The 224,484-nt window shown below is 68.0% G+C and carries 198 protein-coding genes, 8 tRNA genes and 28 pseudogenes (2 of these 234 only partly in view); 127 read left to right on the top strand and 107 right to left on the bottom strand.

The window, feature by feature from the left end:
- Positions 1-1,065, top strand: a pseudogene (locus ACODNG_RS14125) (CaiB/BaiF CoA transferase family protein); it begins 196 nt to the left of the window's first position.
- A 73-nt stretch (positions 1,066-1,138) separates the two neighbouring features.
- Here the strand turns inward: ACODNG_RS14125 and ACODNG_RS14120 are convergent.
- From ACODNG_RS14120 to ACODNG_RS14105, 4 genes are read right to left on the bottom strand one after another with little or no spacing between them, the layout of a single operon-like run.
- Entirely contained in the window at positions 1,139-2,059 is a 921-nt protein-coding gene (locus ACODNG_RS14120) for an HpcH/HpaI aldolase/citrate lyase family protein (protein ID WP_434521819.1), read from the bottom strand.
- Positions 2,059-3,102 carry an isocitrate lyase gene (gene aceA / locus ACODNG_RS14115; protein WP_434521818.1) on the bottom strand — a complete coding sequence of 348 codons (1,044 nt, stop codon included), beginning with the start codon at positions 3,100-3,102 and terminating at the stop codon, positions 2,059-2,061. The genes ACODNG_RS14120 and aceA overlap by 1 nt, the downstream gene beginning before the upstream one ends.
- Before the next feature lie 4 nt (positions 3,103-3,106).
- On the bottom strand, positions 3,107-3,337 hold the full coding sequence (locus ACODNG_RS14110) for a hypothetical protein (protein WP_434521817.1): 231 nt from the start codon (positions 3,335-3,337) through the stop codon (positions 3,107-3,109).
- Positions 3,334-3,666, bottom strand: coding sequence for a hypothetical protein (locus tag ACODNG_RS14105; protein WP_434521816.1), 333 nt, complete (start codon positions 3,664-3,666; stop codon positions 3,334-3,336). Before ACODNG_RS14105 ends, ACODNG_RS14110 begins: the two co-directional genes overlap by 4 nt.
- A 293-nt stretch (positions 3,667-3,959) precedes the next feature.
- Here ACODNG_RS14105 and thiL point away from each other — a divergent pair, with 293 nt between their 5' ends.
- On the top strand, positions 3,960-4,871 hold the full coding sequence (thiL, locus tag ACODNG_RS14100) for a thiamine-phosphate kinase (RefSeq protein ID WP_434521815.1): 912 nt from the start codon (positions 3,960-3,962) through the stop codon (positions 4,869-4,871).
- Between the two features lie 411 nt (positions 4,872-5,282).
- Here the strand turns inward: thiL and ACODNG_RS14095 are convergent, their stop codons facing one another.
- Together ACODNG_RS14095 and gpmI are read right to left on the bottom strand one after the other, a co-directional pair.
- Positions 5,283-6,425, bottom strand: coding sequence for a thiolase family protein (locus ACODNG_RS14095; RefSeq protein ID WP_434521814.1), 1,143 nt, complete (start codon positions 6,423-6,425; stop codon positions 5,283-5,285).
- Positions 6,426-6,488: 63 nt separating this feature from the next.
- A complete protein-coding gene (gpmI, locus tag ACODNG_RS14090) occupies positions 6,489-8,066 on the bottom strand; it encodes a 2,3-bisphosphoglycerate-independent phosphoglycerate mutase (protein ID WP_434521813.1) in 1,578 nt (525 codons plus the stop codon).
- Between the two features lie 152 nt (positions 8,067-8,218).
- Here gpmI and ACODNG_RS14085 point away from each other — a divergent pair, with 152 nt between their 5' ends.
- The 5 genes from ACODNG_RS14085 (at position 8,219) to ACODNG_RS14065 (ending at position 12,420) form a co-directional block, all read left to right on the top strand.
- On the top strand, positions 8,219-8,878 hold the full coding sequence (locus tag ACODNG_RS14085; RefSeq protein ID WP_434521812.1) for an ArsR/SmtB family transcription factor: 660 nt from the start codon (positions 8,219-8,221) through the stop codon (positions 8,876-8,878).
- Between the two features lie 111 nt (positions 8,879-8,989).
- Positions 8,990-9,910, top strand: coding sequence for a DMT family transporter (locus ACODNG_RS14080; RefSeq protein ID WP_434521811.1), 921 nt, complete (start codon positions 8,990-8,992; stop codon positions 9,908-9,910).
- Positions 9,911-9,977: 67 nt separating this feature from the next.
- Entirely contained in the window at positions 9,978-10,952 is a 975-nt protein-coding gene (locus ACODNG_RS14075) for an alpha/beta hydrolase (protein WP_434521810.1), read from the top strand.
- 162 nt (positions 10,953-11,114) lie between these two features.
- Complete coding sequence (locus tag ACODNG_RS14070; protein ID WP_434523107.1) at positions 11,115-11,708, top strand: GNAT family N-acetyltransferase; 594 nt, start codon at positions 11,115-11,117, stop codon at positions 11,706-11,708.
- Between the two features lie 109 nt (positions 11,709-11,817).
- The gene (locus ACODNG_RS14065) at positions 11,818-12,420 is read left to right on the top strand and encodes a transporter (protein ID WP_434521809.1); all 603 of its coding nucleotides are present in this window, start codon (positions 11,818-11,820) and stop codon (positions 12,418-12,420) included.
- Positions 12,421-12,449: 29 nt separating this feature from the next.
- On the opposite strand, the gene ACODNG_RS14060 is transcribed toward ACODNG_RS14065, so the two are convergent.
- Both ACODNG_RS14060 and ACODNG_RS14055 read right to left on the bottom strand, forming a co-directional pair.
- Positions 12,450-12,902, bottom strand: a complete 453-nt coding sequence (locus ACODNG_RS14060; protein WP_434521808.1) for an RNA-binding domain-containing protein — start codon at positions 12,900-12,902, stop codon at positions 12,450-12,452.
- Positions 12,899-13,534, bottom strand: a complete 636-nt coding sequence (locus tag ACODNG_RS14055) for an AAA family ATPase (RefSeq protein ID WP_434521807.1) — start codon at positions 13,532-13,534, stop codon at positions 12,899-12,901. The genes ACODNG_RS14060 and ACODNG_RS14055 overlap by 4 nt, the downstream gene beginning before the upstream one ends.
- A gap of 97 nt (positions 13,535-13,631) precedes the next feature.
- On the opposite strand from ACODNG_RS14055, the gene ACODNG_RS14050 reads away from it, so the two are divergent.
- Positions 13,632-13,706, top strand: a tRNA-Arg gene (locus tag ACODNG_RS14050).
- A 405-nt stretch (positions 13,707-14,111) separates the two neighbouring features.
- On the top strand, positions 14,112-15,776 hold the full coding sequence (locus ACODNG_RS14045) for an SIR2 family protein (protein WP_434521806.1): 1,665 nt from the start codon (positions 14,112-14,114) through the stop codon (positions 15,774-15,776).
- 29 nt (positions 15,777-15,805) lie between these two features.
- Here ACODNG_RS14045 and moaA read toward each other — a convergent pair.
- The 7 genes and pseudogenes from moaA to ACODNG_RS14010 all read right to left on the bottom strand — a co-directional run bounded on the left by moaA (position 15,806) and on the right by ACODNG_RS14010 (position 22,389).
- Positions 15,806-16,811, bottom strand: a pseudogene (gene moaA / locus ACODNG_RS14040) (GTP 3',8-cyclase MoaA).
- 134 nt (positions 16,812-16,945) lie between these two features.
- Positions 16,946-17,713 carry an MBL fold metallo-hydrolase gene (locus ACODNG_RS14035; protein WP_434521805.1) on the bottom strand — a complete coding sequence of 256 codons (768 nt, stop codon included), beginning with the start codon at positions 17,711-17,713 and terminating at the stop codon, positions 16,946-16,948.
- Positions 17,714-17,822: 109 nt separating this feature from the next.
- A complete protein-coding gene (locus ACODNG_RS14030; RefSeq protein ID WP_434521804.1) occupies positions 17,823-18,248 on the bottom strand; it encodes a universal stress protein in 426 nt (141 codons plus the stop codon).
- A gap of 61 nt (positions 18,249-18,309) precedes the next feature.
- Positions 18,310-18,867: a hypothetical protein gene (locus tag ACODNG_RS14025; protein ID WP_434521803.1), complete on the bottom strand. Its 558-nt coding sequence runs from the start codon at positions 18,865-18,867 to the stop codon at positions 18,310-18,312.
- Positions 18,868-19,064: 197 nt separating this feature from the next.
- Positions 19,065-19,958, bottom strand: coding sequence for a bisanhydrobacterioruberin hydratase (gene cruF / locus ACODNG_RS14020; protein ID WP_434521802.1), 894 nt, complete (start codon positions 19,956-19,958; stop codon positions 19,065-19,067).
- Positions 19,955-20,890: a prenyltransferase gene (locus ACODNG_RS14015; RefSeq protein ID WP_434521801.1), complete on the bottom strand. Its 936-nt coding sequence runs from the start codon at positions 20,888-20,890 to the stop codon at positions 19,955-19,957. The genes cruF and ACODNG_RS14015 overlap by 4 nt, the downstream gene beginning before the upstream one ends.
- Positions 20,887-22,389 carry a phytoene desaturase family protein gene (locus tag ACODNG_RS14010; RefSeq protein ID WP_434521800.1) on the bottom strand — a complete coding sequence of 501 codons (1,503 nt, stop codon included), beginning with the start codon at positions 22,387-22,389 and terminating at the stop codon, positions 20,887-20,889. Before ACODNG_RS14010 ends, ACODNG_RS14015 begins: the two co-directional genes overlap by 4 nt.
- Positions 22,390-22,556: 167 nt before the next feature.
- Here ACODNG_RS14010 and ACODNG_RS14005 point away from each other — a divergent pair, with 167 nt between their 5' ends.
- Positions 22,557-23,309 (top strand): SDR family oxidoreductase, encoded by a 753-nt coding sequence (locus ACODNG_RS14005; RefSeq protein ID WP_434521799.1) that lies wholly within the window; start codon positions 22,557-22,559, stop codon positions 23,307-23,309.
- Positions 23,310-23,384: 75 nt separating this feature from the next.
- On the opposite strand, the gene thiM is transcribed toward ACODNG_RS14005, so the two are convergent.
- Positions 23,385-24,248, bottom strand: a complete 864-nt coding sequence (gene thiM / locus ACODNG_RS14000; protein WP_434521798.1) for a hydroxyethylthiazole kinase — start codon at positions 24,246-24,248, stop codon at positions 23,385-23,387.
- Complete coding sequence (thiE, locus tag ACODNG_RS13995; protein WP_434521797.1) at positions 24,241-24,876, bottom strand: thiamine phosphate synthase; 636 nt, start codon at positions 24,874-24,876, stop codon at positions 24,241-24,243. Before thiE ends, thiM begins: the two co-directional genes overlap by 8 nt.
- 164 nt (positions 24,877-25,040) lie before the next feature.
- On the opposite strand from thiE, the gene ACODNG_RS13990 reads away from it, so the two are divergent.
- Positions 25,041-25,235 (top strand): hypothetical protein, encoded by a 195-nt coding sequence (locus ACODNG_RS13990; protein ID WP_434523116.1) that lies wholly within the window; start codon positions 25,041-25,043, stop codon positions 25,233-25,235.
- A gap of 60 nt (positions 25,236-25,295) precedes the next feature.
- On the opposite strand, the gene ACODNG_RS13985 is transcribed toward ACODNG_RS13990, so the two are convergent.
- The 8 genes and pseudogenes from ACODNG_RS13985 to ACODNG_RS13950 all read right to left on the bottom strand — a co-directional run bounded on the left by ACODNG_RS13985 (position 25,296) and on the right by ACODNG_RS13950 (position 33,711).
- Positions 25,296-26,114, bottom strand: coding sequence for a mechanosensitive ion channel family protein (locus tag ACODNG_RS13985; protein WP_434521796.1), 819 nt, complete (start codon positions 26,112-26,114; stop codon positions 25,296-25,298).
- Between the two features lie 175 nt (positions 26,115-26,289).
- Positions 26,290-27,452: pseudogene (gene cofG, locus ACODNG_RS13980) on the bottom strand (7,8-didemethyl-8-hydroxy-5-deazariboflavin synthase subunit CofG).
- A 157-nt stretch (positions 27,453-27,609) separates the two neighbouring features.
- Complete coding sequence (locus ACODNG_RS13975) at positions 27,610-28,338, bottom strand: DUF6498-containing protein (protein ID WP_434521795.1); 729 nt, start codon at positions 28,336-28,338, stop codon at positions 27,610-27,612.
- Between the two features lie 76 nt (positions 28,339-28,414).
- Positions 28,415-29,074 carry a 2-phospho-L-lactate guanylyltransferase gene (cofC, locus tag ACODNG_RS13970; RefSeq protein WP_434521794.1) on the bottom strand — a complete coding sequence of 220 codons (660 nt, stop codon included), beginning with the start codon at positions 29,072-29,074 and terminating at the stop codon, positions 28,415-28,417.
- A gap of 18 nt (positions 29,075-29,092) precedes the next feature.
- A pseudogene (locus ACODNG_RS13965) lies at positions 29,093-30,270 on the bottom strand (tubulin/FtsZ family protein).
- A 114-nt stretch (positions 30,271-30,384) separates the two neighbouring features.
- Positions 30,385-31,280, bottom strand: a pseudogene (locus ACODNG_RS13960) (complex I NDUFA9 subunit family protein).
- Between the two features lie 98 nt (positions 31,281-31,378).
- On the bottom strand, positions 31,379-32,242 hold the full coding sequence (locus tag ACODNG_RS13955) for a universal stress protein (RefSeq protein WP_434521793.1): 864 nt from the start codon (positions 32,240-32,242) through the stop codon (positions 31,379-31,381).
- A gap of 74 nt (positions 32,243-32,316) precedes the next feature.
- The gene (locus ACODNG_RS13950; RefSeq protein WP_434521792.1) at positions 32,317-33,711 is read right to left on the bottom strand and encodes a hemolysin family protein; all 1,395 of its coding nucleotides are present in this window, start codon (positions 33,709-33,711) and stop codon (positions 32,317-32,319) included.
- A 166-nt stretch (positions 33,712-33,877) separates the two neighbouring features.
- Between ACODNG_RS13950 and tmk the strand changes: the two genes are divergently transcribed.
- Positions 33,878-34,471, top strand: a complete 594-nt coding sequence (tmk, locus tag ACODNG_RS13945; protein ID WP_434521791.1) for a dTMP kinase — start codon at positions 33,878-33,880, stop codon at positions 34,469-34,471.
- An 18-nt stretch (positions 34,472-34,489) separates the two neighbouring features.
- On the opposite strand, the gene ACODNG_RS13940 is transcribed toward tmk, so the two are convergent.
- Together ACODNG_RS13940 and ACODNG_RS13935 are read right to left on the bottom strand one after the other, a co-directional pair.
- The gene (locus ACODNG_RS13940; protein WP_209544415.1) at positions 34,490-34,813 is read right to left on the bottom strand and encodes a hypothetical protein; all 324 of its coding nucleotides are present in this window, start codon (positions 34,811-34,813) and stop codon (positions 34,490-34,492) included.
- Between the two features lie 39 nt (positions 34,814-34,852).
- Positions 34,853-35,449 carry a DUF5813 family protein gene (locus tag ACODNG_RS13935; RefSeq protein WP_434521790.1) on the bottom strand — a complete coding sequence of 199 codons (597 nt, stop codon included), beginning with the start codon at positions 35,447-35,449 and terminating at the stop codon, positions 34,853-34,855.
- Between the two features lie 153 nt (positions 35,450-35,602).
- On the opposite strand from ACODNG_RS13935, the pseudogene ACODNG_RS13930 reads away from it, so the two are divergent.
- Positions 35,603-36,915, top strand: a pseudogene (locus tag ACODNG_RS13930) (carboxylate--amine ligase).
- A gap of 48 nt (positions 36,916-36,963) precedes the next feature.
- Positions 36,964-37,794 carry an orotidine-5'-phosphate decarboxylase gene (gene pyrF, locus ACODNG_RS13925; RefSeq protein ID WP_434521789.1) on the top strand — a complete coding sequence of 277 codons (831 nt, stop codon included), beginning with the start codon at positions 36,964-36,966 and terminating at the stop codon, positions 37,792-37,794.
- A 30-nt stretch (positions 37,795-37,824) separates the two neighbouring features.
- On the opposite strand, the gene ACODNG_RS13920 is transcribed toward pyrF, so the two are convergent.
- Positions 37,825-37,965 carry a hypothetical protein gene (locus ACODNG_RS13920; protein WP_434521788.1) on the bottom strand — a complete coding sequence of 47 codons (141 nt, stop codon included), beginning with the start codon at positions 37,963-37,965 and terminating at the stop codon, positions 37,825-37,827.
- Positions 37,966-38,015: 50 nt separating this feature from the next.
- On the opposite strand from ACODNG_RS13920, the gene trmY reads away from it, so the two are divergent.
- The 5 genes from trmY (at position 38,016) to ACODNG_RS13895 (ending at position 41,303) form a co-directional block, all read left to right on the top strand.
- Positions 38,016-38,630, top strand: a complete 615-nt coding sequence (trmY, locus tag ACODNG_RS13915) for a tRNA (pseudouridine(54)-N(1))-methyltransferase TrmY (protein WP_434521787.1) — start codon at positions 38,016-38,018, stop codon at positions 38,628-38,630.
- 11 nt (positions 38,631-38,641) lie between these two features.
- Positions 38,642-39,049, top strand: a complete 408-nt coding sequence (locus ACODNG_RS13910) for a CHY zinc finger protein (RefSeq protein ID WP_434521786.1) — start codon at positions 38,642-38,644, stop codon at positions 39,047-39,049.
- A 509-nt stretch (positions 39,050-39,558) separates the two neighbouring features.
- A tRNA-Pro gene (locus tag ACODNG_RS13905) sits at positions 39,559-39,631 on the top strand.
- Between the two features lie 93 nt (positions 39,632-39,724).
- A complete protein-coding gene (locus ACODNG_RS13900) occupies positions 39,725-40,525 on the top strand; it encodes a DUF429 domain-containing protein (RefSeq protein ID WP_434521785.1) in 801 nt (266 codons plus the stop codon).
- A gap of 76 nt (positions 40,526-40,601) precedes the next feature.
- Positions 40,602-41,303 carry a TVP38/TMEM64 family protein gene (locus ACODNG_RS13895; RefSeq protein WP_434521784.1) on the top strand — a complete coding sequence of 234 codons (702 nt, stop codon included), beginning with the start codon at positions 40,602-40,604 and terminating at the stop codon, positions 41,301-41,303.
- A gap of 25 nt (positions 41,304-41,328) precedes the next feature.
- On the opposite strand, the gene ACODNG_RS13890 is transcribed toward ACODNG_RS13895, so the two are convergent.
- Together ACODNG_RS13890 and ACODNG_RS13885 are read right to left on the bottom strand one after the other, a co-directional pair.
- A complete protein-coding gene (locus tag ACODNG_RS13890) occupies positions 41,329-41,751 on the bottom strand; it encodes a GtrA family protein (RefSeq protein ID WP_434521783.1) in 423 nt (140 codons plus the stop codon).
- Positions 41,751-43,271: a sulfatase-like hydrolase/transferase gene (locus ACODNG_RS13885; protein WP_434521782.1), complete on the bottom strand. Its 1,521-nt coding sequence runs from the start codon at positions 43,269-43,271 to the stop codon at positions 41,751-41,753. Before ACODNG_RS13885 ends, ACODNG_RS13890 begins: the two co-directional genes overlap by 1 nt.
- A gap of 157 nt (positions 43,272-43,428) precedes the next feature.
- On the opposite strand from ACODNG_RS13885, the pseudogene ACODNG_RS13880 reads away from it, so the two are divergent.
- Together ACODNG_RS13880 and ACODNG_RS13875 are read left to right on the top strand one after the other, a co-directional pair.
- Positions 43,429-44,384 (top strand): annotated as a pseudogene (locus tag ACODNG_RS13880) (alpha/beta fold hydrolase).
- Positions 44,385-44,507: 123 nt separating this feature from the next.
- Positions 44,508-44,786, top strand: a complete 279-nt coding sequence (locus ACODNG_RS13875) for a DUF7553 family protein (RefSeq protein WP_434521781.1) — start codon at positions 44,508-44,510, stop codon at positions 44,784-44,786.
- Between the two features lie 39 nt (positions 44,787-44,825).
- Here ACODNG_RS13875 and ACODNG_RS13870 read toward each other — a convergent pair whose 3' ends face one another.
- Positions 44,826-45,365 (bottom strand): hypothetical protein, encoded by a 540-nt coding sequence (locus tag ACODNG_RS13870; RefSeq protein ID WP_434521780.1) that lies wholly within the window; start codon positions 45,363-45,365, stop codon positions 44,826-44,828.
- 84 nt (positions 45,366-45,449) lie between these two features.
- On the opposite strand from ACODNG_RS13870, the gene ACODNG_RS13865 reads away from it, so the two are divergent.
- The 5 genes and pseudogenes from ACODNG_RS13865 (at position 45,450) to ACODNG_RS13845 (ending at position 52,412) form a co-directional block, all read left to right on the top strand.
- Positions 45,450-45,524: transfer RNA gene (locus tag ACODNG_RS13865), tRNA-Val, on the top strand.
- Positions 45,525-45,868: 344 nt separating this feature from the next.
- Positions 45,869-47,366: pseudogene (locus ACODNG_RS13860) on the top strand (type I restriction-modification system subunit M).
- Positions 47,359-48,717 carry a restriction endonuclease subunit S gene (locus tag ACODNG_RS13855; protein ID WP_434521779.1) on the top strand — a complete coding sequence of 453 codons (1,359 nt, stop codon included), beginning with the start codon at positions 47,359-47,361 and terminating at the stop codon, positions 48,715-48,717. The pseudogene ACODNG_RS13860 and the gene ACODNG_RS13855 overlap by 8 nt, the downstream one beginning before the upstream one ends.
- Positions 48,710-51,688, top strand: a complete 2,979-nt coding sequence (locus tag ACODNG_RS13850) for a type I restriction endonuclease subunit R (protein WP_434521778.1) — start codon at positions 48,710-48,712, stop codon at positions 51,686-51,688. Before ACODNG_RS13855 ends, ACODNG_RS13850 begins: the two co-directional genes overlap by 8 nt.
- Before the next feature lie 34 nt (positions 51,689-51,722).
- Complete coding sequence (locus ACODNG_RS13845; protein WP_434521777.1) at positions 51,723-52,412, top strand: M48 family metallopeptidase; 690 nt, start codon at positions 51,723-51,725, stop codon at positions 52,410-52,412.
- Positions 52,413-52,506: 94 nt separating this feature from the next.
- Here the strand turns inward: ACODNG_RS13845 and ACODNG_RS13840 are convergent.
- Positions 52,507-52,918, bottom strand: a pseudogene (locus tag ACODNG_RS13840) (winged helix-turn-helix domain-containing protein).
- 98 nt (positions 52,919-53,016) lie between these two features.
- Here ACODNG_RS13840 and ACODNG_RS13835 point away from each other — a divergent pair.
- From ACODNG_RS13835 to ACODNG_RS13825, 3 genes are all read left to right on the top strand, one after another.
- Positions 53,017-53,637, top strand: coding sequence for a DUF7509 family protein (locus ACODNG_RS13835; protein ID WP_434521776.1), 621 nt, complete (start codon positions 53,017-53,019; stop codon positions 53,635-53,637).
- A 68-nt stretch (positions 53,638-53,705) separates the two neighbouring features.
- Positions 53,706-53,840, top strand: a complete 135-nt coding sequence (locus tag ACODNG_RS13830) for a hypothetical protein (RefSeq protein WP_434521775.1) — start codon at positions 53,706-53,708, stop codon at positions 53,838-53,840.
- Positions 53,841-54,080: 240 nt separating this feature from the next.
- Complete coding sequence (locus ACODNG_RS13825) at positions 54,081-54,920, top strand: SDR family NAD(P)-dependent oxidoreductase (RefSeq protein ID WP_434521774.1); 840 nt, start codon at positions 54,081-54,083, stop codon at positions 54,918-54,920.
- Positions 54,921-54,971: 51 nt separating this feature from the next.
- Here the strand turns inward: ACODNG_RS13825 and ACODNG_RS13820 are convergent, their stop codons facing one another.
- Together ACODNG_RS13820 and ACODNG_RS13815 are read right to left on the bottom strand one after the other, a co-directional pair.
- Positions 54,972-55,712 carry a competence/damage-inducible protein A gene (locus tag ACODNG_RS13820; RefSeq protein ID WP_434521773.1) on the bottom strand — a complete coding sequence of 247 codons (741 nt, stop codon included), beginning with the start codon at positions 55,710-55,712 and terminating at the stop codon, positions 54,972-54,974.
- Positions 55,713-55,764: 52 nt separating this feature from the next.
- Positions 55,765-56,130 (bottom strand): cupin domain-containing protein, encoded by a 366-nt coding sequence (locus tag ACODNG_RS13815; RefSeq protein WP_434521772.1) that lies wholly within the window; start codon positions 56,128-56,130, stop codon positions 55,765-55,767.
- Between the two features lie 141 nt (positions 56,131-56,271).
- Between ACODNG_RS13815 and ACODNG_RS13810 the strand changes: the two genes are divergently transcribed.
- The 5 genes from ACODNG_RS13810 to ACODNG_RS13790 all read left to right on the top strand — a co-directional run bounded on the left by ACODNG_RS13810 (position 56,272) and on the right by ACODNG_RS13790 (position 60,999).
- On the top strand, positions 56,272-57,156 hold the full coding sequence (locus tag ACODNG_RS13810) for a DUF7260 family protein (RefSeq protein ID WP_434521771.1): 885 nt from the start codon (positions 56,272-56,274) through the stop codon (positions 57,154-57,156).
- A 598-nt stretch (positions 57,157-57,754) separates the two neighbouring features.
- A complete protein-coding gene (locus tag ACODNG_RS13805; protein WP_434521770.1) occupies positions 57,755-58,783 on the top strand; it encodes a ring-cleaving dioxygenase in 1,029 nt (342 codons plus the stop codon).
- A gap of 98 nt (positions 58,784-58,881) precedes the next feature.
- Complete coding sequence (locus tag ACODNG_RS13800) at positions 58,882-59,742, top strand: TatD family hydrolase (RefSeq protein ID WP_434521769.1); 861 nt, start codon at positions 58,882-58,884, stop codon at positions 59,740-59,742.
- A gap of 116 nt (positions 59,743-59,858) precedes the next feature.
- On the top strand, positions 59,859-60,440 hold the full coding sequence (locus tag ACODNG_RS13795; protein ID WP_434521768.1) for a DUF2150 family protein: 582 nt from the start codon (positions 59,859-59,861) through the stop codon (positions 60,438-60,440).
- Positions 60,441-60,516: 76 nt separating this feature from the next.
- On the top strand, positions 60,517-60,999 hold the full coding sequence (locus tag ACODNG_RS13790; RefSeq protein WP_434521767.1) for a DUF456 domain-containing protein: 483 nt from the start codon (positions 60,517-60,519) through the stop codon (positions 60,997-60,999).
- Positions 61,000-61,034: 35 nt separating this feature from the next.
- Here the strand turns inward: ACODNG_RS13790 and ACODNG_RS13785 are convergent, their stop codons facing one another.
- The 4 genes from ACODNG_RS13785 to ACODNG_RS13770 form a co-directional block, all read right to left on the bottom strand.
- Entirely contained in the window at positions 61,035-61,844 is an 810-nt protein-coding gene (locus ACODNG_RS13785) for a DUF63 family protein (protein WP_434521766.1), read from the bottom strand.
- A complete protein-coding gene (locus ACODNG_RS13780) occupies positions 61,844-62,293 on the bottom strand; it encodes a universal stress protein (RefSeq protein ID WP_434521765.1) in 450 nt (149 codons plus the stop codon). The genes ACODNG_RS13785 and ACODNG_RS13780 overlap by 1 nt, the downstream gene beginning before the upstream one ends.
- Positions 62,294-62,483: 190 nt before the next feature.
- Positions 62,484-63,404 (bottom strand): DNA adenine methylase, encoded by a 921-nt coding sequence (locus ACODNG_RS13775; RefSeq protein WP_434521764.1) that lies wholly within the window; start codon positions 63,402-63,404, stop codon positions 62,484-62,486.
- Positions 63,405-63,508: 104 nt separating this feature from the next.
- Positions 63,509-63,808 (bottom strand): DUF7344 domain-containing protein, encoded by a 300-nt coding sequence (locus tag ACODNG_RS13770; RefSeq protein ID WP_434521763.1) that lies wholly within the window; start codon positions 63,806-63,808, stop codon positions 63,509-63,511.
- Between the two features lie 336 nt (positions 63,809-64,144).
- Between ACODNG_RS13770 and ACODNG_RS13765 the strand changes: the two genes are divergently transcribed.
- The gene (locus ACODNG_RS13765) at positions 64,145-64,432 is read left to right on the top strand and encodes a hypothetical protein (RefSeq protein WP_209544493.1); all 288 of its coding nucleotides are present in this window, start codon (positions 64,145-64,147) and stop codon (positions 64,430-64,432) included.
- A 107-nt stretch (positions 64,433-64,539) separates the two neighbouring features.
- Here the strand turns inward: ACODNG_RS13765 and ACODNG_RS13760 are convergent, their stop codons facing one another.
- Positions 64,540-65,622 carry an NAD(P)/FAD-dependent oxidoreductase gene (locus tag ACODNG_RS13760; protein ID WP_434521762.1) on the bottom strand — a complete coding sequence of 361 codons (1,083 nt, stop codon included), beginning with the start codon at positions 65,620-65,622 and terminating at the stop codon, positions 64,540-64,542.
- Between the two features lie 347 nt (positions 65,623-65,969).
- On the opposite strand from ACODNG_RS13760, the gene ACODNG_RS13755 reads away from it, so the two are divergent.
- From ACODNG_RS13755 to ACODNG_RS13735, 5 genes and pseudogenes are all read left to right on the top strand, one after another.
- Positions 65,970-67,685 carry an L-lactate permease gene (locus ACODNG_RS13755; protein ID WP_434521761.1) on the top strand — a complete coding sequence of 572 codons (1,716 nt, stop codon included), beginning with the start codon at positions 65,970-65,972 and terminating at the stop codon, positions 67,683-67,685.
- A 1-nt stretch (position 67,686) separates the two neighbouring features.
- A complete protein-coding gene (locus ACODNG_RS13750; RefSeq protein ID WP_434521760.1) occupies positions 67,687-67,869 on the top strand; it encodes a hypothetical protein in 183 nt (60 codons plus the stop codon).
- Positions 67,870-68,086: 217 nt separating this feature from the next.
- Positions 68,087-69,433: an OFA family MFS transporter gene (locus ACODNG_RS13745; protein ID WP_434521759.1), complete on the top strand. Its 1,347-nt coding sequence runs from the start codon at positions 68,087-68,089 to the stop codon at positions 69,431-69,433.
- A 53-nt stretch (positions 69,434-69,486) separates the two neighbouring features.
- Positions 69,487-70,255: pseudogene (locus ACODNG_RS13740) on the top strand (pirin family protein).
- 546 nt (positions 70,256-70,801) lie between these two features.
- Complete coding sequence (locus ACODNG_RS13735; protein ID WP_434521758.1) at positions 70,802-71,326, top strand: hypothetical protein; 525 nt, start codon at positions 70,802-70,804, stop codon at positions 71,324-71,326.
- A 10-nt stretch (positions 71,327-71,336) separates the two neighbouring features.
- Here ACODNG_RS13735 and ACODNG_RS13730 read toward each other — a convergent pair whose 3' ends face one another.
- Entirely contained in the window at positions 71,337-72,377 is a 1,041-nt protein-coding gene (locus ACODNG_RS13730) for a succinylglutamate desuccinylase/aspartoacylase family protein (protein ID WP_434521757.1), read from the bottom strand.
- Positions 72,378-72,506: 129 nt separating this feature from the next.
- On the opposite strand from ACODNG_RS13730, the gene ACODNG_RS13725 reads away from it, so the two are divergent.
- Positions 72,507-73,862, top strand: coding sequence for a RimK/LysX family protein (locus tag ACODNG_RS13725; protein ID WP_434521756.1), 1,356 nt, complete (start codon positions 72,507-72,509; stop codon positions 73,860-73,862).
- 79 nt (positions 73,863-73,941) lie between these two features.
- The gene (locus ACODNG_RS13720) at positions 73,942-74,388 is read left to right on the top strand and encodes a hypothetical protein (protein ID WP_434521755.1); all 447 of its coding nucleotides are present in this window, start codon (positions 73,942-73,944) and stop codon (positions 74,386-74,388) included.
- Between the two features lie 307 nt (positions 74,389-74,695).
- Here the strand turns inward: ACODNG_RS13720 and ACODNG_RS13715 are convergent, their stop codons facing one another.
- Entirely contained in the window at positions 74,696-75,313 is a 618-nt protein-coding gene (locus ACODNG_RS13715) for a DNA-3-methyladenine glycosylase family protein (protein ID WP_434521754.1), read from the bottom strand.
- Between the two features lie 108 nt (positions 75,314-75,421).
- Here ACODNG_RS13715 and ACODNG_RS13710 point away from each other — a divergent pair, with 108 nt between their 5' ends.
- Positions 75,422-77,455 (top strand): 3-hydroxyacyl-CoA dehydrogenase NAD-binding domain-containing protein, encoded by a 2,034-nt coding sequence (locus ACODNG_RS13710; protein WP_434521753.1) that lies wholly within the window; start codon positions 75,422-75,424, stop codon positions 77,453-77,455.
- Positions 77,456-78,009: 554 nt separating this feature from the next.
- Here the strand turns inward: ACODNG_RS13710 and asd are convergent.
- Entirely contained in the window at positions 78,010-79,056 is a 1,047-nt protein-coding gene (asd, locus tag ACODNG_RS13705) for an aspartate-semialdehyde dehydrogenase (protein ID WP_434521752.1), read from the bottom strand.
- A 164-nt stretch (positions 79,057-79,220) separates the two neighbouring features.
- Between asd and ACODNG_RS13700 the strand changes: the two genes are divergently transcribed.
- The gene (locus tag ACODNG_RS13700) at positions 79,221-80,906 is read left to right on the top strand and encodes a Na+/H+ antiporter NhaC family protein (protein ID WP_434521751.1); all 1,686 of its coding nucleotides are present in this window, start codon (positions 79,221-79,223) and stop codon (positions 80,904-80,906) included.
- Positions 80,907-81,190: 284 nt separating this feature from the next.
- Here ACODNG_RS13700 and ACODNG_RS13695 read toward each other — a convergent pair whose 3' ends face one another.
- Together ACODNG_RS13695 and ACODNG_RS13690 are read right to left on the bottom strand one after the other, a co-directional pair.
- Complete coding sequence (locus ACODNG_RS13695) at positions 81,191-82,276, bottom strand: hypothetical protein (RefSeq protein WP_434521750.1); 1,086 nt, start codon at positions 82,274-82,276, stop codon at positions 81,191-81,193.
- Positions 82,273-82,920, bottom strand: a complete 648-nt coding sequence (locus ACODNG_RS13690; RefSeq protein WP_434521749.1) for a hypothetical protein — start codon at positions 82,918-82,920, stop codon at positions 82,273-82,275. Before ACODNG_RS13690 ends, ACODNG_RS13695 begins: the two co-directional genes overlap by 4 nt.
- A 130-nt stretch (positions 82,921-83,050) precedes the next feature.
- On the opposite strand from ACODNG_RS13690, the gene ACODNG_RS13685 reads away from it, so the two are divergent.
- The 3 genes from ACODNG_RS13685 (at position 83,051) to ACODNG_RS13675 (ending at position 84,966) form a co-directional block, all read left to right on the top strand.
- The gene (locus tag ACODNG_RS13685; RefSeq protein WP_434521748.1) at positions 83,051-84,031 is read left to right on the top strand and encodes a calcium/sodium antiporter; all 981 of its coding nucleotides are present in this window, start codon (positions 83,051-83,053) and stop codon (positions 84,029-84,031) included.
- A 70-nt stretch (positions 84,032-84,101) separates the two neighbouring features.
- Positions 84,102-84,335, top strand: a complete 234-nt coding sequence (locus tag ACODNG_RS13680; protein WP_209544566.1) for a hypothetical protein — start codon at positions 84,102-84,104, stop codon at positions 84,333-84,335.
- Positions 84,336-84,405: 70 nt separating this feature from the next.
- Positions 84,406-84,966 carry a hypothetical protein gene (locus tag ACODNG_RS13675; protein ID WP_434521747.1) on the top strand — a complete coding sequence of 187 codons (561 nt, stop codon included), beginning with the start codon at positions 84,406-84,408 and terminating at the stop codon, positions 84,964-84,966.
- Between the two features lie 161 nt (positions 84,967-85,127).
- On the opposite strand, the gene ACODNG_RS13670 is transcribed toward ACODNG_RS13675, so the two are convergent.
- Positions 85,128-85,200: transfer RNA gene (locus tag ACODNG_RS13670), tRNA-His, on the bottom strand.
- 160 nt (positions 85,201-85,360) lie between these two features.
- Here ACODNG_RS13670 and ACODNG_RS13665 point away from each other — a divergent pair.
- Positions 85,361-85,816, top strand: coding sequence for a DUF5814 domain-containing protein (locus ACODNG_RS13665; RefSeq protein WP_209544572.1), 456 nt, complete (start codon positions 85,361-85,363; stop codon positions 85,814-85,816).
- A gap of 99 nt (positions 85,817-85,915) precedes the next feature.
- Here the strand turns inward: ACODNG_RS13665 and ACODNG_RS13660 are convergent, their stop codons facing one another.
- Complete coding sequence (locus tag ACODNG_RS13660; RefSeq protein ID WP_434521746.1) at positions 85,916-87,418, bottom strand: MATE family efflux transporter; 1,503 nt, start codon at positions 87,416-87,418, stop codon at positions 85,916-85,918.
- 246 nt (positions 87,419-87,664) lie between these two features.
- Between ACODNG_RS13660 and ACODNG_RS13655 the strand changes: the two genes are divergently transcribed.
- The 4 genes from ACODNG_RS13655 (at position 87,665) to ACODNG_RS13640 (ending at position 91,174) form a co-directional block, all read left to right on the top strand.
- A complete protein-coding gene (locus ACODNG_RS13655; protein WP_434521745.1) occupies positions 87,665-88,561 on the top strand; it encodes a COX15/CtaA family protein in 897 nt (298 codons plus the stop codon).
- 145 nt (positions 88,562-88,706) lie between these two features.
- Positions 88,707-89,531, top strand: a complete 825-nt coding sequence (locus ACODNG_RS13650) for a basic amino acid ABC transporter substrate-binding protein (RefSeq protein WP_434521744.1) — start codon at positions 88,707-88,709, stop codon at positions 89,529-89,531.
- 78 nt (positions 89,532-89,609) lie between these two features.
- Positions 89,610-90,449: an amino acid ABC transporter permease gene (locus tag ACODNG_RS13645; RefSeq protein ID WP_434523106.1), complete on the top strand. Its 840-nt coding sequence runs from the start codon at positions 89,610-89,612 to the stop codon at positions 90,447-90,449.
- Positions 90,446-91,174 carry an amino acid ABC transporter ATP-binding protein gene (locus tag ACODNG_RS13640; protein WP_434521743.1) on the top strand — a complete coding sequence of 243 codons (729 nt, stop codon included), beginning with the start codon at positions 90,446-90,448 and terminating at the stop codon, positions 91,172-91,174. The genes ACODNG_RS13645 and ACODNG_RS13640 overlap by 4 nt, the downstream gene beginning before the upstream one ends.
- Positions 91,175-91,192: 18 nt before the next feature.
- Here ACODNG_RS13640 and ACODNG_RS13635 read toward each other — a convergent pair whose 3' ends face one another.
- Positions 91,193-92,263: a zinc-binding dehydrogenase gene (locus tag ACODNG_RS13635; RefSeq protein WP_434521742.1), complete on the bottom strand. Its 1,071-nt coding sequence runs from the start codon at positions 92,261-92,263 to the stop codon at positions 91,193-91,195.
- Between the two features lie 159 nt (positions 92,264-92,422).
- On the opposite strand from ACODNG_RS13635, the gene ACODNG_RS13630 reads away from it, so the two are divergent.
- Positions 92,423-93,553, top strand: a complete 1,131-nt coding sequence (locus ACODNG_RS13630; protein WP_434523105.1) for a sensor histidine kinase — start codon at positions 92,423-92,425, stop codon at positions 93,551-93,553.
- A 33-nt stretch (positions 93,554-93,586) separates the two neighbouring features.
- Here ACODNG_RS13630 and ACODNG_RS13625 read toward each other — a convergent pair whose 3' ends face one another.
- Positions 93,587-95,101, bottom strand: a complete 1,515-nt coding sequence (locus ACODNG_RS13625) for a replication factor C large subunit (RefSeq protein ID WP_434521741.1) — start codon at positions 95,099-95,101, stop codon at positions 93,587-93,589.
- 306 nt (positions 95,102-95,407) lie between these two features.
- Here ACODNG_RS13625 and ACODNG_RS13620 point away from each other — a divergent pair, with 306 nt between their 5' ends.
- Positions 95,408-95,821 carry a type IV pilin gene (locus ACODNG_RS13620; RefSeq protein ID WP_434521740.1) on the top strand — a complete coding sequence of 138 codons (414 nt, stop codon included), beginning with the start codon at positions 95,408-95,410 and terminating at the stop codon, positions 95,819-95,821.
- Positions 95,822-96,336: 515 nt separating this feature from the next.
- Here ACODNG_RS13620 and ACODNG_RS13615 read toward each other — a convergent pair.
- From ACODNG_RS13615 to ACODNG_RS13575, 9 genes and pseudogenes are all read right to left on the bottom strand, one after another.
- Positions 96,337-98,562, bottom strand: coding sequence for a tetratricopeptide repeat protein (locus ACODNG_RS13615; protein WP_434521739.1), 2,226 nt, complete (start codon positions 98,560-98,562; stop codon positions 96,337-96,339).
- A gap of 130 nt (positions 98,563-98,692) precedes the next feature.
- A pseudogene (locus ACODNG_RS13610) lies at positions 98,693-102,717 on the bottom strand (Eco57I restriction-modification methylase domain-containing protein).
- Between the two features lie 90 nt (positions 102,718-102,807).
- Positions 102,808-102,878: transfer RNA gene (locus ACODNG_RS13605), tRNA-Pro, on the bottom strand.
- A gap of 46 nt (positions 102,879-102,924) precedes the next feature.
- Positions 102,925-104,133, bottom strand: coding sequence for a succinylglutamate desuccinylase/aspartoacylase family protein (locus ACODNG_RS13600; protein WP_434521738.1), 1,209 nt, complete (start codon positions 104,131-104,133; stop codon positions 102,925-102,927).
- Positions 104,134-104,156: 23 nt separating this feature from the next.
- Complete coding sequence (locus tag ACODNG_RS13595) at positions 104,157-105,164, bottom strand: RNA-guided pseudouridylation complex pseudouridine synthase subunit Cbf5 (RefSeq protein ID WP_434521737.1); 1,008 nt, start codon at positions 105,162-105,164, stop codon at positions 104,157-104,159.
- Positions 105,165-105,185: 21 nt separating this feature from the next.
- A complete protein-coding gene (gene cmk / locus ACODNG_RS13590) occupies positions 105,186-105,764 on the bottom strand; it encodes a (d)CMP kinase (protein ID WP_434521736.1) in 579 nt (192 codons plus the stop codon).
- An 83-nt stretch (positions 105,765-105,847) separates the two neighbouring features.
- Positions 105,848-106,285, bottom strand: coding sequence for a hypothetical protein (locus tag ACODNG_RS13585; protein WP_434521735.1), 438 nt, complete (start codon positions 106,283-106,285; stop codon positions 105,848-105,850).
- Positions 106,275-107,315 carry a zinc-binding dehydrogenase gene (locus ACODNG_RS13580; protein WP_434521734.1) on the bottom strand — a complete coding sequence of 347 codons (1,041 nt, stop codon included), beginning with the start codon at positions 107,313-107,315 and terminating at the stop codon, positions 106,275-106,277. Before ACODNG_RS13580 ends, ACODNG_RS13585 begins: the two co-directional genes overlap by 11 nt.
- A gap of 173 nt (positions 107,316-107,488) precedes the next feature.
- A complete protein-coding gene (locus ACODNG_RS13575) occupies positions 107,489-107,908 on the bottom strand; it encodes a hypothetical protein (RefSeq protein WP_434521733.1) in 420 nt (139 codons plus the stop codon).
- A gap of 215 nt (positions 107,909-108,123) precedes the next feature.
- Between ACODNG_RS13575 and ACODNG_RS13570 the strand changes: the two genes are divergently transcribed.
- Entirely contained in the window at positions 108,124-108,453 is a 330-nt protein-coding gene (locus tag ACODNG_RS13570) for a hypothetical protein (RefSeq protein WP_434521732.1), read from the top strand.
- Between the two features lie 378 nt (positions 108,454-108,831).
- Here the strand turns inward: ACODNG_RS13570 and ACODNG_RS13565 are convergent, their stop codons facing one another.
- The gene (locus ACODNG_RS13565; RefSeq protein ID WP_434521731.1) at positions 108,832-109,809 is read right to left on the bottom strand and encodes a hypothetical protein; all 978 of its coding nucleotides are present in this window, start codon (positions 109,807-109,809) and stop codon (positions 108,832-108,834) included.
- Between the two features lie 341 nt (positions 109,810-110,150).
- On the opposite strand from ACODNG_RS13565, the gene ACODNG_RS13560 reads away from it, so the two are divergent.
- The 13 genes and pseudogenes from ACODNG_RS13560 to rpsB all read left to right on the top strand — a co-directional run bounded on the left by ACODNG_RS13560 (position 110,151) and on the right by rpsB (position 116,418).
- Positions 110,151-110,236 (top strand) — tRNA-Ser (locus tag ACODNG_RS13560).
- Positions 110,237-110,292: 56 nt separating this feature from the next.
- Positions 110,293-110,814, top strand: coding sequence for a 30S ribosomal protein S13 (locus tag ACODNG_RS13555; protein ID WP_424015712.1), 522 nt, complete (start codon positions 110,293-110,295; stop codon positions 110,812-110,814).
- Complete coding sequence (locus ACODNG_RS13550) at positions 110,811-111,344, top strand: 30S ribosomal protein S4 (protein ID WP_434521730.1); 534 nt, start codon at positions 110,811-110,813, stop codon at positions 111,342-111,344. The genes ACODNG_RS13555 and ACODNG_RS13550 overlap by 4 nt, the downstream gene beginning before the upstream one ends.
- The gene (locus tag ACODNG_RS13545; RefSeq protein WP_004046448.1) at positions 111,344-111,733 is read left to right on the top strand and encodes a 30S ribosomal protein S11; all 390 of its coding nucleotides are present in this window, start codon (positions 111,344-111,346) and stop codon (positions 111,731-111,733) included. The genes ACODNG_RS13550 and ACODNG_RS13545 overlap by 1 nt, the downstream gene beginning before the upstream one ends.
- A 1-nt stretch (position 111,734) precedes the next feature.
- Positions 111,735-112,487: a DNA-directed RNA polymerase subunit D gene (locus ACODNG_RS13540; protein WP_434521729.1), complete on the top strand. Its 753-nt coding sequence runs from the start codon at positions 111,735-111,737 to the stop codon at positions 112,485-112,487.
- Between the two features lie 149 nt (positions 112,488-112,636).
- A tRNA-Leu gene (locus tag ACODNG_RS13535) sits at positions 112,637-112,721 on the top strand.
- A 39-nt stretch (positions 112,722-112,760) separates the two neighbouring features.
- Positions 112,761-113,114 carry a 50S ribosomal protein L18e gene (locus ACODNG_RS13530; RefSeq protein ID WP_209544637.1) on the top strand — a complete coding sequence of 118 codons (354 nt, stop codon included), beginning with the start codon at positions 112,761-112,763 and terminating at the stop codon, positions 113,112-113,114.
- A pseudogene (locus tag ACODNG_RS13525) lies at positions 113,111-113,562 on the top strand (50S ribosomal protein L13). The gene ACODNG_RS13530 and the pseudogene ACODNG_RS13525 overlap by 4 nt, the downstream one beginning before the upstream one ends.
- On the top strand, positions 113,556-113,954 hold the full coding sequence (locus tag ACODNG_RS13520) for a 30S ribosomal protein S9 (RefSeq protein WP_004595258.1): 399 nt from the start codon (positions 113,556-113,558) through the stop codon (positions 113,952-113,954). The pseudogene ACODNG_RS13525 and the gene ACODNG_RS13520 overlap by 7 nt, the downstream one beginning before the upstream one ends.
- Before the next feature lie 12 nt (positions 113,955-113,966).
- The gene (locus tag ACODNG_RS13515) at positions 113,967-114,161 is read left to right on the top strand and encodes a DNA-directed RNA polymerase subunit N (protein ID WP_006628058.1); all 195 of its coding nucleotides are present in this window, start codon (positions 113,967-113,969) and stop codon (positions 114,159-114,161) included.
- 3 nt (positions 114,162-114,164) lie between these two features.
- Entirely contained in the window at positions 114,165-114,341 is a 177-nt protein-coding gene (locus tag ACODNG_RS13510) for a DNA-directed RNA polymerase subunit K (protein ID WP_434521728.1), read from the top strand.
- A pseudogene (eno, locus tag ACODNG_RS13505) lies at positions 114,341-115,544 on the top strand (phosphopyruvate hydratase). Before ACODNG_RS13510 ends, eno begins: the two are co-directional and overlap by 1 nt.
- A gap of 16 nt (positions 115,545-115,560) precedes the next feature.
- A complete protein-coding gene (rpsB, locus tag ACODNG_RS13500) occupies positions 115,561-116,418 on the top strand; it encodes a 30S ribosomal protein S2 (protein ID WP_434521727.1) in 858 nt (285 codons plus the stop codon).
- A gap of 116 nt (positions 116,419-116,534) precedes the next feature.
- Here rpsB and ACODNG_RS13495 read toward each other — a convergent pair whose 3' ends face one another.
- Both ACODNG_RS13495 and ACODNG_RS13490 read right to left on the bottom strand, forming a co-directional pair.
- Complete coding sequence (locus ACODNG_RS13495; RefSeq protein WP_434521726.1) at positions 116,535-116,879, bottom strand: DUF4870 domain-containing protein; 345 nt, start codon at positions 116,877-116,879, stop codon at positions 116,535-116,537.
- Positions 116,880-116,904: 25 nt separating this feature from the next.
- Complete coding sequence (locus ACODNG_RS13490; RefSeq protein ID WP_434521725.1) at positions 116,905-117,492, bottom strand: mechanosensitive ion channel domain-containing protein; 588 nt, start codon at positions 117,490-117,492, stop codon at positions 116,905-116,907.
- A 128-nt stretch (positions 117,493-117,620) separates the two neighbouring features.
- On the opposite strand from ACODNG_RS13490, the gene mvk reads away from it, so the two are divergent.
- Positions 117,621-118,637 (top strand): mevalonate kinase, encoded by a 1,017-nt coding sequence (mvk, locus tag ACODNG_RS13485; protein WP_434521724.1) that lies wholly within the window; start codon positions 117,621-117,623, stop codon positions 118,635-118,637.
- A complete protein-coding gene (locus ACODNG_RS13480) occupies positions 118,634-119,461 on the top strand; it encodes an isopentenyl phosphate kinase (protein ID WP_434521723.1) in 828 nt (275 codons plus the stop codon). Before mvk ends, ACODNG_RS13480 begins: the two co-directional genes overlap by 4 nt.
- Before the next feature lie 16 nt (positions 119,462-119,477).
- Here the strand turns inward: ACODNG_RS13480 and ACODNG_RS13475 are convergent, their stop codons facing one another.
- The gene (locus ACODNG_RS13475; RefSeq protein WP_434521722.1) at positions 119,478-120,398 is read right to left on the bottom strand and encodes a response regulator; all 921 of its coding nucleotides are present in this window, start codon (positions 120,396-120,398) and stop codon (positions 119,478-119,480) included.
- Positions 120,399-120,488: 90 nt separating this feature from the next.
- On the opposite strand from ACODNG_RS13475, the gene ACODNG_RS13470 reads away from it, so the two are divergent.
- A complete protein-coding gene (locus tag ACODNG_RS13470; RefSeq protein ID WP_434521721.1) occupies positions 120,489-121,556 on the top strand; it encodes an Mrp/NBP35 family ATP-binding protein in 1,068 nt (355 codons plus the stop codon).
- Positions 121,553-121,888, top strand: coding sequence for a hypothetical protein (locus tag ACODNG_RS13465; protein ID WP_434521720.1), 336 nt, complete (start codon positions 121,553-121,555; stop codon positions 121,886-121,888). The genes ACODNG_RS13470 and ACODNG_RS13465 overlap by 4 nt, the downstream gene beginning before the upstream one ends.
- Before the next feature lie 38 nt (positions 121,889-121,926).
- On the opposite strand, the gene ACODNG_RS13460 is transcribed toward ACODNG_RS13465, so the two are convergent.
- Positions 121,927-124,443, bottom strand: a complete 2,517-nt coding sequence (locus tag ACODNG_RS13460) for a methyl-accepting chemotaxis protein (protein ID WP_434521719.1) — start codon at positions 124,441-124,443, stop codon at positions 121,927-121,929.
- 250 nt (positions 124,444-124,693) lie between these two features.
- Between ACODNG_RS13460 and ACODNG_RS13455 the strand changes: the two genes are divergently transcribed.
- The 3 genes from ACODNG_RS13455 to ACODNG_RS13445 all read left to right on the top strand — a co-directional run bounded on the left by ACODNG_RS13455 (position 124,694) and on the right by ACODNG_RS13445 (position 127,616).
- Positions 124,694-125,011, top strand: coding sequence for a DUF5785 family protein (locus ACODNG_RS13455; protein WP_434521718.1), 318 nt, complete (start codon positions 124,694-124,696; stop codon positions 125,009-125,011).
- Positions 125,012-125,481: 470 nt separating this feature from the next.
- Positions 125,482-126,573: a DUF1611 domain-containing protein gene (locus ACODNG_RS13450; RefSeq protein ID WP_434521717.1), complete on the top strand. Its 1,092-nt coding sequence runs from the start codon at positions 125,482-125,484 to the stop codon at positions 126,571-126,573.
- The gene (locus tag ACODNG_RS13445) at positions 126,570-127,616 is read left to right on the top strand and encodes a dipeptide epimerase (protein WP_434521716.1); all 1,047 of its coding nucleotides are present in this window, start codon (positions 126,570-126,572) and stop codon (positions 127,614-127,616) included. The genes ACODNG_RS13450 and ACODNG_RS13445 overlap by 4 nt, the downstream gene beginning before the upstream one ends.
- 47 nt (positions 127,617-127,663) lie before the next feature.
- Here the strand turns inward: ACODNG_RS13445 and ACODNG_RS13440 are convergent, their stop codons facing one another.
- Positions 127,664-128,557: a PspA/IM30 family protein gene (locus tag ACODNG_RS13440; protein ID WP_434521715.1), complete on the bottom strand. Its 894-nt coding sequence runs from the start codon at positions 128,555-128,557 to the stop codon at positions 127,664-127,666.
- Positions 128,558-128,725: 168 nt separating this feature from the next.
- Between ACODNG_RS13440 and ACODNG_RS13435 the strand changes: the two are divergent.
- A pseudogene (locus ACODNG_RS13435) lies at positions 128,726-129,695 on the top strand (sugar phosphate isomerase/epimerase family protein).
- Between the two features lie 9 nt (positions 129,696-129,704).
- Here the strand turns inward: ACODNG_RS13435 and ACODNG_RS13430 are convergent.
- Entirely contained in the window at positions 129,705-130,448 is a 744-nt protein-coding gene (locus tag ACODNG_RS13430) for a potassium channel family protein (protein WP_434521714.1), read from the bottom strand.
- 112 nt (positions 130,449-130,560) lie between these two features.
- Here ACODNG_RS13430 and ACODNG_RS13425 point away from each other — a divergent pair, with 112 nt between their 5' ends.
- Positions 130,561-131,685 carry a Gfo/Idh/MocA family protein gene (locus tag ACODNG_RS13425; RefSeq protein WP_434521713.1) on the top strand — a complete coding sequence of 375 codons (1,125 nt, stop codon included), beginning with the start codon at positions 130,561-130,563 and terminating at the stop codon, positions 131,683-131,685.
- 46 nt (positions 131,686-131,731) lie between these two features.
- Here ACODNG_RS13425 and ACODNG_RS13420 read toward each other — a convergent pair whose 3' ends face one another.
- The gene (locus ACODNG_RS13420; RefSeq protein ID WP_434521712.1) at positions 131,732-132,199 is read right to left on the bottom strand and encodes a type IV pilin; all 468 of its coding nucleotides are present in this window, start codon (positions 132,197-132,199) and stop codon (positions 131,732-131,734) included.
- Positions 132,200-132,431: 232 nt separating this feature from the next.
- Between ACODNG_RS13420 and ACODNG_RS13415 the strand changes: the two genes are divergently transcribed.
- From ACODNG_RS13415 to ACODNG_RS13405, 3 genes and pseudogenes are all read left to right on the top strand, one after another.
- Complete coding sequence (locus ACODNG_RS13415; protein ID WP_434521711.1) at positions 132,432-133,040, top strand: YIP1 family protein; 609 nt, start codon at positions 132,432-132,434, stop codon at positions 133,038-133,040.
- A 74-nt stretch (positions 133,041-133,114) separates the two neighbouring features.
- Positions 133,115-135,309, top strand: a pseudogene (locus ACODNG_RS13410) (DHH family phosphoesterase).
- A gap of 169 nt (positions 135,310-135,478) precedes the next feature.
- Positions 135,479-136,060, top strand: coding sequence for a DoxX family protein (locus ACODNG_RS13405; RefSeq protein WP_434521710.1), 582 nt, complete (start codon positions 135,479-135,481; stop codon positions 136,058-136,060).
- Between the two features lie 58 nt (positions 136,061-136,118).
- Here the strand turns inward: ACODNG_RS13405 and fer are convergent.
- Positions 136,119-136,774 (bottom strand): annotated as a pseudogene (gene fer, locus ACODNG_RS13400) (ferredoxin Fer).
- Between the two features lie 146 nt (positions 136,775-136,920).
- On the opposite strand from fer, the gene fen reads away from it, so the two are divergent.
- The 4 genes and pseudogenes from fen to gcvPB all read left to right on the top strand — a co-directional run bounded on the left by fen (position 136,921) and on the right by gcvPB (position 141,429).
- Complete coding sequence (fen, locus tag ACODNG_RS13395) at positions 136,921-137,898, top strand: flap endonuclease-1 (RefSeq protein ID WP_434521709.1); 978 nt, start codon at positions 136,921-136,923, stop codon at positions 137,896-137,898.
- Between the two features lie 230 nt (positions 137,899-138,128).
- The gene (gene gcvH / locus ACODNG_RS13390) at positions 138,129-138,509 is read left to right on the top strand and encodes a glycine cleavage system protein GcvH (RefSeq protein WP_434521708.1); all 381 of its coding nucleotides are present in this window, start codon (positions 138,129-138,131) and stop codon (positions 138,507-138,509) included.
- 159 nt (positions 138,510-138,668) lie between these two features.
- Complete coding sequence (gene gcvPA, locus ACODNG_RS13385) at positions 138,669-139,997, top strand: aminomethyl-transferring glycine dehydrogenase subunit GcvPA (protein ID WP_434521707.1); 1,329 nt, start codon at positions 138,669-138,671, stop codon at positions 139,995-139,997.
- Positions 139,998-141,429 (top strand): annotated as a pseudogene (gene gcvPB, locus ACODNG_RS13380) (aminomethyl-transferring glycine dehydrogenase subunit GcvPB).
- Between the two features lie 33 nt (positions 141,430-141,462).
- Here gcvPB and ACODNG_RS13375 read toward each other — a convergent pair.
- Positions 141,463-142,308: a helix-turn-helix domain-containing protein gene (locus ACODNG_RS13375; RefSeq protein ID WP_434521706.1), complete on the bottom strand. Its 846-nt coding sequence runs from the start codon at positions 142,306-142,308 to the stop codon at positions 141,463-141,465.
- 230 nt (positions 142,309-142,538) lie between these two features.
- Here ACODNG_RS13375 and ACODNG_RS13370 point away from each other — a divergent pair.
- From ACODNG_RS13370 to ACODNG_RS13355, 4 genes and pseudogenes are all read left to right on the top strand, one after another.
- Positions 142,539-143,779: pseudogene (locus ACODNG_RS13370) on the top strand (threonine synthase).
- A 77-nt stretch (positions 143,780-143,856) separates the two neighbouring features.
- A pseudogene (gene gnd, locus ACODNG_RS13365) lies at positions 143,857-144,777 on the top strand (phosphogluconate dehydrogenase (NAD(+)-dependent, decarboxylating)); the annotation flags it as partial.
- Positions 144,778-144,902: 125 nt separating this feature from the next.
- Positions 144,903-145,247: a DUF5802 family protein gene (locus ACODNG_RS13360; RefSeq protein ID WP_434523104.1), complete on the top strand. Its 345-nt coding sequence runs from the start codon at positions 144,903-144,905 to the stop codon at positions 145,245-145,247.
- Positions 145,248-145,774: 527 nt separating this feature from the next.
- A complete protein-coding gene (locus ACODNG_RS13355; protein WP_434521705.1) occupies positions 145,775-146,683 on the top strand; it encodes a Vms1/Ankzf1 family peptidyl-tRNA hydrolase in 909 nt (302 codons plus the stop codon).
- Between the two features lie 27 nt (positions 146,684-146,710).
- Here the strand turns inward: ACODNG_RS13355 and ACODNG_RS13350 are convergent, their stop codons facing one another.
- The 5 genes from ACODNG_RS13350 to ACODNG_RS13330 form a co-directional block, all read right to left on the bottom strand.
- Positions 146,711-147,121, bottom strand: a complete 411-nt coding sequence (locus ACODNG_RS13350; RefSeq protein WP_434521704.1) for a rhodanese-like domain-containing protein — start codon at positions 147,119-147,121, stop codon at positions 146,711-146,713.
- Positions 147,121-147,447 carry a cupin domain-containing protein gene (locus ACODNG_RS13345; protein ID WP_434521703.1) on the bottom strand — a complete coding sequence of 109 codons (327 nt, stop codon included), beginning with the start codon at positions 147,445-147,447 and terminating at the stop codon, positions 147,121-147,123. The genes ACODNG_RS13350 and ACODNG_RS13345 overlap by 1 nt, the downstream gene beginning before the upstream one ends.
- 122 nt (positions 147,448-147,569) lie before the next feature.
- Complete coding sequence (locus ACODNG_RS13340) at positions 147,570-148,103, bottom strand: cob(I)yrinic acid a,c-diamide adenosyltransferase (protein ID WP_434521702.1); 534 nt, start codon at positions 148,101-148,103, stop codon at positions 147,570-147,572.
- Positions 148,100-148,339, bottom strand: a complete 240-nt coding sequence (locus tag ACODNG_RS13335; RefSeq protein ID WP_434521701.1) for a glutaredoxin family protein — start codon at positions 148,337-148,339, stop codon at positions 148,100-148,102. Before ACODNG_RS13335 ends, ACODNG_RS13340 begins: the two co-directional genes overlap by 4 nt.
- A 79-nt stretch (positions 148,340-148,418) precedes the next feature.
- Positions 148,419-148,817 carry an acyl-CoA thioesterase gene (locus ACODNG_RS13330; protein WP_434521700.1) on the bottom strand — a complete coding sequence of 133 codons (399 nt, stop codon included), beginning with the start codon at positions 148,815-148,817 and terminating at the stop codon, positions 148,419-148,421.
- A gap of 236 nt (positions 148,818-149,053) precedes the next feature.
- Here ACODNG_RS13330 and ACODNG_RS13325 point away from each other — a divergent pair, with 236 nt between their 5' ends.
- A complete protein-coding gene (locus tag ACODNG_RS13325; protein ID WP_434521699.1) occupies positions 149,054-149,533 on the top strand; it encodes an Lrp/AsnC family transcriptional regulator in 480 nt (159 codons plus the stop codon).
- Between the two features lie 135 nt (positions 149,534-149,668).
- Here ACODNG_RS13325 and ACODNG_RS13320 read toward each other — a convergent pair whose 3' ends face one another.
- The gene (locus ACODNG_RS13320; RefSeq protein ID WP_434521698.1) at positions 149,669-149,998 is read right to left on the bottom strand and encodes a hypothetical protein; all 330 of its coding nucleotides are present in this window, start codon (positions 149,996-149,998) and stop codon (positions 149,669-149,671) included.
- A 215-nt stretch (positions 149,999-150,213) separates the two neighbouring features.
- Between ACODNG_RS13320 and ACODNG_RS13315 the strand changes: the two genes are divergently transcribed.
- The 4 genes and pseudogenes from ACODNG_RS13315 (at position 150,214) to ACODNG_RS13300 (ending at position 156,374) form a co-directional block, all read left to right on the top strand.
- Positions 150,214-150,591, top strand: coding sequence for a hypothetical protein (locus tag ACODNG_RS13315; RefSeq protein ID WP_434521697.1), 378 nt, complete (start codon positions 150,214-150,216; stop codon positions 150,589-150,591).
- A gap of 300 nt (positions 150,592-150,891) precedes the next feature.
- A pseudogene (locus ACODNG_RS13310) lies at positions 150,892-152,374 on the top strand (proton-conducting transporter transmembrane domain-containing protein).
- Positions 152,364-154,853 carry a DUF2309 domain-containing protein gene (locus ACODNG_RS13305; protein ID WP_434521696.1) on the top strand — a complete coding sequence of 830 codons (2,490 nt, stop codon included), beginning with the start codon at positions 152,364-152,366 and terminating at the stop codon, positions 154,851-154,853. The pseudogene ACODNG_RS13310 and the gene ACODNG_RS13305 overlap by 11 nt, the downstream one beginning before the upstream one ends.
- A 114-nt stretch (positions 154,854-154,967) precedes the next feature.
- A complete protein-coding gene (locus tag ACODNG_RS13300; RefSeq protein ID WP_434521695.1) occupies positions 154,968-156,374 on the top strand; it encodes an ATP-binding protein in 1,407 nt (468 codons plus the stop codon).
- Positions 156,375-156,409: 35 nt separating this feature from the next.
- Here the strand turns inward: ACODNG_RS13300 and ACODNG_RS13295 are convergent, their stop codons facing one another.
- Positions 156,410-156,754 carry a hypothetical protein gene (locus tag ACODNG_RS13295; RefSeq protein ID WP_434521694.1) on the bottom strand — a complete coding sequence of 115 codons (345 nt, stop codon included), beginning with the start codon at positions 156,752-156,754 and terminating at the stop codon, positions 156,410-156,412.
- Positions 156,755-156,869: 115 nt separating this feature from the next.
- On the bottom strand, positions 156,870-157,544 hold the full coding sequence (gene phoU / locus ACODNG_RS13290) for a phosphate signaling complex protein PhoU (RefSeq protein WP_434521693.1): 675 nt from the start codon (positions 157,542-157,544) through the stop codon (positions 156,870-156,872).
- Positions 157,545-157,687: 143 nt separating this feature from the next.
- On the opposite strand from phoU, the gene ACODNG_RS13285 reads away from it, so the two are divergent.
- The 4 genes from ACODNG_RS13285 to ACODNG_RS13270 all read left to right on the top strand — a co-directional run bounded on the left by ACODNG_RS13285 (position 157,688) and on the right by ACODNG_RS13270 (position 161,832).
- Positions 157,688-159,340, top strand: coding sequence for an ABC transporter substrate-binding protein (locus ACODNG_RS13285; RefSeq protein ID WP_434521692.1), 1,653 nt, complete (start codon positions 157,688-157,690; stop codon positions 159,338-159,340).
- Complete coding sequence (locus ACODNG_RS13280; protein WP_434523115.1) at positions 159,325-159,543, top strand: hypothetical protein; 219 nt, start codon at positions 159,325-159,327, stop codon at positions 159,541-159,543. Before ACODNG_RS13285 ends, ACODNG_RS13280 begins: the two co-directional genes overlap by 16 nt.
- A gap of 93 nt (positions 159,544-159,636) precedes the next feature.
- Positions 159,637-160,479, top strand: coding sequence for a carbonic anhydrase (locus ACODNG_RS13275; RefSeq protein WP_434521691.1), 843 nt, complete (start codon positions 159,637-159,639; stop codon positions 160,477-160,479).
- 90 nt (positions 160,480-160,569) lie between these two features.
- Positions 160,570-161,832, top strand: coding sequence for a PQQ-binding-like beta-propeller repeat protein (locus ACODNG_RS13270; protein ID WP_434521690.1), 1,263 nt, complete (start codon positions 160,570-160,572; stop codon positions 161,830-161,832).
- Between the two features lie 174 nt (positions 161,833-162,006).
- Here the strand turns inward: ACODNG_RS13270 and ndk are convergent, their stop codons facing one another.
- The 4 genes from ndk to rpl7ae are packed head-to-tail and all read right to left on the bottom strand — an operon-like array spanning position 162,007 to position 163,274.
- Positions 162,007-162,486 (bottom strand): nucleoside-diphosphate kinase, encoded by a 480-nt coding sequence (gene ndk, locus ACODNG_RS13265; protein WP_215086326.1) that lies wholly within the window; start codon positions 162,484-162,486, stop codon positions 162,007-162,009.
- A complete protein-coding gene (locus tag ACODNG_RS13260; RefSeq protein WP_149798246.1) occupies positions 162,483-162,677 on the bottom strand; it encodes a 50S ribosomal protein L24e in 195 nt (64 codons plus the stop codon). The genes ndk and ACODNG_RS13260 overlap by 4 nt, the downstream gene beginning before the upstream one ends.
- Before the next feature lie 3 nt (positions 162,678-162,680).
- A complete protein-coding gene (locus tag ACODNG_RS13255; RefSeq protein ID WP_434521689.1) occupies positions 162,681-162,905 on the bottom strand; it encodes a 30S ribosomal protein S28e in 225 nt (74 codons plus the stop codon).
- Between the two features lie 6 nt (positions 162,906-162,911).
- Complete coding sequence (gene rpl7ae / locus ACODNG_RS13250; RefSeq protein ID WP_434521688.1) at positions 162,912-163,274, bottom strand: 50S ribosomal protein L7Ae; 363 nt, start codon at positions 163,272-163,274, stop codon at positions 162,912-162,914.
- Positions 163,275-163,549: 275 nt separating this feature from the next.
- Here rpl7ae and ACODNG_RS13245 point away from each other — a divergent pair, with 275 nt between their 5' ends.
- Complete coding sequence (locus ACODNG_RS13245; protein ID WP_434521687.1) at positions 163,550-164,953, top strand: bifunctional metallophosphatase/5'-nucleotidase; 1,404 nt, start codon at positions 163,550-163,552, stop codon at positions 164,951-164,953.
- A 385-nt stretch (positions 164,954-165,338) separates the two neighbouring features.
- On the opposite strand, the gene ACODNG_RS13240 is transcribed toward ACODNG_RS13245, so the two are convergent.
- Complete coding sequence (locus ACODNG_RS13240) at positions 165,339-166,232, bottom strand: tetrahydrofolate dehydrogenase/cyclohydrolase catalytic domain-containing protein (RefSeq protein WP_434521686.1); 894 nt, start codon at positions 166,230-166,232, stop codon at positions 165,339-165,341.
- Between the two features lie 93 nt (positions 166,233-166,325).
- The gene (locus tag ACODNG_RS13235; protein WP_434521685.1) at positions 166,326-167,135 is read right to left on the bottom strand and encodes an aldo/keto reductase; all 810 of its coding nucleotides are present in this window, start codon (positions 167,133-167,135) and stop codon (positions 166,326-166,328) included.
- A 214-nt stretch (positions 167,136-167,349) separates the two neighbouring features.
- Between ACODNG_RS13235 and ACODNG_RS13230 the strand changes: the two genes are divergently transcribed.
- Positions 167,350-167,892, top strand: a complete 543-nt coding sequence (locus ACODNG_RS13230) for a hypothetical protein (RefSeq protein WP_434521684.1) — start codon at positions 167,350-167,352, stop codon at positions 167,890-167,892.
- Positions 167,893-167,961: 69 nt separating this feature from the next.
- Here the strand turns inward: ACODNG_RS13230 and ACODNG_RS13225 are convergent, their stop codons facing one another.
- Positions 167,962-168,753, bottom strand: a complete 792-nt coding sequence (locus tag ACODNG_RS13225; RefSeq protein ID WP_434521683.1) for a hypothetical protein — start codon at positions 168,751-168,753, stop codon at positions 167,962-167,964.
- A 107-nt stretch (positions 168,754-168,860) separates the two neighbouring features.
- Here ACODNG_RS13225 and ACODNG_RS13220 point away from each other — a divergent pair, with 107 nt between their 5' ends.
- The gene (locus ACODNG_RS13220; protein WP_434521682.1) at positions 168,861-169,661 is read left to right on the top strand and encodes a hypothetical protein; all 801 of its coding nucleotides are present in this window, start codon (positions 168,861-168,863) and stop codon (positions 169,659-169,661) included.
- 27 nt (positions 169,662-169,688) lie between these two features.
- On the opposite strand, the gene ACODNG_RS13215 is transcribed toward ACODNG_RS13220, so the two are convergent.
- Positions 169,689-170,372, bottom strand: a complete 684-nt coding sequence (locus ACODNG_RS13215; protein WP_209544833.1) for an HAD family hydrolase — start codon at positions 170,370-170,372, stop codon at positions 169,689-169,691.
- Positions 170,373-170,451: 79 nt separating this feature from the next.
- Positions 170,452-170,592, bottom strand: a complete 141-nt coding sequence (locus ACODNG_RS13210) for a hypothetical protein (RefSeq protein WP_209544835.1) — start codon at positions 170,590-170,592, stop codon at positions 170,452-170,454.
- A gap of 124 nt (positions 170,593-170,716) precedes the next feature.
- Between ACODNG_RS13210 and ACODNG_RS13205 the strand changes: the two genes are divergently transcribed.
- On the top strand, positions 170,717-171,856 hold the full coding sequence (locus tag ACODNG_RS13205; protein ID WP_434521681.1) for a CBS domain-containing protein: 1,140 nt from the start codon (positions 170,717-170,719) through the stop codon (positions 171,854-171,856).
- 215 nt (positions 171,857-172,071) lie between these two features.
- Here the strand turns inward: ACODNG_RS13205 and radB are convergent.
- Both radB and ACODNG_RS13195 read right to left on the bottom strand, forming a co-directional pair.
- A pseudogene (radB, locus tag ACODNG_RS13200) lies at positions 172,072-172,778 on the bottom strand (DNA repair and recombination protein RadB).
- Between the two features lie 215 nt (positions 172,779-172,993).
- Positions 172,994-173,200 (bottom strand): cold-shock protein, encoded by a 207-nt coding sequence (locus ACODNG_RS13195; RefSeq protein WP_004595330.1) that lies wholly within the window; start codon positions 173,198-173,200, stop codon positions 172,994-172,996.
- Between the two features lie 208 nt (positions 173,201-173,408).
- Here ACODNG_RS13195 and ACODNG_RS13190 point away from each other — a divergent pair.
- The 4 genes and pseudogenes from ACODNG_RS13190 to ACODNG_RS13175 all read left to right on the top strand — a co-directional run bounded on the left by ACODNG_RS13190 (position 173,409) and on the right by ACODNG_RS13175 (position 176,240).
- Positions 173,409-174,166, top strand: a pseudogene (locus ACODNG_RS13190) (SCO family protein).
- On the top strand, positions 174,163-174,747 hold the full coding sequence (locus ACODNG_RS13185) for a TlpA family protein disulfide reductase (RefSeq protein WP_434521680.1): 585 nt from the start codon (positions 174,163-174,165) through the stop codon (positions 174,745-174,747). The pseudogene ACODNG_RS13190 and the gene ACODNG_RS13185 overlap by 4 nt, the downstream one beginning before the upstream one ends.
- Positions 174,748-174,783: 36 nt before the next feature.
- Positions 174,784-175,449 carry a cytochrome c biogenesis CcdA family protein gene (locus ACODNG_RS13180; RefSeq protein WP_434521679.1) on the top strand — a complete coding sequence of 222 codons (666 nt, stop codon included), beginning with the start codon at positions 174,784-174,786 and terminating at the stop codon, positions 175,447-175,449.
- Positions 175,450-175,583: 134 nt separating this feature from the next.
- Complete coding sequence (locus ACODNG_RS13175) at positions 175,584-176,240, top strand: AIM24 family protein (RefSeq protein WP_434521678.1); 657 nt, start codon at positions 175,584-175,586, stop codon at positions 176,238-176,240.
- Positions 176,241-176,287: 47 nt separating this feature from the next.
- On the opposite strand, the gene ACODNG_RS13170 is transcribed toward ACODNG_RS13175, so the two are convergent.
- Positions 176,288-177,643, bottom strand: coding sequence for a sodium-dependent transporter (locus ACODNG_RS13170; protein ID WP_434521677.1), 1,356 nt, complete (start codon positions 177,641-177,643; stop codon positions 176,288-176,290).
- Between the two features lie 199 nt (positions 177,644-177,842).
- Here ACODNG_RS13170 and ACODNG_RS13165 point away from each other — a divergent pair, with 199 nt between their 5' ends.
- Positions 177,843-179,231: an NAD(P)/FAD-dependent oxidoreductase gene (locus ACODNG_RS13165; RefSeq protein ID WP_434521676.1), complete on the top strand. Its 1,389-nt coding sequence runs from the start codon at positions 177,843-177,845 to the stop codon at positions 179,229-179,231.
- A 66-nt stretch (positions 179,232-179,297) separates the two neighbouring features.
- On the opposite strand, the gene ACODNG_RS13160 is transcribed toward ACODNG_RS13165, so the two are convergent.
- A complete protein-coding gene (locus ACODNG_RS13160) occupies positions 179,298-180,431 on the bottom strand; it encodes a M24 family metallopeptidase (RefSeq protein WP_434521675.1) in 1,134 nt (377 codons plus the stop codon).
- A 216-nt stretch (positions 180,432-180,647) separates the two neighbouring features.
- Here ACODNG_RS13160 and ACODNG_RS13155 point away from each other — a divergent pair.
- From ACODNG_RS13155 to ACODNG_RS13115, 9 genes and pseudogenes are all read left to right on the top strand, one after another.
- A tRNA-Val gene (locus ACODNG_RS13155) sits at positions 180,648-180,722 on the top strand.
- A gap of 204 nt (positions 180,723-180,926) precedes the next feature.
- Positions 180,927-181,658 (top strand): AAA family ATPase, encoded by a 732-nt coding sequence (locus ACODNG_RS13150; protein WP_434521674.1) that lies wholly within the window; start codon positions 180,927-180,929, stop codon positions 181,656-181,658.
- A gap of 142 nt (positions 181,659-181,800) precedes the next feature.
- The gene (locus ACODNG_RS13145) at positions 181,801-182,085 is read left to right on the top strand and encodes a translation initiation factor eIF-1A (RefSeq protein WP_137688795.1); all 285 of its coding nucleotides are present in this window, start codon (positions 181,801-181,803) and stop codon (positions 182,083-182,085) included.
- Positions 182,086-182,315: 230 nt separating this feature from the next.
- Positions 182,316-182,654 (top strand): thioredoxin, encoded by a 339-nt coding sequence (trxA, locus tag ACODNG_RS13140; protein ID WP_434521673.1) that lies wholly within the window; start codon positions 182,316-182,318, stop codon positions 182,652-182,654.
- 71 nt (positions 182,655-182,725) lie between these two features.
- Positions 182,726-183,838, top strand: a complete 1,113-nt coding sequence (locus ACODNG_RS13135) for an aminotransferase class V-fold PLP-dependent enzyme (RefSeq protein ID WP_434521672.1) — start codon at positions 182,726-182,728, stop codon at positions 183,836-183,838.
- 81 nt (positions 183,839-183,919) lie between these two features.
- Positions 183,920-184,477 (top strand): class I SAM-dependent methyltransferase, encoded by a 558-nt coding sequence (locus ACODNG_RS13130; protein ID WP_434521671.1) that lies wholly within the window; start codon positions 183,920-183,922, stop codon positions 184,475-184,477.
- Between the two features lie 131 nt (positions 184,478-184,608).
- On the top strand, positions 184,609-185,706 hold the full coding sequence (locus tag ACODNG_RS13125; RefSeq protein ID WP_434523103.1) for a DoxX family protein: 1,098 nt from the start codon (positions 184,609-184,611) through the stop codon (positions 185,704-185,706).
- Positions 185,707-185,753: 47 nt separating this feature from the next.
- On the top strand, positions 185,754-187,040 hold the full coding sequence (locus ACODNG_RS13120; protein WP_434521670.1) for a glucose-6-phosphate isomerase: 1,287 nt from the start codon (positions 185,754-185,756) through the stop codon (positions 187,038-187,040).
- A 103-nt stretch (positions 187,041-187,143) separates the two neighbouring features.
- Positions 187,144-187,876, top strand: a pseudogene (locus tag ACODNG_RS13115) (lysostaphin resistance A-like protein).
- A gap of 340 nt (positions 187,877-188,216) precedes the next feature.
- Here the strand turns inward: ACODNG_RS13115 and ACODNG_RS13110 are convergent.
- Positions 188,217-189,683 (bottom strand): amidohydrolase family protein, encoded by a 1,467-nt coding sequence (locus ACODNG_RS13110; protein ID WP_434523102.1) that lies wholly within the window; start codon positions 189,681-189,683, stop codon positions 188,217-188,219.
- Between the two features lie 219 nt (positions 189,684-189,902).
- Positions 189,903-191,195, bottom strand: a complete 1,293-nt coding sequence (locus ACODNG_RS13105; RefSeq protein WP_434521669.1) for a DNA double-strand break repair nuclease NurA — start codon at positions 191,193-191,195, stop codon at positions 189,903-189,905.
- Between the two features lie 325 nt (positions 191,196-191,520).
- On the opposite strand from ACODNG_RS13105, the gene ACODNG_RS13100 reads away from it, so the two are divergent.
- Positions 191,521-193,428, top strand: coding sequence for a methyl-accepting chemotaxis protein (locus ACODNG_RS13100; RefSeq protein WP_434521668.1), 1,908 nt, complete (start codon positions 191,521-191,523; stop codon positions 193,426-193,428).
- 50 nt (positions 193,429-193,478) lie between these two features.
- Here the strand turns inward: ACODNG_RS13100 and ACODNG_RS13095 are convergent, their stop codons facing one another.
- From ACODNG_RS13095 to ACODNG_RS13080, 4 genes are all read right to left on the bottom strand, one after another.
- Complete coding sequence (locus tag ACODNG_RS13095; protein ID WP_434521667.1) at positions 193,479-193,892, bottom strand: hypothetical protein; 414 nt, start codon at positions 193,890-193,892, stop codon at positions 193,479-193,481.
- Between the two features lies 1 nt (position 193,893).
- Positions 193,894-194,442, bottom strand: a complete 549-nt coding sequence (locus ACODNG_RS13090) for a DUF2240 family protein (RefSeq protein WP_434521666.1) — start codon at positions 194,440-194,442, stop codon at positions 193,894-193,896.
- An 83-nt stretch (positions 194,443-194,525) separates the two neighbouring features.
- On the bottom strand, positions 194,526-195,845 hold the full coding sequence (locus ACODNG_RS13085; protein WP_434521665.1) for an MFS transporter: 1,320 nt from the start codon (positions 195,843-195,845) through the stop codon (positions 194,526-194,528).
- Between the two features lie 103 nt (positions 195,846-195,948).
- Complete coding sequence (locus ACODNG_RS13080) at positions 195,949-197,415, bottom strand: Na+/H+ antiporter NhaC family protein (RefSeq protein ID WP_434521664.1); 1,467 nt, start codon at positions 197,413-197,415, stop codon at positions 195,949-195,951.
- Between the two features lie 196 nt (positions 197,416-197,611).
- On the opposite strand from ACODNG_RS13080, the gene ACODNG_RS13075 reads away from it, so the two are divergent.
- Positions 197,612-198,598: an NOG1 family protein gene (locus tag ACODNG_RS13075; protein ID WP_434521663.1), complete on the top strand. Its 987-nt coding sequence runs from the start codon at positions 197,612-197,614 to the stop codon at positions 198,596-198,598.
- Between the two features lie 54 nt (positions 198,599-198,652).
- Here the strand turns inward: ACODNG_RS13075 and ACODNG_RS13070 are convergent, their stop codons facing one another.
- The 3 genes from ACODNG_RS13070 to ACODNG_RS13060 form a co-directional block, all read right to left on the bottom strand.
- On the bottom strand, positions 198,653-199,402 hold the full coding sequence (locus ACODNG_RS13070; RefSeq protein WP_434521662.1) for an SIMPL domain-containing protein: 750 nt from the start codon (positions 199,400-199,402) through the stop codon (positions 198,653-198,655).
- Between the two features lie 59 nt (positions 199,403-199,461).
- Positions 199,462-201,651: a formate/nitrite transporter family protein gene (locus ACODNG_RS13065; RefSeq protein ID WP_434521661.1), complete on the bottom strand. Its 2,190-nt coding sequence runs from the start codon at positions 201,649-201,651 to the stop codon at positions 199,462-199,464.
- A 117-nt stretch (positions 201,652-201,768) separates the two neighbouring features.
- Entirely contained in the window at positions 201,769-203,043 is a 1,275-nt protein-coding gene (locus tag ACODNG_RS13060; protein WP_434523101.1) for a TIGR00341 family protein, read from the bottom strand.
- A gap of 124 nt (positions 203,044-203,167) precedes the next feature.
- Here ACODNG_RS13060 and ACODNG_RS13055 point away from each other — a divergent pair, with 124 nt between their 5' ends.
- Positions 203,168-203,419 carry a hypothetical protein gene (locus ACODNG_RS13055; protein WP_434521660.1) on the top strand — a complete coding sequence of 84 codons (252 nt, stop codon included), beginning with the start codon at positions 203,168-203,170 and terminating at the stop codon, positions 203,417-203,419.
- 244 nt (positions 203,420-203,663) lie between these two features.
- Positions 203,664-204,546 (top strand): annotated as a pseudogene (locus ACODNG_RS13050) (homoserine kinase).
- A gap of 69 nt (positions 204,547-204,615) precedes the next feature.
- On the opposite strand, the pseudogene ACODNG_RS13045 reads toward ACODNG_RS13050, so the two are convergent.
- Positions 204,616-206,327: pseudogene (locus ACODNG_RS13045) on the bottom strand (HTTM domain-containing protein).
- 154 nt (positions 206,328-206,481) lie between these two features.
- Here ACODNG_RS13045 and ACODNG_RS13040 point away from each other — a divergent pair.
- Complete coding sequence (locus ACODNG_RS13040) at positions 206,482-206,898, top strand: thiol-disulfide oxidoreductase DCC family protein (protein WP_434521659.1); 417 nt, start codon at positions 206,482-206,484, stop codon at positions 206,896-206,898.
- Positions 206,899-206,941: 43 nt separating this feature from the next.
- On the opposite strand, the gene ACODNG_RS13035 is transcribed toward ACODNG_RS13040, so the two are convergent.
- The 3 genes from ACODNG_RS13035 to ACODNG_RS13025 form a co-directional block, all read right to left on the bottom strand.
- Positions 206,942-207,505 carry a dihydrofolate reductase gene (locus ACODNG_RS13035; protein ID WP_434521658.1) on the bottom strand — a complete coding sequence of 188 codons (564 nt, stop codon included), beginning with the start codon at positions 207,503-207,505 and terminating at the stop codon, positions 206,942-206,944.
- Positions 207,505-208,533 (bottom strand): thymidylate synthase, encoded by a 1,029-nt coding sequence (gene thyA, locus ACODNG_RS13030; protein ID WP_434521657.1) that lies wholly within the window; start codon positions 208,531-208,533, stop codon positions 207,505-207,507. Before thyA ends, ACODNG_RS13035 begins: the two co-directional genes overlap by 1 nt.
- A 97-nt stretch (positions 208,534-208,630) precedes the next feature.
- On the bottom strand, positions 208,631-209,227 hold the full coding sequence (locus tag ACODNG_RS13025; protein ID WP_434523100.1) for a metal-dependent hydrolase: 597 nt from the start codon (positions 209,225-209,227) through the stop codon (positions 208,631-208,633).
- Positions 209,228-209,343: 116 nt separating this feature from the next.
- On the opposite strand from ACODNG_RS13025, the gene ACODNG_RS13020 reads away from it, so the two are divergent.
- Both ACODNG_RS13020 and ACODNG_RS13015 read left to right on the top strand, forming a co-directional pair.
- Entirely contained in the window at positions 209,344-210,462 is a 1,119-nt protein-coding gene (locus ACODNG_RS13020) for a pyridoxal-phosphate-dependent aminotransferase family protein (RefSeq protein ID WP_434521656.1), read from the top strand.
- Between the two features lie 476 nt (positions 210,463-210,938).
- Positions 210,939-211,925: an aldo/keto reductase gene (locus tag ACODNG_RS13015; RefSeq protein WP_434521655.1), complete on the top strand. Its 987-nt coding sequence runs from the start codon at positions 210,939-210,941 to the stop codon at positions 211,923-211,925.
- A gap of 55 nt (positions 211,926-211,980) precedes the next feature.
- Here the strand turns inward: ACODNG_RS13015 and ACODNG_RS13010 are convergent.
- Positions 211,981-215,155 (bottom strand): annotated as a pseudogene (locus ACODNG_RS13010) (FAD-binding and (Fe-S)-binding domain-containing protein).
- A 120-nt stretch (positions 215,156-215,275) separates the two neighbouring features.
- Here ACODNG_RS13010 and ACODNG_RS13005 point away from each other — a divergent pair.
- On the top strand, positions 215,276-216,895 hold the full coding sequence (locus ACODNG_RS13005) for a lipopolysaccharide biosynthesis protein (RefSeq protein WP_434521654.1): 1,620 nt from the start codon (positions 215,276-215,278) through the stop codon (positions 216,893-216,895).
- Between the two features lie 55 nt (positions 216,896-216,950).
- Positions 216,951-217,888: pseudogene (locus ACODNG_RS13000) on the top strand (succinylglutamate desuccinylase).
- A 41-nt stretch (positions 217,889-217,929) separates the two neighbouring features.
- Here ACODNG_RS13000 and ACODNG_RS12995 read toward each other — a convergent pair.
- The 3 genes and pseudogenes from ACODNG_RS12995 to pan2 all read right to left on the bottom strand — a co-directional run bounded on the left by ACODNG_RS12995 (position 217,930) and on the right by pan2 (position 220,771).
- The gene (locus tag ACODNG_RS12995; RefSeq protein WP_434521653.1) at positions 217,930-218,307 is read right to left on the bottom strand and encodes a DUF5811 family protein; all 378 of its coding nucleotides are present in this window, start codon (positions 218,305-218,307) and stop codon (positions 217,930-217,932) included.
- Between the two features lie 101 nt (positions 218,308-218,408).
- Positions 218,409-218,954 (bottom strand): pyruvoyl-dependent arginine decarboxylase, encoded by a 546-nt coding sequence (locus ACODNG_RS12990; RefSeq protein ID WP_434521652.1) that lies wholly within the window; start codon positions 218,952-218,954, stop codon positions 218,409-218,411.
- A gap of 592 nt (positions 218,955-219,546) precedes the next feature.
- Positions 219,547-220,771 (bottom strand): annotated as a pseudogene (gene pan2, locus ACODNG_RS12985) (proteasome-activating nucleotidase Pan2).
- Positions 220,772-221,032: 261 nt separating this feature from the next.
- Between pan2 and ACODNG_RS12980 the strand changes: the two are divergent.
- Positions 221,033-221,590, top strand: coding sequence for a response regulator (locus tag ACODNG_RS12980; protein ID WP_434521651.1), 558 nt, complete (start codon positions 221,033-221,035; stop codon positions 221,588-221,590).
- A gap of 19 nt (positions 221,591-221,609) precedes the next feature.
- Here ACODNG_RS12980 and ACODNG_RS12975 read toward each other — a convergent pair whose 3' ends face one another.
- Positions 221,610-221,894: an amphi-Trp domain-containing protein gene (locus tag ACODNG_RS12975; protein WP_434521650.1), complete on the bottom strand. Its 285-nt coding sequence runs from the start codon at positions 221,892-221,894 to the stop codon at positions 221,610-221,612.
- A 107-nt stretch (positions 221,895-222,001) separates the two neighbouring features.
- Between ACODNG_RS12975 and ACODNG_RS12970 the strand changes: the two genes are divergently transcribed.
- Positions 222,002-222,400 (top strand): hypothetical protein, encoded by a 399-nt coding sequence (locus ACODNG_RS12970; RefSeq protein ID WP_434521649.1) that lies wholly within the window; start codon positions 222,002-222,004, stop codon positions 222,398-222,400.
- A 14-nt stretch (positions 222,401-222,414) separates the two neighbouring features.
- Here the strand turns inward: ACODNG_RS12970 and ACODNG_RS12965 are convergent, their stop codons facing one another.
- Positions 222,415-223,494: an aminopeptidase gene (locus ACODNG_RS12965; protein ID WP_434521648.1), complete on the bottom strand. Its 1,080-nt coding sequence runs from the start codon at positions 223,492-223,494 to the stop codon at positions 222,415-222,417.
- A gap of 151 nt (positions 223,495-223,645) precedes the next feature.
- Between ACODNG_RS12965 and ACODNG_RS12960 the strand changes: the two genes are divergently transcribed.
- Positions 223,646-224,484: the 5' portion of a M48 family metallopeptidase gene (locus ACODNG_RS12960; protein ID WP_434521647.1), read on the top strand. The gene runs 148 nt beyond the window's last position; only the first 839 of its 987 coding nucleotides appear in the window; its start codon is at positions 223,646-223,648; its stop codon lies beyond the right edge, outside the window.

The raw sequence follows: 224,484 nt of genomic DNA, 5'->3' as shown, positions 1-224,484 counted from the left end.
GCGACGGCGACGGGGGAGACGACGAGGGCGCCGCGAGCGCCTACTACGTCAGCGTCAACCGCAACAAGCGGTCGATCCAGCTGGATCTGACGACCGAGTCGGGCCGCGCCGTCGTCCGCGACCTTGCCCGCGAGGCCGACGTGCTCGTCGAGAACTTCCGGGTGGGGAAGATGGCCGAGTGGGACCTCGACTACGACGACCTCGTCGACGAGAACCCCGGACTCGTCTACTGCGCCATCTCCGGCTACGGCGAGTGGGGACCCGACCGCGACGAGCCGGCCTACGACATCATGATGCAGGCCCGCGGCGGCTTCATGTCGTTCACCGGCGTCGAGGGCGGTCCGCCGGTCCGGATCGGGGTCGCGCTCGCCGACGTCGGCGCCGGCATGTACGCGACGCAAGCGATACTCGCGGCGCTGCTCGAACGCGAACTCGGCGACGGCCGCGGGCAGAAAATCGACGTGAGTCTCCTGGACGGACAGGCCGCCTGGACCAGCTACATGGCGACGAACTACTTCGCCAGCGGCGAGCCGCCGGGGCGGATGGGAAGCAAACACCCGAACATCGTCCCCTACCGGGCGTTCGAGACGGCGGACGACTACGTCGTCGTCGCCTGCTCGTCGGACCGGTTCTGGCCGCCGCTGTGCGAGGCGCTCGACCGGCCCGACCTGCTCGCGGACGAGCGGTTCGAGACGAACGAGGGGCGCGTCCGGAACCGCGAGGCCCTCGACCGCGAACTGGAGGAGACGTTCGCGGCGCTGTCGACCGACGAGGCGGTCGCGACCCTCAAAGAGCACGACGTGCCCACGAGTCGCGTCCGCGACGTGAGCGAGGTGTTCGCCGACCCCCAGATCGAGGCGCGCGACATGCTCGCCGAGGCGGAGCACCCGACCGCGGGCACGGTGCGGTTCCCGGGCTCGCCGATGCGACTTCTCGCGGACGCCGACGACCGTCCGCCGACACCCGCCCGCGCTCGGCGAACACACGGAGTCGGTGTTACGCGAGTACGGCTACGGCGACGGCGACATCGACGAGCTGCGCGGACGCGGCGCGATCCCGGAGTAGCGACACCGGCGAGCGCCCCGCGAACGGCGAAAAAGGATGCCCGAGTGCTGCGTCGACCTCGGAGGCTCCCGGCTTACAGGATGCCGGCCTGCTCGGCGCGCGCGACGATGCCGCGAGCCATCTTGTCGGTCGCCTCGTCGACCATCTCGCCGTCGACCGAGACGGCGCCTTTGCCCTGTTCTTTCGCCTCCGCGTAGGCGTCGACGATCCGGCGGGCCTTCTCGGCCTCCTCGGGTGAGGGCGCGAACGTCTCGTTGGCCGGCTCGATCTGGCTCGGGTGGATCGCCCACTTGCCGTCACAGCCCAGCTGGCTCGCCCACCGACAGGAGTCGCGGAACCCCTCCGCGTCCTCGATTTCGGCGTAGGGTCCGTCGATCACCTGAAGTCCCTGCGCCTTCGCGGCATGGGCGATGCGCGCGAGCTGGTAGTGCCAGTAGTGGCCGGGGTAGCCGCCGCCGGAGCCGATGGTGAGTCCCGCGGCGCCGACGTTGGCGGTGTAGTCTCCTGGACCGAACACCAGCGACTCCAGACGGTCGCTCGCGCGGGCGATGTCGGCGACCTTCGTCATCGCCTCCGGCGACTCGATCTGCGCCTGGAGGCCGATCTCGCCGACCGGCAGGTCGTTGTTCTCCTCGACCTGCGTCAGCAGGTTGTCGACGGTGGCGACCGTCTCCGGGTTGTTCGCCATCGGCACCATGATCGTGTCGAGGTACTCGCCCGCCCGCCCGACGACCTCGATCACGTCGTCGTAGAACCACCTGGTGTCGACGCCGTTCATCCGGTAGCACGGCCGGGTGTCGGACCAGTCGTACTCGATCAGGCCCTCGATGGCGTTCTCGCGGGCCTCGACCTTCTCCGAGGGCGCCACCGAGTCCTCCAGGTCGATGAACGCCTCGTCGGCGCCGGAGTCGGGCGCTCGCTCGATCATCTTCGGGTCGGAGCCGGGCGTCGCGAGCTGACTCCGGCGGAGGGTGACGTCGTCCGCCCCGCCCATCAGTCGTCACCTCCCTCGGAGGCCGTGATCGGGTCGTTCTCGTCTTCGGTGAAGCCCGCCGACTCCTCCTGGCGCTTGCGCGCCTCGGGGTCGAACTCGGCCTCGATGTCCTGATAGCGCGGGACGAAGGAGAGCTCGTGGTGGCTCTCGGTCTCGTGGCCGATGTAGCGCTCTTCGAGGTCGAACTGCGCCTCCTCGTCGTTCTCGGCGATGTTCTCGAAGTCCTCGTAGGCGGCGTGGGCGCCGGAGTGAAGCCCGTACAGCGTGATGAAGATGTACTGGTAGCCCAGGTCGCCCAGCTCCTCGAAGGTGAGCGGGTCCTCCTCCGCGCCCCACTCGAACGAGGAGGAGTAGTTGAAGGCGAGATCCAGGTCGGGGTGGGTCTCGTGGATCGTCTCGGCGTACTCGACCGCGTCCTCGCGGGACGGGTCGGGCATCTCGGGCCAGACGAGGTCGACGCCGGCGTCGGCGTAGATCCGGCCGCGCTCGAGGTGCTCCTCCCAGTCGCCGTTGGCGGAGCCGTACGCGTCGGTGCGCGCGATGATCACCGTGTCCTCGCTCTGCTTGGCGTCGACCGCGGCCTCGAAGCGCGAGCGCGCCTCCTCTCGGGAGACGATCTGCTTGCCCGCGATGTGGCCGCAGCGCTTCGGCGAGGTCTGGTCCTCGATGTGGATCGCGGCGACGCCGGCCTTCTCGTACTCGCGGACCGCGCGCCGGACGTTGTGGATCCCGCCGTAGCCGGTGTCGCAGTCGGCGACGACGGGGAGGTTCGTCGCCTCGACCATCCGCTTCGCGTTCTCGACCATCTCGGACATCGTGACCATCTCCAGGTCGGGGAAGCCGAACTGGCCGAGGACGGTCGAGTAGCCGCTCATGTAGGCCGCGTCGAGACCCGCCATCTCGGCGAGGCGGGCGTCGAGCGCGTGGTAGATCCCGGGCGCGAACGTGTAGTCCTGCTCCTCGAACAGCTCGCGGAGCCGGCGTCCGGCCGGGTTGTCGATATCTCTCGTGAAGACGTCGTCGTCGAGTTCGTTGGGATTCATCGGATTACTGCGTGGTGGCGTCGTCTGTGGTGCGGTTCGTCGGCGTCCGTCGTCCGTCGGCGCTGCGCCCCTCGGGTCTGTGCCCGCCGGCACTGCGACTCGCGGACGTGAACGCCGTGGCGTCGGGTCGCGGGCCGTCGCCGGTCCCCGCCATCGGGACGGCGCGGCAGAACGAACCCTCGCCGTTCGGTCGAGTCGAGCGGTCGCGGGGGCTGCGCGTCGCGTTCGCCGTCATCGCGATCCCCCGTCCGTCCGCGTCCGCGAAGCGGGACGCAGGTCGGGGACGAGCGGGGCGTCGCGCTCGCCGTCGGTCGGCGGGCGCGTGGGCTGGCGGGTGTCGGTCCCCGGCTGCGAGCCGGACGATCGCGTCCTCGTCGCTCGGCGGGTCGTGATCGTCGGGACCAGCGGCGCACCCGCCGCTTCGGTGAGCGGGGTGCGGCCGGGGACGGTCCGCGGAGAAGTAGCCGGATCGGTTCGGTCGGTCGAGCTCGGATTGCTCGATCGGGCGGTCGTGCTGTCGGTGCGTCGGGTCGTGTCGTCGGGTGTGTCGTTAGGTGTCGTCATCGGGTCGTGTGGGCGGTTGCGGCGGTCGTCTGGTGGTCGGGTCTGTGCGTCGGGTCCCTGCGTGCTTGGATACGGGTACTGCCATTGCGACCGGTACGATTCGGCGGATAGTAATAAACATAATGATTGATAATGATAATATTCGTTATGTTGTTTTACTCGATTAAATGTTCCATGACAACACGCGACATGGGTGGGTGAGATCGGACTCTGTGGAGGCGGAGCTATCGGTGCCGAGGGCGACACCGAACCGGACCGATCGCTTATTGGTCCCGCCGCGCGGAGCGTAAGGAGTGAACGAGCGCGACGCCCTCCGGGCCTTGGCGGCCGACCTCCCGCACGCGGGCGACGACGCCGCCGTCGTCGACGGGACGGTCATCACGACGGACATGCTCCACGAGCGGACCGACTTCCCGGCCGGGACGACGCGGTACACCGCGGGCTGGCGTGCGGTCGGCGCGTCGCTGTCGGACGTGGCCGCGATGGGCGCAACCGCCCGAGCCGCGGTCGCCGTCTACGCGGACGAGGCGTTCGACCGCGAGGAGCTGGACCGGTTCGTCGCGGGCGCGGTCGACGTCTGCGAGGCGGTCGACGCCGAGTACGTCGGCGGCGACCTCGACGAGCACGTCGAGTTCACGACCGCGACCACCGCGATCGGACGCGTCACCGACGCCGGGAGCGTCACCCGGAGCGGGGCGCGACCGGGCGACGCGCTCTGCGTCACCGGCGAGTGGGGCCGGTCCGCGGCGGCGCTCCGGCTGTTTAACAAGGGAGAGGACGCGGCGGTCGAGCGCGCCAACGAGCTGTTCCGGTTCACGCCGCGCGTGGCCGACGGGCTGGCGCTGGCGCCGAGCGCGACCGCGATGATGGACTCCTCGGACGGGCTGGCGCGGTCGTGCCACCAGCTCGCCGAGGCGAGCGCGGTCGGGATCGAACTGGACCGGGACGCGGTTCCGGTTCATCCCGCAGTCGAGGAGGTGGCCGGGGATTCGGCGGAGCGGTTCGAGCTGGCGGCGCACTTCGGCGAGGACTTCGAGCTGGTCTGTGCGGTGCCGGAATCGGAGGTGGACGGGGTCGAAGAGGCGTGTCCCGCCGGTCTGACGCGGATCGGGACTGTGGTCGAGGGACCCGAAAACGGGGCGCCCCGCGTCGTCGCCGACGGCGACCCGCTTCCCGACCGCGGCTACACGCACGGCGACGAATAGGCCGCAGAAACCGCAGCGGCTCGTTTATAGATACACAACTACCGATCGACGGCGAACACCGCCGAAGCCCCGGTCGTGAGGCGGGCGCACGCTCGCTGCGCTCCTCACTCAGTCGCTCGCGCTGCTCGCTCCTTCGTTGCGGTGCTTACGTCGCCTGCGCCCGCCTCACGACCGCCCCTTCGAGTCCCGCCCCTCCGGAAGACGTTCCTGCTCGCTTCGCTGCGCGGGCTGCGACTTCCGTGCTCCCGCTCGCTTCGCTCGCGGGAACGCACAGCACCGCACCTCTAACCTCCCCAGCCTCGCCGCTCACGCCCTCCGGGCGTTCGCGGCGTCCCTCGCGCGTGCGACTCGCAGCCTACGGCTGCTCGTCGGCACGCGCCACCGCAGAAGATTTTCGGGGGTCTGCGTCGCTTACCGCAGGAACTCGATCGCGGCGCCCTGCCCGAAGCCGACGCAGAGCGTCGCGAGGCCGCGCTCGGCATCCCGCTTCTTCATCTCGTGGAGCAGCGTCACGGGGAGCCGCGCGCCAGAGGCGCCGAGCGGGTGGCCGAGCGCGATGGCGCCGCCGTTGACGTTGTAGATCTCCTCGTCGATGCCGAGTTCGCGTCGCGCGTACTCGCACTGGGAGGCGAACGCCTCGTTGAGTTCGACCAGGTCGTAGTCGTCGATGTCGGTGCCGGCGCGTTCGAGGAGGCCGCGGGTGGCGGGGACCGGACCGATCCCCATCACGGTGGGGTCGACGCCGGCGACGCTGTTCGTGCCGACCTCGGCGAGCACGTCGAGTCCGTGCTCCTCGGCGAACGCCTTACTCGTGACGACCGTGAGCGACGCCCCGTCAGAGATCTGCGAGGAGTTCCCGGCCGTGACGGTGCCGTCGCCCGTGAAGGCAGGCGAGAGGCCGGCGAGCTTCTCGGCGGTCGTGTCGGGGCGGATCCCCTCGTCTCCCTCGACCAGTCCGTCCTCCGTCTCGACGGGGACGATCTCGTCGTCGAAGCGGCCCGACTCGGTCGCCTCGGCGGCGCGCTGGTGGCTGCGGGCCGCGTACTCGTCTTGCGCCTCGCGGCTCACGTCGTACTCCTCGGCGACCTTCTCGGCGGTCATCCCCATCTGGAGCTGGAAGATGTTATACTCCTCAGACAGCTCGGGGTGGAGGTGCTCGTAGGAGTCGCCGTCCATCGGCACGCGGCTCATGTTCTCGACGCCGCCCGCGATGATCCAGTCGCGGTTGCCCGCGGCGACCGCGTCCGACGCCGAGATGACCGCCTGCATCGAGGAGGCGCACCACCGGTTGATCGTGGTGGCGGGCACCGACTCGCCCAGCTCGGAGAGCAGGGCGATGACGCGCGCGACGTTGTTGTCCTGCTCGGTGCGCTGCTGTGCGACGCCCCACATCAGGTCGTCGACGTGGTCGCTCGTCAGCCCCGTCTCCTCGAGCGCGTGGTCGATGAGCGTCGTCGAGAGGTCCTCGCTGCGGACGTCCTCGTAGACGCCGCCGTCTTTCCCCTGCGGCGTTCGGTAGGCGGCCGCGATCACGGGCGTGGTCTCGTCTGTCATGAAAGATAACAGGTCGGACGGCGTATTAAAACGCCGTGGAACGAGCGAGAATCGATCCCGAGTTTATCGTTTATTCTCGAGCAGGCTCTCGCCGGTCATCTCGGCGGGCCGGTCGAGTCCGATCAGTTCGACGAGCGTCGGCGCGATGTCGCAAAGCGATCCGCCGTCGCGGACCGCGCGGCCGCCGTCGTCCCCGTCGGGCGTCAGGTAGACGAACGGGACCGGGTTGAACGTGTGGGCGGTGTGGGGGTCCTCGGGCGTCCCCATGTCGTCGGCGTTGCCGTGGTCGGCGGTCACGACCGCGTGGCCGCCCGCGTCCGCGACGGCGTCGAGGAGGCGGGAGAGCTGCGCGTCGACCGCCTCGACCGCCTCGACGGCCGCGTCGAAGTCGCCGGTGTGGCCCACCATGTCCGGGTTCGCGTAGTTGAGCACCATCAGGTCGGGGTCCTCCCGGTCGATGATCCCGAGCGCCTCGTCGGTGAGCTCCGGCGCCGACATCTCCGGCTGCCGGTCGTACGTGGGGACGTCGGGACTCTCCACGATCTCGCGAAGCTCGCCGGGGAACTCCACCTCGCGGCCGCCGTTGAGGAAGTAGGTGACGTGGGGGTACTTCTCCGACTCCGCGATCCGGAGCTGGGTGCCGTCGGCGTCCGCGACGACCTCGCCGAGCGTGTTCTCTGGGATCTGCGGCGGGAACGCGACCGGGAACTCGAACGTCTCGTCGTACTCGGTCATCGTCGTCATCCGGATGTCGGGTTGGTCGAGTTCGAACTCCCACTCCGGCCGGGTGTCGGTCAGCATCCGGACCAGCTGTCGGGCGCGGTCCGCCCGGAAGTTGAAGAAGATCACGGCGTCGCCGTCGGCGAGGGCCGGCTCGTCGGCGACGAGCGTCGGCTCGATAAACTCGTCCGTCTCGCCGCGGGCGTGGGCCTCGCGGGCGGCAGCGACCGCGCTCTCGGCCTCGTGCGGGGCCTCACGGGAGACGATCGCGTCGTACGCCTTCCGCGTGCGCTCCCAGTTCTCGTCGCGGTCCATCGCGTGATACCGACCCGTCACGGTCGCGACGTGACCGGTGCCGCGCTCGTCGGCCTTCGCGGTCACGTCGGCGAGGAACCCGTCGGCGATCTCCGGGGCCGTGTCGCGCCCGTCGGTGAACGCGTGGCTCGTCGCCGGGACGCCCGCGTCGGCGGCGGCGTCGATCAGCGCGAGCAGGTGTTCCACGTCCGAGTGGACGCCGCCGTCGGAGACGAGTCCCATGAAGTGGACCCGGCCGCCGGTCGACTTCGCGTGGTCGAGCGCGCCCGCGACGGCGTCGTTGTCCGAGAGCGACCCCTCGGCGAGCGCGTCCGTGATCCGGGTGTACGCCTGCTTGACGACCCGGCCCGCGCCGATGTTCAGGTGGCCGACCTCCGAGTTCCCCATCTGTCCCTCTGGGAGTCCCACGCGGCGGCCGTGAACGACGAGGCGACCGTCGGCGCCGCGGGCGGTCGCGTCGTCGAACGCCGGCGTGTCGGCGACCGCGACCGCGTCGCGACCCGCGGGCCGTCCCGAGGGGTCGACCGTCTCGCCCTCCTCGCCGTCGCCGCCTCCCACGCCGCTTCCGAGTCCCCAGCCGTCGAGGACGATAAGTGCCGTCTCCATACATCCCGATCCGCTCCCCGGACTAACTACCCTTCGCTCCGCGCGACTGAGGGCGCCGTCCGACGATCTCCCTCGGTCAACTCCGGGACGGAACGCACCCGAACCACCCCCGGAGGTCAGCCTTTTACCTTCTGGACGCTAACCATACGTTAATGGACTCCGCGGTACTGCTCGATCTCCTCGGCAACGAGAACCGGCGGCGCATCCTCCGGCTGCTCGCCACCAAGCCCTGCTACGTCACGGAGATCTCGGAGTACCTCGACGTAAGCCCGAAGGCGGTGATCGACCACCTGCGGAAGCTGGAGGAGGCCGGTCTCGTCGAGTCGACGACGGACGACCAGCGCCGGAAGTACTTCCGGATCGCGCGCAGCCTCCGGCTGGAGGTGAGCGTCTCGCCGTACGGGTTCGGCGCGAAGAGCGCGTACCCGGCGAAGAACAGCCTCGACATGTCCGGGCGGTGCCCCCACCTCTCGATCGAGGCCCCGGACGGCTCGGGGGCGACCGGCGACCTCGCGGAACTCGCTCAGGAGTTCACGCGGCTCCAGGACCTCGACCGCGAGCTCTCCCTCGCTCAGCGGTGGGTTCAGGGCCGCGTCGAGGACGCGCTCGCAGAGATCGACGAGCGGCTGGGCGGGCAGGCCGACAGCCGCTTCTTCGCGGCCGTCATCGCCGCAGTGGTCGAGACCGACGGCACGCCCGCGGCGGTCGCCGACGAGGTCGGCGCCCGCAAGTCGACGGTCGAAGACGCCCTCCGGCGGCTCTCCGACGTGGGCGTCGTCGCCCGCGACGCCGACGGGTATCAGGTCCGCTGACGCGGGAACCGGCCGGATCGGCGTCCGTCGCGCCGGCCGTCTCCCGCTCACGAATCCAGCGAACGCGACCGTTTCCGGAACCTTTTGGCACACCGCCGGAAGAGGGCGGACGTGAGCCGTCTCAGAAACCTCTCGCTGTTTCTCGTCCTCGCCGCCGTGTGGGGGTCAGCCTTCGTGGCGATCAAGGCGGGGCTGGAGTACTTCCCGCCGGTGCTGTTCGCCGCCTTCCGGTACGACGTGGCCGGCCTCGTAATGTTAGCCTACGCGGCGTACGCGGTCGACGACCCGATCCCCCGCGGCCGCGACGCGTGGCTTGAGGTCCTCTCCGGCGCCGTGTTCATCATCGCCGCCTACCACGCGTTCCTGTTCGTCGGCGAGACCGACCCGGCGGTGACCAGCGCCGTCGCCGCCGTCATCGTCAGCCTCTCGCCGCTTTTGACCACCGTCTTCGCGCGCGTCTTCCTGCCCGCGGAGCGGCTGACCGCCGTCGGCGGGCTCGGACTCGGAATCGGTCTCGTCGGCGCGGTCGTCCTCGCGAACCCGGATCCCGCGAACCTGACCGGCGGCGGCACCGTCGCGAAGCTGCTCGTGTTGCTCGCGGCCGCGTCGTTCGCGCTCGGCTCCGTGCTCTCTCGGGCCTCCGACGCCGACATCTCCATCGAGACGATGGAGGCGTGGGCGATGCTGCTCGGCGCCGGACTTACCCACCTGATCTCGCTCGCGCTCGGCGAGTCAGTCGCCGACGCGGTCTGGAACGCGGAGTCGCTGCTCGCCTTGGGCTACCTCTCGATCGTCGCCAGCGGGATCGGCTTCCTCATCTACTTCGACCTGCTCGACCGGCTCGGCCCGATCGAGATCAACCTCGTCTCCTACGTCGCGCCCGTGTTCGCCGCCGTCGTCGGCTGGCGCGTCCTCGGCGAGGAGATCACCGCCACGACCGTCGCCGGCTTCCTGATCATCTGCGTCGGCTTCGGGCTGGTGAAACGCGACGCGATCCGCGAGGAGCTGCGGGCGGCCGGAGTGGTTCGGTGAGCGATCCGACCGCGCTCCGTCGACCCCGCCGCAACCGTCTTGTCGACGGCCCGACGACCCCTCGGGCATGAGCGCCGCCGATCAGATCGACCCGCAGGCGAAGCGGGCCGCCGCACGCCAGTCGCGGATCCCGCTGCCACACGGTCGCTACCGACTGAAGCTGCTCCGGCTCCTGACTGGACCCCTGACGCGGCTTCAGAACCGCAACCCGCCGAGCGTCGGCGCGACCGAGTCGGTGACCGTCCCCGGCCCCACCGGCGAGGCGCGAGGTGCCTCCGGCAGTCGGGCGAAGCCCGACGGTCTCGACGCGCGCCTGTACCTCCCCGACGGCGACCCGCCGTTCCCGACCGTCGTCTTCTTCCACGGCGGCGGGTTCGTCCTCGGGAACCTCGATACCCACGACTGGCTCTGCCGGCACCTGACGCGCGAGAGCGGCTGTGCGGTCCTCTCGGTCGAGTACCGCCTCGCGCCCGAGAACCCGTTCCCGGCCGCGGTCGAGGACGCGTACGCCGCCGTCGAGTGGGCCGCGGACGCGACGGAGACGCTCCGCGGAACCGGCGACGTCGCGGTCGCGGGCGACTCCGCCGGCGGCAACCTCGCCGCCGTGACCGCGCTCATGGCCGCCGAGCGCGACGGTCCCGAGGTCGCGCATCAGGCCCTCCTCTACCCCGGAATCGGTATCGATCCCGAACAGGAGTCGGTCCGCGAACACGCCGGCATCGTCCTCTCGCGGGAGGACATCGAGTGGTTCTCGGCGGCGTACTACCGCAGCGAGATCCACCGGCGGAACCCGTACGCCGACCCGATCAACGCCGGCGACCTCGGCGGCGTCGCGCCCGCGACCGTCGTCACCGCCGGGTTCGATCCGCTCCGCGACGGCGGGAAGGCGTACGCGGAGCGGCTGGTCGCGGACGGGGTCGCCACCCGGTACGAGAACTACCCGTCGATGGTTCACGGGTTCATGACGATGCAAGACGTCGACCGCGCCCGCGAGGCGATCGCGAGCGTCGGCGACGACCTCGGTGACGCGCTCGACGCGTAGCCGCGGTCCGCGCGCTCGCCGTCCCGGGCGTGCCCGCCGGCGCGCTCCGACCTTGCTGTGCCGGGCGTGCCCGCCGGCGCGCTCCGACCTCGCCGTACCGGGTGTGCGACCGCGTCACGCGCCGCCGGTGGAATTTATTTGCGAGGTGACGACCGGTACGACGTGTTCCCCGAAACCATTGAGACGGACCGGCTGCGGCTGGAGGCGAGAGGTCCCGAGACGGTCGACCTCGACGAGTGTTACCGGATCTGCTCGGGCGATCCCGGCATCGACGAGGTGACCGAGCACGTCACGTGGGACCCCCACGAGACGAAAAAGGAGACGCTGGAGTTCCTCGAACGGGGCCGCGAGCGCTTCGATGACGGCGAGGCCGCGACCTACGTGATCCGGCCGCGCGACGGCGAGGACGGGGCGGGCGAGATCGCCGGCTTCGGCGGCTTCGACGTCGAGTGGGACCGGCGGACCGCGAACCTCGGCGTGTGGCTCCGCAAGCGGTTCTGGGGCCGCGGCTACTCCGGCGAGCGCGCCGCCGCGCTGGTCGAGGTCGCGTTCGACGACCTCGACTTAGACGTCGTCGCCGTGAGCCACCACCCCGACAACGAGGCGTCGCGGCGCGCGATCGAGCGGTACGTCGACCGCCTCGGCGGCCGGCGTGAGGGCCGTCTCCGCAACACGCTCACCTTCGCGGACGGGAGCGTCCACGACGAGGTCCGGTACACGATCTCGCAGGCGGAGTGGCGGGAGGCGACCGACTGACCGGAGGAAGTATCCGGCGCGCGAGGTCGTTCCAACGTTCTTTATCGTCGAATTATGTATCGAACCAAAGCCAACAAACACTTACGGCGTCCGAAACGATACCGAGCGCATGTCCTCGTCACCAACCGGTGGAACGACCTCGACGACGGGTTCGAACCAGAGTATCGCGCGAGAAACGATCGGCGGCGCGGTCGCGGGCGCCGCCGCGTACCTCCTCGGCTACCTGGCCGTCTACGTCACGCAGAGCGGCCGGATCGAGGAGGGGTTATCGGGGCTGAACTTCCTCGCGGAGCTGTTCGGCGGCGACCCCATCTCGGCGTGGCAGGTGTCCGGCTGGATGTTCTACAACGCCCACTTCGTCGAGACCACGTCTCCCGGACTGCTCGGCGGCACGGAGTCGCGGAACCTCCTCATGCAGGCCGACGGCGGTTCGTTCCTGTTCGTCGTTCCGCCGCTCCTCCTGCTCGTCGCGGGCGTCGTCGCCGGTCGAGTCGCCGGCGCGAGAACTCCCGCAGGGGGCGCCCGCTCGGGGGCGCTCGTCGCGGCCGGATACCTCCCGCTCGCGGTCGTCGGCACGTTCCTGTTCCGGTACGCCGCCGGCGACGGGAGCGTGGCGCCTGACATCGTGACGGCCGTCCTCCTCGCCGGCGCCGTCTACCCTGCCGTCTTCGGCGCGATCGGCGGAACGGTTTCGTCGCTGCTGAGCAACTGAGGTCGGAAACCGATCTCGCGACGACCCCGTCAGTACGTCTCGTCTTCGGGGTCGAAGCGGTCGCCGTACTCGCGAACGGGGTCGACCGGCTGCCCCTCGTCCGTCTCGGGCGCGACATAGTCGATGAACGACTCGACGTCCGGCTCGCGGACGCGCACCTCGACATCTATCTCGCCCAGCTCGTCCGGCTCGCCGACCGCGAAGTTGACGACGCCTTCGAGCGCCGCCTGCTTTTTCAACGAGAAGGCGAACCCCTCGTCGGTGCTGTTTCGGCGGAAAACCCGGCGGGCGGTGTCGAGGATCTCCTGTTCGTGGAGCACGTCGGAGAAGGCGTCGAGGCTGTGCGTCTCGGAGACGAGCCGTCCGTCCTCGTGGACCGGCTCGGCGTCCGGGAAGACGTTCTCGACCGCGTCGGCGACCCGGTCGGTCACCTCCGTGTCGCGGACTGGCGCCTCGATCCGAACGTCGACGCTGTAGATCACGCGCCGTCACCTCCGGGGTCGGCGGCTCCGGCGACGTCGGCGGTTTCGGCCGCGTCGGCGTCCGACTCTCCGGTCCCGTCGTCGACGCCGAGCACGTCGCGGACCCGCTCGCGGAACGCCGCGAGGCTGTCGGTGTTGTCGATCTCGACGTCGGCCCGTTCGAGGGTCTCGCCGAGTCCGAGTTCGAGTTCGCGGTCGTCGCGCTCGCGGAGGGCTTCGAGGTCGGAGTCGGAGTCGTCGCGCCCGCGCTCGCCCAGCCGCTCGGCGCGGAGTTCGAACGGCGCCCGGATCGCGACGAGCGTGAAGTCGTCGCCGAACGCCTCGCGGAAGCATTCGAGTTCGACGGTCGAGCGGAGACCGTCGACGAGAACGGTGTCGTCGTCGTGGTCGCTCTCGGCGGTCGCCTCCCGAATTCGCGGGAGGGTCCGGGCGGCGATGGCGTCGTCGCCCTCCTCCTCGCGGAGCGCCTGCGCGATCCGGCCGTGGTGTTGCGCCGGGTCCAGCCCGCGGTGGCGACACTCGGCGCGGATCACGTCGCCCATGACGACGACGGGGATGCCGGCCGCTTCGGCCACGTTCGCCGCCTCCCCCTTCCCGCTGCCGGGGAGACCGACGGTTCCGATGACGTTCATTACCGGGCGGTACTCCGCTCGCGGACTTAGGTCTGCTGTTGGCCTGCGGACGCGAACCGCGGGCGTTTTTTAGACGCGGGGGATCAGGGACGAATGAGGGCACGTAGCTCAGCCCGGATAGAGCGTCGGACTTCTAATCCGACGGTCGTGGGTTCGAATCCCACCGTGCCCGCTATCTGCGAGTGAAGCGAGCAGTAGCGGCACAGGGATTCGAATCCTATCAGTTGCACGCAGCGAGCGAAGCGAGCGAGCACGTCTGATTTTGGTTCGAATCTCACCGTTCCGTGGGGGTCTTTCACTACCACAGTGTTTCTCCGTTTACTTCGCTTACAGCTTACCCACGGTAACAATTCACTCTGGCCGCTTATGTAGGTCTCTCCAGATTTTCATTATCGGAGAGGCGAAGCTAGTGGGAAAATCGTTTTGAACCATAATACCGTAGCTATGAACGCTTAATACAAATTTTTATGAAATTATATCCGCACTGTTCATAGGGTTAGTACCTACGATAGATTCACAGAGATTTTTGTTTCCATACATACTATTTAGTATTTGGACATATTTTAACAAAAATACTATGACAGATCCAGATTCCCTGGGGCCTATAAAAACAGTTGAAGACGTATCATTATCAATTGAAAGATGTAAGGGAAATTATTCTTTTTTACTTGGTGCAGGAACATCAGCTGCTGCTGGAATTGATACTGCTACTAGCCTGATTGAACGTTGGAGAGATAAAGAGTATAATAGAAAAAACCCGGAAAAAGATAAAAAAGAATGGGTATCTGAAAAGGAGTCGCAAATAGAGGATCATCAAAATACATATGGATATTGGTTTGAGCAGCGTTACACGACTCGTGAGGAAAGGCGGTTATTTATTAGAGAGTTAGTTGCAGATGCGGACCCTACTTTTGAGCACATTGTAATATCGTCATTAATGAGAGAAGGCCATGTCCCAATAACTTTGACACCAAACTTTAATGATTTAGTATATGACGCGTTTTATTTGTACTTAGAAGAGAGACCGTTCTTAATAGATCATAACGCTTTGGCACCACAATTTAAGATCACTTCGGATGAGCCGATGCTTGTCAAATTACATGGAGATTATTTGTACGATAATTTAAAAAATACAAGCCAAGAAACTACAAACCTTGAAGAAAATATACAAGATGTTTTAACCACTACAATGAACGAATATGGATTGATTGTACTTGGCTATTCTGGTCGAGATGATTCGATTATGAATGTTCTAAATTCAGAAGATATTGAAATCCCTGACCCTGGTTTGTATTGGTGTACTACCGATATTGACAATCTGTCAGATGAAGCTGAAGAGTTGCTGAAAAAGAAAAACACATTTGTTGTTGAGATTGACTCATCATTAGATTTCTTTTATGAATTATATGAAAATATAGAGGAATTGAACATACCGACACCTGTTGATATACGTGAAAGAGCAAGTCAGCGGGCAGATAGCTTGGAAGATGGTATCATAAATGTCGGAGGTGTCGAGATTCTAGCGCTTGCGCGGGAATATAATCGACGAAACGAATATGAGAATGCTATTGAACTGCTTGATCAAGGTATAGAAAATGATGGCGATAATAAGTCGTTAATAAAATTACGAGGGTGGACACACAATGAGAAGAACCAGTTTAAGGATGCATTTGATGATTATACTACAATAATAGACATGTATAAAGAAGAGAGAGAGGAAAGTACTGACCCGGACAGAATCCGGGAAATAAATCAAAATATATTGAAAATGAAAAATAAGATAGGAATCACGTACTCAAGAAAAGGAGATTATAGCGAAGCAGTAGACATATTTGAGGATATAGTCGGAGAAACTGACGAGGTCAGCTATCTGCTGAATTACTCGGAAGCATTAATCTTATCTGGAAATTTCAAAGATGGAATAGAAGTTGCGGATGAATATACAGAAGATTCTGCTGATACAGACATAAAACCAAGCGCACTATTGCTGACAATCATTGGGAAAATTCTATCCGAAGAAGATTATAAAATAGAAGAAGAAAAGTTGAAAGAATTAAGAGAATCAGGTATCCCACCGACCTGGAACTTCAACGAAATCCGGTCATACTTAGAAGAGAACGACATAGAATCAGAGAAAGTAAAGAAAATTGAGAAAATAATTGAGATTTATGAAGAAGGAAGTAAGAATTTCACACCATCTTTTGATACGCCCGTAGATTTAGATACAGTTCAAAATGAATGATTTATATTTGAATTTATATAAACAGGTTATTAGTCCGCGGCGCTCGGCGCCCCGAGGTACTTCTCGTTCAGTTCGTACTCGCCGTCATCCCCCTCGACTAGGTACTCGCCGTAGTAGGGCACGCGGTTCGCCACCACTTCCTCGAACGTCTCTGCGATCTCCTCGCGGGTCATCTCGCCCATCGAGCGGAGGTCGTCGTTGCGGTTGAGACAGCCTTTTAAATAGCCCTCGTGGGTGACGCGGACGCGACCGCAGTTGGCGCAGAACTCCTCGTTCTCGACGGGGTCGACGATCTCGACCATGCCGCCCGTCTCGTCGTCGCTGTCCTCGCCGACGAAGTAGCGCTTCCGGTCGTGCGATCTCGCGGTGTTCGACGCGGTCCGCCTCCTCCGCGAGCCAGTCGTGGACGCGCCCGATGTCGACGTTCCACTCGGGCTTGCCGGTCAGCTCCGGCATGTACTGGATGAGCTGGAGCTGAAGCCCCTCGTTGTCGGCGACGTAGTCGACCATCTCCTCGACGTAGCCCGCAGTGTGCGTGAACACGACCATGTTGAGCTTCACGGGGTCGAGTCCGGCGTCGACGGCGGCCTTCACGCCTTCGAGGACCTTCTCGTAGGCGCCCGATTTGGTCACCTCCGCGAAGTCGTCCGGGTCGAGCGCGTCCTGCGAGACGTTGACGCGGTCGAGTCCGGCGGCCTTCAGGTCCGCGGCGCGTCCGGGGAGGAAGGTGCCGTTGGTCGTCATCGAGACCTCCATCGAATCGGGCGTGCGCTCGATAATCTCCTCCAGATCCTGTCGGAGCATCGGCTCACCGCCGGTGAACTTCACGGCGTCGACGCCGTACCCCTCGACGACCTCCAGGAAGCGGACCACGTCGTCCGCGCTCATCTCCGACTCGCTCGGCTCCATCGGCCCGCGCGTATCGCCTAACCCCTCGTTGTGACAGTAGACGCAGTCGAAGTTACAGCGATCGGTGAGCGAGATCCGAACCCCCGTCACCTGCCGTCCGAAGTCGTCCGCGAGTGGGCCGGCCATACCGGATCGGAGCGACTACGCGCGCTTAAGTATCCGGGTCATTCGTGTGGGTGCGTAACACCCAGCGGTTACGTCGCGCCCGCGACGCGGCCGATCGCCGGTTACGATTCCGACGGCGAAACGCGCCGTCGACCTCACAGCGACAGCCGAAGCCCGTCGGTCGCGGTCCGCACCTCGCCGTCGAAGCCCGCCTCGCGGACCCCCTGTTCCATCTCGCGCTCGCGGCCGCCGGTGTGCGGGTAGAGGTGCGAGAGCAGGAGCGTCCCGATCTCGGCGCCCGCGAGCGACTCACCGAGGCTCGTCGGCCGCGGGTGGTTGGACACGTCCACGTCGTCCGGGAACGAACAGTCGTGGACCAAGATATCGGCCCCGTCCGCGAACCGCGCCATCCCCGCGAACGCCTCGGTGTCGCCCGAGAGCGCGAGCGGTCCCTCGGCCGCCGGCGCGTCCGAACTCGGCGGCGAGAAGCGATAGGCGAACCCGTCCATCGAGTGGCGCGTCTCGCGAGCCGCCACGTCGAACCCGCCGGCGGTGAACGAGCGCGACGCCGACACCTCGCGAATCGCCAGATCGATCCGTCCGTCGAGGTAGTCGTGAACGTCGAGCAGGCCGTCGACGAGCGACTTCGTGCCAGCGGGACCGACGACTTCGAGGTGTTCCTCGCCGGCGAGCCAGCGCGCCTTCAGGAGCGGGAGAAGCGCCGCGACGTGGTCGAGGTGGTGGTGGGTCAACAGGACCGTCGAGACGCCCTCGTACCCGGTGTCCGTCCCGGCGAGTCGCTGGAGGACGCCGCTGCCGCAGTCGACGAGCAGCGACCGGTCGCCGTCGTCGAGGAGGTACCCGGCCTGTGCGCGGTCGGGGACCGGCATCGCGCTGCCGGATCCGAGCACGGTGAGTTCCATGGCGACGTGTCGCGTCCGGATCCACCTAACTGACTCGGACGACCCGGCGGCGACGACCTCGTCCCCGGAGGGCGCGAGCGGTCCCTCGGCCGCCGGCTTCCGCCGGTTGCTACTTGATCAGGAACACCGGCACCGACGCGTCGTCGGCGACGCGGTCGGAGACGCTCCCGAGCGACCGGATCCGCTCGCGCGGGGACTTCCCCTCGGGACTCATCACGATCACGTCGATTCCGGCCTCGTCGGCGTACGCGACGATCTCGGTGTCGGGCGTGCCGTGCGCGATGTGCGTCTCGGCGTCGAGACCGGCCTCGGCGGCCGCGTCGGCGACGGCGTCGACGGCGGTCTCTCCCTGCGATTCGAGGTCCTCGACGACCTCGTCGTGGAGGTCGCCGGAGTTGGCGGTCGCGATCCGTTGGTCGACGACGTACAGCGCGTGGAGCGTCGCGTCGTGGTCGCTGGCGAGTCGGACCGCGTGGTCGAGCGCGCGGTCGACCGCCTCGCTCCCGTCGGTCGGCACCAGGATCTCGTCGTACATGCCTCGTCGTTCGCCCGGCCGCGGCTTAACGGTGGGGCCTCGGGACCGAACTCTGAAAACGCTACTCCCCGCGCCAGCGGCCGCCGATCTCCTCGCGACGCATGCTGTCCGCCTCGCCGTCGCGGAAGACGCTGACGCGCCCGGTCTCCTCGCTCAGCGTCACCGTCGCGACGACCTCCGGGCGGACGGAGGTCTCGATCGCGCTCATGTGGCGCGATCCCATCCACGGCTCGTAGCTCACGTCGTCGACGAGGTCGGTCTCCTCGTCGCGGGTGCCGAGGTCGCGGAACCGGACCATCTGGGACTCTATCTCGCCGTCGACCGCGACGACGACGCCGCCGTCCTGCGCGACGCTCACCGACTCGGCGGCGGTCGCAAACGCGTCCTCTTCAAAGACGGACGGACAGTCGTCGCGCGGCCAGCGGTTGTCGCCCATCGGGTCGGCGTACACGCCGTAGTCGCTGTCGCCGATGACGGCGAAGTACAGCCCCGGTCCCTTCACGTGCGGCTCCTCCCACCCGTCGAAGGAGACGCTGACGTGCTCGGCGCAGTAGGTCAGCCGGTCGACGACCTCGCACACCCGCTCGTGGTCGCCGTAGTCGATGGCGAGGTCACTCATCGTCCCCGATCCCCCCAGCCCGGTCGTCCGCTGCGATTGCCGCCGTCGGTCACGACCGAAAGAACGAGACCCCGGTATATAAGCGCAGCCGAGTCGGGCGGGAGTTCACGCCCGCGGCCGCAAACGTCCGCGGCCGCGACCCTCACGCCCCCGGTCGCTCTCCCCGAGCGCCCGCGCCCGCGCTCCCCGAGCGCTCGCTATCGCCGCCACTCGGTGAACAGCCGCGTGTCGAACCGGTCGGCGCGAACGAGTCCGACGCCGAATGCGGCCGCGACCGCCGCGGGCAGGAGGTTGCCGAACCAGACATTAATCGACCCCCAGAGGATCACGAAGCTCACCATGTCGTCGAGCATGAACTCGCAGTCGCGGAGGCGCTCGCGGATCCCCGCGGCCGCGAACGCGCGGTCGAGCGTAACGACCGCGACCACGGCCGACAGCACCCAGCCGGCGTAGTTCGAGAGGGGAACGCCGTAGAACGCGCCGCCGCCGAAGTCCCAGAAGCCGAGCGACACCGCACCTGGGTCCAACACGACGTCCATCGCGACGACGACCGGGATCACCGTCGCCAGCCGGACCCACACGCTGTCGGCTCGCGGCCCGAGCAGCAGCAGGCACAGCAGGTAGGCGTTCACCACGAGCGGGATGAAGAAGACCGGGAGCGCGACCGGCACGCCCCCGAGCATCGGCCCGAGGTCGACCGTGTACGCGAACTCCCCGTACGGCCACCCGGTCGCGACGCCGACCGACTCGATCAGGTACGTGTACGCGGTCAAGGCGCCGATCCAGCCGACCGCGCGGCGGTCGAGCGTCGGCAGCACGCCGACGACGAGCGGCGATCGCATCACGATCACGCCGAACAGCACGAACCACGGGTGGAACGCGAACGGCTCCGGCACCCAGCCCTCGGCGCTGCCGACGAGCGCGATAGCCCCCACGAGCGGGAAGACGACCGCGATGGTGAAGCGGTTCTCGCGGACGATTCGGTCGAGCAGCGCCTCCGCCTCGCGGCGCGTGTCCGGCGCGCGCTCGCGGAGCGCGTCGAGGCGTGACCCCGTCGTCGCGGCCGCGGCGCCGCCGTCACCGTCGGTCACGGCAGCGCCTCCCAGAGCGGGTACACCCGCCAGAGACCGCCCATCGACAGCAGCGTGCCGACGACGGTGTTCAGCGCCGGGAACCACCAGTACGCGCGGTCGACCGAAATCGACGAGCGCGCGACCCACGCGACGAAGATCGGGTACACCCCGAGCAGCGCGCCGAGGCGGGCGTCCACCAGCCAGAACGCGGCGGCCGCGGCGGTCCACGCCGCGAAGCAGTAGCCGTACGTCCGCCCCTCGCCCAGCACCGTCGCGGTCGTGTCGATCCCCGCCGCCCGGTCCGGCTCGATGTCCGGGATCGCGGAGAACGTGTGCATTCCCATCGTCCAGAGCCACGCCCCGGCGAGCGCCGCGAGCGGCGGGTGCGTCCCCGCGACCGTCGCGTACGCCGCCGCGCCCGGCAGGGCGTACAGCCCGTTCGACAGCGAGTCGAGGAACGGCGTCGTCTTGAACCGGAGCGGCGGCGCGCTGTAGCCGACCGCCAAGAGGAGGAACCCGAGCAGGTACGGCCACGCGACCCGGGGCGTGATCGCGAGCGTCGCCAGCCCCAGCGCGCCGGAGGCGACGACCGCGGCGACCACCGGCCTGCTCCCCCGCCAGCGCGCCTCGCGGCCCTCCTTCTTCGGGTTCAGCTCGTCGATGTCGGCGTCGAACACGTCGTTGACGCCGTAGAGGAACACGTTGGCGGGGACGAGGAAGTAGCACGCGAGCGCGACCGTGACGGGCGTGAACAACCCGCTCACGGCGTCGATCCCGTAGGTGACGCCGACCGCGACCGGGCCGGCGAGGTAGAGCCAGAAGCGCGGCCGCGACAACACCAGCAGGTACCGGAGCCCCTCGCTCCCGGCGGATCGGTTCTGTCCCTCCTCGGCGGGTCGAGGGCCCTCGTCGCCGGCGGATCGGTTCTGGTCGCTCACGGCGGGGATCACACGTCGTCGTCGGCCATCGCTTCCGCGGTCAGCCCCCCGCTGATGAGACACATCGGGACGCCGATGCCGGGCGTCGTCGTCGACCCCGTGAAGTAGAGCCCGTCGACCGCGTCCGAGACGTGCGGCGGGCGGAGCAGCGACGTCTGCGTGAGCGTGTGCGCTAAGCCGAGCGCGCTGCCCGCGTAGCTGTTGTACCGGTCCGCGAAGTCGTCGATCGAGAACGTCTCCTCGACGACGATCCGGCCGCGGAGGTCGGTGTCGGTGTTCTCGGCGATGTCGTCGATCACGAGGTCGCGGTACCGGTTCCGGATCTCCGGGATGTCGGCCAGTCCGGGCGCGACGGGCACCAGCGCGAAGAGGTTGCTGTGCCCCTCCGGCGCCACGCTGTCGTCGGTCTTCGAGGGGACACAGAGGTAGTAAGCGGGGTCGTCGGGCCACTCGGGGTCGTCGAAGATCTGCTCGAAGTGCCCGTCCCAGTCGGTCGGGAGGACGAGCGTGTGGTGTTCGAGGTTCGGCACGTCGCCCTCGACGCCGAGGTACAGCAGGAACGCGGAGGGGGCGTACGTCCGCGACTCCCAGTACTCCTCGGTGTACTGCCGCTTTCGCTCGGGCAGCAGCTCCTGTTCGGTGTGCGCGTAGTCGGCGTCGGAGACCACTCGGTCGGCGAGGTAGCGCTCGCCGTTCTCGGTGTCGACCGCGAAGGCGCCGTACCGGCCCTCGATGCCCGTCACCTCGGCGTCCGTGACGAACTCGACGCCGAGCTCCTCGGCGAGCTCGACGATGCCGTCGACGACGGCGCCGATCCCGCCGTCCGGGTAGTAGACGCCCATGTTGTAGTCGACGTGGCTCATCAGGTTGTACAGCGCGGGCGTGTTCGTCGGCGAGCCGCCGAGGAACACGAGCGTGTACTGCATCAGCTGCTGGAGCTTCGGGTGGTCGAAGTACTCCTCGACGTGCCCCTGCATCTTCCCGAGCAGGGAGAGGCCCCACGAGTAGCGCAACACGTCCTTGTCGACGTAGTCGCGCAGCCGCGGGCGGTCCTCGTACACGAAGTGTTCCATCCCGATCTCGTAGGTGCGCTTCGACTCCTCCAAGTACGCGTCGAACGCCTCGCCAGCGCCCGGTTCGTACGACTCGAATAGCTCCCTGTTCGCCTCGCGGTCCGGCAGCACGTCGACCTTGTCCCCGTCCTTCCAGAACACGCGGTAGTGGGGGTCGAGCCGCTCCAGCTCGTAGAACTCGTCGGGCGAGCGGCCGAAGTGGCCGAAGAACCGCTCGAACACGTCCGGCATCAGGTACCACGACGGTCCCATGTCGAAGCGGAAGCCGTCGACTTCGAGCCGGCTGGCGCGGCCGCCGAGCTGCTCGTTTTTCTCCAACAGGGTGACGTCCGCGCCGGCGTCCGCGAGGTAACAGGCCGTCGAGAGACCGCCGAATCCGCCGCCGATCACGACGACGGACTCGCCGGCGACGCCGTCGGTGTCCGGGACCACGTCCATGTCCAATCCTACGGACGGCTCCGGTATAAATCCGGTCGGACGCGCCGGGACGAGCGCCTCGTCGTCCCGCGGAGGCGGCGAGTCACGGACCTCGCTGAGACGGTGAGTCGCCCGCCCTCGCGCCGAGTGGATACCACTAAGTCGCCGACGCGCGTACCCGATTCCATATGGATCTGACGGTCGCGATCACCGGGGCAACGAGCGGGGTCGGGCGAGCCGTCGCCGAGGCGTTCGTCGACGAGGGGGCGTTCGTCGCCGTCTCCGGGCGCGATGGCGCGGCCGTCGATCGGACCGTCGCGACGCTGAACGGCGAGGGGGACGACGCGGAAGACGGGAGCGAAGCCCCGAAGGAAGCCGATGGCGACGGCGACGAGCGCGGCACCGCCTGGGGTGACCGCGTCGACGTGCGCGACGAGTTCGACCTCGAACGCTTCTTCGAGCGCGTCGCCCGCGAGTCAGGCCCGGTCGACGTCGTGTTCGCGAACGCCGGCGTGTTCCACGGCGCGCCGGGCGAGCAACCGACGACCGAGGTCACGTACGCCGACTACGACGACACGATGCGGACGAACGCGCGCGGCGTGTTCGCCACGATCACGGAGGCCGTCCCGCACCTGGCCGACGACGCGCGCGTCCTCGTCCCGTCGGGCGCCGTCGCGGCCGAGTCGAAGCCCGGCATGGGCGCGTACGCGGTCTCGAAGGCGGCCGCCGAGGCGGTCGCGCGCGGCTTCGCGGCCGACCTCGACGCGACCGTCGGCGTCGTCGACCCCGGTCTCGTCGCCACCGACCTCACCGGGAAGGAGCGCGCCCGCGACCCCGAGAGCGTCGCGCCGCTGTTCCTCTGGGCCGCCACCGAGGCGCCGGCCGACGACGTAAACGGCGAGCGGGTCGGCCTGCGGGAGTGGAAGTCGGCGACGCGATAAGACGGACCGGGCGCCGGCGTCCGCTCGGCGACGCCGGTCTCGAACCCGCACTCACCGCCGCCCGCAGCCCCGCATTCAGATCGGCGTCACGCGGTCGCCGACGTCGATGTCCGGTGGGTCGGTCGCCGTCGACGCCACCGCGTCCATGAACGCGGTCCGGTAGCTGGCCGGGCCGGCCGGCGCCGCCTCGGCCGCGCGCTCTCCGGCCAGCCCGTACGCGGTCGTCGCGACGAGGGCAGCCTCGGTTGCCGTGTCGACCGCTCCGTCCGCGCGGGAGACCAGCGCGCTCATCGTCCCGAGCGTGCTCGCGAGCATACAGCCCGAGCCGACGAACGTACCCATGCGCTCGTGGCCGACCGCGACCTCGTACGCGCTGCCGTCCGGATTGGCGACGACGTCGACGGCGCCGGACGCGACGACGGCGGCGCCGGTCTCGGCCGCCAGCGCCTCGGCGGCGGCCGCGGCGCCGGACTCCTCGCCGACGGACTCGACGCCCCGCACCGTTGCCTCCTCGCCCGCGAGACCCCGGATCTCCCCGGCGTTCCCCTTGATAACGTCGAACGCGACCGCGTCGAGGAGCCGTCCGACCGACGCAACGCGGTGCGGCGTCGCGCCGTAGCCGACCGGATCGAGGACGACCGGGACGCCGGCCTCGTTCGCTCGCTCGCCCGCGTCGACCATCGCGTCGACGTCCGGACGGCTCGCCGTCCCGGTGTTTATCACGACGGCGTCGGCACCGGCCGCCATGTCGCCCGCCTCGGCCGGCGCGTCGGCCATCACCGGAAGCCCGCCCCAGTGGAGGGTGACGTTCGCCGTCTCGCTGGTGGTCACGTCGTTCGTGAGGTGGTGAACGAGCGGGGACGCCTCGTCGACCGCGGTCAGCGTCCGGCGGAGGCGCTCGGCGTCGAACCCCGCCAGCGGGTCGCGACCGTCAGACATCCGCGACCGCCTCCCCGAGTTCCGCCGTCGCCGACTCCGGGTCCGCCGCGGCCGTGATCGCGGACAGCGCCGCCACGCCGGTCGCGCCCGCGTCGACGACGGGCGCCGCGTTGCTCGCGTCGATGCCGCCGATCCCGATCACCGGAACCTCGACCGCGTCCGCGACCGCGGCGACCCGCTCGGTGCCGACCCCGTTCCGGTCGCCGGAAACGTCCTTCGAGTCGGTGCCGTAGACGGCGCCGACGCCGAGGTAGTCCGCGCCCGCGTCCTCGGCCACTCGCGCCTGTTCGACCGTCGAGGCCGAGACGCCGACGACGGCGTCCTCGCCCAGTTGCTCGCGGGCGACCGCGACCGGGAGGTCGGACTGCCCGAGGTGGACCCCGTCGGCGTCTATCGCCGCGGCGATGTCGACCCGGTCGTTCACGAGCAGCGGCACGCCCGCCTCCGCGGTCAGTTCGCGGAGCCGAAGCCCCGTCTCGTAGCGCTCGCGGGCGGTCTGCGCTTTGTCGCGGAGTTGGACGACGTCGACGCCGCCGTCGAGCGCGGCCGCGACGACTTCCGGGGTCGTTCGCCCCGCGGAGCAGCTCGCCGCCGTCACGAGGTACGTCTGCCACTTGCTGATATTCACGTGTGGTATAGGGCAGTAGTTCGATGAAAACGGTTGCGCTTCGGGACCGATTCACCGAGACGGCCCCGTCAAACCGACCGTGAGGCTCACAGAGTAACAAGGAGAAAGCCCACGACTTCAGTCGTGGGTCACTGACATCGTACACACTCCAAGCGCTAAGTGCGTTGGCTCACGTTGTACACAAAATAGGCAGCGACAAGAAGCGAGTCCAGTTCCGGGCGCCGCACCGACTCGTCGATCGGGCCGACGCGCTCTCGACCGCCGACGCGACGACGGTCCTCAACGCGGTCAGTGACGCTCGAAGCTGGGACGCGAACAGCTACGTCCAGCGGGCTCGATCCCTGCTCGAACGGAGCTGACGCCGACGTCGAGGAAGCGGTCGGATAGAGGCTGCGGACGGCTGCGGGCGCCGCAGCGGTCTACTCGGCTGCGGCGACCTCTTCGATCACTTCGACGCTCCCGGTGAGCTGCCGGTGGACGTACGGCATGTCGATGCCGGCGTCGTCGAACGCCTCCTTGACGGCGGTGACGTACTCGGAGCGCACCCGGACGAAGTCGCCGCGGTCGGGGTCGGCGATCCACCAGCGCGACTGAAGCCCGACGGCGGAGTCGCCGAGTTCGACGAGTCGGACCGAGACGCCCGGGTCGTCGAGGATCTCCTCGTGCGCCTCGGCCTTCTCGACGATGATGTCGGTCGCCTCCTCGATGTCGTCGTCGTAGCCGATCCCGAAGACGAACTTCTGGCGGAGCGTGTCGTAGGCGACGGGGTTCGTCACCGCGTTGTTCGCGAGGTCCCCGTTCGGCACGGTGACCAGCTCGTTGTCGAACGTCCGGACCCGCGAGACTCGGAGGTCAATATCCTCGACGCGGCCGGCGTTGTCGTTCCACTCGATCCAGTCGCCGACCTCGAACGGTTTGTCCTTGAGGATGAACACGCCGGCGACGAAGTTGCCGAGGAGGTCCTGCGCCGCGAAGCCGACGGCGAGCGCGATGGCGCCGCCGAACACCGCGAACGCCGAGAGGAAGCTGCCGTAGCCGGCCACGGCGAAGCCGATCGCGATTGCCGCCACCCAGACGACGGCGTTGAGGACGTTCGTGCCGAGGCTCAACACGGCCTCGTCGAACCCGCGCGACCTGACGACCCGCCGAAGCCCGGGAATCAGGACGAGCTTTCCGAGCAACAACACGGCGACGAAGCCGGCGACGAACTGGAGCGCCGTCCTCGCGATCGCCGCCACGTTGACCGCGTTCGCGATCGCGTCGAGCTGTAAGGGGTGCGATCACGCCATTGTTCGGGAGACTATATAAAGAAGCTACTGGCACCGCGGTTGTTTACGTCCGGTTCGGCGGCGGAGTCGGCGGGTCGCCGGGACCCGCCGGTGGCTCCGGACCGCGAGCGAGGGGACCCGCGCGTCAGTCGCTTCGAACCGCGAGCGGCCCGTCGCCCCGGGCGACCGCGCGCAGCCGCCGGCCGTGAACGTCGTCCGCGGCGATCCGCTCTCGGACCGCGGCCGGAATCCACGCCTCGCGGTCGGCGGGGTCGGGCGCGGGATCGACGCCCGCGGGCCGAAGGTCGCCCGGGAGGTACCGGGCGTACGTCGGGAGCCGCTCGCGGAGCGGCACGCCGCCGGCGTCCGCCACGGCTTCGAGTTCGCGGAGGTCGGGCCACTCGTACGCGGGATTGATGTAGTCGTCCGTCACCGGCGAGACGCCGCCGAGGTCGTCGATCCCGCAGTCGACGAGGTCGGCGGCCGGCGAGAGGTTCGGCGGCACCTGAACCGACACTTCCGACGGCAGCGCCGCGCGGGCCATCGCCACGACCCGGCGCATCGTGTCGCGGTCTGGCTTCGGGAAGTCGGAGCGCTCGTTGGGGACGACGTTCTGGACGATCACCTCCTGGACGTGGCCGTGACGCTCGTGGAGCTCGCGGATCGCGAGCAGGCTCTCGGCGCGGTCGCGCCAGCCCTCGCCGATCCCGACGAGGATTCCGGTCGTGAACGGGACGCCCTGTCGCCCGGCCGCGCGGATCGTGTTGAGCCGCTGGCCGGGGTCTTCCGGTGGCCGCCCGAGTGCGCGTCGACGTCGGCGGTCGTCTCCAGCATGACGCCCATCGACGCGTTCACCTCGCGGAGGTCGGCGAACTGCGCCTCGGTGAGGTCGCCCGGGTTCGAGTGGGGGAGCAGCCCCTCCTCCAAGGCGATCTCGCAGGCCCGGTAGAGGTACTCGTGGATCGAGTCGAACCCCCACTCGTCGAGCGTCTCGTGGACCTCGGTGTACCGCTCGTCGGGGTCGTCGCCGAAGGTAAAAAGCGCCTCCGTACAGCCCGCGTCGGCGCCGACGCGGCACTGCTCGCGCACCTCCTCGGGCGACAGGAGCGACGCCTCGCCGGGGACGTCGTAGTAGGTACAGTACGTACAGGTGTAGCGGCACGCCGTGGTGAGCGGAATGAAGACGTTGCGCGCGAAGGTGAGCCGATCGGCGGCGTCGACGTCGGCCGGGCGAACCGAGAGCAGCCGCTCGACCGCGTCCTCGTCGACCGTGACGTCGACCCCGTACTCGTCGGCTCCGGCGAACACGGGCGCTACTCGCGGTCGGCGTTCAAAAAGGATCGCGGTTGCGGATCCCCGGTGACACCGTATCCGGTTACGTCCCGGGAAGAAGGTGAGACCGATCGCTCTCGTTTCGCCGGAGCCGATCGGACGGCCTCGCGCGATCGAGACCGTCCGTCGGCTTTCAGTACGACAGACCCATCTCGAACCGGTCGTTCCGCAGCCAGACGCTCGCGGCGCCGATGGGGACGACGTACATCAGCAGGATGAGCGTGTCCCCGTACGGAAGCGCTGACGTCGACTCCACGTCGAGCAAGAGGATCATCGTGAACCCGTACACGACGGTGATCGGTGCGATCACGTACAACGCGACAACGAGCAGTCGGCCGACGGGGCGGAGGGCGACTTCGAGTGCGTCCGCTGGCGACCGGTCTCGGTACGACCCGTCGCGGAGGAACTGACGCCAGACCTGCGCCGCCTGCGACCCGCAGACGGCGACTACTGTCAAGACGACCGGGAGCGAGGACAGCGAGGAGAGTCTTAAGTCGAACATCGACACCGCGGCCCAAGCGAAAAAACAGAAGAAGCCGGCACCGTTGAACAGCTGCCTGACGACCAGTCGGACGTTTCGCCTGTACAGCGGCGGGAGAAGAGGGAACTCGATCGGATTCGGCGCTTCCCGCCACTTGTCGGCCTCACCGTCGTCGATCGGCCGTGCCGCGAACAGCGCCGCGGTCGCGAACAGAAGAACGGTGACCCCGATATCGATCAGGTAGACGAGTATCAGCTCGTCGATGCTCCACCGGAAGAAGACGATACCGACGACGAGACAGAGATGCGTAACGAGCACCGAGAGTTCGTCTCGGGGGACACCGAGCGTGTCCGCGACCGCGTCTTCTGCCCGTCTCGACATGCGTTCTGGCGCTTAGTAAGAACTTCAGTCACTTGTCAATATCGGCACGGAACGGCAGTCACGAGCGAACTGTCGATCACTTCCGGACGGCCGCCACCCGACCGCCGGACGCGTCGAGCGCGAAGCCGGCCTCGCGGAGCCACGCCGCCGACCGTCCCTCCCCGTGGATCAGCACCTCCGCGAGGTCCGCCGGCTCGTCGACGTCGGTCCCGAGTCGCTGGGAGTCGACCGCCGCGAACGCCGCGCCGATCTCGGCCGCGATCTCGCGGTGGTCGAGGTACGAGGCGCCGTGGTAGTCGACCCGGAACTCCGGGTGGGAAGTGACGAACGCGTTCGTGCCGCCGCCGCGGCCCGGCGCCATCGCGACGTCCGCGTCGCGGCCGGCCGCGAAGAGCCGGTCGAGCGCCGCCGGGGTCGCGAGCGCGAGGTCTGCCATCACGACGGCGACCGGTTCGGCCGGTCCGTCGGTCTCGGCGTCGTCCTCACCGTCGGCTCCCAGCCGTGCGTCCAGCGCCGCGTTCACGGCCTCCGTCAGCGGGCGGTCGTCGACGGTGGCCGGGTGATCGACGTCGACCGCGTCGGTCGCGAGGACCCGTGGGTCGCCGCCGGCTGCGGCAACGGTCTCTAACACGTCGTCGAGCATCGCCCGCGCGAACTCGCTTCGCTCGTCGGGCGAGAGGACGTCCGAGAGTCGCGACTTCGGGCGGCCGGTCGAAAAGGGGACGATGACCTCCATCGCGGGCGACGGCGGCCCTTAGAACAGGGATTCCAGCTCGTCGCTGTCGTCGCTGACGAGCTCGTCGAGGTTCTCGTCGCTCTCCTCGCGGATCTCGTCGAGGTTGTCCTGCGCCTCGATGGCGACCTGCTGGAGCTCCTTGATCCGCGGGACGTTCGTGACGCCCGCGAGCAGGATGACCGTCGCGACGAAGCCGGCGCCGCGGTACGGGTAGTCGCCGCCGCGGACCTCCATCGAGCCGGTCTGCTCTTCGAGCCACTTCCGCCCGCGCTCGATGCCCTTCCGGTTGAGGTACTCCGGCGGCCCGGCGAGCACGAGCAGCGCGCGCTCCGCGCCCTCGATCTCGCAGGGGAGCGTGAGCCGGCCGAGCGCCGCCTTGCGGACGAGGCTGGTGATCCGGTTGGTGGTGTGCGCGCTGTCGAGCTCCTCGTCGTCGCCGTCGTCGCGCAGCCGCGAGAGCAGGCCGCCCGAGGAGCGCTCCTCGACCTCCTCCTCCGCGTAGCCGACCGTGGAGACGCCGCCGCCGGAGAGCGTGTTGATGATCTCCGAGGAGTCGACGACGCTCTCGGCGACCTCCTGACCCTGCTGGATCTCGCCGGCGCCGAAGAGGATGCCGAACCGCCGGACGATCTCCTCGTTGATCTCCTCGTAGCCGCCCTGGACGGACTCGCCCGTCTTCCGCCAGGCGTCGTTGTCGAACACCATCAGGTTGTCCACCTCGCGGACGAACGTCTGGAACGAGCGGGCCGCGTTGAGGGTGTAGATACCGCCCTCGTCGCTGCCCGGCAGGATTCCCAGCCCGTAGACGGGCTCGGTGTAGATCCGCTTGAGGTGTTTCGCGAGCACCGGCGCGCCGCCGGAGCCGGTCCCGCCGCCGAGACCGGCGACGACGAGGAACGCGTCGACCTCGTGGACCGGGATCGAGTCGATCGCGCCCTGGACCTCGTCGATGTCCTCCTCGGCGATCTCAGCGCCCAGTTCGTTGTCCGCGCCGACACCGTGGCCCTTCACGCGCGACTGGCCGATGAGGACGCGCTGGTCCTCGGCGATGTGTTCGAGCCCCATCAGGTCCGCCTTCGCCGTGTTGACGGCCGCCGCGGCTCGAACGATCTCGGAGCCCGTCCGCTTGTCGTACTCCAAGAACTTGTCGACGACTTTACCCCCGCCTGTCCGAATCCGATCATTGCGAGTTTCATCGTGTGCTCCCTCCGCGTTTGAAATGAACAGAACGTGATCTCGTATATAAGCCTTCGGTTGCCGTTACCAGCGTTGAGATTAGGGTAGTTGACACGTTCGGTCCCCCAGTCATCTCATCGGATCTCCAGATGCTCGCCGAGCGTGGTCAGTTCCGCCGGGTCGACGCCGAACGCGCCGACGTCGTTGTCGGCGGTCGTGTTGTCGAACTTCAGCGAACGATACTGGTCCGCACCCATCGGGAACCCGGGGACGGCGCCGAGAACGGAGAGTCCGATCTTCGCGAGCGGCATGGGCAGCGGGACGATTGTGACGCCCTTCTGCTCGGCCTCGTAGACGAGGTCCGTCACCTGTCGGAGCGTGAGTACCTCCGGGCCGCCGACCTCGTAGGTCTCGCCGGCGTGCTCCTCGTCGGTCACCGCGGCGGCGATCATCGGCACCAGATCCTCGACATGGATCGGCTGGAACCGCGTCTTCCGCCCCCGGGTAGCGGGTACAGCGGGAGCCCCGGCGCGAACATCCCCTTGAGCCGCTTGGTGAACGAGACGAACTCGCCGCCCTCGCCGAAGACGACCGACGGGCGGAAGATCGTCCAGTCGAGACCGCTCTCGCGGACGATCTCTTCCGCCTCGCCCTTCGCGCGGATGTAGGCGGTGTCGCCGTTCGGGTCCGCGCCGAGCGCGCTCAACTGGACGAAGCCGTCGACGCCGCCGTCCTCGGCCGCGCGGACGAGGTTCTCGGTCCCGCCGCGGTGGATCCGGTCGTCCATGCGATTGCCGCCGTCCGGTTCGAACAGCGGCGAGAGCGCGACCAGGTTCACGACCGCGTCGTGCCCCTCGACCACCGACTCGATGGAGTCGTAGTCGGTCACGTCGCCGGTGACGCCCGTCACGCCCTCCGGCGTCTCCTCGGGCGAACGGGAGAGCGCGGTCACCGCGTGGCCGTCGTCGGCGAGCGCGCGACAGAGGTACGACCCGATGAAGCCGGTTCCGCCGGCTACCAACACTTTCATGCGATCTACGTGGCGTGGAAGCCCCGTAAACCTACCGCGCTGTCAGACGCTCGGGCGGCGGTCCCGGCGTCGGTCGGCGTCGAACCGGAACGGGCAGGTCACTCCTCGTCCGACGCCGGAACCGTCAGCACCGGCACGGGCGCGCTTCGGAGGGTGCGCTCGGCGACGCTCCCGAGCAGGTACCGCCCCACCCCCGTCCGGCCGTGCGTCCCCATCGCCACGAGGTCGACGCCGGGGTCGTCGACGTACGCCCGGATCCCGCGCGCGGCCGATGAGGCGGTCTCGACGGCGCCCACCGCCTCCAGCCCGGCAGCCTCGACGCGGTCGACGCCCTCGGCGACCGCGTCGTCGGCGTATTCGGTGAGGGCATCCTCCTCGACGTAGTCGCCGATGCCGAGTCCACCCGTACTGACGACCGAGAGGACGTGGACCGTCGCGCCCGCGCGCTCCGCGATCGGAATCGCTCGGTCGAGCGCGGCAGTCGCCGCCGGGCTCCCGTCGGTCGGGACCAGTACGTCCTCGTACGGGTACGCGGTCTCCTCGTCACCCGGGCGAAGCGCCAACACCGGAACGGGCGACTGCCTGACGACGCGCTCGGTGGTGCTGCCGACGAGGTGCTCGACGCCCTGCCGCCCCCGCGTCGACATCGCGACGAGGTCCGCGTCGACCTCGTCGGCGTACGCGGCGACCGTCTCCGGAACGCCGCCCTGCCGGACCGCCGTCTCCGCGTCGACGCCGCGCTCCGCGGCGCGGACCGCCGCGTCCTCGACGATCGATTCGCCCTCGCGTTCGAGCACGTCCACCACGTCGCCGCCAATCCGGGTCACGCTGTCGCGGGTCGTGTCCGCGACGTGGAGGAGGTGAACCGTGGCTCCGTGGTCGGCGGCGACCGACAGGATGTGCTCGAAGGCCGCCGCGGCCGCGTCGCTGCCGTCGGTGGGGACGCAGATTCGGTCGAACATACCTGCTCGGTCACGGCCGCGGGTGAAAAACGCTCGCGTCGGTACCGCCCTCTGCGCGTCGCCGCGACGCTCGGTTACGTCGCGCCGTCGCCCGACTCGGCTTCGTCGCCCGACTCGGCGCCGTCAGCCGATCCGTCTCCGCCACCTCCCGAGCCGGTCTCCCGCTCGCGCCGCGTGACGCGCACCGTCGAGATGCGCGCGCCGTCGACCGCGGTGACCTCGAAGGCGAACGCGTCGGTCTCGGCGACGTCGCCGACCTCGGGAGAGCGCCCGAGACGGTCGAGGACGAACCCGCCGAGGGTCTCGTAGCCGTCACCGCTGAGGTCGGTGCCGAGCGCGTCGTTGACGGCGGCGAGCGGAACGGAACCGTCGGCCTCGTGCGTCCGGTCTCCGGTCCGCCGGATGGTGTGACGGCGCTCGGCGGCGTCGAACTCGTCGCGGAGGTCGCCGACGAGCGCCTCGGCGACGTCCTCGACGGTCGCGATCCCCTCGAACGCGCCCCACTCGTCGATGACCGCGGCCATCTGCCGGCGCTCGTCGCGAAACTGGACGAGGAGGTCGCTCGCGCTCGTCGTCTCCGGGACGACGAGTATCTCCCGCGCGAGGTCGGCCGCGGTGGCGTCGTCGTCCGCTTCCGTCGCGCGCAGCACGTCTTTCACGTCCACGAAGCCGACGACGCGGTCGGCGTCGTCGCCGTCGACGACCGGGTACCGGGTGTGGCCGGCGTCGAGGACCGTCTCGCGGATCGCCGCCAGCGACGCGTCGGCGGGCAGCGAGACCACGTCCGGTCGGGGGACCATCAGCTCGCGGGCCGCGGTGTCGTCCAGCTCGAAGACCCCCTCGATCATCGCGACCTCGGACTCGTCGACGTGACCGGCCTCGCCGGCCCGCGCCAGCACGCGCCGGATCTCGCGCTCCTCGAGCGTCTCGTCGCTCTCCGAGGCCGGGGGGATCCCGATCAGGCTCGTGAAGGCGTTCGCGGTGCCGTTGAACACCGCGATGCCGGGCGCAAAGAGGAGGTACGAGAGCTTCATCGGCGGCGCGAGGAGAAGCGAGATCCGCTCCGCCTGCGCGATGGCGATCGTCTTCGGCGCCAGTTCGCCGAAGACGACGTGGAGGAACGTGATGAAGGAGAACCCGATCGCGAACGCGACCAGGTGTACCAGCCCCTGCGGCAGGAGCGGGCCGAGGACCGGTTCGATGAGCGCCGCGACCGCCGGCTCGCCGATCCACCCGAGTCCGAGCGACGCGAGCGTGATCCCGAGCTGGGTCGCCGCGAGGTAGTCGTCGAGGTTGGTCATCACCTCCTGGAGCGTCTCCGCGCCCGCCTTCCCCTCCTCGACCAGCTGGTCGACCGAGGTAGCACGGATCCGGACGAACGCGAACTCCGAGGCGACGAAGAAACCGTTCAGGACGACCAACACCAGCGCGGCCGCCACGCGCGAGAGCGAGACGGCGATCTCTACCATTCGGTCCCTCCGGGCGCGTGAGCGACTGCTGAGTCGGCGACCATGCCGGCCGTTCGGGGAGGGGTCACTAAAAATGGGGGTCGCGCGCGAACCCCGCTCTACGGGAGAGCCGAACGGCGCCGCCGCGACCCGGGTCGTTTATTCCTCGCGGCGGCGGAACGCGACCATGCTGATCACGCTGGAGGGGCTCGACGGCAGCGGCAAGACGACGGTCTGGGAGGCGCTCCACGACGTGTACCCCGACGCGACGTTCACTCGCGAGCCCACCGACAGCTGGTACGGCGATGCGGTATACCGGTCGCTCTCCGACCCGGACGCCGACCCGCTCGCGGAGCTGTTCTTGTACACCGCCGACCACGCGAACCACCTCTCGGAGACGGTGGAACCGGCGCTGGCCGACGGCGACCTAGTGATCTCCGACCGCTACTCGGACTCGCGGTTCGCCTACCAGGGGGCGACGCTCGCGCGCGCCGACGTCGACATCGAGCGGCCCTTGGAGTACGTCCGGGGCGTCCACGCCGCGTTCTCGCGCCCGCCGGACGCGACGATCTACCTCGATCTGGACCCGAAGACAGCGGCCGAGCGCGCCGGCCGGACCGACAAGTTCGAGCGCGACGGCTATCTGGCGGCGGTGGGCGAGAACTACGAGCGCCTGATCGACGCCGACCCCGGGCGATTCCACCGCGTCGACGCGACGCGGTCGCCCGAGGACGTGATCGCTCGGGTCGAGGCGATCGTCGCCGACCTCGTCGAGCGCTGACCCGCTCGGGACTCCTCGTCAGCGCGTGTCCGGCAGTTCGTACTCCTCGGGCGACGGGACGTAGAGGTAGTCGATCGCGACCCCGAGCGCCAGCGGGAGCCCGACCAGAAGCGCCAGCAGAATGGTCGAACTCCCGACGTCGATCCCGGTCCCCACGCCGAGCGCCCCCGTGAACACGAGCGTCGAGACGAACAACAGCAGGGGAGTCAAGACGATCGTGTACACGACGGATCCCCACGACGTCGAGAGCTGAATCCGGAAGAACCGGGTCGCGACCCCGGCGAGGAACGTGTGGAACGCGACCAAGGCGAGGAGGCTGCCGAACCCGAACAGCGCGAGCATGGGCGTCGTACGGGCCGCCGACACTTCCCGCTATCGGCCTCAGACGGCCCCGTCGTTCCCGTGCCGCCGCGCGGCCGAGAGCAGGTCGGAGACCGGCTCCGTGTACTCGTAGCCGGGAATCACGCCCTGAACGTACGTCCCCTCGACGAAGTCGATCAGCGCGCCCGCGTCGTCGACGCCGCGTCGCTCGTTGCTATCCGCGAGCGCGTAGGTGACCGCGATCTCGTCGCCCTCGCTCTCGACGACGGGGTCGAACTCCCGCTCGGTGCGGGTGACGCCGCCGACATCGACGACGCGGCGCTCGAACGTGTCGGCCCAGCCGTCCTCGACCACGTCGGCGACCTCGCCGGCTGTGACCGCGGAGAGGGCCGGGACCCGAACGGTGACGGTGAATCGGATCTGCCGCTCGTCCGCCGGTTCGGCGCGAACGGTTCCGTCGAACGCGGTCGTCGTCGAGACCCACCCGTCGCCGTCGCGCTCGAAGGAGCCGTGGTCCGCGAACGCCCGACGGACTTGGTCGGGGAGTTCGTCAGCGGAGCCGTCGCCGGCGGAATCGCCGTCGGTCGAGTCGGCGCCGTCGACGCGCTCGGCGTCCGCTTCGGCGTCGTCCGTTTCGGCGTCGTCTGTTTCGGTCATACCGATCCGGAGGCGGCGCGCCCTGAAAAGCCGCTCGCGTCGGCCGCGCGAGCCGCGGGCCGGGATGCCGAGGCGGGGCGTATCGCCTCACCGATACGGGCACTCTCGGCCGGTACGTCGGACCCTTTTGTGCGTCGACCGACGAGGAGTGGTATGGCAGACACGTTCCGGTCCACGGAGGGACTGATCGACGCGCTCGCGGACGCCGACTTCGACCGACCGCCGGCGCTCGTCAGCAACGCGCACATCACCGGACTCGGCGTCGCTCGCGCGCTCGACGCCCACGACGTGCCCGTGATCGCGCTCGACCGCGCGGGCGGCGACGCCGACGACGGAGGAGCCGAGACCGGGACCATCACCCACGACGGGCTGGCGCCGCCCTCGGACGCGGTCGACTACGCCGGGGCGGTGACGTACCCGCTCGACGACCTCGACGGGTTCCGCGAGGACGTGGAGGCGATCGTCGAGGCGGCGGGCACCGAGGCGGTCGCGTTCGGCTGTATGGACGAGTGGGCGCTGTCGTACGCCGAGGCCGACCCCGACGGGGTCCGGCTCCCCTTCGCCGGCAGCGACACGCTCGACGACGTGTTGAACAAGTCGGAGCTGTACGCGACCTGCGAGCGGCTCGGCGTCCCCTACCCGGAGACGTACCGGCTGGCGGAGACCGCTGAGTCGGGGACCCGCGAGGCAGACGCCACGGTCGACGAGGCCGCCGACGCGCTCGGCTTCCCGCTCGTGGTGAAGCCCGAACTCAAGCGCGACTTCGAGGAGGCGTTCGGCACCAACGTGATCGAGGTCGCGGACCGCGGGGAGTTCGAGGACGTCGTCGCGGCCGCGAGCGACGAGGGCGTCGCCGTGATGGCCCAGAAGCGCGTCGACATCGCGACGGGGCGGGACCACTCGCTGGCCTCCTACGTCCCCCGTCCGGGCGCGACGACGCGCTCGCGGTGGTCGGCAACGCCGCGGTGCGGTACCCCCGAAACTTCGGCACGTCCTGTCTCGTGGAGACGGCGGACGAGCCGGCCATCGAGGAGCGCGCGCTCGCCGTCCTCGACGACGCGGGCTACCACGGGATCAGCGAGTCGGAGTACGTCTACGACGAGGACCGCGAGGAGTTCCTGCTGCTCGACGTCAACACCCGGCCGTGGAAGTGGATCTCGATGCCGGTCGCTGCGGGCGCGAACCTCCCGATGGCGGCGTACGCCGCGGTCACGGACGCGAGCTACGAGTCGGACGGCGTCGAGCCGACGCGGTGGGTGTACCTCCGCGACTACCTCTCGCTGCTCGCGGGCGACGAGACGTTCTGGGACCAGCTGTCGGCGGCCGACTGGCGCCGGCTCGTCTCCGGTGAGTTCGAGCGCGACGGGAACCTGACGACCGGCGTGTACCGCCCCTCGGACCCGGGACCGGCGGCGAAGCTGTTCGAGACAGAGTTCGTCGACCGCGAGTACTACTGCTCCTGTTAATCGACTTCGGAACACAACGTTTAGCGCGCCCGCCGACGCAGGGCGCGTATGGGCTTCTTCGAGACGCTCGCGGACCGGATCGACGCGGTCGACAGCGTCGTCTCGGTCGGGCTCGACCCCGACCCGAGCCGGCTCCCCGAGACCGTGACCGACGCCGACCTCCCGCGGTGGGCGTTCAACCGCCGGATCATCGACGCGACCCACGAGCACGCCGCCTGCTACAAGCCGAACGCCGCCTTCTACGAGGACCCCGACGGCTGGCGCGCGCTCCGCGAGACCGCCGCGTACGCCGAGGGGAAGGGCGTCCCCGTCCTGCTCGACGCGAAGCGCGGCGACATTGGGAACACGGCGCGGCAGTACGCCGAGGCGCTCGACCACGTCGACGCGATCACGGTGAACCCGTACCTCGGGCGCGACTCGCTCCAGCCGTTCCTCGACCGCGCGGACAAGGGCGTGTTCGCGCTCTGTCGCACCTCGAACCCGGGCGGCGCCGACCTCCAAGACCTCGAACTCGCCTCCGGCGAACCCCTCTACGAGCGCGTCGCGGCGCTCGCGGACACCTGGAACGCGAACGACAACGTCGGGCTGGTCGTGGGCGCGACCGCGCCCGAGGAGCTGGCCGAGGTCCGCGAGATCGTCCCCGAGATCCCGTTCCTCGTGCCCGGCGTCGGCGCGCAGGGGGGCGACGCCGAGGCCGCGGTCGAACACGGGCTCGCCGCCTGGCCGGACCTCCCGGTCGACGTCGGCCTCGTGAACTCCTCGCGCGGGATCATCTTCGCCGGCGAGGAGTCGAGCCGCCCCGACGACGAGGCGACGTACTTCGGCGCCGCGGGCGACGCGGCGAAGCGGCTCAAGAAGCGGCTGAACCGGCATCGGTGACGCCGGCGGTTCCCGCGACGCGCCCGCACCTCACCCGCGCCCGGCGGCGCAGCCGGAACAGGCGCGAGCCGTCTCGTCCCAGTGGTCGTCGCAGACGGCGCGCCCGCAGCGGTCGCAGGTGTGGGTCGCGCTCGCCACCTCGCAGACCTGGCAGAGTCCGGTGAGGCTCACGCCGGCCGTTGGGTCGCACGCCTTATGAGCGTCGGGGGCGACCGCCGGATATGCGCCAGTTCGTCGTCCTCGGCCGCGACGTGCCCACCGACCCCGACGCGATCTCGCTGTCGGACATTCCGGGGGCCGGGCGGCTCGACCTCCTCTGTCGGTGCGTGAGCGCGGGCGTCTTCCTCTCGCACGGCATCCGCGAGTCGGTCCGGGTCCACCTCGCGATCGCCGACGAGTTCACCGTCACCTTCGATTCCGACACGCTCCGCCACCTCCACCCCGACGAGCGCAACGTGGCTGCGCGGGTCCGCGACGCGCTCGCCGCGAAAGACGACGCCATCGGCCACATGCCCGCGGAGGTCTCGCCCGGTGTCGAACTCCGCCGGATGGGTCTCGACGCGACGCTCGACCGCCTCCTCGGCGACGACGGTCGCGGCCCCGACGGGACGCTCGTCCAGCTCCACGAGGAGGGCGACCCGCTCGTCGACGCCGAGCCGCCGACGGACCCCGTGTTCGTGCTCTCGGACCACCACGACTTCGCCGACTCGGAGGCCGAAGCGATCGCCGACCGCGCCGAGCAACGGCTCCGCGTCGGTCCCGAACTGCTCCACGCCGACCACACGGTCACCGTGGTCCACAACTGGCTCGACACCGACGGCTACGCCAGCTACTGACCGCGAAACCGATGCCGACTGAACCCTCCCACCGCGAGACGACGACCGCCCCCGACACGGATCCGCGCTTCGAGGTCCCGCTGCGCGGAATCTCCGTCGACCCCGAGACGCGCTGCGCGCACTGGGACGACCCCGTCGACGTGGTCGCGCTCCGGTTCGGCTGCTGTGAGACGTACTACCCCTGCGACGCCTGTCACGACGCGGCCGCCGACCACGAGGCGGTCCCGTGGCCCCGCGAGCGCTTCGACGAGCCGGCGGTGCTGTGTGGCGCCTGCCGAACGACCCTCACCGCGCGGACGTACTTGGACAGTGATGACTCCTGTCCGGCGTGCGGCGCGCCGTTCAACCCCGGCTGCCGCAAGCACCTCGACCGGTACTTCGAGGTTAGGGAATCGGGCAACGGAGACGACGATTTATAAATAACGACGCGGTGCGGTGGCGCGTGCCGACGAGCGCCCGACAGGGCGCGAGTCGTACGCGCGAGGGACGCGGCGACCGTAGGGAGCCGCGAGGCTGGGGAGGTGTGAGGCTGCGGTGCTGTGCGGGGTGGGACTCAAAGGGGCAGCCGCGAGGGCGAAGCACGGCGTAGCAAGCACCGCAGCGAGTGAGCGGAGCGAACGAGCGAGGAGCACAGCAAGCCGCGCGAGTCCTCGCGGCTGGGGCTTTGACGGTGTTCTCCGCAGGAACGTCGTATAGCCGAGCGGCTGGGGCTTTGACGGTGTTCTCCGCAGGAACGTCGTATAGCCGAGCGGCTGGGGCTTTGACGGTGTTCTCCGCAGGAACGTCGTATAGCCGAGCGGCTGGGGCTTTGGAGGCGTCAGTAGTCGACGCCGACTCGTGGAAAATCCGATCGGCACTAGCCCCCACGTCGTAGCGATCGCCCCCCTTTCGGAAGGATTAAAAGAACGAGCGGCCTTCTATCGAGTGCGGGCCGGTGGGGTAGCTTGGTATCCTTCGGCCTTCGGGTGGCCGTAACCACGATTCAAATTCGTGCCGGCCCACTTCTCCCGCATCCGGTTTAAATCGACGAGCGACGGCGCTCGTTCGCCGGCCCACCGAACCGGTTGAGTGTCCAGAGCCGAAATCACTCTTTGATGCCAACTGACACCGTCGCGGGCGTCGACTGGGCGGGCGGCGCGTGGCTCGCGGTCGTGTTCGACGGCGACGGCGAACCGGAGCCCCGCCTCGAACGCGACCTCGAAACGTTGTGGAACGACGGCGTCGACCGAATGCTGGTCGACGTCCCGATCGGCCTCCCCGACGAGGCGGAGACGCTAGCGAAACGCGAGGCGGTCGACTCCGCCGCACGATCGGCTTCGGAGCGTCCGAGCAGCGTCTTTCCCGTCCCGTCGCGGGGCGCGTGCCAGGCGGCGATGGAAGGCGCGGACTACGAGGCGGTGAGCGAGCGGAACCGCACCGACCTCGATAAGGGGCTCAGCTGGCAGTCGTACCACATCGCGCCGGCGGTCGGCGAGGTCGACGCATTCCTCCGCGAGGACGAGGCGGCGCGCGAGAGCGTGCTGGAGGCGCACCCCGAGGTCTGCTTCCGCGGACTCAACGGCGGCCCGCTCGAACGCTCGAAGACCACGGCGTCGGGCGTCGGCGAGCGGCTGGACGCGCTCGACGGCCACCTCGCGGACCCGGACGCCGCGCTCGGGCGGATTTGTCGAGGGCCCGCGGACGCCGCGAGCGACGGCATCGGAACCGAGGCCGCCGCGAACGCCGCAGGCGAGGCGGATCCCACCGTTGACGACGCCGTCGACGCGTTGGGGCTGGCGGTCGTCGCCCGCCGTCCGGTCGACGACCTCCGGTTCCTGCCGGACGGGTCAGAATACCGTGACCGCGAGGGGATCCCGATGCGGATGGCGTACTGGAGCGCGGAGCCGCTGGCGTGAAACGTTTCCCTCTCGTCTCCGACGCAGTCCTCCCGTTGGTAAGGTTCAAGGTCCTCTGTCACCCGCTACGACACGAATGAAACTCTTCTCCTCGCGGGCGGACCGCCGGCGGGGCATCGCGGCCGCGGTCGGCGTCGCGGTCCTCGCGGTCGGACTCTACCTCCTCGTGACCCGCTACGCTGGCTTCATCACCAACGAGCAGGCCCTCCGGACGTGGCTCGACCAGTTCGGGATCTTCGCCCCGATCGTGTTCATCGGTATCCAAGCCCTCCAGGTTATCGTCGCCCCAATTCCGGGACAGGTCGTCGCCTTGGCCGCGGGCTTTCTCTTCGGTCCGCTCGCCGGGACCGTGTACAGCCTCACCGGCGTCCTCATCGGCAGCGCGGTCGCCTTCTCGCTGTCGAAGCGGTACGGTCGGTCCTTCGTCGAGAAGGTCATCCACCAGGACGTGATCGAGCGGTTCGACGACTTCGTCGACACCGTCGGGATCCCCGGGCTGTTCGCGTTCGTCATCATTCCCGGCCTCCCCGACGATGCCATCTGCTTCCTGAGCGGGCTCACCAAGTGGTCGCTCCCCACCTTCATCGGCGTCATCGCCGTCGGCCGGCTCCCGGCGTACGTGCTGACGGTGTACGCGGGCGGCGAGCTCGCGAGCGGGCGGTTCCTCTCCGCAATGGCGCTCGTTGCGCTCGTCGTCGTCGCGTCCGCCGTCGGCTACTACAAGCAGGAGGCGGTCCGCGACCTCGTCGAGCGGGTCGAGCCGCGGCTCCCGTTCTGAGGGACTCGAAACGGGAAGGAGGATATCAACCCCACGTCCACTGCCAGTCGAGGACGAACCGGTACAGCCCGCTGATGAGGATCGCGGGCACGTTCGCGACGAGCGCAACCATCCCGCCCCACTCGACGAGCGCGTAGAGCACGCCGATCTGTATCGGCCACGCGGTCCCGCGAACCAGGTTCGTCTTGAACAGTCCGCCGAGGTACTCGGACAGGCCAGTGTTCTGACTCGCCCGAAACGTCCACGCGTTGTTGAGGACGTACGAGAGGATGATCGTGATCTCGATGGCGATCGTCGCGGCGAGGAGGTAGTTCAGTCCGGCAACGTTGTCGAACAGCCACAACAGGCCCATCTGTATCGCCGCGGTGAGCGCGCCGACAACCACGAACCGGCGCATCTGGACCGCGAGCGGCCCGGTCATGAGGTTCCGCAGCGTCGCTCGGATCATCACTTGTACCCGAGCGCTTCGAGGCGAGCTTCGAGGTCCTCGTCGACCGCTTCGTCGCCGTCCTCGCCGCGCTCGGCGGCGGCCGCTTCCGCCGCCGCGCCGCGCTCGCGGAGCAGTTCCGCGTGGGTGTCGACGACCGGCTTCAACCGGTCGATAACGGCCTGTTCCCGCTCGTCGGGGTCGATCGCGAGGTTCTCCTGTTGGGTCGAGTCCGAGGGGCGGTGGTACAGCTCCCGTTCGCCGGCGTCGACGTTCTCGATGTACGTCCAGTCGTCGTCGCGCGCGCTGACGAACAGGTCACCGTCGGACAGAGACCGGGGGATCGGCTGTTGGGTCACGTCCTCGCCTCGGACGGTGACCGAGACGACGGGGTCCGCCGCCGGCTCCGTGTCGGGTTCGGGTGCGTCCTCCTCGCCGCGGAGCGCGGGCAGGAGCGAGTCGCCGTGCCACTCAGGCGCGGGGTCGACCCCGAGCAGGTCCGCGACCGTGGGCGGGATGTCGTCGAGACCCACGTGTCCGTCGACGCGGCCGCCGTCGAGTCCGGGTACGTCGGCCACGAACGGGACGTGGATCAGCTCGTCGTACAGCTTCGGATAGTGGGCGAGGTGGCCGTGTTCCTGGAACTCCTCGCCGTGGTCGCCTGCGAGGAGCACCGCAGTATCGTCGCGAACGCCCGCGGCGTCCAAGCTGTCGAGCAGCCGGCCGACGCTGGCGTCGACCTGTCGCACCGTCGCCTGGTACAGTGTCCGGAGCTCGCGGAGGGTCCGCTCGCCCACTTCGAGACCGAGGCTCGTCCGAGCGTGCGCGTGGAGCATCTGATGGGTGCCGACGATGCCGTCCGACACCTCGCGGATGTACCGCGGCGCGGGGACGTACGGGGTGTGGGTGTCCATGTAGTGGATCCACAGGAAGAACGGCTCGTCGGCGTCGTCGGCGAAGTCGGTCGCGGCGTCCTCGACGTCGAACATGCGCGAGGCGTCGAGGAACGGGCGGTCATCGCTGTCGCCGCGGAGCTTCGAGCCGAGTCGGCGGATCGGCGAGGTGGCGAGTTGGATCCACGCCTCGACGGTGGGGTGCGCGGCGAGGTACCGGCTGTACACGCTGGAGCCGACGCTGGTGACGAACGGCTCGAACTCGTCGAACCCGTCGGGGTACCCCCAGTGGTCGGTGAGGAACCCGTTCGCGGCGTTGAACCCGCCGGTCGCGACGCCGGCGTCGGAGAGCGTCTCCGCGAGGGTCACCGACTCGTCGACGCCGATATCGCCCGACCGGGCGAACACCGGCTCGGAGGCGAGGATCGAGGGGAACGAGAAGGGCGTCCAGTTGCCCGTCGCGAACGCCCGGTCGAAGACGGTCCCGCCGTCCGCGAGACCGTCGATCACCGGCGAGTGGCGCTCGGAATCGTAGGGGGAGACGGCGTCCGCGCGCAACGAGTCCACCGTAACGAGGACGACGTTCGAGACGGTCCCCTTCTCGTCCGGCGCGTCCGCGGCTGAAGGGGGCAACGAATCGGATGTCATAGGGTACGAAGCGAATCCCCGAGGAACGCGCGCTCGACGTGCGATCCGCCGGGAATCACGGATATACCCGGAACGCCGCTTGCCAGCGGCTTGAGGATTTCGATCAGCGAAGTCGCTCGCGGGTAGCTATTTGCCGGCTCCGCCCCACGGAAGTCGTATGAGCAAAACGCCGACGGGCCGGCACGTCGACGAGGAGGCCCTCTCGGAACCGATCTCCGACGACGAAATTCCGGGTCGATCCCCGCCGAGTCCCGAACGATCGAGACGAACGGCGTGACGCTCCACGTCGTCGAGGCCGGGCCTGAAGACGGGAAGCTCCTTGTTCTGCTTCATGGCTTCCCGGAGTTCTGGTACGGCTGGCACGAGGCGATCGCACCGCTCGCGAACGCGGGCTACCGCGTCGTCGTGCCGGACCAGCGGGGCTACAACTGCTCCGAGAAGCCGCCGGCCGTGCGCGACTACCGGATCGGCGAACTCGCCCGCGACGTCGTCGGCCTGATCGACGCCTACGGCCGCGAGAGGGCGGCCGTCGCCGGCCACGACTGGGGTGCCGCGGTGGCGTGGTGGCTCGCGCTCCACTGGGCGGACCGGGTCTCGGAGTTGGTCGCGGTCAACGTCCCGCACCCGACCGTCTTCGAGCGCGCGCTCCGCACCTCGTGGGACCAGCGGCTCAAGAGCTGGTACATGCTCGCGTTCCAGATTCCCAAACTCCCCGAGGCGGTCGCGAGCGCGGGGAACTGGCGGCTGGCGACGAACGCGTTACGCGACACGAGTGCGCCCGGTACCTTCACCGACGAGGACCTGCGGCGGTACCGGCGGGCGTGGGACCGCGACGGCGCCTTCGAGGCGATGGTGAACTGGTACCGAGCGATCGTCCGCGACCGCCCCGAACCGGCCCGGACGGAGGTGACCGTCCCGACGCTCGTGATCTGGGGCGCGCAGGACCGGTTCCTCGCGCGCCGGTTGGCCCACGAGAGCGTCGAGCGCTGCGCCGACGGCCGCCTGCTCACGATCGACGAGGCGACCCACTGGGTCGTCCACGAACACCCGCACCGCGTCGCCGAGGCGATCGCCGACCACGCCGATCCGCTGCCGCCCGGCGCGCGGGAGTGAGGCGCAGACGCCCCGGAGCGACTCGGTCGTCGAGTCCGCGAGCACCCCGTCGGCGGCCGCGCCGAATACTGTCCCCTATCTGTCGCCACAAAGGTTATATCTGCCCTCGGACAAGGGACAGATATGAGTAAGCACTTCGAAGACGCACGGTACTACCTCGGTCGAGCGGCGGAACACGCGAAGGCGGGCGTGGTAGAGGAGCTGGAGCCGGTCGAGGACCGCGTGAAGGAGCTCGTCGGCCGCGAGGACGAGGAGCCGGAACCGGAGCCGTCGCGGCTGGACAAGCTTCAGGCGGACCTGAAACGGCTCGAAGAGCGCGCCGAGGGCGAGGCGCGCGAGGCGGTCGCGTCCGCCCGGAAGCGCGTCACCGAGTACCGCGGCTGCGACGCCGCCGAGGAGTAGATTCCCGCGACGAAGCGGCCAGGGGAATCGGCCGACTGACTATCCGATCGGCGCGTCCGCCGACGGCCCTTCCGTTCCGGACGCGTCGATTCCGATCCGATCTTCCGCGGGCACCACCGCGTACTCGATATCCGACTCCTCGAACAGCGACCGCGCCCGCTCGATACCGGCCTGCGCGTCGACGTCTTCCGCCCGGTAGTGACGGATCGGGTGTCGGATCCACGACGGCTCCCAGTGGGCGTACACGTCGGTCGTCGAGCGGTCGGGACCGGCGTACAGCGCGAGGTGGAGCTGGTGGTCGCTCGTGAGCGCGCCCTCCGGGTACCGCACCCAGCTCGCCACCGTCGTCTCCGGGGGCGTCCCGTACGCTCGGTATTTGAGCGAGGAGACGAGGTTGCGGACGAATCCGAGTCGGTGGAGCTGCGCCTCGACGACCGGGTACGGCTCGCGGAGCGTGAACGCGTACTGCTCGCGGGGGGTCTTCCGCTCGGCGTAGAGACCGACGAGCGACAGCGGCGCGTGGAGGAGGCTCGCGACGCCCTGCCGGAGGCGTTCGAGGAAGCGGAGTTCGTGGGTCACGGCGGGGGAATCCGTTCGGCTTCGGGATGAAGCTTCGGCGTAAGGTAACTCTTAAGTCCGGAGGTCGGATACCTCCGAGTGCGCGGGTTGGTGGTCTAGTCAGGTTATGACGGCTCCTTCACACGGAGCAGGCCGGCGGTTCGAATCCGCCCCAACCCACTTCTGGCGGCACACTGCGACGAACGAGCGACGCGAGTGAGGAGCCGTGCCGCCAGAATGGCTGCCGCGGATTCGAGCCCAGAGGACGAGCGGAGCGAAGTCCTCGCGGTTCGAATCCGCCCCAACCCATACGTTCTCTGACGACTTACGAAGGAGACAACCCCCACGCCGTCATGCGATTTGGGGGTAAATCTACTTCCGGTCATAGTCGGTCGGCGTGTTCGGGTCCGTCACGTACAGCGATTACGATAAAGTAGAATCGCGCGTCAGGTAAGTTTGGTGGCGAGGGTCGTCGGCTCAAGCTTACCGCAGAACATATCACACTTCCCCCGGACGAGATTAGTATGCCAATCTCTCTAGAGGACCTCGAACCGCATCTCTTCAAATGCGCCGATATTATTCGAGACGCCGTCGACCCGACTGACTACAAGGAATTCATTCTCCCGCTCGTTTACTACAAGTCGATCTCCGACGAGTTCGAGAAGCAGTATGCCGAGAATCTCGACGAGTACGGCGAGGACTTCGCCCGCCGGAAGGACCTCTACGAGATCCCCGTCGTTCCCGAGGGCTACCTGTGGGACGACATCAGGGCCGTCAGCGATAACGTCGACCAAGAGCTGAACGAGGCGTTCGACGCGCTAACTGAGGCAAACCCCGAACTAACGGGCGTGTTCCGCGCCGATTACATCGACGCTGACGCGCTCGACGATGACCGGCTCGGGCGGCTGGTCGAACATCTCACGAAGTACGATCTCGACCGCGACAGCGTCCCCCGGATATGCTCGGGGAGGCGTACATGGACTTGGTTCGTCACTTCGCGGAGGAGGAAGGCAAGTCCGGCGGGCAGTTCTTCACGCCCCCGCACATCGTCAATCTCTGCGTGCGTCTCGTCGACGAGTTCGAGGACGGAATGACGTTCCACGACCCGACAGTTGGCTCGGGTGGGATGCTCATCGAGGCCGCACGGTATTACCGCGAGGAGCAGGACGGCGACCCGACGAAACTCACGTTCACCGGGCAGGAGATCAACCCGGACATTGCTGCGATTGCGAAGATGAATCTCTCCATTCACGGACTCGATGGAGAGATCGAGCGTGAGGACTCACTTTCGAATCCGAGGTTCACAAACACGGACAGCGAACTCGAACGGTTCGACCGTGTTCTCGCAAACTTCCCCTTCTCAGCAGATTGGACAAAAGACGAACTACAGGACGACCCCTACAATCGGTTCAACTGGCATGAGAAGCTCCCCGAGCGGATCGCGGCGACTACGCCTTCATTCAGCACATCGCGAAGCAATTGAAGCGTCCCGAGAAGGACGACGAAGGTGGGAAGGCGGCTATCGTCATCCCTCACGGCGTTCTATTTCGGAAGCACGAGAGTCGGTATCGGAAGTATATGTTAGAGAACGACATGGTGGAGGCGATTGTCGGCCTTCCCGAGAACCTATTCCAGAATAATTCGATTCCGTCGGCTGTTCTCGTGTTGAATACCGATAAGCCCGCGGAGCGGGAGGGTGAGGTTCAGTTCATCCACGCTGCTGATGAGGACTTTTACGAAGAGTTGTCGAACCAGAACGAACTGACGGAGGCCGGGCTTGATCATATCATTGAGAACTTCCGTGACTGGACAACTGAGAAGCGGGTGAGCCGGACTGTGTCGTTGGAGGAGATTCAGGAGAATAATTATAACCTCAACATCGCCTTATACGTCGATACTACCGAGCCTGAAGAGGATATAGATGTCAAAGAAGAGCTGACGAAGTTGAGAGAGTTACAGGCAGAACGCGACGATCTTGAGGCTACTATGAGTCAGCACATGGAGGAGTTAAATTATGAGTGAAGATGCGAGCTTGAATGATTTCACAGATGCTGCTGAAGTGGAAGAGACACACAAAGGCTGTGAGAAGGAATTATTCGGACTAGGCAAGATACCAACAGACTGGTCGATTGAGCCACTCTCTGATATAGCAACAATCGTTCAGGGAAACTCACCACCCTCATCAACTTATAATGATAAAGAGGAAGGTATCCCATTTTTTCAGGGTAACTCCGAGTTTGGACACTTCCATCCCGTGGCCGATACATGGTGTTCGGAGCCGAAGAAAGAGGCTGAGAAAAATAACATATTGATTAGTGTTCGCGCTCCGGTTGGTGATTTAAATATAGCTGACAGGAACTGCTGTATAGGACGTGGACTTGCGGCCCTACAACCGGGGAGTATCAATGGATTATATCTCTACTATAATCTTACGGAGCGAAGATCGTGGCTCTCTCGTCTTTCTACTGGGAGTACATTCAAATCTATTACAAAAGGAGATCTACAGTTACTCAATGTTCCAGTACCACCGCTCCGCGAACAACGCAAAGTTGCTACTATACTCTACACAATTGACCAAGGGATTGAGAAGAGTAAGAAAATTGAGGCACAGCTTGACCAGACTCAAAAAGGCCTAATTCAAGATTTCCTAACGCGCGGACTACAAGAATCAGAAACAGTAAAAACTGGAACTAAACTCGGAGAGATCCCGTCTCACTGGGAAGTTGTGGCAATTGAGGACATCCTTTCAGACGAAGAATACTCGTTTACTGATGGCGCGCGGTATTCGCTTTCGTCAGATGAAATTCAAGAGAGTGGTGACGCTCGCGCGATCTTGTTGGAAGAGGTTAGAGAGGGTGAATTCAATGACTCTAGCCCTAAGTTCGCAACTGAAGAAAAGTATAATGAGATAACCCACCGAGCGATTTATTCAGGTGAGGTCGTCGTTGCCAAAATGGCAGAACCAGTCGTCCGAGCGTGTATTGTGCCGGATACCTATGAGAAATATCTACTTGGCTGTGCCGACGTCGTTCGAATTGTTCCGAATGATGAAATAGAAGACCGGTTCCTGATGTATTGTATGAATTCGCACAAGGTTTGGCGGCAAGCTGTTGCTCATTTGCGAGGGACGGGCCGCAGTCGAATCAATCTTGAAAACATCTCTGAATTATACATTCCAAAACCCCCTCTCTCCGAGCAACGGGATATGGTTTCTATACTTACAGGGATAGATCAGCAGATCGAGAATGAACAGGAGTACCGAAATAATCTTCAGCGTCTCAAACGCGGCCTCCAACAGGATCTTCTCTCCGGAACAGTCAGAACAACCGACACTAACATAGAGGTGCCCGACGAAATCGCCCAACATGGTTAGCGTCCCCAACGAAGGCGGCGTCGAACGCTCCCTCCTCTCGTGGCTCGACGCCGTCGGTTGGGAGACACACGGACAAGACGGAAGTCGGGGCGCAAACGTTCTTGACGGGGAGTACGACCGCCAGAGCAACGAGGTCATCTACTGGGATCTCCTCAGGGAGCAAGTAATCGAGATCAACGAGGAGATCAACGAGGAAAACGCCGACCGATTCCTCAACTCACTCCGTCGCGACCTTGACTACGAGAACCTACTGGAAGGAAACCAGAACTTCCACGAACTACTCACCACAGGCAAGAGCTTCGGCGTGGAGAACGCCAGCGGCGGAACCGACACGGTCTACGTTGATCTGATTGAGTTCGACCCGGACAGCTTCTTAGAATCTAATCGGTTTCATGCGGTCAATCAGTTCTCCGTCTCACGGGGGACGACGATCCGCCCGGACGTGACCCTGTTCGTCAACGGGATTCCGCTCGTCACGATGGAGCTGAAGAGCGTCGCGCAGGACAACGACTACTACGACGCTATCAGCGACCTCCATGGGTACGAGGACGATGTCCCCCGGCTGTTCATCCCCGGACTGTTCAACGTCGCCGCCGACACCATGGAGTTCCGCTACGGCTCCGTGGGTGCGCCCGAGGAGTTCTACGAACTGTGGAACGAGGCCCCCGAACAGTACGCCGACGATGACAACCAGATGAAGCAAGCGGTCCAAGCCCTGTGTAATCCCGCGACCCTTATCGACGTCCTCAAGAACTTCGTTTTCTTCGAGAAGCGGCCCGGCGGCGACGCCAAGATCATCCCGCGATACACGCAGTACTACGCCGTTAACAGAATCCTCGACAGAGTCCGTGAAGGGGTCCACGACCGAGGACTCATCTGGCACACCCAAGGGTCCGGCAAGTCGTTCACCATGCTCTATGCGGCCGAGAATTTGCTCTCACGGAGCGAGGTGGTCCGCAACCCGCAGGTCTTCATCATCGTCGATACGGACAAGCTCAACAGCCAAATGCGGGACCAGCTTGCGAATCTCTCGCTGGGCCAATGGACGGAAGCCGAGTCCATCGAGCACCTCGAAACGCTGATCGAGGAAGGGAGCAGCCAACTCGTTCTCACGACGATTCAGAAGTTCCAGGACGTCGACCCGGACACCCAAGGCAGCGACGAGGTCATCGTCATGTCCGACGAGGCCCACCGCTTCATGGAGGCCGACCTCGGAAGCCGTCTCAAGGCCGCCCTTCCCGACGACTTTTCGCACTTCGGTTTCACCGGGACTCCCGTTCGAGAAGGTGAGAAGAAGGAGGACCGGAATACGTTCGACGAGTTCAGTCCCGAGGGAGAGGAGTACCTCCATCGCTACTCGGTCAAACAAGGGATCGAAGACGGCCTCATTCTCCCGGTCTACTTCACCCTCCGCCACGAGATGGAGTGGGAGGTTTCTGAGGACGCCATCGACGAGGAGTTCGAACACGAGTTCCGCGGCATGACACCTGAGGAGAAACGAGAGTTCATCAGCGATACCGTCACCAGCCGGACCATGGCCGAACTCGAACCTCGGGTTGATCGGGCCGTTGAGGAAATTGACGAGCATTACAGCGATAAGGTCGCCCCCAACGGCTGGAAGGGAATGGTCGTTACTCCGAGCCGGCGGTCGGCTGCCATGTACGGGAAGCGACTGAGAGAACGTCGGGGAGAGGATGCCGTCGAGGTTCTCTACACGTCTACCAACGACGATCCCGAACTCATCCGAGAGTTCCACACGGACCCGGAAGAGCGGGACAGCATCGTTGAGCGGTTCAAGGAACGCGACGAAGAGCCAAGTCTACTCGTCGTCCACAATATGCTGTTGACGGGCTTCGACGCACCAATTCTGAAGACGATGTATCTCGACCGGAATCTCAAAGATCACAACCTCCTCCAGGCTATCGCTCGAACGAACCGCCCGGCGGATGGCAAACAGAACGGGGAGATCGTCGACTTCCAAGGCGTCTTCGAGAACATCGACGATGCGCTCGATTACGACGCTGAGACGAGAGAGTACGCCGCCCGCGACGAGGAAGAACTGTTCGAGGATCTCGTCAACCAGTTGGAGGCAGTCATGGACATTTTCGATGGGATTCCGAAAGATGACTCTCAGGAGGCTACCAACGCCGCCGTCTCTCGGGTCAGTACACACCCTGAACGGCGGGAGTTCAAACAGGGATTCCGCCGGCTCCAGAATCTCTATGAGTCCGTCGCGCCCGATGGACGTCTAATTAGCGAAGGAATTCAGGACCGATACAAATGGTTGAGTCGGATACAGGTGGCCTTTGAGCGGACGACCGCCGGAAAAGAAGCCCCTGAAGACGATATGCGAGAGAAGACACGAGAGATTCTCAACGAGAACGTAGATGTCGGTGAGATTCGTGACGACTTTCCCACCTACAAGCTCGGTGAGGAGTATCTCGAAGACGCGGAACAACTCGATAACCCGGGCGTCAAGGCGTCACAGGTCGCCCACGCAACGCGGGAACATCTCCATCCGCGGGAGAACCAGAACCCCCGCTACAAGCGCCTGAGTGAGCGCGTTACCGACATCGTGGAGCGATGGCAGGGAGGCAACATCGAGGATCCCGAAGCAGTTGCGGCGCTGAAGTCAGTCGAAGAGGAGGTGCTGGAAGTCGAGAGAGAGGCCGAAGACGAGGAGATGGAAGCCGCAGAGTTCGCGATCTACACCCATCTGACCGAGGAGACACCCAACGCTATCGAGTCCGAAGAGCAAGCCAAGGTAGTGGCCGAAGAGATCGTCTCGCAGTTCCAAGAACGCGTTGATCGAGACTATCACGGCTGGAAGACGAACAAAAAGACCATCTCTGAGATAGAACACATCTTGCTTGACGTTCTCGTTGTCGAGTATGATCTCGGCCACCTAATCCAGGATAGTGACGACTTCGTTGATTCTGTTCGAAACTACCTCATCCAGAACGATGGCTAAGTCCCACCCGTCCAACCGTCGGACAATCGAGTTGTTGGGGAACGACATCGAGTTCGAGGTGCGGCAGAGTTCGGAGGCGACGAAGCCGCGCATCGACGTGGATATCCACGGTGTGACCGTTATCATACCGAACTCGGTAGCTGTCCAACCCGCCGAGATACTCCGGGAGAACGCCGCGTGGGTTGTCGAGAAGCAACGCGGCTTCGAGCAGTACCGGGAGGAGATTCCCGACCGGACCTTTGAGGCAGGTGAGATGTTTCCGCTTCTCGGGACAGAGCGGGAACTGGTTATCGAACCGGCACGCAGCCACTCGATTACCGATACATCGATCCGACTCAGGAAGAGTACAGTCGAACAGTCCACGGTCAAACAAGTGCTGGAAAACGTCTACCGACGAGAGGCCCGCGACCACTTCGCTGAGCGGGCTGACCACTACGCCGAGCAGATGGGTGTCGAGTACGAGAAGATAGAGATTCGTAATCAGCGGACGAAGTGGGGGAGCTGTTCGACGACCGGAACGATCAGTCTCAACTGGCGGCTGATGATGGCCCCACCGGAGGTAGTGGACTACGTCGTCGTTCACGAACTCGCTCATCTCCGAGAGAAGAACCACGACAACGAGTTCTGGTCGCTCGTCGCGGAGTACGACCCAGCGTACGAAACACACGCGGAGTGGTTAAACGAGAACAGCGCACGCCTGATCTTCACCGAAGACGACCTCTGATAACCGAAGACGACCTCTGATAACGGCGCGTATCCGTTAACGGATTTACTGAGAGAGAGAGGACGAGGGGGTCCACGGCGTCAGCCGTCTCTCACTACTCGGTCGAACTGTCGTACAACGCTTCGAAGTCGTTCTCGCCGCGGATCAGTTCGTCGACACCGCTCGTGAGCGTTACCTCGCCGAACACCGTCGCTCGGTAGTACGTGTAGAGACCGTCCGCTTCTCGCTCAGCGCGTTGCCGTTTCTCGACGAGGCCGACATCGACGAGTTTGTTGAGGTGGTAGTGGAGGGTGCTGTCGTCGACCTCGATCGCCTCCGCCAGCTCCTTGGGACTCATGTCGCCGCCGTGGACGAGCCGATAGAGGATCTCGTATCTGGTGCGGTGCCCGACCGCCGCGTGCGATCGCCAAGTACTCGTCAAGGCTGAGGACGCTGTCTTCCGGCAGCAGGTCTTCGGGGTCCTCCGGGAGGGCTGCGTCGGCGGGCTGCGGGTGATTCGTCGCCATCGTGGTGTCCCGTACGAGGGAAAGACGCTTAGTCTTTCTCAAGCCGAACTCTCTCAAAAACACCAGTTTTTAAATACTAACGACGGTCGTGACTTCTCATGGCCGTGGATATCACCCGGGACCTCATCGCTGAGCGGGTAGGTCACGTGGCGTACGACCGGTTCCTCTTCTACCTGATGGGTCCGTACAAATCGTTCAATCTCAACTACGTGCTCGACGAGGACGAGCGAGACGCGATCGACGTGGCCGATCTCCCCGGGCCGCTCCGACGGTTGTTCCGTAGCGAAGACGAGATCGACGCGGCACAGGCGCTCTTGCGACGGGTACAGGGCGCACTTCGCGTGGATCCCGGCGTGAACGCGTTTCTCGCCGTTGACGTTGACGTGGACACCGACGACGTGGACGCCGCGACGCAGAGTATCGAGTACACGCGATGTAGCAACGCGACGGCGTTCGTTCTCCCGTTTCTCGGGCATAACTTCGGCGTCGGAGAAGAGGCCGGAAGCATTCTCGAAGCGCTTTCGGAAACTCACGGCGACCGGCTGATATTCGTTCACGAGGACGACGTGACGAGCGCGATGATACGATCCGCCCGGGTGCGATGGGACTTGCGCGTAGCAACGTACGAGACCGAGTCAGAGCTAATTTCGAAACTTCGGCTGTTCTCCGGCGGAATCATCCATCGCGAGCGTCGAGGAGATATCGACCAGTTGGGGTAGTTTGACTCCCTGTTGTTGCGGTCGATGACGACGACGGACTGGTCGAGTCAGTGCCGACGCGCGATCGGGTGCCCGCACGAGCGGGCGAACTGGGACTCGACGAGGGGGACGCGACCTCACGGCTGAGTCGGCTGGCGACGCTGGAGGTTGTCGACCTCGACGACGGCTACGTCCACCCGGACGACAACTTCTCGCGGTACTGAAGGCCGTTCCCGAACACCGCGGCGGCAGCGGTAGTATGCCCGCGGTCGAGCGACGTGACTCGCGCACGGCGACATCCGTGGAGACGGACGCGGGGGCCCCTCGGTAGGAGAGCGCCTCTGGACTCCGAAGCGAGAGGACTCCCTCCGTCTCGGTGTCGTCCTTCGAGAGAACCGGCTCATCGCTGCGTCGCCGGCACCTGAAGAGTTTTGACCCGACGCGTCGACCGACGAAGGGATACTATGGACGGAATCGCCGGCAAGACGGCGCTGGTTACGGGGGCCGGATCGGGGATCGGTCGGGCCTCGGCGCTGCGCTTCGCCGAGGAGGGCGCGAACGTCGTTGTCGCGGACATCGCGGTGACCGAGGGGAAAGAGACTGTGGAGCTGATCGAGGAGGCGGGCGGCGAGGCGACCTTCGTCGAGGTCGACGTCTCGGACACCGAGTCGGTCGAGCGCATGGTCGACGCCGCGGTCGAGACGTACGGAAGTCTGGAGTTCGCGCACAACAACGCCGGGATCCTGACCGATTTCGTCGACGTGACGGGGATCAGCGAGGCGAGGTGGAACCGGATCATCGACGTCAACCTGAAAGGCGTCTGGGCGTGTCTGAAGGCCGAACTTCCGGTGATGAAATCGCAGGGGGGCGGCGCGATCGTCAACACCGCGTCGGAGGCCGGGCTGGTCGGAATGCCGGGTCTCTCCAGCTACTCGGCGAGCAAACACGGCGTCGTCGGCCTGACGAAGTCGGTCGCGCTCGAACACGCCGAGCGCGGGATCCGGGTCAACGCGGTCGCGCCCGGGCCGACGAAGACGAACATCCAGTCCGGGCTGCTCGGCGGCGGTCCCGCGGGCGCGACCCCGTCACTCCGAGATCGCCTCCGGACCGCGATCCGGCTGGTCCGGACCGCGGTTCGGACGATCCGCGCCGACTACGATACCTCGGCCATGCGCGACGTGCCGATGGGACGAATCGCCGACCCCGAAGAGATCGCCGGCGCGGTCGCGTTCCTCTGCTCGTCGGACGCCTCCTACATCACGGGCCACACCATCCCCGTCGACGGCGGTCAAGCGGCGGACTGATCGGAGTTCCGAGTTTCGGTCTTTGTGCGGGGGTACCGATTCGAGCGGGCGTTACCAGTCCCGCGAAACGGGCGTCTCGCTGGCGTTCGCGTTCTCCAGCAGCCACGTCGCGGCCGCGTCGAGCGCCCCATCGTCGGTCGCGGTCACCTTCAGGCGGTTGTGGTCGGCCTCGTGGTCCGGGTAACAGCCGACGACGACGTCGAACCGGTCCATCGCCGTCTCCAAGACGTCGATGATGTTCGACTCCGGCTCGACCGTGTAGAGGAACCGCGAGCGCCGGTCGCCTGCGAACTCGTCGGCGACCGTCTCGAACGTCGCCTTCAGCTCGTCCGGAATGCCCGGCATGACGTACACGCCCTCGATCACGCAGCCCGGCGCGAGCCCGACCTCGGTCACCAGCGGGCGGCTCCCCGCGGGGACCGCTGCCTCCGCCTCGACGTCGACGTCGAACTCGCGGTCGGGGACCTGCTCGCGGATCGCGGCCAGCCGCCGCTCGACCGACTCGCGCGTGAGGTCGGTGGCGACCATCTCGCGGTCGAACGCGTCCGCGACGGCTTCCATCGTCACGTCGTCCGGAGTGCTGCCGATCCCGCCCGTGACGATCACGGCGTCGAAGTCGGCGGCGTACTCCCGGACCCGCGCCGTGATCTCGGCTCTGTCGTCCGGGATCGAAAGGATCCGCCCCACGGCGACGCCGCGCTCGCTCAGCTCGGCGGCGAGCCAGTTCGCGTTCGTGTTCACCGTATCGCCCGAGAGCAGTTCGTCCCCGACCGTGATCAGCGCGACCTCCATCGAACCGCCGTACGGTCGGCCGACGGATGTACGTTTCCCGTCTCGGAAAGCGTCAGTCCAGCCGCGCTAACTCGGTCACGGTCTCGTCGGTCTCGACATCCCCCGTGTTGCGCGTCTCGCTCGGCTCGAACAGCAGGATGTCGGCCTCCGGCTCCGCGACGGGCCGGTGTTCCATTCCGCGCGGGACGATCGCGAACTCGCCTTCCTCCAACACCGCGTCCGCCTCCTCGCGGAACTCGATCCGGAGCCGCCCGGCGTGAACGAGGAACAGCTCGTCGGCGTCCGCGTGGCTGTGCCAGACGAACTCGCCGTCTCCCTTCGCGAGCTTGACCGCCTGTCCGTTGAGTTCGCCCGCGAGCCGCGGGGACCACGTCTCCTCGAACGAGTCGAACGCCTCGGCGAGCGCCACCTTCTCCATACCGGCTGTCGGCGACGGAGCCGTAAAGTCGCTGTCTACCGCGTTCGTGATATATATCGCTCCGGAGCGGTCCGGACGCCTCGGCCGCCCGCGATACCTCTCATATAAGCGTTTACGAGGGGTGTCGACGTGCGGCGACGTATGGCAGCGACTCACGCGGACGGTGGGAGCGATTCGATCCGGGCGGCGCGAGCGGAACTCCGGGTCGAGCGGCGTCGGGTCGTGGACGAGCGGGAGGCGTTCCGGGCGTTCCGCGGCCGCGTGTCGTCGATCCCGGACGAGAGCGCGAACGCCGGTCCGTCGGACCCCGCGGCGTCTGACGGATTCGCCGGCGTGGGCGGCGCGATGAGCGGTGCGGTGGGAGGCGGGATGGGTGGCCGGGGCGACGCGACCGCCGCTCCCGGTTCCCGGCTGGTCGCGGTTCGGGACGCGTATCAGGCCACGGTGATGTCGGTTCCGCACTACGAGGCGGAGTACGACGACACCTACGAGCGGAGCGTCGCCGAGGAGTTCGGTCCGGAGCTCGCGTACGCGCTCACCCGAACGAACTGCTTCCACGAGGAGTACAAACACTCCCTGTTGAGCGCCGCCGAGACCGCAGTTCAGGAGCGCGAGGCGTTCCTCGACGCGCTGGAGTCGGAGATCGAATCGGTCGAGTGCGCGGAGTCCCGCCTCGAACCGATCCGGACGGAGATCGAGGCGATCGACGCGGAGCTCGGCGACGGAAAGTCCGGTGACGACGAGGCGGAAGGCGAACGCCGCACGCCCACCTTCGGCGCGCTCGACGCCTGCCGGACCCGGACTGCGGCGCTCCGGGAGGACTGCGACCGGATCGCGGCCCGCCGCCAGCGCGTACTCGCGGACCACGAGCGGCGGCTCGCGCTCGGCGACGAGATCGACCTGCCGGAGTACTGTTACCAGACGCTCGAGGTCACGTATCCGGTCCTCGCAGCCGTCGGCGCGGTCGGCGACCAAATCGAGGGGCTCCGGGAGCGGATCGAGCGAGCGATGGCGCGGGCTCGCTGATCCGTCGGTTCGTCTCGCGGAAAATTCGCGAGCGGACGCGTTCCGGTCCAGTTGCGGTCGATACGGAGAAGCGACGATATTTATAAGCGAAGCCGGTCCAGCGGTGAATCATCCGAAGCCTCAGCCGCTCATTTATATACAAACGACAGTGGATCCGCGACGAACACCTCCAAAGCCCCAGCCGCGAGGCGGGCGCACGCTCGTTGCGCTCCTCGGTCGCTCGCGTTGCTCGCTCCCTGCGGTGCTTACGTCGCCTGCGTCCGCCTCGCGGCTGCCCCTTTGAGTCCCGCCCGACCGCGACCGCACCGCAGCCTCACTCCTCCCCAGCCTCACTCCTCCCCAGCCTCACTCCTCCCCAGCCTCGCCGCTCGCTCCCTCCGGTCGCTCGCGGCGTCCCTCGCGCGTGCTGTCTCGCGGCCGCCGAGGGGGGCCGCTCGCAGGCACGCGCCACCGCAGTTTGTTTATAAATAACGTCGCTGCCGCTCATGCTTGTTTATAAATCGTATCGCACGCAGTGGCGTGTGTCGCCGACGCACCTCCGATCCGGTAACACCCGTGTCCGCGCCGATTCAAGTCCCTCCGGGTCGTACCCGGTAGCATGACCGACGAATCCGAGAACGCTGACGCCGGAACCGAGGACGGCCCGACACCCACCCCCGGGATCCACCACGTGACCTGCGTCGCGGGCGACCCGCAGCGGAACCTCGACTTCTGGGTCGAGACGCTCGGTCTCCGGCTCGTGAAACGCTCCATCAACCAGGACGACCCCGGCACGTACCACTTCTTCTACGGCGACGCCGAGGGGAACCCCGGGACCAGCATGACCTTCTTCCCGTGGACGGACCTGCCAGAGGGCGAGGTCGGCGCAGGCCAGGTCTCCCGCACCGCGTTCCGCGTGCCCGAGGGGAGCCTCGACTACTGGGAAGAGCGGTTCGACGAGCGCGGCGTCGACTACGACGCCCGCGAGGAGCGCTTCGGCGAGACGGTCCTCCCCTTCCGCGACCCCGACGGACTCCCCGTCGAACTGGTCGCGGTCGAGATTCCGGACGACGACCCGACGACCGCGTGGACCGCGTTCGTCCCCGAGTCGGCCGCGATCCGCGGTTTCCACTCCGTGACGCTGTGGCTCGACGACGCCGAGCGCACCGAGCAGCTCCTCCGGACGATGGGGCTGACGGAGACCGACGCCGAGGCGGACGCCGCGACCGGAGAGGACCGCACCCGCTTCGCCGCGAGCGGTCCCGTGGGCAAGTACGTCGACGTCGTCGAGACGGACCGGCAGGGGAGTTCGGGGCGCGGCACGGTCCACCACGTCGCGTTCCAGACGCCGACCGACGGCGACCAGTCCGCGATGCGCGACGCGGTGGCCTCGATGGGGCTGCGACCGACCCAGCAGATCGACCGCCACTGGTTCCGTTCGGTCTACTTCCGGGAGTTCGCGGGCGTCCTCTTCGAGCTCGCCACCGCCGACCCCGGGTACGCGAGCGACGAGCCGCTCGACGAACTCGGCGAGCGCCTGGTGTTGCCCGGGCAGTTCGAGGACCGCCGCAACGAGATCGAGTCCGGTCTCGCCGACGTGACGATCCCTCGATCCGACGCGGAGTTCGCGACAAATCGGGCGGACTGAACCGCGAACCGCGCGAACGGCGTCTCGGCGCGGGTGCCGAGCGAAGGGTTCCCGCCGCAGACCGATCCTTCTAATCACGCGCGGCCGAACCGTCTCGCATGACCGAGGACCTCGGCACGCCCGTGCTGGATAACCACCTCCACCTTGACCCGCGACACGGTCGCGGGATCGAGGCCGTCGAGGAGTTCGTCCGGCTCGGCGGCACCCACCTGCTCGTGGTGAACAAGCCCTCGTGGCTGCTCGGCGTTGAGCCGGACGAGCCGGCCGACTTCCGGGCCGTCTTCGAGGAGACGCTGGAGACCGTCGCGGCCGCGACGGAGGCGCTTCCGGGGCGCGCGTGGCCCGTCCTCGGGGTCCACCCCGGACTGATCAGCCGGCTCGTCGACGAGCGCGACTTCTCGCCCGAGGCGGCCCGCGACCTCATGCGCGGCGGGCTGGAAGTGGCGAGCGAGTACGTCGCCGACGGCGACGCGCTCGCGCTGAAGTCCGGACGGCCCCACTACGACGTGACCGACGCGGTCTGGGAGGCGTCCAACGCGGTCACGCGGCGCGCGTTCGAGCTGGGCGCCGAGGTCGACTGCGCGGTCCAGCTCCACACGGAGGCCACCGAGGACCTGACCGACCTAGCTGCGGTCGCGGAGGAGGCGGGTCTCGACCCCTCGCGCGTCGTCAAACACTACGCCGCGGGCGAGCTGGCGGGGGTCACCCCGAGCGTGATGAGCGACAAGGACCGGCTGGAGCGCGCCGCGGAGGCGGGCGAGCCGTTCCTGATGGAGACGGACTTCGTCGACGACCCGGACCGCCCGGGGATGGTGTTGGGACCGAAGACCGTCCCGCGGCGGGTGCGCTGGCTGCTGGAGGAGGGGTACGACGAGGCGGTCCGGCGCGCGCACGTCGAGACGCCCCGAGACGTGTACGGAATCGACACCGAGGCGACGCTGGAGCGGTCGGAGCCGTAACCCGAACGCGGGACGGAAGCGCCGATCCCCGAATTCGGGATTCACGCGGGTGAGACGCGGTCTCGGGCGGCGATCGATAGGAAAGGCATTTGAGTAGTCCGGGCGACGTACGGGACATGACCGACGACGACGCCGTCGAAACGTTCTATACCGACGAACGCTGGCAGAACTGGCTCGACAGGCTGGCCGAAGAGGATCTCGACCCCGAAAACGAGGACTCCGCGCGCCTCCTCTTGAACCTCCAAGACGACGCGGCGATCGCCGTGGTGAAGGTGCTCGCCGCGTTCGACGAGGACCGCATCGACGAGGACCGCGCCGTCGAGGAGATCCACGACATCCGCGACATCGTCCTCAACGACGTCGAGTTCGACGACGAAGATAAGGCGATGCTGATCGACGGCGTCCAGACCTCGCTCGTCCCCGTCTTCTACGCGGCCGAGGAGTACGTCGTCGGTGGCGTCGTCGACGGCGACGTGAGCGAGTTCGTGCGCGCGGCCGCCGAGGCCGAGGAGGGCGACGACCTCGACGCCGCGCTCGGCTACGTCGTTCAGGCCGGCACGCGCGTCATCGACGGCGAGGCGCTCGACATCGAACTCGTCGAGGACCTGGAGTACGGGCTGGTCTCCGAGTGGGTCAACGGACTCGACTCCCTCCAGTCGGCCATCGAGGACCCGGAAGTCGTCGAGGAAGAGGACTGAGCGCGACCCTCAGACCGGTTCGGGCTGAACGCCGTTCGAGACGCCGTTTTTTGACCCTCCGCGGCGTGAACTCCCCATGGCGTTTCCCACGGCCGAACTGGCGATCACGCTGCTCGTCGTCTGGACGGCCAGTTCGTTCGTCCCTCTCGTGCCGAGCGGCGTCCTCGCGGCACTGACCGTCGTCGGCTACGCGTACACCACCGGCTTCGCGGAGCCGTCGCTCGCCGTCCTGACCGCGCTCGTTCTCGTCTCGCTTTTGGCCTCCGCCGCGGAGCTGGTGTCGGGGATGGTCTCCGGGCGGCTCGGCGGCGCGTCGACCCGATCGGTCGTTGCCGGCACGCTAGCGGGGATCGTACTGCTGATCCCGCTCGGCCCGATCGGTCTCGTCGTCGGGCTCGGCGGGACCGTCTTCCTCGCCGCTCTCTACGAGGACGGCGACGAGCCGCGCGTCGCCGCGCGCCGCGCGGCGTACGCGGTGGTCGGCGCGCTCGCCAGCGCGTTCGTTCAGGCGGTCATGCTCGCCGGCGTCGCAGTCGCGTTCGCGATCGCCGTGCTCTGACGCCGACGGCCGGTCTGCGAGGCCGAACTCCGACCTCACGCCGCCACGGAGAACAGGAGCAGGTTGTGCGCGGCCGGACCGAGACCCATCGCCGCGACGAACCCGAGGAGGAGATACCCCTCCGCCGGCGTCTCGCGGACGTACGCCGCGAAGAGCCAGACGACGGCGGTCGCGACCGCGAGCTTCACGAGCAGGAACAGCCACCCCTCGCCCAGCACCGGTACCGGCGGAATCGGGCCGAGTTCCAGGAGGATCCGCGAGACGGGGGTCCGCTCGCCGAAGCCGAGCTGGGTCGTCCCGACGGCGGTGGAGACGCCGTCGAGCGCGTGGCCGAACACCGCGAGCGTGCCGACGCTCCCGGTGACCGCGGCCTCGGGGCGGAAACGCGTCAGACCGACCCAGGCGGCGCCGGCGATCGGAGCGGTGAGCGCGAGCGCGACCGCCGACCACCGCGCGCCGTCGGGGGAGATCCCGGTCCCGACCGCGACCGCGACGACGGGAACGAGGAGGAGCGCGCCGGCGGCCGCGAGGGTCGTCGCGACGCGGTCGGGGCGGACCGCGTCGGCGGCGAGCCACGCCGCGCCCGCCAGCGATCCGACCGTGAGGTAGACCGTCGGCGAGCCGGCGAGCGGGGAGAGCAGGGGTGGAAGCGCGTCGACGACGTAGAGGACGTGGGCTGCGGAGCCAAGCGCCATCCACGGGGCGAGCGCGAGCACGCGCCGGGCGGTGACCTCCGGCCGTCGGCGGCGGAGCGCACCGACGACCCCGCCGGCCGCGAGCAGGACGACGAGGAGGTACGGCGCGGGCGGCAGCGTCGTGCCCGCGGGGAGGAGGCCGCCGACCATCAGACGGACAACACGGGCTGGCTCGCGTACAGGAGGACGTACTCCGCGGCCTTCCCGAGCACCTCGCCGGGGTTTCCGGAGACCGGCTCGCGCGGGACGACGATGAAGTCGGACTCCAGCTCCTCGGCGGTGTCGAGGACGACGCTTCCGGGGTGGACGGTCTTGACCGACGTGGAGAAGCCGTACGCGATGGAGTTGCTGTGGGTCACACCGGCGGCCTCCGCGCGGCGGGCGACGGAGTCGGTGAACGCCTCGGAGTCGTCGGCCACGTCGCTCTCGTCGACCACGCCGTGATCGATGGCGCGGACGACCTCCTCGTCGAGCACGTACAACGCGTGGACGCCCGCGTCGTACTCCGCCGCGAGCGCGATGGAGTAATCGACCGCCTCGTGTGACTCCTCGCTGCCGTCGACGGCGGCGAGGACGAGGTCGATGTCGAGATCGGTCATACCCGACCCGTCGGCGGGGGAGGTCAAAAAGCCCGCCCCAACGCCGCGGTCCGACGGGCGGAATCCGGTGACCGCGACCACGGTCCGACGGCCGGAACCCTGCGACCGCGACCACGGTCCGACGGGCGTCACCGGTCGGGAACCGTCGACCGCGGTGTGACGGGACCCACCGGTCGCCACCGGCGGCGCGTCAGAACCGGGACAGCTCTCGCTGGCCCCCCTCTCGGCGCTCTGCCGGGGGACGTTGGTCGCGACGATCTCCATCGACCGCGTCACGGTTGCCAGCGTCGCTGTTGATCGCCCGCGTCGCGTCCTCACGGTCGACGCGGAACCCTGCCTCGGCGTACGCGTCGTACATCACGCCGCTGTTCGAGAGGACGACCCACACCCCGGCGTCGTCGAGTTCGCCGGCGACGTCGAGCAGGCGCCGCTGGTCCTCCCGGTCGAACCCGGACGCGCTGTACTCGTTGAAGTTCGCGGTCGCGCTCATCGGCTCGTAGGGCGGGTCAAAGTAGACGAGATCGCCCGGCTCCGCGGCGTCGAGGACGTAGGCGAAGTCCTCGTTGCGAATCTCGGCGTCGGCGAGCAGGTCGCTCGCGCGCCGGATCCGGTCGCGCTGGACCCAGTCGGGATCGGCGTACCGGCCGACCGGGACGTTGAACCCGCCGTCGGCGTTCTCGCGGTAGAGACCGTTGTAGCAGGTGCGGTTGAGGTACAAGAGGAGCGCGGCCTCCTCCAGCGGGTCGAACTCGCCCTCGTACGGGCGGCGGTTGAACCGCGCGCGCTGCTGGTAGTAGTAGGCGTCGACGGTCCGGCCGCGAGCGGTCTCCTCGGCGTACGGGAGGCTCGGATCCGGGTCGCTCTCGGGGTCGTCGAACTCAGCGAGCCTGGCGATCAGCTCGTCGGGGCGGTCGCGGACCTGCTCGTAGAAGTTCACGAGCCGCGGGTTCGCATCGTTGACCGTCGCGCGGGCGGGTTCCAGATCGAAGAAGACGGCGCCGCCGCCGACGAACGGCTCGTGGTACCAACCGAACTCGGGCGGGAACCGAGCGTACAGCTCGTCGAGCAGCTGCCGCTTCCCGCCGGCCCACTTCAGGATCGGCTCGGCCATCGCTGTCGGGTGTCGCCCGCGCCCGGGGATAAACGTCCCGGGCCGCGACCGCCGCTGCGCTTCCGCCCGTCTCCGGGCCGACGACTGCCCGTGCGGCCGCCCGGTCAGTCGTCGGCCGACTCCGACTCCGGCAGCGGGAGGTCGTCGACGTGGGCCGCAGCCTCCTCGAAGTTGGGGCCTGGCTCGATGGTGCCGGCCTCCCGGTCCCACTCGATGTAGCCGGCCTCCTCGAGGGCCGGGAGGTGCGTTTCGCGGAGCTCGGCCGCGATCTCCTCGGCCCGCCCGCGAACGCGCAGATCCGCGACCGCCTCGACGGTGCCGTCCGCGAGACCGGCGACCACGCGCCTGCGCTCCGGCGCCGCGACGGCAACCGCTGGATCGGTGGTGCGAGTGTCGAGTGTCATCGTGTGTCTATCCGTAACTACGGGAAGTATCGAAGCGAAATAAAAGCACCGGCGAACGAGAGCGGCGCCCGTGCTCGTCGACGACCGAACGCGGAGTCGAGACGCGACCGCGACAGCCACGTCCGCCCTCCGAAAACCCCGGGAACCGGAGGCGATCGGTGCCACGCTCGACGTAAGTCACAGAATTATGAGAAGTATACCAACGAGTACCATGGTAGGCCTTACACCCCATTAACAACCGTTTTAGAACCTCTGATAGATAGTGGTGTGGTACCAATTCTCAGAACCTATTTGAGAAGTGAAAGGTTTTAGTCGTCGGAGTTCGTACGGAGTAGTATGTACCAAGGCTCCATCACCTCGGCCGAGCAGCACCGACCCGTCGGCTCCGAGTCGCCGCCTGCCGGCCGCTCGCCGCTGGGGACGCTCCTGTACCTAGCGCTCGTCGTCGTTCCGTTCGTCGCGTTCGCGTACCCCGTGGCCACCGTCGCGCTGTTGACCGGCACCGTCGCGCTCGCCGTCCTCTCGCGGTCCGTCCTGCGGACCCTGCGACGACGCAGCGGTCGGGTCCAGACACTCACGCTCCCCGGACTGGGAACCGTCGAGTACCGCATCACGACGAACTAACCGCGCGAGTATCCGGTCTCCGGCCGGAACGTCGCCGAACCGCTCTCCGAAAAAGATCCGTTCTTCCGACGACGACGCGGCAAACCGCGGCGTCGCCGGCCGTTCTTTTAAATCCCGTACGCGACGCGTTCGCCGACGTCGAGTCCGTTCGCGAGCGCGGCGTGGAGCCGTCCCTCGCCCGCGACCCAGTCGCCGAGGAGGTACAGCCCCGCGTCGCGCGCCGAGTCGACCGGTCCGCGGTCGACGCCGCCCTCGGGGAGCGCGTAGCGCCACCCCTGGTGGTCGGTCCAGGCGGGGTCGGCCAGCCGCTCGTCGCCGACGATATCGGCGGCGTGTTCCGCGAGCGCGGCGACGTTCTCGGCCGGGTCGTCGTCGTAGCGCGCCGCCGACCACGCGTCGTTCGCCTGGACGACCAGCAGCGTCTCCCCCTCGGGAACGTGGCCGGCCTTACACTCCTCGCGGGCGATCCAGCCGACCGCGTGCTCCTTGTCGGTGTTGACGAGCGCGTAGTAAGGGACGTCGAGCGCAAACGGGTAGCGCAACACCGCGGTCCAGACGCTGCCGTACTCGACTCCCCCGACCGCCTTGACGAGCGTCTCGCGGAGCGGGTCGTCCCACTCGGCCGTTCGCAGCAGTTTGGCCGTCTGCGGGGCCGGCGGATTCAGGAGGAGCACGTCGAACGGCCCGTGCGTCTCGCCGTCGGCGTCGCCGAGTTCCCACCGACCGTCGTCGCCGCCACCGTCCGCTGCGCCGCCGCCTCCACCCGGACTGTCGATCCGCCGAACCGTCTCGACGCGAGTCCGCCGGTGAACGGTCGCGTCGGTGCGGCCGAACAGGCGCTTCGCTATCTGGGTGAGTCCCCGCCGGTAGCTCCACTTGTGTCCGTCGGCGTCGCGGCCGGGGGACACCACCCCGTCGGCTTCGAAGGTGTACACCGGCTCCGTCACGTCGACGAGCCCCTCGTCGTCGAGCGTCTCGGTGATCAGTTCGACGACGCGGTCGTCGTCGCTTTTCAGGTAGTTCGCCCCGTAGTCGTACGTGAGTTCGTTGCGGCGGCGGGTCGCCGCGCGCCCGCAGAGACCGCCGGACTTCTCCAGCACGGTCACGTCCGCGTCGGGCACGGCCCCGTCGACCACGAACGCCGCCGCGGCCGCTCCCGCGCCCGCGCCGACGATGCCTACGTCTGTCACACCGATCGTTGCGGTCCGACCCACTTAATCGGTCGCGTGCGGTTCCACGCCGGACGAGCGACCGTTCCGGTGGTCGGTTCGTTCGAACTTCGGGGTTCCCTCGAGCGCGAATCGATCCCGAACAATGACCGTAATAGAACACCTATTACATGACCCTATAGAAATGAATCTTCCCAACACGTCTGGTTCGTATTATGGGCACTCTTTTGTAAAATACTCAGGATTGATTCGATGTCAGTCAATGAAGTCGAGTAAATCTGTGTGGACGATCGATCAGACGGGGGGATTCTCGAACGCGGACCGGCGGCTCGCCCGATCACGGAGCGGTACGCCGCCGTCGACCGGGGGTGTCCGCCTTGCTGCCAGTTAACGCGACGTACGCCGCGCTGGCGCTGTTGCCGCTGGCGCTACTGCTTTTCACGCTCGTCGTGCTGCGCTGGCGGGCTCACGAGGCCGCGTCGGTCGGGATGTTCGCAGCGGCCGGCGTCGCGGTGGCGGCGTACGGCCTGCCGGTCGAGGCGCTGTCGGTCGCGAGCGCGAAGGGGGTGTGGGACGCGGTGTTCGTCCTCTACGTCATCCTCCCCGCGCTCGTGTTCTATCACGTGATCGACCGGGCCGACGGGTTCGAGGCGCTCCGCACCCGGATCACGGCGTTCACCGACAACGAGCTGTTCCTCGTGTTGGCGTTCGGCTGGGTGTTCGTCTCGTTCATGCAGTCGATCTCCGGGTTCGGAACGCCCATCGTCGTGGTGGCGCCGCTGCTGCTGGCGCTCGGCGTGAAGCCGGTGTACTCGGTCGCGATCCCGCTCATCGGCCACGCGTGGGCGAACACCTTCGGCACGCTCGGCGTCGCGTGGCTGGCGCTGGTCCAGGTCACGGAGATGGAAAGCGTCGCGGTCACGGCGCTCGCGCTCGGCGTCCTGCTGTGGATCCCCAATCTCGTCGCCGGGTTCTCGATCGCCTGGATCTACGGCCGGATGGAGGCGGTGCGGTACGCCGCCCCGATGATCCTGATCGTCTCGCTCATCCACGGCGGCGGCCAGCTGGCCGCGGTGACCGTCATCCCGCCGGAGTTCGCGAACTTCTTCGCGGCGACGGTGGGGTTGCTCGCGCTCGCGCCGCTCGCGGCGTGGGACCGGTACGCCAGCGCGACCGACGCGATCGAAAACCGGCTCGTGATGACCGAGGGCCTGACTCCCGCCGCCGACGTCGACGGAGACGGGACCGGGGCGGTCGCCGACGGCGGCGTGGCGACGGCCGCCGACGCGGCCGCGCCCGACGACGACCTGATGAGCCTGCCGCTCGCGGCGCTGCCGTTCGCCGTACTCGCCGCGATCGCACTCGTCACCGCCGTCGTCACCCCGCTCGGCGACGCGCTCGGGAGCCTCCAGGTCGGCCTGAGCTTCCCCGAGATCGCGACGGGACTCGGCGTCGTGACCGAGGCGGCCGCGCCGTACGACCCCTTCGCGCCGCTGACGCATCCGGGCACCTTCCTGCTGGCGAGCGCCCTCGTCGCCTTCCTCGTCTACCGTCGGAAGGGGCACTACGAGGCGGCCGTGAATCGGGCCGACGAGCCGCGGACCGGCTTCTCGCGGGCCGTGTTGGCGACGGCGATCCCGGCGTCTATCGCGGTCGTCTCCTTCCTCGTGATGGCGAAGGTGATGGACCACAGCGGCCAGGTGCTCGTCCTCGCCGAGAGCGTCGCGAGCGTCGCGACGACGAACACCTACGGGTTCCTCTCGCCGCTCATCGGGTCGCTCGGCGCGTTCATGACGTCGAGCAACACGGCGTCGAACATCCTCTTCGGCGGTCTCCAACAGCAGACCGCCGCGCAGCTCGGCGGGCTCTCCGAGCCGCTGATCCTGGCCGGGCAGAGCGCGGGCGGCGCGATCGGGAACGCGATCTCGCCCGGCAACGTCATCCTCGGCACGACCGCGGCCGGAATCGTCGGTCGCGAGGGCGACGTGCTCCGCGTGACGATCCCGTGGGTCGCCGCGGTCGGCGCACTCGTCGGACTCGCAATCGTCTCGCTGAACGCCGCCGGACTGCTGGGGGTGGCCTGAGATGAGCGTCCTGCGCCGGTACACGCTGGCGTTTCTCCTCATGGCGCTGTCGCTGCCGCTGATCAGCTACGGCGCGTCGGTGGGGATGGTCGTCGCGTGGGCCGCGGGGCTCGGGATGCTGTTCGGTGGCGGGCTCGTTCCGCCCGCGGTGCGGTTCGCGGCCGAGGACCCGGACGCGATCTGAGCCGCGCACCTCGTCGTACGGCTCGTCGCGTGCGGTTCGGACCGCACCGTCGCGGTCGAAGCAAGAACGACCGCAACGACGCGTTTTAGTCGAGTGGAGCGAGGAGTAGGGACACGAAGCCACGACTGTGGGCCGACCGCGCCGCGCGTCGACCTCGCAACCGCAGATCGAACGGATCACATGACACGGACCAACAGCACGCGGCCGACGAACGACGATGGGTAGCGACGAATCGGACGGCTCGACCGCCGAGACGGATGAGACCGGAGCGGCCGGCGGCGTCGACTACGCCGCGCGGGCGGCCGACGTCCTCGGCTTCTCCCGGTGGTGGCAGATCGCCGCCGCGGCCGGGATGATGGCCGCGGTGAGCCCGTACCAGTACGTCTGGTCGTCCATCGAGCAGCCGCTGGCGGACAGCCTCGACATCGCGCTGCCGGCGCTGGGCGCGGTGTTCTCGTTTTACGTGGTGTTCCAGTCGCTCTCGCAGTTCCCCGCGGGGAAGTGGCGCGACAGCCGCGGACCGGGCGCGCTCACGTTCCTCGCCGCGCTTCTGGCCGGCGGGGGGTACATCGGACTGGCGTACGCGACGAGCCTCTGGCAGCTGTACCTGCTGTACTCGCTTGGCGCGGTCGGCGTGGGAATCGTCTACACCGTCGCGGTCAACACCGCGGTCAAGTGGTTCCCCGACCGGACGGGGCTGACGACCGGCGTCGGGACGATGGCGTTCGCCGCCGGAAGCGCCCTGGTCGTTCCGTACGTCCGCGCGAACGCGACCGTGGCGGCGTACAGCGACGTGCTCCGTAACATCGGGATCGGCATCCTCGTCGTGACGCTCGTCGGCTCGTTCCTCCTCCGGGATCCGCCGACGGACTGGCTGGACCGCGAGAGCGATACCGATGGCGATGACAGCGACGACGAGGGGCTCGCCGCGTCGATCCGCGGCCGCAACTACTCCACGCGCGAGATGCTCTCGACGTGGCAGTTCTGGCTGCTGTACGCGATGTTCATCGCGATGGCGAGCGCCGACCTCCTCGTCATCGCGAACGTGGTCCGGTTCGCGGAGAACTTCGGGCTGGCGGCGCTCATCGCGACGCTCTCCGCGACCCTCCTCCCCGTCGCCGCGGGCGTCTCGCGGATGATCCTGGGCGAGGCGATAGACCGGTTCAGCCGCAAGCACGTGATGGCCGGGTCGTTCCTCCTCGCCGGGCTGTTCCGGATCGGGCTGGTGGGCGCCGGCGAGGCCGGTAATGGCGCCGTCTTCGTCGCGTTCGTGCTCGGCGCGATGTTCTTCTCCTCGCCGCTGTACGTCTTCTTCCCGTCGCTGCTCGCCGACTACTTCGGCGCGGCCAACTCCTCCGGCAACTACGCGGTCCTGTACACCGCGAAGGTCGGTGGCGGCGTCTTCTCCGGCACCGTCGCCGGCTACCTCGTCGCGACGCTCGGCTGGACCCCGACGTTCACGCTGGGCGGCGGGCTGGCGGTCGCTGCGGGGCTGGCGGTGTACGTCCTCCGCCCGCCGAGCGGGTCCGGGCTGGAAACCACCGAGCCGGCGGCCGCGGACTGACGCCGCTCGCCGCCACCGGGCGCCTTTTTGCCGGCGCGCACCTACATAGGGCAATGGAACACACCGCCGCCGCGACCGACGACAACCTCTTTCCCGCGCCTCGCTCCGAGGTCTTTCAGGACCAGGGGAAGTTCCGCACTCGCTTCAACTTCCCGGGCCGGAACCTGCCGGACGGCGACGACCACGGGTACGGCCCCCTCTCGACGGTCGTCGAGTCGTTCATGGACCCCGGCACGCTGATCCGGATCGCACCAGCACCGCGACGAGGAGATCGTCTCGTGGGTGCCCGCCGGCGTGATGCGCCACGACGACCGCGAGGGCAACGAGCTGGTCACCGACTCGGAACACCTCCTCGTGATGAACGCGGGCGCAGGGTTCTGGCACGCCGAGGAGACGCTCGCGGACGACCCGCCGCTCCGGATGCTCCAGATCTTCGTCCGCCCGCAGGAGGTGGGTCTGGAACCCGGCATCCAGCACGGGCCGCTCCCGGACCCCGAGCCGAACGAGTGGCGTCGCGTGTTCGCGCCCGCGGGATCCGACCACCCCTTCACCGTGCGCAACGCGGTCGACTGCTACGACGTTCGCCTCGACGCGGACGCGGGCGCGACGCTTCCCGATATCGAGGGACGCGACGCCTACGTGTACGTCTTCGAGGGCGCAGTCGATGTCGACGGCGTCGACCTCGACGAGACGGAGAGCGTCCTGTGGACCGGCGACGGCGCGCCGCCGACCGTGACTGCGGGCGACGAGGGCGCGACCGTCGTGGCGTTCCTCGTCGACCCCGACGCGCCCGTGACGCGACAGGGGACGATCGGGCGATAGGGGCGACAAGACCGATACGGGAGTCTGTGAATCGGACCAGCGGAAACGATGTGGTATTTAAACATTCGTCAGCGGCGGCGACAATATCTTATAAAGAACGGTGCGGTGGCGCGTGCCTCCGAGCGCCCAGCGGGCGCGAGGAGCGCCGCGCCAGCGACGAGGCTGGGGAGGTGTGAGGCTGCGGTGCTGTGCTGGGCGGGGCGGGACTCAAAGGGGCAGTCGCGAGGGCGGCGCAGGCGAAGTAAGCACCGCAGCGAGCAGCGCGAGCGAGGAGCACAGCGAGCGTGCGCCGCCCTCGCGACTGGGGCTTTGGAGATGTTCGTCGCCGATCCGCCCAGCAACAGTTTATAAGCGAGCAGCTGGGGCTTTGGTGGTGTTCTCTGTTGGTCCACAGTTGACTATTTATAAGTAAGCGACTGGGACGTTGGAAGAACTCACCGGAGAGCCGTTATTCACTTATAAACAGCCAACAGAGACGACCAATTCAACTTATAAATCCACGTCAAGTCGGAAAGGCTCAACTCCCGGCCCGACAAACCCCGAGCCATGCGCACCCCGCTCGCGGCCGCCGGACTCGTCGCGCTCGGCGTCCTCCTGATGGCGAACCCCCTGTTCCTCCCCGTCACGGTCGGGGAGCCGGACCCCGCGTACACCCACACGGTCCAGCCGGTGACCGAGGGGTCGGTCGCCGGCTTCGAGTCCCCCGCGACCGGCGAGGGGAACGGGTCGAACGCGTCGGACGCGGTCGTCGCGTACGCCGACCTGGCCCCCGACGCGCGGGCGGCGTTCGACCGCGCTCGCGACGCCCCGGAGGGCGGCTTCGGCGTCGAGGACCCGGCCGAGCGCGTCGACTCGCTGCCGTACCCGACAGAGCCGACGCTCGGCGACGGACTGCTGATCGTCGAGTACGACGGCGAGCGGTACGAGTTCTGGACCCGAACCGTCGAGCGCGAGCCGGGCGCCGTCGTCGCGCAGCGGACGCTGCTCCAGCCCGTCGCGTTCCTCGTTGGCTTCCTCGCGGTCGTCGCCGGCGCCGCAGTCGGGCTTCGGGGGCGACTCGGCGGGGACTGACGAGTCCGCCCTACTCCGAGACCGTCGGCGTCGGCTGTCCGACCGGCTCGGGGGCGTCGCCCGCCTCGATCGCCCGCCGGGTCGACTCGTCGATCTCGACGAGGTGACACAGCGGGTTGCCGGGGTAGACGACCGGGTTCTCCAAGAGACCGATCAGGAGACCGGTGAAGGGCGCCTCGATCGCGACCGCGTCCTCCTTGAACGGGTTGGTGATCGTCGCGATGCGCTCGCCTTCGCGGACGAGCGACCCGCTCTCGAAGTGGGTGTCGACGATACCGCCGGAGTCGGCGCGCAGCCACGTCTTCTCGCCCGCGCCGGCGACGATCGTGCGCCAGCCGGGCCAGCGAACCGTAGTCTCCAAGAGACCGTACTCCGCGAAGACGGAGCGGACACCGGCGAGCGCGTCGTCGATCAGCGGGCGCTGGAACCGGTGGGCCTCGCCCATCTCGATCGTGATCGTCGGGATGCCGTCGTCGGTGGCCTCGCCGCGGAGGGTGCCGCCCGGGCCGTCGCTGTCGATGACAACCTTCGAGCCGAACGCCATCGCGAGGCGGTAGACCTCCTCGTCGGTCATGTCGGCCCGGACGTGGAGCATGTTCGTCCGCCCGCGGGTGGAGGTGTGGAAGTCGAGTCCGAAGTCGCACGGCGCGATGAAGTTCGTGTAGATCTGGTGGGCCATCCGCTTCGAACTGGTCGATCCGCGTTTCCCGGGGAACGACCGGTTCAGGTCGCGGTCGTAGACGGGGAGGTAGCGCTGCTGGGCGAGGAAGCCGGGGACGTTGAGGACGGGGAGACAGACCAGGGTGCCCGAAAGCGCCGAGAGGTCCCACTCGTGGGCGACCTCGCGGACGACCTCGATCCCGTTGAGTTCGTCGCCGTGGGCGGCGGCGGTGAGGTACGCGGTCGGCCCGTCGCGCTCGCCGTTGACGATGGTGACCGGGATCCGCACCGGGTCGCCCAGGTACGTCTCGCTGATCCCGTAGCGGATGTTCTGCGTCTCGCCGGGCGGTACAGCCCCGCCGTTGTACGTGAACGCCCGGTCGTCGCTCATGCCGGAGCGGAACACGGCGGCGGGTATATATATGGCGACCCGACGGTTCGGGGGCGGCACGGCGGTTCGGAGGCGATAGCCGTCGAACCGATCGGCGCGTCTTTTATCTCGGCCCACGCAGGGACGCGTATGAGTTCGGACTCGGTTCGGGTGGGAGTGCTGTCGCTACACAACAGCAAGGAGACGAAGGCGATCTGCAACGCGGTCGAGGACCTCGGCCACGAGCCGGTGTGGCTCCGCGAGGAGAACGCCGCGGTCAGCGTCGAGGATGGCGACGTGTCGGTCGAACCCGCGGTCGACGTGATCGCGAACCGCCTGCTCGTGTCGAACACCGACCAGCCCGCGGAGCTGCTGGGGCTGGCGGCGACGTTCGAGCGCATTCGACCGATGTTGAACAAGCCGAACGCGGTGCTGGCGTCGATCCACAAGTTCGCCACGGCCGCGACGCTCGCCGACTGGAACATCCGCGTACCGGACGCGCTGCTCGCGCTGTCGAACGACCGCCTCAACGAGGACCGGGAGCGGTTCGGCGACGTGGGGGTGTACAAGACCGCGATCGGTACCCACGGCGGCGGGACGTGGAAGGTCGACCTCACGGAGCGTGTGAACCCGAAGGTGGGCAATCGACAGGCGTTCCTCCAGCAGCTCATCGACCGCGACGACGAGAAGCACCGCGACCTCCGGGTGTACGTCGTCGGCGACGAGATCGTCGGCTCGATGTACCGCTACGCGCCCGAGGGCGACTGGCGCACCAACGTCGCGCTCGGCGGCGCGGTCGAGGACGCCACCGACGACATGCCCGAGGAGGCGGCCGACACCGCCCTCTACGCGGCCGAGGTGATGGGGCTGGACTACGCCGGCGTCGACCTCGTCGAGGGGTACGACGGCTGGTACGTGCTGGAGGTGAACCCCACCGCGGGGTTCAAAGGCCTCTTCGAGGCGACCGGCACCAGCCCCGCGCCGTACATCGCGAGGCTCGCGATCGAGACGGTCGGCGGCGAGGTGGACGACGACGCGGTCGAGCGCGTCGCCGCCGCGCTCGATGACTCGCGGCCCTCCTGCGCGCCGGCGCCGAAGCCGACCTCAACGGAGCAGCCCGACATCGGCTACATCGAGGAGGTCGTCGTCACCGGCACCTCCGGCTCCACGCAGGCGCTCGCGAAGTCGGACACGGGCGCGACCCGGACGAGCATCGACACCCAGCTGGCCGCCGAGATCGGCGCCGGCCCGATCAAGAGCATGACGCGCGTCAAGTCGGGCAGCGTGAAGGGCGGGAAGGCCCGCCCCGTCGTCGACCTCGTCATCGGCATCGGCGGGAACCAGCACACGGTCACCGCGAGCGTCGAGGACCGTGGACACATGGAGTACCCGCTCCTCCTCGGCCGCGACATCCTCACCGACTACCGGGTCGACGTCCGGCGGCGCGCGGACACCGACGAGGCGGAGCGCGACGAGACGGGGGAAATACTGGAAGAGGAGGAGTGACGCCGGCCTCTCGTCACCGGGGCGAACGCTGAGACCGCGTAACGAAGATATAAGACCGAGGGTGTCAATGGCACGGCATATGGTGAAGAGCACGGTTCGGTTTCCGGAACCGGTGGTCGAGGAGATCAAATCGCTCGTCGACGACGGGCAGTTCGAGAGCAAGTCGGAGTTCTACCGCTTCTCGGCCGACTACGTGCTCTCCCGGACGCTCGACGAGTACGAGCCGGAGACGATCGACTACGAGGCGATCGAGGCGGAGGTGATCCCGGACGCGGAGCGGGAACTCGGCGGCGACCGCGACACGGACGGGCCGCCGTTCTTCGAGTCCGTCGCGTTCGTGCGGAAGCTCGCGCTCCGCGGGAAGTTCAGCGACGCCGAGGACTTCATCGACCACCAGTACGTCCCGGGCGACCGGCACGCCGTCCTGCTCGAAGATATCCTCCGGCTGTACCGCGAGGACACGGCGGGCGACGACCGGTCGCCGGCGTCCGAACGCGAAGGGGATCCGACGACTCGAAACCGATAACTCGGTCGACACCGCTCAGCGCGCATGAACGCCGTCACGCTCGAACGAACTCGAACCTGTATTCGGTGCCACGAACGGTTCACCGAACCGGCGGGAACCGTCACGTCGCATCTGCGATGACTGCCCGGGCCGCAGGCCGGGAGCGTCCTTCGGCGCGGCGGGCGGGAACGTCGTGGACCGCGACCGGGAGCGGTCGTGTATCCGATGTGGGGGGCGGTTTCTCAAAGTGCCGGGCGAGATATCGCGGCTCTGTCGGTCGTGCGATCCGGACCACGTCGTCCTCGACTGACGCCGAGCCGCCGCCGGGCTACGACTCGTACTCGGCCCAGATGTACCGCGTCCCGTAGCTCCGGTACGGCCGCCACGCCTCGCCGATCTCGCGCATCTCCGCGCGCGACAGCTCCTCGTCGTCGTTGTAGGTCTGCTCGATCCCCTTCCGCACCGCGAGGTCGCCCAGCGGCAGCACGTCCTCGCGGCCGAGCGCGAAGATGAGGTACATCCGCGCGGTCCACGCGCCGACCCCGTGAATCTCGGTGAGCGCGTCGACGACCGCCTCGTCGCTCAGGTCCGCCAGCCCCTCCCGGGTGAAGTCACGCTCGTCGTCGCGGAAGGCCGCGGCGACGTTCCGCAGGTACTCGACCTTCGTGCCGCTGAGTCCGGCCTCGCGCAGGGCCGACTCGTCTGCGTCGAGGACGCGGTCGGGCGTCGGCTTGCCGCCCAGCACGTCCACGAACCGCTCGCGGATGGCCGCCGCGGAGGCTGTCGAGAGCTGCTGGTTCACGATCGAGGTACAGAGGCGACCGAACTCGTCGTCCGCGGGCGCGACGTCGAGCGGACCGTGTCGGTCGATCAGCGCCGCCATCGTCGGGTCCTCTCGAAGCACTTCGGTGACCGACGCGTTCGCGCCGTCGACTCCGTCGTCCATACAGAATCGACGGGACCGCACGCACGAGTACGTTCGGTTCCCTTCCGACCTGCCTCCTCTCCCTCCCAGCCGCCCGAATAAACTCACCGCGCGTTTTGGGTTTGGAAGATGGAAACGTTCAACCATGACGGTTCCGACCCTCAGGTATCGCAGCTCGAAGACGTCCAGCGCGTGACGGTGCTCGGCGCCGGAAACATGGGACACGGGATCGCGGAAGTGGCCGCGCTCGCCGGCTACGACGTGTCGCTCCGCGACATCAACGACGAACTCGTCCAAGAGGGGTACGACCAGATCGAGTGGTCGCTCGGCAAGCTCGCGGAGAAGGACCGGATCGGTGACGACGAGGCGGACGCGGCGCTCGACCGCGTCGAGGCGTTCGTCGACCTCGAAGCCGCGCTCGACGGCGCCGACGTCGTCGTCGAGGTCGTCCCCGAGAAGATGCCGATCAAGAAGGACGTGTACGACGAGGTCGTCGAGCACGCGCCCGAGGAGGCCGTCTTCGTCACCAACACCTCCAGCCTCTCTATCACCGAACTGTCGGAGGTCACCGACCGCCCCGAGCGCTTCTGCGGGATCCACTTCTTCAACCCGCCGGTGCGGATGGACCTCGTCGAGGTCATCTCCGGGAAACACACGAGCGACGAGACGCTCGACCTGATCGAGGGACTGGCGGAGTCGATGGGGAAGACCCCCGTCCGCGTCCGGAAGGACAGCCCCGGCTTCATCGTCAACCGCATCCTCGTTCCCCTGATGAACGAGGCGGCGTGGATCGTCGAGTCCGGCGACGCGGACATCGAGACGGTCGACTCCACGACGAAGTTCGACATGGGTCTCCCGATGGGGTCGTTCGAACTCGCCGACCAGGTCGGCATCGACGTGGGCTACCACGTGCTGGAGTACATGCACGAGGTGCTCGGCGACGCCTACCGCCCCTGTCCGCTGCTCGGTGAGAAGGTCGAGGCGGAGAACCTCGGCAAGAAGACCGGCAAGGGGTTTTACGACTACGAGGACGGCGACGGCGCCCAGATCCCGAGCGACGCGATCGACGCTGACGTCCGGCGCCGCCTGCTCGCGGTGATGGCCAACGAGACGGCCGGGCTGATCGGCAACGACGTGGCCGACGTCGACGACATCGACGAGGCGGTCAAGCTCGGCGCCGGCTTCCCCGACGGCCCGGCGAAGCTGGCCGACGCCGAGGGACTCGACAGCTTAGTCGAGACGCTCGACACCCTCGCCGAGGAGACCGGCGAGGCGCGCTACGAGGCGACCGACTACCTGCGCGAGGCCGCAAAATCCGGCGGGTTCCGCGGCGGCGACGCGAGCGGCGCGGACGACGCGGGCGACGCCGAGGGCGGCGCCGACTACGAGGTGCTGAACGTCGAGGTCGACGAGCGCGTCGGCCACGTCGAGATCGACCGCCCGCACCGGATGAACACGATCAGCGGCGAGGTGCTCGACGAGCTCGCCGACGCGATCGATCGACTGGACGCCGACGACGACGTGCGGGCGATCCTGCTCTCGGGCGCCGGCGACCGCGCCTTCTCCGCGGGCGCGGACGTCCAGAGCATGGCCGCCGGCGGCGCGGACCCGATCCACGCCGTCGAGCTCTCCCGACAGGGCCAACAGACGTTCGGCAAGCTGGAGGAGTCCGACAAGCCCGTCGTCGCCGCTATCGACGGCTACTGCCTCGGCGGCGGGATGGAGCTGGCGACCGCCGCGGACATGCGGATCGCCTCCGAGCGCTCCGAGCTGGGCCAGCCCGAACTCGACCTCGGCCTGCTCCCGGGGTGGGGCGGCACGCAGCGGCTCGCCCGGATCGTCGGCGAGGGGCGCGCGAAGGAGATCATCCTCACCGCCGACCGCTACGACGCCGAGACGATGGCCGACTACGACTTCGTCAACGAGGTCGTCCCGGACGACGAGCTCGACGACCGTGCGCGGGAGCTGGCCGAGCAGCTGGCGGGCGGCCCGCCGATCGCACAGAAGTACACGAAGCGCGCGATCCACGCCGGTCGGACCGACAACGAGGCCGGACTGGAGGTCGAGTCGATGGGATTCGGCCACGTGATGAACACCGACGACCTCATGGAGGGGGTCACGGCGTTCATGGGCGACGGCGAGCCGGAGTTCGAAGGGAAGTAATACGCGAGCGGGTCGGGCGTGGGGGTGGATATCGCTGCCTCGGCGACCGGTTATTGATAAACGGATGACAGCGGAGCGGCGGCGGACACTGTCGGGGTCCCAGCTTCTCGGCCGGACGACGGTGAGCCTTTTAAATCACTGATCGACACGAACACCACCGAAGCCCCAGCCGCGAGGCGGGCGCACACTCGCTGCGCTCCTCGGTCGCTCGCGTTGCTCCCTCCCTGCGGTGCTTGCGTCGTCTGCGCCCGCCTCGCGGCTGCCCCTTCGAGTCCCACCCCGCACCGCAACCGCACCTCACGCCTCCCCAGCCTCGTCGGGCGGCCGGAGCGAAGCGGAGGCCGCCCGACTCCAGCGAGGGACCGAAGGTCCCTCTGGCAGCCGGCGCGTAGCGCCGGCGACCTCGCACGTGCTCCTCGTGGCCGCCAGAGGCGGCCACTCGGAGGCGCGCGCCACTGGGAAAGATCAGAATTCCGATCCGCGGTCCGGTCACTACCGATTATTTAAAAGAAGCCGCGGTCGGTGGAAACGACGTTTGCGGCCGAATCCGTGCCTTAGACGTACCCCTCCTCGACGAGCAGTTCGCCGTTGAGCAGGGAGGCGCCGGCCGCGCCGCGGATGGTGTTGTGCGCGAGGCAGTTGTACTTCGCGCCGGCGTCCGTGGACTGGACGCCGCCGGCGACGATCCCCATCCCGTCGGCGTACGTGCGGTCGAGGCGGGGCTGGGGGCGCTCCGGCTCGTCGTCGCCGAACACCTTGATCAGCTGGTCGGGCGAGCTGGGGAGGTCGCCGGCGCCCTCGAACGAGCGCATCGCCTCGCGGAGATCCTCGGGCGAGGGGTCCGCGGCGAACTCGGCGAAGACGTTCTCCAGGTGGCCGTCGAGCGTGGGGATCCGGTTACAGGAGGCTGCCACGTCGGCGTCGTGGAGCGCGACCTCGGCGCCGTCGAACTCGCCGAGCAGCTTGCGCGACTCCGTCTCCATCTTGTCCTCCTCGCCGCCGATGTGCGGGATGGCGTTGTCGATGATCTCCATCGAGGTGACGCCGGAGTAGCCGGCGCCCGAGACGGCCTGAAGCGTCGAGACGCGGACGCTTTCGAGGCCGAACTCGTCGATAGCGGCGAGCGTCGGCACCATCGTGATCGTCGAGCAGTTCGGGTTCTTCACGAGGGCACCGTCCCAGCCGCGCTCGTCGCGCTGGACCTCGATGAGATCGAGGTGGTCGGGGTTGATCTCGGGGATGGTGAGCGGCACGTCCGCCGCCATGCGGTCGTTCGAGGAGTTCGAGGAGACGACGTACCCCTCCGCTAAGAACGCCGGTTCGACCTCGGCGGCGACACCGGAGGGCAGCGAGGAGAAGAGGAGGTCCACGTCGTCGTCCGCGATCCCCGCGGGCGTCGTCTCCGCGACCTCCATCTCGGCGACGCTCTCCGGGATGGGCGTGTCGACGCGCCACTTGGCCGCCTCGCGGTAGGTCTTCCCCGCGCTCTCCGCGCTCGCGGTGACCGCTGCGAGGTCGAAGGTCGGGTGGTCGTCGAGCAACTGGATGAACCGCTGGCCCACGGCGCCCGTCGCGCCGAGGATGCCGACTCGGACTGACATTGCGCGTGGGTCCGTGGCAGGGACGTAAGTGCGTTCGGATAGGCGTCGATACCGCCGGTCACGGTCGACGTTACACCCACGGGTCGGCCCGATCCCGCCGCAGTCGCGCGTTCGGCTCCGGGAGGCGACACATTATAAATAGGGTTGCGTGGTATTACCACACTATGTCCGAGTTCGGCGTACTCTCGGTCGTCCCGCCGCTGCTCGCCATCGCGCTGGCGATCGTCACCCGCAAGGCGATCCTCTCGCTGTTCCTCGGCATCTGGTCCGGCGCCGTGATCTACACGGGTGGGCTCGGGATCGTCCAGACGTTCGACTGGATCGTCGCGGCGATCATCGCCGACGACGGGTTCCAGGCGACGATCCTCGTGTTCACGCTGCTGCTCGGCTCCGGCGTGGCCATGGTGTGGAACCTCGGCGGGACCTACGCGATCCGCGACTGGGCGATCGAACGCCTCGACACGCAGCGCAAGGCGGGACTGGCGGCGTGGGCCCTCGGACTCGTCCTCTTCTTCGACGACTACGCCAACACCGCCATCGTCGGCTCCGCGATGAAGGACGTCTCCGACAAGCTCCGGATCTCCCGCGAGAAGCTCTCGTACATCGTCGACTCGACCGCCGCACCTGTCGCCACGCTCGGCATCTCCTCGTGGGTCGCGTTCCAGCTGTCGCTGATCGACGAGGGGTACGCGGAGGCAGGGGTCGCCGAAGCGAACCGACCGAGCACCTTCGAGGTGTTCCTCTCCTCTATCCCGTTCAACATGTACGCGATCCTCGCGATCGCGATGGTCGCCATCGTTGTGCTGTGGGGCCGCGACTACGGCGAGATGCTGACGGCCGAACACCGGTCGTGGACGACCGGGCAGGTCACCCGCGAGGGGGCGGACCCGATGCAGGACGTGGCCGGCGAACTGGGCGAGCCGCCGGCGTCGACGCCGCGGCTGATCAACTTCTTCGCGCCGGTCGCCGTCCTGATCGCCGTCACGGTCGCGACCGCGTTCTGGTCGGGCGGCTTCGCGCCGACGGGCTTCCTGTCCGACTTCCTCGCGGCCGAGTTCGGGAGCGCGGGCGCCCGCCTCTGGGACGCCGTCATCGGCGCCGACTTCGCGACCGCCCTGATGATCGGCGCGTTCGGCATGGTGCTGTCCGGGTTCGTGCTCGGAAAGGTCTACCGAGTCTTCGGGTTCGGCGACGCGACGGAATACACGGTCGACGGGTTCGGGATCATGCTCACCGCGGTCTCCATCCTCGTGTTGGCGTGGGGGATCGGCGAGGTCATCTCCGCGCTGGAGACGGGCCAGTACGTCGCCGAGGCGACGGTCGGGACGGTCCCCCAGCCCGTCCTCCCGGCGCTCGTGATGGTCGTCGCCGGCTTCATCGCCTTCTCTACCGGGACCTCGTGGGGGACGATGGGGATCATGACACCCATCGCGGTCCCCATCGCCTGGGAGGTCACCGGGGGCGGCGCGGAGGGCCACACCCTCGTCGCGGTCATGGTCGGAGTCATCTTCTCGGGGGCGATATTCGGGGACCACAGCTCGCCCATCTCCGACACGACGGTGCTGTCCGCGACGTTCACCGGCGCGGACCTCATCGACCACGTCCGCACCCAGATCTACTACGCGGTCACCGTCGGGCTGGTCTCGGTGGCGCTGCTGCTCGTGTGGGGATTCTTCGGAATCCCGCCGTTCGTGTTGCTTCCGGTCGGCGTCCTGACGCTCGTGGCGCTCGTCTACCTCCTCTCCGAGTTCGACGCCGGGCGTCGCGGGATCGACCCCGTCTCGGTCTCGGAGCCGCAGACGGACGACGGCGAGCGCGTGGTCGTCGCCGGGGTCGAGCAGGACGACTGACCGCCGCGGACGGACCTTTTAAACACGCCGAGCGGCTACCGTCGAGCGCGCGCCATCAGTCCCCGCCCGAGTACTCCCCGATGGGAGCGATGACAGCGCGGAGAACCCAGGCGCGTCACACCGGTCGCTGACGCGACCCGCCCGTCGCCGCGCAGGCGACCGCCCGCCACGAGGGTTTCCCGGTCGACGCGGCACGCCGCCGGAGATGAGACCGGTCGTTAGTGTCGCGGGCGACATTCCGACATGTCCGAGAGCGCCGCGCATCCGAGAGCGCCTGCGATCGGCTACTCGGAGTCCCGCAACACCAGCGGGCCGATAGCGAGCGTCCGCTTCGCCAGCGTGAGGATCCGGAGGACGTAGGAGACGAAGAGCGTGAAGGGAAACAGCGTGACCGCGAACGCGGCCCCCACGACGAGCGTCACGTGGTCGATCCCGAGCGTCCGCCCCGGAAACGTTCCGGCGTCGACGACCGTGAGCATGAGACCCGCGACGACCAGCGCCGGTATCGCGGCGTAGAGAATCAGTCGCGAGAGGTCGATCAGCGCCCACTGGAAGTACAGGGTCTTGACGTGCTCGCGAGCGGGACCGAACAGCGACAGCGACTCCCGCAGCCCCGCGAGTAGGTCGCGTTCGTCGTCGCTGAGTGCGTCGCCGTGGTCGTCGACGATACGCTCGATCCGACCGATCTTCGGGCTGTAGTCGAAGTCGAGCGCGGCGAACACCACGTCGAATGAGCCGAACTCGGCGCCGTCGAGCTGGCCGCGCACGGTGTCGGCGTTTTCGGCGATCTCCGCGGCGAACTCGTCGACATCCGACCTGAGAGCGGCTCGGTCCGACCCGCTGTGATCGGCGTCGCGCTCACGAACCGATTCGCGGAGGGATCTGGCGCGGTCCGACGCGCTCCGGAGGATCGCGTCGAGGAACGTCGCGGGGTCCGTCGGCACCGGCGAGCCGGTCAGTTCCGCGACGGAGCTCCGGACCGAGAGCGTGTCGTTCATGCGCTCCTGCTGGTCGCCGAGCGGGCCGTTCTCCTGCGTGAGCACGAGCTGTCCGATCGTGACGACGAGCGTCGCCCCGGTGACGATCACCGTGATCATCGAAGCGAACAGCGTCTCGATCGGGTCGCTCGACCCGACCTTCTCGGCGAGAGACGGGGAGAACACGGCCGCCGCGGCGACGAACGCGGCGAAGAGAGCGAGCGTCAGGACCGCCGCGACGAGGACCCGGTTCGCGCGCAACAGCAGCCAGAGCTTCAGCCGGTTCTCTCCTGCGCGCTCGCGCATCGTGTCGGCGGTGTCGGTGTCGCTTTCGGCGTCGGGGCCGTCAGGGGCGTCGGAAGCGCTCGACGCCGGTTCGGTCGCTCCGCTCATCGCGGCTCGACGGTCACCGCGAGGTCGTCGACGTAGTGCGTCGCGTCTGCCTCCCAGATCACAGCGGTACCGACGGCGAGGTACAGCGTGTCCGTCGACAGCTCCGGGGTCGTCCACTCGAAGGCGTACTCGCGCCAGCCGTCGGCGAGCCACAGCGCGTCGCGGAGCCCGCCGTACGGCGTCTCCCCGAGGTCGGTCGTGTTGAGTCCGGGCTGCGGGAAGTCCTCCTCCGTCTCCGGCGGCTCCGGACCCAGCCGCATCAGCGCGTGCCGGATCGTGTTGAACGACTCCGACTCGCTCCAGAACTGGCCGCTCACCTCGATCCGGTACGAACCCCCGGACTCGACCGGGACCGGACGAACCGCCCACGTGACGCCGTCGTCGTAGTCGCCCTGGTTCCAGATTCGGAGCGACCGGTCTCCCGAGGCCGCCTCCGTCTCGGAGACGTCGACCTCCCAGTCGAACTCGTCGACATCGACCTCAGGACCGATCGCGGCGCCGGTCTCCCAGTCGCCGAGACCGTCCTCGAACCCCTCCTCAAAGACCGGCCCGTCGCCGCCGTCGGATTCCGTACATCCCGCGATTCCGGCGATACCGATCGCGCCGACTCCGACGCCCTTCCGGAGCAGCCCGCGTCGGTTCACGGCATCTCACGTCGGTTCATAACGAGGGATAGGATTCGCGAGCGACATATAAGTACGCAGGTGCTACGGGGGAGATCGGACCGGTCCGGCGGATCAATTTTAATACCGCCGTTCGAGTCCGGACGCGTACATGCTTTCCGGAGCGCCGATCGCCCAGTTCGCGATCATCGTGGCGACCGTTCTTGGCCTGTGGATCGGAGCCAGGGCGCTCGTCGACTCGACGGTCCGGATCGCCCGACGGTTCGGGATCAGCGAGCTTACGATCGGCCTGACGATCGTCGCGATCGGGACCTCGACCCCGGAACTCGTCGTGTCCGTCGACGCCGCGCTCGCGGGGCTCGGCGAGATCGGCGTCGGCAACGTCGTCGGGTCGAACGCCTACAACCTCGCGTTCATCCTCGGCGCGGTGTCGCTGCTGCGGGTGATCCCGGTCGAGCGCTCGCTGGTCCACCGAGACGGGGGCGCGCTCGTGCTGTCGACGCTGGTCGGGTTCTGGGTCCTGTTCGACCGGACGGTGACCCGGGTCGAGGGCGCCCTCCTCGTCGCCGCGTTCGTCGCCTACACGGCCTACGTCGTCCGCGACGAACGCACCGCGCACTCGATCGAGACCGAGTACGCCGACTCCCGGGTCACGGGCGCGATCCCGGCGCGGTTCTCGCACCGCGCTCGCGACGCGCTGCTGCTCGCCGGCGGACTGGCGCTCGTCTTGGTCAGCGGGCACTACATGGTCGAGGCCGCGTCGACGCTCGCCCGGGGGGCCGGCGTCTCGGACTGGGCGATCGGCGGAACGATCGTCGCGGCGGGGACGTCGACGCCGGAGCTCGCCGTCTCGCTCGTCGCGATGCGGCAGGGCCACGTCGGGATGTCCGTGGGCAACGTCGTCGGCAGCAACGTGTTCAACATGCTCGGAATCCTCGGGATCGCGTCGCTCCTCCGGCCGCTCGCGGTCGGCGGCGCGGCGCTCGAGACGCTCGCCTGGCTGACGGTGCTCACGGTCGTGATGGTCGCGGCGCTGTGGTCCGGACGGCGGCTCTCGCGCTCGGAGGGCGTCCTCTTCGTCTGCTCCGAACTGGCGCGGTGGACGCTCGGACTGCTGCGTATCTTCGGGTGAACCCGCTGACGTCGACCGACCCCGCTCGCACACCCACCTATTTACGGCCAGCCGGCGACGGACGAAAGGCATGGGAATTCTCGACGCGTTCGGTTCGGTAGCCAGCGCATTGGTCGGCGGGTTCGTGATGCTCGCGTTCGCCGTGTTGAGCCTCTTCGTCACGGTGTTCGTCGTCGACGTGGCGGCGGGGATCGCCGGACTGAGCCCGGACCCCGGGTTCGTCGTCCTCGGCGCGACGGTCCTCGCCGGCAGCGCGATCCTCGCCGGCGGCGTCGGCTTCGCGACGCCGGAAGAAAGCGCGTAACGGAGGTCCGATCACGTGTGCTATTGAGACTCAGGCGGCTTCGATACGGGGACTACTCAGGTGGCGAGCGATGACGCAGCCGCAGCCGGGAGAGCAGCTAGTCGGGGCGTACCTCCGCGTCATCGAGGGGTGTGACCTCGTGACGTACAACCAGCGCTCCATGGAGCGGGGCGACCAGACGGAGCTCGACGTGCTGGGCATCAAATCGACCCCCGAGGGACAGGGTATCCTCGCCTGCGAGGTCGTCACGCATCTCGACGGCCAGCTGTACTCCGGAACGCCGTCGACGGACGAGTGGGCCGAGTACGGGAACGCCAGCTACCAGTACAGTCTCGAACGAATCTCCGAGAAGTTCGAGCGCGTCGTCGGCTACCTCGACGTCGTGTTCGACGACCTCTCGCTCGCCGAGATACAGCTGTGGGCGCCGTACGTCAGCGAGGGGCACCAGACCGACGGACTCGCCGAGGTCGTCGAACGCACCGAGACGGAACACGAGCCCTCGGTTCGACTCGTGATCAACGACGACTACACGAAGCGGATCGAGGAGCTTCGTGACGCTGCGGGCGCTTCGTCGAAGGACTACAGCGAGACGGGGTTCCGGTACCTACAGATCCTCGAAGGGATGCGGTAGCGCGTTCCGCGAACGTCGCGGCCTCGCGGCTCACAACGTTGCTCGCGGCGAGAAGGTCCGGGTGCGAGAATCGAACCCGAGGCGAGACTCGCTCCGCTCGTCTCGCGTGATTCAATTTCGCCTTCCGGACTTTTCGCTCCTCACTCCGTTCGTCGGAAAAGGTCCGGGTGCGAGAATCGAACCCGCGTCTCAGCCTCCACAAGGCTGAAGGATAGTCCACTACCCTAACCCGGACACGCGTCGTCAAGTACCCCGCTTCGATAAATAACGGTTACGACTCCCGGACGGGCGTGGCATCGAGTGGCGTCCGAGGCGGGGCAGCCGGGCGAGACGCCGCTTGCTTCTCCGATCACCGCGTCGCTTTTGAGGGGCGCCCGCCTATCAGGGCGTAACTGTGGCCTTTACCGACAAGATCTACGTGAAGAACCACCGGCAGCTCGCCTCCCAGCTGGAGACGAACATCCCGAAGGGTGCGTTCGCCGGCGCCACCCTCGACCTGCTTTTCACCGGCGACGGCCTCTCGAAGCTCGACGAGACGACTCGCGATCGGGTCCTCGACTTCGCCGAGGACTTCCTCGACTGCGACTGCGACGCAAACCCCTACTGCGGCTGTCCCGAGGAGAAGTTCATGCGCTACGTCCTCGAGCTGCGCGCCGAGGGGTTGGGTCCGCAGGCCATCGTCGACGTGATGACCGACGACTACATGGTGTACGCGTACACCGGCGACGTGCTCTCCTTCCTCGACGACTCCGTTCGGAAATTGGAGGCGATCGAGACGCTCGCCGACGTCGACGGCAACGGAGAGATGTCCGAGCGGGCGCGAAAGGCGAAGCGGGAGCTGTCGGGATAGCGGTCCGGAGCGGTTCCAGAGCGAACGGGTCTCTTTTGAACGCCGTCAGCCGGTGAAAGCGGGATATCGTCTCGGAGGTGTCGCCCGCGACGCCCGCGCTCAGTCGTTGTCGGGCGACGGGACGTTCGATCCGATCTCCTCGACCGACGGTCCCTCCTCGGTCAGGTTCCCCTCGCGCCAGGTGTCGCGGTTGAACCAGAGGTACGCGACGATCCCGCCGACGACGTTCGAGATCGGGAACGAGATCCACAGCCCCATCGCGCCGAGCGAACCGGCGGCGACCCACGCGACCGGCAGGCGGACGAAGCCGAGCGTGACGAGAGAGATGACGGCCGCGATCATGGTGTGGCCGGCGCCGCGGAAGCCGCCGGTGTACGCGCGCATGACGCCGATGAACCCGAAGGAGAGACCGCTCACGCGGAGGAACGTCGTCGCGTGGTCGATCACCGCCGGGTCCGGGGAGAAGACGCCGGCGATCGGCCGCGCGGCGAGGACGATGATCCCGCCGCCGACCGTGAGCAGGACGAGCATGGCGCGCGCGCCGAAGTGGTTCGTCTCGGCGGCGCGGTCCAGTTCCCCGGCGCCGATGTTCTGCCCGGTCATCGTCTCGATCCCCTGCGAGACGGCGAGCGCCGGCAGGAAGATAACCGAGAAGATCCGCGTCCCGATGCCGTACGCCCCGCTGACGGCGTTCGGGAAGTTCGCGACCACGACGAGGAGCGCGGTGATCGACACCGACCGGGCCGCGCCCTCCGCGGAGGCCGGCAGGCCGATGCCGAGGACGGTCTTCCCGAACTCGGGGTCGGGGACCATCTCCGAGAGCCGGATCTGGACCCCCCGGTCTCCGCGGAACATGATCTGAAGCCCGACGAGGAGCGCGAGCGCCCGAGAGCCGACGGTCGCGATCGCCGCACCGGCGATCCCCCAGCCGGTGAAGCCCGTCGCGTCGAGGGCCGCAGCCTCCAGTCCGCCGAGTCCGAGGAACCCGAAGAGAGGGTTCGCGTCGAACCCGAAGATGAAGATCGGGTCGAGGAGGATGTTGAGGACCACGGAGCCGGCCATGACGTACATCGGGGTCACCGTGTCGCCGTAGCCGCGCATCAGCGCCATGAACACCGCGAAGCCGAAGACGGCGAACAGGCCGACCGCGTAGACGCGCATGTACTCGACGACGAGGGGCGCGACGGTCGCGTTCACCCCGAGAAGCGCGGTGACCTCGTCGACGAAGACGTATCCCACCACCCCGAGGACGACGGAGATGACGGCGGCGTACGCCATCGTCTGCGAGGCGGCGTAGGCGGCGCGGTCCGGGTTACCGGCCCCGGTGTGTTGCGCGACGAGGACGCTCCCCGCGACGGAGACGCCCAGCGCCAGCGAGATCATCAGGAAGACGATCGGGAACGCGAACGTGATCGCGGACAGCGCCTCGGTGCTGTAGCGGCCGAGCCAGAAGGTGTCGGCCAAGTTGTACAGCACCTGGAAGAGGTTCTGGACGACGATCGGTAAAGAGAGGAAGAACAGCGGCCACCCGATGTCGCCCGAGGTGAGGTCCAGCTCGTCGGCGCCCTTGAACAGGGAATCTATCGAGTCGCGAAGCCCCATCAGTGGCTCACCCCCGAAGGGGTCGCGTCGTCGCGGTCGCGGAGGGGGCTGTGCGCGGAGTCGGGGATCGGTCGTTCCGTGTCGTCCATTCGGTACCTACTGATACTGACTGACTGGTCAGTCAAAAACGTTCGGAAGCCGGCGGACCGCGACGCCGGGCTGCCCGGTCGCGGGGAGCGGCCGCGCGCTTCCCGGGCGTAGAAAGCGGCCGAACGGTCTAAGTGCGCGCGCGTCCGAAATCGGCCAATGAGTCTTCGGCCCGCGTGGCTAACGTTCAGGCGATACGCGGCGGCGACGACGGGGATGACGCTCGTCCTCTTCTCGCTCGGCGTCTACACCGCGGCGACCGGCTCCGGGCTGGCGTGTCAGGCCCAGTGGCCGCTGTGCTCCGACCAGCTCATCCCGGCACTGACGATCAATCCCGACTTCATCGAGTGGTTCCACCGGGCGTGGGCGATGGTCACCGGCTTCCTCATCGTCGGGGTCGCCGGGTGGACCTGGCTCGGTACCGGGTTTGAGCGCCGGACCCGGCTGGCCGCGACGCTGGCGGTTGCGATCCTTCCGCTTCAGATCACCGTCGGCGCGATCACCGTCACCCTCGGCGGACTCGTCCCCGGCGGGTACACGGTATCGACCCACGCTGCGCACCTGATCGTGGCGCTGATCATCTTCACGCTGCTCGGACTGGCGACCATCTGGGGCGGCGGTCGCGGGAGCGCTCGGCTGCTCCGCGCGGCGGCGGGCATCGCCGTCGCCGGCATCGTCGCCAGCGCGGTCTTCTCGCGGGCGGTGCCGTTACTCACCTACGCGCCGCCTGCGCAGGCCGCCTTCTACGTGACCGGGCTCGCCGGTCACCTCGGTCTCGTCGCGACGGTCGCGTACGCGACGGAGGCGGTTCGAGGGGAGTACGACGGTCTCGACGGCGGCACCGCGGGTACGGCCCGGGCGCTCGCGGCCGGATCGATGGTCGCGCTCGTCGGGACGCTGCTGCTCGGTCGGGATCTGGTCCTCTACACCGCGACGTGGCAGCGGATCCACCTCGTCGCGCTGGGCGTCGCGCTCGCGCTCGCCGCGGGCGCGGCGTGGACGCTCCGCGGGACCGACGAGATGCGCGACGGGAGCGTGCCGATCGGCGGCGACTGATCACTCCATCGAGGGTACTTTTCACGTTCGCCGGACGCTTCACCGGGGATTTCACCGGAACGACCCTGTTAGATCCCCGTTGGGTGGCAAATATTGCTCCCCTGCGGTCGAAACGTTGAAACCGTGATCAACCGAGCAACGGTGTATGGACGAACGCAGTTCAGTGAACCGGCGACAGTACCTGACCGCGGTCGGCGCTGGCGGCCTGACCGCAGCGGCCGGCTGTATCGGCGGCGGCGGCGACGACGACGGTGAGACGATCACCATCGGCTCTGACATCCCGTACGCTCCCTTCGAGTACCGGAACGAGGCCGGCGACCTCATCGGGTTCGACGTCGAGATCGCCGAGGCCGTGTTCGGCGAGCAGCTCGACCTGAACTACGAGTTCCAGGAGACCTCCTTCGACGGGATCATCGCGTCACTGAACAACGCGAACTTCCGCGTCATCATGAGCGCGATGACGATAAACGAGTCGCGGGCCGAGCGCGTCGACTTCTCCGACCCGTACTTCACCGCGTACCAGACCGTCCTCGTGCTGGAGGACGGCGACATCACCTCCCGCGAGGACCTCCGGGGCGAGGCCGTCGGCGTCCAGCGTGGAACGACCGGCGAGGCGGCCGCCGAGGACCTCCAAGAGGAGTTCGACGGCGAACTCCAGATCGAAAGCTACGACCAGATCAACGGCGCGTTCGACGCGCTGCTCAACAACCAGGTGTCGGCGGTCATCAACGACAACACCGTGAGCGCCTCGTTCGCCGCGGAGAACGACGGCGTCGTGTTCCTCGAGGGCGACGGGGTCGCGGCAGACCGCGACGACGCGCCGTCGTACCTCACCCTGACCATCGAGGAGTACGGGATCGCGTTCCGGCAGGACGACGACGACTTCAGAGGGGAAGTCAACGACGCACTTCAGGCGATCCGCGACGACGGAACGTACGAGGAGATCTACAGCGAGTACTTCGACGGGTAGCTCTCTCGACCCCGCCGTTTCACCTGATATTCAATGGCAACACAGACCGAATCGGAGTCGAGCGGCGGCGGCGTACTGATGCGCGACCGGCTGGTGAAGCGGGCCGGCGAAGTGGCCGCCGGCGGGTTCGTGCTGGCCATCGGCGGACTGCTCGTGTGGATCCTCTCGACGCAGGTCAACTACGAGCTGCTCGCTTCGCCGCTCATCGCCCGGCGGTTCGCGGAGGCGTTCTTCCTCGTCGTCCAGATCGTCGTGATATCGAGCCTCCTTTCGGTGTCGCTCGGCGTCCTCGTGGGGCTGGGGCGGATCTCGACGTCGAACGTCACCGGCCGGATCGCGAAGGGGTACGTCGAGTTCTTCCGCGGCACGCCGCTTCTGTTCCAGCTGTTCGTCATCTACTTCGGCGTGCCGCGGCTGTGGGCGACGGGGGAGTTCCCCTTCTCGGACTGGGCGATCCCGGCCGCGATCATCGGACTCACGCTGAACCACGGCGCGTACGTCGGGGAGGCGATCCGCGGCGGGATCGACGCCGTCCCGGACGGGCAGATGGAGGCGGCGCGGTCGCTCGGGATGTCCCGGGTGATGGCGCTGCGCGAGGTCGTCCTCCCGCAGGCGTGGCGGAACGCGCTCGCGGCCATCGGCAACGACCAGATCATCCTCGTGAAAGACACCTCGCTGCTGACAGTCATCGCCGTCCCGGAGATCATGAGCGTGTTCCGGAACATCAACAGCAACCAACTGGACCCGTGGACCCCGCTCGTGTGGGTGTGCGTGCTGTACCTCGCGATCACTATGTCGATGAGCCAGCTCGTCAACGGCTTGGAGCGCCGGTCGGACTGGGGGTCGGACAGCGGGATGTTCGGCCGGCTGTCGGGGCTCGGCTCCGGCGGCGACGCCGACGGAGGTGAGGAGGCGTGACCGGTCCGCTCGTCGAGTTCGACGGCGTCGACAAGTCGTTCGGCGAGACGCAGGTGCTGTACGACGTCGATCTCTCCGTCGACGAGGGGGAGGTCGTCGTCGTCATCGGGCCGTCCGGCTCCGGGAAGTCGACGCTGCTCCGGTGTGCGAACCGGCTGGAGGAGATACAGGGCGGCGACGTCCGCCTCGACGGTCGGTCCGTGATCGAGACGGACGTCAACGAGATCCGCCAGCAGATCGGCATGGTGTTCCAGTCGTTCAACCTCTTCCCGCACAAGACTGCGCTGGAGAACGTCGCGCTCGCCCCGGAGAAGGTCAAGGGCGTGCCGGAGGCCGAGGCGAAGGAAGCCGCGGCGGACCTGCTCGACCGGGTCGGACTCGCCGATCAGGCCGAGTCGTACCCCGGAGCGCTCTCGGGCGGCCAACAGCAGCGCGTCGCCATCGCCCGCGCGCTCGCCATGGAACCGAAGGTGATGCTGTTCGACGAGGTGACGAGCGCGCTCGATCCGGAGCTCGTCGGCGAGGTGCTCGACGTGATCGAGGGGCTGGCGGCCGACGGGATGACGATGGTCCTCGTCACCCACGAGATGGGGTTCGCCCGCGAGGTCGGCGACCGGATCGTCCTGATGGCCGACGGCCGGGTCGTCGAGCGGAGCGAGACGCAGTCGTTCTTCGAGGAGCCGTCGACCGAGCGCGGTCAACAGTTCCTCTCGCGGCTTCTGTAGGTCCCGTCTCGCCCGCTCTCAAATATCGGTGACGACCTCGACCCCCCGAACCGCGTACTCGTTCATGGCCGCGAGCCGGTCAGAGACCTCAGACAGCGCCAGCTCGCGGGCGACGAGCGCGCCGGGGTCGATCCCGGTCGACTCGATCATCGCGAACAGGTCCGGGTAGCTCGTCGGCGGCATCCCGCGCGAGCCGATAAAGGATATCTCCCACCGGGTCATCCAGTCCGTCGGCAGCGACACCTCCCCGCGCTCGGCGTCCGTCGTGAGTCCGACCTGAACGTGGGTGCCGCGCGGCCGCAGCGACCGGACCGAGTTGCGGCAGGTCTCCGCGATTCCCAGCGCGTCGAGCGACACGTCGGCGCCGTCGTCGGTGAGGTCGCGGACCTGCTCGGGGACGGAGCCGTCTCCCGACGGCGACTCCGGGTTCACAGTCTCGGCCGCGCCGAACTCGGTCGCGAGCGCGAGGGCGTCGTCGTCGACGTCGACCGCCACCACGCGCGCGCCGAGCGCCGCGGCGATCTGGACCGCGGAGAGACCGACGCCCCCGCAGCCGTGGACCGCGACGGCGTCGCCGCCGCCGACGGTCGTCCGCTCGGCGAGCGCGTGGTACGCCGTCATGTACCGGCAGCCGAGCGCCGCGGCGGCGGTCGCGCCGAGCCAGTCGGGGCGCTCGACGAGGTTGTAGTCGGCCGCCGGGACGGCCACTCGCTCCGCGAACGCGCCGGGGGCGGCGGACTCGAACCCCAGCGCCCGCCCGTCCTCGCAGACGTTGCCGGCCCCGCGGCGGCAGTGCGGACAGGTACCGTCACCGAGCGAGAAGGGGACGACTACGCGATCGCCCGGGCGGAACCGGTCGATCTCGTCGCCGACGGCGACGACCTCGCCGGCCGGCTCGTGGCCCAACACCTGACCGCGCGGGACGCGGTCGTCGGCCCACTCGCCGTGACCGGCCCAGGCGTGCCAGTCGCTCCGGCAGACGCCGCAGGCGTCCACGCGGACGACGGCGCCGTCGGGGGCCGGTTCGGGGTCGGGAATCTCACGGACCGCGAGCGGCTCGCCGTACTCCCGCAGGATCGCTGCGCGCATACGACGATCCACCGGGGGACGCGACAAAGGTCTCTCGGCGATCCGGTCCGCCGATCTGAATTATTTCGTACGTTTTTGACTTGATCTCATCGCATGACAAGTGATAGCCGAGTAAGGTTTATGCTGTCGCGGTAGACTCGTTGACACGTGGTACGACGGATGGAACAGCGCCCGGGAATCGCGTACCGTCGTCCAGACGGCGATCCCTCTCGACTCGTGATCGAGACCGACGGGGAGCCGCGGCTCGACGTCACGGAACGACCGGAAGGGGGGTGGCTCGAGCGCGTGGTCGGCGACGACCGCGATCGACTCCGCGAGGCGCTTGGATCGGACCCCGTCGACGTCGTGTATCGGGTCGCGGCCGACGGGGACTCACGGTGGATCCACGAGCGGGGCCGAGCGACGGACGACGGCGATGTGGTCGGGTACCTCTTTCCGGCGGACGAACGCGTCCGGCGGCGACGGCGGCTGGAGCGACAGCGGGAGCGACTCGAGGAGTTCGCGAGCGTCGTTTCACACGACCTCCGGAACCCCCTCTCCGTCGCGGTCGGGAACATCGAACTGGCCGACGACCTCGACGGCGAGGCGGCGGCCGACCGGCTGGATCGCGCCCTCGACGCGCTCGACCGGATGGACGACCTCATCGGCGACCTCCTGACGCTGGCGCGAGAGGGGGAGACGGTTCAGTCCGCCGAGCCGACGGACCTTCGGTTGGTCGTCGACAGCGCGTGGGGGACCGTCGGCGAATCCGCCGACGCCGTCCTCGTCGTCGACGGACCGCTCGGGACGGTGCCGTGCGATTCCGACAGGCTTCGGCAGGCCCTGGAGAACCTCTTCCGGAACGCCCTCGAACACGGGACACCCGAGGGCGTCGACGCCCTCCCCGGATCCGATTCGGCCGAGGGCGACGCCGGGTTCGGAGACCGGGTCGCGTCAGGGACGTTCTCGGCCCGAGGGGAGCCGCCGTCGGACAGCGCCGAGACCGACGCGGAGAGCGCCGCGATCCGTATCCGCGTCGGACGGACGGACGAGGGGTTCTACGTCGCTGACGACGGCCCGGGGATCGAACCCGACCAGCGGGACGCCGTCTTCGAGCCGGGACACACGACCGCCCCGGGCGGCACCGGATTCGGGCTGGCGATCGTCGAGCGGATCGCGGAGGCGCACGGGTGGACGGTCTCGGTGACGGAGAGCCGAGAGGGCGGCGCCCGGTTCGAGTTCGTCTGCGACGGTCCGATCGAAACCGCAGAGTCGTCCGAAAGCGAGGCGAGTCCGACTCGCAGTGCTTGAGCGTCCGCGTTCGCGATCAGAACCGGTAGCGAGTCACATGAAGTCGTTCAGTCCGGCCTGATCGTCGCCCGCGTCGTCGGCGTCTCCGTCGCCCGCGTCGTCGGAGGACCCCTCGTCTGCCGAGTCGTCGCGATCGGTTCCCGCGGCGTTCGGTTCGGCCCCGTCGAGGGGCGAATCGTCGCCGTCGGAAGCCGCGTCCTCCCCGTCGTCCGCGCGCCCCGCCGCGTCGAGCGCGAAGGCGCCGTCGGCGTGTTCCTCGATCAGTTCCTCGCGGCGGGCCTGCGCGTCCTCGACTATCGACGCGACCTTGTTCGTCGACTCGCCCGAGCCGGTGACGAAGGCGACCCCTTCCTCGTCGAGGTCGTAGGCCGCCGCCATCGCGACGGTCAGCTCGCGGGGCTTACAGTGGTGGGTGACGGACTCGAGGAACGGCAACACCTCGCGTCTGGCGGTCGCGACGCTACAGCCGCTCGCGGCCGCGATCTTGCCGACGACCTCGTCCGCGGTCGCGTCCGACGACGACCAGAACTGCGGGCGACCGTACCGCGTCCACCCGCCCTTCTCGCCGTCGCGGGCGGCTGCGACGCCAGCGGCCGCGTTGTCGGTCGCGTACCGCCAGTAGGAGTAGTTCTGCGTGGCGCGCACGCGGCCGAGCCACACGTCCGCGTTGGCGAGGAAGTCGTACGCGCGGACCGCCTCCGCCGGCTCGTACACGTCCAAGAGGTTGTTCTCGATCCACCGCATCAGGTCGTCGGGCGTCTCGTCGACGGCGTACGCCGACTGGAGCGCCTCCTCGGCGGATTCTTCTTTCAACACGGCGTCGAGGAACGGGAACAGCCCCAACGCCTTGTCGCGGTCGCCGGTGACCACGTCTTCGACCGTGATCGAGTCGCGCCCCTGCGTGGCGGCCTGGAGGTCGTTGATCGCGCCCCGCAGGTCGCCGCGGTTCCCCTCCGCGATCTGCTGGAGGGCGTCGGACTCGAACTCGATCCCCTCCTTGCGACAGACGTCCCGGAGGACGGGGACGATGGAGCGCGCGGAGACGTCGCGGAACTCGATCTCCTGGGTGGCGTTCCGGAGTCCGCGCGACATGTCGTAGTAGTCGTTGGCGATGAGCACGATGGGCTGGCCCGACTCCTTCACCAGCTTCGTGATCGCCGAGGCGCCGCCGCGGTCGTAGTTACCGTGGATGTTGTCGGCCTCGTCGACGATGACGAGCTGGCGCGAGGCGGTGTCGCCGCCGCTCGCGCCGCCGCCCGCGGCGCTCCCGCCGAGGGTGGCGTTGCGAGCGGCCCGCCCCGCGAACCGCTCGATGACGTCGGCGGTGCGCTGGTCGGAGGCGTTGAGTTCGACGGTCTCCCAGTCCATGTCGTTCGCGAGCGCGTGCGCCGCGCTCGTCTTCCCGACGCCCGGGCTGCCGTGGAGGACGACCGCCTCGCGGTGGTCGTCCCACGAGCGGGCCCACTCCGCGAACGCGTCGCGGGCCTTGTCGTTGCCGCGCACCTCCGAGAGCGTGCTCGGGCGGTATTTTTCCGTCCAGTCGGCCATTACCGGAGCAAGGAGCGAGCCGCGTTTATTGGTTGCGGAGCGACCGGCCGGGGCGGTCGCGAACGATCGCGACCCGCCGCGGTATCGCCCTTTCCGGGTACGCTTCAAAATCCAGAGCGTTGGGTGTGAACAAGCCGGATAGCTCCGTTCGATTTTCGGCGTTGATATTCGTGCCAGCAAGTACATAAGCATCGTTCGCGTTTTTACGAGTAGCCAGCAGCCGACCGGAACGGAACTGAGAGCTCCACAATCACGGCACACGAGGCTCTCGGCGTCCGTTCTTCGGTGAACCGCTGGGTTCAAACTATGAAACCAACCAACCAATCCAATTCGGACGACCGTGCGGTGAGCCCCGTTATCGGGGTCATCCTGATGGTCGCGATTACAGTCATCCTGGCGGCCGTCATCGGGACGTTCGTGCTCGGACTGGGCGATCAGTTAGGCGACACCGCGCCGCAGGCGAGTTTCTCAGTTGAAGACGTCGGCGCTGATAATGTTTCCATCGCGAAGACCGGTGGACAGGACTTAGAATCGTCCGACCTCGTGTTAGCTGTCAATGGTAGTCGTGTTACCGATTCTTCATTCGGTAGCGATCTCTGGCAAACAGGTACTACAAAATCGATAGAGCACGGTGTAAATGGAACAGCAACAGTTCCCCTTCGGATTATCCATGATCCCAGTGGGAGTGCGATCTACGAGACGACTATCGACGTCCCGTAGCTAACTACTGTTAGCGGAACACCTCGGCTTTCAGAACAAATCTCGTTTCTACTGACGTCGATTCGTTTGTAGCGATATTTCGCGATGAAGAGATCTGAGTCAACGAAGAGTTTCAGACATCTTCGCGTGACTCATGAACGGCGTCGACGGGATCGATCTCCGAGTATCTTCTACGGCGAGTTCTGCGAGCGCGTCGCCGAAGTCAAGAGATTTGAACTCACCGGAACCGAGAAGTTCTGGGCAGGCGACGGACCGCTGTACCGTGTTGATTGACGCCGAACTCGTTAAGCGCGAAGACCGCGATATCGGGTTCGGTCGCGTGGAGACTTACTGGTCGATCACGACATGGGGGCGGCTATACCTGAGTGAGGAAGTCGATCCCGGACTCGATGTTCCTGAACCGGGTCCGCGGCCGCCTTCATGCTACGCGGCCGGGTGAGTGGGAGGGGTTCTAAATATATTCATAAACATTATATAACAATGACATCCCCCCTCCCCCATGGAGATTTGAAATATTAAATTTCTGTTGCGGAATGGTCGTTGTCTTTTCTATGCTTTCGAAGCATATCAATCAATTCCTCAATTTTCTCATAATCGTCTATATGAGGCTCTTCTTCTAGCCAACCGTCGAGTTCTTTGAAATCCCAATCTACTGTGAACTCTTTTTCACATGTATTTCGGTATTCTTCCTCCTCAGCCTCAACCTCGTCCCCTTGTGTGATTTTCGCAATGAGCTCTAACAATCGGCTTACCGCTTCTTGACCCGTGGAGGTACTATGTGATCTCGCTTCTTTGGCATCTCTTTGAGCCTCTTCAAAGTCACCTCTCAGAAGATGAATTTCTGATCGATTCCGGAGGGCAAATTCGCTTTCTGGATCAAGTTCGATGGCTCGGTCGAGATCTTCCAGAGCCTCTTCATGCCGCTCTAGGTTGCTTTTTATAAGCCCTCGATTAGCGTATGCTCTGCTATCTTCGAGGTTAAGTTCGATGGCCCGGTCGAGATCTTCTAGAGCCTCTTCATACCGCTCTAGGCGGCTTTTTATAGCCCCTCGATCAGCGTATGCTCCACTATCTTCGGGATTAAGTTCGATGGCCCGGTCGAGATCTTCTAGAGCCTCTTTATGCCGCTCTAGGTTACTTTTTATAGTCCCTCGATCAGCGTATGCTCCGCTATCTTCGGGATTAAGTTCGATTGCTCGGCTAAGATCTTCTAGAGCCTCTTCATATCGCTCTAGGTTGGCGAGAACATTCGCACGGTTGTAATATGAATCAATGTATTCAGGATCGAGTTCGATTGCTTGGGTGAAATCTTCAAGCGCATCCTCGTATTTTTCCAGATTAAACCTCGCATACCCACGGTTATAATATGCGTCACTATCTTCAGAATTCTGTTTGATAGCCTTGCTATAGTCCTCAATGGCCTCCTCATGACGTTCTAGATTAGATTTTGCATTTCCACGATTGACGAGTGCTTGGGTGGGTTCAGAATCAAGTTCAATCGCTTTGTCGTAATCCTCAATAGCTTCCTCATATTGTTCTAATTCGAGTTTTGTATTTCCACGATTGTAGTAGGACTTGCTGTCTTCAGAGTTGATTTCGATGGCTCTATTGTAATCCTTAATACTCTCCTCGTGTCGCCCTAGTTCGGATTTCGAGTTTCCACGGTTTACATATGCGGCTACATCGGGCTGATCGTCAATGACCTCGTCAAGGAGTTCAATCGCATGACGATGACGATTCTTTTCAACTGCTCGTTGTGCAGCCATTTTATCTAGTGCTCTTTCGAAGGCAGCATCTCCATCTTCTCTGGTGGATTCTGCACTCTCTTCTAGCGTTCCTTCTAATAAATCGGCTCGTGCCATTGCCCGGTCAACAAGTTCTGTACGTTCTGGCAATTCGACCTCATTGATCGAATCATAAAAGGCTTCCATCAGACTGACAAATCCGCCAATCTCGACTAAATGTGTATTTGGCTGCTCTAATAATTCTCCAACTTTTGCCGAGACATCGTCTGTGTCACGAACACACCAGTAGATGCCATATTCGGAGAGATCGGCATCCAATAATGGGTCCATGATTGAGTCATCGGTCCCACTATAGCCCACAACTATTAGTCCGTATTCAGTAGCCGTCTGCTGAAGAGCATCCTCCATTGCTGGTTCAAGTGCTTCGGTCTCTGTATCCGTATTCTGGAGATTATCGTACAGATAATCGCCGTGAACCTTCACAATTGTCGGATCATCACGAGTGAGTTTGAATTCTGGTGCGACTGCGCGGTGGTCGATAAGGTTTGGTTTGTCTTCCAAGAAGAGATAGAAGGCATCAAAAAGCAGATCGTCAAAATTTGGGGTGATTACATGTGGTACATATCCTTCACTCATTAGCGACGCCAAAGTGATATGGCCAGGTGTCGGGTCAGCTTCTCTGACGAGTTTATCGATACGATGCCGACGTTCGCCACGTGTTGGATGTCGCTTTTCAAACCAGAACCCATACTGGCTCTGATCATAGTCCATCTCTTGTTTTTCTCGCTCTGCTACCCATTTCTCAAGCTCCGTATCTGTGTTTGCTTTTTTATGGCACTCTTCTTGCCAGGTTTCGATAAGTCCTCCTCCAGTTGGAATTCCAGCCGGCTCTGGTTTGGATGTCCCAGCCCCAATGAGAAACGCGTACTTTTCAGATTCAGAGACCGCCTGAACAAGCTGCCAAACATTAGTCTCGGAAATATTGTCGGCTGTCATTACCTTTCATGACAACTACCAACCATCTAAAAGTTCGTATCGAATACCCTCGGGCAGGTTATTCGGAGCACTTGAGTCGGAGGGGTGGAATTTAAAAACCGCGATGAAAAGGCGACCGTCGTAGCTTACGTTACTCGCCAACCGCCTCTTCAACGATCTCGATCTCCTCGTCGGTCAGCCCGTACAACTCATACACGATTTCGTCGATAAGCTCGTCCGTCTGCTCGATCTTCGCGTCGAGCTCCTGGGCACGCTCTGTCGTCTCCAAGTAGTTCTCCAAGTCGTCGGCCACGTCGTCGATGTCAGGCAATTCGATCGCCTTCAGTCGGTCGATCAGCGAGTTCGTCTTCGTCGCCGTCTCGCGGAAGTTCGCGAAGCCGCCCGCCTCGTCGACGGCGACCGGCACGAAGTGCTCGATCAGGTCCGCCTCGCGCTCCGTGAGGTCCGTGATCCGGAACGCGGGCAAGAAGTCTGTTTCAGTATAAGCATCCTTGCCCTTCTTATCTGGGTCCGGTTTGAAACGGGCGGTAGCCTCTATTAACACAGTGTTCGATGATTCACGGACTATATTAACATCACCAATTCGAAGATTGTGGAAATCTGATTTTGTTCCACTAAGTTGCTCCACTTGTCCGCGTGGTGGTTGTATTAGTCCGGACTCAGTAATTGGGTTTCTAAATTCGTGTCCGGAAAAGTAGTCGTATGGTTCCGTATTCAACTGATGTCTTTGCTCGACCAACTTTTGAATATCTCCGACAGCCGTAACAAGCTGATCTGGTGAATAGGCCTTCGGAAGTGGGAATTCCACTACATCCTGAATCAGTATTTTCTGGAAAACCTCCTTATTTTCGTCTAGATACTTCTTCCGATGGTAGAACGCAATTGTCTTCGAGTTGAGTATTCCAACAATTGCCTTTGCGAATTTGCTATGGCCTTTCCTCGGAAGAAGGACAAATCCAACTTGTGTGTGAAACAGTTTCTCATCAGAATATGCAGCACAAATTCCGCGTCCATCAGTGGAAATTATTTGTCTAACAACACAGCGAGGCTCCGTGAAAAATCGCCGTTCACGGGACGAACCCAAGTGATCGCCATACTTGATCCATTCTCCCCCTCCCAGGAGACATTATATCGTCTGATTCCCTTCCCAGCAGTAATCCGGTGATATTCATCTGACTCTTTCTCGTCAGAGTGGAATACACGGTTATCGATTTGATCCTCTGTATGCCCCTGATGTTTGTCATAAGGGGTCAGTCCGAGACAGGACTCAAATTCATCGCCGATTACTGTACCAGTATTTTCGATCGTTTTGAGAAGGTCCCGTTCCTCTTTTGATGTGAATATGTCAAATATCTGGTCTTCTGAGTCCTCCCAGTCAGCGGTGTCAATTCTGTTTGTTTCCGGTGCGTTCTCGATGTTGTCCTCGATCTCTGAATTTGGTGGGTAAATCAGAGCTTCAAGTTTCCCCCTTGGAGATGCTTCGTCACGTTCGGAAACCAGTATTGTGGTCTCCATCTTCACACCATCAAAAACACCATCTGGTAACCGAACTATAGATTTTAGATTGTAATTTTGAAGGATGTGTGAGCGAAGCCGTTTATATGAACTCTGCGTCATATACGAATTGGGAGTTATAAAACCGAATTGACTATTTATGTGAAGGAGCGAGGTGGACTTCTCGATAAATGCGGAGTAGATATTAACGCGATTGAAACTTGTTTCATATAAATCGAATAGGTAATCTGGTTCTTCTAGTCCCTTAATATCGACCCAAGGAGGATTCCCGACGACCGCATCGAACCCCGCCTCACCCATTTTCTCTCCCTCTGCGTCGAAGAACACCTCGGGGAACTCCAGTTCCCAGTGGAAGAAGTCCTGCTCGTCGGCCGTCGCCTGTGCCGATTTAAACCACGGCTCCTCGCGAATTTTCGCCCAATCGGCTTCGTCCTCGATCGCTCCCGCCATCTGCTCGTAGGCGTCCTCCGGCACGTCACAGCCGAACTCCTCGGCGGTGTGGACGTTCGCCAACTCGAAGAGGCGCGTGTACAGGGGGTCGTCGCGGATCTCGTCGTACAGCTCCTCCATCGATTTCACGCTCTCCAGCGAGTCGTTGTCGTACGCCAGCAGGTCTGCCATCAGGTCCATCACGTGCCCGAGGGTGTCCTGCCGAACGCGTGCGAACGCCTGCGTGAGCGTTAGCTGGCCGCCGTTCTCCTCGGTGTCGTCAGAGAGGACCTCCGTGATGTCGCTGCCGACGAGCGAGTTCCCGTCTTTCAGGTGGTGGTCTAAGAAGGCGAGCGGCTGGTCCGCCGCGAGCGTCTCCAACCACATCGAGAGCTTCGCGAGTTCGACCGCCATCCCGTTCAGGTCGACGCCGTAGATGACCTCCTTCGAGATCGTCCGCCGAATGTCCTGCTCGTCGTACGACTGAATCTCCTGCTCGCGAACGACGCTCATGACGTGTTCGGTGAGGTAGCCCGTCGCCTTCGTCAGGAAGTGCCCGGACCCCATCGCGGGATCGAGAACCGTCAGGTCCGTCACGCGGTCGTAGAACCGCCGGAAGTACTCCCCGTCGCTCCGGGAGAGACCGTCCGCTTCGAGGTCCGCGTGGATCTCGTCGATCAGCGGGTCGATCGTCTCCTCGACGATGTAGGTGACCACGTAGTCTGGCGTGTAGTACGCCCCCGTGGCCTTGCGCTCGCCCTCGTCGTTCACGACGTACAGCCCGCCCTCGTCGACGACCTCGACCGCGTCCGCGACGGAGACCTCGTCGCCGGGCTTCCACACCTGTCCGCCGTCCTCCGCGACCGCGGCCATGCCCTCCTCGGGAGCGATCCGGAACTCGTGTTCGAGCAGGCCCTCGTAGATCGAGCCGAGGTGCCGCGTGTCGAGGTCGGCGTAGTCCGCCGGGACGTACTCGCCCTCGTCGTTCTGCGTGGTCGACAGGCGGAAGATGACCTCCGCGATCGCCGGGTCCGACGCGTCGTTTGCCGCGAGGAACTCGTGGTCGTCGTGGTCGAACAGCCCCCCGTTGTACGGCGGGATGTCGAGTTCCTCCTCCCCCTCGTCGATCAACTCGAACAGCCGCGAGAGCCGGTTCCAGATCGTCGTCGAGAAGTCGCTGTACTCCTCGTGGAAGACTGCCCCCGACTCGACGTCGCCCCCCTCGACTGTCTCGATGATCTCGCTGCGAACCTCTTCGAGGCTGAAGTTCTCGTGATACTCCGCGTTCGCGTCCGGGTCCTCCGGGTCAATCAGCCCGCGCGATTCGGCGTAGAGGACGAACATCAGCCGGTATAGCAGCACGAGCGACTGCTCTTTCAACTCGGCGCGAGCGGCTTCGTCCTCCGGGTCGATCGCGAGGTCGTTGTTCTCGACGAATCCTTTGCCGAGGATCCGCAGCGCCGTGAACACGTTGTCTTGGAGGTCCTCGCCGAGCTCCTGTGCGGCGGTCTCGGACTCCGACCAGACGGTTTCGAGGAACGAACTCCCGGCGACCTCGACGAACGCCTCGGGCCGGAAGAAACAGTAGAAGTACTTGAACTGCTGGAGGTCCCCGGATTCGAGCAGTTCCGGCAGGTCGACCTCGTAGTACGTCTGCGTCTCGTAGTCTTTGGTCCCGTAGAGTCGCCACTTCTTCCCGTCGGTGAGGATCCCCCACTTGAGGTCGGGCGGCGTCCGTTCGAGGTAGTACTTCACCTGGTGCGAGGCGTCGCGATACGGTCGCTCGTCGTTGAATCGCTGCTCGAAGCTGTGGCCCCACTGCTTGGCTTCGAGCAGCGCGGACGCTCGCGAGAACATCCCTTCCCGGTCGTCGTTCTGCTTCCGGTCAGCCGCCGCATATCGCTCTTCTTTGGACTCGTAGAGTAGTCGGTCAACGTACCCGCCACCGCCGGGAAGCGTCCCCTCGGAGATCGTGTCGAACCCGAGGATCTCAAGCACCTCACTGATCCACTGGTCGATCAGTTCGTCCTCGCCGTGCGAGGCGACGTACTCCCCCTCCAATTCCCAGAGTTCGCGGAGGGCGTCGAAGGCCGCTTCGGCCTCCTCATCGGATTCCCAGTCGTCGAGGTCAGCAACGCGCTCGTCGAGATAGTAGCCAGAGAAGAGACTAGAATTCCGGTAAGGACCACTTCCGAGCGTCGCTTGACTCATGTAATACCAAATCCACACGTCAGCGCGATTAAATAGATGGCGGAGACACTCACGGAGTCGAAGGTGGGATGACTCGAGTAAAAGTCGAAGTGGGACCGCTGAGAGTCGAACTCAGGTCATACGGACCCCATCCGCATAGGATACCACTACCCCACGGTCCCTGACTACACGCTGAGAAACGACGGTCCGGTAATTAAGGACTTCGTTTCACTCCTCGTCGGCGTCCCGCGGGACCACGAGGTCGCCGTCGTCCCGCACCGCGAGGCTCCCGATCGGGTCGCCCTCGTAGACGGCCAGCCCCTCGGACCGGCCGAGGACGTACCCGTCGCGCTCGGCGCGGACCGTTCCGCGCTCAGTTCCTGCAGCGTCGACCACGCGAGCGAGGATGTCGCCCGCCTCGAACGCGTCCCCGGCGGCGACGCGGTGCCGAGCGAGTCCGGGGGTGTCGGTCGTCGGCCCGCGGAAGCGCCGCACCGGGAACTCGACGGGCGCCGGATCGACACCGACGCCAGGCGCGCCGACCGACTCGGGGACGTCCTCGGCCGCCAGGAGTCCCAGTTCGACCGCGACGCCGAACGCGCCCGCGACGCCCGCGGCGAGCAGGTCGTCGTCGACGACGCTGTGCGCGCCCAGCTCCGCGGTGAACGCCGGGATCCCGGCCTCGTTGAGTACGGCGCCCGCGGTCGAGCGCTGGAGGTTCTCCTCGACGTACTCGGCGGCGGGGTACTCCCGGACCACCGGGAGTCCGAACGCGTCGACGAGGCGGCCGAGTTCCTCGGAGAGCGCGGCCGCGTCCGCCTCGCTCCGGCGGTCGCCGTACAGGACGCGGTCGCGGATGGCGAAGGGGACGCTGCCGACGCCCGCGGTGTGACAGTCGATCAGCGCGTCCGCGGTCGCGTTCGAACCGACCGTCTCGACGGGGAACTCGCTCGACTCGTCCGCGGATTCGCCCGTGTCGTCCGGTACCTCGCCCGTGATCGCGGCGTACAGCCGGGCGTCGATCCGCTCTTGAAGCTTCGGCGGGCGGGCCGACTCCGCGTCGGCGTCCGGGAAGTGGCGGTTCGGGTCCTCGTCGGCGTAGTACGTCTCCCTCGCGTTCCGACGCAGCCCCGCTGGGGAGACCACGGGCACCGCGACGACCGCACCGGCAAGGTCGGCGAGGCGGTCGCCGAAGGCCGCGACCGCGTCCTGGACGACCGCGACGCCGGTCGCCTCGTCGCCGTGGACGCCGCCCGTGAGCCACAGCGTGGGACCGTCTTCGGCGCCGTTCGCGACCGCGACCGGGAGCCGCTCCGAGCCGCCCGTCGGGAGGTCCGCGACCGCGAGTCGGCCGCGGGCGAGCGTTCCCGGCGCCGCGCTCGCGCTCCCGATCGCTATCCGTCTGCCCTCGTTCCCGTTCGCGTCCGACTCGTCCATGGTCGGATCCGGTCGCGGCGGAGCTATAAAAGAACGCGCTCCAAGGCGACGACCGTCCCGCCCTCGGCGTCCGGGTCACCGACGACCCGCCCGAGACAGACCGCCGTCCCGTCAGGAGTGAAGCATGCGACGAGCGGCGGAGCGGAGTCCGCGTCTGGGTCGTCGCCGGCCAGTTCGTCGTCTCCCGCCGCCGGGACGGCGTCGTCGTCGACGTCGATCACGCCGGGCGCGTAGACGGGGGCGCCGGTCGCGACGCTGCGCGCGGCCGACCGCGCGATCGTCACCGCGGGGAGGTGCGTCAGGGCGTCCTCGGCGGGGCGGACGACCTCGCGGAGGAACGCGTCGTCGCCGTCTTCGGCCCACGCGAGCGCGTCGACGAGGTCCTGAAGCGTGTGGAGGTCGCGGTCGTCGAACGGGTCGGTGGCGCTGCGCCGGAGGTGGCCCATGTGCGCGCCGACGCCGGTCGCCAGCCCGATGTCGTGACACAGCTTTCGGACGTACGTCCCCGACTCGCATCGGATCCGGAGGAGGGCCCGTCGGTCCTCGACCTCCAGCACGTCGAGGTCGTGGATCGTCCGGGTGCGGAGCCGGCGGCTCACGGCGCTCTTCCGGGGCGGCTTCTGGTAAATTTCGCTCTCGAACTCGGCGACCACCTCGCGGAAGTCGGCCGGGGGCGACCCGTGGAGCTCCAGCACCGCGACGTACTCCTTGGTGCCTTCAAGGAACACCTGCGCCATGCGCGTCGCGTCGCCGGTCAGGGTGGGGAGACAGCCGGTTACCTTCGGATCGAGCGTGCCGGAGTGGGCGACGCCGCCGGTGGGCGGTCCCTCCGGATCGAGCGCCGCGAGCGTCTCGTCGACGCCGTCGCGAATCCACGCCGACACCTGGTGTGAGGAGGGACCGGCGGGCTTGTCGAGGTTGACGACACCGAACCGGAGCAGCTCCGGCACCGAACGCTCTCCGGGCGGCGCTCTGAGGGGGTCCTCGCCGTCGGCGGGAGCGTCGGCGTCGATGTCGGAAGCGTCTGTCATGAGATGGGCGGCGGGTGCGGCTCAGAAGTCGTACACGACGTCTTCGACGGGCGCTTTCCCTTCGTCGTCCGCGGGGTCGTACGCCTCGACGGTCGCGACGAGGACGTCGAGGAAGCGTTCCGGACCCCAGCGGGCGGTGTTGTACGCGGCGTCGTAGATCGAGAGGTCTTCGATGTCGATGTTGTAGTACTCTCGGTACCGCTTGCGCTCGGAGGCCTCGCGGCGCTCCGTCTCGGTTCGGGCGCGGTCAACGGGCTTCGCCTCGCGCTCGGCGATCCGCTCGGCGCGGACCCCGAGCGGCGCGTCGAACCAGAACCGGAAGTCGGCGTGGTCGGCCGCGAGCCACCCGGCGAGGCGCGATTCGAGGACGACGTCGTCGCGCTCGACGGCGATCTCGCGGAGCCGGCGGTCGAGGTCGCGGTCGATCTGGGGGTCCTCCTCGGCGAACTCGTTGAACTCGACGGGCGTCATGTCGCGTTCGGCCGCCATCTCGCGGAAGATGTCGCCGCCGGAGACGTGCCCGAGGTCGAGCGCGTCAGCGAGCTGGACGGCGTTGGTGCTCTTCCCGCTCCCCGGCGGGCCGGAGACGGTGATCAACATAATACCACTCCGCGGGTGCCGTTCAAAACGGTTGTCGTTCGGCGCCGAGCGGGACCGGTCGGTGGGGGATACGGACGCGCCGCTCACGCCTCGCCGTTCGCGGTCGCGGCCGTCATCGACCAGACCGCGACGAGTCCGAGCAGGAGCGCGGGGACGAGCGGGAGCGCGAGGTACGTCGCGAAGAAGGTGAGACCGAACGCGCCCGCCGCGTACGGGTAGACGTAGATGATCCCCGGAATGACCAGCACGCAGGTGAATAGCACGGCCGTCAGCGCCCAACCCCTGCGGCCGAAGCCGTCGGCGGTCGGTTCGCCGGCGGCCGCCGTCCGTTCCCGTGGATCGTCGCCGTCGCCGCCCGCGCCACCTCCGCTACCGCCCGCGTCAGCGCCGCTACCGCCCGCATCGCCGTCGTCTCCCTCGGTTCCGGGGACGTGGACGTAGCCGCCGTCTGTGGTGCCGTCGGCGGTCGCGTCCGTACCGTCGGTTGCGTCGTCCGCGCCGGCGTCGGTCTCAGAACTCACTATCGGGTTTAACCACCACTTTGCCAAAGCCCTCACGGTTCTCGATCATCTCGTGTGCGCGCGGCGCTTCGCTCATCGGGAGGACCTCGCGCACTCGGGGTTCGAAGGTACCGTCCCAGACGAGTTCCAGCACGTCGTCGACCTCGCCGGGCGTCGCCATCGTCGAGCCGAGCACCGACAGCTGGTTCCAGAAGATGCGGTTGAGTCCGGCGCCCGGGTTCCCGCCCGTCGTCGCGCCGCAGGTGACGAGCCGGCCGCCCTTCGCCATCGACTTCAGCGAGTCCGGGTAGGTGGCCTCGCCGATGTGGTCGACGACGACGTCGACGCCGCGCTTGCCGGTGAGTGCGTCGATCTCCTCGGCGAAGTCGTTCGCCTCGTAGTCGATGACGTGGTCGGCGCCGCACTCTTCGGCGTGTCCGAGCTTCTCCTCGGTGGAGGCGGTCGCGAACACCTCACAGCCCGCGTGGTCCGCGATCTGGACCGCCGCGTGGCCGACGCCGCCGGAGGCGCCGAGGACGAGCACCTTCTCGCTCGCCTCGATCTCGGCGCGCGTGTGGAGCATGCGCCACGCGGTCTGGAAGACGAGCGACGCGGAGCCGGCGACCTCCCAGTCGACGCCGTCCGGGACCGGGACGAGATTTGCCTCTGGGACCGCCGCCTTCTCGGCGTGGACGCCGCGGACGTGTTCCCCGATGATGTGGAAGGAGACGCACAGCGACTCTTCGCCGTTCCGGCAGAACTCGCAGTTCCCGCAGGCGACGCCGGCGCTCACGGCGACGCGGTCGCCCGGCTCGAAGCGCGTCACGCCCTCCCCGACGGACTCGACGACGCCCGCCGCGTCGCTGCCGGGGATGTGCGGCATCTCCAGGTCGATGCCGGGCATCCCGCGTCGCGTCCAGATGTCGAGGTGGTTCAACGCGCCGGCCTTCACGTCGACGAGTACCTCGCCGCGGTCCGGCTCGGGGTCGGGGAACTCGCCGTACTCGATCACGTCGCGGTCGCCGTGGTCGCCGAACTGAACGGCCTTCATACTCGGACACTCCGGCGGAACCCACTAAACAGTACGCCTCACGGCACCGAGCGGCACGCCTCGACTGTGCTGTCGAAATCCGCAGAAAGAGACACGTTCTCTCCGGTCTCGGTCGGCACAGGTGAGCTACTGAACGGTCTCTGGAGTTTGCTCAGTAGAGGAGTCCTCATATTCTATTTTTTCTCAGACACGACAGGTGATTGCCTCGGGAGAAATCGCCGTAACGCAAACGCAACAGTAGCTGAGATAATCCCTATTGGGAGGCCATAGAAGATTGCTGTCCCCACGCCGGTTAAAAGCCCATAGTCAGGTTGGGGGTGATTAAGCGAGATGACACTATACAGGGCAGAGCCGCTTATGACGATCACGGCGACGGCGATACTCACGAGTATTCCGTCGTTGCGATATGTGTGTATCCCTGCCAGAATAATCGCTGATACCGTGACTCCAAGAAATGAGTTTCCCATACCGGAATTTCCAACAAGATAGAGTTGACCGAAGAACAAGGCCATGAGAATGACCGAGTACCCGAGATACCGAAGTGATAGGTTCAACGACTTCCCGAGAAGAAGCGATTCTAGCCGTGAGTCCATACACCACGATAGTTCACTGGTTGTATAAGCTTTTCATCAAGAAGGTCGAGGAAAATTAGACAGATAGATAGTAGGGGCTCTGTTGAAATCCTCAGCGGTTGATGTTTTCACACTCTCAATCGCCCAGTACAGTAATAATACACACTTGAAATGGAAACTCAGCGGGTTGTTAGAAGGACCCAAGACATATGTCGAGTCCGACGATTCTATACATAATGACTAATTTCACAGGCTATCTACTGGGAATGAGAGATAAGATCGTAAAAAAACGAGGTGGGGAGGTCAGCTATGGTATTTTATCTGCCATTGGTATAATCTTGTTTGCGTTAACATTCAGATCAGTTGATTTCAACGCGTCCTCAATAGTTACATTATTTCCGTTTCTGGTCAGTTTAGCTTTTCTCTCCTACGGAGTATCTGGTTTTATGCCGGATAAGAACAAAAATATAATATTATTGCTGCGATCAGGTGTTGTGATTATAGCTATTGCCGCGATTGGCTTCGTTGTATTATTTATTCTATTTGCGCTTGGAAATACTCCTTGAGTTGTGGGCTAGGTTTTACGGTTGATTCAGCCGCACAATCCCCCATAGATCGGTCAGTACAGCAGATCTACGCACCGGTATTGTAACAGTCAATTTTCTGTCCGGGGTTACCGTGTGCTAGGGAATATTAGGAAGAACGCGGTTCCTAGTCCAATACCCATCCCAATCGAGCGATGAATCTCAATTGGGCCAGCAAACAGTAATCCTTGAACGAAAAGTGAGCTTAAGACCCCAGCAACAAATCCGAAGAACCCCATCTGCCGAGAAGACCAACGAGAGCTAGTCATATTGAATGTTAATCAACACTAAGTAATAAGCTCTGTTGAAATCCTCTACAAGTGATATATTTGAGCTCCTATTTTGCTTAGTACAGGTGATTCAAGAATCCTCAACAGCAACGCCGAACCCAAGAATTGTGAGGATAATTCCGATGGGGACATAGAGAATGATGTCCGTAAGAATCAACCCAAGTTCAGCCGCAAGACGGTGTATTCCGGGTACTGAGACGAACGTCCCGAACAGTGTGATACCCACCAGACACAGTGCGCCGATACCAACAATCTGATTGTAGGTCCGCACCTTCTCGGGTCGTCCCGAGACGGCGACAACAAGACCGAGGATCCCAATCCCAAGATGTAAGATGTCCAATGCGAAGCTCTCTCCGACCCACGGTGTGGTTGAGAGCGCACCTAGCGGAAGAAACCGTCCGGCTGAGAGGAGTACCAATATCGCTCCAACGAGACCGGCACCGACTACGTGAGGTATGACGGTCCTTCCGACAGAGATTTGGGGCGACTGTGGAACACGACCTCTAGGTACTGTCCGCAGTTCATGGGCAGTAAAAACCCATCCAAAACCGTACGGAATTCCGATGAGAACTGCCCAGATTACAGATGGAGTGCCGGAACCGAAACTAGCCGAGAATATCGCTCCAAGAATAGGAATCACACCGAGTCCGAGTCCTGCTACTGCCGGGCGCGAGATGAGGCCAGCCTTTCGGAGACCGAGTGCAAGCAATCCTGACCCGAGCGCGAGAGAGACTGACCCCGCGACGAACGGGACGGCGAGGATGTACAGGAGCGCAAACATCGGTGGCAGTAGTGCGTAGGCGAGAACAACGAGCCCCAAGAGAGATATACCGGCAGCGGTCAACAGAACGCCTGCTCTTCCGGATCTCCCGTAAGTGTCCCCGTATGAGCGGTAGATTTCGATCAGTCCGAATCCGAGCAACATTGGCACTACGACAGCAAGGCCGATATACTCCTGTGCAGCCTCGTTGAGGCCCAGAACGAGAGGGATTAACACACCACCGAGCATCGCTAAAGTGAGACGACGGTCCCCGGTTAGCGCGAACATGTTGTTGATCGAAGTAGAGTTCGGATTAAATGCCTTCTGTGACTTCAAATGAATAATGTTCAGCCGAAAAACAGTTTGGTCTTTACGCACGCCTCAGCGACCGGCTGTTTCGGACAGGAGTCTGTCTGAAGAAGAGGATTTCAACAGCGCCGCCTCGACCGAACCCGCGCGTTCGACGCGAATCTCATCGTCCCCCGATACTACCGACGCGACAACCGTGCGAATCGCCCACAGCGACCCGGCCGTTTCGTGATGTTTAAGTACTGAAAGCGGGAGGTAACGAACGCACGAACTGCAGGGGCGTCGGGTCCCGAGTCCGAGAGGGCGATGATACAACGCGGGTTGCGGTAGCCAAGCTTGGCCCAAGGCGCAGGGTTGCTAACTCTGTGGCGTCACTGCCTCCGGGGTTCGAATCCCCGCCGCAACGCTCGAACGGACGAGTACCGCCGGATTCGCGCCGGTAGGACTCACCACAACCAACACATGAGCACGGAAGAATCACAGGACGACTCGCCGGAGGAGGAGGAAGACCTCCAGTACTTCGTTCGGATCGGGGGCGCGGACCTCGACGGGACGAAGACGGTCGAGCGAAGCCTGTCCGAACTCGACGGCATCGGCACGCGCACGGCGCGGCTGGTCGCCGAGAAGGCCGACGTGGACCGAAACGCCACGTTCGGGCTCCTCGACGAGGATGACATCGACGCGGTGGTCGACATCGCCGAGAACCTCGAAGACCACGTCCCGTCGTGGATGACGAACCGACAGAACGACTTCTTCTCCGGAGAGACGACGCACCTCGTCGGCACCGACGTCGACGAGAAGCGCCGTCACGACATCAACCGGATGAAGATCATCGAATCGTACAAGGGCGTGCGCCACAAGCGCGGGCAGAAGGTCCGCGGCCAGCGCACCAAGTCCACGGGTCGCTCGGAGGGGACCATCGGGGTCAACGTCGAGGAGATCCGCGAGGAGATGGAAGACGAAGAAGGCGGTGACGACGAATGAGCACCGGCAAAAACACCAAGGGTTACGAGACGCCGAACCACCCGTACCAGGGCGAGCGCATCGCCGAGGAGTCCGACCTCCTCTCGCGGTACGGCCTGAAGAACAAAGAGGAGTTCTGGCGCGCCCAGTCCGAGCTCCGCAACATGCGTCGGGAGGCCCGACGGCTGCTCGGCGAGGCGCAGGGCGACGTCGACGCGGCTCAGGACGCCGGCGCGGAGTTCGTCGCACGCCTCCGCCGCATCGGCATCCTCGGCGACAACGACGACATCTCGACGGTCCTGTCGCTCGACGTGACGGACCTCTTGGAGCGTCGGCTCCAGACGGTCGTCTACCGCCAGGGCTTCGCCTCCTCGACCCAGCAGGCCCGCCAGTTCATCGTTCACGGCCACATCACCGTCAACGGCGCTCGCGTCACGCGCCCGTCGGTGAAGGTGGACGTCGACGACGAGGGCGCCATCGCCTTCGACGAGAACAGTCCGCTCGCGGACGATCTCCACCCCGAGCGCGCGGAGTCACAGGAGGGTAACTAATGAGTGAATCCGAGGACGGAAAGTGGGGCATCGCCCACGTGTACGCGTCGTTCAACAACACGCTCATCACGGTCACCGACGAGACGGGCGCCGAGACGATCGCCAAGTCGTCCGGCGGCACCGTGGTGAAGCAGAACCGCGACGAGGCGTCGCCGTACGCTGCCATGCAGATGGCGGAGGTCGTCGCCGAGCGCGTCAAGGACGCCGGCCTGGAGGGCGTGCACGTTCGCGTGCGCGGTCCCGGCGGCAACCTCAACAAGTCCACCGGTCCCGGTGCGCAGGCGACGATCCGCGCGCTCTCGCGTGCGGGCGTCGAGATCGGCCGGATCGAGGACGTCACGCCCATCCCGCACGACGGGACGAAGGCGCCGAAGAACAAGCGAGTCTGACATGACCGAAGACGAATTCGACGTCCAGTACGTCGAACGGGACGAACGCAGCGCGCGGGTGCTGATCCGCGGGCTCACGCCGGCGTTCGCCAACGGCATCCGCCGCGCGATGATCGCCGACGTCCCGACGTTCTCGATCGACACGGTTCGGTTCGTCGAGAACTCCTCGGTCATGTTCGATGAGATGATCGGCCTGCGTCTGGGGCTCGTTCCCCTGACGACGCCGCTCGACGACTTCGAGGTCGGCGACGAGGTCACCCTCGCGCTCGACGTCGAAGGCCCGGCGACGGCGTACTCCGGCGACATCGAGTGCGCGGACCCGCTCGTCGAGGTCGCCGACGACAACGTTCCGATCATCGAGCTGAAGGAGGGACAGCGGTTGGAGTTCGAGGCCGACGCGGTCCTCGACACCGGCAAGGAGCACGCCAAACACCAGGGCGGCGTCTCCGTCGGCTACCGTCACCTCCAGCGCGTCTCGGTCGAGGGCGACCGCGGCGAGTTTGACGACGACGAGCCGAACATCCTCCGCGGTGTCATCGAGACGCCGGACGGGGAGATTGAACTCACCGACGAGTTCGACAACGACCTCTCGGAACGGTTCCCCGGGAAGGAGGTCGCGGTCGAGGACGTGCCGGAAGCGTTCGTCTTCCACATCGAGACGGACGGCTCGTTCGACGTCGAGGAACTGCTGCTCCGCGCGATCGGCTCCATCGAGGAGCGCGCGGACGAACTACAGACGAAAGTCGCAGTATAAGGAAATGACGGCCCTTCGAACCAACCCCCTGACCGTCGCCCCCGCCGCCAGCCGCGGCGCCGCTCCGACCGCCGGAGCGCTCGCGGCAGGGTCGGCGGACGGCGGGACCGAAAGTGGTTTGAAGGGAGCCGGAATACGGTGGAGTGCACGCAGGGATAGCCAAGTCAGGCCAACGGCGCAGCGTTCAGGGCGCTGTCCTGTAGAGGTCCGCAGGTTCAAATCCTGCTCCCTGCACTCCGTTTTCCACGAACTCTCCGTACAGGAGGGACAGCTATGAGTAGCAAGACGAACCCGAAACTACAGAACCTCATTGCCGATCTGAAGTCGGTCTCGCGTGACTCCGGTGCCAACGTGTGGCAGGACGTCGCGGACCGACTCGAGAAGCCACGGCGCACGCACGCTGAGGTCAACCTGGGCCGCATCGAGCGGTACGCTCAGGAAGACGAGACGGTCGTCGTCCCCGGCAAGGTGCTGGGCAGCGGTGTGCTCGAAACGAACGTCACCGTCGCCGCGGTCGACTTCTCCGGGACCGCCCGGACGAAGATCGACCAGGCCGGCGAAGCGGTGACGCTGGAACAGTTCATCGAACAGAACCCCGAAGGAAGCAACGTCCGGGTGGTCCGATGAGTCTCGCGAAGATCGACGCGGACGTCGTCGTCGACGCCCGCGACTCGGCATCCTCGGTCGCGTCTCCTCGGAGGTCGCGCAGCGCGCCCTCGCCGGGGAGACCGTCGCCGTCGTCAACGCCGAGCGAGCCGTCATCACCGGCAACGAGGAGGCGACGATGGAGACGTACCACAAGCGCGCGGAGCTCGGCTCGGACAGCGGGCCGTACTACCCCAAGCGCCCCGACCGGATCTTCAAGCGTGCCATCCGCGGCATGCTGCCGTACAAGTCCGAGGACGGCCGCGAGGCGTTCTCGAACGTGCGCGTGTACGTCGGGAACCCCTACGAGCGCGACGAGGACATCGAGAGCGTCGTCCTCGACGGCACCTCGCTCGACCGACTCTCGAACATCAAATTCACGACGCTCGGATCGATCTCCGAGTCTCTGGGAGCCAACGTCACATGGTAACGAACACCTCAGGCAAGAAGAAGACGGCCGTCGCCCGCGCCACCGTGCGCGAGGGCGAGGGTCGCGTTCGCATCAACTCCCAGCCAGTCGAGCTGGTCGAACCGGAACAGGCGCGGCTCAAGATGCTGGAGCCGTTCCGCATCGCGGGCGAGGAGCTCCGCGACGGCGTCGACATCGACATCGACGTCGAGGGCGGCGGCTTCAGCGGCCAGGCGGACGCGACGCGGACCGCCATCGCCCGCGGTCTCGTCCAGCACCTCGGCGACGCCGAGCTGCGCGACGCGTACATGAACTTCGACCGTACCCTGCTGGTCAACGACGTGCGCCAGTCCGAACCCAAGAAGTGGGGCGGACCCGGCGCGCGCGCTCGCTACCAGAAGTCCTACCGCTGAGGTGATCCAGTCATGATGATCCCCGTTCGGTGTTTCACGTGCGGCAACGTCGTGGGTGAACACTGGGAAGAGTTCAAAGAGCGGGCTCGCGAGGGCGACGAAGACCCGGGCGAGGTGCTCGACGACCTCGGGGTCGACCGGCACTGCTGCCGGCGCATGCTGGTGAGCCACCGCGACCTCGTCGACGTCGTCTCGCCGTACCAGTAAACCATGTCAGAACAGAGATACAATCGATACGAGAAGGCACGAATCCTCGGCGCGCGAGCGCTGCAGGTGTCCTACGGGGCGCCCGTGCTGATCGAGACGGACCAGACGGAGCCGATCCTCGTCGCCGCGGAGGAGTACGACGCGGGCGTGCTTCCGTTCACGGTACGGAGGGACAGCTGATGACGCGAATCACCGGCGTTTCGCTGCGTCGCGTGCTCGACTCGCGGGGGAACCCGACGGTCGAGGCCGACGTGCTCACCGAGTCCGGCGGCTTCGGGCGCGGCGCGGCCCCCAGCGGGGCCTCGACCGGCGAGTACGAGGCGATCGAACTGCCCGCGAGCGAGTCGATCGCGAAGGCCCGCGAACACGCGGTTCCGCGCCTCGAAGGCGTCTACGCGGGCGACCAGCGCGCGGTCGACAACGCCTTACGCGCCGCCGACGGCACGGACGACTTCTCCGCCATCGGCGCGAACAGCGCGGTCGCAATCTCGATGGCGGCCGCGAAGGCCGCTGGCCGACGTGCTCGGCGCGCCGCTGTACCAGCACCTCGGGGGCGCGTTCCGCGGCGAGAACTTCCCGATTCCGCTCGGCAACGTCGTCGGCGGTGGGGAGCACGCCAAGGAGGCGACCCACATCCAGGAGTTCCTCGCGGCGCCCGTGGGCGCGCCGAGCGTCTCGGAGGCCGTCTTCGCGAACGCCGCGGTCCACGCGGCGGTCGCGGACGTGCTCGACGAGCGCGGCGTCCCCGCGGCGAAGGGCGACGAGGGCGCGTGGGCGCCCCCAATCTCGGACGCGGAGGCGTTCGAGGTCGTCGACGAGGCGGTCGACCGCGTCGAGGCGGAGGTCGGATTCGAGATCCGCTTCGGACTCGACATGGCGGCCGCCGAGCTGTACGACGACGACCGGGAGGCGTACGTCTACGGCGACGAGACGAAGTCGGCCGACGAGCAGATCGAGTACGTCGCCGGTCTCGTCGACGAGTACGACCTCGCGTACGTCGAGGACCCGCTCGACGAGAACGACTACGAGGCGTTCGCGGAGCTGACCGACCGGGTCGGCGACCGGACGCTGATCTGCGGCGACGACCTGTTCGTCACCAACGTCGAGCGGCTCGAAGACGGGATTGAGGCGGGCGCGGCCAACAGCATCCTGATCAAGCCGAACCAGATCGGGACGCTGTCGGACGCGTTCGACGCGGTCGAACTCGCCGCCCGCAACGGGTACGAGACGGTTATCTCCCACCGTTCGGGCGAGACCGAGGACACCACCATCGCACACCTCGCCGTGGCGACCGACGCCGGCTACATCAAGACCGGTACGGTCGGCGGCGAGCGAACAGCCAAGCTGAACGAACTGGTCCGCATCGCGGACGACGCGGTATGACGGACCGACACCACGCATGAGCGAAGACAACGACGCGGTCGAACTCGACGACGACGCGGAGACCGAGGCGGTCGACGCGGCGGTCGAGGAGGAGGCCGACACGACCGAGGAACCGACCGCTGACGCGGCTGCCGAGGGGGCGTCCGCTGACGCCGAAACTGGGGCGTCCGCCGACGCCGAACCCGAAGCACCCGCCGACGCCGAGAGCGAGGCGGCCGCCGAGACCGACGCGGGCGACGACGCCGACGAGGAGGACGCCTCCCCGTTCGACGACGACGTCATGCCCGACGACGACGTCGACCTGCTGATTCCGGTCGAGGACTACCTCTCCGCGGGTGTCCACATCGGGACCCAGCAGAAGACGAAGGACATGGAACGGTTCATCCACCGCGTCCGCGACGACGGGCTGTACGTCCTCGACGTGAGCCTGACCGACGAGCGGATCCGTACGGCGGCGGACTTCCTCGGGAACTACAACCCCGAGCAGATTCTCGTCACGTCCTCGCGGCAGTACGGCCGGTTCCCGGCCGAGAAGTTCGCGGACGCCATCGGCGCCCGCGCTCGCACGGGACGCTTCATCCCGGGTACGCTGACGAACCCCGACTACGCCGGCTACATCGAGCCGGACGTCGTCGTGGTCACCGACCCGATCGGTGACGCGCAGGCCGTCAAGGAGGCCATCACCGTCGGCATCCCGGTCATCGCGATGTGCGACTCCAACAACCAGCTGTCGAACGTCGACCTCGTCATCCCGACGAACAACAAGGGCCGACGCGCGCTGTCGGTCGTCTACTGGCTCCTCGCCAACGAGACGCTCGACCGCCGCGGCTCCGACACCGTGTTCGCCCTCGAAGACTTCGAGGACGAGCTGTAAGTCGGTCTTCGACGTCGAGTTCGACTTTTCTCGAACGTTCTGAACCAGGGTCACAGTGTCTTAGCGGCGGCGCTCGAGCGAAGACCGGGTCGAAAATTTGGGCCGCGAGCCGCCGTCTACAGTAGGTCGATCGTGAGCGGGTAGCTCCACGCCTCGCCGTCGGCCGCCTTCACCGCCGCGATCACGACGAACACCGTGTCGAGGAGGCCGAGCACAGGCAGTGCCAGGAAGCCGACGAACAGGAACACCAGCGCGAGCGCGATAAGCGAGTAGACGGTGAGCCAGATCTGCCAGTTGATGGCGTTTCGCGCGTTCTCCTTGACGAACGCGTCGTCGGTGACGACGTAGACGACGAGCGGCCCGACGACCCAAGTGAACAGCGCGAGGATGTGGGTGATCGCCGCCATCGTGGTGTCGCCATCGGGCTCGCCGGTACCGAAACTCTCCGTTGTGGATGCCATAGTGAGGCGATCCCCGCCTCGGTATTTAGGTGTTGGCCGCGTCGCCGTCGGCGGTCGCGTCCGCCGCGTCGTCCGCCTCGGGCACGTCGTGGGTCCACCGCGGCTCTATCTCGCGGTTCGCCAAGACGACGCGGTCACCGTTGTCGGCGTCGATCCGCGTCTTCCGGAGTTCGATGGCGGCGACGGTCCCCGTTACGCCCTTCGCCTCGACGCGGTAGCCGACGTTGAAGTCCGGGTCACGAAGGAGGTAGACGCCCGCCACCGTGTCCTCGATCATCTCGGAGAGCGCGTAGGAGACGCCCAGTGCGATGAACCCGACGGCGGTGCCGAGACTCGCCGCGATGTCGCCCATCCCGAGCACCTTCAGGAACGTGAGCGCGACGCCGAACCACAGGAAGACGGAGACGAGCGTGACGATGAGATCGCCCACCAGTTCGCGGTCGCCGACGTACACCCGGTTTATCGACGAGCGGACGAGCGCGAGGACGACTCGCACCGTCACGTACGCTAAGGCGAGGAAGACCAGCCCGGAGAGCAGCCGGGGAATCGCGACGGCCAGCCCCTCGACGAAGTTCGTGAGCGACCGAGTCAGAATCGACGGGATTGCAGTCATAGGGCGCCCGACGGCGGCCGTCGGTGAAAAGCTGGCGGGGGCGGAGGGGGTTACCGTTCCGCCTCGCTCTCAGCTCGCCCCAACCCACAAGCGCAACGCCTGTAAGCGCGCGGGGAGAGTGGACTCGTATGACCGTTTGCGAAGCGCCGGGGAAGGTGTACCTCTTCGGCGAACACGCCGTCGTCTACGGCGAACCCGCCGTGCCCGCGGCCATCGAGCGACGCGCGACGGTGACCGCCGAGCCGCGCGAGGACGACCACGTGCGCGTCGAGGCCGAGGACCTCTCGCTCGACGGGTTCACGGTGGAGTACGCCGGCGGCACCGGCGACCGCCCGGACGTCGACGTGCCGACTCCACTCGTCGAGGCCGCGATGGGGTACGTCGACGCCGCGGTCGAGCAGGCACGTGAGGCCGCCGACGCCCCCGACGCGGGCTTCGACATCACCGTCGAGAGCGATATCCCACTCGGCGCGGGGCTGGGGTCGTCCGCGGCCGTCGTCGTCGCCGGTATCGACGCCGCGACGCGCGCGCTCGGCGAGCCGCTCGACCGCCGCGAACTCGCCGATCGGGCGTATCAAGCCGAGTTCGAGGTGGAGGACGGACAGGCGTCGCGCGCCGACACGTTCTGCTCGACGATGGGCGGTGCGGTGAGAGTCGAGGGCGACGACTGCGAGCCGATCGACGCGCCGAACCTGCCGTTCGTCGTCGGCTTCGACGGCGGCGCGGGCGACACCGGCGAGCTGGTCGCCGGCGTCGGCGAACTCCGCGAGGAGTACCGGTTCGCCGCGGACACGGTCGAGTCCGTCGGCGACCTGGTCCGGACCGGCGAGGAGCTGCTCGCGGACGCCGCGGCCGACGCGGAGCCGGAGCCGGCGCTGCTGGCGGAGCTGGGGGACCTGATGGACTTCAACCACGGGCTGCTCGCGGCGCTCGGCGTCTCCGCGCGGTCGCTCGACGCGATGGTGTGGGCCGCCCGAGACGCGGGCGCGCACGGGGCGAAGCTCACCGGCGCGGGCGGTGGCGGCTGTATCGTCGCGCTCGACGAGAGCGACGCGACGGAGACTGCCCTCTCGTTCACGCAGGGCTGCGAGGAGGCGTTCCGCGCCGAGCTGGCGACCGAGGGCGTCCGGGTGGTGGAGCCGTGACGGGGGGCGATTCGGCAGGTGAGAACGGGGGCGACGACGCGGCGGTCGACGGCCGCGACGACGCCGACGAACCCCCCGTCGTCCTCAAGCTCGGCGGGAGCCTGATCACGGAGAAGGACCGACCGGAGACGCTGGACGACGCGGCGCTCGACGCGGCCTGCGACGCCGTCGCGGACGCGCTCGCGACCGGTGGGATCGACCGGCTCGTCGTCGTCCACGGCGGCGGGAGCTTCGGCCATCACCACGCCAGCGAACGCGGCGTGTCGACGACGGACGGCACGCGCGACGCCGACGCGGTGGCCGCGGTCCACGGCGCGATGAAGCGGCTGAACGCGCACGTGCTGGAGCGCCTGCGCGAGCGGGGCGTGCCCGCGGTCCCCGTTCACCCGCTGTCGCTCGCCGCGCGGGCCGACGGCGCGGACGGCGGGCTCGACCTTCCGCTCGGGTCGACGGCGACGCTGCTCGGCGAGGGGTTCGTCCCGGTCCTCCACGGCGACGGCGTGGCGACGGCCGGCGACGGAGTGACGGTCGTCTCCGGCGACGAGCTGGTCGTCGAGCTCGCGAGCGGACTGGGCGCGCGCCGCGTGGGCGTCTGCTCGACGGTCCCCGGCGTCCTCGACGGTGACGGGGCGGTGATAGCCGAGATAGACGCGTTCGAGGCGGTCGCCGACGCGCTCGGCGCGAGCGACGCGACGGACGTCTCGGGCGGGATGGCCGCGAAGGTGCGGGAACTGCTCGCGCTCGACGCGCCGGCGTACGTGTTCGGCGCCGACGGACTGGCCCCCTTCCTGCGCGGTGAGGACGCGGGGACGCGGATCGACTGATTCGGGAGAGTGACGCTCAGTCGGTTCGGTCCGAATCGACCGCGTCCGGGGCGTCCGAATCGACCGCGTCCGGGGCGTCCGAATCGACCGCGTCCGGATCGTCGCGGTCACCGGCGTCCGGATCGTCGCGGTCGCCGGTGTCCGAGTGCGCCGCGTCCGCGGAAGCGACGTTCGCCGACGACTCCTTGATCGATTCCGTCTCCCTCACGATACACACGTGGCCGCCGCCGGTCGTGTGCGTAAGCGCGAGTCGCTCGCGGACCAGCCCGCCGTCCGAAGCGTGAACGACGGCCTCACCGCTCCAGTACCCCTCGGCGGTCACGCGGGGGAGGATCTCCTTGGTGAACCGCTCGACCTCCTGCTCGGGGTAGAACTCCTCCCAGTGCGTGCCGACGACGTCATCGGAAGTGGACTCGTACACCGACGCGTACGCCTCGTTGACGAACAGGTACGTGCCGTCGGCGCCGAGGATGCCGATCGGCTCGCTCGCGGCTTCGAGCGCGGCGACGGCGCGGTCGACCTGCCGCATGAGCCGGTGTCTATCGACCGCGTTTCGGATCCGGTTGACGAGGACCTCGTACTGGTCGGTGCCGCCGCGCTTCTGGAGGTAGTCGGTGACGCCGGCGGAGATCGCCTCGCTCGCGACCTCCTCGCTTCCCTTCCCGGTGAAGAGGACGAACGGTAGCTCGGGGTCGATCTCGCGGACGTGTTCGAGGAGATCGATCCCTGTCCCGTCCGGGAGGTCGTAGTCGCAGACCACCGCGTCGAACGACTCGCCGCGGCATCGGCGCCGCGCGGCCCCGACGGTGCGGACCGCCTCGTGGCGGATGTCGGCGTCGAGTCGCTCGAAGTACGCCGCGGTGAGGTCGGCGAAGGCCTCGTCGTCTTCGACGTGGAGAACGCGGATCCGATCCCCGGACGCGGTGCGCTGGGCCATCAACGGAGCGTTTCTGACAGCCGGACATAAGAATGGTGGCGCCGCGACCGCTACAGAACCCTTATTCGACCGAGTTCCCTCCGTCCGACCATGAACGAAGCGGACGTGCGAGAGCGGCTGTCGGCGGTACGAGACCCCGACCTCGGCGACGATATCGTCTCGCTCGGGCTGGTGAACGACATCGAGATCGAGGAGTCCGAAGGCGGGACCGGAGGCGATGCGGGAGGGACGGTCCGCGTGTCGCTCGCGCTCGGCGCTCCCTTCTCACCGAACGAGTCGGCCATCGCCGACGACGTGCGGGAGGCGCTCGCGGACACCGGACTCGACGTGGAGCTGTCGGCGTCGATACCCGACGACCTCTCGGCGGACGATCAGGTCCTCCCGGGCGTCCAGAACGTGATCGCGGTCGCCTCCGGGAAGGGCGGCGTCGGGAAGTCGACCGTCGCGGTGAACCTCGCGGCCGGTCTCTCCGAGCTGGGCGCCCGGGTGGGCCTGTTCGACGCCGACGTGTACGGGCCGAACGTGCCGCGGATGGTGTCGGCCGAGCAGCGGCCGGAGACCGACGGCGAGACGATTGTCCCCCCCGAGCGCTTCGGGGTGAAGCTGATGAGCATGGACTTCCTCACCGGCGAGGACGACCCCGTCATCTGGCGCGGGCCGATGGTCCACAAGATCATCACCCAGCTCGTCGAGGACGTCGAGTGGGGCGAGCTGGACTACCTCGTGATGGACCTGCCCCCCGGAACCGGCGACACCCAGCTCACGATCCTCCAGACGCTGCCGCTGACGGGCGCCGTGATCGTCACGACCCCGCAGGACGTGGCGCTCGACGACGCGGTGAAGGGGCTGCGCATGTTCGGGAAACACGACACGAACGTCCTCGGCATCGCCGAGAACATGGCCGGCTTCCGCTGTCCGGACTGCGGCGGCTTCCACGAGATATTCGGCTCCGGCGGCGGGAAGGCGCTCGCACAGGAGCACGAGCTTCCCTTCCTCGGCGGGATCCCCCTCGACCCGTCCGTGCGCACCGGCGGCGACGACGGCGAACCCGTCGTGTTGGAGGACGGCGAGACCGCGGACGCGTTCAAGGTGATAGTCGAGAACGTCGCGAACAACGCCGGCGTCGTCCGCCGTCGCGGGGTGAGCGAAGGGCAATGACCGACGCGGACGACGAGACCGCGGACCGCGCCGGCGACGACGCGGACCGCGACGGCGACCACGAGGACCCCCTCGCGGCAGCCGGCGTCGATCCGGTGGTCCCGGACGAGGCGTCGGACGCGGAGTTCGCCCCGGACGCGGAGGTCCGGGAGTTCATCAGGGAGGTCGCCGACGACGTGCGCGCGGAAAGCTCGGAGAGCAAGCAGCTCTCGGCGGTCCTCTACCGCGTGTCGGACCTGTACGACGACGAGGAGGAGACGTCGCCGGAGGAGATATACCTCAACGTCCGGCACATCATGCGGATCAAATCCGAAGGCGGACTGCGCCGCTGAGTCGTCGGGTACGCGGAAATCGGAGTTCCCCGCTGCGATCAGTCGTCGCCGGGGGCGGTCTCGCCGTCGCCTTCCGCGCCGCCGTCGGCCGTGGTCGCGGCGTCGACGGCGGCTTCAGCGTCGGCCGCGTCCCTCTCGCCGTCGCCCCCGAACTCGAACTCGGTGGTCTCGGCGTCCACCTCCGGCGGTTCCTCTGGATCCTCCCCGGTCTCGGCGTCCGCCTCTGGCGGTTCCTCTGGGGCCTCCTCGGTCTCGGTGTCGTCGAGGTCGGCGAGATCCGCCTCGGCGGCCGCCTCCTCGCGCGCCTCGAACTCGTCGGCGAGCGTCCGGAGCTCGTCGGCGCGCGTCGACAGCGACTCCGCGCTCGCGGAGATCTGGCCGATCGCGGCGGTCTGCTCCTCGGCGGCAGCGGAGACGTTCTGCGCCTCGCTGGCGGTCTCGACGCTCACCTCGGCGACCTCGTCGATCATCGAGACGGCCTCTTGGGTCGACTCCGCCTGCTGGTCGGTGGCGTCGTTGATCGACTGGACCCCCGCGTTGGCGTCCTCGACATCCTCGACGATCGATTCGAGCGTCTCGACAGTCTCCTCGACGACCGCCCGGCCGGCCTCGACGTCGTCCTCCATCGAGAACAGCCCGTCCGCGACCGACTCGGTGGACCCCTCGACGCCCGCGATCAGCTCCTCGACCTCGGTGGTCGCCTCCGCGGTCTCCTCCGCGAGGTCTTTCACCTCGCGAGCGACGACCGCGAACCCCTCGCCGGCCTCGCCCGCGCGGGCGGCCTCGATGGAGGCGTTGAGCGCGAGGATGTTCGTCTGCTCGGCGATGTCGTCGATGAGTTCGACCACCTCGCCGATGCGCTCGACCTCGTCGCGTAAGTCGCGCATCTCCGCGACGGTCTGGCCGACCTCGTCGTCGATCCGGTCCATGCGGTCGATCGCCTCGCCGGCCTCCTCGCGGCCCGCCTCGCCCGCTTCGGCGGTCGCGGCCGACCGCTCCGCCAGCTCGTTCGTCGAGGAGGCGACCTCCTCGACGGTGGCCGAGAGGTCGTCCAGCTCGGCGGCCGCGGTCGCAAGCGTCTCCTCCTGCCGCTCCGTGCCGACCGATATCTCCTCGACGCTCTCGGCGACGTCGACGCTCGTCGACTCGACCTCCTCGGCGGAGGCGGTCACCTCCGAGCTCCGTTCGCCGACCGTCTCGGCGGCGTCCTGAATGTCGACGACCAGCGCCTCCAGCCGGTCGAGCGTCTCGTTGAGCGACTCCGCGATGGCCGTCATCGCCTCGCTCTCGCTCTCCGGGTCGAGCCGGCGGGTGAGGTCGCCGTCGGCGACCGCGTCGATCGTCGCCTCGTACTCGTCGGCCTTCGTCTCCAAGTGCTCGGAGAGCGACTCCGCCTCCTCGCGGGCCGCGGCGGCCTCGTCGGCGGACTCCTCGACCGCCTCGATCTGCTCGCGCATCGTCTCCCGGATGCGGTCGAAGAGCGCCGAGAGCTGCCCGAACTCGTCGGCCCGGTCGCGGTCGATCTCGACGTCCAGCTCGCCCGCCTCGATCGCCTCGGCGTATCCCCGCAGATCGTCGACGGACCCGCTCACGTCGCGGACGACGAACGCGCCCACCGCGAGCAGGCCGACGATCGAGATGGCGATCAGGAGCAGCACGCTCTGGGTCACGTCGCCGACGGTGCCGTACACCTCGCCTTCCGGGGCCGCGACGACGACCGCCCAGGACTTCCCTTCGATGGGCGCGGTCGCCGTGGCGATCGCCGAGCCGTTCACGACCTCCTGTTCGGCGTCGGTGACGTCGACCGCGACCGGCTCGGTGACGTCGGTTTCCAGGTGCGACAGCTCCTCCGTCAGGAAGTAGTCGTTCAAGATCGCGTCGCTGTTCGACGCCAGCGCGACCTGTCCGGTGCGGGTGGAGACGACCTGCATGTTGCCGCCGTCGACGGGGGCGGTCAGAAGCGATCCGCGCTCGGACAGGTCGACGGTGATCACGACCGCTCGACCGGGCACGTTGTTGATCGGGCTGACGAAGCCGATCCGGTTCTCGCCGTCCGCCTTGTACGGATCGAAGGAGCGGACCTCGTTCGCGTTGGCGAACGCCGCCGGTCCGACCGCCCACGGTCGTTCGTCCTCGGAGAACGTCGTTCCCTCCGTCGTCGGCGAGGTGCTCACGGTGACCTCGTTCGTTACCATGTCGTAGTAGTGGACGTCGATCACGTACTCGGGGAGCATGTCGGCGTTCTGCCGGAGTTCGTCGCGGATCCGTCCCTCGCTGGACGACTGGACGCCGGAGGCCGACGAGACCCGGAGCGTGTACCCGTTCATGTCTTCGATGAACCCGTCGATCCCCTCGGCCTCTCGTTCGGCGGCGCTCATCATCGTCTCCCGCGCGTCGGACTCGATGCTCCCTTGGACCTGGTCGACGGCGATCGCACCCGTCCCGAGCAACACGGCCGATACGATAACCACCGCGGCTGCGATTTTGAAGAGATACCGGCTGCGAAGTCGATCGAAGAGACGTCGGAGGACGCTACCTCGGTCGTCAGCGGACATGATTCGCAGTTCCTACAGTCATTAATAAACGTCGGTAGCTAAATATCAAATATGGTATTTGAGGATCGGCGAGCCGATCGAGTGGCGCGTTCGACGGCACGAATCGGAGTCGAACTGAACGGTTGGCGGGACCGATCCGCGGGGTCGGCGGGACCGAGCCGTGGGGTTGGCGGGACTGAGCCGCGGGGCCGCCGGACCGATCGACCGCCCCATCCGAAACCACTATCCCCGATCCGGCGGATCGGTCGGTATGGACTGGCCACACGACCCCGACGGCGAGCAGGGGAGCGAGGGCATGCGGCAGTACGGCCACGCCGTGCTCGCGAAGAAGATCGACGAGGAGGAGGACTTCCCGCTTTCGGCCGCGGAGTACGTCGAGCAGTACGGCGACCACCCGATCCGGATCGACTACGAGACGGTCGTCTCCGTTGAGGAGATCTTCGAGCACGTCGAACAGGAGGAGTTCGCGGACTTCGTCGAGTTCCACCAGGAGCTCGGGAGGGCGATGCGCGAGAACGGCTACTGGTTCTACGAGGGCGCAGAGCAGTTCGTCGACGGCAGCGCTTAAATACGGGTTTTTGAGTCCGTTGTCGTTCTTTTAAAGGAAGCCCCAGCCGATCGCTTATAAATAGCTGACAATAGATCGACGGCGAACACCGCCAAAGCCCCAGCCGCGAGGCGGGCGCACGCTCGCTGCGCTCCTCGGTCGCTCACTTCGTTCGCTCCCTGCGATGCTTGCGTCGCCTGCGCCCGCCTCACGGCTGCCCCTTTGAGTCCCGCCCCGCACCGCAACCGCACAGCGCCTCACACCTCCCCAGCCTCGTCGGCCGGCCTCCGCTTTGCTCCGGCCGCCCGACTCCCTCGCGCGTGCTGACTCGCGGCCGCCGGGGGCGGCCGCTCGCAGGCACGCGCCACCGCAGTTCGTTTATAAATGTCGCAGCGATGGTCGAAGTCTCGACCGATGGAATCGCCGCGGTCGAGTCGGCCGCGCGGCCGACCCTCGACTCTTTTAAGAACTCCCGGGGCGAGCGACCCACCATGGACCACGAGCGGATCGCCGTCCTCGCCCACGAGAAGTTCCCCGACCGCGCGAAGACCGCGCTCGGCGTGCTGCGCTACGGCGACCAGGACGTCCGGGCCGTCCTCGACCGCGACCGCGCCGGCGACCGCGTCCGCGATCACGTCTCGGACGTCGCCGACGCGCCGATCGTCGAGTCGTTCGCGGACGCGCACGCGGCCGCCGACGGCGACCTCGACGCCCTCTACATCGGGATCGCGCCGATCGGCGGCGGCTTCGACGAGTCGTGGCGGTCGGACGTCGAAGACGCGATCGAGACCGGCTGCGACGTGGTGAGCGGGCTTCACTACTTCTTGAACGAGGACGACGAGCTGGCCGCGCTGGCAGACGACCACGGCGTCGACCTCGTCGACGTGCGGAAACCGGACGACGACCTCACGGTGGCGACCGGCGCGTCGGGGGACGTCGACGCCGACGTGCTGCTCACGGTCGGCACCGACTGCTCGGTCGGCAAGATGACCGCGTCGCTGGAGATCGTCGCGGCCGCCCGCGAGCGCGGGATCGACGCCGCGTTCGTCCCCACCGGCCAGACCGGGATCATGATCGCCGGGTGGGGGAACCCGATCGACCGCGTCGTCGCCGACTTCGCCGCGGGCGCGGTCGAGGAGATGCTCGTCGCGGTCGGTGACGACCACGACCTGCTCGTCGTCGAGGGACAGGGCAGCATCGTCCACCCCGCCTACTCCGCGGTCACCTGCGGCATCCTCCACGGGTCGATGGCCGACGGACTCGTCCTCTGTCACGCCGCGGGCCGCGAGGTCGTCCACGGCTACGAGTCGTTCGACCTCCCGCCGATCGCAGACTACGTCGACCTCTACGAGGATATGGCGGCGCCGGTCCACGAGGCGAGCGTCGTCGCCGGCGCGCTCAACACGAAGGACGTGGCCGACGACGCGGCCGCCGCGGACGCCGTGGCCGACTTCGCCGACGAGGTCGGGGTCCCGGCCGCCGACCCGGTGCGCCACGGCGCGGGCGCCATCGTCGACGCCGCCTTCGACGCGGGACTCGGCGGGAACGACGGTCAAAGGGAATCGGAGGCAAACGCCGAATGAGCCTCGAAACCGAGTTCGAGCGGGTCTCATTGCCGCTCGAAAACCCGTTCACCATCTCTCGGGGGACCCAGACGGAGGCCGAGAACGTGGTCGTCCGCGTGACGGACGAGGCCGGGATGACCGGGATCGGCGGCGCGGCGCCGTCGGCCCACTACGGCGAGACCGCCGACACCGCCGAAGCGGTGCTGCCGGACCTGCTCGACGCGGTCGAGCGCGTCGGCGACCCCCACGCGCTCCACGCGATCGAGACCGAACTGCGAGCGGTCGTGAACGGCAACCCCGCCGCCCGCTGCGCCGTCTCGATCGCCGTCCACGACCTCGCGGCGAAGCGGCTCGGGGTCCCCCTCCACCGCCTGTGGGGACTCGACCCGAGCGACGCGCCGAAGACGTCGTTCACGGTCGGACTCGACGAGACGGACCGCGTGCGCGAGAAGGCGGCCGACGCCGTCGAGGCGGGCTACGACGTGTTGAAGATCAAGCTCGGTACCGACCGCGACCGCGAGCTGATCGACGCGGTCCGCGACGCCGCGCCCCACGCGCGGCTGCGCGTCGACGCCAACGAGGCGTGGACGCCGAAGGAGGCGGTGACGAAGAGCGCGTGGCTCGCCGACCGCGACGTGGAGTTCGTCGAACAGCCCGTCCCGGCCGACGATCCCGAGGGGCTCCGGTACGTCTACGAGCGGTCGGAGCTACCGATCGCCGCTGACGAGTCCTGCGTGACCGCGGCGGACGTGCCCGCGATCGCCGACCGCTGTGACATCGCGAACCTGAAGCTGATGAAGACCGGCGGCCTGCTGGAGGCGCGGCGGCTGGTCGCCGCCGCGCGAGCGCACGGGCTGGAAGTGATGTGCGGCTGTATGATCGAGTCGAACGCCTCCATCGCGGCGGCCGCGCAGCTCGCGCCGCTGTTGGACTACGCCGACCTCGACGGCTCCCTGCTGCTCGCCGAGGACCCGTACGAAGGTGTCGACCTCCCGAACGGCGAGATCCGGCTCGACGAGCAGGACCGCGCGGGGACCGGCGCGCGGCTCCGGTCGGAGTAAGAAACGAAAGCGGGGACAAAAGCGAGGACCAACCGTCCGGCGCGGCGTCAGTTCCGCTGCTCGTCGGCGTCGGCCTCGGACTCCTCCATCTCGACGTCGAGCTCCTCGTCGACGCTGTCCTCCGAGCTACCGTCAAGGTCGGCTTCGAGGTCGTCGCCGTCGATCTCCGCTTCGATGTCGGAGAGCTCGGCGTCGACCTCCTCGTCGCTGACGTCGACGTCGACGTCGCCGTTCGACGACTCGCCCTTGCCGAGTTCTCCCTTGAGCGTCTCCAGCTCGGCGTCGACCTCGCTGTTCGTCGAGAGACCTTCCAGCTCCCGGTCGATGCTGTCCTTATCGGAGAGGGCGTCCTCGAACGCGCCGGAGTCCTCCAGCTCGTCCATTGCCTCCGAGCGCGCCTCCATCTCCTCGGTCTGCTCCTCGGCGCGCTCGATAGAGCGGCTCACGTCCTCCATCTCGTCGCCGACACCGGTCATCGCCTCCGAGACGCGAGTGGACGCCTCGGCCGCCTCGTAGCGGGCCTTCATCGTCTCCTTCTTCGTCCGGAACTCCTCGATGCGGTTCTGGAGCTTGTTCTTCTTCTCGACGAGCTGTTCCTGCGTGTTGTTCAGGTCGGCGATCTGGCCCTCAAGCTCCTCGATCTGGGCCATCTTCGACTTCTTCTTTTCGAGGGCCTTGCGCGCAAGGTCGTCGCGGTCCTGCTGGACCGCCTCGCGGGCCTGCCGGTTGTGCTTTTCGACGTTCTCCTCGAGCTTGCGCTTTTGGATCTCCAGGCGCTTCTTCTGGGTCGTCAGATCGGCGATCCCCTGTTTGACGTCCTGAAGCTCGTCGCGCATCTGTTCGTACGAGTAGTCGAGCGATTCGGTCGGGTCTTCCGCCCGGTTGAGGAGGGCGTTCACCTTCGAGCGGATGACGTAGGAGGCGCGCGAGAGGATTCCCATACCACCTCATACGCGTTCCACCCGTTAAAACCTCATGCGGTTCGCGGCGGAGAGACGCGGCTCGCGGTGTGAACGCGAGGCGGTGTCTGTGGGTGACGATTGACGACGGACGAGCGCCCCGGCGGCGCTTCCTGAAGGCTTATGCGGGACGTCGATGTAGCCCCGCGCATGGATATCGGCGTGCTAACGGTTCCCCTCGGCAGCGAACCGATCGGCGACGCGGTCGCGTACCTCGACGGTATCGGCGTCGACGCCGTCGAATTCGGCGTCGGCGGGTGGCCCGGCGAGGACCACGTCGACCGCGAGACGCTCCTCGGCGACAGGGCGGCGCGCGAGGACCTGCGCGAGCTGCTCGAGGACCACGGACTCCGGATCTCCGCGCTGGCGACGCACAACAACCCGCTTCACCCGGACGAGGAGCGGGCCGCGGCGGCGGACCGCGAGCTCCGCGAGGCGATCGAGCTGGCCGATCAGCTGGACGCCGGCACGGTCACCTGTTTTTCGGGACTCCCCGCGGGCGCGCCCGACGACTCGACGCCGAACTGGGTCACGGCGCCGTGGCCGACCGAGCACGCCGACGCGCTCGACTACCAGTGGGACGAGGTCGCGATTCCCTACTGGCAGGATCTGGCGAAACACGCTGACCACCACGGCGTCGACGTCGCCATCGAGATCGCACCCGAACATGCTGGTGTACGAGCCGACGGGCATGCTGGCGCTCCGAGAGGCGACGAACGAGCGGATCGGCGCCAACTTCGATCCGTCGCACCTCTACTGGCAGGGGATCGACGTGTCCGAGGCGATCCGGTTCCTCGGTGAGCGCGACGCGATCCACCATGTCCACGCGAAGGACACCAAAGTGTACGACGCGAACGCGCGCGTGAAAGGCGTGCTCGACACGGAGCCGTACACCGCCGAACCCGACCGCTCGTGGCTGTTCCGCTCGATCGGCTACGGCCACGGCGAGGACCACTGGAAGGACGTGGTCTCGACGCTCCGGATGGTCGGCTACGAAGGCGCGCTCTCCATCGAACACGAGGACTCGCTCACCTCCTCGCGCGAGGGGTTAGAGAAGGCGGTCGGCGTGCTCAACCGGGCCGTCTTCGAGACGGAGCCGGGCGACGCCTACTGGGCGTAGTACCCCCGGTCACAGCGAGTCGCTCACGTCCTCGCCGCTCAGCACCTCTGGGATGACGACCTCGTCGGCACCGGCCCGGCGCGCGACCGACATGTAGTCGTCGTCGCCGACCCGGACGACGAGCCGCACGTCCGGGGCGATCCCGCTCGCCGTGATGGCGATCTGGATGTTCGCGTTCGAGTCGTCGATGGCGGCGACCACGGCGTCAGCGTCGCGGATCGCCGCCTCGTGGAGCATGGCCTCGTTCCTGGCGTCGCCCTCGACGGGGAACACCGACTCCGTGTCGATGCGTTCGAAGGTGTCCCTGTCGCGCTCGATGGCGACGACCGGTCGCCCCTGTTCGCGAAGTCGCCTGGCGACGGTCCGCCCGAACAGGCCGTAGCCGCAGATGATCACGTGGTCGTCGAGTTCGTCGATGGCTCGTTTGGTCTGGATTCGTTCTAATCCCTCTCGCATCCGTCCGCCGAACGCCGTCGTCAGAACCGTCTCGCCGATCCAGACCCCGGCGAGGACCAGCGACCCGAAGACGACCGTAGCGAACGCCTTCACTTCCCGGCCGTCGCTGGCGCGGGCCTGATAGTGGACGCTGATGCTCGCCGGGTCGATCAGCCAGAACGCCGCCTCGATCGGTCCGATCCCCGCGAGCGAGACGAACCCGCCGATCCCGCCGCCGACGACCAGCAGGAAGACGGCGACCGGCCTGACCGCCCGCCGAGCCAGCGACCCTCCGAGCCTGCGTCCGGTGACTGACACGACTGTGGATTCACGCGGTGATACATGAATATCACGGTGCGTGTGAACAATGATCACATACCCTCCGAGAGACGTGAGAACAGCTAAGCCGGTGCCGGCAGAACGGCCACGTATGGCGCTTAATATCGGCGTCTTGGGGTATCGGTTTATGGGCAGGGCACACGCGAACGCGCTCGCGCGACTCCCGATGTTCTTCCCGGACGCGCCCGAGGTCGAGCGGCACACGCTCGTCGGGCGCGACGAGGGGGCGCTGGCGGACGCCGCGGAGCGGTTCGGGTTCGCGCACACCGCGACCGACTGGGAAGACGCGCTCGACGAGGTGGACGTCTTCTACAACCTCGGGCCGAACCACGTCCACGCGGAGCCGTCGATCGCGGCCCTCGAAGCGGGTGTTCCCGTCCTCTGTGAGAAGCCGCTCGCGCCGACCCTGGAGGAGGCCGCGGCGATGCGCGACGCCGCGGCCGCGGCGAACGTGCCGACGGGCGCCGCGTTCAACTACCGGTTCGTCCCAGCGATCCGGTACGCGAAGGGGCTGATCGAGGACGGCGAACTGGGCGAGATCCGGCAGGTCCGCGGGCGGTACCTCCAGGACTGGCTCGTCGACCCCGAGGCGCCGTGGGCGTGGCGGATGGACGCCGAGATGGCCGGCTCCGGTGCGCTCGGCGACCTGGGCGCGCACACGATCGACCTCGCGAACTTCCTCGTCGGCGACGCGGTCGGCGGGATAGAGCGCCTCTCGGGGCAGCTGACGACGTTCGTCGACGAGCGCCCCGTCTACGACGAGGACGGGGAAGTAGCCGAGTACCGCGACGTGACGGTCGACGACGCCTACGGCGCGCAGGTCGCCTACGAGTCGGGCGCGACGGGGAGCTTCGAGGCCAGCCGCGTCGCCGAGGGGCACAAGAACGACCACACGATCGCGGTCCACGGCTCGAAGGGGAGCGTGAAGTTCTCCTTAGAGCGGCTGAACGAACTGGAGGTGCTCCGCGAGGGGAACCGCGGCTACGAGACAGTGTTGGTCACCGAGGAGTCGGACCCGTACGTCGACCACTGGTGGCCGCCCGGTCACGTGATCGGGTGGGAACACACGTTCGTCCACGAGAACTACGAGTTTCTCTCGGCGGTCGCCGAGGGCGGGACGTTCGAGCCGTCGTTCGCTGACGGGTACGACGTCCAGCGCGTGCTGGCGGCGATCGAGCGCGCCGACGAGCGCGGTGAGTTGGTCTCTGTCGAGTGAGCGCTCGCGGGCGGGCGTTCCCCACGACCGCCCGCCCGGCCCGGCGTCAGGCGCCGATGCCGCCGCCGGGCGTACCCCCGCCGTTCTCCTCGCTCCACTCCTGGATCGCGGAGTCCTCGCCGTCGTAGCTGCCGAGCGTCTCGCGAGTGTCGAACGCGACCGGCTCCCAGACCACCTCGAAGTTCTCGTTGCCGGTGGCGTTGGGTATGGGGACCCGGTCGCCCGGTTGGACAACGCCGTCACCGGGCCACGCGCCGAACTGGACGTTTCCGTCGGGGTCCTCGCCGCGGACGTACAGCTCCTCGGCGGGAACCGGATCGGGACCGAGCGCGACGACGACGAGTTCACCGTTCTCCTGTGCCCCCTCGAACTCGGCGTCCGGCGGGGCGACGTTGTCGATGAGCCCGAACACCGCCGCGCCGACCATGGCGAGCAGCAGCACGACGATCCCGACGAGCAGTCCCGTCCCCGCCAGCGGGGTGAACCCTCGCTCGTCGCTTCGGAACGCGGCCATTCGACCGTCAGTCAGACGGCACCGGTATAAGGGTTTGTGCGCCGCGTATCAGCGCTGATAAGTTTGAGCAGTCGGGGCCGACACGCCCGGATCGAACCGGACGGACGTTCGCGGACCGGACTGGACGGACATTCCCGGACCGAACAGGAACGGATCGAATCGGACGAACGTTCGCGGACCGAACCGGAAACGGGTTATTTCACGCGGCCGAATCCCGGCCGTGACGTCTCGGATGAGCGATTCGACGGGCGGTCGCCCGCGCGGGCTTCGCGGCATCGCGCGCACCTGGATCGAGGTGCTCGTCCGACCGCGGCGGGCGTTCGCGAACGGGATCACGCCCGGCGATCAGGCCCCCGCGCTGACGTTCGCCGTCGCGGTCGCCGCGGCGTTCACGCTCGGGGCGATAGCGACGGACCCCGGAGCGGTGCCGGGCGTCGTCCCCTCGTCGCCGGCGCTGTCCGGTCTCGTCGTCTTCCTCGTCGTGGTCGCGCTGGCGGCGCCGGTCGGACTCCACCTGACGGCCGCGGTCGCGACCCTCTCGGTCGTGCTCGCGAGCCTCGAACTCGCGGGCGGGATCGGGTTCCGCGACCGCGGCGGCGTGAGCGAGACCGTTCAGGCCGTCGCGTACGCCAGCTCCCCGATGGCGCTGGCCGGACCGGCTGTTCCCGAACTCAGGGTCGTCTGCGGCGCGTACGCCGCGGTCCTGCTGTTCGTCGGACTCCGGGCGGTCCACGGGCTGGGACCGGTCCGAACCGTCGTCGCCGCGCTTCCGCCGGCCGCGCTCGGCTACGGCGTGGGGTACCGCGTCGTGGCCGCGGCGCGGACGCTGTTCGTCGCGTGACTCGCCGGCCGCTCGCGGCACCCCCAGCGGGCTTTCGACAACCGTTTTAGGCCCGAGACACTCGGTGTACTCAAATGGGATCCTGTATCATCTGTGGCACCGACGTCGGGGGCGGTCGCGTCTGCGACTCGCACCAGGAAGACGTTGTGTTCGACTTTCGCGGTGACTCCCCGGACGGTCTCGTTCCGAGCCGGTTCTACCGAGGCGTCGTCGACGGGTACGCCGAGTTCGGCGTGTTCGTCGACCTCGCGCCGGGCGTCACCGGACTGTTACACCGCTCCGAGCTTGACCGGCGCCTCGATAGCCTCGACTGGGAGCCGGGCGACGAGGTGTTCGTCCAGGTGAAGGGCGTCCGCGACAACGGCAACGTCGACCTCGGCTGGTCGATCCGACAGGCCGACCGCGAGTTCCGGGGCGTCCTCGTTCAGGAGTCCTCGGGGAACACCTCCTCGACGAGGAGGCGGGCGACGACGGCGACGACACCGAGGAAACAGAAGGGACCGTCGAATCCCCGGAGCAGGGCGACGACGCCACCGCTTCGGAACTCGAACCGAGAGACGAGTCCGAGTCCGAGGCGGAGTCCGACGAGAACGACCGGATCGACGGGACCGAAGACGTTGTGTCCGGTGACGAGGGAGCGGAGTCCGACGAGACCGACGACACCGAGTTTGTCTCCGACGGCGACGAGGAAGACGACGCCGCGGACGGGGAGGACGACGCTGGAGAAGAGTCCGACACCGCCGTGGACGAAGAACCCGACGCGGACCGCGAGCGCGTCTCGATCACGACACTCGGAGACGCGGTCGGCGAGTCGATCCGGATCGAGGGCGAGGTCGTCGGCGTCCGCCAGACCGGCGGCCCGACGGTGTTCGAGGTCAGCGACGAGACGGGCGCGGTCGACGTGGCCGCCTTCGTCGAGCCGGGCGTCCGGGCGCACCCGGACGTCGAGGTCGGCGACGCGGTGCGGGTCGACGGCGAGGTGGAGAGCCACCGCGGCGACATCCAGGTCGAGTCCGAGGCGCTCGTCCTCCTCGACGGCGAGGAGGCCGAGACGGTCCGCCGCCGCATCGCCGAGGCGCTCACCGACGAAGCGCGCCCCGAGGGGCTCCAGCCGCTGGCCGGCGACGAGACGGTCGCCGAACTCGCGGACGGGCTGCTCGACGCGGCCGAGGCGGTCCGGCGCGCGATTCTCGAATCGCGGCCGATCGTCGTCCGGCACCCGGCGACCGCCGACGGCTACGTCGCGGGCGCCGCGGTCGAACGCGCCGTCCTCCCGCTGATCCGCGACGAGCACGCGAAGAGCGACGCCGAGTACCACTACTTCACCCGCCGCCCGCTCGACGAGCCGGTGTACGGGATGGACGCGGCCACCAACGACGCGACCCGGATGCTCCAGGACCGCGACCGCCACGACGAGAAGCTCCCGCTGTTCCTGCTCGTCGGCACCGGTTCGACGACCGAGTCCGCCGACGGCATCGACCTGCTGTCGGTGTACGGGGTCGACGCGGTCGTCGTCGACGCCGCGGTCGCGGACCCCGAGACGCGTGACGCGGTCGACACGCTCGTCTCGCCGGAGCTGGCCGACGTCGACGGCGACGAGACGCTCTCGACGGGCGCGCTCGTCGCCTCGCTGGCGTCCGCGATCAACGACGAGGTCCGCGCGGACCTCCGGCACCTGCCCGCGGTGGGCTACTGGGCGGACGCCCCCGAGCGGTACGTCGACCTCGCGCGCGACGCGGGCTACGACGCCGAGCGCGTCGCGGAGCTCCGCGAGGCGGTCGCGCTGGAGGCGTACTACCAGTCGTACCAGGACAAGCGCGAACTGATCGCGGACCTGCTGTTCTCGGACGGCGGCAACCTCGCGGCGCACGTCTCCGAGCAGTTCCGCGAGAAGTTGGAGACCGAGATCGAGACCGCGGACGCGAACGTCGTGACGGAGGCGGTCGACGGCGTCGAGTTCGCGCTGCTCGACACCGACGGCTACACCCACCGGTACGACTTCCCGCCGACGCCGCTCCTCTTGGACGATCTCCACCGGCGGCGCGCCAACGGCGAGCCGTTCGCGACGGTCGGCGTCGGCACCGACGAGCTGTACGTGCGCACGACGGCGGGCGTGTCGGTCCGCGACGTCGCCGACCGCGCGGCCGAACTCGCGCCGAACGCGGACATCGCCACCGCCGGCGTCCGGGAGGGGAAAATCGAGTTCCTCTCGGGCGAGCGCGACGCCGTCGAGGACGCCGTCGTCGCGGCCGTCGCCGAGACGTTCTGAGGCGGTCGACCGTTCGACCGTTCGGGGGGTCGGGACAGTCCACAGCTCCGTCCGGCACACCGGTATGCGCAGTAGTTTTCTTTTGTTCTCGGTCGAAAACTGACGGGTATCAGATCGGGCGGTAGATTATTACTGACGTGTGAGTCTCTCTCAGGTAGGTGTCACAGAGATGGCAACACAACCGTCTGAACGGACGCTCCGCGCGGAGCTACTCGGCCGCAACGTGGAGTTCAACTACTCGGAGACGTGGCTGGCGTACTCCATGCTCGGTCTCCGGGCCGTGATGGCGTGGGTGTTTCTCCAGGCCGGGTTAGAGAAGCTGTTCGAGGGCGGACTCGGCGACCCGCTCGCGTGGAGTTCGGTCGGGTTCCTCCAGAACGCGGTCGCCGACGCCAACCCGCTTCAGGGACTGTTCCTCTTTTTCGCGGAGTACGCCGCGATCATCGACCCGATGGTGGTGTTCGGACAGATACTGATCGGTCTGGCGCTGCTTTTCGGCGTCCTCTTCCGGTTCGCGGCGCTGATGGGCGCGATCATGATGTCGATGTTCTGGACCGCCGCGTGGCAGGGCGGGCTCACGGCCGGGTTCCCGATGGAGAACGGCTACTTCATCGACAGCTCCTTCGTCTACATGCTGCTGCTGTTCGGTCTCGGTGCGTGGGGCGCCGGGCGAATCGTCGGGGTCGATCGGGCGTTAGAGGAGACGGAACTGGTGAGGAACGCCCCGGGGCTGCGATATCTGCTGGGTTAATGGACCCGAGCGGCGACTCGACGTGAGACGTTTTTGCGTCGACCGATCGCCTGCCCGCTCAGCGACGCGTGAACGGGCCGGGCGGGAGGATGAGGTCGTCGAGTTCGGGGCGCTGTTTCACGTTGAATACGACCGACAGCTCGTCGGTCAGCGGGTAGCCGTTACAGGAGAGCCGGAAGCCGCGCTCGGCGAGGTCGTCGGGCATGATGTGGTCGGTCGGCTGCGAGAGCTCGCCCTCCGCGAGGTACACCGCGCAGTTCGCGCAGGCGCCGCCGCGACACGAGAAGGGCCACGCGAAGCCGCTGCGCTCGGCTGCCTCAAGCAGGCTCTCGTCGGGGTGGACGAGCAGCCGACCGTGAGCGTCGGGGTCGAGGTCGGCGTGGGAGGCCTTCCGGAACAGCTCGTCGTCGTCGAGCGACCAGCCGTAGTCGACGACGGCCTCGTAGTCGAGGAACTCGACGCGGGTCGATCGCGGTTCTCTGGCGTCTGATCCCTCCGCGAGGTCGACGTCCGCGGGGTCGACTCCGTCGTCGCTCCCGTCGCCGTTGCGGTCGCGTTCCGACAGCTCCCGGTAGGCGCGGCGGACGAGCTGAAACTCCTCGATCGAACCCCCTGATCGGGGTGGGCGCGCTTCACGCGTTCGCGGTAGGCCCGTTCGATCGCCTCGTCGTCGGCGTCCTCGTCGACGTCTAACACCTCGAACGGGGAGACCATCCGGTTACGCTCCGTACGCGCGTGAGACACATAAACTGCCCAGAAGTCGGCAGGCGGGTCGGCCGGACGAACCGCCGGCCCACCGCGGGCGAGCGAACGCCGCGGACCGGTCAGCGTTTAAGAGCGCCGCGCCCCAGTGACCGGTAATGGGAAACGCCGACCTGCGCGACCTCGCGTCGATCCGCGACGTCGCCTTCGCGGAGATCGAGGGGAGCGTCGTCGCCGTCGACGCGCACAACTGGCTGTACCGCTACCTCACGACGACGGTGAAGTGGACCTCGGACGAGAAGTACACCACCGCCGACGGCGTTGAGGTCGCGAACCTGATCGGCGTCGTTCAGGGGCTGCCGAAGTTCTTCGAGCACGACCTGATCCCCGTGATGGTGTTCGACGGCGCCGTCACCGACCTGAAGGCCGACGAGGTGGTCGAGCGTCGTGAGAAGCGCGAGAAGGCGGAGGAGCGACGCGCGGCCGCCGAGGAGCGCGGCGACGCGGTCGAGGCGGCGCGCCTAGAGGCCCGCACGCAGCGGCTCACCGACACGATACAGGAGACGACACGCGAGCTCCTCGAACTGCTCGACGTGCCGGTCGTCGAGGCGCCCGCGGAGGGAGAAGCGCAGTGCGCGCACATGGCCGCGACCGGGACCGTCGACCACGCCGGCAGCGAGGACTACGACACCCTGCTGTTCGGTGCGCCGACGACGCTCCGCCAGCTGACAAGCAAGGGCGACCCGGAGCTGATGGACCTCGCCGCGACGCTCGACGAGCTCGGACTCGACCGACAGGGGCTCGTCGACGTCGCGATGCTCTGCGGCACCGACTTCAACGAGGGCGTCCGGGGGATTGGCCCGAAGACCGCGGTGACGGCGGTGAAGGAACACGGCGACCTGTGGGGCGTCCTGGCGGCCCGCGACGCCGAGATCCCGAACGCCGAGGCGATCCGCGAGCTGTTCATGGACCCGCCGGCGGCAGACGTCGCGGTCGACGCCGACGTGAACCCCGACGTCGAGGCCGCCCGCGAGTACGTCGTCGACGAGTGGGGGGTCGCCGCAGACGAGGTCGAACGCGGGTTCGAGCGCATCGCGGAGTCGCAGGTCCAGACCGGGCTGGACCGGTGGACTTGACCGGGGTGGACCGGGAGACCTGACCGGGCGCGAGCGGTGGACCCGACCGGGCGCGAGCGGTGGACCCGACCGGGCGCGAACGGTGGACCTAACGGGAGGACTCAGAGCGGGTTCGGCGGCCGTCCGCCGGTGCGACCGCCGCGAACACACCTTTTATTTCCTCGTCGTCAGAAGGGTGAATCACACCTGTCGCGGACCGGCACCCGAGCGGACCGCGGCGACCCTGACCAATGAGCTTCGACGTTCCCGACGACAGACGGTACTTGGAATCGCACGAGTGGGCGACGACCGGCGACACCGTTCGGATCGGCGTCTCCGACTTCGCGCAGGACGAGCTGGGCGACGTGGTGTTCGTCGAACTCCCCGAGGTCGGCGACGAGATCGCCGCCGGCGAGGCGTTCGGCGTCGTCGAGTCGATCAAGGCCGTCTCGGACCTGTACGCGCCCGTCTCGGGCGAGGTCGTCGCGGTCAACGAGGCGCTGTTCGACCGCCCGGAGCTGGTCAACGAGGACCCGTACGGCGACGGCTGGATGCTCGAAGTCGAACCCGCCGAGGACGGCGACGCCGACGGGCTGCTCGACGCCGACGCGTACGACGACCAGATCGCTTGATCCCCTCGGACTCGACGCCGGAAACGGGACGGCAACCCCGGATGAAACGCCGACCGGACACACAACCATGACCACGCCACCTTCCGACTCCACGCCACCCTTGGACCGACGATCCGCCGACGAACGACCGAACGACCCCGGACGGAGCGGGACAGACCGATGAGCCGGGCGAACGGCACCCCGTACGCGCCTCACACCGACGAGGAGACCGCGGCGATGCTGGCGGCGATCGGCGTCGACGACGAGGAGGCGCTGTTCGACATCCCCGAGGCGGTCGCGTTCGACGGCGACTTCGGCATCGAACCGCGCACCGAACGCGGGATCCGCGACGAGTGCGCCCGAATTTTGAACCGCAACGACGACCTCACGGAGTTCCTCGGCCGGGGGCACTACGGCCATTATGTGCCGAGCGTCGTCGACCACCTCGCGGACCGCGCGGAGTTCCTCACGAGCTACACCCAGTACCAGCCGGAGGTGTCACAGGGGTTCCTCCAGGCGCTCTTCGAGTACCAGTCGATGCTGGTGGAGCTGACCGGACTCGACGTCGCGAACTGCTCGATGTACGACGCGGCGACCGCGCTGGGCGAGGCCGCGACGCTCGCCGACCGCGTCCGGTCCACCTCGGGCGACACCGTCCTCGTCCCCGAACAGCTCCGCGAGGGGAAGCGGGCGGTGCTGGAGAACTACTGCGCGGGCGCCGACCTGAGCGTCGAGACGTACCCGATGGCGGACGGGACCGCCGACGTTGATCGGCTCGCCGACCGCGCGGGCGACGACGTCGTCATGCTGTACGCCGAGAGTCCGACCGTCCGCGGCTGCGTGGAGGAGCGGCTGGCGGCGATCGGCGAGGTCGCCGACGACACCGACGCGCTGTTCGCGCTCGGCTCCGACGTCGTCGCGCTGTCGGTGTTGGAGTCGCCGGCGGAAGTCGGCGCCGACGTCGTCGTCGGCGAGGCCGGCGCGCTCGGCCTGCCGGCCAGCTACGGCATGGGGCTGGGGATCTTCGCCTGCCGCGACGAGTTCCTGCGACAGGTCCCCGGCCGGCTCGTCGGCGCGAGCGAGGACGCGAACGGCGACCGCGCATACACGCTAACGCTCCAGACCCGCGAACAGCACATCCGCAAGGAGCGCGCCACCTCGAACATCTGTACGAACCAGGCGTGGGTCGCGCTCCGCGCGGCGATCCACGCGGCGACGCTCGGGCCAGACGGTCTCGTCGAACTCGCGAACGACTGTGTCCGCGAGGCCGAGACGCTGGCGGCCCGGATCGACGAGCTGTCCGGCGCGGCCGCGCCCGTCCACGACCGCCACCACGTCCGGGAGTTCGCGGTGCGCGTCGACCAGCCCGCGCCCGCCGTCGCGGAGGACCTAGAGGCAGAGGGGTTCGCGGTCCACGCGATCGACGATCACCTGCTTCAGGTGTGCGTCACCGACCTGAACGCCGGGCGGACCGACGGGCTCGTCGCGGCCTTCGAGGGGGTGCTGTAGATGATCCACGACCAGGCGAACTACGAGCGCGATGGCGAGGACGTCCGCGAGCCGCTGCTCTCGGAGAAGGGGCAGGAGACGGTCGACGTGCGCGGGGACTCCCCGCTGCCCGACGACCTGACCCGCGAGGAGCTGACGCTGCCGAACCCCTCGGAGCCGGAGACGGCGCGCCACTACACCCGGCTCTCGCAGATGAACTGGGCGATCGACTCCGGGCCGTACCCGCTGGGGAGCTGTACGATGAAGTACAACCCCAAGTTCACCGAGGACGTGGCGGCCGACCCGAACGCCGCGGTCCACCCGGACCGCTCCGCGCGCTCGGCGCAGGGAATCTTAGAGCTTCAGTACCGGCTTCAGGAGGTTCTCACCGAAATCGGGGGGATGGACGCCGTCACGCTCCAGCCGCCCGCGGGCGCGGCCGGCGAGCTGACGGGGATCCTCGTCGCGAAGGCGTACCACGAACACCACGGGAACGACCGCTCGGAGGTCGTGATCCCGGCGTCGGCCCACGGGACGAACTTCGCGACCGCCGCGACCGCCGGCTACGACGTGGTCGAACTCCCCTCCGGCGAGGACGGGCGGGTCGACCTGGAGGCCTTGGAGGCGGCCGTCGGCGACGACACCGCCGCCCTAATGTTAACGAACCCGAACACGGTCGGCCTCTTCGAGCGCGACATCACGGAGATCGCCGAGATCGTCCACGACGCCGGCGGCCTGCTCTACTACGACGGCGCGAACCTCAACGCGCTGCTCGGTCGCGGCCGCCCCGGCGACATGGGGTTCGACGTGATCGCACTACAACGTCCACAAGACGTTCGCGACCCCCCACGGCGGCGGCGGTCCCGGCGCCGGGCCGGTCGGCGTCGTCGACGAACTGGCGCCGTTCCTCCCGACGCCGCGGGTGCGAGAGGCGGAGGAGGGGTCGGGGTACGAGCGCTTCGAGCCGACCCGTACGATCGGCAAGGTACACGGATTCGCCGGCAACTGGCTCGTGTTGATCAAGGCGTACGCGTACATCGCCCGCCTCGGCGACGAGGGGCTGGCGGACGCGGCCGCGAAGGCGGTGCTCAACGCGAACTACCTCGCCGAGCGGATCGACTTAGAGGTGCCCTTCGGCCCGTTCCACCACGAGTTCGCGGCGACCGCGGGCGACCGCGACGCGGCCGATGTCGCCAAGCGCATGCTGGACTTCGGCGTCCACCCGCCGACGACGAAGTGGCCGGAGATGGTGCCGGAGGCGATGCTGACGGAGCCGACCGAGATCGAGGGGCAGTCATCACTCGACGACCTCGCGGAGGCGTTCAACCTCGCGTACGCCGACAGCGACGAGGCGCTCGACTCCGCGCCGACCCGGACCGCCGCCGCCCGGATCGACCAGGTCGGCGCCGCGCGGGACCCGCGGCTCTCGTGGCAGGCGCTCGACGAGGAATAGGGCGTCCGAATCCGAGAGGCCCGGTCGACCGCCTCAGGGTTCGGTCGCGGCCGACCGCGCCGGCTCCTCTCCGTCCGCGTCGCTCGCGTCGAACTCGCCGGGGTCGCGGTCGTCGAAATCCCCGGTATCGAGGGGGGTCGCGTCCGGGTTCGGACCGTCGGCGGTCGCAGCGTCCTCGGCGTCCGACGCCGAGTCGAACGGCCCCGCGCCGTCGACGAACCGCCGCATCACCCGCCCCTCGGCGCGGTGGAGCGTCTCGCTACAGGTCGACTTCGCGATCCCGTTCGCCTCGGCCAGTTCCGTGAGCGTACACTGGCGCGGGGTGTCGTAGTACCCCGACCGGACCGCCTCGAAGACGAGTTCGCGCTGCGCCTCGGTGAGCGTCCGGTCCGGGTCGTCGCCGCCGGTCGCGGCGACGCCGACCGTCACCCCGTCGCCCGCGAGCCGGCGGCCGAACGCCTCGATGCGATCGCGGTCGCCGACGACCGTCACGGTCGCGCGGCCGTCGACGACCTCGACCGCCGACTCGATCGGCAGTCCGACCGCGCGCGCCGCCGGGAGATACGCGGGAGTGTCGCCGACCACGCGGAGCGTGCGGACGTCGCCGCGGCGCTCGACGGTCGTCGCGCGAGCGACGCGGTCGTGGTCGCGGAGCGCGTCCTCGACGCGGTCCCGGTCCGTGCCGGCCACGAGGACGGTCGCGACCGTCCTCGTCGCGTCGTCCGCCGCGTTCGGATCGTCGACGGCGGCCTCCGCGGGACCGTCGCCGTCAACCGAAATCGTCTCGTCGACCCGGAGCGTCGCCGAAGAGACGCTTCGGGAGACGTCGCCGAGCCACGACCCAGTCGGGAGGTCGAGTCGCAGTGCGGTCCGACTCATCGCCTCCACCTCGATTCCCCCGGCGGACCGACCGCCCCGACGGTCGCTGGTACACACATCTCTCGTGACCGTACGGTCTCGGTCCCCCTCCGCGTGCCCCTTCATACGTTTCGAACCTAAATACCCCTGCGCGGATCGGCCCGTGCCGCCCGCCGCGACCGCAGGACCGAAGAGACGAACCGCCCGCCGCGACCGCAGGACCGAAGTCCCCGGCGCGCGAGCGCGGTCGCATGGAGACGACAGACGCGTTCATCGGCCTGACCTGCGTCGACTGCGGGGAGACGTTCGACGCGGAGACGGCGACCCACCGCTGTCCCGACTGCGACGGCATCCTCGACCCCGACTACGACTACGACCGCGTTGAGCTGACCCCGGAGACGCTCGACTCGCGGCCCGACGGGTCGATGTGGCGGTACGCGGAGCTGCTCCCGTTCCCGGCCGAGACGGCGGTGTCGCTCGGGGAGGGCGCCACGCCGCTCGTCGAGTGTCCGGCGCTGGCGGACGCGATGGGCGTTGGCCGCGTCCTCCTGAAAGACGAGGGCGCGAACCCCACGGGGACGTTCAAGGACCGCGGGCAGGCGGCCGCAATGACGGCCGCGCGCGAGCACGGCGCGAGCGAGATTGCCTTAAACAGCGCCGGCAACGCGGGGCAGGCGGCCGCGGCGTACGCGGCCCGCGCGGACTTCAGCGGCGCACGTGTTCCTCCCCTCGCGGGCGGGGTTCACCCAGAAGGCGATGACGGAGGTCCACGGCGCGGACCTCACCGTCACCGACCCGATCGACGGGAACTCGCAGATCGGCGACGCCGGGACGGCCTACGCCGAGGCGATGGATGAACACCCGGAGTGGTACTCGACGAAGACGTTCGTCACCCCGTACCGCCACGAGGGGAAGAAGACGATGGCGCTGGAGCTGCTGGCGCAGCTCGACTGGGAAGCCCCTGACGCCGTCGTCTACCCGACCGGCGGCGGCGTCGGGCTGGTGGGGATCCGACAAGGCCGCCCGGGAGGCCCGGGATCTGGGGTGGACCGACGAGCTGGTCCCGATGTACGCCGCGCAGGCCGCGGGCTGTGCGCCGGTCGTCCGGGCCTACGAATCGGGCGCGGAGCGGCACGAGCCGCTCGACGACGACGAGGTCGACACGGCGTGCAACGGGATCGCGATCCCCGACCCCGGCGCGAGCCACCTCATCCTGAAGGCGATCCGCGAGTCCGACGGCGGGGCGGTGGCGACGACGGACCGTGAGATCCTCGATGCCGCCATCGACGTGGCGCGGGCGGAGGGGCTTGAGGTCGGTGCGACCTGCGCGGCCACGGTCTCCGGCGCGTTCGCGCTTGCGGAGTCGGGCGAGTTCGGTCCCGACGACACGGTCGTCCTGCTGAACACCGGCGCGGGCAACAAGGACGTGGACGCGCTGCGCGCGCACCTCGGTGAGCGGGAGGCAGAGGCAGAGGCAGCGGCCGGCGAGTAGGCGACGACGGAGGGGGCGACTGCGGACGCAGCCGAGGAGGAAAGAGGAGCCGAACCGGAACCACTACGGCGGGGGGTCGCCACCCCTCGCGCATGGAACTCGGCGTCATCGGACTCGGGCGGATGGGGCAGATCGTCGCGAACCGGTCGCTGGAGGCGGGCCACGACGTGGTCGCGTTCGACCTCTCGGCGGAGGCGACCGCGGAGGCGGCGGAGGCGGGCGCGGAGCCGGCCGACTCGGTGGCGGACCTCTGCGACCGGTTGGGTGAGGAAAGGCGCATCTGGCTGATGGTGCCCGCGGGCGACGCGGTCGACGCCACGCTCGCGGACCTGGAACCCCACCTCGATTCCGACGACGTAGTCGTCGACGGGGGGAACTCCCACTTCGAGGAGTCGACCCGCCGCGCTGAGGGGACGGACGCCGCCTACCTCGACTGCGGCACCTCGGGCGGCCCCGCGAGCGCGGAGGCAGGCTTCTCGCTGATGGTCGGCGGTCCGGAGTGGGCCTACGAGGCGATGGTCCCCGTCTTCGACGCGGTCGCGACCGGGCCGGACGGCCACGACCGCATGGGCGAGTCGGGCGCGGGCCACTACGTGAAGATGGTCCACAACGGCGTCGAGTACGCGCTGATGCAGGCGTACGGCGAGGGGTTCGAGCTGCTCACGGACGGGCGCTACGAACTGGACATGGAGTCGGTCGCGCGCACCTGGAACAACGGCGCCGTGATCCGGTCGTGGCTGCTGGAGCTGTGCGAGGAGGCGTTCCGCGAGGAGGGGTCGGACCTCGGCGACGTGGCCGACCACGTCGCGGGCGGGTCGACGGGCACGTGGACGGTTCAGGAGGCGCTCGAACAGGAGGTCCCCGTCCCAATCATCTACCAGGCGCTCGCGGAGCGGTTCGACTCCCGCAACGAGGGCCGCTTCTCGCGCCGACTGGCGAACCGGCTCCGGTACGGGTTCGGCCGTCACGAAGTCGCGCGGCGGTCCGACGGGGAGTAGGAGCGGACGGAGCGGGCGGAGCGGGCAGAGCGGACGACGAGAACAGTTCCTTCGTCTGATTATCAGGATCGACCACGTCCGAGAAACACTTATGTACAGCCATGGTAGAGTATCACACGCACAGAATGTTCGAGCGATTCTCAAGCGGCTACTACCTGGGGGAACTGTACGTGGAACCCCACGACGGCGAGCGCGCCGTCATCCAGCGGGCGGACCACGAACACGTCAACGAGCAGCTGTACGCGGACGGGGAGGGCGTCGAGCGACTTGACGCCCCGCTCGTGATGAAAGTCGACGGCGGCCACATTCCGGTCGGCGGCGACGACGACGTAGCGAGCGGTACGCTCGCGATTCCCCAGGAACTCGCCGACGAGACGCTCCCGGACCGGCGGAACGTGCTGCTTGCGGACGCGGACTGCGCCGAGAAGCTGCTGCGCTGGGAGGGGTGGGAGCCGTTCGTGAACGCGTAGTACTACTTGATTGCCCCTGTGTTCCGTAATTTCGTCGTCGTGACCGGTTATTTATAAGTGGTTGTCCGTGAGTCGGCGGCGAACTCCTCCAAAGCCTCCAGCCGGGAGGCGGGCGCACGCTCGTTGTCGCCCGAAAATCTCCGATTTTCGGGATGACGAGAGAGCAAAGCTCTCTCGAACCACGCGCTTCAGTCGCTCGCTTCGCTCGCTCCTTCCAGTGCTTACGTCGTCATCAGAACGCTCCGCGTTCTGATTGGCTCACGAGAGCTTTGCTCTCGTGAACGCCTGCGCCCGCCTCCCGGCTGCCCCTTTGAGTCCCGCCCCGCACCGCCCCGCGCCTCACGCCTCCCCAGCCTCGTCGGTGGTCCTCCGCTTCGCTCCGGACCACCGACTCCCTCGCGCGTGCTCCTCACGCCCTTCGGGCGTTCGGAGGCACGCGCCACCGCACATCGTTCGTTTATAAGCGGTATCAATATCGTCGCCGCCGCAGACGCACCTTTTAGGTCACAGGGGGTCGCGGATTCGGTATGATCGACAGGCTGCTCGGGCGCGCCGAGCTGAAAGAGCGCATCGAGGAGTTGGAGGAGGAGAAGCGCCACCTCGAACGCCGCGCCGAGGCCGAGGAGGAGCGCCGCTCCGACGCGGTCGCCGACCGCCAGCGCGCCGAGGAGCGCGTCAACGAGCTCGAACACCGGATCGAGTCCCTCGAAGAGCGGCTGGAGCGCGCCGAGGGAACCGACGAGTCGGTCGAGTTCCGGCGCGTGAGCGACCGCAGCGGCGCGCGACTGGTTGACGCGCTCGACCGCTTTCGGAGCGTCGAGAGCGACGACCCCGAGGGGCTGCTCACGGCGTATGTCCCGGACGCCGACTCGGTGCCGGCGACCGTCTCGGACTGGTTCGGCGACCGCACGGAACTGGTCCGGCGCGCCGCGCCCGCGGTCGTCCTCGCCGACGACACCGGCGCAGTGAGCGTCGCGCTGACGCCGCCGATCGAACCAGAGCCGTACGACCGGTGGAGCGATCGGTTCCGGCTACCCGACGCGTGGTTCCGCCCGACCGGCCGGTTCGCGTTCGCCGTGGTCCGCTCGGACACCTTCGCCGTCGGAACCTACGAGGGCGACGAGCGGGTCGACTTCGACGGGTTCACGAGCGACGTGAAGGAGGCCCACTCGAAGGGCGGCTTCTCGCAGGGGCGCTTCGAGCGCCGCCGCGAGGGGCAGATTGACGACCACCTGGAGAAGGCGAACGAGGCGCTCGCGGAGGTCGCGGACGCGGAGGACATCGACCGCGTGATCGCCGTCGGCGAGCGCAGCGTCCTCGGCCGGGTGCGCGACCGCGCCGACGTCACCGACGTCTCGGACGCGACGGGTAAGCCGAAGGCGGCGCTCGACGACGCGTTCCGCGACTTCTGGCGGGTTCGCCTCCGTGCGATCTGAGCCGGGCGAGAAGCGCTCCGTCCCGCGTCAGAACGGCGACTCGGGACCTTCGTCGGCGTCCCCGGCGTCGGATCCGTCGTCCGGTTCGTCGGACTCGGTCAGCTCGCCGACCGCCTGCTCCCACGCCTCGATGCCGCCGCGGAGGCTCTCGACGCGTGCGTTCTGCGTCCCCTCGTAGCTGCCGATCAGTTGGGCCGCCTGCTGGCTGGCGACCCCGTGCGGACAGACGGTTACGATCCGCTCTGCCCCTTCCAGTTCCGCGATCCGGCTCGTCAGCTCCGGGAACGGGATACACTCGCTGTCGGGGAGGTGCCCGCGGTCGAACGCGCGCTGATCGCGGATGTCGACGATGCGGAGCGATTCGGATTCGTCGGCGGAGCCGTCGGCGTGCGCGTCCAGCAGCGTCGACAGCTCCTCGGGGTCGATTTCGCCGTCCATCAGGGGAGAGGAGCGATGCTGGCCGTGAGCACGGCTCGGTCGTCGGTGTCGTTTCGGGCGCCGTGGACCGCGCCGCGCTCGTTTTCCACCACCGCGGGCGCGGCGAGCGCCGCCTCGTCGTCGTCGCGGACCACGGTCGGTTCGCCCTCCAACACGTGGAACACGTTCGTCGCGTCGGCGTGTTCGTGGGGGTCGACGGCCGCGTCCGGGCCGAGGACGAACGCCTTCACCAGCACGTCGTCGGTGACGACGAGCTCCGCGGTCTCGACCTCGCCGGGTTCCGGGTCGAGACCGGAGACCGCCGCCGCGTAGCTGTCGAGCGTCATACTCGTCCCTCGCGCGGGACGGTGAAAAGTCGCGCGCTCGGGACCGGAAACGGAGCCGGTCGGACGAATCCGGGGCGGTCGGGACGAATCCGGGGCGGTCGGGACGAATCCGGAGGCGGGAGTCAGTACGAGGGCGACTCCTCCGGCTCGCCGTCCCGCGCGTTGACGACGCGCCCGAGGGTGAAGAGGAGGTCGGAGAGCCGGTTGAGGTAGGTGACGACGGCCTCGTTTATCGGCTCCGAGCGCGCGAGGTCGACGACCCGGCGTTCGGCGCGTCGCACGACGGTGCGCGCGTGGTGGAGCGCCGCGCCCGCCTCGCCACCGCCCGGGAGGATGAACGACTTGAGGGGTTCTAACTCCTCGTCGAGCGCGTCGATGTGCTCCTCTAACTCCTCGGTGTGGTCGCTCTCGACCTGCGGGTCGTCCGGGTCGGGGTCCGGGTTCGCGAGATCCGCCTGAACGACGTGGAGGTGGTTCTGAACCGTCTCTAGGAGATCGTCGACATCGTCGTGGCCCGTCGGGCGGACCGTCCCGAGTAGCGCGTTCGCCTCGTCGACGGAGCCGTACGCCTCGATGCGGTGGCTCGACTTCGACACCCGGCTCATGTCCCGGAGGTCGGTCTCGCCCTCGTCGCCGCGGCCGGTGTAGATGCTCATGCGAGGGTCCTCTCGACGTACTCGACGATGTTCGCGCTCTCCGCCATCGTCACGCCGCGCTCCTCGTCGACGAGGACCGGAACGCCGCGCTGGCCGCTGATCCGCTTGACCTGGTTCCGCCCGGAGTGGAGCGCGTCGACCCACTCCGTCTCGTACGCGACGCCCGCGTCGTCCAGGGCGTCGGCGACCTTCTCGCACCACGGGCACCCGTCGAGGGCGTACAGTCGAACGCTCATACCGATCGATCCGTCCGCGCCGTCAAGAAGGTGTGCGTCCGGCTCACTCCCGGTCACCGGGAGAGTCGTCCCGGCCGGTTCAGAGGTCGTGGTACGACTCCATCCCGGCCCGGTGTTCCTCCGGGATCGGCATCGGCTCGCCGGTGTCGGGGTCGAGCGAGACGAGCGTCGCCTCGGCCTCCGCGGCGACGGCGTCGCCGACCCGGACCTCGTGGGTCATCGTCGCGCTCGACCGCCCGAGGTCGGCCACGTCGACGGTGACGGTGACCTCCCCGTCGGAGAGCTCGACCGGCCGCCGGAAGTCGATCGAGATCGACGCCAACACGGTCGACGCCCGCGAGATGTCGGCGTCGAGGACGTCGCGGAAGTACCGTGTCCGCGCCTGCTCGATGTACGTCGCGTAGACGGCGTTGTTGACGTGGCCCATCGCGTCGATGTCGCGGAACCGCACGTCGATGTCCGCGGTGTACGTTCCCATATCCGACCCACTAACGGCGATCGTATGTAGGCGTCGGGATCGACGTCGGCGGACGCGCCGGGATCGATGTCAGCGGACGCACCAGGATCGATGTCAGCGGACGCGTCGGGATCGACGGCGGCGGACGCGCCAGGATCGATGTCAGCGGACGCGTCGGGATCGACGGCGGCGGACGCGTCGGAACCGGGCCGACGAGCTGCCAACGTATAAAAACGACACGCGCCAACCAGTGCGGTATGGACAACGGAGCGATCGACGACGTCGACAGGGCGATCCTGTACGCGCTACAGGCCGACGCCCGAAACACGTCGTCCGGGGACATTGCGGAGCGGACCGGGACCTCCGACAGCACCGTCCGCAAGCGGATCCAGCGCCTCGAATCCGACGGCGTGATCAAGGGGTACAGCGCCAACGTCGACTACCAGCGGTCGGGGTATCCGCTCCGGATGCTGCTCTACTGTACCGCGTCGATACCGGAGCGCGGCGAACTGATCCCCGACATTCTGGAGATCGACGGCGTCGTGTCGGTCCAGGAGCTGGTGACCGGCGAGCAGAACCTGCTCGTGACCGTCGTCGGCGAGTCGGACAACGACATCACGCCCGTGGCGCAGGCGCTCCTCGACATGGGCGTCACCGTCGCCGACGAGGTTCTCGTGCGGACCCACGAGACGACCCCCTTCGGGAGGTTCGACACCGAGGGGCGCGACGACGGATAGCGACGCCGAGCGTCGCGAAGGCGAAGCAATCGAGGGCGTACACGAATCGAGGGAGTCGTGTCGTGACGTAGGCGGCTCCGTTGAAATCCTCAGAGAGTGAGATATTCTGACCCGGTCGCGGCCAATACGGGGAATTCACGATGCCGGTGCTTCGGAGGGGTACACGACGAGACCATATGCCAAGGAGAAAACGACCTGCCCGAGCGGGATTATACCCAGCGTTAAAACTCCAACTGCGACGGCCGATTTCTTCGCGTCTGAGAGTGTCATCCGTGAGTTCGTCAAACTGCGCATCACGAGGTACGGGTACGCAAGCGTGACCACGACGAAACATCCCAGCGAAGCGCGGTAGATCCCGTTTTGGAAGTACTGCGGGTCCTGTGCGATCGGTGTGAGCGCTAACAGTAGTGCCGGGAAAAGAATCGTTGTAACCGGGAGAAATAGCCACGGATCATACCGACTCATCGAGTGAGACGATGTCTGCCAGCACTATAAAAATACAGTAGGCTACTGGGGTAATATTTAGGATGAGGAGCTTGTCGAAAACAATAGATTAGTGATGTGTTCTGATTCACACGTGATCAGTACAGAAGACACAGATCACACCTCAATTAGTGTATCTCTCTACTTCTGTAATGGGTCGGTCCCATACCTTTAAAAAAACAAGTACAAATTACGGTATGCGATTTTTCACCAGGAACGTCATTACGGGTGTAGTCGTCGGCTCGGCCGTTGGTATTATCGCAGGAGTACTCATCGGCCCGGACGGGTGGGCGCTCGGCGGAGCGGTAGCGGGTGGGGCCATCGGCAGGAGAAGTACCGATCTCGCGGAATCGATAGTCGAGAGTTCGAAGGCCGGTGTACTCACTGCCGTCGTGTTCGCGGCGGTTTTCGGATTCGGTAGCGGTGTACGTGCCGCGGTCGATACAGGGAGTCCGGAATTACTGGCACAGGGTCTGGGACCGTTCTTTTCGATCGCACTTATATACGGGTTCGGTTGTTTCATCGCCGCCGCCGCCACCGGAGCGGTTGTTCACGTCGTCCAAAATTCGAGATAGGTAGTGGATACACAACTCTCAGCGATGGCCTGTTTCAGGCGAGAATTCGTCTGAAGCAGAGGATTCCAACGGAGCCACGTCGAAGGACCGTTTCGTGACGTGGGTCGTGGTGTGTAGCCGAGAGACTGACCTGCCGGTCGGGCCGTTGATAAACATAACGTTCTATAATTGAGTTTATTCGAACGTTTTGTGAACACAGACAGTTTTAATAGGCATTGTGTTCTCAAGACTGGGTAGAGACGACCGAAATCGGAGTCCGTGGCGATTCGGGTTTCGAGCGGTCGTGCGAAGAGTCGAACGATGTCAGGACGCACCTCGAAGCCGACGGTCGGAGCGCTCCGGGAGACGGGCGAGTCGTCGTCCGTCCCCGCGGTATTGACGTGGCTCGCGTGGTCGCTGTTCGCCGCGAGCGTCGCCGCGCTCGTCGCCCGAGTCCGACTCGGGGGGACGTGGAGATCCCCGGCGCGGTCGCCGTCGACGGGCTGACCGTCCTGATGTGGGTGGTTGTCACCTTCTTCAGCGGGATCGTCCACAGCTACTCGCGCCGCTACATGGCCGGGAGCGCCCACGAGACCGACTTCTTCCTCGGGGTCTTCGCGTTCACGCTCGCCGTGATGGCGCTCGTCGCGGCCGACCACATCGCGCTGTTCTGGCTGTGCTGGCTGGCGATGGGACTGCTGATGGCGCGGCTCATCGGGACCGTCGACGGCTGGCCGCAGGCGCGGGCGGCCGCGAGCGTCGCTCGGCGGTCCTTCCTCGCGAGCAGCGCGCTCCTCGGCGTCGCGCTCGCGGCGCTGTGGTGGGCGACGGGCGCGCCGACGGTCTCCGGCGTCGCCGCGAGCGCCGACGGTCTCGGCGGCCCCGCGTGGGTCGTCGCCGCGGTCGCGCTCGTCCTCGCGGCGATGCTCCAGTCGGCGCTCGTCCCGTTCCACGGCTGGCTGCTCTCCTCGATGACCGCCCCGACGCCCGCCTCGGCGCTGATCGCACGCCGGGTTCGTCAACGCGGGGGGCGTCCTGTTGACCCGCTTCGCCCCGGTCGTGACCGTCGACGCCGCGCTCATGCTCGGCGTCGTGGCCGTGGGGGCGACCAGCGCCCTGCTGGGCAAGCTGCTCAAGACGGTCCAGCCGGACGTGAAGAGCGAACTGGGCTGCTCGACGGTCGGACAGATGGGGTTCATGATCGATCCAGGCCGGTCTCGGCTTCTTCGGGGCCGCGATCACGCACCTGATCGTCCACGGCTTCTACAAGGCGTACCACTTCCTCAGCGCGGGCGAGGAGGTCGAGCACGCGGTCCCGACTGAGGAGGCCCACTCTGAGACGAGCGCCGTCGGCGCGGTCGTCGTGCTGGCGACCGGACTGGCGGGCGGCGCGACGTTCGCGGTCCTCACCGGCAAGGGCACGAGCGTCGACAGCGGACTGCTGCTCGCGGCGCTCGTCGCGCTCACGACGCTCCACGCGGCCCGGAGCGCCCTCCGGCAGACCGCGCTGTCGCCGGCGGCCCGCTACGGCGCGATCCCGCTGGTCTTCCTGCCGGCCATCGCGGGCTACGCGCTCGTCTACGAGGCCGTTTCGAGCGTCCTCGCCGGGGTGCCGATGGTCTCCGCGCCGACCGAACTGACCGCGCTTCACGCGCTCGTCGCCGTCGCTTTCCTCGCGGCGTACGTCGCGATCGAGACCGGCGTCCACGAGCGGAGCGAGCGCCTCTACGTCGCGTTTCTGAACGCGGGGCAACCCGCCCCGGAGACGGTGTTGACCGCCACGGAGGAATACAATGAGCACTGAACGCGCCATCAGAGAGAGCATCGACGAAGCCGCGACCACCGTCGGTTCGGTCTGGCCGATCCACTCGTTCGTGACGGCCAACCCGCTTTCCGGCTTCGAGGACGAACCGTTCGCCGAGGCCGTGCCTCGGGCGGCAGACCTCCTCGGCGGTCGCGGCTATCCGAGTCCGGAGACGTTCCGGGCGGCCCTCGACGACGGCCGGATCGACCCGGAACTGCTCGACGCGGAGCTGGCCGAGCGGGGGTACGATGACGACCCCGAGACGCTGCTGGAGCGGATGGAGACCGACGGCGAGACGACGGATCCGACCGGCGACGAGAGCGGAGGGCCGTCCGGCGACGACGAGACCGAGCGCCCGGAGGCCGAACGGGTCGACCGCGTGCTCGCGAAGTGGCTGTCGGCGTTCCTCGACGAGGGGCAGGCGGAGTGGTCGATGCCGAACCGGGAGAACGGGTTCTACGACGCCTTCCGGTCGGTGGTCCCGTACGACGACGAGATACCCGACGAGGGCGTCGTGGCCGACCTCCCGGCGTCGCCGATCGAGGCCGTCGAATCCGTGTTGGAGCCGTACCCCGAGGGGCGGTGGAACTCCGTCTTCGAGGCGCAGTTCGCCGCGCTCCCCGGCTGGACCGGGCTGATCAAGCGCCGCGCCGCGGACGGCGACGCGTGGCAGTCCGCACACCCGATCACGCTCGAAGGGTACCTCGCGGTCCGGCTCGCGCTGCTCGACGCCTTCGACGCCGACGTCTCCCCCTCGTCCGATCCGGGAGACGCGGAGACCGAGACGACAGTCGAACTGGCGGACGCGTTCCTGAGCGCGTGGGAGGCGAGCTACCGGGGCGAGCTCGTCGAGCGGGTCGCCGCCGAGAGCGAGGCCCGCGCCGAGGCGAGCGACGCCCGCGCCGACGGCGGGTCGGAGCGCCCGGACGCGCAGCTGGTCTTCTGTATCGACACGCGCTCGGAGGTCATCCGGCGGCACGTCGAGGCGACCGGCGACTACGAGACGCACGGCTACGCCGGCTTCTTCGGCGTCCCGATGGAGTACCGCGGGTACGACGCCGACGTGTCGGTCGACGCCTGCCCGCCCATCGTCGACGCGCAACACCGCGTCTCGGAGGTCCCGACCGACGAGGACGCGCGGGCCAGTCGCGACCGCTGGGCGGACTTCCGCGAGGCCGCCGGCGAGGTGATCGAGACGCTGAAGTCCAACCCCGCCACCGCGTTCAGCTTCGTCGAGGGCGCCGGGAGCGGATACGGGGTCGCGCTCGCGGCGCGCACGCTCGTTCCCGGGCGGGTGGCCGACCTGCTCGCCGCGGCCGACGACTCGGCGCCCGACGACCACGAGTTCTGCGAGCCGGGCGTTCACCGGCGGGACGGCGCCGGCGAGGGGCTTCCGGCGGGGTTGACCCGCGACGAGAAGGTCGAGTACGCCGCGACCGCCTTCGATCTGATGGGCGTAGAGGAGTTCGGTCGCCTCGTCGTCTTCACCGGGCACGCGGCCGAGACGGCCAACAACCCCTACGACTCCAGCCTGGACTGTGGCGCCTGCGCCGGCAACCCCGGCGGGCCGAACGCCCGCGCCCTCGCCACGATCTGTAACGACCCCGAGGTCAGGGCGGATCTGCGCGATCGCGGCCACGACGTGCCGGACGACACGGTCTTCCTCGCAGCCGAGCACAACACGACGACCGACGAGATCGAGCTGTACGACGGCGACGTACCCGACTCGCACGCCGCGGACCTCGCTCGGCTGCGCGCGGACCTCGACGCGGCGCGCGAGAACGCGACCGCCGAACGGGTCGGAGACGCGGACGACGACTCGGCAACTCCCGGCGACGCGGCGAGCGTGGAGGAGGCGGAGCGCCGCGCCGGCGACTGGGCCGAGACGCGCCCGGAGTGGGGGTTGGCCGGCAACGCCGGGTTCGTCGTCGGTCCCCGCGAGCTGACGAGCGACCTCAACCTCGACGGGCGCGCCTTCCTCCACTCGTACGACTGGGCGACCGATCCCGACGGGGACGCGCTCGAAGCGATCCTGACCGGACCGATGGTTGTCACCCAGTGGATCAACGCGCAGTACTACTTCTCGACGGTCGACAACGCGGCGTACGGCAGCGGGTCGAAGGTGACCCACAACCCGGTCGGGAACGTCGGCGTGTACCAGGGCAACGGCGGCGACCTGATGACCGGGCTGCCGCTCCAGTCGGTCATGGCCGCCGCCGACGAGCCGTACCACCAGCCGCTCCGCCTCTCGACGGTCCTCCACGCGCCGGTCGACCGCGTCACCGAGGTCTTGGCCGACAACGAGGCGGTGGCCGAACTGCTGGACAACGACTGGCTCTCGCTGACGGTCGTGGACCCGACACAAGAGCACCGCGCGTTCCACTACGAGGAAGAGCTGGAGTGGACGCTGCTGTCCGAGCCTGGGCGAACCGAACCGCCGGCTGAGGCGCCGACCGCTCCCGCCGTCGCGGACGACTGAGTCCGCGTTCGGGGTGCCCAAGACCCACCGCTTGCGGTCCTGGGTGCCGCGCACGGTATCAATAATGATTGTCGCGGGACAATCCCTATTGGGTTCGCTCCGGCTCATTGTGGCATGAGGAGCGAACGGCCCGTTGACCTGCTGTACGTCAACGACGACGACCAGCTTCGAGAGCTGGTCTCCACGCAGCTACGCAACGAGAGCGACCGGCTCCGGATCGAGACGGCGGACTCCGCCGTCGAGGGAGAGCGGCTGCTGGAGGAGGAAGCGATCGACTGCGTGCTCTGCGATCACCACATGCCGGACGTGACCGGGGTCGAGTTTCTGAAGCGCGTTCGCGAGGAGCGTCCGGATCTCCCCTTCCTGCTCTTCACGAACACCGGGACGGAAGCCGTCGCGAGCGAGAGCATCGAGGCCGGCGTCACGGACTACGTCATCCAGGACACCATCGAGAACCAAGCCCCGCTGCTCGCCAGAAAGATCGTCACCTACGTCGAACACCGGCGGGCGCAGCGAGAGCGGGACCGGACGAACAGGCGGCTCCGCGAGGTCGCCTCCGTGACCGATCAGGTGTGGTGGGTCTTCTCGCCAACGTGGGACGAGCTGCGGTTCATCAACGACGGCCACGAGGCGATCTTCGGGCAGCCGCCGGCGAAGCTTCGGGACGATCCGACGACGTTTCTCGACCGGATACACGAAGACGACGTGGACCGCGTTCGGCAGGCGATGGAGTCGTGCTCGAAGGGGACGCCGCAGGTGGTCGAGTACAGGGTCGAAAAGTCCGACGCGGTGCGGCTCTGGGTCGAGTCGCGGTGTAAGCCCATCAGCGACGAGACCGGAGGCGTCACGTCGCTCGTCGGACTGACGCGCGACATCACCGACCGAAAGCTGTACCAGCGGGAGCTGACCGAGACGGTCGACCAGCTGGAGGAGTTCACCGGGACGGTGTCACACGACCTCCGAAACCCGCTGAACGTCGCGGCCGGAAACCTCAGCCTCGCGGCGTCGGAGAGCGACGACGAGCGCATCGACACGGCCCTGGACGCCATCACGCGGATGAGCGAGCTAATCGACGAGCTGCTGACGCTCGCGAAGGAGGGCAAGACGCTCGGCGAGCGGAGCGACGTTCCGTACGAGGAGATCGTCGAGAAGAGCTACGAGAACGTCCGGGCGCCGGAGAGCACCCTACGGGTCACGGGGAGCGTCGCGCTGTCGTGCGACTCCGCGCGACTCACCGAGGCGTTCGAGAACATCATCCGCAACGCCGTCGAACACGGCGGCAGCGACGTCACGCTTACCGCCGGTGTACTGCCCGACGGGGGCGGCGTGTTCATCGAAGACGACGGACCCGGAATTCCGCCCGGGGAGCACGAGCGTGTCTTCGGGAAGGGCCACACGACCCGAGAGGACGGGAGCGGATTCGGGCTCGCGATCGTCGAGCGGATCGTCGACGCGCACGGCTGGGAGATCCGCATCGCCGACGACGCGGCCAGCGGCGCACGCTTCGAAGTCGTGACCTAAAAACGAGGAGTAGAGCCGCACCGACCGGCGACGACTCAGACGCCGGGGACGCCGAACGCGCTGATACTGAGTTCGAGAACGCCGTTCAGGACTGCGATGACGACCAGCGCGGCGGCCCACGCGACCAGCCCCATGATCGCCGCGTCCTTCCAGCCACCGGGGTACCGCCACTTGATGACCCACACCCACGCGATCAGCGCGACGAGCGACCCGATCAGGGGGATCAGCGACCCGATCGCCCACGCGAGGGCGCCGAAGAGCGCCGTGACCACCGCGTGCGAGTAGTCGTCGACGCCCGCGACGACGCGGCCGCTAATGTAAATCCCTAATCCACCGACCAACAGCGCGACGACGAACGAGACGATAGCTCCCAGTACCATACACCGTCCCGTCTCGACTCAGAGGGATATAACAGGGGGACAGACTCCCCTCGGATGACACGTTTCGGAGAGTCGTCCGGACGGGAGTGTGATATCGAATCGCGGAGAATCCAGCTCAGTACAGCAGCTCGTCGTCGTTCTCGATCATGTACAGCGACCGGGCGGCGATGTTGACCGCGTGGTCGCCGATCCGTTCGAGGTCGCGGATCGTGAGCAGGAGCCGCGAGACGTTCTGCATCGTCGCCTCCACGTCCTCGTCGTCGCGCAGCTCGTCGCGCTCGATCAGGTCGCGGACGACGAGGTCGCTCGCGGCCTCGCAGGCGGCGTCAACGTCGTCGTCCGCCTCGGCGACGGCGTAACACCGGTCGGGGTCCGACTCCGCGTACGCCGCCATCGCCTCGTCGAGCATCGCCAGCGTGTCGTCGCCGATGCGCTGGACGTCGACGTCGGGGAACACCTCGCGGTCGGCCCGCTTGGCGTACTCCCCGAGGTTCGTCGCGAGGTCAGCGATCCGTTCGAGGTCGGTGATGATCTTGAACGACGCCGCGATGAACCGCAGGTCGCCGGCGACCGGCTGCTGGAGCGCGATGAGATCGGTACACTGGCCCTCCAGTTCGAGGTAGAGGTCGTTGATCTCGGCGTCACCGGTGATCACTTCCTCGCCCAGTTCCCCGTCCTGCCGTTCGAGGGCGTCGAGTCCCATGCGGAGGCGCTCGGCGACCACCTCGCTCATGTAGAGGACGTCGTCGCGGAGTCCTTCCAGTTTCGTCTGGTACTGTTCGCGTGGCATCGTGTTGGCGTATCCGCCACGCCCGACGCACAAAAACACGTCGGCGACCGCCAGATACCGGACGGAATCACCGGTGATCCGACGTACGGTCGAACGCTGCCCGTGTGTCCGGAGACTTATACGGCGGGGCGAAACTGACCAGCATGTCACGGAAACTCGATCCGTCGCGGCGGCGCGTCCTGCGCGGCCTCGCGACCGGGGTGACCGCCGGGGCTATCGCGGGCTGTGCCGGCCGCGGCTCCGACGGCACCGGCAACGGAACGGACGGGAACTCGAACGGAACCGACGACGGGACCGGGAGCGGCGAGCCGGTCGCCGGCGGGGAGCTGGTGTACTCACAGCAGGTGTCGCCGATCGAGTTCGACCCGATCGTCGTCAACGACATCTACTCGCAGCAGGTGTGTTCGCAGGTGTTCGAGCCGCTGTACGCCTACGACGAGAGCACCAACCCGGTTCCGCACCTCGCCCGCGAGGAGCCGACCGTCGAACGCGACGGGACGCGGTACGTCGTCGAACTGCGCGACGGGCCGCGCTTCCAGAACGGCGACCCAGTCACCGCTGAGGACGTCCGGTACTCGCTTCTCGCGCCGGTCGAGGAGGAGACCGCCAACGCGCCGGACGTGGAGATGATAGACACCGTCGAGGTCGTCGACGACCGGACGGTCCAGATCGACCTCCAGTACGGGTACGGCCCGTTCTACACGCTCGCGCTGACGCGGAGCGTGGTCCCCGAGTCGGTTCGGGAGGCGGACAAGGACGCGTTCAACCTCGAATCGCCGGTCGGCTCGGGACCGTTCGAGTTCGACGACTGGACGGAAGGCGAGTTCGTCGACCTGGTGAAGTGGGACGACTACTGGGGCGATCCGGAGCCGTACCTGGACCGCCTCCGCTTCGAACCCGTCGAAGAGAGCACGACGCGCGTCGTCTCCTTAGAGACCGGCGAGTCGGACGTCGCGGACGGGATCACGCCGCAGACGTGGGAGACGGTACAGAACGCGGACAACATGTCGCTTCAGTCGGAGCCGGGCATCTCCTACTACTACATCGCGTTCAACTGCAACGAGGGACCGACCGCCGACCCGCAGGTCCGCGAGGCGATCGATTACGCCGTCTCGATGGACCAGGCGGTCTCGAACTTCATCGAACCGGCCGGCGAGCGCAACTACGCGCCGGTGCCGCTCCCTGTCGCGGACTCGTGGGACTTCCCGGTCGACGACTGGGCGGACATCGGCCACGACCGCGACGTCGACCGGACCGCGGAGCTGCTCGCGGACGCGGGCGTGCCCGAGGACTACAACTTCCGGATCATCGTCCCGCCGGACGACCTCCGCGAACAGATCGGCATCTCGGTCTCGAACGGGCTGAACGAGGCCGGCTACGAGGCGGAGGTGCGCCGGTACGACTGGGGTACCTTCCTCGACACCTACGACACCGGCAACGAGGACGACTACAACATGTACGCGCTGGGCTGGCTCGGCGGTCCCGACCCGGACTCGTACGTGTACAACCTGTTCCACGACGGCCAGATCGGCGACACCAACGGGACCTACTACGAGAACGACGACCTCATGGATGAGATCATCGAGGCGCGCCGCGCCAGCGACATCGACGAGCGGCGCGATCTCTACGAGTCGATCATCCCGACGGTGCTCGAAGACCGGGTTCACCTCCCCAGCTACAGCCTGCGCGTCTCCATCGGCGTCCGCGACTACGTCAACGACTTCGTCGCCCACCCGCGCTCGCAGTACAACCCGCGGGTCGTGAGCGACTACAACAACGTGTGGCTCGACCAGTAGCGGACTGGATCATCCAGAACCGGGACTCGGTCGAAGCGTTCAAACCCCGCCGCGACGACGACTCGGACATGCCGAACATGGAAGACGTGGTTCTCGACGAGAACGAGGAGGCGCTCGCGCCCGCGGTCGTGATCGCGACGGTCGCGCTCCTCGCAGTGTTCGTCGTCGGGGTTCTGGTCTCGGTCGTCGGACTCGTCGCCTGACCGGCCCGCCGTTTCGACGGCGACGAGCAGCCCCAGATCGAAGGGACAGTTCACGGCCCCGACGCTTTTGGTTCCCCGCCGGGTGTAGGTGGTATGAATCGGCGGATACTCTCGGAGCTCCTCGACCGCAACGACGACCACGTCGCTGCGCTCGCGCCCGGCGCCTTCGACCGTCACCGCGACGACCAGCGTCCCGGGGTGGTCTCCGTCTGCTGTTCCGACTCGCGCGTCTCTCAGGAGGGAATGTTCGCCGTCGACGAGCCGGGGTTCCTCTTCACCTCCGGCGCCATCGGCAACAGCGTCAGCGCCCTCGTCGACGGCGAGCGCGTCCTCGACGGGAGCGTGGCGTACCCGCTCCGCCACACCCACACCGAGGTCCTCGCCGTGGTCGGCCACACCGGCTGCGGCGCGGTCGGCGCCGCGCTCGCGGCGGCCCGCACCGGCGAGTTCCCGGCCGAACCGGGCGTCCGCGCCGACGTGGAGGCGCTGCTGCCGATCGTCGAGTCCGGACTGGCCGACCCGGCCGTCGTCGGCGAAGACGGCGAGGGAGCGACCGACGACGCGACGGCCGACGATGTGCCGGTGGACGATTGGACGGCCGACTATGCGCCGGTGGACGATTGGACGGCCGACTATGCGCCGGTCGACGACGCGTCGGGTGGCGATGAGACGGCCGATGATGCGGACGGTGCTGTCGCTTCCTCGGTTCGCGACCGGCTCGTCGAGTACAACGTCCACGAGCAGGTCGCGTTCGCCCGCGAGAGCGAGGAGGCAGCCGACGCGACGGTGTACGGCTTCGTCTACGACCTCCACGGGGTCTACGGCGACCGCGACGGCGTCGTCTACCTGGTCAACGCCGACGGCGAGCGGGACCCGGCGGCCCTGCGCGAACTCGTCGGCGACGCGCACGCGGACCACGTGGCGACGCTGTTGTAGGCGCGACCGTCTCAGACGCGCTCCCCGACACTCGCCCGGCGGGGACCGGATTCGACAACCGTTTCACGGCGACGCCCGAAGGGGGTTCAAATGGACCGACGCGTCCTGTTCGCGACGCTCATCCTGCTGGCCGGCGGCGCGACCGGCGTCGGTGTGGCGCTGTTCGCGTTCGTCGGGGTCGACGATGCCACCACGGAGACCACGGTCGTCTGGGAGTCCGAACCGGCCGCCGGCGACGACGGCAGCGGCGCCGTGGTCGCGACCGTCGACGGGGACCCGCTGCTCCTTCAGCCGGCGGTCGAGAACGGATCGCGGGTCGTCCGCGCGACGGTCGCCGGAAGCGACGAGACCGCCTGGACGGTCCCGATCTCCGGACCGGACGCGGAGCGGGGCGGCGGCGACTCGGACGGAAGCGGCGGCGACGCGAACGGGAGCGACGGCGGTCCCGTCGGCGTCAGCGGACTCACGGCCGGGACCCTCGACGGCGACCCGGTCGTGGCGCTCACGACGGCGTCCGGGGAGATCGTCGTCGTCGACGCGGCCGCGGGCGCGGAGCGGTTCTCGGTCGACCTCGGCGGTACCGGCGGGCTCCGACCCGCAATCGGCGACCTCACCGGCGACGGGAGTCGGGAAGTCGCGGCGGTCGCGACCGACGGGACCGTCCGCGTCGTCAACCGCGAGGGCGACTCCGTCGCCGAGACCTCGCTGTCGGGCGACGTCAATCGCCGACCCCTCATCGTCGAACCGGACACCGAGGCCGGTTACCGGGGCGGACTCGCGGTGTTGACGACCGCGGGGAACCCCGCGACGGTCCACATGCTCGACGCGAGCGGCGAGGCGCGCTGGACGACGACGCCGAACGTGAACCCCCTGAGTTGGGCCGCCGCGGACAGCCGAGACGGTCCCGTGCTGGCGCTCGGCGGATCGAACGGCAACCTGGAGACCATCGAGGCGAGCGACGGGTCGGACCGGTACGAGGTCGGGCTTCAGGACCTCCCGGTCGCCGTCGGCGACGCGGACCCCGGCAGAGTGTACGTGGGCGGCTCGGGGAGCGTGTGGGCCGTCGACCTCCTCGACGGCGAGGTCGTCTGGAAACAGCAGTACGGCGCGTCGACCCGGATTAACGAGCCGCGGATGGGCGACGTCGACGGGAACGGCGAACTCGCACCGGTCGCGGTCAACCGCGCCGGCGAGGCGCTCGCGATGACCCAGAGCGGCGAGGTGATCGCTCGGGGCGGCCCGGCCGAGGTCGTCGCCTACGGCGGCCCGCTGTTCGCCGACGTCACAGGGGACGGCGGCGACGAGGTGATCGTGGTCGCGGACGACGGGACCGCGATCGCGGTCGACACCTGAGCCGCCGGCGAATCTGTCCGCCTTTTATAACCGTGAGAGTGGAGAAGATCAGCCGACTGCGTGGGATCCGAGGTCGGTATTCACCGGAAACGCGGTGTGTCGACTGAGCGAAAGCTCAGCGGAGAAGCGGGCGGTGCGTCACGGCGGAAAAATCCGGAACCCGGAACGGCCGCGTCAGTGGTCTTCTTCCTCGTACACCCACGCGGCGGTGTCGAGGTCGTAGTCGACGAGTTCGTCGTCGTCGAAGAACAGGTCGATCTCGCGCTCGTTTGCGCCCTCGTCCTCGTGGTCCGACGCGTGGATCACGTTGTGGCCGAGGTCGAGACCGAAGTCGCCGCGGATCGTGCCCGGGGCGGACTCGGTCGGGTCGGTCTGGCCGACCATCGCGCGGACCTGTCGGGTCGCGTCCGCGCCCTCCCACACCATCGCGAAGACGGGACCGGAGGTGATGAAGTCGACGAGACCGTCGAAGAACGGCTTGTCCTCGTGTTCGCCGTAGTGCTCTTTCGCGAGCGCCTCGTCGAGCTGGACGAACTTCCCGGCGACGAGCTTGAGCCCGCGGTCCTCGAAGCGAGAGACGATCTCGCCGATGAGTCCGCGCTGGACGCCGTCGGGCTTGACCATCACGAAGGTCCGCTCGTCGTGGTGGCTCACTGGTCGTCGCCTCCCGCGCGGTGGCCCTCCTCGGTCCACTCGACGTCGCGCGCCTCGCGGCCGAGGAAGTAGTTCTTCTCCGCCTTCGAGTCGACGAAGTGGAGGATCTGTCCGTCCTTCTTCACGTACATCGTGCCCGTGCCGGGCTCGATCTCCTCACCGCTGTAATCGCAGGTGCGTGTCTCGACCATTGGTTATCGGCCTCCGATGGAGTCGGCGTCGCGCTGGGTCTCCCGCAGCTGGAGCACGTCGCCCAGACGGACGGGACCCAGGACGTTCCGGGTGATGATCCGGCCCTGGTTCAATCCCTCCTGGATGCGGCACTTGACCTGCATGGCCTCGCCGTCCATCCCGGTCTTGCCGACGACCTCGATGACCTCCGCGGTCGTCGAGTCGCCGGTGCCCTCTTCTGCGCTCATGGGAGGTTATCGAAGCTCCGCGACCTTCTCGCCGATGTCCTCGACGTCGTCGGCGGCGTCGCCGGCGTCGACGACGGCGGCGGCGGCCGAGCCGACTTCGAGACCGGCGGCCTGGCCGACCTCGTCCTGCGTGTCGACGAAGGCGACCGGAATCCCCTTCTCCTCGGCGAGTTCGGGGAGGTCGATCACGATCTCCTCGGGGGAGACGTCCTCGGCGACGATGACGAGATCCGCGTTGCCGCGCTCGACGGCCTTCGTGGTCTCGTTGGTTCCTTTCTTCACTGTACCGGTGTCTCGGGCAACCTCGAGTGCCTCAAGCGATCGCTCGGCGAGGTCGGCTGGGGTTTCGTAGTCTACGTAAACGGGCATATGTTGTTCACCTATCCTCCGCGCGGGCTCGCGTGCCCGTACCGTGGTCGGTCCCTAACGGCACGGCACATCATCAACCCCGCAGAGGCTGTGAAGCGACGTAGTCCGGACATCCATAAAAGCGCTTTCAATGTCCTGCGCGTGTGCGAGCGCGGATCACGGGTCGGAATCTCGGAGGAGGACGCGAGATGGGCAGTACCGCCCCGCGGAGGCCGGCGGTCGCGATCAGACTCCGCGCTTTTTAAGCCCGCCACGCGCCTCCCGTCCGACATCGAATGGTCCGTCTCGTCCACTACTCCGACATCGAGAACGTCTTCGACGCCCCCGATCGGGCGGCCCGCCTCGCCGGTCGGATCCGGGCGCTCTCCGGTCCCGACGCCGCGGTCGTCGCCACCGGCGACACGACCGCGCCGGGCGTCCTCTCGCTGGTCGCGACCGGGAGGCAGGTCCTCGATTTCTACGAGGCGACCGACACCGTCCTCGATACCTTCGGCAACCACGAGTTCGACTACGGGCCGGACGCGCTCCGCGATCTCGTCGCCGACGCGCCCGCGACGTTCGTCTCCGCGAACGTCCGCGACGAGGACGGCGAGCCGTTCGGCCGCGACGAGGGTGTCGTCCCGTGGACGACCCGCGAGGTCGACGGCGAGACGGTCGGGTTCGTCGGCGTCACCGACCCCGCGACCGACTCGCTGAACCCGATGGCCGCGGACCTCACCTTCGACGACCCCGTCGCCGCGGCGCGCGACGCGCTCGCGGAGATGCGCGCCGCGGTCGCCGAGGAGGGTGAGGACCTCGATCGCACTGTGATCCTCTCGCATCTCGGGGCGGGCGACGACGACCTCGCCCGCGAACTCGACGTGGACGCGGTCCTCGGCGGCCACGTCCACAGCCGCCGGAACGAGACCGTCGCGGAGACGCTGCTGGTCCGGCCCGGCGTCAACGGCGAGGCGGTGGCCGAGATCGACCTCGACGCCGAACCCCCGACCGCGACGCTCCACGAGCCGGAGGGGGCCGACTCCGCGCCCGGGCTGGCGGACGCGCTCGCCGAGCGGATGGCCGCGGCCGACCTCGACGAGACCGTCGACGTCGTCGACGAGCCGATAGAGCGATCGGGCGACGTGGTCCACGGCGGGGAGTGTCGGGTCGGGAACTTCGTCGCGGACGCGTTCCGGTGGGTCCACGGCGCCGACGTGGGCCTGTCGAACGCCGGCGGGCTCCGGCAGGGCGACCCGTGGGCCGGCGACGTGACGAAGGCGGACCTGATCTCCCTGATCCCGTTCGAGGAGCCGGTCGCGCTCGCTTCCGTCACCGGCGCAGAACTCGGCGACGTGCTCCGCGAGATGGCCGCGCCCGACGTGGACTTCGGCGAGGACGACTGGTGGCACGGCCACGTCTCGAACGCCCGCGTCGTCTGGGACGACGACGCCGAACTCATTCTGGAGGCGGCCGTCGGTGGCGAGCCCATCGACTCTGACGCGCGCTACACGGTCGCGGTCTCGGAGTATCTCCTCCACTCCGAACACGAGTTCCCGACCCTCGGCGAGCGCCACCGGGTCGACGAAGCGGGCATCCAGTACGAGGTGCTGGCCGAGTACGCCCGCGAACACGGCATCGACCCCGCAATCGAAGGCCGGATCGAGATCCGGAACCGCGCCGCCGCGGCCGACGACGACTGACGCGACCGCGACGACGACTTATTGATAAACTGATGCGGTGGCGCGTGCCTGCGAGCGGCCGCCCTCGGCGGCCGCGAGACAGCACGCGCGAGGGAGTCGCGGCCGCTTTTAAGCGGCCGCGACGAGGCTGGGGAGGCGTGAGGCTGCGGTGCGGTTGCGGTGGGGCGGGACTCAAAGGGGCAGTCGCGAGGACGCCGTAGGCGACGTAAGCACCGCAACGAGGGAGCGGAGCGACCGAGTGAGGAGCGCAGCGAGCGTACGGCGTCCTCGCGACTGGGGATTTGGCGGTGTTCGCCGTCGATCCACCAGCAACTGTTTATAAATAACAGCCAATGGCTTATAAACGAAGACCGCCAGAACTCACGAACTCCACAGCGTCTCGGTCCTAGTTCAACTCCACATCAACGTCGCGCTGGAGACCGGCCGCCTTCACCGTGTTGTAGAGGAGCATCGCGCGCGTCATCGGCCCGACGCCGCCGGGAACCGGCGTAATCGCTCCCGCGACCTCCTTCGCGGATTCGTACTCCACGTCGCCCACGAGTTCGTACCCCTTCTCGGTGTCCGCGTCGACGCGGTTGATCCCCACGTCGATCACGGTCGCACCCGACTTCAGCATCGAGCCGTCGACGAACTCCGGGATGCCCGCGGCCGCGACGACGATGTCCGCGTCGGCCAGTTTCCCCTCCAAGTCCTCGGTGCGGGAGTGACACACCGTCGTCGTCGCGTTCCCGACCGGACTCTTCTGGATCAGCAGGTTCGCCATCGGCTTGCCGACGATGTCGGAGCGACCGACGACGACCGCGTCCGCGCCCTCCGTCTCCACGTCGTAGGCGTCGAGGAGCTTCTGGACGCCGTGGGGCGTACAGGGTTTAAACCGGGCGTCGCCCGCGACGAGACGGCCGACGTTCTCCGGGTGGAAGCCGTCCACGTCCTTCTCGGGGTCGATCCGCCGGAGGACGGTCCGCTTGTCGACGTGGTCCGGCAGCGGAAGCTGGACCAGAATGCCGTGGACATCGTCGCGGTCGTTGAGGTCGTCTATCGTCTCGTACAGCTCGCTCGCGGGCGCGTCGGCGTCGATCTCGACGTGTAAGCTCTCGATACCGACCTCTTCGCAGTCGCGCTGTTTCATCGAGACGTACGTCTCGCTCGCGGGGTCGTCGCTCATCAGCACCGTGGCCAGTCCCGGCTCGACGCCGGCGTCGGAGAGCCGCGCCACCTCATCGGCGACCGCGTCGCGCACGTCGGCCGCGACCGCCTCCCCGTCGATGATCTCGGTCATGCGAGAACCTCGGCAGTCCCGAGGTAAAAGTGGCGCGGGATCGTGGTCATCCAACGCGATCGTTACCCGGTTCGATCCAAGAAAGCGGATCGTCTACTCGGGGAACAGCTCCGCCTCGCGCTCGACCGCGTCGATGGCGGCGACCTCCGCGTCGGTCAGTTCGAGGTCGGCCGCCGCGAGGTTCGCGCGGAGGTGTTCCTCGCTCGACGCCTTCGGGATCGCGACCACCGGCTCCTTCGCGGTCGCCCACGCGATCGCGACCGCCTCGGGCGTCGTCCCGTGCGCGTCCGCGACCTCGACGACGGCGTCGACCTCGCGGACCCGACCGCCGGCGAGCGGCGAGTAGGCGACGACCGGATAGCCGTGTTCGCGGGCGTGATCCAGGAGGTCCGGCCGGTAGAATAGCGGGTGGAGTTCGGTCTGGTGGGCCGCCGGCGGCCGACCGAGGACGTCGATCGCGCGGTCGAGGTCCGCGATCTCGAAGTTCGAGACGCCGACGTTCCGGACCAGACCCACGTCGACCAAGCGATCCAACGCCGGCAGCGTCGTCTCCGGGTCGTAGTCGCCGCGCGGCCGGTGGACGTAGAGGAGATCGATCTCATCGACCCCGAGCCGGTTCGCGCTCTCGCGGGCGGCCGGCTCGACCTCGTCGGCCGCGAGGTCGTCGATCCAGAGCTTGGTCGCGACGGTCACGTCGTCGCGGTCGAGGTTCCCCGTGGCGTCCACGGCGTCGTCGACGCCGTCGTCCCCGGCCAGCCCCGCGGCGAGCCCCTCGCCGACGACCGCCTCGTTGTCGTAGATCCGGGCGGTGTCGAGGTGGCGGTAGCCGACGGCGAGCGCGGTCGCGACCGCGTCGGGGTCGTCGATCCCCATCGTGCCGAGACCGACGGACGGGAGTTCCATGCGTCCGGGTTCGCGTCGCGGAACAAAAGCCTCCCGTCGCGTCATGAGACCGCTCGCGCCCTCGTTCACCGTGATTCACGGGAGCATTTACGGAGTCGGCCGGCGTATCGCCGTCCATGCCTGTCGTCCCTCCACGCAGTCGTCTACCAGCCATCGGTCGCTCGTTCGCCGTCAGTCACTCGTTCGCTGCTCCCCCAGCCGGAACCGTCGCCGCATGACCCGCACCGGGACGTGGTCGTTCGCGACGACCGCGGGACGCGTCGAGGTCGCGCCTGACGAGATACGGGTTCGGCGGCGAGTCGGTCGCACGTGCCGCGAGGTCGCTCGGAGCCTCGCGAACGGCCGGCTCCCGTCGGTCGGACGAGACGTAGGGTGGTCCGGCGTCGGCGCCGTGATCAGCGCGCTCGGGATGCTACTGGAGTGGACCGGCGAACCCGGAACCGGCGTCGGCGTCGCGGCGTTCGGTCTCGCGCCGGCGTTCGCCGGGGTCGGCGTCTCGGCGCTCCAGAACGCTCGGACTGAGATTCGCCTCCGAGACGTCCGACACGTCGCCTTCAGGGAGGGCGACGTGGTCGTCGTTCACGAGAGCGAGGACGGCGGCGCCGCCGAGACGGCGCTCAGCCCGCGGTCGCCGGCGGCCCGAAATGACGCCGCGCTCGCGTTTCGGCTCCGCGGCGTCGACCTCTGCGGCGCCGACGACGCCGAGGGGGTCTCTCGGACCGCCGTCGACGCGCCCGCGACCGAACTCGTCGCGTAAGCCGGACTCGTCGCCTAAGGCGAGGGGTCGGCGCGGGAGTCGGTCCCGTCGCGTGGATCGCGGCGAAGGTCACCGCGTCAGCGAGGTCGTCCGCTCGATGACCTCGTACCCCTGCGCCGCGAGCGCGTCGGCGTAGTACCGGTCCGCGACCCAGCCCTGCGGGATCCGACGGATGTCGAACCGCCGCGTCGGCCGCAGCTCGACGTCGACGACGCTCCCGCCGTCGGCCGCCTCGCGGACCGTCACCACGTACGACCCCCACGGGCGGCCGTCCGCCGTCCCCTCGATTTCGACCGTCGCAGCCCGCGGGCGTTCGGTCCCGCTCCCGCCCCCATCGGTCGCGTCGTCGTCGGCAAACGCGTCTCCCTCGGTCACGCCGACGGAGAGGTCTATCTCGGCCGTCTTGAGTCCGAAGAGGTACGAGAGCGCGTACGTCGCGCTCGCGCCGGACGCGCCCGCGCCGCCGTCCGCGTCGGAGGCGGTCGTATCGTCGACCGGACCGTCGGTCCGGACCTCGTCGGCGACGGCCCATTGGAACGCGAGGACCGGTGGCGTCGCCGAGGCGAACTCGCGGACGACTGTCTCGGGCGGCGCATCCGTCCGGAGCCGGACCGAGCCGCGCCGTCGGTAGACCGGGAGGCGGAGCACGACGAGGAGGACGACGGCGACCGCCACGCCGGGCCAGAACGACAGCGCGGCGACCGCCGCAAGGAACGCGCCGGCGACGAGCAGCGCGAGGGTCCAACCGACGAGGCGCTCGGCGCGGCGGTACCGAGAGGCGACTGCGTCGAGCGCCGCCCGGTCGACGCGCCTCGAGTCGTTGGGGGCGAAGCGGTCAGGGTCGGTGGAGGGTTCGGACACGCTCCGAACTCGTCGAGACCGCCAATCAGGATTTCGGTCGGGTTCGTGGCGGAGGCGCGCTCACGTGCGGCGAAACACATACGGCGCGTCGGCGAGACCCGTCGCCCATGCCCCGGCCCTCCACCCGGACCCTCCTCGCCGGTCTCGCCGGCGGGACGGTTCACCTCGCGGCCGTCGAACTGGCGTTCCGAGCACTCGGTCACGCGCCGCCCGAGCGGTGGCCGCTCGCGGATCCCGGCCGCGCGATCGGTCTCTTCGCGGTCGGCTTTCTCGTCGCGATCGCAACCGCGCACACGCGGCTGTACTCGCCCGCGGTCGGTCTCCCGGCTGCGCTCGCGTGGGCGACCGTCCGCGACGCGGCGGGAGCGCCGCCCGAGTGGTCCGAGGTCGGCGGGTTCCTCGTGGTCGACCGCACCGTGTTCCTCTCGGCGTACGCCGGCGGCTGGACCGTCGTCGCCGGACTGCTCGCCGTCGCGGCCGGCGCGGAGTTCGGGCTGCGCTACCGGTACGGACTCGCCTCGGACCGGATCCGAAATCTCCCGCCGGCGCCGACCCGCCTCCGCGACGCCGCACTCGTCGGACTCGCGGTCGGCGGGGTCTTCGGCGCGGCCGCGACGGCGCGCGTCGCCGCGTTCGGCGTCTCCCCGTCGACCGCGGTCCCGGTGATGGCCGCGACGACCACGCTCGCGGCAGCGGTGCCGGTCGCCGCGGCGACGGCCCGAGGGCTGATCGGACCGGTCGCCTGCTTCGCGCTGTTCGCCCCGTCGCTCGCGTGGGACACGATCACCGGCGCGGAGGGCGGCCCGGTCGGCCTGCTCCTGCTGGGGCCGATCGCGGTCGCGCTCGCCCTCGTCGCGCTCGCGGAGGGCGCGGTCCGGCGTCGGCTCGATCGGATTCCGACGGAGTGAGACGGTCCGAGCCGGGGGAGTACGGTCTCAGACCGGCTCCTCGTCGTCGGTCGAGGACCGCCCGCAGATGCTCACGAGGTCGTGGAGGTCGTCGATCTCGTAGGTCGGGTGGCAGGCAAGCTCCGTCGACCGTCGATGGGGGCGGCGGACGAACGCGGAGTCGATGCCGGCGTTGTCGGCCGCGCGGACGTCCGACTCGTTGTCGCCGACGAACAGCGCCGTCTCGGCGCCGAGGTCTTCGAGGGCGCGCTCGATGTAGTAGGGAGAGGGCTTCTTTCGCGAGAGGCTGGCCACCGAGGGCTCGCGGCCGTACGCGACCTCGAAGTGGCCCGCCAGCCCGAAGTGGTCGAGGAGGGCGTCGACGGTCGCCTGCTGGTTCGAGGAGACGACGCCGAGCGAGGCGTCCAGCGCGCGAAGGGCGTCGACGTCGTCGTACGGGGTCTTCCGTCCCTTCCGGGCGGCGTCGATCTGCGCCGCGGCCGCGGTCTCGTCTCTCACCCGCCAGAACTCCGTCGGGTCCACGCCGTAGCGCTCGCAGATGTCGGTCAGCGTCGCGGGGTCGACGCCGACGGCGACGTCGTCGACGTGGGCGAGGTCCGGGTCCTCGACGCCGAGGCTCACGAACGCGTCCCAGGCGGCCTCGCGGAGCGTGTCGAACGGCGTCCGCCCGACCAACACCCCGTCGTTGTCGAGGACGACGGCGTCGTACACGCCTCCCCGTGGGTGGGTAACGGGCAAAAAGGTTTCACACGCCGAGACGGCGGTGCCTCGGTGTCGTGAGACCGGAGCCTCACACGCCGAACAGTCGGAGGAAAAGCCCGGCGAGCAGCGCGATCGTGCCGACGATCACGCCGATGAACGGGATGGGGACCGGCAGCGGGATCACGATCAGCGCGACGCCGACGGCGATCAGCGCGGTCGAGAGTTTCACGTTCCGACTTCGTCGGCGACGCGGAAATACCTTCAGGCGGATTCCGTCCGTCGGAGACGAGTCCGGGCGCGCGCAAAACCCCCGCACTTTCAATACCCGGCCGGTCGAAGACTCAGATTGGACCATGAACATCTCTGATATCGCAGTGTCGGAATACGTCGAGGTCGACGTCGACGAGCGACTCGCCAAGGTCCGTTCTATCTTCGAGCGAGAGAACCCGAAGGGGATCGTCGTCGTCGAAGACGGCGAGTACGCCGGCGTCGTCGGGGAGAAACAGCTCATGCGCTCGCGCATGGAAGACGACACGAAGGTGTCGGCGGTGATGAAGCCGGCGCCCTCGGTCGACCGACACGAGGACATCCGCGAGACCGCCCGGCTCCTCGTCGAGGGCGACGTGAAGATCGCGCCCGTCTACGAGGGCGAGAAGCTCTACGGTATCGTCACGGTCGACCAGATCCTCGAGACCGTCCTCGACAGCCTCGACGCGATCACCGTCGGCCAGATCGCCACCGAGGACGTGATCGGCATCGGCGAGACGGAGAGCGTCGGCCGCGCCATCAACCGCCTCCGCGAGAACGGCGTCTCCCGGCTCCCGGTCCTCGACGACGACGGCGACCTCGTCGGCGTCGTCACCACGAACGACATCGTGGAGTTCGTCGTCCGCGACCAGGAGCGGCAGGGCAGCGGCGACCGCGCCGGCGACATCGATCGGATGCTCGACATCCCCGTCTACGACATCATGTCCAGCCCGGTCGTCACGGCGACGAGCGACGAGACGGCCCAAGCGGTCGTCGAGCGCATGTTCGACAACGAGGTCTCCGGGCTGGTCGTCACGCCCGAGGGCGCCGACACCGTCGCCGGGATGGTGACGAAGACCGACGTGTTGCGCGCGCTCACGTTCACCGAGCAGGACTCGATGGACGTCCAGATCACGAACGTCGACCTGCTGGACACGACCTCCCGCGAGCACATCGTCGAATCCATCGAGCAGGTCGCGGACAAGTACGCGGACATCCACGTCATCCACGCGCACGTCCGGCTCCACGCGCACAAGGAGAAGCTCCGCGGCACGCCCCTGATCCAGTGTCAGATCCGCCTCCGCACCAACGAGGGGCAGGTCGGCGGCTCCGGCGAGGGGTACGGCGCCGAACACGCGTTCCACGTCGCGCTCGACAAGCTGGAGCGCAACGTCTTAGAGATCAAGGGCGTCAACGCCGACGAGGAGTACCGCGGCCAGCTCCTCCGGAAGCTCGGCCAGCTGTGAGCCGGTAGACCGTAAGCCGAGAAGCACCCGACGCGCGGACGAACGCCGACGCCGAATCCGCGTTCGTCCGCCGACCTCGACCGATTCCGACGCGTATTTTCGTCGTTTCCGTCGCCTCGTCGACCGAGGCTTTCAGACCCGTTTCCCCGGCGACGCACCTCGCCTATCGTCCGTGGCGGAGCGGCTCGCCTATCGTCCGTGGCGAAGCGGCTCGCCTATCCGTCCGCGCCCTCGGCGAGCCCGTCGGCGACGATCCGGAAGGTCGCGGTGTCGCCCGCGGGCTTCGAGCGGTGCTTTTCGAGGGTCGCTCGGCGATTCCCGCCGCGGAACCGGTCGACGCGGACGATTGCGCCGGTCCAGTGGTTGAGGGTGTTGCCGCCGAGCGCGCGGTCGCGGTCGCCCTCGGGGTCGGTGAACACCTGGTTCGTGATCACGACGGCGACGTCGTGACGCCGGGCCAGAGAGGAGGTGGGTCACCTGCTTGGCGACCTTGCGGAGCGACTCGCCGCCCTCGGTGTCGCCGGCGCGCTCGAGTCGGTAGAAGCCCGTCGCGGAGTCTAACACGATCAGCTCCACCTCCTCCGCGAGCTCCTCGGCGTCGCGGACGGCCTCGCGCTGGTCGTCGAAGTCGTACGCCTCCGAGAATCACCAGCCGAGCGGCGAGCGCCTCGAGGGCCTCGTCGCCGTCGTCCCGGTCGAGCCGCCCCTCGGCCATCTGCTCGAAGCGGTCGATCGAGAGCCCCTCCGTGTCGATGTAGAGGGCGCGGTCGCCGCCGGCCGCGACCTCGACCGCCGCGGCGAGCGCGAGGTTCGTCTTCCCCGCGGCCGGCGGGCCGTACACCTGCGTGACGACGCCGCGCTCGAAGCCGCCGCCCAACAGCTCGTCGACCGGGCGACAGCCGGTCGGGATCGGATCAGTCACTGGCGAGAGCTTCTCTCGCGCTCGTATTTAAACGGTCGATCCGTCGGGAACGGGGCGATACGCGCCGCTCGTCGGCGGAACGCCGTCATCCGTCGAGAAAGCGCCGTCGCTCGTCGAGGTGTAATAAGTGTGAAAGAAACGGAGATGGCGTCAATCACGTCGATCGACGGCCGAAATCCGGTAGTGCGTGCGGACGCGCGTCCGCTACTTGGGGGTTAGTTGCGGACGAGGTTCGTCGCGCGCGGTCCCTTGGGGGACGATTCGATGTCGAATTCCACTTCCTGACCCTCCTCGAGGTCCGGGCCGCCGACGTCTTCCATGTGGAAGAACACGTCTTCGTCGTCGTCGAGGTCGCCGTCGTCAGTCGAGATGAAACCGTAGCCGCCAGTGTCGTTGAAGAAATCAACCTTACCGTTTGCCATTGCGAATATACGTACAGCCCGTTCGGGGATAACCCTTGCGAGGGTCACGGTACCACGGAGGTTCCGGGCGTTCGTCTCCTGTGGACAGTTCCGGATACCGCCTCGTTTCAGGCCGTCCGGTCGATGTTCGGACGCTTCCGGTCGTGTTCACCGCGTGCCACCAGCCGCGGGGTTCATTTACGCGCGCCCACGTAGGTCGGACAACGACATGGACCGCCGCCACTTCCTCCGCTCGCTCGCCGCCACCGGCACCGCCGCCGGCGCGACCGCCACCGCCGGCTGTGCCGGCGTCCTCGGCAACTCCGGCAACTCCGGCAGCGCCGACGGCTCACCCGACGCCGACGACGCTCCCGACTCCGGCGGCGCCAGCGCGAACGAAACCGTCCTCGGCCCGCCCGAACAGAGCCGGGGGATCCGGTCCACCCGATCCGCGGCGACGAGATGCCCGAGTTCACCGTCCCCGACCCGATCACGGGCGAGGAGATATCGACGGCGGAGTTCGAGGGCGAGCGCGCGTTCCTGTGGACCTCCTTTTACACCAGCTGCCCCGACGGCGTCTGTCCCGCGCTCATCCTCCGACTTCGGCGCGCGCAGGAGGTCGCGGCCGAGGAGGGGTTCGGCGACGAGGCGGCGTTCCTCCCGCTCACGTTCGATCCCGAGCGCGACACGGCCGACGTGCTCCGCGAGTACGCCGGCCAGCGCGGCGTCGACCTCGACGCCGGCAACTGGCATTTCCTCCGCCCCGAGAGCTACGAGGCGGGCGTGGAGCTGATGGACGAGAACCTCGGGCTCAAAATCGAGAAGACGGACGGCTCGGAGTACGAGAACTTAGAGTACGCGTTCCCGCACTACGGTCTCATCCTGCTCGTCAACAAGCGGGGCATCGTCGAGCGGGCGTACCCGAGAGGACCCCAGACCGACGTCGAACGGATCGTCGACGACTTTCGACGGGTGGTCACTGCGTGAGGCGACGGGACCTGTTGGCCGGACTCGCGAGCGTCGGGGTGCTCGGCGGGGCGGGCGCCGTCGCGACCGGCGGGGTCCCCAACTCGCTCGGTGGAGACGCCCTCGACGGCAGCGAGACCAGCAACGAAACCGACGGCGAGGCGCCGGAACCGGTCGAACCGGTGACGCTCGAGACGGTGGACGCGCCCGGGAGTCGCGACGGCGAGGTGACGTTGCCAGCTCCCGATCGTCCAACTTTCATCGATTTCTTCGCGACGTGGTGTAGTCCGTGCGTCGAGCAGATGCCCGACCTCGTCGCGGCGCACGAGCGGCTCGGCGAGGAGGTGCTGTTCGTCTCGGTGACGCCGGAGGACGTCGGCGGCGCAGTGAGCGAGGAGTCGGTTGCCGACTGGTGGACCGAGAACGACGGAGACTGGCTTGTCGCGGCCGACGTGACGGCGGAGCTTGCGGCGCGACTCAACGTCGGCGGCTACCCGAGCGCCCGCGCAATCGACGCCGCCGGGCGCGTCCGGTGGTCGACCTCCGGAACCCACACGACGGAGGAGTTCGTCGCAGGCATCGAACGGGCGCTCGACGAATGAACAGGCGATTCGATCAATGACCCGACGGACCGACCGATGACCGACGTCTCGCTCGCGACCAACGTCCCGTTCGCCGTGACCGCGGGGGTCGCGACGTTCTTCTCGCCGTGCGCGTACCCGCTCCTGCCGGGGTACGTCGGCTTCTACGTGAACTCCGTCGACGCCGATTCCGCGTCGGTCCTCGGGGCGGGAGTGCGCGGGGTCGCGGCCGCGGTCGGCGTGCTGGCGACGTTCGCGCTGCTCGCCGGCGCCACGGTCCGGGTCGGCTACTCGACGCTGTCGAACATCACCGTCTTCGAGACGCTCGTCGGCGGGCTGCTGATCGCTTTCGGGCTGCTCGTGGCCGCCGGGCGCGCGCCGTCGATATCGGTGCCCCTGCCCGAGCGGCGGTCGAGCGTGCTCGGATTCGGCGTCTTCGGCGCGGGGTACGCGCTGGCCGGGGCGGGCTGCGTGGCGCCGGTGTTCCTCGGCGTCGTCGCCCGCGCGATCGCGCTCCCGTCGGAGACGGCGGTGCTCCTCCTCGCCGTCTACGGCGGCACCGTCGCCGTCCTGATGGCCGCGACCACCGTCGCGACCGGCGTCGGACTCGTCAGCAACGCGAACCGGGTGATGGCCCACGCCGGACTGCTGAAGCGAGTCGCGGGCGCGGTGATGGTCGTCGCGGGCGTCGGCCAGCTGTACCTCTCGCTGGTCGTGTACTGAGACCGGAACCGTGTGCCGGACCGGGACGCGTCGCGTCTCGGTCCCCGAAACGAACCCTTCGAGTCTCCCGTAGATTCTTAAGCGACAGCACGGAAGTTCTGGACAGCCGAACCGGACGGTTCGGTCCCCGCAACATGAATCTCGATCAGTTCACCGCCGAGAACGCACCGACCGACAGCGCGGAACCGTTCCAGCGCGAGAACAGCTACACCCTCGACGTCGAGGTCGCCGGCACCGTCATGGCGAAGGCCGGCTCGATGGTCGCGTACACGGGCGACGTCTCGTTCACCGGGAAGGCCTCCGCCGAGGGCGGGATCACCGGCTTCCTCAAGGAGGCCGCCACGGGCGAGGGGACGCCGATCATGGCCGTCGAGGGCGACGGCCACGTCTACTTCGCGGACGACGGCAAGAAGGTACAGGTGATCGAGCTCGACGCCGGCGAGTCGATCACGGTCAACGGCGAGGACGTGCTCGCGTTCGAGGAGTCGCTCTCCTACGAGATCAGCACCATCGACAGCCTCGCTGGAGCGCTCGCCGGCGGGTTCAGCAACGTCTACCTCGAAGGCCCCGGCTACGTCGCGCTCACCACCCACGGCGACCCGATCGTCCTCGAACCGCCGGTGGCGACCGACCCGAGCGCGACCGTCGCGTGGGGCGGAACCTCCCCGGACGTGGAGGTCAACCGGAGCCTCTCGGACATGATCGGCCAGGAGTCCGGCGAGCGCTACCAGATGCGGTTTGAGGACGACGGGGGCTTCGTCGTGGTCCAGCCGCGCGAGGAACACGTCTGAGGCGGGGGAGAAGTCGACCCCCCGACCGTGGCTACCGCGCCGCCGGCTTACCGCGCCGCCAACCAGTCGGCGAAGTCGCCGGTGAGGAAGTCGACGTAGTCGACGACACCGAGGTACAGCGAGACGACCACGACGATCACGATCGGGATCCGGACGATCCAGATCCAGGCGGCGTCGAGGCCGCCGCCGCCCGCGATGCCCTTCCGAAGCTCTTCGCGGCCCAGATCCGGAACGACCCAGCCGACGAACAGCGCGAGCAGCAGCGAACCGAGAACGAGGAGGACACCGTCCGCGAGCAGGTCGTACAGGTCGAGGAAGATCAGGTCGATCGTCACTGGAACGCCGAGCAGGAAGACGGCAGCGCCGATGGAGGCCGCGGCGGGAACGCGCCCGACGCCGACCTCGTCTATCATGTACGAGACGAGCACTTCGAGGATGCTGATCGCGGACGAGAGCGCCGCGATCCCAACCATCGCGAAGAACACGATCCCGAGGATCCGACCACCGGGGATGCTGGCGAACGCCGACGTGAGGCTCACGAATATCGCGTTGACGGTGGTGGTGCTGGGATCGATCCCGGCCGCGAAGAGGAACGGGAAGACGACGAAGCCGACGATCACGGCGATGAGCGTGTCGAGCACGACGATCACGCCGGCGTCGGACGCGAGGTTCCGGTCCTCGCCGAGGTAGGAGGCGTAGGTGATCATCACGCCCATCCCGAGCGAGAGGGTGAAGAAGGCCTGTCCGGCGGCGGCCGGCAGGATACTCGTCCAGTTCGCGACGAGGTAGCTGAAGTCCGGCGAGAGGTAGTAACTGTACGCCGCTCCGGAGGCGTCGAGCGTGAACGCGTACGCCGCGAGTCCGAGGAGCAGTGCGATGATCGCCGGCACCATCACCTTCACGCCGACCTCGATGCCCTTCCGCACGCCGGCAGCGATGATCCCGATGACGATCGCCATGAACACGGCGTGGAAGAGGAGGGAGTCGAGCCCGGTGGAGACGGTTCCGAACAGCGCCGTCGCCTCCTCGGGACCGGCGACCGCGTACCCGTCTGTGGCCCCGATCAGAGTGTACCGGAGGAACCAGCCGGCGACGACGCTGTAGTACGAGAGGATGACGAAGCCGATCACGACGAACAGCCATCCGAGGTAGTTCCAAGCTCCGCTTCCGAGTTCCCGTATCGCGCCGACGGGGTTGAGGTTAGTGTACCGCCCGATCACGAACTCGACGAGGATCGCCGGGAACCCGATCAGCGCGACGAAAAGCAGGTAGACGAGGAGAAACGCCCCGCCTCCCTCCTGTCCGGTAATGAAGGGGAACCGCCAGATGTTCCCCAGCCCGACCGCGCTACCGACCGCGGCGAGGATGAACCCCATCCGTGTCGCCCATGTCTCGCGTGCCATTGGTGTACAGGATGAATCCCCACATCCCCGTAAAAACGTGTCTCTCTGGCGCTCTTACCGATAATCATCAAACATGATCAATTGGTCACCGACACGGTAGCGGGGGAGTGCGGCACCGCGCGTCCGCGCCGAAACGACGACCAGTCCGACCCGCGTCGGGGACCGTGAATTTAATAGCCGGACGGGAACCTCACGGGGTATGGAACGCGTAGACGTCGCGATCGTGGGTGGCGGGCCGGCCGGATCGTCCGCGGCGCACGCGGCCGCGACCGGCGGGGCGGACGCCCTGGTCCTCGAGAAGGGCGTCCCCCGGGCCGACCGCGAGCGGCTCGGTCCGGACTCGACCGACGCGGCCGGGATCTTGGACTACTGGGTCGACATCATGGGGATCCACCCCGACGAGTTCGACGACGGGGTGGTCCAGCGCGAGCTGAACCGCGCGGAGTTCCGCGGTCCCGACGAGTCGGCGACGCTCACCTCCACCGGCATCGACTCCTCGTACGACGGGTTCGGGTACACTTTCCAGCGCGCGCGCTTCGACGACTGGCTCCGCGACCGCGCCGAGGACGCCGGCGCCGAGTACCGCGTCGGCACCTCCGTCCGCGGCGTCGACACAGACCTCTCGGTGACGCCGGGAGGCTACGACCCGCGGCACACGCTCGAACTCGCGGACGGCGGAACCGTCGGCGCCGACTTCCTCGTCCTCGCCGACGGGCCGCAGCGCACCGTGACGAACCGCGTCCTCGACAAGTACCTCCCCGCGGACGCGCAGGCCTCGGAGCGGCTGGCCTCCCGGACCGCGAACCACATCGCGTACCAGGAGTACCGGCGCGTCCCGGAGGAGGTGTTCGAGGAGGTGAACGACGCCATCGTCTTCTGGTGGGGCGTGATGCCCGGCGAGACCGCGTACCCGTGGATCTTCCCGAACGCGGACCGCGTCTGTCGGATCGGACTGACGATGCCGATCGGACTCGACATCGACGACTTCGACCGCGACGCGTACGCGCTGCTCGACGGGGACGACGAGTCGATTCCGCAGGGCAACGAGTACATCCGTCGGCTCTTAGAGTGGCAGTACGGCGACGAGTACGACATCGAGGAGGACTTCCCCGTCGTCGAGGACGCCGGGAAGCGGAACGGTACCGAAACGTATCCGATCTCGTCGACCCGACCGATCGACTCGCCCGTGGAAGCCGGCATCGCGGTCGCGGGCGGCGCGATGGGTACGACCTCGGCGTTCCACGAGGGCGGCGACCACGTCGCGGTCCGGACCGGCGCGATCGCGGGCGAACTCGCCGCGGAGGGCGATCTGGCCGCGTACAACCGCCGCTGGAAGGAGGCGATCGGCGACGAGGTCGTCCGAAACGTGACGATGGCCGACATGGTGGCGGAGTACGAGCCGGACGACTGGAACCGGGTCATCGGCGCGGCCGACGCGATGCTCGCCGCCGAGACCGGCGACGGCCTCCTCTCGCAGCCGTACCGCTCCGGCTGGGAGTCGCTGAAGCTGATGCTCGGCTACAGGTGGAACAAGCGGCGGGTGAAGAAGGGGTACGTCGGCATCGACGAGAGCGAGTACGTGTACTGACTCCCGACGCGCCCCTCGGCTCCGAACCGATGGCCGCGACGCCATCTGCCGACAGATCGACGCCCGTTACCGGATCACGGGCGCCGCCAACTCTACCGGATCCGCGTCGATCCCCGCGACGTCGACCGGCTCGACCTCGTGGGTGGGCCACCGCCCGGTCTTCGTGAGTCGCTCGGTCAGGTCCGGCGCGACGAGGTGCGTGTCCTCGCTTTTCGTCCCCTGAACCGTCGGGTTCCACGCGTAGCCCATCGGCCACCGGACCGGCTCGTCGCCGTCCGGCGTCGCGATCCACTCCCGGCCCGCGAACCCGGCGGCGCCGCCCTGGTGGTGGTTCTCCCACTCGTCGGGGAAGCCGACCGCGTCGTACGCCGCCCGGATCGCCGCGAAGACGTCGCCGGCGGTGTCGGCGGTGTCGGCGGTGTCGTCGCCTCCCGAGAGCCTTCCGGCCGCGGCGGCCTCGGTGGCCCGGATCGCGGTCGCCTCGACGCGCGCCGCGGCGCGGTGGCGCTGTTCGAACCAGTCGGGGGTGTCGAAGGCGACGGTCCGGGTCATCGAGGCGTACAGCCCCGCGCGCTCGCCGGTGACCGACACGAGCGCGTAGTCGCCGAGCGCCGCGTCGGTCGGCGTGAAGTGGCGGTACGCCTCCGCCCGTTCCGCGCCGCCGACGAGCACGACCGGGGTGTCCACGTCGCGCGAGGCGAGTGAGATGTCGATCCCGGCCGCGACCTCGTACTCGGGGTCCTCCGGTTCGAGGTTGCGGCAGACGGTCTCGACGGCGGCGGCGACCTCGCGGCCCAGTTCGCGGTACCGCTCGATGTCGTCGTCGGTGAGCGGCTGCCGGAGCCGACTCCCGTCGACGTCCTCGAAGCCGGGCACGTCGAAGTCCGCGGCCGCGGGGGCGGGCGACCGCTCGGCGACCGCGTCGGCGAGCGAGTCAGCGTACCACGGGAACGACTCGACCGCGAACGCGTCCGGGAGCTCCTCGTCGGCGAGCCGGTCCGCCTCGATGTCGTCGGTGATCACGCGGAGGTCGCCGTCGTAGCCGGCGGCGGCGACGCCCGTCGGCGCGTCGGCGTCGACGACGTTGTCGCCGCCGGTGAGCCACGCGAAGCCGTTGGGGCGCGCGAACCAGACCGCTTCGAGCCCGCGCTCGTCGAGGTACGCGTCGAGCCTGTCGGTGCGAGCGGCAGTGTCGACCATACGGACGGACTCTCGTCGAACGGGTAAAACCGGTCGGAAACCGCCGACGCGTCGCGCGCCGTCGGTCCCGAGCGCAGGGTCGAGACGGCGGTGGAATCCGGGATCGTCGCCGCGCCGTCTTCCGATCGATTCGCCGGACGCACTCGGGCCGAAGCTCGAAACGAAAGGTTCAATTACGTTCCACGGAAACGACGAAACGCGTCAGTAAGCCCCTTCGGGTTGGTAGTCTAGTCCGGTTATGACACCTCCTTGACATGGAGGAGGCCGGCGGTTCAAATCCGCCCCAACCCATTCTCGTCGACACCGCAACCGCGAGCGACAGCGAGCGGTCCGTGTCGACAAAATGGTGCCGCAATTTCGTTACGCCTTCCGACGAGAGTCCTCGTTACCGGTGCTCGATATCGGGAGTCTCGGAAGGAACGGGGAGCAGGAACGTCCGATCGCTCGCGAGGCGATGCGAAGTTTCTTTTACTTCACCCCGGAGGATCCGGGTAGATGAGTGACCGAGGCGGTCGAGCGCCGGACCGGGCCGAATCGTCGACTTCGGGACACGACACGGTTGATTCTCTCTCCCCGACGGCGTCGGATCCGACGGCCGCGGTCGCCGACGACGACCCGTCGTCCGGGCGGTTGGTGGTCGTCTGCGGACTCCCCGGCGTCGGCAAGACGACCGTCGCCGAGCGGATCGCCGACCACGTCGACGGGCGGATCCGCCGGACCGACGTGATACGGAAGGAGCTGTTCCCCGATCCCGAGTACACCGACGCGGAGACGGAGGCGGTCTACGCCGAACTCCTCTCCCGCGCCCGCGACGACGTCGACGCCGGGGACGCGGTCGTCCTCGACGCGACGTTCGCGGACGACCGGTTCCGGGCGGCGGCCCGCGAGACCGCGGCCGAGACAGCGGCCAAGTTCGACCTCGTCGAGGTCGCCTGCGACGAGGACGTGGTCGAGCGCCGGATCGAGCGCCGAGACGGGATCAGCGACGCGGACTTCGAGATCCACCTCCACTTCAGGGAGCTGTTCGACGCGGTCGCGGGCGACCACGTCGTCGTCGACAACTCCGGAACGGAAGCGGAGACGTTCGCGCAGGTCGACGCCGCGTTCGCCGACGACGCGTCCGCTGCGGAGGCGCCCACTGAGGAGGCGCCCGCTGAGGAAGCGACCGCTGAGGACGCGCCCGCCGACCGCGACGAGCGGTCCGCCGCGGTCACCGACGCGAAGTGAGACCGACGCGAACCGGGATCGGCGCGGGGCGGGATCGACGCGAACCGGGATCGCGGGGAGGTGTCGTCGTGCGAACGGATCGCGTGACGGACGCACACACGCGTCTCCAATCACTTATACGGGCGAACACACAACGGAAGGTATGAGCGAAGAATCCGGGCGGAAGAACCTCCGAATGCCCAACGACGACGAAGTGTTCGCCGTGGTGACAGAGCACCTCGGCGGCAACCACGTTCAGCTGCGCTGCGCCGACGGCAAGGAGCGACTCGGCCGGATCCCCGGCCGGATGAAGTACCGCACGTGGATCAGCGAGGGCGACGTGGTGCTCGCCGAACCGTGGGACTGGCAGGACGAGAAGGCGAACGTCGAGTGGCGGTACGAGGACGAGGACGCCGACCAGCTCCGCCGCGAAGGCCACATTCAGTAACGGAAGTACGCGCGACCGCGCCGCGTAGTCGTCGACCCTCTACCTGCGGCTCTCTCGTTACTCGAATACGGTCCGTTGGCGCGTTCACTTGCCCGATTACTGCGGGCTTCGAACGCGGATAGCGACCGCACCGGCCCGCACCGCGGCGCGGACGGACGGACGGATCTGTTTGCTCAATATTGTGTATTTCATTCAAAACTATTATCACCGCGAAGCGCGTACGGGTGAGTATGAGTTCGACAGAAGCCACACCCGGAGAGCCGATCCAGCTGACCGACACCGACGCGTTCGACGAACACGTCGCCGACGGCGTCGTCCTCGTCGACTTCTACGCCGACTGGTGCGGCCCGTGTCAGATGATGGAGCCGGCCGTCGAAGCCGTTGCGAGCGACACCGACGCGGCGGTTCTGAAGGTCGATGTCGACGAACACCAGGCGCTGGCCGGCGAGTACGGCGTCCAGGGGATCCCGACGCTGCTCGTGTTCGCTGACGGCGAACTCGTCGAACAGATGGTCGGCGCACAGACCGAGGAGGCGCTGACGGACGCGGTCACCGACCCGACCGCCTGAGTCGATTCGCGCCACCAACGGTTCGCCGCCGAAACCGACACCGTGAGAACGATCGAACACGACGACGACGTATGACCCCGAGAGAGCTCCGCGCGGACGTCCCGGCCCTCGACGACGCGGCGTACTTCAACTTCGGTGCGCACGGTCCCAGCCCGGAGTACGTCGTCGAGGCGGCCGCGTCCTTTATCGAGGACCACGAGTACGGCTCCGCGACGACCAACCCGTACGAACACGCCTTCGAGACGTACGAGGAGGTGCGCGAGCGGATCGCGGCGTTCGTCGGCGCCGAACCCGAGGAGATCGCGCTGACCGAGAGCACCACAGACGGGATCACCCGCGTCGCGGGCGCGATCGACTGGGAGCCGGGCGACGTCGTCGTCCGGACCGACCTCGAACACCCGGCCGGCGTCCTCCCGTGGCAGCGGCTCGAACGCGAGGGCGTCGAGGTGCGTGTCCTCGGTACCGAGGACGGCCGCGTCGACCGTGACGAGTACGCCGAGGCGGTCGCGGACGCCCGGCTCGTCTGTTTCAGCGCGATCACGTGGACCCACGGGACCCGGCTCCCGGTCGCCGATCTGGTCGAGACCGCGAACGACGCCGGCGCGTTCACCCTCGTCGACGCGGTCCAGTCGCCCGGGCAGGTCGCGATGGACGTGCGCGAGTGGGGCGCCGACGCGGTCGCGGCCGCCGGCCACAAGTGGACGCTCGGCCCGTGGGGGTCCGGGTTCCTCTACGTCGACCGCGACGCCGCGACCGACCTCGAGCCGCGCGCCGTCGGCTACCGGAGCATCGAAGACCCGACCGGCGACGAGATCGAGTTCAAGCCGGCCGCGGGCCGCTTCGAGGTCGGGACGACCACCGCCGCGGCCCACGTCGGACTCGCCGAGGCGCTCGACGCGATCGACGCGGTCGGGCTGGACGCGATCGAGTCGCGGATCGAGTCGCTCACCGACCGCCTCAAGGCGGGCGTCCCCGACGACCGACTCCTCAGTCCGGAGGCGTACGAGTCCGGACTCGTCACGATCGACGTCGACGACCCGGAGGCGACCGTCGAACGACTCGCGAAGGAAGATATCGTCGTCCGGTCGCTGCCGCACCCGGACGGGGTCCGGGCCTCGGTTCACGCCGTCTCCTCGGAGGCGGAGATCGATCGACTCCTCGACGCGCTGGAGCCCGAGTGGTGAGTCGCGAGCGCCCCTGCCCCCGACCGCGACCGCGGACAGCCCGACCGGACGCGTTTTAGCACTCGACGCACAAGACCGCACATGGGATTCCACACGTTCGACGCCGATCAGGCGGAGCGGTTGGAGCGTCCCGACCGCTATCGCTGGGTGTCCGCCGAGGAGGTCGTCGGTCCGCTGATCGAGACCGACGCCGAGGTCGTCGCCGACCTCGGCAGCGGCACCGGCTTCTACACCGACGACGTGGCGGCACGCGTCGAGACCGTCTACGGCGTCGACGTCCAGCCCGAGATCCACGACCGATACCGCGAGAAGGGGACACCGGCGAACGTCGAACTCGTCGCGAGCGACGTCGCGGACCTCCCGTTCGCGGACGACGAACTCGACGGCGCGTTCTCGACGATGACCTACCACGAGTTCGCGAGTCCCGACGCGATCGCGGAGATCGCTCGGGTGCTCCGCGAAGACGGCCGACTCGTCGTGTTCGACTGGTCGGCCGACGGCGACGGCGACCACGGGCCGCCGGTCGACGAGCGCTTTACGGCGGGCGACGCGCGCGACGCGCTCGTCGACGCCGGGTTCGACGTGGCGCGCGCGGAGACGCGGACCGAGACGTTCGCGCTCGTCGCGGGCGCGCCCTGAGTTCGTACTCGGTGTCGGTGCGGCCGGGAGACCGTTCCGGGAAACAGCGTTAGGTGCGTCCGGCACCTACCGACCGTATGTTCGACCGAACCGGAACGGTACCCGATCGCGCGACGACCGCGGCCGGCCGGATCGCGGCGACCGCTATCACGCTCGCGCTCGCCGTCGTCGCGCTCGCGACGAGCCTCGTGGGCGCCGCGGCCGCCCACGTCGACTACGTCACGGAGGAGCCGGGCGAGACCGTCGACGCGCTCGAATTTCTCCTCGACGTGCTCGGCGACCCGATTAACGCGGCGATCCTCGGCGGGTCGGGGCTCGCACTCGCCGCCGTGATCGCCGGCTACCTGTGGCTGCGACCGACGGTCGTCGACGTGGTCGTCCTCCGCGAGACGCTGGCGGGGTACGGCGATCTGATCCCGTGGATGCTGCGACTTTCGGTCGGTCTCCCGCTCGTCGGCGCGGGGTTTCAGGGGTACCTGTTCGCGCCGACGCTCACCTTCGACCCGGCGGCGAACCCTGTTTTGCGCGTGTTCTTCATCGGACTCGGCTTCTGTCTCCTGTTCGGACTCGCGACCCGAATCGTCTCGATGCTCGGGCTGGCGGCGTTCGCGGCCGTCCTCGCCGCCGTCGACCCGGCGGTCGTCATCGCGATGGAGTACGTCCCCGTCCTCGCCGCGCTCGCGGTCCTCGGCGGCGGCCGCCCCAGCGCGGACGAGATGCTCCAGGCGCTCGCGACCACCGACGGGACCTACTACGGGCGGATCGACCCGGTCCACCACCTGAAGGGGTTCCTCGACGCCCGGGCGGCGCCGCTGCGCCGGTACGTCCCGACGGCACTGCGGGTCGGGATGGGCGTCAGCTTCGTCTACCTCGGGCTGATCCAGAAGCTCGCGGACCCGGGAAGCGGCCTGCTCGTGGTCGAGCGCTACGACCTCACGTCGGTCGTCCCCGTCGACCCCGGGCTGTGGGTCGTCGGCGCCGGTCTCGCGGAGACGGCGGTCGGCGTCGCCCTGATCGCGGGCTTCTTCACCCGCGGTGCGGCCGCCGTCTCCTTTGTGCTCTTCACGACGACGCTGTTCGGACTCCCCGACGACCCGGTCCTCGCTCACGTGGCGCTGTTCGGCCTCGCGTCGGCCGTCTTCGCGCTCGGCGCCGGTCCGCTCTCCGTCGACCGGCTGATCGGTCGCCCCGCGCTCGGCGACGAGGAGCCGGTCGCGGCGGCGGACTGAGGATCCGGTCGGCGGTTTTTAAGTCGCTCTCGCGCGGTGAGGGAGGTATGCGCGTGGACCTCGGCAACGCCCTGGAGACGACCCCCGGGCTGACGACGGAGACGCTGGAGAGGCTCGACGGCCGCGTCGCGGCCGCACACGAGCGGATCGCGGCCGGGATGACCGACAACGAGTTCGGCTACGCCGCCCTGAATCTGCCCGAGACCGCGGACCCGGACGAAATCTACGCCGCGGTCGACGGGTTCGACCGCCCGGAGGCGGTGCTGACGGTCGGTATCGGCGGGAGCGCGCTGGGCGCGGCGACGCTGTCGAAGGCGTTAGAGAGCGACGTGGACGCGTACGTCCTCGACAACGTCGACCCCGACGAGACGCGGGCGCTGCTCGACGACCTCCCGCTCGACGACACCGTGGTCAACGTCGTTTCGAAGTCGGGGACGACGGCGGAGACGCTCGCGAACTTCCTCGTCGTCCGCGAGGCGATGGCCGACGCGGGCGTCGACTGGACCGAGCGCACCCTCGTCACCACGGGCGAGTCGGGGAACCTCCGCGACCTCGCGAACCGCCACGGACTCCCCTCGCTGCCGGTTCCCAACGGGGTCCCCGGGCGGTTCTCGGCGCTGTCGACGGTCGGACTCGCGGTCGCCGCGCTCCAGGGCCACGACGTGGAGGCCGTCCTCGCGGGCGGCCGCGACGGGATGGAGAGCCTGTCGGGGTCGCTGTACGAGTCGCCCGCCTACGCCTACGGCGCGGCGACGTACGCGCTCGCGGAGCGCGGCGCGCGCACCAACGCCGTGATGCCGTACGCCGAGTCGCTGGAGACGTTCGCGGAGTGGTTCGCCCAGCTGTGGGCCGAGAGCCTCGGGAAGGACGGGCTGGGGCAGACGCCGGCGCGCGCGCTCGGCGCGACCGACCAGCACTCCCAGCTCCAGCTGTACCGCGCCGGGCCGCCGGACAAGCTGGTGACGCTCGTGCGCCCGACCGAGCGCGCCGACGTGCCGATCCCCGAGACGGACCTCGACGGGCTGGCGTACCTCGGCGGCTCGTCACTCGGCGGGCTGCTCGACGCCGAGTTCGAGGCGACCGAGGCGAGCCTCGCGGCCGCCGGCGTCCCCAACGTGCGCGTCGAGATCGACCGGGTCGACGAGCGGGCGCTCGGCGAGCTGCTCTACGGGATGGAGGCGGCCTGCGTGCTGTACGGGGAACTTGCGAGCGTCTCGACGTTCACGCAGCCCGCGGTCGAGTGGGGGAAGAAGGCGGCCCGGGGGTTGCTCGGCGGCGGCGACTTCGCGGAGGCCGAGGCGGTCGACGAGAAGCGCGAGCTACGGGTCGACTGACGCCGCGGCCGACGAGCCGCGGGACCGGAGTCGCGGGCCGTGAATCCGAGACCGACGATCCCCTTCCGGTGCGCCTAAACCCCCGTGCGTCGTACGGCCGACGATGAGCGACGATCCCCTCGCGGCCGCCATCGGCGAGCGGCTGTTCCGCGTCACGAGCGCGCTGTTCGCGATCGTGTTCGCGCTGCTCGTCGCGAGCGCCATCACTCAGCCGGGGCAGATCCGGCCGCCACTCTCGGACTGGTGACGGACGGGTCGACCGGCTACCAGCTGATCCGGACGGTGCTCCAGTTCGTCGGGTTCGCGCTCGCGGTCGCGGGGTACCTCGCGATCACCGACGAGTGGGAGCTCGCCCGGTTCTCGCGGCCGGACCGCCGCGAGACGGCGATCATCGTCGGCGGCGGGGTCCTCCTCTTCGCGTTCCAGTACGGCGCCCTCTTCGCGCTCGATCAGGTCGGTCTCTCGACCGGACAGAACCAGGCGGTCGTCCCCGCCGGCGACCCGGTCCCGTACTACCTCGCGATGATCGCGGTGTCGCTCGCGGTGGTCGGCCCGGTCGAGGAGCTGCTGTTCCGCGGCGTGGTTCAGGGGGGATCCGGCGCGCGTTCGACGCGGTCCCCGCGGTGCTGGTCGCGAGCCTCGCGTTCGGACTGATCCACCTCCCGGCGGTCTCCGGAACGCTCGTCGAGCAGTGGGCGTACGTCGGCGTCGTCGTCGTCCTCGGCTCGGTCCTCGGCGCGCTCTACGAGTGGACGGACAACGTGCTGGTCCCGGGGCTGGTACACGGCATCTACAACGCGGTTACCTACGTGGTGTTGCTGGCGCAGGCGGTCTGAGTGCGGACAACGCTGTTCTCGACGGGTTCTCTCCTCCGGGGTGGCGCGTGCCGACGAGCGCCGCAACGCGGGGCGAGTCGCACGCGCGAGGGAGTCGCGAACGGAGTGAGCGACGAGGCTGGGGAGGCGTGAGGTGCGGTGCTGCGCGGTGCGGGCGCGACTCAAAGGGGCGGGGGCTTTGACGACGTTCGCCGTCGATCCGCATTTGATTATTTGGCTCTGTTGAAACCCGATTCTTCAAACAAAATATCGTCTGAAACAGCCGGTCGCTGAGAAGTGCGTACTGAGCGCGTGGTTCACTCCCGATTTGAATTAAGGGATCCGTATTACTCAACTGCTTCTATAACAGTGAGTTATCTTTGATTTTTTGAAACGCGAGTCGTCCAAGTAGTTGTACCGGGCCACGTTTCGGTAGGTTACGAGTAGTTTCCAGTTCACTCGGCGGGTTACTTCCACCAATATCGAGGTTCCAACTTGTCTCCTTATTGAAGCGGTTAATGGAAGTTTCAACGGCCTCGCGCACCCCTTCTGAATTCATCGTTCTGACATTACTATCTCGCATCACAATCTCACCATCCACAATAACAGTTTCCACATCAGACGGTGTTACATTGTTCACAATATGTGCGGGAAGATTCGTAAGTGGTGTGAACTTCGGCTTCTCCACATCAAGAAGAATCACATCAGCATGCTTGTCTGGCTCAAGACTCCCAATTTTGTCTCCGATACCGAGGGTACGAGCTCCCTCAATCGTGAGCATTCGTACTAGTTCCATCGAAGTGAACTGACCAGCTGACCGTTTGAGATTCGCCGCGAGCCGTGCCTGGCGGGCCTCACCGAACAAGTTATATGAGTCATGCCAGTAGTGGTCGTCAATACCTAACCCAACATCGACACCCGCTGCCCGGAGTTCCGGCACTGGTGTCCACTGTATGTCGCCGCCCGGATTCCAGTAACAGAACACTGACGGGCAGTGCGCGACCGACGCGCCCGCGTCAGCGGTCCGTCGGATGTCATCGTCATCAGCGAGGCGGAAATGAGCAGCTACCAGCCGGTCGTTGAGGAGACCGACATCGTCAAGCAGGTCGAGAGAGTCCTTTGCACCGTTCGATCGTGCCATCACGTTGCTCTCTTCGAGTTCGAGCAGGTGAGTATGAACGAGCAGGTCGGGAAACTCGGCAGCGAGATCGGCGGTTCGTTCCCATAACTCCCGAGTACACGACCAGTCATCGTGTGGATTGATCGTAGCTCGGATACGCCCGTCGTACGTGTCATGATATTCATCAATGAATTCGCGGGCACGGGCAAACTGCTCGTCCACAGGCACATCCCAGAAGAGGTCGGAGATCATCGGTCCGAAGAATCCACGGAGACCCGCCTCACCAAATGTCTTGGCGGCGGCGCTCGGGTGGACATCTTGTGAGTTAACGGTAGTGACACCACCGGCAAGGAAGTTGAGCGCAGCGAGTTCGTATCCTGCTTCCGCGAGGTACTGATACTTTCCATCCTCAAGGCGATCGATGAGGGCCGTCATATGACCCATCATCTCCATCAGATCGAAGTCGCTGAATGCACCGATAAGCGGTGTCATTTCGAGGTGTGTGTGAGTATTGATCAGTCCGGGCATCGCAACCATCCCGTCACCGTTGATAACATGGTCAGCAGAGATGTGTTGATCGCCTTCCTTAGTAGTTCGTACCTCGGTGATGCGGCCGTTCTCAATAAGGAGCGTCCCCCGTTCATAGAGTTGATTCTTATCGTTGACTGTAAGGATGTACGCATCATGAACCACAATATCATAACTCATCCAATTTATCACCCAACGGCTAATTAATAATCTCCTGATAAATAACTTGGCCTTATTGACAGAATATTCACTTCTCACGCTGTATTGACCATAACCGGAGCAGAATGTATCATCTACTGGGGATTTCAACAGATCCGACTATTTACAAGAGAGCAGAAAGAGATTTGACGGAGTTTCTCGCGGAGCTACTGGGGTTCAATTAAAACGACTGACGGCTGGTCAGTACGTCTCTTTACCCCACCGCAGGTCGTCGTACGTCGCCTGCTGGTCGCTGCCGAGTCGCTCTTCGAACTTCCGGCGGAGCGCCGCCTTCTCGGCCGCCGAGATGCGCGCCAGCTCGTCCGCCTTCGACACCGGCTCCGGCGGGCCGCGCGTCGCCGCCACCTCGGCGACGACCTGTTGGGTGAGCCGCTCGCGGGTCGCCTCGTCGCGGGTGAACGCGTACGGCGCCTCCAGCTTGTAGGTCACGTCGGTCCGCGGGTCGTAGACGACCATGAACGTCGGCTCGTACAGCTCCGGGTCGAGTTCGCGCTCGACGCCGAGCGCGTCGCCGTCGGCGGCCATCGGCGCGTCCGCGCCACCGCGGCTGCGGAACCAGGTGGTGAACGTGAGGTCGTCGTCGAGGCGGGCGCCGCGGTCGGCGTCGCGGTCGTCGTCGCTGAACTCTCCACCGGCGTCCCCGTCCGGCTCGCGACGCTCCAGCAGACGGGTGAACAGCGCGGTGTCGTCGGGCCACGGCGACTCGACGCCGGCGCGCGAGAGCGCCCGGACCGCGGTGGTGCTCGCGGGATTCTTCACGAAGCCGGCGAGCGGCACGTCGCGCTCGACGAACCGCTCGACGAGGCGGACGTACTTCTCGATCACCGCGCGGGGCTTCGCCTCGCGGGCGAGCGCGCCGAGTTCGGGGTCGCGGTCAGCCCAAGTGAACAGCTCCTTCGGGTAGATGGGACCGTCGAGGACGAGCAGGTCGTCGACGCGGTCGGCGTGGTCGAGCGCGTGGGTGCCCTCCGCGAGGTACAAGGCGAGCGCGTGGACGACCCGCTCCGCGTAGCGGTTCACCCGCGGGACGTGGAGCACGCGCTGGCGGGTGTGGCCCTCGTCGCGGCGGGTCCACTCGCTGTCGAAGCCCGCGGTCGAGTCGCCCGCGTGGACGGTCGCGACGATGGTCCGGTCGCGGTGGAGGTCCAGATCGGTCGGCGAACTCGCCATCGCCGCGTGCGCCACGTCGACGACCAGCCCGTTCTTGAACGTCGTGGGGTTGATCGTTCCCGAGTCGAGCCCGTGGACCGTCTCGAACGGGCGCTCGGCGAGCGCCACGTCGTCGATGGCGGCCCGGCGGCGCTCGTGGTCGCCGAGCGCCTCGACCACGACCCGGCCCTCGCGGCGGAGTTCGGAGAGCCACTCGCGCCACACGCGCTCGGCGAGGTCGTCGTGGTCCGTCGCGTCCACGTCGCCGCCAATGCCGTACGCAAGCTGCGCGATGTTCTCGACGTGGATCGGATCGAGCGTCACGAACGTATCGCGGACCGGGCCGGTATAAAAACCGTCGGCCGCGCGGTCGAAGACGCCATCGCCGCGTAGCGAGGGAGGCGCGGATCAGGAGATCGGATCAGGAGATCGGATCGGGAAGCGCGGATCAGAGGGTCGGATCGGAGGGTCGGATCGAACGCCGAACAAGTTCGACTTTCGTCGAGGAACCAGCAAAGAAGTCGGGTAACCGGATTCCACGCAGAACGGTCGTTCGATCTTTATTAGACCATTTCGACGCGCTAAACGACGATATCAGTGGTAATAGCTGGGGACAATGTCCTTTTATGATATACGACAATCGTCGCGTATGGCAGAGACTGCGACCAGGGTGGACTCGGGGGGATCGGGCGGGGTGACGGAGAGCGTACGAGAGGTGATACGGTACATTCCGAACGGCACCTCGATGCCGGAGGAGATGTGGCGACCGCGACACCGGAACATCCTGATTTTGACCGTAGTACAGGTGCCGCTGTTGATCGCTATGGGGCTGTACAGCGGGACCGAATCGATCACGGGGGCGCAGATCCCGGCGACGCCGCTGTGGATGCTCGGCGCGTTCGTCGCCGTCATCCTCGGCACCGCCGCGCTGGCGAACTGGTCGCGGCTCGGCCGCCGCCAGCGGACGGTGCTCACGGCGTTCAGCCTCATGACCGTCTCGATGGCACTGGTGAAGCTGTCGGGCGGGTACATCGAGGCGCACTTCAGCTTCTTCGTGTTCGTCGGGGTGCTCGCGCTGTACGAGGACTGGCTCCCGTTCGCCGTCGGCGTCGCGTACGTGGGAGTCGGCCACGTCGCGTTCAGCCTCATCGACTCCAGTCTCGTCTACAACCACACCGCGGCGATCGAGAACCCGGTCGTCTGGGGCGGCATTCACGCGTTCTTCGTCCTCGGACTCGTCGGCGCGCTGATGGTCAACTGGTACTCGATCGAGAAGTCGCGCGAGGCGGCGCGCGAGCAGCTCGAACTGGCCGAACAGAAGCAGGCAGAGATACAGGACGTCGAGGCGGCGAAGGCAGAGGTCGAGAAGCGCCGCAAGGAGGTCGAGCGCCTGAACAGCCACCTGGAGACGAAGGCGGACGACTACAGCGCCGCGATGGACCGTGCGGCCGACGGCGACCTGACGGTCCGGCTCGACGCCGACAGCGAGAGCAAGGCGATGGCGCAGATCGGCGCCGCGTTCAACGGGATGATGGACGACATCGACGGGGCGATGGGCGAGGTCCGGTCGTTCGCTCAGGAGGTGTCGACCGCGAGCGAGAACACGGTCCGCGGCGTCGAGACCGCGAGCGACCGGAGCGAGGCCGTCAGCCAGTCGGTCTCCGAGATCGCCGAGGGGGCCGACGAGCAGCGCGAGATGCTCCGGCAGGTGTCCGACGAGATGAACGACCTCTCGGCGACGATCGAGGAGGTCGCCTCCTCGACGCAGACGGTCGTCGAGGTCGCGGAGCAGACCGCGGACATCGCGGACGAAGGTGAGGCGACCGCCGAGGACGCGATCGACCGCGTCGAGGAGTCCCGCGAGTCGCTCGACTCCGCGGCGGAGACCGTCCAGCAGCTCGACGACCGGATGGAGGACATCGGCGAGATCGTCGACCTCATCGGCGACATCGCCGAGCAGACGAACCTGCTCGCCTTGAACGCCAACATCGAGGCCGCCCGCGCCGGCGGGAGCGGGGGTGGGAGCGACGGGTTCGCCGTCGTGGCCGACGAGGTGAAACAGCTCGCGGAGGAGACGCAAGACGCCGCCACGGAGATCGAAGAGCTGATCGGTGACACGCAGTCGCAGACCGAGGGGACCGTGAAAGCGGTCCGGGGCGCCGAGGAGAACATCGCGGCGGGAGCCAAGGCCGTCGAAGACGCCGCAGACGCGTTCTCGCAGGTGTCGGACAACGCGAAGGAGACCGACGAGGGGATCCGGGAGATCAGCCGCGCCACCGACGACCAGGCGGCCAGCACGGAGGAGACCGTCTCGATGGCCGAGGAGGTCGCGGAGATCAGCCAGGCGACCGCGGACGAGGCCGACGCGGTCGCCGAGGCCGCCGACGAGCAGCTGACCGCGATGAACGAGGCGACGACGGAGGCCGGGTCGCTCGCCGAACAGGCGGAGCGGCTCGGCTCGCTCGTCCGTGACTTCGACGTCTCCGGCGACGACGTCGACCCCGCCGCCGGTGCCGGCCCGAACGTCGCTGTCGGCGACGGCGGACAGCCGGAATAGGCGTCAGCGACCCGAAAACGTCCTTTTTGTGGCTCGGCGCTGCCCGCCAGTTACTGGGTGTGTGGACCGTCCCCGACCGCGTCCAGAACCTCCAGCGCGCGCTTCACCTGCGCGCCGTCCTCGACGAACACCAGCGTCCGGGGCGGGCGCACCGCCTTCGGGCGGACGCGGAGGTCGGCCTCGGTCGCCGCGGTCGCGGCCGCCTCGGGGGCGCCGATCGCCTCGATCCGCGCGCGGTCCGGCTGGACGTACACCTCGGCGACGGTTTCGCCGGACTCGTCTCCGTCGGCCGAGCCGCCGCGTTCGCGAGCGATCCGGTACGCCAGCGCGCCGTCGGTCGTGGCCTCCACGTCGGGGTCGGCGTCGACGACGGTCAGGCCGCGGAGCCGGCTCTCGTTGCCCGTCACCTCGGAGGCGAGGAGCTGGGCGATCCGGACGCCGTCGGCGAGGCGGTCCGTGACCATCTCAGGCCGCCCCCGGGTCGTCGGCCGGTTCGTCCGCGCCGTCCGCGCCGGTCGCCCCCTCTCCGTCGGTCGCTCCCTCTCCGTCGGCCGCGTCGCTCTCCACCTCGGCCGCGAGCTCCTCGCGCACGTCGGCGGCGAGGCGGTCGACCGCGGCGCCCTGCTCGCGGGCGTAGAGGACCGCGGCGGCCTCGATGGTGACCGCCAGCGCGCGCTGGCGCTCGTTGATCGCGGCGACCGCGCGCTGCTTCTCGACGCCCGCGGCGACGATGGCGTCGAGCGCGCTCTCGAAGGTGGACTGCTCGCGGAGCACGGACTCGTCCGGGGTGAACCCCTCCGGGACGGTCACCTCCGCCGGATCGAACTGCGGGACCAAGTCGCCGTCCTCGGACGCCAACAGCCCGCGACCCACCGCGACGTCGACGAGGCGCTTCGCCTGGTCGGGGGAGAACCACTCCCGCTCCAGCGACAGCGCGACGACGAACTCCCCCTGCCCGAGCCGGTCTTGGGCCCGGGTCTTGAACGGGGCGGCGACGGCGACCTCCAGGCTCATGTGAGACGGACGGCGCGGCGGGCGCGTAAACGTGTCGAACGCGGGGTCCGATCCGGGCGGCGGGCGGCGCCCCGGCGATCGACTCACCCCGCCGCCTGCGAGCCGTCGCGGTCGACCCGGCGCCCGACCGCGAACGCGACCGCCGCGCCGGCGAGGACGAGCGCGCCGGCGACGCCGAACGCGAGACCGTATCCGATCGCGGCGAGCCACCCGCCGGCGACGCTACCGATACCCCCGGCGAGCGCGCCGAGCGCCGCGTACGCGCCGAGCGCCTCGCCGCGGATCGCCGGCGGGGCGAGACGGGTGACCACGACGCCGGCGGTGACCGCGATCACCGCCCAGGTGAGTCCGACCGAGGCGAACGCGACGCCGACGGCGACGAACCCGAGCGCGCTCGCGCCGAGCGCCGCGCCGAGGACGGCGATCAACGGGAGCAGGGCCGCCCGAACGACCAGCCCGCCGACCTGAAGCCGCACGGCGTTCCGGTCGGCCGCGAGACGGCCGGCGGTCCCGAACGCGACCGCGGCCGCGGCGCTGTTGATCAGGTACAGCGCGAACGTCCCGCCGGAGCCGAAGCCGATGTCGGTGAGAAACGCCGGTAGGGGCGCGAAAAACGCCGAGAATCCGGTGAGAAACAGGAGCGCGGCGAGGAAGTACGCCGCGAGCGCGGGCGTGAAGCGCGCCGCGAGGCGGCGGGGGTCCAGCCCGCGGAAGTCGGTCCGTGCGAGCGACCCGGGGAGCGTCGCGCCGCGGACGGCGAACCGGTCGGCCCGGTGGATGGCGCGACGCACGCGGCTCCCCGAGGGCGACGCCGCGGGACCGTCGGTGAGGTCGCCGGACGGGTCCGCCGGAAGCGTCCGCGCGGCCGCGATACAGGAACCTCCGGCGGCGAGCGCGAGCGGCGCGAACAGCGAGCGCGTGGCGGCCGCCGGCGACGCGACGGCGCCTCCGCCGACGGTCCACGCGGTGCCGAGGAGCAGCCCCAGCGCCCAGCCGATCCCCTGGTATCGGTTGAGGGCCGCGATCCGCTCGCTCCACGCCGACTCGGGAGCGTCGGCGACCGCGAGCAGCGTCAACACGGGCGTCGCGGCCGCGAAGGCGAACCAGACGACGGCGTTGGCCGCGATCACCGCGGCGATCCGGTCGGTAAGCGGAACGACCGCGACCGCGAGGGTCGCGGCGACGAGCGCGACGAGGACGAGCGCGCGTCGGCGCCCGGTGCGGTCGGCGACGCGGCCGAACCAGAGCGCTCCCGGGACGCCGACGATCGCGGCAACGGCCGCGAGAACGCCGAGAACGAACGGGCCGCCGCCAAGGTCGACGACGTACAGCGGGACGACGAGCGACGCGCCGCCGAACGTGACCGAGGCGAGCCCCCAAGCGTACAGCCACCGGTCGGACATGGGCCGAATCGGTCGCCCGGGAATCATAACCGATCCGGTTACGATGGTCGGTTCCGCGAACGGATCGATCGGCCCGACCCCGCTCGGGACGACCGTTCGAAGCTCAGTCGTCGCTCCCGGGACTCGGGGCGGAAGCCTCAGCCGGATCGGCATCGGCCGGCGTCGGGTTCACGTCGATGGTGTAGCCCGTCACGGCCATGATCAACAGCACGAGCGGCGAGAAGTACGCGAACAGGTAGTATGGCGCGTACTCCAGGGTCGGCACGTCGGTGGCGGTCGCCATGAAGACGGCCCCCGCGTGCCACGGGAACAGCGCGCCGGTCGGGGTCCCGGCGGCCTCGACCGCGCGGGAGAGCTGGTCGGTGTCGAGTCCGAACTCGTCGTAGGTGTTCCGGAGCGTGACGCCCGGGAGGACGATGCTCATGTACTGCTGGGCGGTGAGCGCGTTGATGAAGATCGCCGAGACGCCGGTCCCGGCGACGAGCGCCCCCGGGCTCCGCACGGCCGAGGTGAACGAGTGTGCGATCACCGCGAGGACGCCCGTGCGCTCCAAGATCCCGCCGAGCGAGAGCGCGGCGACCACGACCGTGATCGTCCACGCGGAGCCGACGAGTCCGTCGGTGTTAAGGAGGTCGTTCACCGTCGTGGAGGCCGACTCGGGCGCGGTCCCGGACATGAAGATCTCCCACGCGGCGACGAAGCCGGTCCCCTGAAGGAGGATCGTCGTGAACGCGCCGGCGAACACGCCGGCGACGAGCGTCGGGAGCGCGGCGTAGCCGCGCAGCGCCAGCCCGAAGGTGACGACGAGCGGGACGAAGGCGACGAGGGTGATCGCGTACGTCTCGGTGAGACCGCCCTGAATCGCCGCGATCTCGCCGGCCGGGATGTCGCCGCTCGTGCGGAGGCCGACCGCGGCGAAGGCGAGGACGGCGAGACCGAAGGCGATCGCGGTGCCGGTCCGCATCCGCCGGATGTGAGCGTACAGGTCGGTGTTGGTCACGCCGGCGGCGAGGTTCGTGGTGTCGGAGAGCGGCGACTGCTTGTCGCCGGCGTACGCGCCCGAGAGGACAGCTCCGACCGTCATCGGCGCCGGGACACCGAGCCCCGCGCCGATGCCGACGAAGGCGACGCCGAGCGTCCCGACCGTGGTCCACGAGGAGCCGATGGCGAACGCGACGACGGCGGCGAGGACCGCGGCCGCTGGGAGGAACGTCGTCGGCGAGAGGACCTCCAGCCCGTAGTACATCAGGCTGGGGATCGTGCCAGCGCTGACCCACGTCGCGATCAGCCCGTAGATGGTGAAGATGATGAGGATCGCCTGTAGCCCCATCATGAGTCCGTTCGCGATGCCGTCGAACAGGTCGTCCCAGTCGTAGCCGAGCCACAGCCCGAACGCGCCGACGAAGGCGATACTCCAGAGGAGCGGCGGGTGCGGGTCGAGACCGAGGCCGGCCGAGCCGATACCGAGGAACGCCACGACGGCGAGGACCGGGACCAGCGCCGCCGCCAGGCTTGGGCGGCGGTCCGGGTCAAGGTCCTCGTACGCCGTCGGCGTGAACGAGCGTGCCATGACCGCGTATATTCCTTTGAAGCATAAGAACATCTCGAAATATGCGTAGAATATATAACGATCGTTTATCTCGTTTGGAGACGACGACGGCGGGAGAAGTTCCGCCGGCACCCGCCGCGTCCGACCGTGTGCCGTCGTGTCGCGGCGGTCCGCGAACGGACGGTCTTATACGCGTCGGCGGCGAAGTCACGGTAACATGATATTTGAGGGCCTCCCGACGACTCCGCGCGCGGAGGAACTCGTCGACAAGGCGTTCTCGCGGGCGGCGCGGGCCGGGCGCGCGAAGCGCGGCCACGAGGCGCAGGAGTCGATGCTACGGACCGCCGGCAACGTGCTCTCGGACAACTTGGAGAACGTCGTCACCTCGTGGCCCGACTTCGGCTTCGACGTGGACCCGTTCTACTACGAGCTGGCAGACGCTATCGTCGACGTCGACCGCCTCCGACAGGCGCTCTCGCAGGTGATGTGGGCCAGCCGCCAGATCGAGGACCTCCGCGACGAGTACACGACGAAGATCCGCAACTCGGACGTGGACACCGCCCGCAAGCACCGCAAGCAGGCGTTCGCGCGCATGGCCGACGTGATGGACCAGATCGAAGACGACCTGCGCTACATCGGCGACTCGCGGGACCAGCTGAAGGTCCTCCCCGACGTCCGGCCCGACGAGCCGGCCATCGTCGTCGCCGGCTACCCGAACGTCGGGAAGTCCTCGTTCGTCAACCGCGTCACCCGCGCGTCGAACCAGATCGCGGAGTACCCGTTCACCACGAAGGGCGTCCAGATCGGCCACTTCGAGCGGAACCACGTCCGCTACCAGATCGTCGACACCCCCGGACTGCTGGACCGGCCGGAAGACGAGCGCAACGACATCGAGCGGCAGGCGGTGAGCGCCCTCGAGCACCTCGCGGACGCCGTCGTCTTCGTGCTCGACCCCTCCGGCGACTGCGGCTACCCGCTCGATGTCCAGCTCGAGCTCCGCGAGGAGGTCCGCGAGCTGTTCGGCGCGGACGTGCCGCTGCTCACGGTGGCGAACAAACACGACCGGTTCGAGGCGGTCAAAGCGGAGTCCGTCGACGCGACGATGAGCGTCACGGAGGAAGAGAACGTCGAGACCGTCCTCGACATGGCCGTCGACGCGGTCGGCTACGAGCCGGACCTCCCCACCCGCGACGGGGGGGAGTAGTCGGCCGCCGACCTCGACGCACCGGCGTCACTAAAAAGCCGATTTTTCGCTGCGTTAGGCCGGAACGGCCTCGTACACGACGTTCACCGAGACGCTCACGCCCACGTCGCCGGTCTCGACGGCGGTCGAGGCGCTCCCGCCCGCGTCGCCGCCGGCCGCCGCGTCGTAGGTCTCGGCGACGTACGGCCGCGACTGCGCCTGCGCGGTCGACACCTCGTAGACGCCGGACACCTCCAGCCCGCTCGCGTTCGCGAGCGCGGCCGCGTCGTCGGCGGCGTTCGCCATCGCCGTGTCGAGCGCCTCCTCGCGGACCTCGCGCTCGCGCTCCTCGCTCAGGCCGAACTGGATCCGCTGGACCTCGTCGGCCCCGGCGTCGACCGCGACGTCAATCACGTCGCCGACGGCGTCGACGTCGTCGAGTTCGATCGCGTACCGGTGGACGCCCTCGTACTGCGTCCGGTTCGGGGTATCGCGGGTCTCGTAGCTCTCGCGAACGTCGTACTGGTCGGTCCGGATCGCGTCGTCGCTGAGTCCCCACTCCGTCAGCGCCGCCCGGAGCTCTCCGTCGCCGGCGTCGAGTTCGTCGCGGACCGCCTCGGCGTCGGAACCGGTCGCGGTCACCGCGACGCTGAGGGTGGCGCGGTCCGGCGCCGACGCCGCCTCGCCCGCGGCCGTCACTTCGATGCTGCGTTCCAGTTGCGCCTCGTCGCCGTCCGTCGGGGTCGCGGTGCCCGCGAGCCCCGAGCAGCCGGCCAACGCGACGAGCGCCGCGATACCGATGAGTGCCGTCAGTCGTCTGTCCATACTCGGGCGATCTATCCCGGACACCTATAAAACGCCGATAGCGCAAAGAGCCGTTTTCGCTATCGGTCGTCGTCGCGGTCGCCGCCGGTCGCGTCCGCCTCGCGGTCGTCGGCCGCCTCCTCGGCGGCCTCCTCGTCCGCGTCGTCGTGGTCCACGACGTACGTGTCGTCGAGGTGCGGCTGTTCGTCCTCGGGACCGTCGCCGTGCTCGGCGGTCCCGTCCGGCTCGTCGAGCGCCTCGGCGACGGCCGCGTCCGTGGCGTCGGCGTCGGAGCCGCCGTCGGGGCCGGGTCCGTCCTCGTCGCTGTCTCCGGCGTCGCCGGCGTCGCCGGCGGTCTGGCCGCCCTCGACGGACCGGACGTCCGTCCCCTCCGACCGTTCCGGATCGCGCTCGACGCCGCCCGACAGGTCGGTCGTGCGGCGGCCGGAGCCGAACAGCCGCTCGCGCAGCGACCGACTGCTGGGCCGCTCGGTGAGCAGCACCGAGGCGTCGACCTCGTGGATCACGTCGAGGTGAAGCGAGTTCGAGACGAGCCGGGAGAGCAGTCCCTTCTCTGTGGCGCCGATGATAACGAGCGTCTTGTCGGCGGCCGCCCGGCAGATGCCGGTCTCCACGTCGCCGCCGTCGTCGACGACGAGCTCCGCGTCGTCGAGACCGTGTTCCGCGGCCCAGTTCGCGAGGAACGCCTCGCCTCGGCCCCTGTCTTCGGGTCCGTCGACCACGTGAAGCAGCGTCACCTCGGCGCCGACGGTGTCGGCGAGCACCTTCGCGACCTCCGCGCTCAGGTCGGAGTCCGGACCGCCGGAGGTCGGGATGAGGATCCGCGAGGTGTCCAGCTCGTGCTCGTTGAGGATGAGGAAGTCACAGGGGAGCTGGTTGGTCAGCTCGTCGACGGGGCGTTCAGCGCGGGCGGCGCTCCACAGCTGGTCGTCGCCCCAGCCCATCAACACCGCGTCCGGGCGGGTCCGGCGCGCCATGTTGAACACCTCCTCGAACGAGCGATGCGAGACGACCGTCGAGGTCGACACCTCGACGTCGTACTCCGTCGCCGTCGACCGCAGGTTTGCCATCCCCTCGGCGGAGGCGTCCGCGATACGGCGCCCCGCGTCCCCCGAGGACAGCGACATGCGTTCGGGCGCTTGAACGACGTGGACGATGTGGACGACCCCCTCCTCGTGGCTGCTCGCGAGCTGCGCCGCCAGCTCGACGATCGGGCCGTCGGTTCGGGGGTTCGTGATCGGCACCATGACGCGGTACCCCTCGCCCGCGAACAGCGTCGCCTCGGTGGCGTCGAGGATGGGAACGTACGACCGGCCGGCCGCGCGACCGAACACCCACTCGGGGACCGTGAGGCGGCGGCTCACGCCCTCGAAGCGCGCCTCTTCGAGGCGCTCCTCGCTGGTCTGGAAGTAGTTGACGAGCGTCACGAGCACGACCCCGCCGATGGTGTTCCCGAGCAACACCGGGATCACGAAGCCGACGAGACCGGAGTAGAGGCTGATCTCCGCCCCGTACAGCGGGATGTTGTGCTGGAAGAACAGGTACAGCACCTCGGTGAAGGAGACGACCACGTGGAACAGGTTGCCGAGCGGGATCGCGAGGAACGCGAGGTAGACGACGAGCATCCGGCTCACGGAGTCGGTGGACGCGAAGCCGACCCAGACGACGCCGGCGACGATGAGCCCCGCCATCGCGGCCTTGAAGAACAGCGGGACGAACTCGACGCCGAAGCCGCCCTCGGAGATGTACCGCGCCGCCTCGACGGTGTCGCCCGTGAAGACGCCGCCGTACGAGAGGACGGCCGCGCCGATAGCGCCGCCCGCGAAGTTGCCCGCGAGCACGATGGTCCAGTGGCGCAACAGGGTTGGGAGGCTCGCGAGCCGTTCGAGCGTGAGCGCCACCGGCGGCAGGGTGTTCTCGGTGTACAGCTGGTACCCGCCGATGATGATGTAGATAAATCCGAGCGGGTACAGCATGACGCTCAGTATCGGATGAGAGTCGGTCGCCGCCGTCAGCGACGCGTACAGCATGAACGTGATCGTGATCGCCAGCCCGGCGGCGAGCCCGCTGAAGAACAGCTCTCGGCTCCCCGAGGTCACCTCCTCGTCCGCGGCCGCGATGATCCGCTGGAACACCTCGTCCGAGGAGAACCGGTCCCGGACGGCCTCGCCGACCGCGGGCGCGCCGCTCCGGGACCGCTCGACGACCTCCCGCATCGAATCGTCGTCGGGTTGCTCTGAGTCCGTCACTGGCGGAGGCCACGGCGGCCCGATAAAAAGCACTTGCTCTTCCGGTTACGCGGTGAAAAACGACCGGCCCGGCGGCGTCGGCGGTGGCCGCGAGAGGCGCCGACGACCGACGCGGACTCAGGCGCGCTCGACGGTCACCGTTCGGACCTCGACGGTGACCTCGCCGCCGACCACGGTCTCGATGCGGTCGTCGAGCGCGGGCGCGATGCCCTCGACGGTGCCGCCGGGCGGCGCGCCAACCGTGACCACCACCCGATCGGTTTCGAGCGGCGGGACGGTTCCGGTGCGCTCGACGGTCAGATCGAGGAGTTCGAACTCCGAGTTCAGCGCGGTCAGCTCGTCGCTCGCGGCGGCGCGGATGTCGGTCTCGGTGGTCGAGGCGACGTACGACTCGTAGGTGACGCCGCCAAGGAACACCGAGAGGAGCGCGATGGCGACCACCAGCACGGCGACCCGCTTGAGGAACGCCGAGCGCGCCTCGTCCTCGCGGAACCACCGCTGGGGCCGGTATCCCTCGTACCATAACATCACGAGCGCCGAGAGGTTGATCGAGAGGACGTTCACCGCGACGATGACGCCCGCGCCGATCACGAGCCGCGGGATCCGGAAGGCGATCCCGATGCCGACCGCGGCCGCGGGCGGGATGAGCGCGACTGCGATCATCACGCCCACGAGCGTCGCCGAGACGCCCGTCATCAGCGAGACGATGCCCGCGATCCCCGCCCCGACCGCGACGACCAAGACGAGGACGTTCGGCGCGAGCCGCTCCGACACCTCCGCGAGTTCGAGCGGGTCGAGTCCGGGCGGGACCAAGGCGAGCGAGCGCAGGGCGAACGCGAACAGCGTCGCCGCGAGGACCGCGACCGCGACGCCAAGGATCTCGATCCGGACCCCGCGCCGGAACAGCGCCTCGTCGTCGACGACGGTGCCGATCGCGGCCGACATCGCCGGCCCGATGAGCGGCGCGATCACCATCGATCCGACCACGGTCGCGGGCGAGTCGAGCAGCAGCCCCGCCGTCGCGATCACCGCGGAGATGACCGTCATCAGCACGTACGTCCCCAGCCCCGAGGCGAGACCCTCCGCCTTCGCCTGTAGCTCCTCGCGGGAGATCCGGTCGCCGCCGTGCTCGGCGTCCGCCTCGTACTGCTCTTCGAGCGCCTCGAACCGCCGCGAGATGACCGTCTCGGCCGCGACGATGACCGTGTAGGTGCTCTCGTCGATCCCTGCCTCCCGCAGTCGGTCGAGGACGGGTTCGACGGCCGCCCTCGGCAGCGGGAACGTCGCGACCGCGGTGTACTCCCGGCCGCTCGTCTCGTCGGTGACGACGTAGTCGACCCCCTCGTCGTCGAGCGCGCGGACGACGGCCGCCCGCTTGCCCGCCGGAATCATGACCTGAACGAGTCGCACGGTCGCCGGTCGCGCCGACGCCCCTTATAGGGTCGGCACGCCGCGGACGTCGCGGTCGCGAGAAACGGAACTTTAATGCGCGAATCGCTCGCACCTTCGGGCAAGAATGCTCTCGCCGCTGGTCATCGACACGTTCCTGCTCGACTACCACCTCGGGCACGTCATACTGCTCGGGCTCGTCGTCTCGCTTCTGGGAGCCGCGCCGCTGAAGTCCCAGAAGATCATCGCGTCGATCTTGGCCGTGTTCGGCGTCATCTTCATGATGGCCCCGTACACGACGATGCCGCCGACGTACATCCTCGTGGGCATCCCGCTCGTCCTGATCGGCACGCTGCTGTGGACGATGGCCGGCCGGTAAGCGCACGCGAGAACGACTCAAAAACCGTTTTCTCCTCCGCCCTCCGCGACGATCGCGACCGATCCCGTCGCCCTGTACGATTCCACCGGCGCCCTGTGCGATCCCGCCGCCGCCCTGTACAATTCCACCGGCGCCCTGTGCGATCCCGCCGCCGCCCTGTACGATTCCACCGGCGCCCTGTGCGATCCCGCCGCCGCCCTGTGCGATCCCGCTCCTTTTTGCCCCCCGGGAGACACTCCCCGCCATGGTAACGGTACGGGCCCCCGCGACGAGCGCGAACCTCGGGAGCGGCTTCGACGTGTTCGGGGCGGCCCTCTCGCGGCCGGCGGACGTCGTCACGGTCGAGCGGGCAGCCGAGACGACGATCGAGGTCACCGGGGTCGGCGCGCAGTACATCCCGGAGGACCCAGAGAAGAACACCGTCGGCGCCGTCGTCGAGGCGCTCGACGCGCCCGCACGGATCCACATCGACAAGGGCGTGCGCCCGGCCTCGGGACTCGGCTCCTCGGCCGCGAGCGCCGCGGGCGCCGCGGTCGCGCTCAACCGACTGTACGACCGCGGCCTCTCTCGGGAGGAACTGGTCCCGATCGCCGCCGAGGGCGAGGCGGTCGTCTCCGGCGTCGCTCACTCCGACAACGTCGCCCCCTCGATCCTCGGCGGCTTCACCGTGACGACCGCCGAGGGGACCCGCTCGGTCGACGCCGCGATCCCCCTCGTCGTCTGTCTGCCGGACGTGGCGGTCTCGACCCGGGACGCGCGCCGGGTCGTTCCCGAGACCGCCTCGATGGAGGAGCTGGTCGAGACGGTCGGGAACGCGGCGACGCTCGCGATCGGGATGTGCCGCTCGGACCCCGACCTTGTTGGCCTCGGCATGAACGACTCCGTGGTCACGCCCGAGCGCGCCCGCCTGATCACCGGGTACGACGACGTCCGCGAGCGCGCCTTCGACGCCGGCGCGACCGGCGTCACCGTCAGCGGGGCCGGACCGGCGGTGATCGCGGCCTGCCGCGAGCACGACCGCCGGGACGTCGCCGCCGAGATGCTCGACGCCTTCGCCGAGGCCGGGATCGAGTCGCGGGCGTATCAGACCCGTATCGGCCGCGGATTCGACCGTTCTCGACGAGTGAGCGGTCGCGGACCGGTCGGTCGTCGAGCGTCGGAACCGACGGACGGTCGCGCCGCCAACCGCACGGCGGTCACTCGTTTTGAACGAACTCGCCCGAGCAGTCGTACTCTATCAGCTCGAACTCGTTCGCGGCCTCAACCGTCCCGTTGTAGGGGTCGGTCCGCTCGTACGCCTGGTAGACGGTGACGTTCTCGACGCCGGTCGCGTGCGTTCGGTTCCACTCCTCACAGAGGTAGTTCGCGAGGTACGAGCGGTGATTTTCGTTGTTCCCGGAGCGGACGTTCGAGAGGTACTTCCGCCAGCGCGCGGTGGGATACGTCGCGTCGATGTCCGGCGGTCGGTCCAAGGACACCTCGGCGTCGTGGAGCACGTCCCGTTCGCTCCCGTTTTCGAGGACGCCGGGAGCCGCGAACCACCGGGTCGTGCGGGCCGGTTCGGGCGCGAACATCTGCCAGTGCTGGTCCATCTCGACGGTCTCTAAGACCTCCTCGCCGGGGTCCGGAACCTCGCCGTAGCCGACCGACTGCGCGCTCGAGAGGACGATCAGCACGACGAACAGGGCGGGCAGGACCGTCGAGAAGAGCGGGCGTCCGCGCTCGACCCCCGCGTGGAGGCGGTCTCTGAGGCCGTCGTGGCGGCCGTTCAGGGTCGACCGAGGCGCCGACGCGTCGAGCGAGGCGATTCTCCCCCCACGGATTCGAGGCGCGCACGCCATCGAGCGAGGGCCGCCGACGGGGCGAGCCGGTTCACCCCCCGCTCCGCTGCGTCCCAGACGGGCGTCTGGTAGAACGGAACGAAGCCGACGACGGCGATGACGGGGAAGAGATCGATCCGCATCGTGGCCGCCATCCCGACGTGCATGCCGACGAACAGCGAGGTGACCGCGGCACGGGGGAACCCCGTGAGAACGACCAGCAGCGGCGAAGCGAACAGCAGCGCGATCCACATGACCGTGAACGCGCGAAGCAGGGCGGGGAACGCAGTGATGTGGTTGCCGAGGTGGTAGGTGAAGTGGTCCGCCTGCATGACGTACGCGACCGCCTCACCGCTCATCCAGAGGTCGCCCTCGAGCTTGTGAACGCCGTTCGTCACGTACATCACCAGCATCTGGAGGAGCACTCCCATCGAGGCGACCGTCGCGACGGCGCTCCCACGGTCCCCCGCCGAGGGACCTGTTTTCGGCGCCGCCTCGTCCTCGACGCCGTCGATGTCGTCCGGCGTCGCCTCCTCTCCGGCGTCCGGCGTTGCCTCCTCTCCGGCATCGTCACCGGAGTTCTCGGCGTCCGAGCGCCTGATCGCGTCGACCGACCAGCGCGCGCCCAGCGGGAGGAAGACGCCCCAGAAGAGCAGCATCGCGAGGAGGGCGTCGCCCGCGTTCAACACCATCGGGTTCCGGGCCTGGAGGGAGAGCAGCAGCAGCCACGAGACGACCGTCGCGAGCCGCGTCCGGTACCCGACGACCAGCGCGAGAGCGACGGCGCCCGCGACCGCGAACAGCGACGCGACGGCCCACGGCTCGCCGGAGAGCGCGTGGAGCGAGTAGACCTCAGAGTAGTCGGCGAACAGCGCGCGTCGCGGGAGCACGCCGGCGTCCGTGTAGAAGGCGGTCAGCGAGCGCGAGCGGCGGAGCAGGTCGGCGATCAGCAGTGCTCCGAGACCGATCCTGAAGGCGGCGAGCGCGCGCAGGTCCACCGAGGTTCGCGCGGCGACCGCCGCCGAGAGCCGTCGGACGACGGCAGAGAACCGCGACCGAAGGGTCGCGACCGAGGGACTCCGAGACATAATCTTGTGACCCAACTTGTTGGAGACGCGGTGGGACCTGTATAAGTTTTCCGTGCGCCGGAACGGGCGTCTCCGTCTCGGCGGGTCCCGGAGCGCGGAACCGCTCGAAGCCACCGGAATCCTCAACTGCGACGGCGGCGTACGTCCGAGGGTGATGGACGGGGACATCCCGGAGGACGCCGCGATCGTTCTCTTCGACGGCGTCTGTAACCTCTGTAGCGGGTTCGTACAGTTCATCGTCCCCCGCGATCCGGAGGGGAAGTACCGGTTCGCCTCGCTCCAGTCCGACGTGGGACAGTCGCTCCTGGCCGAACACGACCTCGCGAACGAGGAGCTGGACTCGATCGTCCTGATCGAGGACGGCGAGAGCTACGTGAAGTCGTCGGCGATCATCCAGATCGCGACGGGACTCGGTGGCCGCTATCGGCTGCTCTCCCCGTTCCGGTACGTCCCCGCGCCGGTCCGCGACCGCGCCTACGACTTCGTCGCCGACAACCGGTACCGCTGGTTCGGGAAGAAGGACCGGTGTATGATGCCGTCCGGCGACATGGAGTCGCGATTTCTGGAGTGAGCCGCTGTTCGCGGGGCAAGCGGGACCCGCGTCCCGACCCCTTTCACTCCGCGCCGCGTCGCTCGTAGGTGACGAACGCGAGGTCGCCGTCGGTCTCGCGGCCGCGTTCGACCCACGCCTCGGAGTCCCACTCGGGGAACCGGGTGTCGCCGTCGGGGCGCTCGGGAATTTCGGTGACGACCATCCGGTCAGCGCGGTCGAGGAACGCCTCGTAGACGGTCGCCCCGCCGATGACGTAGACGGCGTCGACCCCGCGGTCGGCGGCGTCCGCGGTCGCTCGCGCGAGCGCGGTCTCAACCTCGTGTGCCACGACCGCGCCGTCGGGGAGGTCGGCGTCGTCGAGAGGGCGGGTCGTCAACACGACGCTGGTCCGGTCGGGGAGGGGACCGCCGATCCGGTCGGCGATACCCTCGTACGTCTTCCGGCCGACGATCACCGGGTGGCCGGTCGTCAGCCGTTTGAAGTGCGCCAAGTCCGCCGGGTAGTGCCACGGCATCCCGTCGTCGTCACCGATCACGCCGTTCTCGGCGACCGCTGCGACGAGGACGAGGTCGGGGTCGGCGGGATCGCTGTCGGAACCGCCGCCGCCGGAACCGCCGCCCGCCATCACTCCGCGACCGCGAACGAGATGCCGTCCGCGGAGTCGTAGTCGACGACCTCGACGTCCTCGTAGGTCAGCTCGTCGAGCGGCTTGTCGGCGATCTCGATCCGCGGGCGCTCGCGGGGGGTCCGCGAGAGCTGTTCGAGCAGGCCGGGTACGTGGTCGTACCCCTCCTGGCCGTTCGGCTCGTCGGGGGCGGTGCGTTCGACCCAGCTTTTCACGTCGAGGTAGTCACCCTTGCTCTCGACGTTCGCGAGGCGCTCTTGGACGTACCGGAGGTTGTTGGCGTACCACTTCCCGCGGTCGCCGCGGCCGCAGTAGACGTGCGCGTCGACGACGGTGTGGCCGAACTCGCCGACCTCGAAGCCGGTGCGCTGGGCGAGCGCGTTCGCGAGCAGCGCGTACGCGGCGATGTTGAACGGGACGCCGAGCGCGATGTCGCCCGAACGCTGCGTCAGGTGGAGGTTGAGCCGCCCGTTCTGGACGTTCACCACGAAGGTGTAGTGGCAGGGCGGCAGCGTCGAGACGGCGGCGTTGGCCGGGTGCCACGCGTTCACGACCATCCGGCGGGAGTGGGGGTTCTCCTCGAGCGTGTCGAGGACGTACTGGATCTGGTCGAACGTGCGACGCCGTGTCCCGTCCGCGTCCTCCTCGACGGAGACCCAGCGGTCCGCGTCGTCGGGCCACGTCTCGCCCGGAAGCTCGGCGGCCGACTCCGGGACCGGGTAGCGGCGCCAGAACCGACCGTACGCGGTGTCGAGCTTCCCCTCCTCGTCGGCCCACGCGTCCCAGATCTTCGTCTCCTCGCGGAGGTTCCGGATGTGCTCCTCGCCGGAGAGGTACCACAACACCTCGTGGATGAGCGAGTTCCAGCGGTAGCCGTCCATCTTCTTCGTGGTCAGGAGGGGGAACCCCTCCGCGAGGTCGACGGTGTACTGCCCGCTGAACGTCGCGATGGTGTCGACGCCGGTCCGGTTCGGCTTGTACGTGCCCGTCGAGAGCGCGTCGTCGACGAGGTCGAGGTACTGTTGCATGGTGGGTTCGACGCGCCGGGACCGACGGTCACCGGCGCGGACTGTTATCGGATGAAACGAGTCGGGGCACCTAATAACGTTGATCCGGCGGCCGCGATCACCGGTACCGCTCGGGGAGGTACGGGTCGAACGCCGCCGGGAGCAGCGGGATCACCGCCGCCGCGATCTCCGCGAGGCGCCGGCGGAGGACGGTGTACACGACCGCAACCGCGAGCGTGCCGATCACGACCGCGCGGAGCGGCGGATCGACCAGCACGAGGAGTGGAACCGACAGCCCGACGGAGAGCGCGAGGTCCTCGACGGCGCCGTCGTACCGCACGCCGCGCCGCGGGGAGATCCACCGCTCTCGGTGGTGGTCGTACACCGCGCGGTCGGAGTTCCCCTCCCACGGGCGAAGCTCGAGTCCCCCGCCGTACATGTCGGCGACGCTGTGGAGCGCCGCGCCGAGGAGGAGGAACGCGACGCCGACGGTGAGCGTCGACGGCGCGGCCACGGCCGCGAGGAGCGCCGGGACGGCGAGAACGGAGTAGTAGACGGGGTAGTGGAGCGTCCGCCGGTGACCGGTGTACATGTCGAGGTCGGGGAGGAGCCCGCCCAGGAAGCCGGCGGCGAACCCGACGGGCGCCAGTTCCGGCGCCGCCCGCACCAGCGGGGCCGCGAGCAGCATCCCCGCCAGCACGTGGGTCGGAAGCATCATCGTACCGGAACGCAGGCGACAGAAATATATGAGCGTGTCGGGGCGTCGCGGTCGCCGCGAGGCGGGAAAGCCTCCCGCGGACCGTTTATGTGCGGGCGGCCGAACCGAGGCGTATGCTCATGACGCCGGGACCGACCGCGGTCCCCGAACCGGTGCGCGACGCGATGTCCCGCGAGCTCATCAACCCCGACGTCGACCCGCGGTTCCGAGAGATCTACGACCGGCTCACGGACCGGCTCGCGGCGGTGTACGGCGTCGATCCGAGCGGATCCGGGAACGCGGGCGGTTCCGGCGGCGTGGGCGGCTCCGAGGATGCGGCCCGGGACGTCGTCGCCCTCGGCGGCGAGGGGATCTTAGGGCTGGAGGCGGCGGTCGCCTCGCTGGTCGAACCCGGAACCGAGGTGCTGTGCCTGTCGAACGGTCTCTACGGCGAGGGATTCGCCGACTTCGTCGAGTCGTACGGGGGCGAGGCGACGCTGGTCGCGGCGGACTCAGACGAACCGCTCCCGCTCGACGCGCTCGACGAGGCGCTGGCGGCCGACGAGAAAGACTTCGACGTCGCGACGATGGTCCACTGCGAGACGCCCACCGGGACGCTCAACGACATCGGGAGCGCGCTCGACCGCATCGCAGCCGCCGACGCGGAGGTTCTCACGGTCGTCGACGCCGTCTCCTCGCTCGGCGGCGTCCCGGTGCCGACCGACCGGATCGACGTGTGTCTCGGCGCCTCACAGAAGTGTTTCAGCGCGCCGCCGGGCCTCGCGACCGCCGCGGTGAGCGACCGCGCGTGGGCCGCGATGGAGGCGCGCGACCCCCACTCGCTGTACACGAACTTCCTCCCGTTCCGCGACGTGAGCGATGGGTTCCCGTACACCCACCTGACGACGGAGGTCGTCGCGCTCGACGCGGCGCTCGGTCTCCTGCTCGACGAGGGGCTCGACGCGGTCCGGGAGCGACACGAGGCGGCCGCGGCGCGGTGTCGCGAGCGCGGCGCGGAGCTGGGACTGGAGACGGTTCCCGACCCCGAGCGCAGTTCGCCGACGGTGACCGCCTTCGAGGCGCCCGGGCGAGCGGCGGAGATTCAGGAGCGGCTGCGGGAGGAGCGCGACGTTATTCTCGCAACAGGGCTGGGCGAAGATGCGGGGGACGTGCTTCGGGTCGGCCACATGGGCCACAACGCGCGCGTGGACCGCGTCGACGAGACGATGGACGCGCTCGCGGATGTTTTATAAATAGCTGCTGACGGAGCGACGGCGAACACCTCCAAAGCCCCAGTCGATCTCTCATAAATCGTCTCTGTTTGATCGACGACGACAACCTCCAAAGCCCCAGCCGTGAGGGCACAGTAGGCGACGTAAGCACCGCAGCGAGCGGAGCGAGTGAGGAGCGCAACGAGCGTACTGTGCCCTCGCGACTGCCCCTTTGAGTCCCGCCCCGCACCGCAACCGCACCTCACACCTCCCCAGCCTCGCGGTTCGCGCTCTTCGAGCGCTCACCGCGTCCCTCGCGCGTGCTCCTCGCGGCCGCCGAGGGCGGCCGCTCGCAGGCACGCAGGGAGGCGCGACGCGCCTCTTGCAGCCGGCGGCTCTGCCGCCGGCGACGCCACCGCATCTCTCTTTATAAATAGTGGTCGGTCCGGCCAGTCCGCCAGGCGCGGGACACCGCCTCCGGAATCCCCTTGGGTTCGCCCGAACAAGGTCCGGACGACATGAACCACCGCGAACTCGGCGAGGTCGGCGGGGTCAGCGAGGTCGGCTACGGCGCCTGGCAGATCGGCGGCGACTGGGGCGAGGTGACGGAGGAGGCGGCGGTCGCGGCCGTGGAGACCGCCCGTGACGCCGGGGTCACCTTCTTCGACACCGCGGACGTGTACGGCGACGGCCGCTCCGAGCGGATCGTCGGCGAGGTCCTCGCCGACGACATCGCCGCGGGCGACGTGACCGTCGCGACGAAGGCCGGGCGCCGGCTCGACCCGCACGAGCCCGACGGCTACACGGAAGCGAACCTCCGGCAGTTCGTCGACCGCTCGCGCGAAAACCTCGGGATGGAAACGCTGGACCTGGTCCAGCTCCACTGCCCGCCGACGAACGTCTACTACCGGCCCGAGACGTTCGACGCGCTCGACACGCTCGCGGACGAGGGGCGGATCGCGAGCTACGGCGTCAGCGTCGAGCGCGTCGAGGAGGGACTGAAGGCGATGGAGTACCCCGGCGTCGAGTCGGTCCAGATCATCTTCAACCCGTTCCGGCAGCGGCCCGCCGAGCTGTTCTTGGAGGAGGCCGCCGCGCGCGGTGTTGGCGTTATCTGCCGGGTACCGCTCGCGTCCGGGCTGCTGACGGGCGCGCTCTCGCGCGACGCGGCGTTCCCCGAGGATGACCACCGCAACTACAACCGCGAGGGCGACGCGTTCGACGTGGGCGAGACGTTCGCGGGCGTCCCCTTCGAGGCGGGCCTCGACGCGGTCGACGCGCTCGACGAGCGCCTGCCCGACAACCGCTCGCTGCCCGAGTTCGCGCTGCGGTGGATCCTCGACCACGACGCCGTCTCGACCGTTATCCCCGGGTCGACGACGCCGGAGCATATCCGGGCGAACGTGGCCGCGAGCGAGGCGTCACCCCTCTCCGACGCCGAGCGCGAGGCCGCGAGCGACGTGTACGACGAACACGTGCGCGACCACGTCCACCAGCGCTGGTAGGGGGCAGACGCGGCCGGCGTGCGACGAGGCGGGAGCGAGACGCGTGCCGACGCCCTCACTCGTCGAGCGCCGCCGCCAGCTTCTCGATCGGGTGCGGGGGCGCCTCGGCGCCCTCGCGGTCGCCGAGCTGCGACCGGCAGGAGGCGCCGGGCGCCGTCACCGCGTCGCCGTCGCTGTCGTCGACCTGTCCGAAGAGGATCCGACCGATCGCCTGAGAGAGGTCGTAGTGTTCGCTCTCGTAGCCGAACGAGCCGGCCATCCCGCAACAGGAGGAGTCGAGCGGGTCGACCCCGTAGCCGGCGCGTCGGAGCACGCCGACCGCGTGGTGGTCCGCGTTCGTCGCCTTCTGGTTGCAGTGGCCGTGGTAGGTGAGCGTCTCTGCCGGCGCGTCGAACGACAGCCGCTCGTCGACCCGACGGGCGTCGAGGTACTCGCAGACGCCCGCCGCGGCCGCCGACACCGCCTCGGCGTCCGCGCCGTCGAGTAAGTCCAGGTACTCGTCCTGGAACATCACCGCGTCGGACGGCTCGACGAAGAGGACGGACTGCCCCTCGCGAACGCGGGGCGCGAGCGCCGCGACGTTGGTTTCGGCGCGCTCCCGGGCCGTTTCGAGGAACCCCGTCGAGAAGGCGGCGCGGCCGGAGGGCGCGAGGTCGCCGGGAACCTCGACGCGGATGTCGGCCGCCTCCAGCACGCGGACCGCCGCCTTCCCGGCCGCCGGGTAGCTGTAGTTGGTGTACGTGTCGGGGAACAGCGCGACCGCGTCGACCGCGTCGCTCGGGTCGACCGCGGGGCCGCCGCGGGCCGCGAACCACTCCTCGAAGCTCGTCGACCGGAACGTCGGCAGCGCGCGCTCGGGGGCGATTCCCGCGAGCGCGTCCATCGCCGTCCGGGCCCCGGGCACCTTCGTCGCCGCGTTCGACAGCGGCGCGAGTCTGCTCCCGAGCGCCGAGAGCCGGTCGATGTCGCGGAAGAGGCGCTCGCGCAGGCCCGACCCCTCCCGCTCGTGGTGCTCGTGTTTCACCTCCGCCTTCAGCTTCGCGAGGTCGACGCCGGTCGGACAGTCGCTCTGACAGCCCTTACAGCCGACACAGAGGTCGAGCACCTCCGCCTGAAACCGGTCGGAGTGGATCTCCTCGTCGTCGAGTTCGCCGCTTATCGCGGCCCGGAGCATGTTCGCCCGGCCGCGGGTCGTCTGAATCTCCTCGCCGGAGGCCCGATAGGTCGGACACATCGTCCCGGAGTCGGTCTCGCGGCAGGTGCCGCAGCCGTTGCACAGCTCGACGAGGTCGGAGAAGCCGCCCTCGTCGGAGAAGTCCAGCGCCGTCTGCGGCTCGACCGATTGGTACGTCGGCCCGTACCGGAGGTTCTCGCGCATGTCAGTGTCGGCCGCGGACTCGGGATAGCCGCGCTCGGCGGCGGTGTCGCCGTCGACGTAGACGACCTTGCCGGGGTTCATGCGCCACTCGGGGTCGAACGCCGATTTCATCTCTTGGAACGCCGCCCAGAGCTCCTCGCCGTACATCTTCGGGTTGAACTCAGTGCGCGCGAGGCCGTCACCGTGTTCGCCGGAGAAGGCGCCGTGGTGCTCCAAGACGAGGTCGGTGACGTCGTCGGCGATGTCGTGCGATCGTCTCGACGCCCTCGGACTCCTTCAGCGAGAGGATCGGCCGGATGTGGAGGGTCCCGACCCCGGCGTGCGCGAAGTACGCGGCGGAGGTGCCGTGGTCGTCGAGGACCTCCTCGAAGGCGGCGACGTAGTCGGCCAGTTCCGCGGGCGGCACCGACGCGTCCTCGATGAACGGGTACGGCTTCGCGTCGCCGTCCATGCTCATCAGGAGCGGGATCGCCGCCTTTCGGAGGTTCCAGAGGTCGGTCTGGGTCCCATCGTCGTACGCCTCGATGACGTCGAACGCGTCGCGGTCGCCGTCGCCGAGGAAGCGGTCGTTGGCGTCGGCGACCGCCGACTCGAACTCGTCGACCAGCTCCGAGTCCCACTCGAGCATGAGCGCGGCCGCCGCCCGGTCCGGGATCGGCTCCGCGTACTCGGCGTACTCCGGCGACCCCGCCGCCAGCTCGACGACGGCGTCGTCCATCAGTTCGACCGCGCTCACCGGGAGCTCGAGCGCCTCGGGGACCGCGCGCATGGCCGCGTCGAGCGAGCCGAAGGCGTACAGCGCGAGCGCGGTCTCCTCGGGCCGGGTGACCAGCGAGAGGGTGGCCTCCACGACGACGCCGAGCGTCCCCTCCGCACCGACGAACAGCTTCGAGAGGTTGATCACCTCCTCGCCGTCGTCGTTCTCGGAGATCACCTTGTGGAGGTTGTACCCCGAGACCGACCGCTTGAGCGTCGGGTACCGGTCTTCGATCTCATCGGCGTTCTCCTCGACGAGGGCGCGGACCGTCTCGTACAGCGCGGCCTCGCGCTCGCCGCCCTGCTCACCCGCGACGATCGCCTCGTACTCGGGGGAGTCGAGGACCACCTCGCGGGTGTGAATCATCGAACCGTCCGCCAGCACCACGCGAAGCTCCTCGGTGTAGGCGTCGGTGATCCCGTAGCGCACCGAGTGCGCTCCGGTGGAGTTGTTGCCGATCCCCCCGCCCACGGTCGCGCGCGCCGAGGAGGCGGGGTCGGGCGCGAACTTCAGGCCGTCCTCGGCGAGCCGGTCGTCGAGGTCGTCCTGGACGACGCCCGGCTGGACCGTGGCGCGGCGCGCGTCGGGGTCGACCGACAGGATCGAATCCATGTGTCGCGAGAGATCGAGCACGACGCAGCCGGGACCGACGGTCTGTCCCGCGAGCGACGAACCCGCGCCGCGCGGTAGCACGGGGATGCCGTGGTCGGCCGCGACGCGCATCGCCGCCTGCACGTCGTCGACGCCGCGAGGGTAGACCACGCCCGCCGGTCGCGCCTGATAGACGCTCCCGTCGGTCGCGTACAGCACCTGCGCGTACTCGTCGAACTCGACGCCGCCCGCGACCGCGTCGCGCAGGTCGGCCGCGAGCGCCCGGTAGGCCTCGACGTCCGGTCGGTGATGACCCAGCGCGGCGGCCGAGGCGGCCGACCGATCCGGGTCAGTCTCTGATATCTCGCCTGCCGTTCCCCGCGCGCGTTCCGCGCCCTCCGCGGCGACTCCGCCGTCCGACGCGGCCCGCCGTGTGCGGTCGATCTCGGTCGATTCACGCGATGCTCCCGAGTCCCCCTCCCCGGCCGGGCCGGTTCCGTCCATGTAGAAGGTGGGTGGGATGAGCGGCATAAATCCTTTGTGAACAATAATTATATTCATTTAGGGCGGCCGCGAAGCGCGCCGCTTTTTCCGCGGGACCGCGACCGACCGACGGAGACGACCGTGGAGTACGAACGCGACGAGGAGGCGAGGGATTTCGACGACGACGGCCGCGAGGGCAACGAGCGTCGCGACGGCGAAGGCGGCGTAGCTCCCGACGACCGCGACGCGATCCCGGACGACGAGCGCGAGGCCCTGGAGACCATCGCGCACGGGGCGGTGCTCACCTCGGGCGGCGTCGCCGGCCAGCGCGCGCTGATCGCGGCGACCGAGTTCGCGCTGACCCGCGGTCTCGGTCCGACCGCCTACGGCGTGTACGCGCTGGCGTGGCGGATCGCCCAGCTTCTCTCCCGGGTCGTGACGTTCGGCAGCGTCCCCGCCATCCAGCGCTACCTCCCGGAGTACGCGGGCGACGCGGACCGACGGAGCGCGGTCGCCGGCCTCGCGTACGCGACGACGCTCGGCTTCGGAGTCGCGATCGCGGTCGGCGTCTGGCTCGCTGCGCCGGCGATAAACGCCCGCACAGTCACCGAGCCGGCGTTCACGGGGACGATGCGCTCGTTCGGCGCGCTGGTCGGACTGCTCGGCGTCGTGATGGTCGCGTCCGCGCTCTTCCGCGCGGTCGGGTCGGCCCGCGGCGAGATCCTCTTCAACAAGCTGTTGCGGCCGGGCGTCCGGCTCGTCGGCGCGCTCGGCGCGCTCGCGCTCGGCTACTCCGTCGTCGGCGTCGCGGGAGCGATCGTGGCCGCGACCGGACTGCTCGCCGCGGCCGCCGTCCCGCTCTCCGCGTCCGTCACCGGCGTCCGCCCGTCGCTCCGGGGCGCCCGCGCGGAGGCCCGACGGTTCTACGACCACGCGGCCCCGGTCGCGATGAGCAGCCTCGGGAAGGTGTTCCAGAACCGCGTCGACGTGCTGCTCGTCGGGGCGCTGCTGACGGCGACCGCGGCGGGCGTGTACAACGTCGTCCTCGTGGTGATCGCGGTCGCGTGGATCCCCCTCCTCTCTTTCAACCAGCTGCTCCCGCCGGTCGCCTCCGACCTGTACGCGAACGACCGGACGGCGACGCTCAACGAGGTGTACGGCTCCGTCACGCGACAGATCGTCACCGCCGTCGTCCCGATCCTCGCCGTGCTGGTCGTGTACGGCCGGGAGATACTGGCGCTGTTCGGCGAGGCGTACGTCGACGGCTACCTCCCACTCGTCGTCTACCTCGGCGGCGTCTTCGTCGGAAGCGCGGTCGGCGCGACCGGCTGGCTCCTGATGATGACCGACCACCAGTACGCGCGGATGGCGCTCGACTGGCTGCTCGCGGTCCTCAACGTCGGGCTGACGTACGCGTTCGTCGTCCGGTACGGGCTGGTCGGCGCCGCGCTCGGTACGTCGCTCGCCATCGCGGTCCAGAACGGGATCCAGGTCGTCCTCCTGCGCCGCTTCGAGGGGCTGTGGCCGTACGACCGCACCTTCCTCACCCCGCTCGCGGCCGGCGGCGTCGCCATCGCCGCGATGTACGCGGTTCGGGCGCTCCTGACCGGTCTCCCGGCGGTACTCGCGGGCGGGATAACCGGAGTCGCCGCCTACGCGGCGTCGCTTTGGATCCTCGGCGTCGACCCCCGCGACCGCTTCGTCGCGCGGCGGCTGGCGCGGCGCTACCGGGTCGCGCTCGCGGAGCGGTTCGACCGCTGACTCCCCCGCGAGCGGATCGCGACGATTTATTGGCGGACCGCGACGTACTGACGGTATGCAAACGATCGACCGCGAGTCGGCGGGGTCCGCCCGCGTCGCGATCGTCGGCGGGATCCACGGCGACGAGCCCGCGGGCGTGCGGATCGTGGAGCGGCTTGCGGCGGTACTCTCCCCCTCGACCTGCCCGACGGCGAAGCGACCGACGGCGACGCGGAGTCCGAGGGGTTCGTCCGGCTGATACTCGCCAACGAGCCGGCGATCGAAGCCGAGACGCGCTACACCGACGCCGACCTGAACCGGGCGTTCCCGGGCGACGCCGACAGCGACGAGTACGAGCGCGCGCTCGCGCCGCGGCTCGCCGCCGAGTTGGAGGGGGTAGACGCCGTGCTCGCGCTCCACACCTCCCACAGCGCGCCGCCGCCGTTCGCCATCTACAGCGACCTCACGGAGTCGGTCCGCCGCACCGTCACGGGGCTCCCCGTCGATCACGTCGTCGACGCGGGCGGGCTGCGGTCGACGACGCTGGACTCGGCGATACCCCACACCGTCTCGATCGAGGTGGGCCGTCAGGGGAGCGAGGAGGCCGTCGAGTTCGGCTACGAGGCGTGTCGGGCCTTCCTCCGCGCTCACGGCGCGCTCGCGGACGAGCCGCCGACGTTCTCGGAGACGGTCGTGGTGGAGGGCCGCGAGGAGGTGCCGAAGGGCGGCGGGGAGCCGCGCGTCCACTACGCGAACTTCGAGGCGATCCCGGAGGGCGCGGTGTTCGCCGAAGACGACGTGTACACCCACCGCGTCGAGGAGCCGGGCGTGGTCCCGATCCTCGCCAGCGAACGGGGGTACGACGACATCTTCGGCATGTACGGTCACGTCTCCGGCGTCGTGAAACCGCCGGGCGAAGGGGAACTTCGGGTGTATCCGCTCGATGAACCGGGCAGTACGGAAGACGGCGACGGAGAGCAGAACGGTGCGGACCGGTCAGAACACGCGGAGTAGCTCGGGTCGCGGTCGGGGAGTTCGGTTCGCGGTCGGGAGACTCACTTCGCGGTCGGCGTGATGTCACCGACGGCGTCCATCACCTGGACCGCCGCGCTGGCGGCCAGCCCGCGGGCGACCTCGTCGGTGTCGGACTCGGCGATGCCGGCGTCGAGGTCCTCGGGGTCGGGCGTGAAGCCCGCCGAGACGGGGTGGCCGGCCGGGGGGTTGACGGCGACGGTCGCCTGCGGGCCGTCGGAGCCGACGGACAGTTCGGAGCCGACGGCGTAGCTGTCGGGGAGATACGACTCCGTGCGCGAGACGATTCCGGCGACCGCGCGCCGGAGCTGTCGTTCCTGGTCCGGAGAGAGGTCGACGGTCGCGGGCGAGCCCGCGTCCGTCACACCCGGTGCCCCGGCGTACGGGTTGTTGCCGTTCATTCGAAGACACGACTCGTACGCGGAGCCGAGTCAAAAAGGCGTCGGCGGCGGCGACCGCGGCTCCGGCGCGACGCCGGATCGGTTCCGGTCCGCCCGGTCGGCTACAGGATCGGCTCGGACTCCCCGTAGGCGGCGATCACGACCGCGGTCGCGTATCGGTCCGGCTCGGCGGCCACCGTCTCGACGCGCGTCTCGCGGTCCGGGAGGTCCCAGTCGCGCAGGTCGGCGCCCGCGTCGAGTCCCGCCTCGATCCGCTCGCGGACGTCCTCGGCGTCCTCGCCGGTCACCTCGTAGAAGAGGCCCGGACCGGGACCGGTCGCCCAGCCCAGTCCCGCGACCGCGTCGGGGTGCCGGCGGGGCGCGCGCTTCGACTCGGCGCCCTCGGCGCCCGCGCGACCGCCTTCGCGGAAGTCCACCTCGTCGCCCGGCCCGATCGTCCGGCGCGCCTCGACGACCGTGAGGCGGTTCCCCGCGGGACCCAGCTCCGGCGCCTCCGGGACCGCCTCGACGGTCGCCTCGGCGGGGACGACGGAGGAGACCGCCACGAGGTTGTAGTTGTGGAGGTTCGCGTCCGCGAGCGCGGCGTCGTAGGAGGCCATCGCCGTGTCGGCGACCCCGACGCCGCCGGCGACGTGGATAGTCTTCATTGACGCCGAATCGGCGACGGGCGCGGTAAGGAGTTACGAACCCGCCCGCCGGCGCGGGTATATAAACCGCATATAAAAGAGCGGTGGCGCGTGCCTCCGAGCGCCCAGCGGGCGCGAGGAGCACGCGCGAGGGAGTCGCGAGCGCAGCGAGCGACGAGGTTGGGGAGGCGTGAGGTGCGGTGCTGCGCGGTGCGGGCGGGACTCAAAGGGGCAGTCGCCGGCGGCGGAGCCGCCGGCTGCCCGTGGCGCTGCGCGCCACGCTGCCGTGAGGCGGGCGCAGGCGATGTAAGCACCGCAGCGAGTGAGCGGAGCGAACGAGCGAGGAGCGCAACGAGCGTGCGCCCGCCTCACGGCTGGGGCTTTGGCGTGTTCGCCGCCGATCTGCGATCAACGATTTATAAGCGAGCGGCTGGGGCTTTGGCGTGTTCGCCGCCGATCTGTAATCAACGATTTATAAGCGAGCGACTGGGGCTTTGGCGGTGGTCGCCGCCGATCTGTGATCAACGATTTATAAACGAACCGCTGGAATTTCAGCCGAAGAAACGGGTCCAACAGCACCTCGCAAAAACCGAACTTCAATCACGTAGTCGCCTCAGTACTGGTAGTTGATGACCCGCTCGTCCTCTTTATCGGCGTCCTGAAGCTTGTCGCGGGCCTGCTCGAAGTCTTCCTGCGAGACCTCGGTGCGGCCGTCGCGGATGGCGAACATCCCGGCCTCGGTCGCGAGCGAGGCGATGTCCGCGCCGCTGTACCCGTCCAAGTCGCGGGCGACGGCGCCGAGGTCGACCCCGTCGGCGACGTTCATCTCCTGCGTGTGGATCTCGAGGATGCGCTCGCGGCCCTCGGCTCCGGGTTCGGGCACCTCGATGAGACGGTCGAAGCGGCCGGGGCGCAGGATGGCCTCGTCGAGCATGTCGAAGCGGTTGGTCGCGGCCATGATCCGGATCTCGCCGCGGTCGTCGAAGCCGTCCATCTCGGAGAGCAGCTGCGATCATCGTGCGCTGGACCTCCGCGTCGCCGGAGGTCTTCGAGTCGGTGCGCTTGGCGGCGACGGCGTCGATCTCGTCGATGAAGATGACGGCCGGCTCGCGCTCGGCGGCGAGTTCGAAGAGGTCGCGGACGAGCCGCGCGCCCTCGCCGATGAACTTCCGGACCAGCTCGGAGCCGGCCATCTTGATGAACGTCGCGTTCGACTCGTTGGCGACCGCCTTCGCGAGCATCGTCTTCCCGGTGCCCGGCGGGCCGTGGAGGAGGACGCCGCTCGGCGGTTCGACGCCCACCTTCTCGAACTGCTCGGGGTTTTCGAGCGGGTCCTCGACTGCCTCGCGGACCTCCCGGATCTGGTCGTCGATGCCGCCGATGTCGGCGTACTCGACGTCGGGGGACTCGGTGACCTCCATCGCCTGCGCCCGGGAGTCAGTCTCGTCGTCGAGCACCTGCTGGACCGCAAAGGAGTCGTTGATCGCGACGCGGTCGCCGGGGCGGAGGTCCTCGTCGAGCCGCGAGGCGGCCTGCGTGAGCACCTCCTGGTTGTTGCCGTGCTGTTTGATCACGACGCCGTCGTCGGTGATCTCCTCGACCGACGCGATGTACAGCGAGGATGTCTTCAGCACCTCGTTTTCGCGTTTTAGCTGTTCGACGTCGTCTTTCAGCTCGCCGCGGCGTCCCTCGGCGTCCGCGAGCCGGTCTTCCAGTTCCTCGTTCACCTGAACGATCCGCCGGAAGTGCTGACGGATCGCCTCCAGCCGCTCCGCGTCGCTCATCTCGGGGTCGAGCTCCAACCGCGGGCGGTCGGGTAGTGAGGGGCTGTGAGACATTCGTTATGCCCGGATAAGATGCGGGCGTAAATGTGCCTTTGGGTCACGGAGAGACCGTGGGATCGGTGAACCGACGGCGCGATCGCGTGCCGCCGTCGCCGCGGACCGACCGCTGACGTACTGGGATATCAACATCGATAACAGGGAGTGAACGTTTTTACACGGAACGGAACAAGCGGTCCGTATGGACGCACGAACGGCGGGCGGACGCACCGGTCCGAGGCTCGCGGACAGCGAGACGCGGACCGGGAGGCCCCGCCCATGAGCGGAGATCCGGACGCGACCGTCCTCGCGGTCGACGACGAGCCGGACCTCGCAGAGCTGTACCGGGTGTACCTCGACCCGGCCTACGACGTTCGGATCGCGACCGGGGGCGAGGGGGCGCTCGACGCGATGGACGAGTCGGTCGACGTCGTCCTCCTCGACCGGCGGATGCCCGACATGTCGGGCCACGAGGTGTTAGAGGAGATCCGCGGCGAGGGGTACGACGCCCGCGTGGCGATGCTGACCGCGGTCGAGCCGGACGTCGACATCGTCGAGATGCCGTTCGACGACTACAAGACGAAGCCGGTCACCAAGGAGGACCTGCTCACGCTCGTCGAGGTGCTCCTCCACCGCGCCGCCTTCGACGAGCGGAGCCAGGAGTTCTTCGCGCTCGCCTCGAAGAAGGCGGCGCTCGAAGCCGCCGGCACGACGGGCTCCGAGGAGTACGAGGAGCTCGTCGAGCGGATGGAGTCCGTCCGGCTCGAAGTCGACGACACGCTCGATCACCTCTCCGCGCGGGACGCGTTCGTCGAGGTCCCGGGCGAGGTGCCGTAGGCGGCGACGCCCCTTCCGATTACTCGATCTCCAGCTCGCCGTCAGCGCTCTTCTCGCCGCCGTCCTCGTCCCACTCCAGTTCGAACTCGACGCTCAGCTCGCCCGGTCCCTCGGCCGGTCCCTCGCGCTCCGCTTTCACCTCGAAGGTCGGTCGCGCGGGCGGCTCCAGCGTCGTCGACTCGTCGCCGCGTTTGAGGGTGATCGCGTTGCCCGCGTCCAGCGAGTCCGCGACCGTCCGCAGGTACGCGGCGATCTCCTCGCGGCTCCGGCGGCTCTCCGATTTGAACAGGACTTCTTCTGGCATAGGCGGCCGTACGCCGCCTCGAATCTTAAAGACCAACCCGGCGTCGGCGGGGGACCGCGGCGCGGCGCCCCCGATCGTTTTGTGGCACCCGACCGAACTCCCACTTCGTGTCCCTCCCCGACTCGCTCCGCACGGTCGTCGCCGTCGCCGTCTACTGGACGGCGATCGCCCTCGGCGGGAGCGTCCTCCTACCCGATCCGACGAGTCCGCTCGTCGCGGTTCCGATCCTCGGCGGCGGCGCGGTCGTCGCGCACGCGGCGTGGGCCGACAAGCTCGTCGAACTCGGCTACGCCGTGGGGGCGATGTGGATCGCGGTGCTGGCGCTGTCGATCGGCACCGGCGTCGTGGACGTCGTCGCGGCGCCCGACGGGGAGATCGCGCCGCTCGCGGACTCCCCGGGAATCGCCGCGATCGGCACGGTCGGGCTGTTCGTCGTCCTCCTCGTCGCGTACGCGGCGTTCCTCCGCCGGAGCGACGAGCGCGATGACTCCGCCGGATCGGAGTGAAACGGCGACCGGCCTCAGAACCCGTCCTCGAAGACGAACGTCCCGTTCCGCTGGACGACCTCGCCGTCGACCTCGATGACGGAGTCCTCGCTCATGTCGACGATCATGTCGACGTGCTCGGCGGACTCGTTGACCTCGTTGTCGCCGCCGACCGTCTCCGGATACGCGGAGCCGACCGCCATGTGGACCGTGTCGCCCATCTTCTCGTCGAACAGCATGTTGTAGGTGAACCGGTCGATCTGGCGGTTCATCCCGATGCCGAGTTCGCCGAGGCGGCGGGACCCCTCGTCGGTGTCGAGGATGCCGGAGAGCAGGTCCTCGTTGCGCTCGGCGGAGTGGGAGACGACCTCGCCGTCCTCGAACCGGAGCCGGACCCCCTCGATCTCGCGGCCGTAGCGGTAGAGGGGCAGGTCGAAGTGGACCTCGCCGTCGACGCCGTCGCGCGTCGGCGCGGTGAACACCTCGCCGCCGGGGAGGTTCGCCTCGCCCTGGTCGTTGAGCGTGGAGTTCCCCGACACGTCGAGCGTGAGGTCGGTCTCGTCGCCCGACTTGATTCGCACCTCGTCTGCCGCGTCCAGAATCTCGACCATGTTCGACTGGAACTCGCGCTGTTCGTCCCAGTCGAGCGAGACGGCGTCCCAGACGAAGTTCTCGTACGCCTCGGTGCTCATCCCGGCGAGCTGGGCGTGGCTCGCGGTCGGGTACTGCGTGAGACACCACGTCTTCGAGAGCCGCGTCCGCTTGACCTCCTCCATCGCGCGGTTGTACGCGGCGTTGGTGTCGGGGTCGACGTCGGCGTCCTCGGTGGCGTTCGCGCCGCCGCGCGCGATGACGAACACGTCGGCCTCCTCGTAGAGCGCCCGCCGGTGGCTCGGCTCCGTGAACTCCTCGGACGAGCGCTTGAACGCGCGCTGGGCGCGCTTCGAGTAGTTGAGGTAGACCGGGTTCGCCCCGCGGTCGCCGCAGACCTCGTGGAGCGCGACCGCGAGCTCTTCGGCCTCTTTCGGCATCTGGATGACCACGTCGTCGCCCGACTCGATGCCGGTGGCGTGGTCGGCGATGATCTCCGCGTGTTCGCGTACGCGTGCGTCCATGACAGCCGGTTTCGCGGCCGGGGAATTACCGCTTTTCCTTCCGGCGTGGCGGGTGGGGAACCCGGGTGCGGGAGCCGTCGCGCAGCGGCGGCGACGACCGCCGAACGCCCCGGCCGCAACGCGTTTGCCCCGCCGTCGCGTAGCTCCGGGTATGTCTCGGCTCGCGTTCCGCGCGGCCGCGGCGGTCGTCGGCGTCGCCCTGCTCGCCGCCTACCTGACCGCGGCGCTGTTCGTCGCTGACCTGCTACGCGCGGTCTGGGCCGCCCGACCCGACCTCCCGGTCCTCCTCGCGCTGGTAGCCGCGGGCGCGCTCGGGTCGGCGTACCTCAGCTATCGGCTCGGCACTGCGCAGATCCTCGCGAACCTGGAGGGGGACCGCGTCCCCCGAAAGCGGGCGCCGGACCTCCACCGCCGAATCGACTCGCTCGCGGCGCGGATGGACCTCGCGCGCCCGGACCTCTACGTCACTGACGCCCGCGCGCCGAACGCGTTCGCGGTCGGGGGCGGGGGCGACGGCGGCGCGCTGGTGATCGACCGGTCGCTGTTCCGGCTGCTGTCGCCCCGCGAGGTCGAGACGATCCTCGCGCACGAGCTGGCGCACCTGGAAGGGAACGACGGGTTCGCGATCGCGATGGCCGACGGGATCGGGCGCTCGCTGGTGGGTGTCGCAACGGTCGCGGCGCTGCCGGCGCTGCTCGCGCTCTCCGGACTCGCGGCCGCGTCGGCGTGGATCCGCGGACGACCGAGCGATCGGTCGGGCCTCTTCGCGCGGCTTCATCGGGCGCTCGCGGGCGGGCTGTTCGCGGGGTTCGTCCTCGCGACGCTCGTCGCCCGGTCGCGGTCGCGAAAGCGGGAGTTCGCGGCCGACGACCGCGCGGCCGAGGTGACCGGCGACCCGATAGCGCTCGCGCAGGCGCTCCGCCGGATCGAGCGCGCGACGGAGCCGTCGTGGCCGTTCGCGCCCTTCTCGACGCACAAGCGGACCGACGA

Source organism: Halorubrum sp. AS12 (assembly GCF_051122765.1).
Lineage (GTDB): Archaea > Halobacteriota > Halobacteria > Halobacteriales > Haloferacaceae > Halorubrum > Halorubrum trapanicum.
The sequence above is the reverse complement of the archived record's forward strand: the minus strand, read 5'-3'. Positions and strand labels throughout refer to the sequence as shown.

Bases quoted from the DNA above. Each gene is read 5' to 3' on its own strand.
- ACODNG_RS13810 (WP_434521771.1), top strand. From the start codon at position 56,272: ATGGCAGCGACTCACGCGGACGGTGGGAGCGATTCGATCCGGGCGGCG.
- ACODNG_RS13715 (WP_434521754.1), bottom strand. From the start codon at position 75,313: ATGGACGACGGAGTCGACGGCGCGAACGCGTCGGTCACCGAAGTGCTT.
- tmk (WP_434521791.1), top strand. From the start codon at position 33,878: ATGCTGATCACGCTGGAGGGGCTCGACGGCAGCGGCAAGACGACGGTC.
- ACODNG_RS13135 (WP_434521672.1), top strand. From the start codon at position 182,726: ATGACCCCGAGAGAGCTCCGCGCGGACGTCCCGGCCCTCGACGACGCG.
- ACODNG_RS13055 (WP_434521660.1), top strand. From the start codon at position 203,168: ATGCTCTCGCCGCTGGTCATCGACACGTTCCTGCTCGACTACCACCTC.
- ACODNG_RS13245 (WP_434521687.1), top strand. From the start codon at position 163,550: ATGGTCCGTCTCGTCCACTACTCCGACATCGAGAACGTCTTCGACGCC.
- ACODNG_RS13630 (WP_434523105.1), top strand. From the start codon at position 92,423: ATGGAACAGCGCCCGGGAATCGCGTACCGTCGTCCAGACGGCGATCCC.
- ACODNG_RS13170 (WP_434521677.1), bottom strand. From the start codon at position 177,643: ATGGCACGCGAGACATGGGCGACACGGATGGGGTTCATCCTCGCCGCG.
- ACODNG_RS13790 (WP_434521767.1), top strand. From the start codon at position 60,517: ATGGCGTTTCCCACGGCCGAACTGGCGATCACGCTGCTCGTCGTCTGG.
- ACODNG_RS13375 (WP_434521706.1), bottom strand. From the start codon at position 142,308: ATGAGTCGGACCGCACTGCGACTCGACCTCCCGACTGGGTCGTGGCTC.
- gcvH (WP_434521708.1), top strand. From the start codon at position 138,129: ATGAGCTTCGACGTTCCCGACGACAGACGGTACTTGGAATCGCACGAG.
- ACODNG_RS13040 (WP_434521659.1), top strand. From the start codon at position 206,482: ATGGACGGGGACATCCCGGAGGACGCCGCGATCGTTCTCTTCGACGGC.
- ACODNG_RS13120 (WP_434521670.1), top strand. From the start codon at position 185,754: ATGCGCGTGGACCTCGGCAACGCCCTGGAGACGACCCCCGGGCTGACG.
- ACODNG_RS13710 (WP_434521753.1), top strand. From the start codon at position 75,422: ATGGAAACGTTCAACCATGACGGTTCCGACCCTCAGGTATCGCAGCTC.
- ACODNG_RS13825 (WP_434521774.1), top strand. From the start codon at position 54,081: ATGGACGGAATCGCCGGCAAGACGGCGCTGGTTACGGGGGCCGGATCG.
- ACODNG_RS13680 (WP_209544566.1), top strand. From the start codon at position 84,102: ATGGGAATTCTCGACGCGTTCGGTTCGGTAGCCAGCGCATTGGTCGGC.
- ACODNG_RS14005 (WP_434521799.1), top strand. From the start codon at position 22,557: ATGGATCTGACGGTCGCGATCACCGGGGCAACGAGCGGGGTCGGGCGA.
- ACODNG_RS13305 (WP_434521696.1), top strand. From the start codon at position 152,364: ATGAGCACTGAACGCGCCATCAGAGAGAGCATCGACGAAGCCGCGACC.
- ACODNG_RS13035 (WP_434521658.1), bottom strand. From the start codon at position 207,505: ATGGCGGGCGGCGGTTCCGGCGGCGGCGGTTCCGACAGCGATCCCGCC.
- ACODNG_RS13150 (WP_434521674.1), top strand. From the start codon at position 180,927: ATGAGTGACCGAGGCGGTCGAGCGCCGGACCGGGCCGAATCGTCGACT.
- ACODNG_RS13315 (WP_434521697.1), top strand. From the start codon at position 150,214: ATGCGATTTTTCACCAGGAACGTCATTACGGGTGTAGTCGTCGGCTCG.
- ACODNG_RS13885 (WP_434521782.1), bottom strand. From the start codon at position 43,271: ATGACATCCGATTCGTTGCCCCCTTCAGCCGCGGACGCGCCGGACGAG.
- mvk (WP_434521724.1), top strand. From the start codon at position 117,621: ATGACCGTTTGCGAAGCGCCGGGGAAGGTGTACCTCTTCGGCGAACAC.
- ACODNG_RS13070 (WP_434521662.1), bottom strand. From the start codon at position 199,402: ATGGACAGACGACTGACGGCACTCATCGGTATCGCGGCGCTCGTCGCG.
- ACODNG_RS13580 (WP_434521734.1), bottom strand. From the start codon at position 107,315: ATGAAGGCCGTTCAGTTCGGCGACCACGGCGACCGCGACGTGATCGAG.
- ACODNG_RS13330 (WP_434521700.1), bottom strand. From the start codon at position 148,817: ATGGGAACGTACACCGCGGACATCGACGTGCGGTTCCGCGACATCGAC.
- ACODNG_RS13835 (WP_434521776.1), top strand. From the start codon at position 53,017: ATGGCCGTGGATATCACCCGGGACCTCATCGCTGAGCGGGTAGGTCAC.
- ACODNG_RS13255 (WP_434521689.1), bottom strand. From the start codon at position 162,905: ATGAGCGCAGAAGAGGGCACCGGCGACTCGACGACCGCGGAGGTCATC.
- ACODNG_RS13510 (WP_434521728.1), top strand. From the start codon at position 114,165: ATGTCAGAACAGAGATACAATCGATACGAGAAGGCACGAATCCTCGGC.
- ACODNG_RS13950 (WP_434521792.1), bottom strand. From the start codon at position 33,711: ATGGTAGAGATCGCCGTCTCGCTCTCGCGCGTGGCGGCCGCGCTGGTG.
- ACODNG_RS13195 (WP_004595330.1), bottom strand. From the start codon at position 173,200: ATGGCAAACGGTAAGGTTGATTTCTTCAACGACACTGGCGGCTACGGT.
- ACODNG_RS13625 (WP_434521741.1), bottom strand. From the start codon at position 95,101: ATGGCCGACTGGACGGAAAAATACCGCCCGAGCACGCTCTCGGAGGTG.
- ACODNG_RS12980 (WP_434521651.1), top strand. From the start codon at position 221,033: ATGAGCGGAGATCCGGACGCGACCGTCCTCGCGGTCGACGACGAGCCG.
- gpmI (WP_434521813.1), bottom strand. From the start codon at position 8,066: ATGGAGACGGCACTTATCGTCCTCGACGGCTGGGGACTCGGAAGCGGC.
- ACODNG_RS13730 (WP_434521757.1), bottom strand. From the start codon at position 72,377: ATGAGCGACGACCGGGCGTTCACGTACAACGGCGGGGCTGTACCGCCC.
- ACODNG_RS13910 (WP_434521786.1), top strand. From the start codon at position 38,642: ATGCCGACTGAACCCTCCCACCGCGAGACGACGACCGCCCCCGACACG.
- cofC (WP_434521794.1), bottom strand. From the start codon at position 29,074: ATGGAGGTCATCGTCCCCTTTTCGACCGGCCGCCCGAAGTCGCGACTC.
- ACODNG_RS13615 (WP_434521739.1), bottom strand. From the start codon at position 98,562: ATGACAGCCGACAATATTTCCGAGACTAATGTTTGGCAGCTTGTTCAG.
- ACODNG_RS14010 (WP_434521800.1), bottom strand. From the start codon at position 22,389: ATGGACGTGGTCCCGGACACCGACGGCGTCGCCGGCGAGTCCGTCGTC.
- ACODNG_RS13685 (WP_434521748.1), top strand. From the start codon at position 83,051: ATGCTTTCCGGAGCGCCGATCGCCCAGTTCGCGATCATCGTGGCGACC.
- ACODNG_RS14035 (WP_434521805.1), bottom strand. From the start codon at position 17,713: ATGGAACTCACCGTGCTCGGATCCGGCAGCGCGATGCCGGTCCCCGAC.
- ACODNG_RS13780 (WP_434521765.1), bottom strand. From the start codon at position 62,293: ATGACCGATCTCGACATCGACCTCGTCCTCGCCGCCGTCGACGGCAGC.
- pyrF (WP_434521789.1), top strand. From the start codon at position 36,964: ATGGGCTTCTTCGAGACGCTCGCGGACCGGATCGACGCGGTCGACAGC.
- ACODNG_RS13795 (WP_434521768.1), top strand. From the start codon at position 59,859: ATGACCGACGACGACGCCGTCGAAACGTTCTATACCGACGAACGCTGG.
- ACODNG_RS13520 (WP_004595258.1), top strand. From the start codon at position 113,556: ATGGTAACGAACACCTCAGGCAAGAAGAAGACGGCCGTCGCCCGCGCC.
- ACODNG_RS13850 (WP_434521778.1), top strand. From the start codon at position 48,710: ATGGTTAGCGTCCCCAACGAAGGCGGCGTCGAACGCTCCCTCCTCTCG.
- ACODNG_RS13180 (WP_434521679.1), top strand. From the start codon at position 174,784: ATGACCGACGTCTCGCTCGCGACCAACGTCCCGTTCGCCGTGACCGCG.
- ACODNG_RS13260 (WP_149798246.1), bottom strand. From the start codon at position 162,677: ATGGTCGAGACACGCACCTGCGATTACAGCGGTGAGGAGATCGAGCCC.
- ACODNG_RS13425 (WP_434521713.1), top strand. From the start codon at position 130,561: ATGGCGCTTAATATCGGCGTCTTGGGGTATCGGTTTATGGGCAGGGCA.
- ACODNG_RS14045 (WP_434521806.1), top strand. From the start codon at position 14,112: ATGACAGATCCAGATTCCCTGGGGCCTATAAAAACAGTTGAAGACGTA.
- ACODNG_RS13220 (WP_434521682.1), top strand. From the start codon at position 168,861: ATGCCCCGGCCCTCCACCCGGACCCTCCTCGCCGGTCTCGCCGGCGGG.
- ACODNG_RS13355 (WP_434521705.1), top strand. From the start codon at position 145,775: ATGATCGACAGGCTGCTCGGGCGCGCCGAGCTGAAAGAGCGCATCGAG.
- ACODNG_RS14120 (WP_434521819.1), bottom strand. From the start codon at position 2,059: ATGGGCGGGGCGGACGACGTCACCCTCCGCCGGAGTCAGCTCGCGACG.
- ACODNG_RS13295 (WP_434521694.1), bottom strand. From the start codon at position 156,754: ATGGTACTGGGAGCTATCGTCTCGTTCGTCGTCGCGCTGTTGGTCGGT.
- ACODNG_RS13770 (WP_434521763.1), bottom strand. From the start codon at position 63,808: ATGACACTCGACACTCGCACCACCGATCCAGCGGTTGCCGTCGCGGCG.
- ACODNG_RS13075 (WP_434521663.1), top strand. From the start codon at position 197,612: ATGATATTTGAGGGCCTCCCGACGACTCCGCGCGCGGAGGAACTCGTC.
- ACODNG_RS12975 (WP_434521650.1), bottom strand. From the start codon at position 221,894: ATGCCAGAAGAAGTCCTGTTCAAATCGGAGAGCCGCCGGAGCCGCGAG.
- ACODNG_RS13320 (WP_434521698.1), bottom strand. From the start codon at position 149,998: ATGAGTCGGTATGATCCGTGGCTATTTCTCCCGGTTACAACGATTCTT.
- ACODNG_RS13175 (WP_434521678.1), top strand. From the start codon at position 175,584: ATGAATCTCGATCAGTTCACCGCCGAGAACGCACCGACCGACAGCGCG.
- ACODNG_RS13675 (WP_434521747.1), top strand. From the start codon at position 84,406: ATGACGCAGCCGCAGCCGGGAGAGCAGCTAGTCGGGGCGTACCTCCGC.
- ACODNG_RS13420 (WP_434521712.1), bottom strand. From the start codon at position 132,199: ATGGCCGCGTTCCGAAGCGACGAGCGAGGGTTCACCCCGCTGGCGGGG.
- ACODNG_RS13085 (WP_434521665.1), bottom strand. From the start codon at position 195,845: ATGTCCGACCGGTGGCTGTACGCTTGGGGGCTCGCCTCGGTCACGTTC.
- cmk (WP_434521736.1), bottom strand. From the start codon at position 105,764: ATGTTGATCACCGTCTCCGGCCCGCCGGGGAGCGGGAAGAGCACCAAC.
- ACODNG_RS13700 (WP_434521751.1), top strand. From the start codon at position 79,221: ATGTCCGAGTTCGGCGTACTCTCGGTCGTCCCGCCGCTGCTCGCCATC.
- ACODNG_RS13515 (WP_006628058.1), top strand. From the start codon at position 113,967: ATGATGATCCCCGTTCGGTGTTTCACGTGCGGCAACGTCGTGGGTGAA.
- fen (WP_434521709.1), top strand. From the start codon at position 136,921: ATGGGAAACGCCGACCTGCGCGACCTCGCGTCGATCCGCGACGTCGCC.
- ACODNG_RS13285 (WP_434521692.1), top strand. From the start codon at position 157,688: ATGTCACGGAAACTCGATCCGTCGCGGCGGCGCGTCCTGCGCGGCCTC.
- ACODNG_RS13635 (WP_434521742.1), bottom strand. From the start codon at position 92,263: ATGCGCGCAGCGATCCTGCGGGAGTACGGCGAGCCGCTCGCGGTCCGT.
- ACODNG_RS13235 (WP_434521685.1), bottom strand. From the start codon at position 167,135: ATGGAACTCCCGTCCGTCGGTCTCGGCACGATGGGGATCGACGACCCC.
- ACODNG_RS13530 (WP_209544637.1), top strand. From the start codon at position 112,761: ATGAGTAGCAAGACGAACCCGAAACTACAGAACCTCATTGCCGATCTG.
- ACODNG_RS13270 (WP_434521690.1), top strand. From the start codon at position 160,570: ATGGACCGACGCGTCCTGTTCGCGACGCTCATCCTGCTGGCCGGCGGC.
- ACODNG_RS13550 (WP_434521730.1), top strand. From the start codon at position 110,811: ATGAGCACCGGCAAAAACACCAAGGGTTACGAGACGCCGAACCACCCG.
- trxA (WP_434521673.1), top strand. From the start codon at position 182,316: ATGAGTTCGACAGAAGCCACACCCGGAGAGCCGATCCAGCTGACCGAC.
- ACODNG_RS12965 (WP_434521648.1), bottom strand. From the start codon at position 223,494: ATGGACGCACGCGTACGCGAACACGCGGAGATCATCGCCGACCACGCC.
- ACODNG_RS13345 (WP_434521703.1), bottom strand. From the start codon at position 147,447: ATGACGCTCGACAGCTACGCGGCGGCGGTCTCCGGTCTCGACCCGGAA.
- ACODNG_RS13650 (WP_434521744.1), top strand. From the start codon at position 88,707: ATGGACGAACGCAGTTCAGTGAACCGGCGACAGTACCTGACCGCGGTC.
- ACODNG_RS12995 (WP_434521653.1), bottom strand. From the start codon at position 218,307: ATGAACGGCAACAACCCGTACGCCGGGGCACCGGGTGTGACGGACGCG.
- ACODNG_RS13470 (WP_434521721.1), top strand. From the start codon at position 120,489: ATGAACGAAGCGGACGTGCGAGAGCGGCTGTCGGCGGTACGAGACCCC.
- ACODNG_RS13165 (WP_434521676.1), top strand. From the start codon at position 177,843: ATGGAACGCGTAGACGTCGCGATCGTGGGTGGCGGGCCGGCCGGATCG.
- ACODNG_RS13145 (WP_137688795.1), top strand. From the start codon at position 181,801: ATGAGCGAAGAATCCGGGCGGAAGAACCTCCGAATGCCCAACGACGAC.
- ACODNG_RS13595 (WP_434521737.1), bottom strand. From the start codon at position 105,164: ATGACAGACGCTTCCGACATCGACGCCGACGCTCCCGCCGACGGCGAG.
- ACODNG_RS13935 (WP_434521790.1), bottom strand. From the start codon at position 35,449: ATGACCGAAACAGACGACGCCGAAACGGACGACGCCGAAGCGGACGCC.
- ACODNG_RS13230 (WP_434521684.1), top strand. From the start codon at position 167,350: ATGACCCGCACCGGGACGTGGTCGTTCGCGACGACCGCGGGACGCGTC.
- ACODNG_RS13955 (WP_434521793.1), bottom strand. From the start codon at position 32,242: ATGTTCGACCGAATCTGCGTCCCCACCGACGGCAGCGACGCGGCCGCG.
- ACODNG_RS13300 (WP_434521695.1), top strand. From the start codon at position 154,968: ATGAGGAGCGAACGGCCCGTTGACCTGCTGTACGTCAACGACGACGAC.
- ACODNG_RS13350 (WP_434521704.1), bottom strand. From the start codon at position 147,121: ATGGACGGCGAAATCGACCCCGAGGAGCTGTCGACGCTGCTGGACGCG.
- ACODNG_RS13405 (WP_434521710.1), top strand. From the start codon at position 135,479: ATGGCAACACAACCGTCTGAACGGACGCTCCGCGCGGAGCTACTCGGC.
- ACODNG_RS13785 (WP_434521766.1), bottom strand. From the start codon at position 61,844: ATGGTCGGCGGCCTCCTCCCCGCGGGCACGACGCTGCCGCCCGCGCCG.
- ACODNG_RS13575 (WP_434521733.1), bottom strand. From the start codon at position 107,908: ATGGACTCACGGCTAGAATCGCTTCTTCTCGGGAAGTCGTTGAACCTA.
- ACODNG_RS13775 (WP_434521764.1), bottom strand. From the start codon at position 63,404: ATGGCCGAGCCGATCCTGAAGTGGGCCGGCGGGAAGCGGCAGCTGCTC.
- trmY (WP_434521787.1), top strand. From the start codon at position 38,016: ATGCGCCAGTTCGTCGTCCTCGGCCGCGACGTGCCCACCGACCCCGAC.
- ACODNG_RS13565 (WP_434521731.1), bottom strand. From the start codon at position 109,809: ATGTTCGCGCTAACCGGGGACCGTCGTCTCACTTTAGCGATGCTCGGT.
- ACODNG_RS13660 (WP_434521746.1), bottom strand. From the start codon at position 87,418: ATGGGGCTTCGCGACTCGATAGATTCCCTGTTCAAGGGCGCCGACGAG.
- phoU (WP_434521693.1), bottom strand. From the start codon at position 157,544: ATGCCACGCGAACAGTACCAGACGAAACTGGAAGGACTCCGCGACGAC.
- ACODNG_RS13020 (WP_434521656.1), top strand. From the start codon at position 209,344: ATGCTCATGACGCCGGGACCGACCGCGGTCCCCGAACCGGTGCGCGAC.
- aceA (WP_434521818.1), bottom strand. From the start codon at position 3,102: ATGAATCCCAACGAACTCGACGACGACGTCTTCACGAGAGATATCGAC.
- ACODNG_RS13095 (WP_434521667.1), bottom strand. From the start codon at position 193,892: ATGGTCACGGACCGCCTCGCCGACGGCGTCCGGATCGCCCAGCTCCTC.
- ACODNG_RS13900 (WP_434521785.1), top strand. From the start codon at position 39,725: ATGCCAACTGACACCGTCGCGGGCGTCGACTGGGCGGGCGGCGCGTGG.
- ACODNG_RS13890 (WP_434521783.1), bottom strand. From the start codon at position 41,751: ATGATCCGAGCGACGCTGCGGAACCTCATGACCGGGCCGCTCGCGGTC.
- ACODNG_RS13205 (WP_434521681.1), top strand. From the start codon at position 170,717: ATGAACATCTCTGATATCGCAGTGTCGGAATACGTCGAGGTCGACGTC.
- ACODNG_RS14085 (WP_434521812.1), top strand. From the start codon at position 8,219: ATGGACTCCGCGGTACTGCTCGATCTCCTCGGCAACGAGAACCGGCGG.
- ACODNG_RS14105 (WP_434521816.1), bottom strand. From the start codon at position 3,666: ATGACGACACCTAACGACACACCCGACGACACGACCCGACGCACCGAC.
- rpl7ae (WP_434521688.1), bottom strand. From the start codon at position 163,274: ATGCCCGTTTACGTAGACTACGAAACCCCAGCCGACCTCGCCGAGCGA.
- ACODNG_RS13080 (WP_434521664.1), bottom strand. From the start codon at position 197,415: ATGGCACGCTCGTTCACGCCGACGGCGTACGAGGACCTTGACCCGGAC.
- ACODNG_RS13735 (WP_434521758.1), top strand. From the start codon at position 70,802: ATGCGCACCCCGCTCGCGGCCGCCGGACTCGTCGCGCTCGGCGTCCTC.
- gcvPA (WP_434521707.1), top strand. From the start codon at position 138,669: ATGAGCCGGGCGAACGGCACCCCGTACGCGCCTCACACCGACGAGGAG.
- ACODNG_RS13465 (WP_434521720.1), top strand. From the start codon at position 121,553: ATGACCGACGCGGACGACGAGACCGCGGACCGCGCCGGCGACGACGCG.
- ACODNG_RS13340 (WP_434521702.1), bottom strand. From the start codon at position 148,103: ATGAGCATCTACACCGGCCGCGGCGACGAGGGCGAGACCGACCTCCGG.
- asd (WP_434521752.1), bottom strand. From the start codon at position 79,056: ATGTCAGTCCGAGTCGGCATCCTCGGCGCGACGGGCGCCGTGGGCCAG.
- ACODNG_RS13765 (WP_209544493.1), top strand. From the start codon at position 64,145: ATGTACCAAGGCTCCATCACCTCGGCCGAGCAGCACCGACCCGTCGGC.
- ACODNG_RS14110 (WP_434521817.1), bottom strand. From the start codon at position 3,337: ATGACGGCGAACGCGACGCGCAGCCCCCGCGACCGCTCGACTCGACCG.
- ACODNG_RS13820 (WP_434521773.1), bottom strand. From the start codon at position 55,712: ATGGAGGTCGCGCTGATCACGGTCGGGGACGAACTGCTCTCGGGCGAT.
- ACODNG_RS13495 (WP_434521726.1), bottom strand. From the start codon at position 116,879: ATGGCATCCACAACGGAGAGTTTCGGTACCGGCGAGCCCGATGGCGAC.
- ACODNG_RS13090 (WP_434521666.1), bottom strand. From the start codon at position 194,442: ATGAGCCTGGAGGTCGCCGTCGCCGCCCCGTTCAAGACCCGGGCCCAA.
- ACODNG_RS14095 (WP_434521814.1), bottom strand. From the start codon at position 6,425: ATGACAGACGAGACCACGCCCGTGATCGCGGCCGCCTACCGAACGCCG.
- ACODNG_RS14075 (WP_434521810.1), top strand. From the start codon at position 9,978: ATGAGCGCCGCCGATCAGATCGACCCGCAGGCGAAGCGGGCCGCCGCA.
- thiM (WP_434521798.1), bottom strand. From the start codon at position 24,248: ATGTCTGACGGTCGCGACCCGCTGGCGGGGTTCGACGCCGAGCGCCTC.
- ACODNG_RS13540 (WP_434521729.1), top strand. From the start codon at position 111,735: ATGACCGAAGACGAATTCGACGTCCAGTACGTCGAACGGGACGAACGC.
- ACODNG_RS13875 (WP_434521781.1), top strand. From the start codon at position 44,508: ATGAGTAAGCACTTCGAAGACGCACGGTACTACCTCGGTCGAGCGGCG.
- thyA (WP_434521657.1), bottom strand. From the start codon at position 208,533: ATGCAACAGTACCTCGACCTCGTCGACGACGCGCTCTCGACGGGCACG.
- ACODNG_RS13750 (WP_434521760.1), top strand. From the start codon at position 67,687: ATGAGCGTCCTGCGCCGGTACACGCTGGCGTTTCTCCTCATGGCGCTG.
- ACODNG_RS13855 (WP_434521779.1), top strand. From the start codon at position 47,359: ATGAGTGAAGATGCGAGCTTGAATGATTTCACAGATGCTGCTGAAGTG.
- ACODNG_RS13895 (WP_434521784.1), top strand. From the start codon at position 40,602: ATGAAACTCTTCTCCTCGCGGGCGGACCGCCGGCGGGGCATCGCGGCC.
- ACODNG_RS13445 (WP_434521716.1), top strand. From the start codon at position 126,570: ATGAGCCTCGAAACCGAGTTCGAGCGGGTCTCATTGCCGCTCGAAAAC.
- ACODNG_RS13275 (WP_434521691.1), top strand. From the start codon at position 159,637: ATGAATCGGCGGATACTCTCGGAGCTCCTCGACCGCAACGACGACCAC.
- rpsB (WP_434521727.1), top strand. From the start codon at position 115,561: ATGAGCGAAGACAACGACGCGGTCGAACTCGACGACGACGCGGAGACC.
- ACODNG_RS14025 (WP_434521803.1), bottom strand. From the start codon at position 18,867: ATGAGTGACCTCGCCATCGACTACGGCGACCACGAGCGGGTGTGCGAG.
- ACODNG_RS13100 (WP_434521668.1), top strand. From the start codon at position 191,521: ATGGCAGAGACTGCGACCAGGGTGGACTCGGGGGGATCGGGCGGGGTG.
- ACODNG_RS13645 (WP_434523106.1), top strand. From the start codon at position 89,610: ATGCGCGACCGGCTGGTGAAGCGGGCCGGCGAAGTGGCCGCCGGCGGG.
- ACODNG_RS13460 (WP_434521719.1), bottom strand. From the start codon at position 124,443: ATGTCCGCTGACGACCGAGGTAGCGTCCTCCGACGTCTCTTCGATCGA.
- ACODNG_RS13440 (WP_434521715.1), bottom strand. From the start codon at position 128,557: ATGGGAATCCTCTCGCGCGCCTCCTACGTCATCCGCTCGAAGGTGAAC.
- ACODNG_RS13725 (WP_434521756.1), top strand. From the start codon at position 72,507: ATGAGTTCGGACTCGGTTCGGGTGGGAGTGCTGTCGCTACACAACAGC.
- ACODNG_RS13015 (WP_434521655.1), top strand. From the start codon at position 210,939: ATGAACCACCGCGAACTCGGCGAGGTCGGCGGGGTCAGCGAGGTCGGC.
- ACODNG_RS12990 (WP_434521652.1), bottom strand. From the start codon at position 218,954: ATGAAGACTATCCACGTCGCCGGCGGCGTCGGGGTCGCCGACACGGCG.
- ACODNG_RS13335 (WP_434521701.1), bottom strand. From the start codon at position 148,339: ATGAGCGTTCGACTGTACGCCCTCGACGGGTGCCCGTGGTGCGAGAAG.
- ACODNG_RS13240 (WP_434521686.1), bottom strand. From the start codon at position 166,232: ATGACCGAGATCATCGACGGGGAGGCGGTCGCGGCCGACGTGCGCGAC.
- ACODNG_RS14065 (WP_434521809.1), top strand. From the start codon at position 11,818: ATGTCCTCGTCACCAACCGGTGGAACGACCTCGACGACGGGTTCGAAC.
- ACODNG_RS13455 (WP_434521718.1), top strand. From the start codon at position 124,694: ATGGACTGGCCACACGACCCCGACGGCGAGCAGGGGAGCGAGGGCATG.
- ACODNG_RS13025 (WP_434523100.1), bottom strand. From the start codon at position 209,227: ATGCTTCCGACCCACGTGCTGGCGGGGATGCTGCTCGCGGCCCCGCTG.
- ACODNG_RS13800 (WP_434521769.1), top strand. From the start codon at position 58,882: ATGACCGAGGACCTCGGCACGCCCGTGCTGGATAACCACCTCCACCTT.
- ACODNG_RS13360 (WP_434523104.1), top strand. From the start codon at position 144,903: ATGTTCGAGCGATTCTCAAGCGGCTACTACCTGGGGGAACTGTACGTG.
- ACODNG_RS13620 (WP_434521740.1), top strand. From the start codon at position 95,408: ATGAAACCAACCAACCAATCCAATTCGGACGACCGTGCGGTGAGCCCC.
- ACODNG_RS13745 (WP_434521759.1), top strand. From the start codon at position 68,087: ATGGGTAGCGACGAATCGGACGGCTCGACCGCCGAGACGGATGAGACC.
- ACODNG_RS13600 (WP_434521738.1), bottom strand. From the start codon at position 104,133: ATGGACGAGTCGGACGCGAACGGGAACGAGGGCAGACGGATAGCGATC.
- ACODNG_RS13475 (WP_434521722.1), bottom strand. From the start codon at position 120,398: ATGGCCCAGCGCACCGCGTCCGGGGATCGGATCCGCGTTCTCCACGTC.
- ACODNG_RS13815 (WP_434521772.1), bottom strand. From the start codon at position 56,130: ATGGAGAAGGTGGCGCTCGCCGAGGCGTTCGACTCGTTCGAGGAGACG.
- ACODNG_RS13450 (WP_434521717.1), top strand. From the start codon at position 125,482: ATGGACCACGAGCGGATCGCCGTCCTCGCCCACGAGAAGTTCCCCGAC.
- ACODNG_RS13060 (WP_434523101.1), bottom strand. From the start codon at position 203,043: ATGATTCCGGCGGGCAAGCGGGCGGCCGTCGTCCGCGCGCTCGACGAC.
- ACODNG_RS13110 (WP_434523102.1), bottom strand. From the start codon at position 189,683: ATGAGTTATGATATTGTGGTTCATGATGCGTACATCCTTACAGTCAAC.
- ACODNG_RS14055 (WP_434521807.1), bottom strand. From the start codon at position 13,534: ATGAACGTCATCGGAACCGTCGGTCTCCCCGGCAGCGGGAAGGGGGAG.
- ACODNG_RS13130 (WP_434521671.1), top strand. From the start codon at position 183,920: ATGGGATTCCACACGTTCGACGCCGATCAGGCGGAGCGGTTGGAGCGT.
- ACODNG_RS13570 (WP_434521732.1), top strand. From the start codon at position 108,124: ATGACTAATTTCACAGGCTATCTACTGGGAATGAGAGATAAGATCGTA.
- ACODNG_RS13325 (WP_434521699.1), top strand. From the start codon at position 149,054: ATGGACAACGGAGCGATCGACGACGTCGACAGGGCGATCCTGTACGCG.
- ACODNG_RS13975 (WP_434521795.1), bottom strand. From the start codon at position 28,338: ATGTCGAGACGGGCAGAAGACGCGGTCGCGGACACGCTCGGTGTCCCC.
- ACODNG_RS14030 (WP_434521804.1), bottom strand. From the start codon at position 18,248: ATGTACGACGAGATCCTGGTGCCGACCGACGGGAGCGAGGCGGTCGAC.
- ACODNG_RS13655 (WP_434521745.1), top strand. From the start codon at position 87,665: ATGAGTCTTCGGCCCGCGTGGCTAACGTTCAGGCGATACGCGGCGGCG.
- ACODNG_RS13415 (WP_434521711.1), top strand. From the start codon at position 132,432: ATGAGCGATTCGACGGGCGGTCGCCCGCGCGGGCTTCGCGGCATCGCG.
- ACODNG_RS13160 (WP_434521675.1), bottom strand. From the start codon at position 180,431: ATGGTCGACACTGCCGCTCGCACCGACAGGCTCGACGCGTACCTCGAC.
- ACODNG_RS13545 (WP_004046448.1), top strand. From the start codon at position 111,344: ATGAGTGAATCCGAGGACGGAAAGTGGGGCATCGCCCACGTGTACGCG.
- ACODNG_RS13695 (WP_434521750.1), bottom strand. From the start codon at position 82,276: ATGAGCGGAGCGACCGAACCGGCGTCGAGCGCTTCCGACGCCCCTGAC.
- ACODNG_RS13490 (WP_434521725.1), bottom strand. From the start codon at position 117,492: ATGACTGCAATCCCGTCGATTCTGACTCGGTCGCTCACGAACTTCGTC.
- ACODNG_RS13805 (WP_434521770.1), top strand. From the start codon at position 57,755: ATGACCGACGAATCCGAGAACGCTGACGCCGGAACCGAGGACGGCCCG.
- ACODNG_RS13555 (WP_424015712.1), top strand. From the start codon at position 110,293: ATGAGCACGGAAGAATCACAGGACGACTCGCCGGAGGAGGAGGAAGAC.
- ACODNG_RS13940 (WP_209544415.1), bottom strand. From the start codon at position 34,813: ATGCTCGCGCTGTTCGGGTTCGGCAGCCTCCTCGCCTTGGTCGCGTTC.
- ACODNG_RS13720 (WP_434521755.1), top strand. From the start codon at position 73,942: ATGGTGAAGAGCACGGTTCGGTTTCCGGAACCGGTGGTCGAGGAGATC.